This window comes from Pantoea sp. RG18, assembly GCF_025910075.1.
Lineage (GTDB): Bacteria > Pseudomonadota > Gammaproteobacteria > Enterobacterales > Enterobacteriaceae > Pantoea > Pantoea agglomerans.
On record NZ_JAPCIL010000002.1, the window covers coordinates 803,462 to 1,034,147 of the forward strand.

Consider the following 230,686-nt stretch of genomic DNA (forward strand, 5'->3'; position numbering starts at 1 on the left):
ACTTCCGCTGCCTGACTTCTCATGATAAAAGAGAATTAGTTAACATTTTAGCTATTTTGCTTTGGCGCGCCTTCGCGGCTTCTGATAATTTTTGGCCCAGCGTAAAATTTTTTCTCCGAAAGCCCAAAGTGAGAACGCTTTTTGCTTAAGCCTGTCGGGATACTTAATTTAAGGTTGGCGTTTCGCATGATTGGGATGAAGAATTTGCAGCAGCAGCGGTCAAAACTCGCAGTCGTTTTGTTAATGGCATTTTCTCCGGCCTATGCCGCCACGGTGCCGCCGGGCACAACACTGGCCGCGCAGCAACAGATTGTGATCAATAACGGCAGTGAAGTCTCCTCGCTGGATCCGCATAAAACCGAAGGCGTGCCGGAATCCAATATTATTCACAACCTGCTGGACGGCCTGGTCAATACCGATAACAGCGGGCAGGTCGTTCCTGGCGTCGCTAAAAGCTGGGAAAACCCGCAACCCACCGTCTGGATTTTTAATCTGCGGGAGGATGCGAAGTGGAGCAACGGTGAGCCGGTTACCGCCGCTGATTTCGTCTACAGCTGGCGCCGTCTGGTGGACCCGACAACCGCGTCGCCTTACTCCAGCTATCTGCAGGCAGCCCATTTTGCCAATATTGATGCCATCCTTGCCGGCAAAGCGTCACCCGATCAGCTGGGCGTGAAGGCGCTGGATGCCCATCGGCTGCAGATTACCCTGAGTGAACCTGTTCCTTACCTGGTGGCGATGTTAGCGCATACGGCGATGAAGCCGGTTTATGCGCCAGCCATTAAGCAGTGGGGCGAAGCCTGGACCCGCCCGGGTCACTACATCGGCAACGGCGCCTACACGCTGAGCGACTGGGTAGTGAACGAAAAAATTGTCGTGAAGCGCAATCCTCGCTACTGGGATAATGCGCACACCGTGATTGAACAGGGGACATTCCTGCCGATCGCCTCTGAAAACAGCGATATCAATCGCTACCGCAGCGGCGGCACGGACATTACCAACAGTGCGGTCCCACCAGAGATGTTTGGCAAGCTGCGCAAAGAGCTGGGCGATGAAGTGAAGGTCAGCCCGCTGCTCTGCACCTTCTACTACGAGATTAATAACAAAAAGCCGCCGTTTACCGATGCGCGGGTGCGTGCCGCGCTGAAGATGACCCTCGATCGCGAGGTGATTGCCAATAAGATCATGGCCCAGGGGCAGATTCCGGCTTATAGCCTGACGCCGCCTTTTACCGCCGGTATCAAACTCACGCCACCTGCCTGGTTCACCTGGACGCAGGCGCAGCGTAATGAAGCCGCGAAGAAGCTGCTGGCAGAGGCCGGCTTTGATGCTGCCCATCCGCTGACCTTTACGCTGCTCTACAACACTTCCGATCAGAACAAACGGCAGGCGATTGCGGCCGCGTCGATGTGGCAGAAAAACCTGGGTGCTAAGGTGACGCTGCAGAATCAGGAGTGGAAAACCATGCTGGAGACCCGTCATCAGGCGCAGTATGACGTGGTGCGCGCCACCTGGTGTGCCGACTACAACGAACCCTCAACCTTCCTGAACATGCTGATCAGCAACGCCTCGATCAACACCGCGTTTTACAGCAGCGCGACCTTTGATCGTCTGATGGCGGAGACGCTGACGGCGGGCAGCGAGGCGCAGCGCGCCGGCCTGTATCAGCAGGCTGAAACACAACTCGACAAAGACTCACCAATTGTGCCAGTTTACTACCGCGTAAGTGTGCGCCTGGTGAAGCCCTGGGTTGGCGGCTTCACGGGCAAAGACCCGCAGGACATGACAGACCTGAAGTACTATTTCATCAAAAAACACTGATCTGATCGCCCGTTCGGCGAGACAGTCGGAAAGCGCATCAGCAAACAGACCACTTTTTGGGGTCAATCTCCCTGGTAACAGGCCAGGGAGCCCGTAGACGGGGGACGCCGGGGCAGAGCATCGCCACGGTGACGATAATAAAACTGGAGTGTAATAATGAACAACATCACGAAAAAAAGCCTGATTGCAGCGGGCGTTTTCGCCGCAGTGAGTGCGCTGGCAGGGAATGCGGCTTTCGCAGCAACGGTGCCTGCGGGCGTTGAGCTGGCCGCAAAACAGGAGCTGGTTCGCGGCAATGGCGATGAAGTGCAGTCGCTCGATCCGCACAAAATTGAAGGTGTTCCGGAAGATAACGTGGCGCGTGATCTTTACGAAGGTCTGCTGGTCAATGACAGCAACGGTAAACCGATCCCGGCCGTAGCGGAAAGCTATGAAAATAAAGATTTCAAAGTGTGGACTTTCCACTTACGTAAAAATGCCAAATGGTCCAATGGCGAGCCGGTCACCGCGCAGGACTTCGTCTACAGCTGGGAGCGTCTGGTCGATCCTAAAACCGCCTCACCGTATGCCAGCTATCCGCAGTATGGTCATATCCTGAACGTCGATGACATCATTGCCGGTAAAAAACCAGTTACCGATCTGGGCGTAAAAGCTATTGATGACCACACGCTGGAAGTCACCCTGAGCGAGCCGGTTCCCTATTTTGATAAGCTGCTGATTAACTCCGTCATGTCACCGGTTTACAAACCGGCGATTGAGAAGTTTGGCGATCAGTGGACGCAGCCACAGAACTGGGTCGGCAACGGAGCCTTTAAGCTGGACGCGCACGTGATTAACGAGCGTATCACCCTGGTGCGTAACCCAAACTACTGGGACAACGAACACACCGTGCTGAACAAGGTCACCTTCCTGCCAATCAGTTCTGAAGTCAGCGACGTTAACCGTTACTTCTCCGAGAACGGCAGCGACATGACCTATAACAACCTGCCAATTGAGCTGTTTAAAAAGCTGCAGCGTGACAACGGTAAAGAGCTGCACGTCGATCCATATCTCTGCACCTATTACTACGAAATCAACAATCAGAAAGCGCCATTCACCGATCCGCGCGTGCGCGCTGCCCTGAAGCTGGGTCTGGATCGTGACATCATGGTGAATAAAGTGCTGGCGCAGGGCCAGAAACCTGCCTATAGCTACACGCCACCAGCGACCGACGGCATGGACATTCTGCCGCCAGACTGGTTCAAATGGTCACAGGACAAGCGTAATGCCGAGGCGAAAAAGCTGCTGGCCGAAGCGGGCTACACCGCCGACAAACCGCTGACCTTTAACCTGCTCTATAACACCTCCGATCTGCACAAAAAGCTGGCAATTGCCGCCTCGTCGATCTGGAAGAAAAATATCGGCGTGAACATCAAGCTGGAAAACCAGGAGTGGAAAACCTTCCTGGATACCCGTCATCAGGGTAACTACGATGTTTCCCGTGCGGCATGGTGTGCGGACTACAATGAACCGACTTCCTTCCTGAACACCATGCTGTCCAACAGCAGCAGTAACACCTCGCACTATAAGAGCGATGCGTTTGACAAAGTGATTCGCGACGCGATTAAGGCCCCGGATGCTAAAGCCCGTGCAGCTGACTATCAGCAGGCCGAGCAGATCATGGATAAAGACAGCACCATCGTCCCGGTTTACTACTACGTGAATACCCGTCTGGTGAAACCTTATGTCGGCGGTTATACCGGTAAAGATCCACTGGATAAAACCCTGGATAAAAACTTCTACATCATCAAACACTAATAGCATTCAGGCTATCAGCAGTGGCGGCGCGTCTGGCGCCGCCTTTTACTTTTTTTTATATGTTGTGAAGCAACAGCCTGGTAGGTACGGCAATGTTAAAATTCATCCTGCGTCGCTTGCTTGAAGCGCTACCGACGCTGTTCGTCCTGATTACCATCTCCTTCTTTATGATGCGACTGGCGCCCGGCAGCCCGTTTACCGGCGAGCGCACCCTGGCACCGGAAGTGATGGCCAACATTGAGGCGAAATATCACCTCAACGATCCTATCGGTAAGCAGTATGTCGATTACCTGGTGCAGCTGGCGCACGGCGACTTCGGCCCATCCTTTAAATACAAAGATTATTCGGTCAACTACCTGGTCGCGCATGCGTTCCCGGTCTCGGCCAAACTTGGCCTGGCCGCGTTTCTGCTGGCGGTGGTGCTTGGCGTCACGGCCGGAGTTATCGCTGCGCTCAAACAGAACAGCTTGTGGGATTTTGCGGTGATGGGGGTGGCAATGACCGGCGTGGTGATACCCAGTTTCGTGGTCGCGCCGTTGCTGGTTCTGCTGTTCGCCATCACCCTGAAGTGGCTGCCGGGCGGCGGCTGGAATGGTGGGCAGTGGAACTACATGCTGCTGCCGATGGTGGCGCTGTCGCTGGCTTACATCGCCAGTATCGCGCGTATCACCCGTGGATCGATGATTGAAGTGATGCACTCCAACTTTATCCGCACCGCGCGCGCCAAAGGCTTACCGCTGCGCCGCATTGTAATGCGTCATGCACTGAAACCGGCGTTGCTGCCGGTGATCTCCTACATGGGACCGGCATTTGTCGGCATCATCACCGGGTCGATGGTGATTGAGTCGATCTACGGTCTGCCGGGCATCGGTCAGCTGTTTGTGAACGGCGCGCTGAACCGTGACTACTCACTGGTGATGAGCCTGACCATTCTGGTGGGTTTGCTGACCATCGTATTCAACGCGATTGTTGACGTGCTTTATGCCGTTATCGATCCCAAAATTCGTTACTGATTGCGGAGTTCGCCATGATGTTAAGTAAGAAAAACAGCGAAGCTCTTGATGCGTTCAGTGAGAAACTGGAAGTAGAAGGGCGTAGTCTCTGGCAGGACGCGCGTCGTCGTTTTATTCATAACCGCGCTGCCTCCATCAGCCTGCTGGTGCTGTTCCTGATCACCCTGTTCGTGATCTTTGCGCCGATGCTGGCGCAGTTCACCTACGACGATACCGACTGGGCTATGATGTCCTCGCCGCCCGATACCACCTCTGGTCACTGGTTCGGCACCGATTCTTCGGGTCGTGACCTGCTGGTGCGTGTGGCTATCGGTGGCCGGATCTCGCTGATGGTGGGCGTGGCTTCTGCGCTGATCGCGGTGATTGTCGGGACGCTCTATGGCTCGATTGCTGGCTATCTCGGCGGTAAAACAGACTCGGTGATGATGCGTATTCTGGAAATCCTTAACTCCTTCCCGTTTATGTTCTTCGTGATCCTGCTGGTGACCTTCTTTGGTCGCAATATCCTGCTGATTTTTGCCGCCATCGGTATGGTTTCGTGGCTCGATATGGCGCGTATTGTGCGCGGCCAGACGCTGAGCCTGAAGCGCAAAGAGTTTATCGAAGCGGCCCATGTGGGTGGGGTATCGACCTGGAAAATCGTGGTGCGCCACATCGTGCCGAACGTGCTGGGCGTGGTGGTGGTTTACGCCTCGCTGCTGGTGCCGAGCATGATCCTGTTTGAATCCTTCCTGAGCTTCCTGGGCCTGGGTACGCAGGAGCCGCTGAGCAGCTGGGGCGCACTTCTCAGCGACGGGGCAAACTCGATGGAAGTGTCGCCGTGGCTGCTGCTCTATCCGGCAGGTTTCCTGGTAGTCACGCTGTTCTGTTTCAACTTTATCGGCGATGGCCTGCGTGATGCCCTCGACCCGAAAGATCGTTAAGGAGTTTCCCGATGACTATTCATGAATTCCAGCCAGCAATGGCTGCCCGCGCGGGAAGCGAACAGCTACTTACGGTCAAAGATTTACGCGTTACCTTTGGCACGCACGATGGTGATGTTACCGCCGTTAACGACCTGAACTTCTCGCTGCGCGCCGGTGAGACGCTGGGCATTGTCGGGGAGTCCGGTTCCGGCAAATCACAAACCGCCTTTGCCCTGATGGGGCTGCTGGCGAAAAATGGCCGCATTGGCGGTTCGGCGATGTTCAATGGCAAAGAGATCCTGAATCTGCCCGAGAACAAGCTCAATAAACTGCGCGCCGAACAGATTGCGATGATTTTTCAGGACCCGATGACCTCGCTGAACCCCTATATGCGGGTGGGCGAGCAGCTGATGGAAGTGCTTAAGCTGCATAAAGGGATGAACAACGCGCAGGCGTTTGAAGAGTCGGTGAGAATGCTGGATGCGGTGAAAATGCCGGAAGCGCGCAAGCGGATGAAGATGTATCCGCATGAGTTCTCCGGCGGTATGCGTCAGCGCGTCATGATCGCCATGGCGCTGCTGTGCCGTCCCAAACTGCTGATTGCCGACGAGCCGACCACTGCGCTGGATGTTACCGTCCAGGCGCAGATTATGACGCTGCTCAACGACCTCAAGCGCGAGTTCAACACCGCCATTATCATGATCACCCACGATCTGGGTGTGGTGGCAGGGATCTGCGACAAAGTGCTGGTGATGTATGCCGGACGCACCATGGAGTATGGCCGTGCCCGCGATGTCTTTTATCAGCCGTCACATCCTTACTCGATTGGTCTGCTTAATGCGGTGCCGCGTCTGGATGCGGAAGGGGAAAGCCTGACGACGATTCCGGGTAATCCACCCAACCTGCTGCGTCTGCCGCAGGGCTGCCCCTTCCAGCCGCGTTGCCCGCACGCTATGGATATCTGCACCCAGGCACCACCGCTGGAACCCTTTGGCGAAGGCCGTCTGCGCGCCTGCTTTAAGCCGGTGGAGGAGTTAGTATGAGCACCGTAGCTGAAAAAAGAGTGTTACTGGAAATCGCCGACCTCAAGGTGCATTTCGACATCAAAGATGGCAGGCAGTGGTTCTGGCAGCCATCAAAAACCCTGAAAGCAGTCGATGGTGTCAGCCTGCGTCTGTATGAGGGGGAAACCCTGGGCGTGGTAGGCGAGTCTGGCTGTGGTAAATCGACCCTGGCGCGCGCCATTATCGGGCTGGTGAAGGCGACCGAAGGTCGGGTCGCCTGGTTAGGCCGTGATCTGCTGGGGCAAAGTGAAGAGGAGTGGCGCAAGGCGCGAAGCGATATCCAGATGATATTCCAGGATCCGCTGGCGTCGCTGAACCCGCGTATGACCATCGGCGATATTATCGCAGAGCCACTGCGTACCTATCATCCAAAAATGGCGCGTCAGGAAGTGAAAGACCGCGTTAAAAATATGATGATGAAGGTGGGGCTGCTGCCTAACCTGATTAACCGCTATCCGCACGAGTTCTCGGGCGGTCAGTGTCAGCGTATCGGTATCGCCCGCGCGCTGATTCTGGAGCCAAAGCTGATTATCTGTGATGAGCCGGTCTCCGCACTGGACGTCTCAATTCAGGCTCAGGTGGTTAACCTGCTGCAGCAGCTGCAGCGCGAAATGGGCTTATCGCTGATCTTCATTGCGCACGATCTGGCGGTGGTGAAACATATCTCTGACCGGGTGCTGGTAATGTATCTGGGGCATGCGGTGGAGCTGGGCACCTACAAAGAGGTCTACAGCAATCCTCAGCATCCTTATACCCGTGCGCTGATGTCCGCGGTGCCGATCCCCGATCCGGACAAGGAGAAGAACAAGCAGATTCAGCTGCTGGAGGGGGAGCTGCCGTCGCCGATCAATCCGCCATCAGGCTGCGTGTTCCGCACCCGTTGTCCGATTGCCGGTCCGGAGTGTGCGAAAACCCGGCCGCTGCTGGAAGGCAGCTTCAATCACGCGGTCTCCTGTCTGAAAGTCGACCCGCTATAATGCAAAACGCCGGGCAATCGCCCGGCGTTTTCTTATCAAATCTGACGCTTACTCACGCCACAGGATATGACAGAGTTTGTGGTCTTTCTCGCGGCACAGCAGCACGCGAGCAAAGACGTCGGTGATCGGTTCACCGTCCGCTTCACCCAGCCCAATCACCACCTCGGCGAAGAAGTCCGGGTTCAGATCGAAATCGACATGATCTTTCCAGTCTTCAGAGGGATCGAACAGCTCTGCGCCACCGCGCTCTTCGAACTGCAGATTGAAGAGAATGACATCTGCCGGATCAAGATTGTCGACTGCCAGTTCGAGAAAAATATCGTAGGCTTGTTCCAGCGTTTCATCTTCGGTAAGGCGATTATTTAAATCCATAGTCTGTCCTGTCGGCCTGCGGCCATTTACACAATCTGGCTCGTTTTACAGTAAAGGACTGAAGAAGTAAAACAGTCGTTCGACGATGCGTTGCCACCAGGCACGTTTTGCCCAGCGCTTGCCATCCAGCAGGCGGGAACGGGCGATATAGTCATCCTGCACACAGGCGAGATCGCTGCCAAAACCCGCATCATCAACCACCAGCGTCACTTCAAAATTCAGCCATAAACTGCGCATATCGAGATTCACGGTTCCCACCAGGCTCAGTTGTCCGTCGACCAGCACGCTTTTGGTATGCAGCAGGCCATCTTCAAACTGATAAATTTTCACGCCCGCTTCCAGCAACTCACTGAAGAAGGAGCGGCTGGCCCAGCCAACCAGCAGCGAGTCATTGTGACGAGGCACAATCACGCTGACATTGACGCCACGCTGCGCCGCCGTACAGATAGCATGCAGCAGATCGTCGCTCGGCACTAAGTAGGGCGTGGTCATGATCAACTGTTCACGCGCCGAATAGACCGCAGTCAGCAGCGCCTGATGGATCATATCTTCCGGGAAGCCGGGGCCGGAGGCGATCACCTGCACGGTGTGACCGCTCTCCTGTTCAAACGGCATAATGTTGCGATCGGGCGGCGGCGGTAAAATGCGTTTGCCGGTCTCTATCTCCCAGTCGCAGCTGAAAACAATCCCCATCGCGGTGGCCACCGGGCCTTCCATTCGCGCCATCAGGTCAATCCACTGACCGACACCCGCGCTCTGTTTAAAGAAGCGGGGATCGACCAGGTTCATGCTGCCGGTATAAGCGATGTAGTTATCAATGAGTACGATTTTGCGGTGCTGACGCAGATCCATCCGTCGCAGGAAGACGCGCAGCAGGCTGACCTGCAACGCTTCCACCACATCGATTCCGGCATTGCGCATCATGCCGACCCAGGGACTGCGGAAAAAGGTAACACTGCCCGCAGAGTCGAGCAGCAGACGGCAATGAACGCCACGGCGTGATGCCGCCATCAGCGATTCCGCCACTTCATCCGCCAGACCGCCGGGATGCCATATATAGAACACCATCTCAATGTTGTGGCGGGCCAGCTGGATATCACGAATCAACGCCTGCATCACGTCGTCGGCGCTGGTGAGCAGCTGCAGCTGGTTGCCCTTAACCCCGGCGATGCCCTGACGATGGTAGCAAAGCTCAAACAGCGAACGCGCAACGTCGCTGTGTTCGGTGGCAAAAATTTCACGGCACTGCTTAAGGTCAGTAAGCCAGCGGGCAGTGGATGGCCACATGGTGCGGGCGCGCTCCGCACGACGTTTACCCAGATGGAGTTCGCCAAAAGAGAGATAAGCGATAATCCCTACCAGCGGCAGAATATAGATAACCAGTAGCCAGGCCATCGCGGATGTCACTGCCCGTCGCTTCATCAACACGCGCAGCGTAACCCCGGCGATCAGCAGCCAGTAACCAAACACCAGCAACCAGCTGATCAGGGTATAAAAAGTGGTCATAAAGTGGACATCCCGTTCGCGCTTTCGTCCGGCAAGTTTACGTGCAGATGACGGCTAACGGAACCCTTTATCCCGGACATCCTCGATGAAGGATCCGATTTGGCATTACCGCAGAGATCTCTATAATGCCCTCGCGTATATCTCGTGTGTATGACGTCAGAGAGGAAGTGATGAAACGAAGCAGAAATGAAGTGGCGCGCTGGAGAATGTTACGGCAGGTGCATCGCCGCCGCTCACGCTGGCTGGAAGGGCAGTCGCGGCGGTATAAGCGTATCCACTGCATTCGCCATCAGCTGGCACAACAGCAGCGTCGTTCGATTCTGTTTATTACGCAGATAATATAGCGAAAGCCCGGTGAATTCAGCCTGTCGGTCAAAGCAGGCTATTCAGACTTCAAATCAGGCTTCAAAAAAAACCGATTCTGCCATCGCCCGTCGCGCTATCAGGTGCTCCTGATGCGACGCGCCACGATCGCTGACTTCGCGCATCAGACATTCCATTGAGCTGCCCAGCTCAGTCGGCCTGTGGTAACCCACACGATCGTACCATTCGTAAGACCACTGACGCGATTTACGCTGATAATAGACAGTGAGCCACACTGAGCAATTAGCAGGGTAACCACTCATTACTTCTATTTTGGGGTCAACAATAGAAAGGAGCCGGGATAACAGCGGGTCGAGCAATGTAAGGGACTGGCCAGAATAAGTTTTATGCATAATGTGCCCGCGACTGTGCTGTGCATCCATTCAGAGGTTCAACTCACAAGGGGTAAATGTAGACAGCTCTGCGAGATAATTCCTCTTTAATACTAAAAAAAGGACGGAAAGATCATTTTTTAATAGTAAAACAGGTCATGCAGGCGCGGACTAAAGAGGGAATATTAACAGGATAAAAACAGCAGGCTAAAAAGTTGTACAACTTTACAGTGTTGTAATGTGCTGTTATTTATGGGTTTGTTCTCATTAAAACAAGACGATCTGATTTTTTAACTTAAATATCTGTACAGATAGCTCGTTGTTGTATAACTTTATCGCATCGGTTATTAATCTTAAATGAATCCTATGAGGGTCAACCATGCAGACTAACGTTCGTATTCCCGCTTCAGTCTCTGACATCTCCGCGTATTTACACAGCGCCGCGCAGCCCTCACAACAGGCCATTCTTGGCTCCGTCGTGACGGAAATTATCAGTTCGGGCCGTAGTCTGAATCGTAAAGCGATCTGCTCAAAACTGATCAGCCGCTTACAGCATGTCACCAGCCCGGAAGAAGAACAGCACTATCATGCGCTGATTGGCCTGATTCTGGATCGCGGTTAACTCATCGCTGAAAATAGCCAGTGGCGGGATATTAAAGAGCGTGTATTACTGAAAGACCAGGCCGGTGTACTGCCGGTTTATTATCAATGTCGTTCAGAACAACGCTTTAATTTATTAAGATCAATTGGTCGCTGCGTTTATTCGCGAGGCAGAATATTCAGACCGGCCGGTTGCTGCGACAGAGAGTGATGTGCTGCTCTGTCGCAATGAAACCTCAGGTCTGATTAACCAGCGAGACGTTGTGTCGTCATCATCAGCGTTACGTTCACCAGCTGCAGTGCTGCCGCCAGCACGATCAGCATGACAATCCACTGCTTTTTATTACGCCAGCCCTGAGTTCGCCAGAGATAAACCGCGCTTCCGATCAGTAAAGCGATAATGGCCAGTAGCCCCAGAATGATTATCTGCATCTTTCCTCTCTTGAACGATCAAAATAAAAATGGCTTCTGTGCCAGGCACAGAAGCCATTTTCAATGCTGAGTCACGATCAGAAGACGCGTTTAAACGGCTTAACCGAAACCTGCTTATAGACGCCCGCGGCGAAGTAGGGATCATCCTGTGCCCAGGATTGTGCTTCTTCTAATGACGGGAATTCAGCTATCACGGTTGAGCCGGTAAAGCCCGCTACACCAGGATCGTTGCTGTCGACAGCAGGCATCGGGCCTGCAATGATCAGGCGTCCCTCTTCCTGCAGCAGTTTGAGCCGTGCCAGATGGGCAGGGCGCACGGCGTTACGTTTTTCCAGTGAATCTGCAGTATCTTCTGCATAAATGACGTAAAGCACTAAGGAACTCCCATTAACCAGAATTTCGCAACACGTTAAGGGATTGCCCCTCAGAGTGCAAACGAAACCTCAGAGTGGTGAATGGCTCAGCATAAAGGGCTAAAAAGCGCTTTTCTTCAGGCGGGATGGCGGGAGTTATTGAAACTGATTGCTATTTGCATTTAAAATCGCTGCTTCATTCAATCACTGCGACTGTTATGACCACGCTGACTATGCCATTACCTAAACGCACGCCTGTCTCCATGTTGTTGTCTGTTGCTTTGCATGGGGCCGTGATAGCCGGAATTCTGTATGCTTCATTCCAGCAGGTGATTGAGGTGCCCAAAGCGTCGCAGCCCATCAGCGTTACCATGGTTGCCCCTGAAGTTCAGCCTGAGCCTGCACCGGCCATCGTGGAGCCGCCTGCACCACAGCCAGAACCTCAGCCAGAACCTCAGCCAGAACCTGAACCGGTGCCGGAACCTCAGCCCGTGCCCGAACCGCCGAAAGCGGAGCCGGTGCCGATTCCCAAACCTGAGCCTAAGCCAAAGCCCAAACCGAAACCAGAGCACAAGCGGGAGCAGCCTAAACGCGAGGTGAAGCCGCGTCAGGAGAGCAAACCGCAGGCCGATCCGTTTAAGCAGGAAGCCCCGGCGACGCAGAACAAACCGACCACGGCGCCAAAATCTACGCCGTCACCCACCTCATCGGCCTCAACCGGCCCAAAAGCACTGAACGTCAGTAAGCCTGGCTATCCACAACGCGCATTTGCACTGCGTGTAGAGGGGCGGGTACGGGTGAAGTTTGATGTGGATAGTGAGGGACGGGTGGATAACATCCAGATCCTCTCTGCTGAGCCGCGCAATATGTTTGAGCGTGAAGTTAAGCAGGCGATGAAAAAGTGGCGCTATCAGAGCGGACGGCCAGGGCAGGGTCTGACCATGAATATCGTGTTTAAGATTAATGGTGGGGCCAGCCTGGAATAAAGCGTCAGGTCAGGCTAAAACAGCCTGACCTGTTTTTCATTCGCCGGGTTGCTGGTTGGCGCGACCGGCTGGCAGAGGACGGGAATTACCCTCATTGTTGACCGCCACATAAATAAACACCGCTTCCGTCGCAATGTAAGTTTGTCCAATCGGCTCAGACGACACTTTTTTTATCCACACTTCCACATTAATCGTCATGGAACTGTTGCCGGTACGAAGACAGCTCGCATGGCAACTCACCACATCGCCCACCGCGACGGGCTTCATAAATGACATGCCGTCGACGCGAACCGTCACCACGCGTCCTTCAGCGATCTCTTTCGCCAGGATAGCGCCACCCATATCCATCTGTGACATCAGCCAGCCACCAAAAATATCGCCGTTGGCGTTGGTATCTGCTGGCATGGCGAGCGTACGCAGCACCATTTCGCCTTTCGGCAATGTATGTTTTTCGCCCATTGCTTCCACTTCTATGCAGGTGAATGCTAAAAAAATGCCCGGCGGACCGGGCAGATGATTATTTTTGTTCCTGCTGCGGCATCTGTCGCCAGATGTAAAGCCCGCTGAGCAGGGTAAACAGTAAGGTCAGACCGGAGAGACCGAACACTTTAAAGTTAACCCAAAACGCCTGAGATAACCAAAAGGCGACATAGATGTTTACCAGGCCGCAGATAAAGAAGAACAGCGCCCAGGCAACGTTGAGCCTGCGCCAGACCGCGTCGGGCAGCTGCAGCTCTTTGCCCAGCATGCGCTGAATCAGCGTCTGCTCCATAAACCACTGGCTGTAGAGCAGGGCGGCGGCAAACAGGCTGTAGATAACCGTGACTTTCCACTTAATGAACTCATCGTTGTGGAACACCAGCGTCAGGGTGCCAAAAACCGCCACCAGCACAAAGGTGAAAATCGTCATCTTTTCCAGCTTGCGATAGAGCACCCAGCTGACAACCAGCGCCAGGCCGGTCGCGACAATCAGCGCGCCCGAGGCGACAAAAATGTCATACAGCTTGTAGAAGATGAAAAAGACCACCAAGGGAAGAAAGTCGAGTAGCTGCTTCATAGTTTTTCCATTCAGAGTTGGCTGCAAATGTGCCCGAAGGCACATCGTCAATCAACGTAACAGCATATAGAGCCGATAAAGATAGATAATCAACATCGCCGAAACCACATTGCCTGCCGCGGTGAAAATCACCGACGAGACATTCAGCGGTAAAACCGTCAGCGAAGAGAAGAACAGCATCACCACCACTTTGGCCAGCAGCCAGAGCAGAATAGCGGGGGCAATCAGCTTCACATTCTTCCACGCCATCCGCATGCTGGCCCGCATGGCGGCAAAGACACCCATCTTCTCACTGGCCACCATCACCGGAGCCAGCGACAGCAGAATCGTCAGCAGAATGCCTGGCACCACCAGCACCATAAAGCCCAGTTGCGCCACCAGCGTCATCAGGAAGGTGAGCAGCAGCAGCTTTGGCAGCAGCGGCGCTGAAGCACCAATCGCCCGCAACGCACTGACACGCTGGCCGGAAGAGACCATCGGGATCAGATAGAGCATTCCGCCAAGCAGCAGCGTGTTCCCCATCAGCGCAGCGAAGGTGCTGGCCGCCGAGGCGCGCAGTAGCACCTGCTGCTGTTCCGGTGACATATTCTGCACCATCTCAAACAGCGAACCGGCGCTATCGTCACCCTGTTGCAGGAGGGCCATCTGATCGGCACCTGGCGTCAGCACATGCACCAGCATGACGGTGATAAAAGCGGCCAGCAGCGACATCAACAGCACCGTAGCCAGTTGATGGCGCGCGAAATTTCCTGTGTCACGGTATAACGAGCTTGCCGTGATAGACATGTACACTCCTTTGAGGACCCGGGTTAATTAACCCGGCGATTGTACATGTTCTGGCAGCTCGCTGGCACCCGCTGTGGCATAACTTTCTGTCATGACAGGTAAAGATGGAGAAAAAAGGGCGGGAAGACCATACCGGGCGCGGGCGCGATCGCAGGCTTCATTGTGGATACCCGCTTCGCCCGACATCGAAAATTCCCGACAGGGCGTCGGACGTTGTTCGTAAATTCCGCAGGAGACACAGCCGCCAATGTCGCCTTCAAGGGCAACGCAGCGCGGCGCGCGATCGTTCGTTCCACGCATATTGCGCATTAACAGGCTGAGCGGTTCGGTTAATGCGGTCGGCACCGGGCCGCCTGCATCATCGGCTTCGGCCCAGTAAAATGAGACGCGGAAATGGGCGCAGCAGGCGCCACAGCTGACACAAGGGTTAGTTATTTCACTCATTTGATCACCCGCCCCTCCCAGGGCATCGAACCAAAATCACCAGAGAAGATAAGCAAAATAGGCCTGGCGAAATTATTCAGCAAGGGGAATTTTGCTGCGCCAGCCCGAGCCGAAATTGATCTAAATCAATTCATTGTTTTTTAAGTAATTTATCTGAAGGGTACAGAGTGCAATTTTCTGTAAATCACGTTAAATATTTGCCAGCAAAAAGCGATGACGTTCGCGACATTAACATTAAGCAAAGGAGTGATGATGAAACTGGCAAAATGCGCGATGCTGCTGGCTCTGGCTTTTCCCCAACTGTCGATGGCCCACGAAGCAGGCGACTTCTTTATGCGTGCCGGTAGTGCCACCGTCCGGCCCACCGAAGGTTCCGATAATGTGTTAGGGATGGGCGAGTTCAGCGCATCCAACGACACGCAGCTGGGCCTGACCTTTACTTACATGGCAACGGACAACATTGGTGTCGAATTACTGGCCGCCACACCGTTCCGTCACAAGGTGGGCCTGGGCCCGACCGGAACACTGGCAACGGTACGCCAGTTACCGCCTACGCTGATGGCGCAGTACTACTTCTTTGATAGCAAGAGCAAAGCGCGTCCTTACGTTGGCGTAGGTATCAACTACACCACCTTTTACGATGCCGATTTCAACCAGACGGGCCGCGATGCGGGCCTGACCGATCTCAGCGTGAAGGATTCCTGGGGTGTGGCGGGTCAGGTCGGTCTGGATTATCAGATTAACCGTGACTGGATGCTGAATGCGTCGGTGTGGTACATGGATATTGATACGGAAGTGAAGTTTAAAGCGGGTGGCGAGCAGCAGAATATCAATATGCGCATCGATCCCTGGGTCTTCTTCTTCGGAGCGGGTTACCGTTTCTGAGGATAAAGATAATAAAAAAGCCGCTGAATCAGCGGCCTTTTTTTGTCTGTTAAGACGTTATTTGATCTGCATATTGTTAACAACGGACTTCACGCCCGCCACGCTGCGCGTAACCTGAACGGCACGGTTAGCCATCTGTGGTGATGAAACAAAACCGCTCAGCTGAACTTTACCTTTGAAGGTTTCTACGTTGATTTCAGTTGATTTCAGCGAGTCATCTTTCAGCAGTTCACCTTTAACTTTTGTGGTCACCACGGTGTCATCAATATAGCCACCGGTTCCCTCTTTGGTTGCGGTTGGCGCACAGGCGCTCAGTGTCAGCGCAACCACGCCCGCCAGTACAGCACCTGTCAGCAGTTTAACGAATTTCATTGCTTTCTCTCCCTGTCACAAAATGGATGCGACGTTACCGTAACGGCGCATTGTCATTGTGGTGCAGATTTTGCAAAAAGGGCAAATGGGGGAATGAAAAAAAAGGAAACAAATCATGCCTTATCGCGCGATAAGGCATGCTGGCAGGATTAACGGCTGGCGGCTTTAAGACGGCTGACAAAGTTCTTCAGCTCGCTCAGCATCACCTCAGGCTCTGAATGATGTTTTTCGATGATTCTGACAATCGCAGAGCCGGAGATCGCGCCCGCAGCGCCCGCGGCGATCGCTTCCTTAACCTGTTCAGGCTCAGAGATACCAAAGCCCTGCAGCGGCGGGGCTGCATGGTATTCACGCAGCTTGTCGATCAGATGCTGCAACGGCAGGCTGGCGCGGTTTTCAGCACCGGTCACGCCCGCGCGCGACAGCAGGTAGGTGTAACCCCGTCCGTGTGAAGCGATCTCGCGCAGCAGCTCATCGCTGGCGTTAGGCGGACAGATGAAGATGGGTGCTATGCCATGACGCAGCGCCGCCTGACGGAAGGGCGCGGACTCTTCAACGGGCACATCCGCCACCAGCACCGAATCCACACCCGCCTCTGCACAACGGGCATAGAACTCATCCACACCGTTGGTGAAGACCAGATTGGCGTACATCAGCAATCCAATCGGCAGATCCGGATACTTACGGCGGATAGTGGCCAGCATTTCAAAGCATTGGCTGGTGTTGGTGCCCGCCGCAAAGGCGCGTAACGTCGCATTCTGGATGGTCGGGCCATCTGCAAGGGGATCGGAAAAGGGAATACCCAGCTCCAGTGCATCCGCGCCTCCTTCAACCAGGGCATCAATCACACGCAGTGAAAGCTCCGGTGACGGATCGCCCAGCGTAACAAAAGGAACGAAAGCCCCTTCGTTATTCGCTGACAGACGCGTAAACAGTTGATTGTAACGTTCCATCAGATTTCTCCCTGCGCTGTCAAAATGTCATGAACGGTGAAAATATCTTTGTCGCCGCGGCCAGAGAGGTTGACCACAATCAACTGCTCTTTTTCCGGCTCGGCCTGAATCATCTTCATGGCGTGCGCCAGGGCGTGGGATGACTCCAGCGCCGGAATGATACCTTCATCGCGACAGAGCTGTTTAAAGGCGGCCAGCGCTTCGTTATCGGTGATGGAGACATATTCCGCACGACCGATGCTGTTCAGGTGCGCATGCTGCGGGCCTACAGACGGGAAGTCGAGGCCGGCAGAGATCGAGTAAGACTCCTCAATCTGGCCATCATGGGTCTGCATCATCGGCGATTTCATACCGAAGTAGATGCCGACGCGACCGTGCTTGAGCGGCGCGCCATGCTCGCCGGTCTCAATGCCGTGGCCCGCAGGCTCTACGCCGATCAGCTTCACGCTGGTCTCATCGATAAAGTCGGCAAACATGCCGATGGCGTTGGAGCCGCCGCCCACACAGGCGAGGATCGCATCGGGCAGGCGACCCTCTCTTTCCAGAATCTGCTTTTTAGTCTCTTCGCCAATCATGCGCTGGAACTCACGCACAATCGTCGGGAAGGGATGCGGACCCGCTGCGGTGCCGAGCATATAGTGTGATGTCTCGTAGCTGCCAGACCAGTCGCGCAGCGCTTCATTACAGGCATCTTTCAGCGTGGCGGAGCCGCTGTGCACCGGGATCACTTCTGCGCCCATCAGACGCATACGGAAGACGTTGGGTGACTGACGCTCCACATCTTTTGCGCCCATATAGATGCGGCATTTCATGCCCAGCAGCGCACAGGCCAGCGCTGAAGCTACGCCGTGCTGACCCGCACCGGTTTCGGCAATGATTTCGTTTTTGCCCATGCGTTTGGCTAACAGCGCCTGACCCAGCACCTGGTTGGTCTTGTGCGCGCCACCGTGCAGCAGATCTTCACGCTTAAGATAGAGGCGGGTTTTGGTGCCTTTAGTCAGGTTTTTGCACAGCGTCAGGGCGGTAGGGCGACCCGCATAGTTCTTCAGCAGGTCGGTAAACTCGGCCTGAAACTCAGGATCTTTCTGGGCGTCGACAAACGCCTGTTCCAGCTGGCGCAGGGCTGGCATCAGGATTTGCGGAACATACATTCCGCCAAATTCGCCAAAGTAGGGATTAAGTAACGTCATTTTTTATCTTCCTTTCTCGGGCCCGCCGTTGAGCAGGCCAGGCAAATCAGTAGGCTCGCAGTGTCTGAAACACAGCGGCAATTTTACGGGCATCTTTGATGCCAGGCGCGCTTTCCACGCCAGAGTTGAAGTCCAGTCCGGCACAGCCGAGCTGCGCGGCTTCAACACAGTTATCCGCGCTCAGGCCACCGGCCAGCAGCACGTTGTTGAGCGTCTGCCCCTGCAACAGCGACCAGTCGAAACGCTGTCCGGTTCCGCCGTCGCCATTATCAAACACATAACGGTCAACATGAGGCCAGTCGCGCGCCGGTAAGGTGCCTTCAATGCGCAGCGCCTTCCAGATTTGAATCTCAGCTGGCAGAGCCGCACGCAGTTCAGCTACAAACTCCGGCGTCTCGTTACCATGCAGCTGCACCGCAGAGAGTGAAAGCGCACCGGCTTGCGTGACAATGTCACTTATAGAGGCATTGCGGAACACGCCGACGTAGCGCAGCGGCGCCGCAGCGATCACGGTCTGCGCCGTAACGGTGTCAATCTGGCGCGGTGAACCTTCCGCGAAGATCAGACCACCATAGATTGCCCCGGCTTCATAGGCGGCACGCGCATCTTCGGCACGGGTCAGGCCGCACACTTTATTGCTGCCCAGCGTGACCCGACGCACCGCTGCGGTCAGGTCGGCTTCTTCCATCAGTGCAGAACCAATCAGGAAGCCGTTGGCAAAATGGCTCAGCTCGCGAATATCGGCATAGCTGTTAATGCCTGATTCGCTGATTACTGTGACGCCGTGTGACAGGCGCGGTGCCAGCTGACGGGTGCGGTTAAGATCGATAGAGAGGTCACGCAGATCGCGGTTGTTGATACCCACAACTTTGGCCTGCAGCGCGATAGCCCGCTCCAGTTCCTCTTCATTACTCACTTCAGTCAGAATGCCCATCTTCAGGCTGTGCGCCACAGCGGCCAGCTGACGATACTGCTCATCATCCAGCACTGACAGCATCAGCAGAATCGCATCAGCCTGGTAGTAACGGGCCAGATAGATCTGATAAGGGTCGATAATAAAATCTTTGCACAGCACCGGCTGGGTGATGGCCGCGCTGACAATCGGCAGAAAGGCGAAGTCGCCCTGAAAATATTTCTCATCGGTCAGCACAGATACCGCGGAAGCGTAATGGCGGTAGACCCCGGCAATGGCGGCTGGATCGAAATCCTCACGAATAATGCCTTTCGAGGGAGAGGCCTTTTTACACTCCAGGATAAACGCGGTTCTTGCACCCTGCAGCGCATCGTAGAAATGACGGCTGGCGGGTTCAATGCTGTTCTGAAAGGTAGAGAGAGGCTGCTGCTGCTGACGGGCTTCAACCCAAATCGCTTTGTCCTGAACAATTTTTTCTAACACGGTGCCTTTCATGATTATCCTCTTGCTGCCAGTGCGACGACACGCTCATAAGCCTGTCCGCTGCGGATGGCGTTAAGCGCCTGCTGTGCGTTTTCACGCAGATCTTCCTGACCGAATACTTTAAGCAACATCGCCACGTTGACGGCGACGGCCTCCTCATGGGCCTGCTGGCCATTACCCTGGAGTAAAGAGGTCAGAATGTCACGATTTTCTTCCGGCGTGCCGCCCGCCAGCGCCTCTTTGGGATGGAAGCCAAAACCAAAGTCCTCTGGCGAGAGCTGATAGCGCGTAATTTCACCTTCACGCAGTTCGGCCACATGGGTCACGTCGTGCAGCGCCACCTCATCCATTCCGCCACCGTGAACCACCGCCGCGCGCTGATAACCCAGCATTTTCAGCGTCTGGGCAATCGGCATCACCAGTTCCGGGCTGTAAACGCCAATCACCGCCAGTGGCGGGCGTGCCGGATTGATCAGCGGGCCCAGCACGTTAAACAGCGTACGGGTCTTAAGCTGCTGGCGGACCGGCATCGCGTGGCGAAAACCGGTGTGATACTGCGGCGCAAACAGGAAGCAGACATTCAGATCGTCCAGCGCCTGGCGTGCCCGGTCAGCGGGCATATCGAGATTGATGCCAAAGGCGGCTAGCAGATCGGAGGAGCCCGATTTGCTGGAGACGCTGCGGTTGCCGTGCTTCGCCACTTTCAGACCGCAGGTCGCAGCGACAAAGGCGCTGGCAGTCGAGATATTAATGCTGTTACTGCCATCGCCGCCGGTGCCCACAATGTCGGCAAACGCATAATCAGGGCGGGGAAAAGGTTTGGCATCTTCCAGCAGTGCGGTGGCGGCTCCGGCGATCTCTTCCGGCGTTTCACCGCGCACTTTCATGGCGATCAGCGCGGCAGCGAGCTGCGTTGGCTCCAGCTGTCCGGTAATGATGGCGCTGAACAGCTGATGACTCTCAGCCTGATTCAGCGTCTGCGCCTGGTAAAGTTTTTCCAGTGTCTGTTGCATGTTTATTCTCCCTGTTACTTCGCCAGCGCCCAGGCCAGCGTCTGCTCAAGCAGGCGCGCGCCCTGAGAAGTCAAAATCGATTCAGGATGGAACTGAAACCCGCATACGCGATCGGTTTCATGGCGAACGGCCATCACCATCCCGTTGTAACTGGCGTTCACCGTCAGCTCTTCCGGCGTGTTGCTGCCCACCAGCGAGTGATAGCGCGCCACCGGCAGCGGATTGCTCAGACCGGCAAACATCGCCTCGCCGTCATGGTCGATTGAAGAGGCTTTGCCGTGCAGGATCTCGCCTGCCTGGCCCACATGGCCGCCATAGGCTTCGACAATCGCCTGGTGACCCAGACAGATACCGATAATTGGCAGACGACCACGCAGCACCCGCAGCAGCTCCGGCATACAGCCAGCATCTTTTGGCGCGCCGGGACCGGGAGAGAGCATCAGCACCGGGTTCTCCATCCGCTGCAGCTGTTCAATAAGCAGTTCGGCGGGCAGGTTGTTGCGGTAAATCACCACGTTGTGACCAAAGGTCCGCAGCTGATCAACCAGGTTATAGGTAAAAGAGTCGATGTTATCGAGCAGCAGAATATCGGCCATCAGAAGATCTCCTTGCAGTGATGGGCAGTCGCGATAGCGCGCAGTACGGCGCGCGCTTTGTTGCGGCTTTCATCAGCTTCAGCCTGCGGATTAGAATCCAGCACCACACCAGCGCCCGCCTGAACGGTGGCGACGCCATCTTCTACATAGGCGGAGCGGATAACGATACAGGTATCGAGATCGCCCTGGGCGGTGAAGTAGCCCACCGCGCCGCCGTAGCTGCCGCGACGGGTGCGTTCAGCCCCGGCAATCAACTGCATGGCGCGAACTTTTGGTGCTCCGCTCAGCGTGCCCATGTTCATACAGGCACGATACGCGTGCAGCACATCGAGATCCGCGCGCAGCGTACCCACCACGCGGGAAACCAGATGCATTACAAACGAGTAGCGGTCAACTTTGGTCAGGTCAGCCACGTAACGGCTGCCGGGCACGCAGATACGCGCCAGATCGTTACGCGCCAGATCCACCAGCATCAGATGCTCAGCCAGCTCTTTATGGTCGGTACGCATCTCCAGCTCAATGCGGCTGTCGAGATCGCGGTCCAGTGAGCCATCAGCATGGCGGCCACGCGGGCGGGTACCGGCAATCGGGTAGATCTCAATCTGACGGGAGGTGGCGTCATACTTCAGCGAACTCTCCGGCGACGCGCCAAACAATGAGAAATCCTGATCCTGCATGAAAAACATGTAGGGGCTGGGATTGCTGTTTTTCAGTGTCTCATAAGCAGCCAGCGGCGACGGGCACGGCAGCGAGAAGCGACGTGACGGCACGACCTGGAAAATTTCGCCGATGCGAACCGCCTGCTGAAGGGTGCGTACTACGTCGCAATACTCTTCATCACTCTGGCTGGTGGTCAGCGTCATCTGTTCAACCGGCTGGACCGGCAGAGCCGGTGCCGGCTGCAGCATCTGGCCGTGCAACTGCTCGATGCGGCGCTGCAGGCGCTGGAACTCGCTGGTGGATGGGCAGAACAGGCTGGCCTGCAGACGCGCACTGCGGGTCTGGTGATCGATTACCAGTAAGGTTTCTGCCAGGTAAAAACAGTAGTCGGGGCAGCGTTGCTGATTATCCAGCTCCGGCAGGGTTTCAAAACCGGCAACCAGATCATAAGCAAACAGGCCACCCAGCAGTACGGCTTCGCGCTCATCGGCAGGGGAGTTGACCAGTTGTGGAATCAGACGCAAAGCATCAAACACCGACAGTGCCTTGAGGCGGGAATCTTCATCCTGCTGATGGTCGGTGCTCTGCGGGAAAGTCAGCTCGCGTCCATCGGGACGAACCTGATTGCTTACCGACGCAGGCAGGGCCTCATCCAGCAGCGACAGCAGGGCGCGGCCATTTTCTGACAACGCCTGAACGGTGACATTGTTGCCCATTGCGCTGACGCGCAGCGCGCTGTCGACAATCAGCAGGCTTTTTAAGTTGCGCTTGCTATCGATGTCAGCGGATTCAAGCAGCAGGGTTGCCGGACGTGCGCCGCACAGCTGGTGAAACACTGCGGCCGGATCTTCGCGGTAGGGTGCGGTGCCGGTAATCAACTTCACTGTAGGTTTCGCATTTGGCATGATGATTTCTCTGAATTTCGCTCAAAAAAAAGCCCGCTCGGTGGCGGGCTCAGGTATTAGCACAGCGTTTACGCAAAGTGTGCACGACCCTGTCGCCCGTTTTCGGGAACATCGCGCCAACCGTTTAAATGCGTGATTACAACAGCCATGATTGAATACCCGTTACGTGTGAACTTGTGTACTAGTTAACGGGTTCAGAGCGGAAATGTCAATACACTTTTTCACTGACCATGAAAATCGTTATCATGCTGGCCGGTTTAGTTTTTGCAGGAGTTCTCTTGAGCGATATCGCCCGTTTCCCGGTTTATGATTTACACAGCCACACGCGTGCCTCCGATGGCTTACTGACGCCAGCCGCCCTGGTGCAGCGAGCGGTTGAGATGCGCGTCGGCGTACTGGCGATCACCGATCACGACAGCGTTGCAGGGGTAGATGAAGCGCAGCAAACGGCAATCGATCACGATTTACCGATAAAAGTGCTGGCGGGCGCAGAAATCTCCACCCTGTGGGAAAACCATGAGATTCATATCGTGGGACTGAACATTGATATCCGCCATCCGGCGATGGTGGCGTTTCTGGCCGGACAACATGCCTGTCGGCAAGCACGTGCAGAAGAGATTGGTGAGCGACTGGCAAAGGCACGTATCCCGGATGCGCTGGCGGGAGCCGCGCGACTGGCTGATGGCGGCATCATTACGCGCGGTCACTTTGCCCGTTTCCTGATTGAACAGGGTAAAGCAGAGAATATGGCGCAGGTGTTCAAAAATTATCTGGCGCGTGGCAAAACCGGTTACGTGCCGCCACAATGGTGTACAATTAAACAAGCTATTGATGCTATTCATCATTCTGGTGGCTGCGCCGTGCTGGCGCATCCTGGCCGTTACGGTTTATCGGCAAAGTGGCTCAAACGGCTGGTCGCCCATTTCCGCGAAGCGGGCGGCGATGCGATGGAAGTCGCGCAGTGCCAGCAGCCGCCTAATGAGCGCACGACGCTGGCGCAATACGCCAGAGATAATGAACTGGCCGCATCACAAGGTTCTGATTTTCATCAACCCTGTCCGTGGATTGAACTGGGCCGCAAACTCTGGCTGCCCGCGGCGGTTGAGCCGGTCTGGGAACGCTTCCCGGATCTGGCTCCCAGCCTGGCAATCACGGAAAGGTGACACGAGGTTTCTATGAGTCAATTGTTTCATATTCATCCGGACAACCCGCAGCCTCGCCTGATTAATCAGGCGGTTGACTACCTGAACAAAGGCAGCGTCATTGTTTATCCAACCGATTCCGGCTATGCGCTGGGCTGTCGGCTGGAGGAGAAGGGCGCGATGGAGCGTATCTGTCGTATCCGTCAGCTCGACGGGCACCACAACTTTACCCTGATGTGCCGGGATCTCTCTGAGCTGTCGGTCTATTCGCAGGTGGGCAACTCAGCGTTTCGCCTGCTGAAAAACAACACGCCAGGCAACTACACCTTTATTCTCAAGGCGACCAAAGAGGTGCCGCGCCGCCTGATGAATGAAAAACGTAAGACCATTGGTCTGCGCGTTCCCTCTAATCCCGTGGCACTGGCGCTGCTGGAAGCACTGAATCAGCCGATGATGTCGACCTCATTAATTCTGCCGGGCAACGATTTCACCGAGTCCGATCCGGAAGAGATCCAGCACAGCATCGGCAAGCTGGTCGATCTGATTATCGACGGCGGCACGCTGGGCCAGCAGCCGACCACGGTGGTCGATCTGACCACCGATGCGCCGGAAATTGTGCGTGAAGGGGTGGGCGATACCCGCCCGTTCCTGTAAGCCCTCAGGCTCAGGCACCGCGTGTCGGTGTCTGGGCCAGATTCGACTCTAACCAGCTTTTGAACTGGCCGTAAGGAATATAAAGTGACACATCTTTCAGGATCACTTTGTTATTACGCCCATTTTTAATCGAGTCAGAATAGCCAACAATCACGCCGCCCAGCGTATCATCACGGTTATAAACGCCGCCGCCCGACATCCCCTGAACAACACCTGCATTGGAGGCCATGGCTATACAGGGACTTTTATTCCAGTTATTCCGAATAGCCGTACGGGCTAAATTAACTCCGGTCGATTCAACCGGCATCGCTGAAATAAAACTGTAGCCATACATTTTAACCGGATCGCCGATGTCGCTGCTGCGGAACTTAGTCAGCGTGCTGGCGTCATTCTTGTGATAAATAATCGCAAGGTCGCAATAAGGGTGATAAGACTTAACGCGCTGCACGGCAGTTTTGGCAACGTGCGCAGCTGTCAGGCTATATTCAGGCGTCAATGGAATGCTGGTGCCCAGTGTGCCGAGACCGAGGATCGTCGGAATGCCAGTCACGCTCATATCTACGTGCTGCATCGCCGTACGACTGTACTCAGTATGGCCCACAGAACACCCGCTCAGCACCAGTGCAGCAAGCACCGGGCACAGCAACAGGTTTTTCATGATGGGTTTCTTTATTCAGGCATGTCGGGAAATCCCTGGTGAAGATTTTTGACATGCAAGCAAGGTTCATCACTGAACCGTATTAACGCAACAACTCCGGATGCGCCGGTTTATTGGATTAATCTAAAAAGACTATTTTTATAAATGAATAACAAAAGCCGGACTTCATTGTTGCAGGACCCCTCTATCGTGAGTCCTGCTTTTTATTGCGCTACAGAAATAAATTATATCAGCTTAATAGTGTCGTACAATTTATTAAAGCTAATAAGAATCAAATGTCCTTGAAAATAAGGCCTTAAATAAATCTGCATTAAGAAAAATCTGGCTTTTTTGTATTTACCTGGCGGTTATAATGGATTAAATCATTAAAACAGTTGTTTGTGCTGACTTTAATGTTTTTTTAAGAAGAATAAAAGCAAGGGAAAATCAGCGAAAGTGTAAGATAGTGTTAAGGTTTTTATCACCAGAACATTACGTTGATGAAACTGAAGTGGTTAGAAAATTTAATTGTCATCAGCTATAAAGTTTTTAATACATGCATTTTATTAATCTTATTCCTGCCAGATGCACGGGGGTTATTTAAATCAGCGCCAGATATTATCAGATCTAAAACTATCAGAGGCTGACCCTTCTTAATTCGCTTCAGACCCACTCATAAAGCGCGTTACTTCAGGGGTAAATGCCTGTATAATGGGGCCGAATTAATAGGTTAACCTGTTGATTCAGAAAGAATTATCACCCTACCGTGACGCCTGGGAAGGCGACAAAGAGGAAGCTCAATGAGCGAAAAGTTACAGAAAGTCTTAGCGCGTGCCGGCCATGGCTCGCGTCGTGAAATCGAATCAATGATTGCCGCTGGCCGTGTCAGCGTCGACGGCAAGATCGCCACCCTGGGCGACCGCGTTGAAAGCAGCAAATCTCTGAAAATCCGTATTGATGGCCATCTGGTCTCGATTGCTGAATCAGCAACCGAAGTTTGCCGCGTGCTGGCTTACTACAAACCAGAAGGTGAACTCTGTACCCGCAGCGATCCTGAAGGGCGCCCAACGGTATTTGACCGTCTGCCTCGTCTGCGCGGTTCACGCTGGATTGCCGTTGGCCGTCTGGATGTGAACACCTGTGGTCTGATGCTCTTCACCACTGACGGTGAACTGGCGAACCGCCTGATGCATCCGAGCCGTGAAGTGGAACGTGAATATGCGGTGCGCGTCTTTGGTCAGGTCGACGATGATAAAATTCGTCAGCTGAGCAAGGGCGTTCAGCTGGAAGATGGCCCGGCTGCCTTTAAAACCCTGAAATTTGGCGGTGGAGAAGGGATCAACCAGTGGTACAACGTGACCCTGACCGAAGGACGTAACCGTGAAGTGCGTCGTTTATGGGAAGCGGTCGGCGTGCAGGTCAGTCGTCTGATGCGTGTTCGCTACGGCGATATCACCTTACCAAAAGGCCTGCCACGCGGTGGCTGGACCGAACTGGATCTGCCTGCGGTTAACTACCTGCGTAACCTGGTGGAGATGGATGATGAAACGGTTACCAAACTGGTGGTCGAAAAAGATCGTCGTCGCACCAAAGCGAACCAGATTCGTCGTGCCGTGAAACGTCACAGTAAAGTGAGCAGCACCCCACGTGCACCACGCCGCAATCCGGGCAGCAAACGTAACTCCGGTTAATCACGTTGCCCGATCGCTAAAAACGCAGCCCCAGGGCTGCGTTTTCTTTTTCTGTTACCAGTCAATTCCCTGCTGAGCCTGTATCCCGGCATCAAAAGCGTGCTTAACCGGCCGCATCTCAGTCACCGTATCCGCCATCTCAGTCAGGCTGCGATGACAGCCACGTCCGGTAATGATGACGCTCTGATGCGCCGGGCGCTGTTGCAGGGCCGCTATCAGCTCTTCCAGTGGCAGATAATCCATGCTGACCATATAGGTGATTTCGTCGAGCACCACCAGATCCAGCTGCTCATCGGCCAGCATCCGTTTTGCATGCTGCCACACCGCCAGACAGGCGGCGGTATCCGTTTCGCGGTTCTGCGTATCCCAGGTAAAGCCGGTTGCCATCACCTGAAATTCAACACCGTGCTGTTCCAGCAGGTTTCGCTCGCCATTCGGCCAGTCACCTTTAATGAACTGGATAGCCGCCACGCGTTTGCCATGACCGGTGGCGCGGAGTGCGGTGCCAAAGGCCGCAGTCGTTTTGCCTTTGCCATTGCCGGTAAAGACCATCAGGATGCCACGAACCTCCGTGGCTGCAGCAATACGCGCATCTACCTGTTCTTTTAACCGCTGCTGACGCTGTTGATGACGATCGTCAGCCATTATTCAGCGGCTCCCGGTTTTCTGCCTGGCTGGGCATCAAAGCTGATCCCGGTTTTACGACGGCTGTCATCACCCATCAGATAAAGGTAGAGCGGCATCAAATCGGCAGGGGTTTTCAGCTTATTGGCATCTTCCTGCGGGAACGCGCTGGCACGCATTTTGGTTCGCGTCCCGCCCGGATTAATACAGTTCACCCGTAGCGACTGGTTCTTATACTCATCAGCCAGTACCTGCATCATGCCTTCGGTAGCAAATTTAGAGACGGCGTAAGCCCCCCAGCACGCGCGACCGGTACGGCCCACGCTGGAGGTGGTAAACACCAGTGAACCGGCATCCGATTTTAACAGCAGCGGCAACAGCGCCTGCGTCAGGAAGAAGGTGGCGTCCAGGTTGATGTTCATCACCTGCTGCCAGACCTGTGGGTCAAGTTCAGCCAGCGGCACAATCTCACCGAGGATACCGGCGTTATGCAGCACGCCGTCAAGACGCGGAAACTGCTGGGCCAGCTGTTCTGCCACCTGCTGGCAACGTTCCGGTGTCGCTTCGGCCAGATCGAACACCACAGTGTGAGCCGGGCAGAGATTGAGTTGATTGATCGCCTGTTCGACCTGCTGAAGCTTCTCAGGGTTACGGCCCATCAGGATCACTTCTGCGCCATAGCGGGCATAAGTCAGCGCCGCTTCCCGGCCAATGCCATCTGAAGCGCCAGTGACCAGGATAATGCGATGATTGAGCAGGTCGCTTTTCGGTTGATAATGCACAGCGGGGTCCTCCAGCGAAAACAGCATGATTCCGCTTTATGCCTGAATTTACGAATGGGCGCAATCGCCAACCCACCCATTCTGTGCCAGCTGCTGGCATTTCAGGCGACGAAGCGGGGCAAAACGGCTAAACTGGCGAACTGTTTTTGATTCTCTGTTTACTAAGGCGACCTATGGATTTTATTTCAACGTATGGACTGTTTTTAGCGAAAGTGGTGACACTGGTGGTTGCCGTCGCTGTGATTGTCATGATTGTGATGAATGCCGCGTTACGCAAACGGGCACAAAACGGTCAGCTTCGACTGACTCATCTGGATGATGACTATCAACAGATGAAAGAGGATTTGCAGCTGGCAAAAATGAAGCCTCAGGCACAAAAAGTCTGGCTGAAAAATCATAAGAAAAGTGAAAAGCTGAAAGCCAAAGCGGAAAAGCAGGCGGCGAAGCAGGGGCAGACAGACAGTGCGAAGCCCACGCTCTATGTACTCGATTTCAAAGGCAGCATGGACGCCCATGAGGTGACTTCACTGCGCGAAGAGATTTCAGCCGTGCTGGCCGTCAAGCAGCCTGGCGATGAAGTGCTGCTGCGTCTTGAAAGCCCTGGCGGCGTGGTTCATGGCTATGGCCTGGCAGCCTCGCAGCTGCAGCGTCTGCGCGATCAGGGTCTGCGTATCACGGCGGCCGTGGATAAAGTGGCGGCCAGCGGCGGTTACATGATGGCCTGCGTAGCCGATCGTATTGTGGCAGCACCTTTCTCGATTATTGGCTCCATCGGCGTGGTCGCGCAGATCCCCAATTTCAACCGCTTGCTGAAACGGAACGATATTGATATTGAGCTGCATACCGCCGGACAGTACAAGCGCACGCTGACGCTGTTTGGTGAAAACACCGAAGAGGGACGTGAGAAATTCCAGGAAGATCTCGACGAAACGCACCTGCTGTTCAAGCAGTTTGTCCACCAGATGCGCCCGTCACTCGACATCGATCAGGTGGCAACCGGTGAACACTGGTATGGCCGCCAGGCGCTGGACCTCGGCCTGGTTGACGAAATCGGCACCAGCGATGATCTGATCATCCGTCAGATGGATAAGTTCAGCGTGCTCGGCGTGCATTATGCCCGCCGCCGTAAGGTGATGGATCGCTTTACGCAGAGCGCCGGCTCGGTGGCAGAGCGCCTGCTGCTGAAACTCTGGCAGCGCGGCGAAAAGCCACTGCTCTGATGATGCGAAACCCGGCCTGCGCCGGGTTTTTTCATTCCAGGTGGTAGAGCGGCGACAGCACCACGGCAAGGTGTTTGAACACGTTAAACACCGCCGTGGTTTTAGCCGTCGGCACTCCATCGGCATCGAGAAAAAACGGTCCGCGAAATACCAGCACTTCTCCCTGCTGAATCACCTCATCCGCCTGCATTCCCGCTAAATAATCATCATGTTCTTTGATCAGCGCATTGGCCTTTTCCAGCAACGCCTGGCGGGAAATAGCCTGAGTTGAACTCTGCATTTATTGACTCCTGTTTGACAGTACTCCAATCCTTTCTATATTACTGGCGAGTCACACGCTGTGACAAATCGGTGTAATCGATGAAAACCTGGCGTAAGTCCGGGCTGAGTGCTAATTAAGTTGCGTAACAGATTTTATCAGGTAGAGTGTGGGCGATTCCGATTTCAGGGATTTTGCACCAGGATGTGCGATGAGTTCAGATAGAAAAAGCACTCTTTATCATGCAGTTGCATAACGCCACATCATCTGATCTGAGATTGACCCCTCCGCCTTGAAATGTTAAACAGGCGCAGCAATATTGAACCCATTGGGTTTTTGGGCATCCAATCCTCTCCCGTTAAGCAGGATGTTTTCATTAGGTAAAGGTAAATATGGGTAAAGCACTCGTTATTGTTGAGTCCCCGGCAAAGGCTAAAACAATCAATAAATACCTGGGTAGTGATTACGTGGTTAAATCCAGCGTGGGTCATATCCGGGATCTGCCGACCAGTGGTTCAACCGCGAAGAAAAGTGCTGACGCCTCGACAGATAAGAAAGTCAAAGACGCTTCGACTGACAAGAAAGTCAAAAAAGTTAAAAAAGATGAGAAGGCCGCACTCGTCAGCCGCATGGGTGTTGACCCCTATCACGGCTGGGAAGCGGACTATCAGATTCTGCCCGGCAAAGAGAAAGTGGTCGCCGAACTAAAGGCGTTAGCCGCCAATGCTGACCACATCTATCTCGCAACCGACCTTGACCGCGAAGGGGAAGCCATTGCCTGGCACCTGCGGGAAGTGATTGGTGGTGATGACTCGCGCTTCAGCCGCGTCGTGTTTAACGAAATAACCAAGAATGCGATTCGTCAGGCGTTTGAAAAGCCGGGCGAACTGAATATTGATCGGGTTAATGCTCAGCAGGCGCGTCGCTTTATGGACCGCGTGGTGGGCTACATGGTCTCGCCACTGCTGTGGAAAAAGATCGCTCGTGGTCTCTCTGCCGGACGTGTGCAATCCGTTGCCGTTCGCCTGGTGGTGGAACGTGAACGTGAGATTAAAGCTTTTGTTCCCGAAGAGTACTGGGAAGTTAATGCCGCGCTGACCACGCCGAAAGGCGATGAGCTGTCGATGGACGTGACGCACAAAGGCGATAAAGCCTTCCGTCCGGTCAACCGCGACGAGACGTATGCCGCCGTCGCGCTGCTGGAAAAAGCGCGCTATGAGATCGTGGATCGTGAAGATAAGCCGACCAGCAGCAAGCCGGGCGCGCCTTATATCACCTCGACACTGCAGCAGGCTGCCAGCACCCGTCTCGGCTTTGGCGTCAAGAAGACTATGATGATGGCTCAGCGGCTGTACGAAGCGGGCCACATTACTTATATGCGTACCGATTCGACCAACCTGAGTCAGGATGCGGTCGCCATGGCGCGTGGCTATATCGAAAGCAATTTCGGTAAAAAGTATCTGCCTGAAAACGCCATAACTTACGCCAGCAAAGAGAACTCCCAGGAAGCGCACGAAGCGATTCGTCCTTCTGATGTGGAAGTGGTGGCGGAAAAGCTGAAAGATATGGAAGCGGATGCGCAGAAACTCTATCAGCTGATCTGGCGTCAGTTTGTTGCCTGTCAGATGACACCGGCAAAATATGACTCCAGCACCATTACTGCCGCCGCCGGTGATTTCCGGCTCAAAGCGAAAGGCCGTATTCTGCGTTTCGACGGCTGGACCAAAGTGATGCCTGCGCTGCGTAAGAATGATGAAGATCGTACGCTGCCTGCGGTAAGCGTGGGTGATGTTCTGGACCTGCAACAACTGCTGCCCGGTCAGCACTTCACCAAGCCACCGGCGCGCTTCAGCGAAGCGTCACTGGTGCGCGAGCTGGAGAAGCGCGGAATTGGTCGTCCATCCACCTACGCCGCCATTACCTCGACGATTCAGGATCGTGGCTACGTACGGGTTGAAAACCGCCGTTTTTATGCGGAAAAAATGGGTGAAATCGTTACCGATCGTCTGGAAGAGAACTTCCGCGAACTGATGAATTATGATTTCACCGCCCGCATGGAGAGCAACCTTGACCAGGTTGCCAATAACCAGGCGCAATGGAAAGCGGTACTCGACCACTTCTTCACTGATTTTACCCAGCAGCTTGAACTGGCTGAGAAAGATCCTGAAGAGGGCGGGATGCAGCCGAACCAGATGGTGCTGACCTCGATTAACTGCCCGACCTGTAGCCGTCCGATGGGGATTCGAACTGCCAGTACCGGCGTCTTTCTGGGCTGTTCCGGCTATGCGCTGCCACCTAAAGAGCGCTGCAAACAGACCATCAACCTGATCCCGGAAAATGAAGTCCTCAATATTCTGGAAGGGGATGATGCTGAAACCAACGCCCTGCGTGCCCGTCGTCGCTGCCAGAAGTGTGGCACGGCCATGGACAGCTACCTGATCGATAACGAACGTAAACTGCATGTCTGTGGTAATAACCCGGAGTGTGATGGTTACGAGATTGAGAAGGGCGAATTCCGCATCAAAGGCTATGACGGCCCGGTGGTGGAGTGCGAGAAGTGTGGTTCGGAGATGCATCTGAAGATGGGACGCTTTGGTAAGTACATGGCGTGTACCAATGAAGAGTGCAAAAACACCCGCAAGATACTGCGCAGTGGTGAAGTTGCTCCGCCGAAAGAGGATCCGGTTCCGCTGCCAGAGCTGGCGTGTGAGAAGTCAGATGCTTATTTCGTGTTGCGTGACGGTGCGGCGGGCGTTTTCCTCGCGGCCAACACTTTCCCGAAATCACGCGAGACGCGTGCGCCGCTGGTGGAAGAGCTTCAGCGCTTCAAAGATCGTCTGCCTGAGAAGCTGAAATATCTGGCCGATGCGCCAGCAGCCGATCCGGAAGGCAACAAAACGCTGGTGCGGTTCAGCCGCAAGACCAAACAGCAGTATGTCTCCTCCGAAAAAGAGGGCAAGGCAACCGGCTGGTCCGCCTTCTATATAGATGGCAAATGGCAGGAAGCGAAAAAGTAATCCCTGAAGGCCAGCGCTCGCTGGCCTTTTTTCTGCCGACAGGGTCTATGCTTAGTGAATCCTGTAGCAGTGAATAAGCTCAGTGCGCAGGGAACCGGGGCAGAAGAGGAAAGCGTCCCGCGCCATGGATGGCGCGGGCCGAGCGACCAGGGATTGGCTTGAGCGACTTTCCGATCTGCCCCGGTTCTATGCGCAAGACAGGTCTCAAAGCAGGCCAGACCCGACTCTGTCATCATACTCAAGCCAGCGCTCGCTGGCCTTTTTCTGAGCCTTATATCAATCCGTTCTACTCTCTCACTTAAACTGATATAGTTGTTATAGCATTTCCGACCTTTCCTGATGCATAGCATCTTTTTACCCTCGCGACTATACGTCAACCGGGGATGCGACTCTGTAACTTACCGGGATGGAATAGATATGAAATTACAGCAGTTGCGCTATATCGTTGAAGTGGTCAATCACAATCTCAACGTCTCTTCGACGGCGGAAGGTCTCTACACCTCTCAACCCGGCATCAGTAAACAGGTGCGTATGCTGGAAGATGAACTGGGCGTGCAAATCTTTGCCCGCAGCGGTAAACATCTCACCCAGGTCACGCCTGCAGGGGAAGAGATCATCCGTATAGCGCGTGAAGTTCTCTCCAAAGTGGATGCGATTAAATCGGTAGCCGGTGAACACACCTGGCCTGATAAAGGCTCGCTCTATGTCGCAACCACGCACACTCAGGCTCGCTACGCGCTGCCTGGGGTGATCAAAGGATTTATTGAGCGCTATCCTCGCGTCTCTTTGCACATGCATCAGGGTTCTCCGACCCAGATCGCCGAAGCCGTCTCCAAAGGTAATGCGGATTTTGCCATCGCCACCGAAGCCCTGCATCTCTATGACGATTTAATCATGCTGCCGTGCTACCACTGGAATCGGGCAATTGTGGTGACTGCCGATCATCCGCTGGCCGGAAAAGGGCAGGTAACTATCGAGGAGCTGGCTGAATATCCGCTGGTGACCTACACCTTTGGCTTTACCGGGCGCTCAGAACTGGATACGGCTTTCAATCGTGCAGGTTTAACGCCACGCATCGTCTTTACCGCGACCGACGCCGACGTAATCAAAACTTATGTCCGCTTAGGTCTGGGGGTTGGTGTTATCGCCAGCATGGCAGTAGATCCGGTGGCCGATCCTGACCTGATTCGCATTGAAGCCGCCGATATCTTTACCAACAGCACCACTAAGATTGGATTCCGCCGCAGCACCTTCCTGCGCAGCTATATGTATGATTTTATCCAACGTTTTGCGCCGCACCTGACGCGCGATGTGGTAGATACTGCGGTTGCGTTGCGCTCCAATGAAGACATTGAAGCGATGTTTAAAGATATCAAACTGCCGTTTAAATAGAATTTAACTTCCCCGCGTAAACATAAGGCTGCCTGGTGCAGCCTTTTTTGTCTCCAGGCTTTAGCGCCAAATGAGACTCAAAAGTTTTTATGATTTTTTTGTAAATGAAACATTGATCACATGTTTCCTCATCGGGCTTTCTTAAATGCGAATTACAACACATTTTTAACTATGTCACTTTGCGGCTTGCCAGGAATATTCCCATACTCCAGTTAAGAGCTGACGTGGGAAGCCAGTAAACATAAGGTTCTTAAGTGTTATCTATAGTTTTGAGTGGATCTGTTTTTAAATTAACTCAAATTTTTTAGCGGGTTTTTTAATTAAATATTAGTTCCGGTATTAATGATTTCTTACGTTACCTGAGCTCATTGATTAATACCGTTAATCGTTGTACTCAATAAAAATAACTGGATTTTTGGCCTTAACGCGTTTAGGATTCCTCCTAAATCTTAATCGATGTTATCAATCATTTTGTTGAGAGTGATTATCAAAAACTATGAATACACGACTGACTGTACAACCGGGTTTCCCGGCAAAAAGCACCAAGGTTGAGCGTACCGGCAACACTCGTCGCAAAGCCTGGTTAACCGTATTCGCTGCCTCTGCGCTGTTTTGGGTAGTTGTCGCGTTAATGATTTGGCGTATCTGGGGCTAAAGCCATGTGGGCAAATACACTCAGCCATAAACGTTCCCTGACCTCGGGTCAGCACAAGACGGTCTCCTGTAAAGGAAAAGAACCCCTTGCAAAGGACGAAAAAGTGTCTATCCCCGATTCATGGGATTTGAGTGATAACCAGAGACTTTTTATTGAGTCGTTTCTGGACCCTAAAAACAAATAACGTTGTCAGACCATTTCTTCGTCACTGTTCTTTTAAAACCGGAATTTCCGGTGGGCCTATAAATGCCCTTACCACATCCTGTACGACCAAAGGGTGTCGCCTCTTTCTATAAGGTGACCGCAAAAACTTTTACGCCCGATTCCGGCGAAGGAGTGAACCAAATGAATATTATTAAAATGTCCTGGCTCAGCGCGTATGCATTCTCCTTTGCGTTCTGGTCTGCGGCGGTGTGGATAACCCTGTAATTTGAATTAAAATCACCTTTTCATGATGCCTCGTGACTTCACGGGGCATTTTCGTTTGCGATCGATTGTAGCAATTTGTGTTGTAATCAAAACGTTAACGAAATTGTGGTCTATCTTTAACATAAACCTTTGTCTCTCTGAGGTTTAAAGACCATGAATGAAAGGAGGAGCTATGTCGTCTACCCTACGCGAGCAGAGTCAGGAAGTACTGCAGGTCGACACCAAAAAATATCACATCTTCAGTCTTCCCCATGCTGCTCAACACCTTGGCAATATCGATCGCCTGCCAAAATCCCTCAAGGTCCTGCTGGAAAATTTACTGCGCTATCAGGATGGTGACTCTGTTACGACGGAGGACATCCAGGCGCTGGTTGACTGGCAAAAAGATGCCCACGCCGATCGAGAAATTGCCTACCGGCCAGCCCGTGTATTAATGCAGGACTTTACTGGCGTGCCTGCGGTAGTCGACCTTGCTGCGATGCGAGAAGCAGTGAATCGGCTAGGCGGCGATGTGGCGAAAGTAAACCCGCTGTCACCGGTTGATCTGGTTATCGACCACTCGGTGACTGTCGACCATTTTGGCAATGATGACGCCTTTGAAGAAAACGTCCGGCTGGAGATGGAGCGAAACCATGAGCGCTACGTCTTTCTCCGCTGGGGCCAGAAGGCGTTTGATAAATTCCGCGTGGTGCCACCAGGAACCGGTATTTGCCATCAGGTGAACCTGGAATATCTCGGCAAGGCAATCTGGCATGAAACCGTTGATGGTGAAGAGTATGCCTGGCCCGATACGCTGGTCGGTACGGACTCTCACACCACCATGATCAACGCGCTTGGCGTGCTGGGGTGGGGAGTAGGGGGAATCGAAGCCGAAGCCGCTATGCTCGGTCAGCCTGTCTCAATGCTTATCCCGGATGTGGTGGGTTTCAAACTCACCGGCAAATTGCGGGCCGGCATTACGGCAACCGACCTCGTGTTAACCGTCACCCAGATGCTGCGTAAGCACGGCGTTGTCGGTAAATTCGTTGAATTTTACGGTGATGGCCTGGCCGATCTGCCGCTGGCAGACCGCGCAACCATTGCCAACATGGCACCGGAATATGGCGCAACCTGCGGATTCTTCCCGGTTGATGACGTCACGCTGAGCTATATGACCCTGACCGGACGCGATGCCGAACAGGTAGCGTTAGTGGAAGCCTATGCCAAAGCGCAGGGTCTGTGGCGCAACCCTGGCGATGAGCCGCGTTTTACCAGCACTCTGGCGCTGGATATGAATGAGGTGGAATCGAGTCTCGCAGGACCAAAACGTCCGCAGGATCGGGTGTCGCTGGGCGATGTGCCCGCCGCGTTTGATGCCAGCAATGAGCTGGAAGTGAATCAGGCGCAGAAACCCTATAAAATCGTTGAGTATACCGACAGTGATACCGGGCTGACGCATAAGCTGACCGATGGGGCGGTGGTGATCAGTGCGATTACCTCCTGTACTAACACCTCCAACCCCAGCGTCTTAATGGCGGCCGGTTTACTGGCGAAGAAAGCGGTCGAGCGGGGTCTGAAACGTCAGCCGTGGGTCAAAGCCTCGCTGGCACCCGGTTCTAAAGTGGTTTCAGATTACCTGGCCGTCGCGCAACTGACCTCTTATCTCGACGAGCTGGGCTTTAATCTGGTTGGTTATGGCTGCACCACCTGTATCGGTAACTCCGGCCCGCTGAAAGATGAAATCGAGTCTGCGATTAAAGCCGGCGACCTTACGGTGGGTGCTGTGCTGTCCGGCAACCGCAACTTTGAAGGCCGTATTCATCCGCTGATTAAAACCAACTGGCTGGCGTCGCCGCCGCTGGTGGTGGCCTATGCGCTGGCGGGTAACATGAAGATCAACCTGCAGACCGAGCCGCTGGGCCACGATCGTCAGGGCCAGCCGGTCTACCTGAAAGATATCTGGCCTTCACCGGAAGAGATCGCTACGGCCGTGCAGCAGGTCACCAGCGACATGTTCCACAAAGAGTACGCTGAAGTCTTCGACGGTACGCCAGAGTGGCAGGAGATTAAGGTGAGTGAAGCCGCGACTTACGACTGGGATGAGGGATCGACTTATATTCGTCTGTCGCCTTTCTTTGACGATATGGAGAAAGAGCCTAAGCCGGTGCAGGATATTCGCGGTGCGCGAGTGCTCGCCATGCTGGGCGACTCGGTCACCACTGACCATATTTCACCGGCGGGCAGCATCAAAGCGGAAAGTCCGGCCGGACGGTATCTGCTGTCACACGGCGTGGAGCGTACAGACTTTAACTCCTATGGTTCGCGTCGCGGTAACCATGAAGTGATGATGCGCGGTACGTTCGCCAACATCCGTATCCGCAATGAGATGGTACCCGGCGTGGAGGGCGGTTATACCCGACACTACCCAAGTGGCGAACAGCTGGCCATCTATGATGCGGCAATGAAATATCAGGCGGAAGGCGTGCCGCTGGCGGTCATCGCGGGTCTTGAGTATGGCTCTGGTTCAAGTCGCGACTGGGCGGCGAAAGGACCACGTCTGCAGGGGGTCAGGGTAGTAATTGCGGAATCTTTTGAGCGTATTCACCGCTCAAACCTTATTGGGATGGGCATCCTGCCACTGGAGTTTCCGCAGGGCGTGACCCGTAAAAGCCTGGGGCTGACCGGTGAGGAGCGCATTGACGTGGAAAACCTTCAGGCACTGACGCCTGGTTGCAGCGTTAAAGTGACGCTGACCCGTGCTGACGGCAGTAAGGAAGAGCTGGACACTCGCTGTCGCATCGATACCGGTAATGAGCTGACCTATTACCGCAATGACGGCATCCTGCACTACGTTATCCGCAATATGCTGGACTGATAAAAAAAGCCGGGAAAACCCGGCTTTTTTATGTGGCTTACAACGTCTGTAATAAGAAGCTGTGAGACCGTGGCTGCACACGGAACACGGTCAGATCGGAAAGACGCAAAAGCCGTGATCCATGACATGCCCGGCCCGCGCAATTACGCACCTCATCCCTGAGGTGCGCCCGTACCGGGCCAACGCTTTGCGTTGTTCAAAAACGCTCCCGGCGTTTTTATCCGGGCGGCGGGACGCTTTCTTCTTCTGACCGTGCCCCGTGCGCGTTTAGCTAATCCGTTGCTTGAGGATTCTCTCAGATTGGGCTTCTTCAAGGGTCAGATGCCAGTGAATCCCAGCTTATTTATGACTTCGGCAGCAGATGCCCCATCTTTTCCGCTTTCGTATCCAGATAGTGCGCATTCTTCGGATTACGTCCCACGACCAGCGGCACGCGTTCAACAATGTTGATACCGGCTTCGCTGAGGATCTCCACTTTACGCGGGTTATTGGTCAGCAGTCGCACTTCATTGACGCCCAGCAGTTTGAACATATCGGCGCACAGCGTGAAGTCGCGCTCATCGGCGGCAAAGCCCAGCTGATGGTTCGCTTCTACCGTGTCATACCCTTTGTCCTGCAACGCATAGGCGCGGATCTTATTCAGCAGACCGATGTTACGGCCTTCCTGACGGTGATAGAGCAGTGCGCCGCGACCCTCTTCTGCGATGGCATTGAGAGCGGCTTCCAGCTGAAAACCACAGTCGCAACGCAGGCTGAAGAGTGCATCGCCGGTCAGGCATTCAGAGTGAACGCGCGCCAGTACCGGCTCGTTATCATTAATATCGCCAAAAACCAGTGCAACGTGGTCATGTCCGGTTGCCAGTTCTTCAAAACCAACCATCAGGAAATCTCCCCATGGCGTGGGCAGTTTGGCTTCTGCCACCCGTTTAAGCTGCATGTGACTCTCCAGAACCTTCAGAGGATGCACTATCATCATGATAGTGCACAGGCCAGTGTGGCCCGACAAACGTGCAATATTGTGCCACAACCCGCAAGCGGGCTGGTAATCTCTGATACCAATTGCAGTGATAAAGCACAATTATCCAATCGGCAACGGTTATGTTATTCTTTTTTAAGCTAAAGTTATGCAATTGCTCTCTTTTGACGCCGGGATAAGGGAAGAGGATGTTTAAGATTTCACGTCGTACCACCTTTGGAATGCTGCTGCTGCTGATCATGCCGGTTGCGGTCTGGCTCAGCGGCTGGCGCTGGCAACCAGGCGAAAGCAATGCGCTGCTGAAAGGTCTCTTCTGGATGACCGAGACCGTCACCAACCCCTGGGGCATTGTTACCAGCGTCGTGCTGAGTGCCTGGATGCTCTGGTGCCTGCGCTTTCGGCTGAAGCCAGCTATCTTACTGCTGCTGATCATGAACGCCACCATTCTGGCCGGGCAATACACCAAATCCTATATCAAAGAGCAGATTCAGGAGCCGCGTCCCTATGTGATCTGGCTGGAACAGCATCACGGGCTGGATGAAAAGACCTTCTACGAGCTGAAGCGCAAACAGCGTGGCGAGATGGTAACCTCACTGATTGCCGATGAGACACAGCTCCCAGGCTGGCTGAAACGGCACTGGGCGTTTGAAACCGGTTTCGCGTTCCCGTCGGGACATACTATGTTTGCCGCCAGCTGGGCGCTGCTGGCATTGGGTCTGCTCTGGCCGCGTCGGCACTATAAAACCGTGGTGGTGATCTTTCTGTGGGCCACCGGCGTAATGGCGAGTCGTCTGCTGCTGGGCATGCACTGGCCACGGGATCTGGCGATGGCAACCATACTCTCCTGGCTACTGGTCACCATTGCCACCTGGCTGGCGCAGCGATTCTGTGGCCCGCTGACGCTGCCGCCGGAAGAGCAAAAAGAGGTGGCGCAGCGGGAGCCCTGATTGTAATTCACCCGTAAGACCCCATATTATTAGACGGGCCTGCGTAAAAGCGACCCGCCCGATGCTGCTGGGAGCAGCATTTTTGCTGGAGTTTTGGCATAATTCTACCCGACAACCTCACAACAGGATGCACTGTGAAATATTTGCTGATTTTTTTAGTGGTACTGGTCATTTTCATTATTTCCGTCACCCTGGGTGCGCATAACGATCAGGTCATTACTTTTAACTATCTGCTGGCGCAGGGTGAGTTCAGCATCTCGACCTTACTGGCATCCCTGTTTGGCGCAGGTTTCGTGCTTGGCTGGATCATCTGCGGTCTGTTCTGGTTACGGACCCGCGTCTCCCTGGCGAATGCCAACCGGAAAATTAAGCGTATGCAGACCCAAATCGAGCAGAGTACTACCCTGGCGACCACGCCATCTTCTCCGGCTGGCCGGGAATAATCCCTGATGCATGAATTGCTGTTTCTGTTACTGCCGGTGGCGGCAGCGTATGGCTGGTATATGGGCCGTCGCAGCGCGCATCAGGATAAGCAACAGGAAGCCAACCGACTGTCACGTGAATATGTCGCTGGCGTAAACTTCCTGCTCTCCAATCAGCAGGACAAAGCGGTCGACCTCTTCCTTGAGATGCTGAAAGAGGACAGCGGCACGGTTGAAGCACACCTGACGCTGGGCAATCTGTTCCGTTCGCGCGGGGAAGTCGACCGCGCCATCCGCATCCATCAGGCTTTAATGGAAAGCGCCTCCCTGAGCTATGAGCAGCGACTGCTCGCCGTACAGCAACTGGGCCGCGACTATATGGCGGCGGGCTTATATGACCGCGCGGAAGACATGTTTAAGCAGCTCACCGATGAAACTGACTTTCGGGTGGGTGCGCTGCAGCAACTGCTGCTGATTCACCAGGCAACCAGCGACTGGCAGCAGGCGATTGAAGTCGCAGAGCGGCTGGTTAAGCTTGGCAAAGAGAAGCAGAAAGGCGAAATAGCCCACTTCTACTGCGAGCTGGCTCTGCAGGCGATGAGCAGCGACGATCTCGATCGTGCCATGAGCCTGCTGAAGAAAGGGGAGTCGGCCGATCGCAACAGCGCACGCATCTCGATCATGATGGGCCGTATCCTGATGGAAAAAGGGGATTACGCCAAAGCGGTGGGCCATCTGCAGCGGGTGCTGGATCAGGATAAAGAGCTGGTGAGTGAAACGCTGGGGATGCTGGAAACCTGTTTCCAGCAGCTCAATCAGCCCGACGCCTGGTCAGAGTTTCTTCATCGCTGTGTTGAAGAGAACACCGGCGCAGCTGCGGAGCTCTATCTGTCTGACATCCTTGAGCAGCAGCAGGGGCCCGAAGCGGCCCAGAATTACATCAGCCGTCAGCTGCAGCGTCATCCTACCATGCGGGTGTTCCACCGCCTGATGGATTTAAATCTGCATGAAGCGGAAGATGGCCGGGCGAAAGAGAGCCTGATGGTGTTGCGTGACATGGTCGGCGAACAGATCCGCACCAAGCCGCGCTATCGCTGCCAGAAGTGCGGCTTTACCGCCCACGCACTCTACTGGCACTGCCCATCCTGCCGCACCTGGTCTTCAGTTAAGCCCATCCGTGGCCTCGACGGCCAGTAAACCGGCCGTTACAGCTGCACTGTTAATAGCCCATTATAGTTACAACATACTAGAGAGCAGGTTAGCTTACAGACCTCAGCGACAGTGCATAATTTGCCAGGCAGGAGGGCAATGGCGATTGTGATGGTCAGACACCGCAGGTAGAATGCTTGCCGTTTGTCTAATGCGCCTGCGGGCGCCTGTTGCAGAGGAAATGCCATGCCTTCACCCCACAACGTGACCGCTTCGCCGATTCTGGTAGCGCTGGATTATCATGACCTCGACAGCGCACTGCGTTTCGTCGACCAGATCGATCCCCGCAGTTGCCGCCTTAAAGTAGGCAAAGAGATGTTTACGCTATTTGGCCCCTCGCTGGTTAACACTCTGCAGCAGCGCGGCTTTGAAATCTTCCTCGATCTTAAATTCCACGATATTCCCAACACCACCGCTCATGCCGTGGCGGCCGCTGCCGATCTCGGGGTCTGGATGGTCAACGTCCATGCCAGTGGTGGGGCTCGGATGATGAACGCGGCGCGTGAAGCGCTGCTTCCCTTTGGTAAAGAGGCGCCCCTGCTTATTGCGGTGACTGTACTGACCAGTATGGATGCAGAAGATCTCAAAGGGCTGGGCATTACGCTTTCTCCTGCTGAACAGGCAGAGCGACTGGCGAAGCTGACACTGTCGTGCGGGCTGGATGGTGTGGTCTGTTCCGCCCATGAGGCTGTCCGCTTCAAACAGGTTTTAGGTCAGGAGTTTGCGCTGGTCACGCCGGGGATTCGCCCGGCAGGCAGTGATGCAGGCGATCAGCGTCGCATCATGACACCTGAGCAGGCGAAGCAGGCGGGCGTGGACTATATGGTTATCGGGCGTCCGATCACCCAATCCGCCGATCCCGCCGCCACTCTGCAGGCGATCCTGCACAGTCTGGAGACACAATAATGGCGAAGGATAATCCACTGGTTTACTCAACCGACAGCGGGCGCATTACCCAGCCGGAGCCGGCGAAGGAGCGGCCAAAAGGGGATGGCATTGTGCGCATCCAGCGCCAGACCAGTGGTCGCAAGGGAAAAGGCGTCTGCCTGATTACCGGTATCGACCTGGACGACGCGGCATTGACGCTGCTGGCGGCCGAACTCAAAAAGAAGTGCGGCTGTGGGGGTTCGGTGAAAGAGGGCGTTATCGAGATTCAGGGGGATAAGCGCGATTTACTGAAAAGCCTGCTGGAAGCCAAAGGTATGAAGGTCAAACTGGCGGGTGGCTGAAAAAAAATCGGGCTACCGAAGTAGCCCGATTGTTGTGTAGATGCTTAGCGTAGCCGATTATTCTTTTAATAAGGTCTTTAGTGGACCTGATGACCGATAATACCACCGACAGCGGCGCCACCGACTGTGCCGAGTGCGCTACCATTGGTCAATACTGAACCCCCAATCGCACCCGCGCCCGCGCCAATAGCGGTGTTGCGGTCACGTTTAGACCAGTTAGAACAGCCGCTCAGTGCAACAGCTAACGTGGTCGCCAGTACAACGGCAGTGATTCGTTTCATTGTTGTTGTCATACACTTCTCCTTTGATGTGCTCACAGAGGCAACACTCTTAGTATAGCTCCGATATTTCCTCAGCCCGCTTGTGTCGCATCATTGCCGCATCCGTGTCGGCATGGAAATGTGATCACCATGGACAAACCGTTTGTAGCGGGAGAGTCGCAATGTAAACCCGACAGGGCCACGCATTGCCTGAGAGGATTCTAAGCGTTCTGGTTAAATTCCGAAGATAGAAAATTCTGAAATCACGACACATTTTTGCATTCACAGCCATTCCTTCTGCGTTTATAGCCATTTGCTCCATAACTCTTTCGCGTCCGACTCCGCAAAATTCAGGGACGATTGTCAGCAGGAGAAAATAGATGCTGGAACACCTGAAACAACAGGTTCTGGAAGCGAATCTGGATCTACCCAAATACAACCTGGTGACCTTCACCTGGGGCAATGTCAGCGCTGTTGATCGCGAACAGGGTTTGCTGGTGATTAAACCTTCCGGCGTGCGCTATGAAGTGATGAAGCGCGACGACATGGTCGTGGTCGATCTGGCGAGTGGCGACGTGGTGGAAGGGGATAAACGCCCCTCCTCGGACACGGCGACACACCGCGCGCTTTACCTCGCCTGGCCGGAGGTGGGTGGCATTGTCCATACCCATTCGCGGCATGCGACCATCTGGGCCCAGGCAGGACGACCGATTCCTGCCTGGGGAACCACCCACGCCGATGACTTCTATGGTGAGATCCCCTGTACCCGGTCGATGCGCAATGAAGAGATTCAGCACGACTACGAGTGGAACACCGGTGAGGTGATTATCGAAACTTTTGCGCAACGCGGGTTGTCTCCTTCGGCGATCCCGGCGGTACTGGTCAACTCTCATGGCCCGTTTGCCTGGGGTAAAGACGCCCACGCTGCGGTGCACAGCGCGGTTGTGCTGGAGGAGGTGGCGTATATGGGCCTGTTTAGCCAGCAGCTGACCGCTAATCTGCCGCCGATTAACCAGACGCTGCTTGACCTGCACTACCTGCGAAAGCATGGCGAGAACGCCTGGTACGGGCAAAAATAGCGAGCGGGACGCCACGGCGTCCCGTTTTTTTTAGTCTCATCTGAGACTGGTATGGCGATCTCCATCATAGTTATCAAAACAACAGGTCATTAAAAATAAAACAGCGTTTCATTTTATCGAGGCGATCACTGTTTTGATTACCTCAAGTCACTACTTTGCTTGCATCGCCTTCGGGCACTTCCTGCTCCACCCTCTGGCATAGCAAAGGTGACATCCATATGCATATCAAACGTGCAATAGACAAAATTCCGGGCGGTATGATGCTCATTCCGCTCTTTATCGGCGCACTCTGTCATACGTTTTCTCCAGGCGCCGGAAAATATTTCGGTTCTTTCACCAACGGCCTGATGACCGGCACTGTGCCCATTCTGGCCGTCTGGTTTTTCTGTATGGGCGCGTCGATTAAACTCAGCGCCACCGGGACGGTACTGCGTAAATCGGGCACGCTGGTGCTTACCAAGATTGCCGTCGCCTGGGTTGTGGCTGCCATCGCCTCACGGGTGATGCCGGAGAATGGCGTAGAAGTAGGGATGTTTGCCGGCTTATCGACGCTGGCGCTGGTGGCTGCCATGGATATGACCAATGGCGGCCTTTATGCCTCGATCATGCAGCAATATGGTTCCAAAGAGGAGGCAGGTGCGTTTGTGCTGATGTCTCTGGAGTCCGGGCCATTAATGACCATGGTTATCCTGGGCACCGCCGGCATCGCCTCATTCGAGCCGCACGTGTTTGTGGGGGCGGTCCTGCCGTTTATTGTGGGGTTTGCATTAGGGAATCTTGATCCGGAGCTGCGCGACTTCTTCGGAAAAGCGGTCCATACGCTGATTCCTTTCTTCGCCTTTGCTCTGGGTAACACCATTAACCTGGGTGTCATTGCGGAAACCGGACTGCTGGGCATCATGCTGGGCGTGTCGGTGATCATCATTACCGGTATCCCACTCATTCTGACTGATCGGCTGATTGGGGGCGGGGATGGCACGGCTGGCATAGCTGCATCCAGTACGGCAGGCGCAGCGGTGGCGACACCGGTGCTGATTGCCGAGATGCTGCCGCAGTTTAAACCGATTGCCCCTGCTGCCACGGCGCTGGTGGCAACGTCCGTGATTGTGACCTCCGTGCTGGTGCCGATCATCACGGCCATCTATTCAAAACGTGTTAAGCGTCTTCATGTTGCCGTGGAGCAGCGTGCCGCTATTAAGTAACCCGCCTAATCAATCCCCGACGCGCGAGTCGGGGATCACTCTGGATTTTGTGTTGTAAATCAATCTCTCATTTGGTCTGGCCTCACTCTGCATTACGCTGATGTGGCGTATTTAACGCATCAAATATAAACAGAGGATGAGACAATGACAGTTATTAACCAAGCAACGTGCAGATTATTTACCGAAGTCGGCAACACCACGCAGTTAGTCGCCTATTACGAAGAAGGGCGTCGTACTATGTGGATGATGTTGCGTGCACAGCCCCGTCCGAGCTTCAACCATGAACTGATTGAGGAGATCATGAATCTGAGCTACGCCGCTCAGCGTTCCGGTCTGCCGATCGACTTCTGGGTTACCGGCTCTCTGGTGCCACAGATGTTTAACGCCGGTGGCGATCTGCGCTTCTTTGTCGAGTGCATTCGCAATAACCGCCGTGAGGCGCTGCGGGCCTATGCCCGTGCCTGCGTTGACTGCATCCATTCGGCAGCACGGGGGTTTGATACCGGCGCGGTGACGCTGGCGATGATTGAGGGCAGTGCCTTAGGCGGCGGATTCGAAGCGGCGCTGGCGCATCACTTCATTCTGGCGCAGAACAACGCGCGGATGGGCTTTCCGGAAATTGCTTTTAACCTCTTTCCCGGCATGGGCGGCTACTCACTGGTCGCGCGTCGTTCCGGCATGAAACTGGCAGAGGAGTTAATTTGTGAAGGGGAGTCCCACAGCGCAGAGTGGTATGAAACGCGCGGACTGGTGGATAAAGTCTTCCAGCCTGGCGACAGTTACCGCGCCACCCGCACCTTTATCGATACGTTACGTCCTAAACTCAATGGCGTGCGGGCTATGCTGAAAGCGCGTCAGCGCGTGCTGCAATTGTCACGCGCTGAGCTGATGGATATTACCGAAGATTGGGTCGATTACGCCTTTACCATCGAACCTAAAGACATTGCTTACATGGAACGCCTGGTTCAGTTACAAAACCGCCACAGCGCATCACTGCGTAAAGCGGGTTAATCTGAATTAGCGTTAAACGCGGGCAGGATGCTTAGCCAGCCAATGCCCAAACTGTTCCGCGGGCATTGGTTTTGCGTAGTAGTAGCCCTGACGCCCATCGACACCACTGTTAAGGACAAACTTCTCTTCATCCGGGGTCTCAATACCCTCTGCAATCACCTGCAAATCGAGCGCCTTGGCGACGGCGACAATAGCTCGTACCAGCGATTGTGAGACGGGCTGTTTATTAATATCGCGGATAAAGCTTTGGTCGAGCTTGATGGCATTGATCGGCACTCGTGCGAGCTGAGAAAGCGATGAGTAACCCGTGCCGAAGTCATCCAGATGAACCTGTGCGCCCAGCTCCTGAAACTGCTTCATCAGCCGCAGGGCTTCAGCTTCATTCTCTATCAGGCAGCTTTCTGTGAGCTCAATATCGATAGGACAGTCGGTGATATTCGCCTCATGCAGTGCCTGTTTCAGGTCATTATAGATGCTTTGATCAATCAGCTGACGTGCCGACACGTTGACGGCGACGCGCAGAAAAATGCCCTGCTGGCGCCAGACGATAATCTGTTTCAGCACATTGAGCATGACCCAGCGTCCCAGCGGCACAATCAGTCCCGACTCTTCGGCATAGGGAATGAAATCAGCAGGGGAGACCAGGCCGCGCTCGGGTGAGTTCCAGCGTACCAGCGCTTCGGCGCTGCGGACTTCACCATCACTGTCAATTTTCGGCTGGTAATGCACCAGCAGGTGATCCAGCTCCAGCGCCTTACGCAGATTGGTGTCCAGCCACAGGTACTCAAAGACCCGCTGGTTCATCTCTGCCGCGAAGACACAGAACTTGCCACGACCGTTCTCTTTGGCGTGATACATCGCGGTGTCAGCATTGCGAATAAGGCTCTCGCGATCTTCACCGTGCAGCGGCGCGAAAGCGATCCCGATAGAGCAGCCGCTGTACACTTCGATCAGTCCGATACGAAAAGGCTGACGCAAACGCTCAAGAATGCGGGAGGACATCGCCTCCAGCGCAGCCTGGCTGGTGTGCTCAGCCAGCACCACAAACTCATCGCCACCCAGCCGGCCCAGAGTCTGGTCTTTACCCAGACAGCTAAGAATCGCCAGTGAGACCGCCTGCAGTAACTGATCGCCGAACATATGACCGTATGCGTCGTTCACTTTTTTGAAATTATCGAGATCGAGGTAGACCACACCGGTCTCATCGCGCTCAGATCGCTCCAGCGCCAGGCTAATCTGTTGATGAATTGCGTTGCGATTTGGCAAACCGGTCACCGTATCGGTGTTTGCCAGCACCCGCAGGCGTTCCTGGGCGCGTCGCTCCTCGGTTATGTCGGTGCCAGAACAGATGAGGAAAATTTCATTTTTGCCACTGCCGCTGTGAACAAACTTATTACGAAACAGAAACAGTCGCTGACCTTTTTTGGTTTTAACCCAGCGCTCCACCTCATAGGAGTTACCGTCACGGAAGAAGCCCGCAATGTTGCGTCGTGACTGAGAGGCCTCCTGTTTGGTCATAAAGAGCTGAAAGACGTTACGGCCGATAACCTCATGCTCATTCAGACCGGTGTATTCTTCACTAAGACGGTTAAAACGCTGAATATTGCCGCGCTGATCGAGGATCACAATCACCGAGTTGGCTTCAGAAACCACCTGTTCGGCGAATGAAAGACCCAGGGTTAAGTCGCGGGCGACCGCTGAGGTATCGCCCCAGGCAGAAGCGGTTCCTGCCCAGGTCGCCTGGTTCACTTTCCGTCCGACAAAATGCATCGGAACATCAATGCCCTGCAGCGTCATAGTCAGATTGATGCTTGAAGTGATGACCGGCATCGCGCGTATCATGGCTGCCTGGCCGGGGGTTAACGGCAGGGCGATATTAGTTTGTGACGACTCATCTTCGGCAAAATGCAACGCATCGCTGTCCGCGGTCAGACGCCAATGAGGGCTGGTTGTACCGAAAAGGGTGTACAACAACGTTTGCCCTTGTTCATCGGTCATGGAAACTTCCTCCGGGAAGTGCTCTGCAGGCGTTATCTCATTATTTTAGCAACAGTATTCATCATCTGACGCCAGCACAAGATGCAAACCGAATATATTTTCCCATCCAGATAAGAATGGCACAAAAAAGCCCCGACATTGCGGGGCTGTTTAGTGCGGTCAGCAGGGACATTTACCCAGTTTGCCTGCCTGGCTGGGGAAGCGGGCATCCAGACAGTAACGGTGGAAATCGCGCTCATTCATCGGCGGCTGATCGGGATGATGGAGTCGCATATGCTGCAGATATTTTTGATAATCCTGCACCCCGACCATTAAGCGAAAACACTGTTGCAGGCCGCGCCAGAATCCCCGCCAGCTGAATGTCTGTGGCTGTGGGGCGGCGGCAGGCTGGCAGCGGATAATCTGCCACTCTCCCTGCGGACGCCGGGACTGATGAATAGCATCAGACATGACGCACCTCCTTGTTGCGCAGCGTCACAACGGACTCATGCGTAGTAGGAAGATCGCTGCGCAGCGCCCGGCGAATGACAAAGAACGCAGAGATGAGCATCGTGACTGCCACCAGCATAAAGAAGGCGCACAGGGCCGCGTTAATCTGATTGCTGAAGACGATGGTCTGCATATCCGCCACGCTTTTTGCCGGGGCGATGATCACGCCTTCATCCAGCCCTTTGCTGAACTTATTCGCCTGCGCCAGGAAGCCAATCGACGGTTTATCATGGAAGATTTTCTGCCAGCCGGCAGTCATCGAGGTGATAAACAGCCAGACAGTTGGCAGGATAGTCACCCAGGCGTAACGCTGCTTTTTCATTTTGAACAGCACCACGGTGCCGAGGATCAGCGCCATGGACGCCAGCATCTGATTGCCGATACCAAACAACGGCCACAGGGTGTTAATGCCGCCGAGCGGATCGACCACACCCTGATAGACAAAGAAGCCCCAGCCCGCCACCGCCACGGTCGTGCCGGCCATATTGCCCAGCCAGGAGCGGTTATTCGCCATAGAAGGCACCACGGTGCCTGCCAGATCCTGCACCATAAAGCGGCAGGCGCGGGTACCGGCATCGACCGCCGTCAGAATGAACAGCGCTTCAAACAGAATGGCGAAGTGATACCAGAACGCCATCATCGCCCGGCTGTTAAAGATCTCGGTAATGATGTGGGCCATTCCCACCGCGAAGGTTGGCGCGCCGCCTGCGCGGGACAGGATCGAGCCTTCACCCACGTCACGGGCGATGCCGCTCAGCATTTCCGGCGTGACGACAAAGCCCCAGCCGTTGATCACCTGAGAGGCGCTTTCAACGGTGGTACCAATCAGCGCAGCCGGGGAGTTCATGGCAAAGTAGACGCCCGGATCGAGTACCGAGGCACAAATCAGCGCCATGATCGCCACAAAGGATTCCATCAGCATCGCGCCATAGCCAATAAAGCGGATATGACTTTCCCGCTCCACCAGTTTTGGCGTGGTGCCGCTGGAAACCAGCGCATGGAAGCCGGAGATGGCGCCGCAGGCAATAGTAATAAACAGGAACGGGAACATCGCGCCGGAGAAGACCGGGCCGGTGCCGTCGATAAATTTGGTGACCGCCGGCATTTTCATCTCTGGCATGGCAAAGACAATCCCCACCGCCAGCCCGACAATCACGCCGATTTTAAGAAAGGTCGAAAGGTAGTCACGCGGAGCCAGCAGCAGCCAGACCGGCAGCACGGAGGCAATAAAGCCGTAGATCACCAGCACCCAGGTCAGTGAGGTGCCTTTCAGGGTAAAGAAGGGCCCCCAGTAAGGATGCTGGGCTACGTCACCGCCATAGATAATCGCCGCCATCATCAGCACAAAGCCAATTAACGACACTTCGGCGATTTTACCGGGCCGGATAAAGCGCATGTAGACGCCCATAAACAGCGCAATCGGAATGGTGGCCGCGATGGTAAACAGTCCCCACGGGCTGTTCGCCAGCGCCTTGACCACCACCAGCGCCAGCGCCGACAGGATAATGATCATGACGCCCAGCGCGCCGAGCATGGTCACCACACCGGCAAACGCACCCAGCTCCTGCCGCGCCATCTCGCCCAGTGAACGGCCATCACGACGGGTTGAGATAAACAGGATCAGGAAATCCTGTACCGCACCCGCCAGCATCACCCCGACCAGGATCCAGATGGTGCCAGGCAGAAAGCCCATCTGCGCCGCCAGAATCGGACCCACCAGCGGGCCGGCACCGGCAATAGCCGCAAAGTGGTGACCAAACAGCACCCATTTATTGGTCGGGACATAATCGAGCCCGTCGCTCAGCCGCTCGGCAGGCGTCATCCGGCGGTCGTCCAGTTCGAAAATATTGCGGGCGATAAACAGGCTGTAGAAGCGATAAGCGATGCTGTAACAGGCGACAGCGGCTATCACCAGCCAGACTGCGTTGACGTGTTCGCCGCGGCTGAGGGCCAGCATGGCGAAAGCGCCCGCGCCGATTAACGCCACCACTAACCAGATCGCACTGGTTTTGACGTTTTTCATGACTAACTCCTTGTGAGGACCGAGAGGAAAGCGATCGAAAACAACGAGTCAAACTTAATGTAATGGAATGTAAGTGAAAGTTAATCAGTGGAGAAGTGTGAAGCGGGGTACAAATTTAACTTTTTTGCAATGCGGGCGGGGTGGAAACAGACGGGATAACCGGAGTTATCCCGCCCGATTGACTGCTCAGTACGTCACTACTCAGACGGCGGGACGCGCCACGACGCTGCGGGTTTCCATGCGGACTTCGGCGATGGTGACATCAATCACATCGGTCACACGATAAACCACTTCGCCTTTGATCTGAACGCTGCCATTTTCCTGGCTGCAGACCAGCTCATCACGCACCGCGTGAATGAACGGCGCCGGGATAAAGGCCACCGCGCCAAACTCCAGCAGGCGAACACGCATGCCACCACGTGACACATCGATAATCTCGGCGCTGAAGCGACGGTCGGTTGCTGCAAACGGTGCCAGATAACGGGCGTAGAGCCAGTCGCCAACATCACGCTCCGCCATGCGGTTCAGGCGGCGGCGCTCACTCATCGTCACCGTCAGCGCATCATCCGGACGAGCGATCTGCTCACCGCGAATAATCGCTTTCAGCAGACGATGGTTGACCATGTCGCCGAACTTACGAATCGGTGAGGTCCATGTGGCGTAAGCCTCAAGTCCCAGGCCAAAGTGCGGGCCAGGCTCGGTGCTGATCTCAGCGAAGGTCTGGAAGCGACGGATCCGGCTGTCGAGGAACTGGGTTGGCTGGGCATCAAGCTCACGACGCAGCACGCGGAAACCTTCCAGCGTGGTGATTGCCTGCGCATCCACGGTAATACCATGGTTTGCCAGCACGGCGGCGGCCTGTTCAGCATTGGTGGCATCGAAACCGGCATGGACGTTGTAGATACCAAAACCGAGACGGTCACGCAGCACTTTCGCCGCGCAGACGTTGGCCAGAATCATAGACTCTTCGACAATGCGGTTAGCGATGCGGCGCGGTTCAGCCACAATCTCCAGCACTTCACCTTTTTCACCCAGCAGGAAGCGGTAATCCGGGCGATCTTTAAACACCAGCGCGTGAGTCTGACGCCACTCGCTGCGCGCCAGGCAGAGGCGATGCAGCAGGCGAATCTGTTCAGCAATCGCCTCACTTTCCGGCTGCCATGAGCCGCTGTTTTCCAGCCAGTCAGAGACGTCGTCATACGCCAGCTTGGCTTTGGATTCGATCCAGGCGGCAAAGAACTCAACGTCATCACCTAAACTGCCATCGGCTGCCACGGTCACGCGGCAGGCCAGGGCAGGACGGCGCACATTCGGACGCAGCGAGCAGACATCATCAGAGAGTTCGCGCGGCAGCATCGGGATGTTAAAGCCCGGCAGGTAGTTGGTAAACGCACGCTGCGCCGCCAGCTTATCGAGCTGACTGCCTTCCGGCACATAGGCGGTAGGGTCGGCGATAGCGATGGTCAGACGCAGGGCGCCATCGTCCAGTGCTTCCGCAAAGAGCGCATCATCCATATCCTGGGTGCTGGCGCTGTCGATGGTAACGAAATCCAGCGCGGTCAGATCTTCACGCGTCAGATTTTCATCCAGCATCTCGCCAAAACTGACATCGGGCGCTTCACGCTCAAGGTTATGACGCGACAGCGTCACCCACCACGGCGCCAGATGGTCTTCAGCTTTGACAATAAAATCGGTAAGTTCGGCATAAAAGCCGCGATCGCCTTTTAGCGGATGGCGACGCATCTCCGCCACGGCCCAGTCACCATTCTCAAACTCATGGCTGACATCGCGCGCAGGGCGACACTGGATCGCATCCTTCAGCAGGGGGTGATCCGGCACAATCGACAGGCGATCGTCTTTCTTCTGTACCCGGCCAACAAAGCGGCTCAGGAACGGCTCAACCAGGGTTTCCGGCTCAGCGCTTTCGCGATCTTTATCGCTGTGGATCACGGCGGTGATACGATCGCCGTGCATCACTTTCTTCATCTGCGGTGGCGGAATGAAGTAACTTTTTTGCGCATCGACTTCCAGAAAGCCGAAGCCTTTTTCAGTGCCTTTTACGACGCCTTCAGCACGAGGCGTTTGCGAATGGAGCTTCTCTTTCAGCTGCGCGAGCAGCGGGTTATCCTGGAACATAATTTTTACGTTTCGTTGGCTGATTGCGGCTGACAGTTTTACGCGAATCGACGTCGCGCGGCAAGGCAAAAAGCCGGACGAGCCGGCTTTTTAGGGGGGAGTGAAAGGGCTGTCAGGCGATGCGCTGATCGGCCAGTGCCTCAGAGAGTTCCAGCTTCACCGGCACCGATTTTGAGGTCGGTGTACCACTGTCATCACCAAAGCTGTTCAGCGGCACCAGCGGGTTGGTTTCCGGATAATAGGCCGCCAGGTTACCGCGCGGAATATTGTAGGGAACCAGTTTGAATCCGCTGACGCGACGGGTAATGCCATCATTCCACAGCGTTTCGATATCGACATTCTGGCCTTCGGTAAAGCCCAGGTCTGCCATATCGTCCGGGTTGATGAACACCACTTCACGCTGACCAAACACGCCACGGTAACGGTCATCGAGGCCGTAAATGGTGGTGTTGTACTGGTCGTGCGAACGCAGTGTCTGCAGGGTAAAAGGCACGTCCTGATCAAGATTCGGGAACAGTGAGGTCGGCAGCGCTGAGGCGTTAAATTCCGCTTTCTGGCTCGGGGTATTGAAGCGCAACTCGGCTGCTGCGTTGCCCAGATAGAAACCGCCCGGGATGTCACATTTTGCGTTAAAGTCGGCAAAGCCCGGGATCGTCGCGGCGATGTGCTCACGGATCAGGTTGTAATCACCCGCCAGCTCGCGCCATTTCACTTTTTCATCACCCAGCACCGCCTCGGCGATACCGGCAACAATCCAGGTCTCTGAACGCTGTGTTTCCGCCAGCGGAATACCGATCCCTTCAGAGGCGTGCACCATGCTGAAAGAGTCTTCCACGGTAATAAACTGATTGCCGGTGGCCTGCAGATCGCGCTCGGTGCGGCCCAGCGTCGGCAGAATCAGCCCATCGTGACCCGGCACCAGATGGCTGCGGTTCAGTTTGGTGCTGATATGCACGGTCAGACCACAGCGTGACATCGCCTCTTCGGTGCGCGGTGAGTCGGGTGCGGCCGCCGCCAGGTTGCCACCCAGCGCGATCAGCACTTTCACTTCATCACGCAGCATGGCGTTCAGCGCTTCCACGGTGTTGTGGCCTGCCGCACGCGGGGGCTCGAAATTGAAATGATTCCCCAGCGCATCCAGGAAGGCTTTCGCCGGTTTCTCATCGATGCCCATGGTGCGGTTGCCCTGCACATTACTGTGACCACGAACCGGGCAGAGGCCTGCGCCTTTTTTACCCAGCTGGCCAAACAGCAACTGCAGGTTGGTGATCTCGCGCACCGTGTCGACAGAGTGTTTGTGCTGGGTAATGCCCATCGCCCAGGTACAGATCACCCGGTCAGCGCTCTGGTAGATCGCCGCGGCTTCACGGATCTGCGCCTGCGTCAGGCCCGACTGCGCCACAATCTGCATCCAGCTGGTGTTATCCACGGCGTCGAGATACGCCTCAATGCCGTTGGTTTTAGCATTGATAAAGGTTTGATCGAACAGGCCGCTTTCACCAGCCGCCAGACGCGCGCGGTGGGTTTCCAGCAGGGATTTCACCATGCCGCGCACCGCTGCCATATCACCGCCCAGGTTCGGCTGATAATAGGAGGAGCTGATGTTACCCGCTTTCGAAGTCACCACTTCCAGCGGTTTCTGCGGATCGGCAAAACGTTCCAGACCGCGTTCACGCAGGGTATTAAAGGTGACGATTTTCGCACCGTGATCGGCAGCGTGACGCAGGCTGTGCAGCATACGCGGATGGTTAGTGCCGGGATTCTGACCGAAGACAAAAATGGCATCTGCGTGGTCGAAATCATCCAGACGAATGGTGCCTTTACCGACGCCAATGCTGCGCTTCAGGCCGGTGCCGCTGGCTTCGTGGCACATATTGGAGCAGTCAGGGAAGTTATTGGTCCCCATCAGGCGACCAAACAGCTGATAGAGCCAGGAGGCTTCATTGCTGGCGCGACCGGAGGTGTAAAGCTCCATCTGATCCGGATGATCCATCGCCTTGATGTGCTGCGCGATCAGCGCAAACGCATCATCCCAGCTGATGGGCTCGTAGTGGTCGGTTTCCGCGTTGTAGCGCAGCGGATGGGTCAGACGTCCCTGATACTCCAGGAAGTAGTCACTCTGGGTATAGAGCGTGGTCACGCTGTGTTTAGCGAAAAAGTCGGTGTCGACCATCCGGCGCGTCGCTTCCCAGGTCACCGCTTTGGCGCCATTCTCGCAGAAGCTGAAGGTACTCTTATTGTCATCACCCCAGGCGCAGCCCGGACAGTCAAAACCGCGTGCTTTGTTCATGCGCATCAGGTTGCGCATATTTTTCAGGGCCGCTTTGCTGTCAAGAACGAAACGCGTGGTGGCTTCCAGTGAACCCCAGCCGCCCGCTGCCGCGCGATAGGGTTTGATTTGGCGTTTAAATTTCATATTGAGTGCAGGCTTTTTATAGTAGGAATTATTGTTTGGTGTTTGTTATCAGGTTATATCCTGATGGTGAAAGGAAGTCTGCAGCTATCCTCATACCTTGTCTAATTGATTGACTTAATGGTGCGATAGCTAGCGTTTATCGTGCATAAGCCAGAAATGTGATGCTGGTCAGATTTTACCCGCCTTTAACCTGCTGATAACGGGAGTTCTCCCGACAACAGGCTAATACTTGCTGTTCACAATCAGAGAGGGCACGACTCCATGAAACAGCTGACCAGCCAGATTCATGCATTTGGCAAAGCGTTGATGATGCCAATCTCGGTCATCGCTGCCGCAGGTATCTTCCTTGGACTGGCGGCGGCCATGCAGAACCCGGCGGTCACCGGCGATGCCTTTGCGCAGATGCAGGTGCCGCAGTTAATTATCGGCTTTATTCGCAAGGTTGCCGGAGCGCTATTCGCTAATCTGCCGGTCTTCTTTGCGGTAGCGAGTGCCATCGGACTGGCGAAAGCGGAAAAACCTACCGCCGCCTTTGCCGCGGTGATTGGCTATATCGTGATGAACGTTGGTATCAGCGCGACGCTGGCGGCCAAAGGGATCACCGCCACTACTACCACACCTGCAGCCCTGCAGCAGGCGGGCATGGACCAGACCACCGCCATGATGACCTCGGCGGAATATATCAACATGCTGGGCGTCTTTACCTACAACATGAGCGTACTGGGCGGGGTGATTGCCGGACTGGTAACGGTGGCGCTGCACAATCGCTTTTATACCCAGCAATTGCCTACCGCGATCAGCTTCTTTGGCGGACGGCGTTTTGTGCCGATTGTGACCGTGGTCTGTCTGCCACTGATTGGAGTATTGCTGGCGCTGATCTGGCCGACCATTGGCGACGGTATCGCCTGGATTGGACAGATGATTGGCAAAAGCGGGCAGTATGGCGCTTTTCTGCTGGGGGCCTTTGAGCGCATCCTGATCCCCACCGGCCTGCATCACATCCTTAACGAAACCGTGCGTTTCACGCCTATTGGCGGCATGGCGGTGGTCGATGGCCAGACCGTGGTTGGTGCACTGAACATTTTCAACGCGTCGCTGACTCATCCGGGATCGATCCCCGATGAGACGCTGCGCACCGCCACGCAGTTCCTGGCGCAGGGCAAGATTCCGGTGATGATGTTCGGCCTGCCCGCCGCGGCGCTGGCGATCTATCACACCGCCCGACCCGAGCATAAACAGCGGGTCAAAGCACTGGTCATGGCGGGGGCGCTGACCTCCTTCACCACCGGCATCACCGAACCGCTGGAGTTCTGCTTTATCTTTGTCTCTCCGGTGCTCTATCTGCTGCACGCTTTCCTGACCGGCCTGTCGTTTATGCTGATGTCGATGCTGCATCTGATGATTGGCAACGTGCAGGGCGGTGTTATCGACCTGGTGGTGTTCGGCATGCTGGGCGGGGCAAAAACCCACTGGTGGTGGACGCTGGCGCTGGGCGTGATCTATGCGCCAATCTACTACTACGCTTTCCGGCTGGTGATTACCCGGATGAATGTTGAAACGCCGGGCCGTGAATCGGAGGATGAGAAACCGCAACAGGTCGCCGCGGATGAACGGACTCAGGTGATTATCAGCGGGCTGGGCGGGCAGGCCAATATCGAGGATGTCGATTGCTGCTTTACCCGGCTGCGCGTACGGGTCAGGGAGATGAATCAGGTGGTCGATCAGACGCTGATGAGCACCGGTGCCAATGGGGTCAATCGCGTCAGCGAGCACGACATTCAGGTGATCTACGGCCCGCAGGTCGAGAAGATCGCCAACGAGGTAAAAATGGCGCTGGGCGTCGCTTAACGGCAGCCTGTTTCACTCTTCGTCACAACGCTAACCGCCGACACTCGTGGGCGGTTAGCCCCTGTTCGCCGGAGCGCTCCGCCCGCTGCCGTCCCGCTTATTGTAACTAAAAAAAGCCCAGCCCTAATGGGCCGTACCTTTCTGCCGATATAGCGACTAATCCTCTTACTTTTCGGAACACCGCGATGTCGTTAAAAAAATCCTCCCTGATTATCTTCTCCTTCCTGCTGGCGCTGTTTCTCACCAGCGTGGCAATCAGCACCTGGCTGCTGATCCAGAGCAATCACTCGCTGAATGCGGTTAACAAAGAGATCCGTGTGGTGCTCTCGGTGATTGACCCCATTAACCACAGCCGCACGCTGCGTGTGCGTCTGATGGAGTACATGAAGGAGATTGAGGGCAGTGACGCAAACAATCCCGCCACGCTGGACAGCGTTCGGACCGTGGCCAGCAAAGCGGATGCTGCATTTCAGGCCTATATGAACGCGCCGCGTCTGCCGGGCGAAGAGGCGGAAGCCGACGCCTATAGCCAGGCTTATCAGGCCTATCGTCAGCAGGGTTTACAGCCGTTGATTGAGGCGGCAGAGGCGCACGATCAGGTGCGCTTTAAAAATCAGATCGCCACCGTGGTTCGCCTTGACCGTCAGTATGAAATCATTCTCGATCGGGTGCTGGCCCAGCATGAAACCTATGCCAAAAAACTTAACAGCGATGCACAGAGTCACTTTACCTCCGGCATTACCCTGCTGGGGCTGTTTGGGGTGCTGTTTTTCGCCATCATCGTCGCCATTTACATCTTCATGAAGCGCTATGTGCTTTCGCCGATCAATGATGCGCAGGAACACTGCAAGCTGATTGCGGCGGGCGTCCTGGATACCACGGTGCCGGTCAAAGCCGGTTCGCGCAGTGAGATTCAGTTGCTGATGGGCTCGCTGGAGCAGATGCGCAGCGCGCTGACCGCCATTATTCTCCAGGTGCGCGATTCAACCCGCTCAGTCTCCACCGCCTCTCAGGAGATTGCGGCGGGCAACATCGATCTCGCCTCGCGAACCGAACAGCAGGCTGCCGCGCTGACGGAAACCGCTGCCAGCATGGAGCAGCTTGGCGCAACGGTGAAACAGAACACTGAAAACGTCTTTGAAGCCTGCCGCCTGACCAGTGAAGCGGTGAAAAACGCGGAAAGCGGCGAAAAGGTCTCGCAGGAAGTGGTGACATCGATGGCGCTGATTAATGCCAGCTCGAAGAAGATCGAGGAGATCACCACCGTGATCGACAGCATCGCCTTCCAGACTAATATTCTGGCACTGAACGCGGCAGTCGAAGCCGCCAGGGCGGGTGAACAGGGTCGCGGTTTTGCGGTGGTGGCAGGGGAAGTCCGTAATCTGGCCCAGCGCAGCGCTACCGCAGCCAAAGAGATTGAGGGGCTGATTGCGGAATCTGTTTCGATCATCCACGCCGGTTCCGATCAGGTCAGCCGGACCGGTGAGGCGATGAGCGCCATTATCTCCTCTGTCAGCCGCGTGAATCTGCTGATGGAGCACATCTCAACCGCTTCTGATGAACAGAGTCGCGGTATCGGTCAGATTGAGCAGGCCGTTACCGAGATGGACAGCGTTACACAGCAGAACTCGGCGCTGGTGCAGGAGTCTGCCGCAGCATCTGCCTCGCTGGAAGAGCAGGTGCAGTATCTGACGCAGTCGGTCTCCACCTTCCGTCTGGCAAACCGTTAATCAGGGGGCTCCGCGCTGAGTTTATGCAGCGCGGAGTCCGGAGCCCCGATGCTGAGTAATGCCCGACAGAGAAGGGAGAGTTTGATGCAGTGCCTTGTGGCGCAGGGCTAATCGGCGGATTATAAGGCTTTCCAGTAAATATGGGGTGGTCATGCTAATCAGCACGGAAAGTGCCCGTAGCAACAGCGCGGATACCCGACTGGCCTGTACGCTTGCCGCTGCCGCAGGCGCACTGAATACCGCAGCCTTTGAGATCGTCGGTTTTTTTTCAGCCAACATGACCGGGAATGTCTCGCTGCTTTCCGATCATCTCGCAAAAGCGAATCTGGGGCCTGGCCTGTTTTTTCTGTCGATCGTGCTTCTGTTTATTGCGGGTTCCCTGTGTTCAACGCTGATCATTAATGCCGGGCACCGCAGAAATATCCGCACTATCTATGCCTTTGTCATCCTGATTGAGGGCGGCGCGCTGATTGCACTGGGGGTGATTGAAAATCACTTTCCGCCGCAGTCGCCCGGTGTGGTGTTGATAATGAGCCTGAGCTTTTTAATGGGGCTGCAAAATGCGGTGGTGACGCGGATCTCCAATGCCCGCGTTCGCACTACCCATATCTCCGGCACGGCGACCGATATCGGGATTGAGCTGGCAATGCTGTTTGAGGTGCTGCGGCGCACAGCGTCACCGAAAGAGGCGCCGCTCTATCTGAGCCGGCTGCGACTGCACTGTCTGACCCTGCTTTCTTTCCTTGCAGGAGGGATAGCCGGAATCGGGCTTTACCGGCTGCTTAGCTACGATTTCCTGCTGCCAGTAGGGTTCGGGTTAATCTGTCTGGCGCTGAATGCCATCTTTACTAAGCCAGCAAAACAACAGGGCGCGATGATTTAAGTGCGCAACCCTCACTGATGCTTAATTCAGGGCGGCGCGGAGTCCTGATTTCATCGATCCGCCTGTGCAAATGAACCGTGCGGTTAAAACATCCTAGCCTGCGCGGGGTAACATTCAGCCTTATACTCTGGTTGATCCTGCGAACGAGACAGTAATGCGAACAGCCTTCAACCTGCTGATGGATAATTAACATCGACATTAAACAACTCATTTACTTGTGTAACCTGGAACGTGAACGCCATTTCGGGCGGGCCGCGGAAGCCAGTTTTGTTACACAGCCAACCCTCTCTATGCGCCTGAAAAATCTTGAGCGCGAGCTGGGCCTGCCGCTGATTAACCGCAGCAATAACTTTGCCGGATTTACCCCAGAGGGCGACCGTGTGCTGGCATGGGCGCGGGAAATCGTTTCGGTCTATCAGGGGCTGAAGCTGGAAGTGGAATCGCTGAAGCATGGGGTGAACGGTACGCTGCGGGTTGGCGTGGTGCCGCAGTGCAGCATGGCACTGCCGCTGCTGCTGAAAGCGGTGCAGGCGCGTTATCCTCAGCTCGACTATCGCATTGCGGTACTGAGTGCTGACCAGTTGCTGGAAGCGCTCAACAGCCACACCGTGGATGTCGGGATCGGTTTTTTCGAGATGGCAACACTGCGTGAACTCCATTTTCAGACCGAGATGCTGGCAGATCGGGGCGTTGAAGCCATATTCCATCCCATCCATTTCCCTGAGCTGGTGGGGGAAACCGCGCTGACGCTTGATGAAGTGGCACAACAGCCGCTCTGCCTGGCGGAGCCGACGCGTTATTTCCGGCGTTATCTTGATATGGCTTTTCGCGAGGCGGCGCTGGTACCCCGGGTGATCGTGGAGAGCGCCTCTGTCATGCAGCTGATGCAGTGCGCGCAGGTCGGCCTCGGGCTGCTGGTGTCGCCGGTCGGTCATCTGCTGTCCGCTTCATTACAGGGGCTGCAGCAGCGCGCTATTACGCTGCCGCCGATGGCGCGCCAGGCGGCGCTGGTAATTGCCGAACCGGGCCGAGCCACACCGCTGGCGCAGCACTTTTTCGATGAAGCACGGGGCCTGCTGCCGGTGTAATTCCAGTTACTGCGCCTCGCCCAGCGCATAAAACAGGCGGCTGTTCCAGTTGCCTATCGCCACGCTCTGAATCAGTGCGAACAGCGCCTCAGCTTCCCAGCCCGCCTCCATCAGCGGTTGCAGGTGAGCCGCGCTGAATCGCTCGGGCGAGCGGGTCAGTTGTGCCGCCAGCGCAATAATCTGCTGCTCTTCCTCTTTTGCCGCCGCGTCATCCACGCCCTCAATTAAGATCTCATTTCCGGCCAGCAGCCGGAACGCCCAGCGACTGCCCAGAATACGGGCGGCCGTCGCTTCTGCCAGAGTATTGTCCTGAGTGAGATGCTGACGCAGTTGCGCCCAGCCATAGAGCACTGAGGGATCGTGTGCCAGCAGCCATACCGCGTCCTGCATTCCCGGCAGCGACTGACAGCGGGTAATGGCAGCGAGCTGCTCAGCACTGGCATACCGCAACTCCAGCGGTTTCAGCACGGGCTGCCAGCGGGCAGGCTGATCAAAACCTGCGGCCTCAGCATCCGGTGGTGCAGTGCTGCCGGGCAGCCAGCGTACCGGCTGGGCCTGCAGCGCCTGTAAACCGGCGACCACCCGCGCCTGATAACTGACAAAGCCGATCACCTGATTCAGCGTCACAATATCGGGCTCTGTCAGGCCGACTGCATCCAGGGCAGTGATTGCGCTGGCGCTAATCAGCTCAGGCTGCATCGCCAGCTGGCGTGCATACTGCGTAATCTGGGTGAGGCGATTATTACTTTCACGTGAGGAGTCGGGCCCGGGCAACGGATTGAGGCGGGCAGAGTAGTGATTACACAGCCGCTGTACACCCGCCACCTGCGCCACCGTCAGCGCCGTGCTGAGGCGATCGTAAAGCGTTAAGGTGTGCGTAAGCGTGGTGACGACGCGGTCGGGGAACAGCAGCTGTGCCAGATCGCGCGCCGCCAGCAGGGCGGGCTGATTGGTGCGCAGCAGTGACTGCACCACGTTGTCATCGGTGTAACATCCCAGCAAAAAACGGTCATCAATATGGGCGGCCTCGGGCACCAGCGGTGCGGCCTGTGAGGTACGTGGACTGGTCTGGCTCTCGTAAAACCAGTGGTTATGGCCCGGATAGCGGCGTTGTTCCATGATCAATCCTTTTGCAAATTCGGGTTCGGTATGCAGGCGGCAGAATCTGAAAATGTGCATAAACCGAAGGGCAGGCTTATCGTCGCTGATGGCCAGTCCGGGGCAAAAGATTGATCGGTGATAATTAATAGCGTTACGGTATAACGGCAGCGAAATCAGGCAGGAAGGGCGAGGCGGGAGCAAAGAGAAGGGCGAGCCAGGCTCGCCCTTGCAGAACTTATTTCAGTTCCAGTTCGTTCATTGCGGCGATGCTGAAGCCGCCATCAACGTGTACCACTTCACCGGTGATGCCGCCAGCCAGGTCAGAGCAGAGGAATGCTGCTGAGTTGCCGACATCTTCGATGGTAACGGTACGGCGAATCGGGGTGACCGCTTCGCAATGTGCCAGCATCTTACGGAAATCTTTGATGCCTGATGCTGCCAGGGTGCGGATTGGACCGGCAGAAACGGCGTTAACACGCACGCCTTCCGGGCCCATGGCGTTTGCCATGTAGCGCACGTTGGCTTCCAGCGACGCTTTCGCCAGACCCATCACGTTGTAGTTCGGGATCGCGCGCTCAGCACCCAGGTAAGAGAGAGTCAGCAGCGCAGAGTGTGGATTCAGCATCTCGCGGCACTCTTTGGCCATCGCGACGAAGCTGTAAGCACTGATGTCATGCGCGATTTTAAAGCCTTCGCGGGTAACGGCGTTCACGTAGTCGCCAACCAGCTGCTCGCCAGGGGCGAAACCGATAGAGTGAACGAAACCGTCAAATTTCGGCCAGGTTTTTGCCAGTTCAGTGAACAGAGATTTGATGCTCTCATCTTCGGCTACGTCACATGGCAGCACGATGTCTGAACCCAAATCTTTGGCAAACTCTTCCACACGACCTTTTAATTTGTCGTTCTGGTAGGTGAAAGCCAGTTCTGCGCCCTGTTTGTGCATCGCCTGTGCAATACCGTAGGCGATGGAAAGTTTACTGGCAACGCCAGTAATCAGAATGCGCTTACCGGAAAGAAAACCCATAGCTGTAATCCTTATGGTCATTGTAGTTGGCGGCCGCATGGTTAAAAAGTAAGCGACCGACGTTAATCGACGTGCGGATTCTAGCACGTCTCTCATAAATCAGGTAAATCGGCCCGCAATTTCCGCGATATGCAGCAAAAATCAACGCTCTCGCCGCCAGGCTTCGGCACTCAATGCTTCGCCAAAGTGGCTGCTGATCAGTCGTCGGGTCAGATCGTGTAGCGGGGAGGCCAGTACATCAGCGGTGCCGCCGCGCTCGACCACTTCGCCCTGATGCATCACCAGCACCTTATCGCTGATGTGCTTCATCATGCCCAGATGCTGGGTAACATAAATGTAAGCGATCCCATGCTTCTCCTGCAGTTCCAGCATCAGATTCACCAGCTGGGAACGCATCGTCATATCCAGCGAGGCCAGCGCTTCATCAGCCACAATCACTTTGGGTTGCAAAATCAACGCGCGGGCCAGACCCAGTCGCTGCTTCTGACCGGGTGCCAGCATGTGCGGATAATAGCCGGCGTGATCGCGCAGTAATCCCACCTGACGCAGGGTGGCGATAATGCGTTTCTCTCGATCCTCCGCGCTGAGATCGGTATTAAGCCGCAGCGGGAACTCCAGAATCTGGCTGATACGCTGACGCGGATTCAGCGAGGTTGAGGGGTCCTGGAAAATCATGCGGATGCGCTGACTGCGATAGCCATAATCGCCAAAGGTCAGCGGATGATCGTCTATCAGAATCTCACCTTCGGTAGGGGCGACCATGCCGCTGAGCATCTTCGCCAGCGTGGACTTGCCGGAGCCATTTTCGCCGATTATCGCCAGCGTCTGCCTCTCGCGTAGGGTAAAACTGACTGACTTCACCGCCTCAACGTGCTGACGGCGGAACAGGCCCGTACGATAACGGAAGGTTTTACTCAGGTTGCGCACTTCCAGCAGGGTCTCCATGCTACTGGCCCTCCATATTCAGCGGGAAATGACAGGCATAAAGATGCGTTTTGCTGCCGGTAAGCCGTGGCGTTTCAATACATTTGCGCTGCGCATAAGGGCAACGTGGCCCCAGACGACAACCAATCGGCAGGCTCTCCAGCGACGGGATCGCCCCTGACAAAGTATTGAGACGGCTTTTGTGCGGCAGGGATCGTCCAAAATCGGGCATCGCCCGAATCAGCGCCTGAGTATAAGGATGGTGCGGCGTACTCATTAAATCTTCGCTCTGGGCGGTTTCTACCGTCTGACCACAGTACATCACGTTGATACGGTCCGCCCACTGGCTCATGGTGCGCAGGTCATGACTGATCAGCAGAATGGTGGTGTTGTTGTTCTGGTTCAGACGGCTCAGCAGGCGGAAAATCTGCGCCTGCGTAGTGGGTTCCATGGCATTCGTCGGCTCATCGGCAATCAGCAGACGCGGCTGATTAGCCAGCGCAATCGCGATCATCACTTTCTGGCATTCGCCTTCGGTCAGCTCATAGGGGAAGCTGCGCATTATATCTTTGTGATCTTTAATGCCGACGCGATGCAGCAGTTCGATGGCGCGGGTTTTGCGCCAGAACCAGAAGCGTTTCAGCCACGGACCTTTATACGTCCAGCGCGGGATCACCTGCATCAGCTGACGACCGATGCTTTCGGAGGGATCCAGGCAGGATTGCGGCTCCTGAAAAATCATCGAGACATTATGCCCGATAATGCGGCGGCGCTCGCGCGACGACAGGCGCAGCAGGTCAACATCATCAAACACCATGCGATCGGCGGTGACACGCCAGTTATCGTTAGTTACGCCGCAGATCGCCTTGGCAACCAGACTCTTACCGGAGCCGGACTCACCGACCAGGCCACGGATTTCACCTTCGCCCAGCGTCAGATTGACGCGATCGACCGCTTTGACCGGTCCGTCAGCGGTCATAAATTCAATGGTCAGATTACGGATATCGAGTAACGGCATTTATTCCACTCCCGCTTCGACGGCGCGACGGATGCCGTCACCGAGCAGGTTAACAATTAATACGCTGACCATCAGCGCCACACCCGGCAGCATAACGGTCCAGGGGGCGACGTAGATCAGCTCCAGCGAATCACCCAGCATCGCTCCCCATTCGGGCGAAGGCAGCTGCGCGCCCAGATCGAGAAATCCGAGTGCGGCAATATCCAGAATCGCCATCGATAGCGCGCGGGTAATTTCGGTGATCAGCAACGGTAAAATGTTAGGCAAAATGGCGTAGCGCAGGATGTTGCGGCCTCTGGCACCGTCAAGACGTGCCGCCACCACATACTCTTTTTCCAGCTCATCATGCACGGCACTGTAAATCTCGCGCACCAGACGTGGAATCAGCGCCAGCCAGACCGCCAGCAATGCATGCTCGAGTCGTGGTCCGAGAAACGCCACCACGATAATCGCCAGTAACAGCGACGGAATAGAGAGCAGGGTGTCCAGCACGTGGTTCATCACCGCCGAGCGTATGCCATGCGTCATGCCTGCCAGCACGCCCAGCACCAGCGCGCCGAGCGTGGCGAACAGCGTCACCAGAATCGCCGAACCCACCGTCGGACCCGCACCGCTCAGCAGGCGGCTCAGCACATCCCGACCCAGATCGTCGGTGCCGAGAAAGAAGGAGACATCGCCGTAGTGTGACCAGGACGGTGGCAGCAACTGATAACCCAGGAACTGCTGATCGATATCGTATGGCGCTATCAGCCCGCCAAACAGACAGAGCAGCAGCAGTGCGCCAAAGCCATACAGCCCGACCATCGAAATCGGGTTGCCATAGAAATGGTGCCAGCTCTGACGAAACGCGCTGGGCAGGCGTTTTTCGGCGTAGATATTATCGGAGGGCATACGCTTTCACTTTATTGTGCTTGAGTTCGGACAACGTTTCTTTATAAAAATCACTCATATCAGAGGGTTATCCTGAGGACATGCTTTTTGTTTCTTTATCATGGCTGACTCTGAGTAGCGTTAATTTATGTGTTTTGTGTACGCCTCTGCGTAGACGCAAAGAAGATGTACACATTGCAGACAGACACTAAGCTCAGGAAAGCGCCGCGACAAAGCAGAGGTTATCTTCAACTCGTCCGGACTGAATGTCAGGCTCTCCATTCGAGGCGGCGTGACATTTTTCTACCGTTATCGCTGGGAGGGTTAACCCGTCAGCTGTCTACAGGGGATTATCCGTCGATATCCCTGTTACAGGCAAGGAAACGGCGTCAGCAATTTCGGCTCTGGATTGCAAAGGGTTATGATCCGCGTCGGCATATCGTCCTGAACAGCCTGATAAAAGTCATATTCACCTCCGGATAACAGGCAATAAAAACCGCCCTGTTGGGCGGCGGAGTAGATCTTAGCGGAGGCTACGCTGGCCGGACCCTGGCCTTTGTCGGGTGTCCGTCAGGCCCATCGTCATGGGTGTGGTCAGGATCCGGCTCAATGATAACGATATAATCTTTACCTATCCCATCGCGCGTTAATGTTACTAAATCTCCGGCAACAGGTTTGGTGTCAAACTCATGTTCCTCTTCAACGCCGGTATCTTCAAAAATTACAGCGAATTTCATTTTTCGTCCTCTTTCTGATAAACCGCGTCGTTACCGCGAGGTTTGTTGCTGACTCTTACATAAAGAATTTTAGCCTATCCTGAAAATATCAGGCATCTCAGTGAATTACCTGATTCCGATATTACGCGCGATTACCGGCTGGCTTCAGGTGTCCCGGTGTTCAGACCGCTGTGGAAGCATGCCCGCCTGGCGATTTCAGGTGCAGATGCTATGCGCGAATGGCTCACTACTGAAACCCTGCCGGAACCCGCACAGGAAATCGTTCATGATGCTGCATGAGTAATACACCGTAAATCTTCCACGGAAGACGGATAATCCAACACCTAAGACGTTCGCCTCAACAGAGATCCCTTTTTGTGCAACATTGACAGATTCTTCATCATTTCCTGATTGTTCATTGATGACTTTGAGGGATAGTCGCGTCCTGAGAGTGAACTCTTTACTAAAGGAGATAAATCGGTGGCGAGAATAAAATGAAAGGAGCTTAGACAAGGCAATTGCAAACGATCAATATAGAATTAAATTTTGTGTGACAATGGATTTGAATTAAAAGAGACCGCAAAAAACGCAAAAGGGGGATGGCATGACAGATAAAAACTTCTTTAATGCATTAATAAAATGGATTGATGATCATACGGATGAAAAAATAAGCCTGGATAAAGTGGCTAAAAAAAGTGGATATTCAAAATGGTACCTTAACAGAATGTTCACAAAGCATTGCGGAGTCAGCCTCGGGAAATATATTAATAACACCAGAATGCAGGCGGCCTCGCTGAGTTTAAGGTTTACTGAAGCCACTATTGCAGAGGTAGCTGATCAGTTCAACTACGACTCACAGCAAACGTTCACGCGCGCCTTCTCGCGACATTTTGGTATGCCTCCTGGCATCTGGCGAGTCACTGATGCTGCAAAAAAAATCAGATAAAAACTCTCTCTGCTTCCCCAGCGATGACACCATTTTCAGGCAGAGGCTAATAGCTTACGTAATGCCATAGGTTTACCTGATTGCATCCGCAGAAAATTATTATCTACAGGACGGCGGGGAAGGACCGCGATGCATAAAAAATTAAAATCGGCCCTGAGATTAAACGTTTTATCTTTAAACACCCTTCATTGGTGCATGGCAATTCAGGAACGCGCGGTTTTGTGCTAATTTTTAGCCGCTTTGTTGCAGAAAATAAGCCTGATTCCTAAGAAAGATTAAAAAATTGTTTTCCCCGTGGAGTGCGCATCCGCCCAGCGAAGCTTATACGTCCATTCTTTATCAAGTGAACCGATTGAAAGCCTCATCTCCTTGCCCGTCTGCTTACAGTAGTCCCGTGCCGCACCAATGTTTTTCCACATAAGTAAACTACCCGGACTAAGGTCCGAATATTTCATGTTAACGCCGCCGTTTGGCACATCAAAATAGATGATGTGTTCACTCTCAGCCATGAAGAGCAGATCCATCGCGCACGGCTCGTCCCCTACAAAAAGAATATAGCCGAAGAGCATCCTTTTCATGGCAATGATAAGCGTGATCAGGTTCTCCCTGGAATAACAGGTTATGCTGTCAGAAAAACGGGATTTAAAAAGGAAGATATAATAGTCTGCCAGCTCTTCAGGGCTGAATTGATTCATGTCACAGCAGCGGCCACCCGCACGTATGAACCGGTTGTATTCGTTGCGGCGATTCTTTTCTGTTTTAACTGAATAGCTCTCTTTTACAAAGCACACTTTATTTTTTCGGGCAAAAGAAAAGTTAAAATTTATGAAATTGTGCTTGTTGAAATGTGACATTTTATTGGTTCTTTCAGGGAAAAGCATCGAGGCATTTTTAGCCGCCGGCACCATGATCTCATCATAAGATAGCGGGAATTTTTTCCATTGATCGACACCTATCCGTGAGTGATCCAGCAGGGCATATGCGGCAATATAGCCACCTTGCTTTACTTTATGAAAATACGTTGCCTCATGACCTGTGCGAGATGAGAAAAACCTGATCACGTCAGGATGCATATTAACACTCCCGCCAAAACGGTTAAAACATTGCTCATAAATGCCAGCGTCGGATTTTTCCCAGCCGTAAAGCATTCTTTTGAAGTGGCTCATATAAATGTTAAACCTGATAGTCGCTCTGATAAATCGAGTTAAAAGATGGTTCCTGAATGTCAGCCGCCCTATATTATTTTGTTTCCTGTCACTAACTCCGGACAGATGGTCTCTGCTGTGACATTTTAATCAGGGCATTATGCATTTATTTTATCAACGTAAAGACAAGGAAATATCAAGAATCTATCAAGCGGTATCGTTTTTATTGCTTTATATTTGTGAGGGCTGCCTGACATTTATATCAAGTTTATCTGAGTCACCCGCGTAATAGCCTGACCGGGTGACTTCATTCTCTTTCAAACAATCCGCTGGCTCTGCTCCCGGCGATGCTTATGATAATCCTCATCACACTCGCTTGAACAGAAAGCAGTTTCAGCCACTACGGGCTCATCTTTACACCAGATGCATAAGCCGTTCGGGCTTCTAAGTTTGGCCTTACGAGCTGCCAGAGAGGCAGCGAGATGCGCTTCTTCACGCTCCTGTGCCAGATCAACTTCATCCATAAATGTTCATCTCCTCATTAATGTTTACGCTTCGAACTTAAATCGGTTTCTGCAGGAACAATATTCGTGTACATCAATTCCTGCTTGCAGCACGACTTCTGAAAGACAAAAGTCATATGTTTATTCTATGTTTGCCTTAGCGCCCTGAGCGTTAGCGCAGGGCATACCATTCCTTATGTTTCAGCGGATTCATGGCCGCACCAATCACGTCAGAAATCACATTGACCAGAATCACCAGCCCGCCAATCACCATCACGCCAGCGGAGATCGCCGCGTAATCCTGCTGTCGAATCGCGTTTATCAACCAGCGGCCCAGACCCGGCCAGTTAAAGACCATCTCGGTGATCATCGCCAGCGTCAGCATGGTGGAAAATTGCAGACCCAGACGCGGGATCACCGGCGGCAGCGCATTATGCAGCACGTGGCGGCGGATCACGGTAAACGGCGAAAGACCCCGCGTGGCCGCCGCTTTGACATAATTTTTGTCCATCACGTCGCTGGTGCTGTTGCGCAGCAGGCGGATCACTTCCGTCGTCGGCGCCATCGCCAGCACCAGCACCGGTAAAATCAGGTGGTTCAGGACGCTGATAATCATCTCATGTCGCCAGGGCGAAGGACTCATCCAGGCATCAATCAGCGCAAAGCCAGTGACACTCTGCACCGGATAGAGCAGGTCGTGACGACCGGACACCGGCAGCCAGCCCAGCGTCAGCGAGAAGAACAGCGTCAGCAGCAGCGCCAGCCAGAAAATTGGCGCAGAGAAGCCAATCAGCGCCAGCGCACTGATGGTTTTGTCCTGCCATTTATTGCGCATCACGCCGGCACAGATCCCCAGCGGGATGCCGACCAGCAGCGCGAACAGAAACGCCAGGATGCACAACTCCATGGTGGCCGGGAAAACTTCACGCAATTGCAGGCCAATCTCCTGACCGTTGGTGCTGGAGACGCCGAAATCAAACTGCAGCATCCCTTTAAACCAGAACCACCAGGCGTCCGAGAGCGCCGCGCCTTCCAGCGGGGCGTCAGGCGTAAAGTAGCTCAGGCTGAAGCTCACCAGCGACAGCAGAAACAGGGTAATGATCAGTAGCAGCAGGCGCCGCAAAATATAGATAATCACTTACTTTTCCTTATCGCTTTCACGATAAACCCCGGCAAACGAGGCGTTGCCAAACGGACTCAGGACCAGCCCTTTAATATCATGACGAAACGCCTGCAGTCGCAGAGAGGATGCCAGTGGCAGCACCGGCAACTCCTGCGCCAGAATCTGCTGCGCTTTGTCATAACTGTCGATGCGGCCAGAGAGTTGTTGTGATAACAGCGCATTCTGCAGCGTTTCGTCAAAGGCCGGCGAGCACCAGTGCGCGTAATTGGTCTGCGAGCGAATCGCTGCACAACTGAGCAGCGGCCGGAAGAAACTGTCGGGATCGTTACTGTCGGTGGCCCAGCCTGAAAGTGTCAGATCATGATTCATCGCCATCAGCTGCGCCTCCTGAAAACGCCCCTCTACCGGCACAATGGTCAGCCGGACGCCAACCTGCGCCAGATCCGCCTGCAACAGTTCGGCGGTTTTCAGCGGGCTGGGATTCCACGACTGCGACGCGGCAGGCACCACCAGCCGCAGATGCAGATCGCTGATGCCCAGAGCCGCCAGCGCGGCACGGGACTTCTCCGGATCATAGCTGGTGATGCGCGCATCATTATCATATGCCCATGAGGCGCGAGGTAATATCGAGGCGGCGGTTTCGGCGGTGCCGTAATAGATGGACTCCATCAACCGCTCATTGTTGATCGCCAGCGCCAGCGCGTGCCGTACCTCAGGGCGGTCGAGCGGGGGCTTGCGGGTATTAAAGGCCAGATAGGCGATGTTCATGCCGGGACGCAGCGTCATCCGCAGGCGCGGGTCATCGCGCAGGATGGTGAGTTGGCTGGCCGCGGGATAGGCAAGCACGTCACATTCACCGGTCAGAAGCTTGGAAAGCCGCCCGGTGCCGCCCGAGCCGAGATCAATCACCGCCTGTTGCAGACGCGGCACCCCTTTCCAGTAGTGAGGATTGCGCGCCAGGCGGATGTACTGACCGGTGCGGTATTCGCTGAGCTGATAAGGACCGGTGCCAACCGGTTGTCTGTCCATCTCTTCCTGCCGGCCCTGCGCGGTAAGCTGGTCGGCATACTCTTTCGACAGCACTGGCGCATAGTGGGTCGCCATGTGCCACAGGAACGACGCATCCGGGCTGTTTAACCTGAACTCAACCGTCCTGTTATCGATTTTCTTCACGCTCTGCACGGAGTCGGAGAATTGCAGACTGTCAAAGTAGGGATAGTTGCCGCCATTGACGTTGTGCCAGGGGTGATTGCGGTCAAACATCCGGGCGAAGCTGAACACGACATCGTCGGCGTTCAGTGCACGGGTGGGGCGGAACTGATTCGTCTGCTGGAACTGCACGCCGCTGCGCAGATGAAAGCGATACGTTGCGCCGTTATCGCGCACTTCCCAGCTGGACGCCAGATCGGGCTTGAGACGATAGGTGTAAGGATCGACATCCAGCAGGCGGTCATAGAGTTGTGCCGCCAGCGTATCGACAGTCAGCCCGCTGCTGGCCATCTGCGGATTAAAGGTGTTCAGCGTGCCGCTGACGCAATAGACGAAGCCGGTCTGGCGGATATCACCCGCAGGCGCTGACCACGCAGGGGCACTCAACACGCTGAGGCTTAGCAACAGCGAACATAATAGTTTTGACATAGAACTCAACGATTTTGAGGCATTAAACAGAGTGTATCGCAAAGCGGGCATTGTCCCAAAACCTGCAACCGCTGCCAGACTGATTTTCATCATCGCGGCGGTAAAAAGAGCGTACAGAAGGTGTGGTAATGAGAAAAATTCTCAATAACTTGTTTACAGATGATAATAAGAATGATTATTATTCATCTGCGCTTCGACGGTAGCTCTGCCGAAGAAGAGCACGACATTGCTCACATTGCTTCCAGTATCGTTGCCCGCCTGTTGGCGGGCTTTTTTTTGGCTTTTGCAGAGTGGCATGTCTGCCTGGACGGGGAAGGGATTGCAAGCAAAGGGGATCAAAGTGGTGAAGCGGTGAGGAAGACCGGGACGGAATAGGGCTCCTCGTTGATGCGAATACCAGGCAAATTGTGGAAAGCGAAAATCTCGCCGTTTATCGTCAAATATACCGCCTTATCACGAACCCGAGGAAAGACGTCACCATCTGAGGTGATCAGGAAAGGCTTTAGGTCGTCGTTCAGACTTTCTTTAAAAGATTCATCGCTTCGGGATGCATCATAAAGATAAAAACGGTATGAGAAGGCAGTTGTGGCACCCGCACTGGCTTCGGTGATGTAAAGGTTAATCCGGCTGCTGACGTTAACTTTCCTGATGATCGACTGTTCAAGCGGTGATATCTGCGAAAGTCGCCAGCCTGCAAAGACAATAGTCATCAGCATCAGCATCAGAACCAGCGTGCGCTTTTTAAAAACCGGAACGTTTTGCATAATCTATCCCTGCTCTTATCCAGTATTGATCGTCAGGGTCATCTCCAAAAGGCGCTGCGCCATACCAGACATCAAATTCCTCTCTGCGGGTTCCGGCCCGGTTTTGCGCCCAACCGGCTGCGCGAAGAAGAACAGCGTCTTTTATTCCAGCGGCATGCCCCACAGCACCATAATGAAAATTACCAAAATGTTCATATTGGCTCCCATGTTGAAATTTATAATCCCATGGGCCATGTCCTTTAACCTGGTTATAAAACCAGACATATGTCAGGGCTGAGGGTCCCCTGTGAAAACGTGCAACCATCATATTGTTTATCAACGAAACTCCAGCTGGAGTAAATGATAGAATATCATAAGGAGGAGAGGGAGATGCCGCTAAGGCAGGATATCTCATGATTTATGCCTTTTCATTCCAGCTATCTGAAAAAATAATGTTACCATCACAATGCTTCCAGGTTATTTTCTCGTAAGCAAACTCAACGCATTCAAGATGATTATGTTTTTCTTTTTCAGGGTCTTTAGTGTCATGCATAATAGGCGAAATACCGACAATTCTGACATTTTCAAGTAGTATGTTGAAGTATTCTTCTTCCTGACCTGCGTAGTTGATATTGTACCATCTGAACTCGGCTGACCTTAATGTTTGTCCAGTTGCCACTGCTTTATAAAGGTAGGGCGAAGATGAATCGAATTCTTTTTGAACGATGATGGGTGCATGTTTTCTTGTCCCTGTGGGTTTGCCTGTCATAGAATCAGTCGGCAGTCTTAAGTTATGAGAAAAACCCGTAACTTCAATACTTCCCTCTCGGTCTTTAACATCTACTGAACCATTGATGCTCGCACCACCATCATCTTTCAGCCAAAGATATGCTGGAATAGCCATATTAAAAATCCTTTAATGGGTTAAGTTATATTCCTTTTGGAGGATAGTTAATGCTGGCTTCGCATAAACCTCAAGTGCATATTAAAAAAATCGAAGGCATAATGATAAAGATCAATATTTAATAATTTCATATGTAATGGCTGGGGTCTTTCCACACCATGGTTATGTAGTGCGAAATGGATTATTCAATTAATTGCTGTAAATCTGATTAAAAAGCCACTTCAACTATTAATGGGTATTGGTATCATTAATTTAGTTAAGATTCAAACTCAGAAGAGTAAATCATGTAATCCCTTGAATTATAGATTGTGTTTATATCCGCATGCATTCGATGTATCTGACGCTGGAAAGTGTAATATCGCGCTTAACTTTTACAAAAACGCAGGTACTATAAGCTCATCTTCTGGTCACCCACTTCCTGGCAATGAATAAATTCCAAAAAAACGTTCAGGCTTTTCAGCATACATCCTTTCGCTATCTCTTTTTTGGACGCCTGTTCACCGTGCTGGGCAATGGGATTGCACCCATTGCGCTGGCCTTTGCGGTACTGGATATTGGCGGCTCTGCTTCTGATTTAGGGATAGTGGTTGCGTCCCGTTCACTGTGTAACGTGCTTTTCCTGCTTGTGGGCGGTGTTGTCGCCGATCGCTACTCACGCAGTCGGGTATTAGTTTCATCGGCAGTGGTTGCCGCTGTTTCACAGGCTATCGTCGCCTGGTCTGTACTCGATGGCTCAGCAACTGTCATTAGCCTGACTTTGCTGGGTGCCCTGAATGGTGCGGCGGCAGGCATCGCACTGCCTGCATCGTCTGCGCTGGTTCCGCAGGTGGTTCCTGCAACGGATTTGCGTCAGGCTAACGCATTAATTCAGCTGGGGATTTATGGCGGTACGGTAATGGGGGCATCGCTGGGGGGGATTATCACCAGCGCTGTCGGGCCGGGCTGGGGGCTGGCAATTGATGCGCTGGGTTTTGCTGTTTCCGCGCCGCTCTATTTCCTGATCCGTGTGAAATCGAGTAAAGCCGCGGCTTCGCAAGGCAATATCCTGCGCGATATCAAAGAAGGCTGGGCAGAGTTCGCCGGACGAAGCTGGATTTGGTCGATAGTCCTTCAGTTCGCCATTATCAACGTCGCGTTCAATGGCATTGTGGTGGTACTTGGCCCGATGATTGCCGACGTCTCTTTCGGACGGGCGCGATGGGGGATTATTGTGGCCGCCCATAGCGCGGGTCTAATTGCAGGTTCGTTTCTGGCTATGAAATGGCATCCACGTCGTGATCTCTTTATTGGCGCGATGCTGGCAGGTCTTTACGCACTCCCAATATTTATGCTGAGCCAGGATGCGTCAGCAGCACTGCTGATAGTGGGGTTCTTCATTGCTGGCATGTCATTGGGCCTGTTCGGCGTAACCTGGGCGCACTCATTACAGACACATATCCCACCGGATAAGCTGGCTCGCGTGTACGCTTATGATGCAATGGGTTCCTTTATCGCCATTCCCTTTGGACAACTGGTCGCGGGTCCGCTGGCAACACACTTTGGTATGAGTGCTGTATTGCTGATGTCAGCATTGGCCGTGGTGATGGCTACCGCTGGCGTCGGTCTGGTTCCTGCTATCCGGCAACCTGAAAAAATGGGGACTAAGTCGCACAATGCGTAATGGACAGGCGGCTCAACGTGAAAACAGCCCGGTTTATACCGGGTTGTTAATTCACAAGGCCGGGAAAAATCATAGGTTGGGGTGGCGTTAATTAACTCTCTGCTTTTATATCGTGCTTCTTCATCATTGCGCGCAACTGATGATAGGTGACACCTAATAAGCCAGCCGCACGGCGTTGGTTATAACGTGCCTGCTGCAGGCTGGCTTCCACCAGATCCCGCTCCTGCTGATTCTGCCATTGACGCAGATCCAGCGGCAGGGCAGGCAACGTGCTGCTATCCGCGTCATGACTGGTCCGGATGACAGCAATCGGTTCAGGGCGTGAAGCAAACGGGTTGATAATGACATTATCCAGCGGCTGCTCGCTGCTGTTATGACGATAGACCGAGCGCTCCACCACGTTTTTAAGTTCGCGAACGTTGCCTGGCCAGTGGTAATCAAGCAGAGCCTGCTGCGCCCGTGGGGTAAAGCCGGGAAACAGTAACAGACCAAGCTCGCGACACATCTGGATAGCGAAATGCTCGGCCATCACCAGTATATCGCTGCGTCGTTCGCGCAGTGGCGGTAACTGCACCACATCAAAGGCCAGACGATCCAGCAAATCGGCGCGGAATTTTCCCGCCGCCGCCAGCGCGGGCAGGTCTTCGTTGGTCGCACAGACCAGTCGCACATTTACCTGCAGGGAGTGATTGCCGCCGACCCGCTCCAGCTGTCCATATTCAATTACCCTGAGCAGCTTTTCCTGAACCAGCATCGGTGCCGTTGCCAGCTCATCGAGAAACAGCGTGCCGCCGTCAGCACGTTCAAAACGGCCAAGATGGCGCTTCTGCGCGCCGGTGAAGGCGCCAGCCTCATGACCAAACAGTTCAGAATCGAGCAGATTTTCATTCAGCGCAGCACAGTTCAGCGAGATAAACGGCCCCTGCCAGCGGTCAGAGAGATAGTGCAGTCGGCTGGCGATCAGCTCTTTGCCCGTTCCACGCTCGCCAATCACCAGTACCGGTTTTTCAAGGGGAGCCAGTTTGGAAACCTGCTCCAGCACCTCAAGAAAATTGTTCGACTCCCCCAGGAGATTATCGCTAGTGCCTGTCATGATGAATTTCGCCACCCCTTAATCATTTTGACTATCTTAAAACAAGCGGGAAGGGCTGTAAAATTTAAAATATTATAAAAATCAATAAATTATAAAATTGGCACGCATTTTGTATAAACTCAGCAGGGCTTCACGTTTTAAAACATTAAAAGAGGAACATCATTATGGGTATTTTTTCTCGTTTCGCCGACATCGTTAATGCCAACATTAATTCCCTGCTGGAGCGTGCGGAAGATCCGCAGAAACTGGTCCGGCTGATGATTCAGGAAATGGAAGACACCTTAGTTGAAGTGCGCTCCACCTCTGCACGCGCACTGGCTGAAAAGAAACAGTTGTCACGCCGTATTGATCAGGCGGAGATTCAGCAGGCTGAGTGGCAGGAAAAAGCGGAGCTGGCGCTGCGCAAAGATAAAGATGATCTGGCCCGTTCAGCGCTGATTGAAAAACAGAAACTCACCGATCTTATCGCCTCCCTGAAACAGGAAGTGGGTCATGTTGAAGAGACGCTGGAGCGCATGAAAGGCGAAATCAGCGAGCTGGAGAAAAAACTGAGTGAGACACGTGCCCGCCAGCAGGCGTTGACGCTGCGTCATCAGGCGGCCTCTTCATCACGCGATGTTCGTCGTCAGCTGGACAGCGGTAAGATCGACGAAGCAATGGCACGGTTTGAATCTTTTGAACGTCGCATCGACCATATGGAAGCGGAAGCAGAAAGCCACGGTTTTGGTAAACCAAAGACGCTGAACCAGGAGTTTACTGACCTGAAAGCGGACGATGAAATCAGCGAGCAGCTTAATGCGCTGAAAGCCAAAATGAACCGCAGTGAGTAATCATCGACGTTGCGATAAGTGATTAAGGAGAGTCAATGAGCGCACTTTTTTTCGCCATACCGTTAACGATCTTCGTGTTGTTTGTCGCACCGATCTGGTTATGGCTGCATTACAACAACAAACGCAACGGCGGTTCGGAACTGTCGCAAAGCGAAATCCAGCGCCTGCAGCGCGTGACCCAGGACGCGCAGCGGATGCGCGAACGTATTGACGCGCTGGAAGCGATTCTGGACGCCGAACATCCAAACTGGAGGCAGCCATGATTAAAGGACGCAAGTTGTGGCGCAAGCCAGATGAAGGGAAATTTATGGGTGTCTGCGCAGGCCTGGCAGAGTATCTCGATATTCCGGTTCGTCTGCTGCGTGTCATCGTGGTGTTATCACTGTTCTTTGGCCTGTTTCTCTTTACGGTGATCGCCTACTTTGTGCTGGGTTTTGTGCTGGATGTGAAACCCGCCTCTGCCTCCCAGACTGAGCGCCAGCCCAGCGCCAGTGAACTGCTGGATCAGCTGGAGAGCACCCTGCAACGGGATGAGCGCAGCGTGCGCGACCTGGAACGCTATGTGACGTCTGAAACCTTCAGCGTGCGCAGCCGCTTCCGCCAGATTTGATTCTGCTACTGTTATTGCCGGGCCTGTCTCAGGCCCGTTCGCTCACTCAATGGAGGTGTTGATGTCTTTTTCGCGATCCACTGCTTTTCGTCACCGCGCGGCACCTGCATTGAAGTCGGCCGCTAAATTCATCATTATTAATGCTGTTACCTACGGTCCCGCCGGTGTCACTGGCTGGGCAGTGAAATCGGTAGCGCGACGCCCGTTACGTCTGCTGCTGGCTGTGGCGCTTGAGCCATTGCTGAAACGCGTGATGAACCGGGTGGCATCGCGCTTCATCAGGGAGAAAGATGAAAAGACTGCAAACTGAATTGATGGCGTTGATGAACCGTGGCGTTGATCGCCACCTGCGGCTGGCGGTAACCGGATTAAGCCGCAGCGGCAAAACCGCCTTCATCACCTCACTGGTTAATCAGCTTTTAACCGTTCACAGCGGCGCGCGTTTGCCGCTGTTTTCCGTGGTGCGGGATGAGCGCCTGTTAGGCGTAAAGCGGGTACCCCAGCGTGACATGGGCACGGCCCGTTTCACCTATGACGAAGGGCTGGCACAGCTCTACAGCACGCCGCCTGCCTGGCCCACACCCACACGCGGCGTCAGCGAAATGCGACTGGCGCTGCGTTATCGTCCCAATGATTCGCTGCTGCGTCACCTGAAAGAGACCGCGACACTCTATCTGGAGATTGTCGACTATCCCGGCGAATGGTTGCTGGATCTGCCGATGCTGGCGCAGGATTATCTCGCCTGGTCCCGGCAGATGAACGGTCTGCTGCAGGGCGATCGTGCTGAGTGGGCAAAGCCCTGGCGAACCCTCTGCGAAAAACTCGACCCGCTTGCACCCGCCGATGAAACCCAGCTTGCAGAGATTGCCGCTGCCTGGACCGACTATCTGCATCGCTGTAAATCTGAAGGCTTACACTTTATTCAGCCCGGTCGCTTCGTGCTGCCTGGCGATATGGCAGGCGCCCCCGCGCTGCAGTTCTTCCCCTGGCCGACGGCTGATGAAACGCAACTTACTAAGCTGGCGCAGGCGGACAAGGGCAGTAACTTCAGCATGCTGCAGCAGCGGTTTAACTACTACTGTCAGCATGTGGTGAAAGGTTTCTATAAAAACCATTTCCTGCGCTTTGACCGTCAGATTGTGCTGGTTGACTGCCTGCAACCGCTTAACAGCGGACCCCAGGCGTTTAACGACATGCGGCTGGCACTGACGCAACTGATGCAGAGTTTTCATTACGGTCAGCGAACCCTGTTTCGTCGGCTCTTTTCACCGGTAATCGACAAATTGCTGTTTGCCGCCACCAAGGCGGATCACATCACCAGCGATCAGCACGGCAATATGGTGTCACTGTTGCAGCAGCTGGTGCAGGATGCCTGGCAGAACGCGGCGTTTGAAGGGATTAGCATGGATTGCATCGGACTGGCGTCGGTGCAGGCGACACAGAGCGGGCTGGTCGATCACCGGGGCGAGAAGATCCCGGCCCTGCGCGGAAACCGGCTGGATGATGGTGAGCCGCTCACCGTCTATCCGGGTGAAGTCCCGCCTCGTCTGCCCGGTAATGCCTTCTGGCAGCAGCAGGGCTTTCAGTTTGAACAGTTCCGGCCGCAGCAGCTTGACGTCGATCGCCCGCTGCCACATATCCGCATGGATGCCGCGCTGGAATTTTTATTGGGAGATAAATTGCGATGAGTGATCCGCTGAAGCCGCGTATCGATTTTGCCCGTCCGCTGGACGAGAGCAGCGCCACGCCGCTGCGCCCGGCACAGACTTTTGAAGCGGAAGCGCAGGCGGCGTTTCTGGCGGTGCAGGATGAAGAGGTCGCTGTCGAAGAGGAAGGCGCAGGTGAACGGGCGGTGGAGGCTGCGCTGAAACCTAAGCGCAGCCTGTGGCGCAAACTGGTGACCGCTGGCGCGCTGCTGTTTGGCGTCAGCGTGATTGCGCAGGGTGTCCAGTGGACACATGACGCCTGGCTGGCCCGCGACTGGTTTTCACTGGGCAGCGGCGTGGCGGGTGGTCTGATCGTCCTGGCGGGTGTGGGTGCGCTGACCACCGAGTGGCGTCGTCTCTATCAGCTGCGTCAGCGCGCCGAGGAGCGGGATGTGGGCCGTGAGTTGCTGCACAGTCATGGCATCGGCAAAGGCCGGGCCTTCTGCGAAAAACTGGCGCAGCAGGCAGAGCTGGATCAGGCGCATCCGGCCCTGCAGCGCTGGCATGCCTCGCTGCACGAAACCCACAATGACAGTGAAATTGTCCGCTTATATGCGCAACTGGTGCAGCCGGTGCTGGATCGGCAGGCGCGGCGCGAAATCAGCCGTCATGCTGCTGAAGCCACGCTGATGATTGCGGTCAGCCCGCTGGCGCTGGTGGATATGGCGTTTATCGCCTGGCGTAATCTGCGGCTGGTCAATCGCATCGCGGCTATTTACGGCATTGAGCTGGGTTACTTCAGCCGCATCCGGCTGTTCCGTCTGGTGCTGCTCAACATGGCCTTTGCCGGGGCTTCCGAACTGGTGCGGGAAGTGGGTATGGACTGGATGTCGCAGGATATCGCCGCCCGGCTTTCCACGCGCGCCGCGCAGGGTATTGGCGCGGGTTTGCTGACTGCAAGACTGGGCATCAAAGCGATGGAGCTGTGCCGTCCACTGCCGTGGCTGGAGCAGGATAAACCACGGCTCGGCGATTTCCGTCGTGAGCTGCTGGGCCAGTTGAAAGAGGCGTTGCAGAAGGGTGGCAATAAGTCAGCCTGACGCTCTCGTGACAAATTAAAGGCGGCATTGCCGCCTTTATTCTTTAGTGTGGCTGGCGCAGCACCTGTCGGGAGTCGATGACCAGACACTCACCCGGACAGCCCGACTCATCAGTGATCACCGGATCCGCTGGCAGCGTGTAGGCCATTCCATTTTTCTCCCTGATAAAATGCGCCATCCCGGCAAACATTTGTGACCACTCATCAGGATTTTCTCCGGCAGTACAAAAGTCCGCCATACGCGCCGGAGCTGTCAACTTTTCCTGACAGATTCCTTTCTGCAGGTGCGCGACTTAGCGTATTATTGTCTTATCTGAACCTGATTAAGGCGAACGAAATGCGTCTGGAAGTGTTCTGTCAGGACCGACTCGGTCTGACGCGTGAACTGCTCGATCTGCTGGTGGCACGCAACATTGATTTACGCGGTATCGAAATCACGGCGCTGGGCCGCATCTACCTGAACTTTTCTGCACTGGAATTTGACGCCTTCAGCAATCTGATGGCGGAAATCCGGCGTACACCGGGCGTAACAGATGTGCGCACGGTAGCGTACATGCCCTCTGAACGCGAGCATCGTGCACTGAGCGCCCTGTTGGTGGCGATGCCGGATCCGGTTTTCTCCATCGATCTGAAAAGCAAGGTTGAACTGGCTAATCCGGCCGCACAGAACCTGTTTAATCTCGATGAAGAGAAGATGCGCAACTTTAGCGCCGGTAACCTGATTAACGGCTTCAACTTCATGCGCTGGCTGGAGAGCGATCGGGTTGAAGCGCAGGCGCAGCATGTGGTCATTGAGGGCCGCGATTTTCTGATGGAAGCGCGTCCTATTTATCTGCCGGGCGAAGAGGGCCAGAACGACAGGCCGGTGGGGGCGATGGTGATGCTGAAGTCGACAGCCCGCATGGGTCGTCAGTTGCAGAATCTGGTGGTCACCGATGAATCGGAGTTTGACCATATCATTGCTGTCACGCCGAAGATGCGTCAGGTGGTGGATCAGGCGCGTAAACTGGCGATGCTCGATGCGCCCTTACTGATCGTTGGCGACACCGGCACCGGGAAAGATATGCTGGCACGCGCCTGCCATCTGCGCAGTGCCCGCGGCAAGAATCCCTTCCTGGCGTTGAACTGTGCCTCTCTGCCCGACGACGTCGCCGAAAGCGAGCTGTTTGGTCATGCCGCCGGAGCCTATCCGAATGCGCTGGAAGGTAAGAAGGGCTTTTTTGAGCAGGCTAATGGCGGCTCAGTGCTGCTGGATGAGATTGGTGAGATGTCGCCGAGAATGCAGACCAAGCTGCTGCGTTTTCTCAATGATGGCACCTTCCGCCGCGTCGGTGAAGAGCATGAAGTGCATGTCAATGTGCGGGTAATCTGCGCTACGCAGAAAAACCTGATTGAGCTGGTGCAGCGCGGGGAGTTCCGCGAGGATCTCTTTTACCGGCTCAATGTGCTGACGCTGCAACTGCCGCCTCTGCGCGATCGTCCGCAGGATATTCTGCCGCTGACCGAGATGTTTGTTGCCCGCTTTGCGGATGAGCAGGGAATGGCGCGTCCGCGACTCTCGCCGCAGCTTAACGCTTTTCTGACTCGCTACGCCTGGCCTGGTAACGTGCGTCAGCTGAAAAATGCGCTTTATCGGGCGTTAACCCAACTGGAAGGTTACGAACTGCGTCCGCAGGATATCGTGTTGCCTGAACAGGCACTGGATGTGTCACTGGGCGATGAGGCGCTGGAAGGGACGCTGGATCAGATCACCAGCCGTTTCGAACGGTCAATTCTGACGCGACTCTATCTCTCCTATCCCAGCACCCGAAAACTGGCAAAACGGCTTGGTGTGTCGCATACGGCGATTGCGAATAAATTGCGGGAGTATGGTCTGGGGCAGAAGCGCACCGAAAGCGAGTAAACGGCAAACAGAAGATGAGAAGCGGATAACCTGGTTATCCGCTTTTTTTATTACTTCAGCGAGGTCAGCGCAGCGTCATAATCAGGCTCAGTGGTGATTTCATCAACCAGCTGGCTGTAGATCACTTTATCGTTCTCATCCAGCACAATTACGGCACGTGCGGTCAGACCTTCCAGCGCACCATCGGCAATTTCCACGCCATAATCATATTTAAACTCTGAGCCGCGCAGGGTCGACAACGTCACCACGTTGTTCAGGTTTTCTGCGCCACAGAAGCGCGACTGGGCAAACGGCAGATCGGCAGAGATGCATAACACCACGGTGTTATTCAGTTCGCTCGCGGCCTGATTGAATTTGCGCACCGATGAAGCACAGACACCGGTATCTACGCTCGGGAAAATGTTCAGAATTTTGCGTTTTCCTGCATACTCAGAGAGCGCGACGTTGACCAGGTTTTTCGCTACCAGCGTGAAAGCTTTGGCTTTATCGCCAGCCTGAGGAAACTGACCAGCAACCGGTACGGCATTACCCTGAAAATGAACAGTCTGAGACATAGTGATTCCTTTTAATGATAAAAAAGATCTGACACAAAACGGCTAAAGATAGCCGTTGTTTATGACATAAATGTTAAGGGTTTACGAGTTCAATTGTGGAATTTAACGTGGCGGTCTGCCACTGCATCACACATTGTGGAGTGGAAATGAGAACGGTAAAAAGTTATCCCGAAGCCTGGCCGTTGCATACGCCGTTTGTCATTGCCCGTGGAACCCGGACTGAAGTCAAAGTTGTGGTGGTTGAAATTGAGGAAGACGGAGTAAAAGGCGTTGGCGAAGCGACGCCTTATGCGCGCTATGGTGAAAGCGAGGCGTCGGTGCTGGCGCAAATCGCCGCGCTGCTGCCCGCGCTGCAACAGGGCATGACGCGCGAGGCGTTACAACAGGCGCTGCCCGCCGGGGCGGCGCGCAACGCCATTGACAGCGCACTATGGGATCTCTCCTCACACCAGCAGCAGAGCAGCCTCTGGCAGCTTAGTGGCGTGACTGCACCGGAGGATGTGGTGACCGCGCAGACCGTAAGCATTGATACTCCCGAGGCGATGGCCAGCAGCGCGCTGGCGCTGTGGCAGCATGGGGCAACACTACTGAAGATTAAGCTGGATAATAATTTCATTACCGAACGGCTGATGGCGATTCGCGCCGCCGTGCCGGACGCGACCCTGATTGTGGATGCCAATGAATCCTGGCACGCCGAAGGACTGGCGGCACGCTGTCAGCTGCTGGCGGACATCAATGTGGCTATGCTGGAACAGCCCCTGCCAGCGGGTGAGGATGCGGCGCTGGAGAACTTTATTCATCCATTACCGATCTGCGCCGATGAGAGCTGTCACACCCGCGAAAGTCTGGCGGTACTGCGAGGTCGTTATGAGATGGTCAACATCAAGCTGGATAAAGCGGGCGGGCTGACCGAGGCGCTGGCGCTGGCCGATGCGGCTCAGCAGCAGGGGTTTGCGGTCATGCTCGGCTGCATGCTCTGCACCTCGCGGGCGATACGCGCCGCACTGCCGCTGGTGCCGCAGACCCGCTTTGCCGATCTCGACGGGCCGACCTGGCTGGCGGTTGATGCAGAACCGGCGATTAAAGTGCGCAACGGTCAGCTGATCATTGCTGCCAGCGCAGCAGATTAACCATCATCTCCAGGTAGGTTTCAGTGGCTTCATCCACTGAAATCACCGGCATTTCAGCAGTGACGCAGGGCAGGCTGAGATCTTTACACCAGCTGCCGAATGAGCCTGGCGTGTCATAACCAACGCTGCTGACTCGCGGAAGGCCAGTGTGGCTGGCCAGCCAGCCACCAATCTCTGCCTGATGCGGGTCGTCAATACAGCCCAGCGGTTCATGCCATGAGACGATCCAGCGTGGTTTCAGCTGATGAATCAGCGCACAGAGCGCCTGGGTTTCCGGTTCAGAAGCCGGATGAGTGCCGGTCGAGAGCGCCACATCACGATCATCGGCAGCGCTGTTCCAGCGATACACCGTCTCGCCTGACTGCCAGTTCGCCGCCGGAAAGTTGCGGTTGAGATCGACGCCGTTTGCGTTCGCGCGCAGTCCGAGCTGACAGCCATCAGGATTGACTGCTAACACCACGTGGTGCCGACGCATCCCATCAGGCAGCGTCCGTAATGCTGCGGAGAGAGTGGCGATGGCCGCATTCTCATCACCGTGAGTGCCTGCCAGAATCAATCCGCTCTCGGGATCGCCCAGCGGCGCCGGAAACCAGAGCAGCGGCGCGCCCAGCACTGAGCGGCCATACTGCTGATAGGGGACGTCCAGTTTGCCGCGCAGGGGACGTGGATGGAGTGGCGACATAGTTATTTCCTCAAAGGGTTTTACTAAAAGTAGCGGAAAAGCCGTGCGCGGAAAATAGCTATTTATCTGTCAGCCATTTGCGCTAAAGTGCCCTGCACAAGTTGCATCGGCAACAGACTGATGCAGCGCTTCTTTGGGGTAAAGGAGTGATAATGGTCAAGACCTTTCGCATGACGCTGGCAGCAATCAGCCTGAGCAGCATCATCACACCCGCCATCGCGGCGAATCCACCCGCTGGCGCACAGCTGGCTGAACAGCAGCAGATCGTTCGCCATATTAAAGATGAACCCGCTTCGCTCGATCCGCTTAAAGCGGTAGGACTGCCTGAAATTCAGGTGATACGCGATCTGTTTGAAGGGCTGACCAATCAGGATGCGCAGGGCAAAATCGTGCCGGGCGTGGCGCAGAGCTGGAGCAGCAGCGATAACAAAACCTGGGTCTTTACGCTGCGTAATAACGCGCGCTGGTCGAACGGTGATCCGGTTACGGCTCAGGATTTTGTCTACAGCTGGCAGCGCTTGGTCGATCCGAAAAACAGTTCAGCCTTTGCCTGGTTCGCGGGCTTAAGCGGTATTCAAAATGCGGCAGCGATAACCAAAGGCGAAATGACGCCCGACAAGCTGGGTGTGGTCGCACAGAGTAAAAACCAGCTGAAGGTGACGCTGGATCGTCCGGTGCCGTGGTTCCCGGCGCTGGTGGCTAACGTGGCGCTTTTCCCGGTGCCGCAGAAAATTATTGCGCAACAGGGTGACAGCTGGACGTCACCCGGCAAACTGGTGGGCAACGGGGCCTATCAGCTTAGCGAACGCGTAGTGAACGAAAAAATCGTACTGACACGTAATCCTCACTACTGGGATGATGCCCATTCGGTGCTGACGAAAGTGACTTTTGTGCCGATTAATGAAGAGTCGAGCGCCACTAAACGTTATCGATCCAACGATATTGATATCACCGAATCCTTCCCGAAAAACATGTATGCGCTACTGAAGAAAACTCTGCCCGGAGAGGTCTACACACCTGACCAGTTAGGCACCTATTACTACGCGTTTAACACGCAGAAAGGGCCGACGGCCGATGTGCGGGTTCGCAAAGCGCTCTCCTGGTCTATCAACCGGAAAGTGATTGCTGAAAAAGTGCTGGGCACTGGTGAGAAACCGGCGTGGCATTTTACGCCAGATGTGACAGCAGGCTTTAAGCCACTGCCCACGTTCATGCAACAGCACGATCAGAACAGCCTGAATGCACAGGCCAAATCGCTGCTCGCTGCTGCCGGTTACGGTCCCGGCAAGCCGCTGAAACTCAAACTGCTCTACAACACCTCTGAGAGCCACCAGAAGATTGCGATTGCTGTGGCCTCGATGTGGAAAAAGAACCTCGGTGTGGATGTCACGCTGGAGAACCAGGAGTGGAAAACCTATATCGACAGCCGTAACAGCGGAAACTTCGATGTGATCCGCGCCTCGTGGGTCGGTGACTACAATGAACCCTCCACTTTCCTGAATCTGCTGACGTCGGGCAACAGCAGCAACATCGCGCGCTTTAACAACGCGGATTATGATGCGGTTATCGCCAAAGCCAGCCGGGAGACCAGTGATCAGGTACGTAACAGCGATTACAACCGTGCCGAGCAGATCCTGGCTGAGCAGGCTCCGATCGCCCCCATCTATCAGTACACCAATGGCCGCCTGATTAAACCCTGGGTCAAAGGCTATCCCATCACTAACCCTGAAGATGTCGCCTACAGTCGCGAACTGTGGATTGAAAAGCACTAAGTGCAGGAGGCCGGTCAACCGGCCACCCTCTGACATCTTTCTACACAGCCCGGAGATTGCAACTCAACACCGTCACGCTAGACTGTATCGTATTGATTTCAGTAGTGAGGCGACGGTGTGGACGTAATTGAAGGAAAAGCGTTACAGGTTTCAGATGCCATAATTTCCTGCCAGCTGGATGGCAAGGGCGGGATGATCCCGATTGCTGAAGATGAAGTCATCCAGTGTGAGCAGCCCTGCTGGCTCCATCTGAACTATACCCACCGTAAGAGCGCGGAATGGCTGCAGTCGACGACACAAATCCCTGATGCCGTGCGTGACGCCTTAGCGGGCGACAGTATGCGTCCACGCGTCAGCCGGCTGGGCGACGGCTTTATGATCGTGCTGCGCAGCGTCAACCACAACAGCGATGCGCGTCGCGACCAGCTGGTGGTGATGCGGGTATTTATCAACGATAAGCTCATCGTTTCGACCCGGCGGCGTAAAGTTTCTGCCGTCGATGAAGTCCTCACGGATTTGCAGAATGGTAACGGCCCGATTGACTGCGGTAGCTGGCTGGTCGATATCTGTGATGCCCTGACCGATCACACCAGCGAGTTTATCGAAGATTTACATGACAAAATCATTGAGCTGGAAGATGCGCTGCTTGACCAGCGGATGCCAGCACGAGGCGAACTCGGCCTGCTTCGCAAACAGCTGATTGTGATGCGGCGTTATATGGCACCGCAGCGGGATGTCTATGCGCGGCTGGCCAGTGAAAAACTGGCCTGGATGGATGACACCGAACGCCGCCGGATGCAGGAAATCGCCGATCGGCTGGGACGCGGGCTGGATGATCTGGATGCGGGGGTGGCGCGTACCGCGATTCTGGCTGATGAGGTTGCTTCTGCGATGGCGGAGTCGATGAACCGACGTACCTATACCATGTCACTGATGGCGATGATTTTTCTGCCAGCCACCTTCCTGACCGGCCTGTTTGGCGTCAACCTGGGCGGTATTCCAGGCGGCGAATGGCGATACGGTTTCTCTATCTTCTGTCTGCTGCTGGTGGCACTGGCCGTGGGGGTAGCGGGGTACCTGCGCAAGCGGCGCTGGCTCTAGCGTTATGCGTAGCGTATCGGTTATCTGCGCTGAAAATCCCGTAAAGGACGCAAAAGCTGATCGACATCAAGAACCCATTGTCGCTGCTGACGCAAACTCTCTCCCGCAGGTGAATGCAACGTCAAGCGATGGGCGTTGCGCTCCATATTGTCTTACTTCCTAATTTAGAATTAATGCATAGCACATTTAATTCGAAACATGCCGGCCCGTGTGCCGGCTTTTTTTTTGCCCGCCTGGCTGTAACGCCGTTCCTTACCTAAGCTTAAAGTCCATTCGCAACAAAAGGAGTAAGGCATGAGCGCGATTCTTAACAGCGAGCCGATCCCTACGGATCCGATCCCGATTCCTGAGCCTATTCCTCAGCCACAACCCCAGCCTGATCCGCCGACAGATCCGGAATTTCCGCCGATAATGGATCCACCACCGCACCGCAACATATAAAAAAAGGGCGTGCTGCCAGCAGCACGCCCTTAACCTTTCCAGCACTTATTTAATCTGAATCACATCCAGACGCGCGCTGGTATCCGGGGTATCCTCATCATCAGCCCGCCAGCCAACAGGCTGCAGCGGCAGAGATTCCCGGTCAAAGGCGAGATCCCCGCCGTCAACCACCGCATCGCCATGCTTAATGCCTTTAAAATCGAACAGGTTGATATCCGCCATATGTGACGGCACCACATTCTGCATCGCGCTGAACATGGTTTCGATACGGCCAGGATAGCGCTTATCCCAGTCACGCAGCATATCGGCTACCACCTGACGCTGCAGGTTCGGCTGAGAACCGCAGAGGTTACACGGAATAATCGGGAACTGACGCGCTTCTGAGAAGCGGATGATATCTTTCTCGCGGCAGTAAGCCAGCGGACGGATCACAATCTGCTTGCCATCGTCGCTCATCAGCTTTGGCGGCATGCCTTTCATTTTTCCGCCGTAAAACATGTTCAGGAACAGCGTCTGTAGAATGTCATCGCGATGGTGGCCCAGCGCAATTTTAGTACAGCCCAGCTCAGTTGCGACGCGATAGAGAATGCCACGGCGCAGGCGCGAGCAGAGTGAGCAGGTGGTTTTGCCTTCCGGGATCTTATCTTTGACGATGGAGTAGGTATCTTCTTCGATAATCCGATACTCAACGCCCTGCGACTCAAGATATTCCGGCAGGATATGCTCAGGGAAGCCCGGCTGTTTCTGGTCGAGGTTAACGGCAATAAGACTGAAGTTGACCGGCGCACTTTTTTGCAGACTGCGCAAAATTTCCAGCATGGTGTAGCTGTCTTTGCCGCCCGACAGGCAGACCATGATGCGGTCGCCTTCTTCAATCATATTAAAATCTGCAATGGCTTCGCCGACGTTACGACGCAGACGTTTTTGCAGTTTATTGAGGTTGTACTGTTCTTTCTTGTCAACCGTTTGATTATCTTGCATTTTTACCTATCTCAAAATCCAGAAAGCGTAGCTAAAGGGCAAATTGCCGTGCGCGTTCAGCCAGACACTTCACTGCGGTGTCACGAATATGCAGCGTATGGTACGGATTGTTGCCGCGAATGCCAGTACTGGAGTGAAGTAATCAGCGGATAGCCGCCCGGGGAATCCGGCAGAGACTACCCGTTAAGGGAGCAGCGACGTAAATCGATGCGGCGGTACTCAGTGAAAAAAGAGGGCAGGCCTTACCAGGTCATTACTCAATAATTGCGGGCTGATGTGTCACGGATAGCGTTCAACTATACGATGTCAGCTGGCTGGCACATCTTTCCACTGGCAATCGATTTCATCATTGTGCGCAGAACAGGATGGCAGTGATGCCTGGTAAGCATCAGCCCGCGCATTCTCTTTTTTTGCCGCACAACCCGCAGTCATAAAAATGATTGAGATAATTAACAGATATTTCATCAGAGCGACCACTAAGCAAAAAAAAACAGCATGCACCGCTATTAATCAATCATGCATAAACGGAGTCCTGTTTATGCTTATCTGATTTTAAATTTCCCTTCGAATTGTTGCTATAAATTCGCAGGGAGTTAAATATCCTGATGCACTGTTAATTTCATTAACGCCTGAATCTGAAAAACGCTGCTGTTGAATATGCGTTGACACTGCCGGGTTATAATTGGGAATACGTAAGATGCACAGGCATCACTGTTTTTTTGTATCCCATTAAATCTGAATCGATTTTACTGGCACATATCGCCACGTCCAAAACTGTTGCTTTTCAAAGCAGACGGGTGAAATTAAAGCCATTAAAGTGAATGTGAAAGTTAAAAAGGGCGGCTTTAATTTTTACACTCATAACTGTTTTTCCTGAGAGACCTGCTGTGACTTCATCGTTCCGCACATCGTGGTAATGCGGGCAGCGTAACAAATCGTTAAATTGCTGGCTATATATGTGAATAAGGACGGAGCAAACTTTAAATTCGATGAGACATCCGGTAAACACTCACGATATAAAAAATTATGGTGTCCGATTTATATTGACGCTGATGCTCTTTTTACTCTGCTATGTTGCAGTCATGTATTGCGGCGTTTTGTTGCTGGTAAACCGACACGGATTACTGCATTTCCTGCTGCACTGAATTTATTATTGCTAGCCACAGGCTTTAAAAATCCAGCGATAAGCATGATGTAAAAAATGTCTGAGCACTTCCAGCAAACTTTCAGCGCCTTCCCCCACCAGACACTGTCCGGTCTCAAGCGCATTATTTACGGAATTACGATGATCCAGGATCATCATGATGGCCATAGCGCCCGCAATCAGCGTAAAGATAAGCATGCTCAGTACCGGCCAGCTACTTTTACGTACAGAAGCGGACAGGGTTTCGTCACGATGGTCAGAGGTCTGGCGCATTTTTCACCGTATAAATTGTTACCTTAATAAACAATCACGGATTATGACATTAATTCCCGGCGGGCTCTATATCTCAGGTCAGGCTGCATGATTATGATAATAGATGAATCTGATGGAGAGGGCAGAAGGCAGTGCGTACCGATAACTCCCTTCTGCAACGTCCTGACGCTGACCGGCCTGTGTTCAGCAGGAATGATCTTTATGGAAAGGAATTTACATCATCTCCAGCGACTGAACTCCTTTGATCTCCATGACCTTATCGTAGAGGTGAGCATCGTTTGATTTGCGGGACAGCGTCACCTGAACGCTGAGCTCACACAGACCACTCTCCTCATCCCGATTAATCACCGTCACATTACCATAGCGAATGCCTTCCCGCTGCATGACCAGCAGCACCAGCGGCACACTTTTGGGCTTAAGAAAAACCAGCAGCGTATGATGTTTACCGATGAGAAAATGGCTCAGGCGGCGGAAGACTTCCAGCACCACCAGCGCCAGCACCGTGCCATAAATGCCGATCTCATACATGCCGCTGCCAATCACCAGACCAATCGCCGCAGTCACCCATAATCCCGCCGCCGTGGTTAAGCCTTTCACCACCTGCTTCTGAATCATAATGGTGCCCGCGCCAAGGAAACCCATGCCGCTGACCACCTGTGCCGCAATACGGCTGGGATCCAGTGCTACATGTTCGCTGTTGAGCATATCGGCGAAGCCATATTTCGATACCAGCATAAACATCGCACTACCGATACCGACCAGAATATGGGTACGCAGTCCCGCTTCTTTGGCCCGCATCTGGCGCTCCATGCCGATCAGGCCGCCGAGAATACCGGCCAGCGCTATGCGAATTAACATATCCATTAACATGGCTTTACTCCGAATTAATAAGGGCCGAAAAAGGGTGACAGTTCAGCGATAACAGGTAAACAAGATAATTCTGCTTGCAAATGACGCCGGAGAATTTTGTAAAAAGCTGTTTCACCTCTCGACCCGTTGTGCTGCCTGACATATGCTGAGCCAGCCTTTTCCCCCACTTCCCGGAGTCCGACTGATGAAAGCAGCCACTTTTTTGCTGGCCGGTGCCGCATTATTACTCTCTGCCTGCAGCAGCAACAGTGATGATAACGAGCCACCGCAACAAGCCACCGCCGCCCACATCCAGCCACGGGTGGTGATGTCTTCCCTGGCAGAAAGCACCTGTTCGAATGCGGGCGGAACGCTGGCATTTTCGCATCAGCTGGATGGCTCAAGAGTGGGGATGTGTCAGTTAGTCAATGGACGTCGCTGTGATGAGCAGGCGTTAATTGGCGGGAATTGCGCGCGCTGATGATCAGGCCGGATTGCTCCGGCCCGCACAGTCAGGCAGAGAGTCGGTTCGGGCAGTTTTCACCCCGGTCGAGCTGGCTGAGATTATTCAGTGTCGTTTCAGAAATGGCGGTCAGCGCTTCGGCGGTTAAAAACGCCTGATGGCCGGTGAACAACACGTTATGGCACGCCGACAGACGGCGGAACACATCGTCCTGAATCACATCATTCGACTTATCTTCAAAGAACAGATCACGTTCATTCTCATAAACATCCATGCCGAGCGCGCCGATTTTCTGCTGTTTCAGCGCGTCAATCGCCGCCTGTGAATCAATCAGGCCACCACGACTGGTGTTGATAACCATTACCCCATCGCGCATCTGTTTAAACGCATCGGCGTTGAGCAGATGATGATTTTCCGGCGTCAGCGGACAGTGCAGGGTAATGACGTGGGATTCAGCAAACAGCGTCTTCAGATCGACATATTCCGCGCCCAGTTCCAGCGCCTGCTCACTCGGGTAGGGATCATACGCCAGCAGCCGCATACCAAAACCTTTCAGAATCCGCATCGTCGCGATCCCGATTTTACCGGTACCGATAACACCCGCGGTTTTGTTATGCATGTTGAAACCGGTCAGGCCGTCGAGCGAAAAGTTTGCGTCACGGGTACGCTGATAAGCGCGATGAATACGGCGATTCAGGGTCATCATCAGGCCGATAGTATGTTCAGCGACCGCTTCCGGTGAGTAGGCCGGCACGCGCACCACTTCCAGACCCAGCTCTTTTGCAGCAGCCAGATCAACATTATTGAAACCGGCACAGCGCAGCGCGATGTATTTCACACCCAGCCCGGCCAGCTCTTCCAGCACCGGGCGGCTGCCGTCATCGTTTACAAAGATACAGACAGCATCGCAACCCACAGCGGTTTTGGCGGTGCTTTCAGAGAGTAAAAAGTCAAAAAACACCAGTTCAAAGCCGAACTGCTGATTGACCTGCTCAAGGTATTTCTGATCGTAATGTTTGGTGCTGTAAACCGCGATTTTCATCGTTGTGCTCCTGCAGAGGTGATAGAGCAAGGATAACGTTTTCTGACTGACTTTGCTGAAACAGCTGACTTGTGTCCGGCGCAGACCTTCACCTCTGGCAGATTACATGCCATCATCGTTGTCAGGATACTGTAAGGAAAAGGATTATGGCTTTTATGCCACGGATGTTCCGGCGACGGCTGGCCGCCATTCTGGCGCTGATTCTGCTGCTGCTCGGCCTGATCTTGACTGTCACGCAATGGCTGCCGCGGCTGGTCGGCATCTGGCTACCTGAAGATACCCGCATTGAGCTGTCGGGCGCACCGCGCTGGCGGGAGGGTGGCCTGTGGTTGCCACAACTTCGTTATCTCGCAGGGGATTGCTCCCTGGCAACGGTAAAGGGAGTGTCACTGGGCTGGCATCAGTCGCGCTGGAAACTGAATGCGTCAGAGCTGACGCTGGATAGCACCTGCCTGCAAAAATTACCGGCCAGTGATGGCAGCAAGGCAGCCCCCAAAACGCTGGCCGAATGGCAGGCAATGCTGCCTGGCGCCGACGTTCATCTGGGCAAATTAATTGTTACGCCGTGGCAGACGTATGCGGGCGCGCTGGATCTGACGCTGGAAAAAGATCGTCAGCAACTCAGTTATCAGGGCGATAATCTGCAGCTGGCGGCAACGCTGACCGGTCAGCAGCTCGCTATCAGTCGCCTGACGCTCACACATCCTGCACTTCCTGAACCCGTCACGCTGAGTGGTCATCTGGCGTTACCCACCTTTGCCACTGATCTGCCGGTGAACGGCGAGGTGACCGGACAGCTGGCGCTGGACGCGCTGCCGCATCCCCTGAAGCTGACGCTTAACTGGCAGCAGCAGCAGGGCGAGCTACACGTGGCAATGGCCGAAGTGACCCGGCCGCTTCTCAGACTGCCGTGGCAGATCAGCCGCGATCAGATTCGGATTGAAAAGGGCGAATACTTCTGGCCGCTGGTGGCTCAGCCGCTATCAGGGTTTGTTAACCTGACGCTGGATAACTGGCAGTCTGGCCTTGAAAGTAGCCAGATTAGCGGTCGCGTTAACCTGCTGACCCAGGGACGCGGCGGCAAGGGTAACGTGGTGCTCGGCGTCGGTCCCGGCAACCTCAGCCTGACCAACAGCAACCTGCCGTTTCAGCTAACCGGCGAAAGCAAGCTGGCCGACCTGCAACTTTACGGCTCCATTCCGGGCGTGCTCAGCGGCTCGATCCTCGATCCTCAACTGGTGCTGCAACCTAAATCGCTGCTGCGCCTGCGGGGCCGGTTGCTGTCAACGCTGGAAGTGGACGAAGCGCGCTGGCCGCTGGCGGGCGTACGACTCTCCTCGCAGGGTATTGATGGCCGCCTGCAGGCCATTCTCAATGCGCACGATGCCAGTTTTGGCCGCTTCCGGTTGCATCTCGATGGCCGCGCCAATGATTTCTGGCCCGATAAGGGCGAATGGAACTGGCGCTACTGGGGAGGTGGCGAGATGCTGCCGCTGCAGGCGCGCTGGGATGTTAAAGGCACGGGCGGCTGGCACGACACCCTGATCCATCTGGATACCTTGTCCACCGGTTTTAATCAGCTGGCGTATGGCAGTGTCAACGTTGCAAAACCGCGTCTGACACTGACTAAACCGGTAAACTGGCAGCGTGATGCGGCGCATCCGGCGTTCAATGGGCATTTCCGCCTGCAGGCAGGAGAGACCCGCTTCAGCTATGGCGGACATCTGGCAGATTCCACGCTCGACTTTGAGGCTAAAGGTCGTGATCCCGGCTATTTTATCTGGCGAGGCAGTTTACAGGCGGGCAAGGTTGGCCCGCTGCGGGTTAACGGCCGCTGGGATGGCGAACGGCTGCGCGGCCAGGCCTGGTGGCCGGCACAGTCGCTGACGGTGTTTCAGCCGTTGCTCAGCCCCGACATGAAAATGCAGATCCAGGGCGGCCGTTTGCAGGCACAGGTCGCTTTTTCCGCCGCAAGTGAACAGGGTTTCCAGGCGGGAGGCCACTGGACGGTAAAACAGGGCAGCATCTGGACGCCTGACAGCCAGGTTAACGGTATCGACTTCTCGCTGCCGTTCAGATTCCATGAGCAGCAATGGCAATTTGGTCAGCATGGCCCGGTATCACTGCGCATTGCCGAGGTTAAGAACCAGTTTGCGATGCAGAATATTCGCGCTGACCTGCAGGGTAACTGGCCGTGGTCCGAACAGGCGCCGCTGACGTTGCAGGATGTCAGCCTTGATCTGCTGGGCGGACAAATTACGCTGCCCGCTTTGCGCATGCCGCAGCATGAGCCAGCCCGGGTGTCGCTGCGCAATATCAGCCTCAGCGAGCTGGTGACGGCGCTGAAACCTAAACAGTTTGCCATGTCGGGCAAGGTCAACGGTGAGCTGCCGCTGTGGCTCAATAATCCACACTGGCTGGTGGAGAAAGGGTGGATTGCCAACAGCGGTCCGCTGACCTTCCGGCTGGATAAAGATATGGCGGATGCGATTACCCGCAATAACGTGGCGACGGGCGCCGCGCTGGACTGGTTACGCTATATGGAAGTCTCCCGCAGCTGGGCCACGATCAATCTGGATAATCTTGGCGACCTCACTATGGAGGCGCAGGTGCAGGGCGTCAGCCAGTTCAGTAACCGTCGTCAGACAGTCAATCTCAACTATCATCATCAGGAAAACCTGTTTCAGCTCTGGCGCAGCCTGCGCTTTGGCGATAATTTGCAATCCTGGTTAGAGCAACATGCGAATTTGCCATCCAACAAGGACACTTCACCATGAGCCTGAGGGCACTACTGGTTCTGGCAGCCGGACTGCTGAGCATCGGCTGCGTGCCGCGCATTGAAGTCACGGCACCTAAAGATCCCATCACCATCAACATGAACGTGAAAATAGAACATGAGATCCACATCAAAGTCGATAAAGACGTGGAAGCGCTATTGAAAAACCAGAGCGGTCTGTTCTGAGGAGAGCAACGATGAAACGCATAAGCGCGGTGCTGTTCCTCGCCCTGACGATGGCGCAGCCTGCCTGGGCACTGACGCTGGATCAGGCGCGGCAATCGGGGCGGGCAGGTGAAACGCTTTCCGGCTATCTGGCGGCACGTGCGCAGGATAGTGAAACGCTGGCACTGGTGCAGCGTATTAATGCCGGACGTCAGCAGGAGTATCAGCGACTGGCAGAACAGAATAATCTCTCCACGGCCGATGTCGCCAGTATTGCCGGACAGAAGCTGGTGAGCCGTGCGGCAGCGGGGGAATATGTGCGCGGCATTAACGGTCAGTGGCTGAGAAAAGCGGCAGAGAGCAGTCAGTAACCGGCGAAAAAAAACCGGGCGCATGGCCCGGTCTTTTACAGCGTCATCCTGAGATGAGTGAGACTTATGCCGTCACGATCTGCTTGATAGCGTCTTTCGCTTCAGCGGTCGCTTTGCTGGCCACTTCCGGACCGTAAGCGATGCCTTCAGCAAACACGAACTCAACGTCAGTGATGCCGATGAAGCCCAGGAACAGCTTGACGTAAGGGGTCAGCAGGTCAGTAGGGGTATCTTTGTGGATGCCGCCACGGCTGGAGATAACGACTGCCGTTTTGCCTTTAACCAGACCTTCCGGGCCTGCTTCTGTGTAGCGGAACGTCACGCCAGCACGGGCAATCAGGTCGAAATAGTTTTTCAGCTGCGTCGGGATGTTGAAGTTGTACATTGGCGCGGCAATAACCACTTCATCATGAGCCTGCAGTTCTGCAATCAGTTGATCAGACAGGTCCAGAGCCTCCTGCTGACGAGGTGACAGCGGGGTATCAGAGGGACGCATTGCACCCACTAACTCGCCATCCAGTACCGGGATCGGGTTAGCCGCCAGGTCACGGACGGTAACCTCTTTACCCTGGGCCTTTGCCTGTTCGATGTAGAAGTCAGCGAGCTGGCTTGATTGTGAGTAGCCTGCAAGAATGCTTGATTTCAGAACTAAAACTTTGCTCATGGTGGTTTCCTGTCTGTTACGCGGAAGACTTTCCGCTCAATGGTTTACACTCTACGGTTATCGATGGCGCGGTGAAAGCGCAATATTTCGAGACCCATGTTCGAATTTATTGAATAAGCGTAACCGGGGCCAGCCGCCGGAACAGTTCAGAATGTGCTATGATGCGCGCAATTATTTTTATTGAATCAGCTGGTTATCCCGGCTTGCAGGGCGCTGCTTCAGGCAGCGACACCGTCTGAGTAAGGTACGTCACTATTATGTCATCTCCCGATACTTCCCCACTGGCAGCGCTCTGGTCACGCCTCGACGGTGTAATGCTGCGCGATCGCCAGCGGTTACAGCGCCGTTTACAGGGTGCCAGAAAAGCTAAAAACCCCGAGGCACAGCAGGGCATTGCCAGCGAGCTTGAGCAGGACTTTATCGCTGCCGAACAGCGCGTGGCCCAGCGCCGTGCGGCCACGCCAGCCATTACCTTCCCGGACAATCTGCCGGTCAGTCAGAAGCAGCAGGATATTGCTGAGGCGATTCGCGATCACCAGGTAGTGATTGTCGCCGGTGAAACCGGCTCGGGTAAAACCACGCAGCTGCCGAAAATCTGTCTGGCGCTGGGGCGTGGTGTGACGGGTCTGATTGGTCATACGCAGCCGCGCCGTCTGGCCGCACGTACCGTGGCGAATCGCATTGCCGATGAGCTCAGCACTTCGCTGGGCGGCTGCGTCGGCTATAAAGTACGGTTTAACGACCAGGTCAGCGACCTGACGCAGATTAAGCTGATGACCGACGGGATTCTGCTGGCGGAGATCCAGCAGGATCGTCTGCTGATGCAATATGACACCATCATTATTGATGAAGCGCACGAACGCAGCCTGAATATCGATTTCCTGCTCGGTTATCTGCGTGAGCTGCTGCCGCGTCGCCCCGATCTGAAAGTGATTATCACTTCCGCCACCATCGATCCACAGCGTTTCTCGCGTCATTTCAATAATGCGCCGGTGATTGAAGTCTCAGGCCGGACCTATCCGGTTGAAGTGCGCTATCGGCCGGTGATCGAAGAGGCGGATGATGGCGATCGTGACCAGCTGCAGGCGATTTTTGATGCCGTAGATGAGCTGGGCCGGGAAAGTCGGGGCGATATCCTGATCTTCATGAGTGGTGAGCGTGAAATACGTGATACCGCCGACGCGCTGAACAAACGCGATCTGCCACACACCGAAGTGCTGCCGCTCTATGCACGGCTGTCGAACGCCGAACAGAACCGGGTGTTTCAGTCGCACAGTGGCCGTCGTATCGTGCTGGCGACCAACGTCGCGGAAACCTCACTGACGGTGCCTGGGATTAAATATGTGATCGATCCTGGTACGGCGCGTATCAGTCGTTACAGTTTCCGTACCAAAGTGCAGCGCCTGCCGATTGAACCGATATCACAGGCGTCTGCCAACCAGCGTAAAGGGCGTTGCGGCCGCGTTTCAGACGGTATCTGTATCCGTCTCTACGCGGAAGATGACTTCCTGAGTCGTCCGGCCTTTACCGATCCTGAAATCCTGCGCACCAACCTGGCGTCAGTGATCCTGCAGATGACCTCGCTGGGCCTCGGCGATATCGCCGCCTTCCCGTTTGTGGAAGCGCCCGATAAGCGCAATATCCAGGATGGCGTCCGCCTGCTGGAAGAGCTGGGCGCGCTGACCCTGAACGAAGAGACCGGTCACTATAAGCTTACCGGTTCCGGGCGTCAGCTGGCGCAGCTGCCGGTGGATCCCCGCCTGGCGCGGATGGTGCTGGAAGCGCAGAAATTTGGCTGCGTGCGCGAAGTGATGATTATCACCGCAGGCCTGTCGATTCAGGACCCGCGTGAGCGTCCGGCAGATAAAAAACAGGCGTCCGATGAGAAGCACCGGCGCTTTGCCGACAAAGACTCCGACTTCCTCGCCTATGTGAATCTCTGGAACTACCTGGCGGAGCAGCAGAAAGCGCTGTCCGGGAATGTTTTCCGCCGCCAGTGCAAAAGCGATTTCCTTAACTATCTGCGCGTGCGGGAATGGCATGATATCTACACCCAGCTGCGGCAGGTGGTGCGTGAACTTGGCATTCCGGTTAACAGTGAACCGGCTGAGCTGCAGCCCGTCCACTGCGCGCTGTTAAGCGGTCTGCTGTCGCATATCGGGCAGAAAGACACCGATAAGCAGGAGTATACCGGCGCGCGCAATACCCGCTTCGCGATCTTCCCTGGCTCCGGGCTGTTTAAAAAGCCGCCGAAGTGGACCATGGTGGCGGAACTGGTCGAGACCAGCCGCCTGTGGGGCCGAACGGCGGGCCGTATTGAACCGGAGTGGATTGAGCCGCTGGCACAGCATCTGATCAAGCGTAGCTACAGTGAACCGCACTGGGAGAAATCGCAGGGCGCGGTGATGGCCACCGAAAAAGTCACGCTCTATGGCCTGCCGATTGTCGCCGCCCGTAAAGTTAACTATGGCAGCATCGATCCCACCCTGAGCCGTGAACTGTTTATTCGTCACGCGCTGGTGGAGGGCGACTGGCAGACCCGACACGCCTTCTTCCGCGCAAACCAGAAGCTGCGCAGCGAAGTGGAAGATCTGGAACACAAATCCCGTCGTCGCGACATTCTGGTTGATGACGAAACGCTGTTTGCTTTTTATGACCAGCGCATTGGCAAAGAGGTGGTCTCGGCGAAGCATTTCGACAGCTGGTGGAAACAGGCCAGTCGCGAAAACGCAGAACTGCTGAATTTCGACAAGCAGATGCTGATCAAAGAGGGTGCGGATAAAATCAGTCAGCTCGACTACCCCAACTTCTGGCATCAGGGCAACCTCAAACTTAAGCTGAGTTATCAGTTTGAGCCTGGCGCAGATGCGGATGGCGTGACGGTACATATTCCGCTGCCGCTGCTGAACCAGGTAGAGGATAGCGGTTTTGAGTGGCAGATCCCCGGTGTACGCCGTGAACTAATCATCGCACTGATTAAGTCGCTGCCCAAGCCGCTGCGCCGTAACCTGGTGCCTGCGCCCAATTACGCCGAAGCGTTCTTAGGAAGAGTGAAAGCGATGGAGATGCCGCTGCCTGATGCGCTGGCGCGGGAATTTCGCCGCATGACCGGCGTCACGCTGGAGCGGGAAAACTGGCAGTGGGAACAGGTGCCCGATCATCTGAAAATGACGTTCCGGGTAGTCGACGAGCACAACCGTAAACTGCTGGAAGGTAAAGATCTCACTGCGCTTAAGGCACAGCTGAAAGACAAAGTGCAGGAAACGCTGTCGAAAGTGGCGGATGACGGGCTGGAGCAGAGCGGGCTGCATATCTGGAGTTTTGGCGATCTGCCACGCAGTTATGAACAGAAGCGCGGCAGCTACCAGGTTAAAGCCTGGCCTGCGCTGGTCGACGAGAAAGAGAGCGTCGCCATTCGCCTGTTTGACAGCGAGCAGGAGCAGCAAAAAATGATGTGGCGCGGTCAGCGTCGCCTGCTGCTGCTGAATGTGCCGTCACCGGTTAAGTATCTGCACGAGAAGTTGCCGAACAAAGCCAAGCTCGGACTCTACTTTAACCCTTATGGCAAAGTGCTGGAGCTGATTGACGACTGCATCGCCTGTGGCATCGACAAGCTGATGGGGGAAGCGGGCGGTCCGGCCTGGGATCAAACCTCGTTTGAGCAGTTGCGTGACAAAGTGCGCGGCGAACTCAATGAAACCGTGGTGACCATCGCGAAGCAGGTCGAGCAGATCCTGACGGCAGTCTTCAACATCAATAAGCGTCTGAAGGGTCGGGTCGATATGACCATGGCGCTGGCGTTATCTGACATCAAAGCGCAGTTAAGTGGCCTGGTTTATCGCGGCTTTGTCACCGGCAACGGCTGGCAGCGACTGGCCGATACGCTGCGTTATCTGCATGGGATTGAGCGCCGACTGGAAAAACTGCCTGCCGATCCGCACAGCGATCGTGCGCGGATGTTAAAAGTGCAGGCAGTGGAGCAGGCTTATCAGGCGTGGCGCAACAAGTTGCCGCCGCAGCGTCAGGATGATGAAGAGGTGCAGAGCATCCGCTGGATGATCGAAGAGCTGCGAATCAGTTACTTTGCTCAGCAGCTGGGTACGCCTTATCCCATCTCAGATAAGCGTATTCTGCAGATGATGGAGCAGATAGCGGGTTAAACGCCGGGATGCGCGCCGTAACAGGCGCGCATCCGATGATGGGGAGTGAGAGTGCGGACTACTGCGCGAGGGATTCCAGCTTATCTTTAAACGAGGTGACCGAAATCGCGCGGTTATCAGCCAGATAGCGATCTTTCGCTGCCGGTGCTGAGCTTTGTACCGCGATTAACTGCCAGCCTTTATCGCTGTTGAGCAGCAGTGGCGAACCACTGTCACCTGGCAGGGTGTCACACTGATGCGACAGCACGGCGCGCTGCGCCCAGCCGGTAATCAGGCAATTGCTGTGGGAGTAAAGCGTGTCCAGATGATCAGCCGGATAGCCCGCCTGCGTCACTTTGCGTCCGGTCAGCTTCAGCGCCGCAGTGAGATCGCTGCGTGAGCCATCGAACAGCGGAATAGGCGTAATCGCTGAGGGCGGATTGCGTAAAATCACGATGCCGTAATCATAGGGGGCTGCACTGCTCGGCACGATCCAGCCTTCACCATCCGCTTTTAACTTTGACGCCAGCGAGGGTTCAACCCGCGCATCAATATCATGAAGCTCGTAGCGCCAGCCTTTATCGCTGGACATAAATCGCAGCGCAACCGGCTTATCGAAATTACCCGGCGGGGCAAGCAGGCAGTGTCCGGCGGTCAGCGCCAGATGCGGAGAGATGAGTGTGGCAGTACAGAGGTTGCCGCTTTCGGTTTCCAGCTGACCAATGGCATCCCAGGGGGCAGCGGTAATATCGGTGATTGCCTGGCGATGATCCTTACCGAAAAACAGCATCTTAATTTCAGCAGGAGTAGGCGAGTCATCGTCATCATCGGCATGAACCGTGGTGGCAAAGCTGAAGAGTCCAACCATTAACAGGGTAGCCAGGCGCATAGAAATCTCAATGGCGAGAAAAAATTAACGTTATTGTTATTACGTAAGTACGGTAACTATAGTCGGTGAGCGTTGAAAAAGGGAGTTTTATTGGTTAATCAGTACGCTACAGCGGTTAAACAAAAAAGCTTGCTGCAACAATGCCACACAGGATCATCACCAGCAGAATAATTTCGAAGCGATAGCGACGCACCATATCATCCACTCCAGTAAAGAAACACCCGGCAGAACCGGGTGTTTTTAATCATCATCTCGTGGCCGTGCGCTGAAGGCGACCTTAGTTTTTAGCTGCTGGTTTCACAACTTTTTTGTGGTGAACTTTTTTAGCAGCCTGAGCTTTCTGTGTAGCTGGTTTAGCTACTTTTTTGTGGTGAACTTTTTTAGCAGCCTGGGCTTTCTGAGCGGCTGGCTGAGTGGCTTTTTTGTGATGAACTTTTTTAGCGGCCTGGGCTTTCTGAGCAGCTGGTTTAGTGGCTTTTTTGTGGTGAACTTTTTTAGCGGCCTGGGCTTTCTGTGCAGCAGGTTTAGCTACTTTTTTGTGGTGAACTTTTTTAGCAGCCTGCGCTTTCTGCGCGGCATCTTTTTTCACAGCTTTTTTGTGGTGTTTCTTAGCAGCCTGCGCTTTCTGAGTCGCTTTATGGTGTTTCTTGTGCGCAGTTTTGTGAACGGTTTTAGCCGGTGCTGCAGCGGTAGTAGTGGTTGTTGCGGCTGGCGCAGCAGCTGGAGCAGCTGTGGTGTCAGCAGCGAAAGCAACAGAAGACATACCCATAGCAGCGGCGACAACCAGTGCAAATAATTTTTTCATTGCAAATCCCTCGAAGACTATTTTTTCATGTGTAGCCCACTGCGGGGCCGGTGAAGAGACTATAGGGATATCAATGAACGGTGTCCGTGGGTGTTTGGTATCGGCGTGTAACCGATTGTACAAAGGCGGGAAAGGGCGGTCAGCTGACCGCCCGAGAGCTTAGCTATTCAGGTAACGTTGTTCAAGGTGCTGGCGGAAGAAAGCCGGATTCAGCGCTTCGCCGGTGGCGTTGATCAGCAGCTGGTCGGTGGAGAAACGGCTGCCGTGCTGCCAGATGTTCTGTTGCAGCCAGTCGAATACCGGCTGCAGCTCACCGTGCTGAATCAGCTCGCTGAGCTGAGGAATCGCAAGATGTACTGAGCGGAACAGCTGTGCTGCGTACATCGCGCCCAGCGTATAGGTCGGGAAGTAGCCAAAGGCGCCGTCGGTCCAGTGGATATCCTGCATACAGCCATCGCGGTAGTTACCCCGGGTATCCAGACCCAGCGACTGCATCATTTTCTCATCCCACAGCGCCGGAATATCCTCAACCTCAATCTCGCCTTCAATCAGCGCCTGCTCGATTTCATAACGCAGAATGATATGCGCCGGATAGCTGAGCTCATCGGCGTCAACCCGGATCAGTCCAGGCTTAACCTGCTGGGTCAGGCGCACAAAATTATCCGCCTGCAGGGCAGGCTGGTCGCCAAAGGTGGCGATCACCTGCGGCAGAATGCGCTGCAGGAATTCGCGGCTGCGACCGAGTTGCATCTCCATAAACAGGCTTTGTGATTCGTGGATAGCGGTGGAGCGCGCCAGCGCCACCGGCTGCCCGCGCCACTGCTGCGGCAGATTTTGCTCATAGCGGGCGTGGCCGGTTTCGTGGATCACGCCCATCAGGGCGCTGAGAAACTCATTCTCGTTGTAACGGGTGGTAATGCGCACATCTTCCGGCACGCCACCGCAGAAGGGATGCGCACTGATATCCAGCCGGCCATGGTTAAAGTCGAAACCCAGCGTTTCCATGATGCTCAGGCCGAGCTGACGCTGAGCAGGCAGGGCGAACGGCCCCTGCGGCGTGACAACAGTCTGTTGCGCCTGTTTTTCCACGACCTGCTGTAACAGATCTGGCAGCCAGGTTTTCAGTTCGCCAAAGGTTTCATCCAGCCGGGCGCGGGTCATCCCCGGTTCATAAAGATCCAGCAGCGCATCGTAACGCGAGCAGCCAGTGGCGTCGGCGCGGCGCTGGGCCTCTTCGCGGCTCAGACGCACCACCTCTTTGAGATTGGCGGCGAAGCCCTGCCAGTCGTTGGCGGGACGCTGAGTGCGCCATGCATGTTCACATACCGAGCCGGCGATTGATTTGGCTTCAACAAAATCATCAGGCAGCAGGGTGGCCTGCTGGTAAGCGCGCTGCATCTCGTTAAGATTGGCCCGCTCAACATCGTTGAGTGACTGCTGTTCTGCGGCCCTGAGCCACTCACCAACCTGAGGGGCAGTGAGGATCTGGTGCTGCAACACGCTCATTTCGGCCAGCGCTTCACCACGCGCCTGACTGCCGCCCGGCGGCATGGTGGTTTGCATGTCACATCCGGCGATGGCCGTGACGTGGCTGAAACGGGAAAGGCGCAGGAACGTCTTGGTAAGTTGTTGATACGCTGAGGTCACGTAAGACTCCTTGTGGTTTTTAACGCAGCGGAATTTCCCGCAAGGTTAGATCAACCGGCCAGCAAAAGCGAACGCTGGCGCCGCCCAGCGGACTGGATTCAATAGTCACATTGCCGCTCAGCGCCTGGGCAATAGAGTGCACAATCGCAAGTCCCAGTCCGCAGCCGCCTGTAGCGCGATCGCGGCTGGGGTCCAGCCGGACAAAGGGTTCGAAAACCCGTTCACGCTCTTCAGGCGGAATGCCGGGACCGTCATCTTCCACCTGCAGACACCCTATCGGACCGTCGAACCACAAACTGACGCGCAGCCGCTGTTGCGCATAACGCAGCGCATTGTTTACCAGGTTATCCAGTACCCGCTCCATCAGGCGGGTATCAGAAATGCCGATGTTTTCACGCTGCGGCAGCTCAAGGTCGAGCCGCACGTCGGGATTGATAGTGCGGAAATCGTCAAGCCGCTCGCGCAGCCAGTTGGCCAAATCCAGCGATTTCAGATTGAGATCGACGCGCGGCCGGTCAAGACGCGCATAGGTCAGCAGCTCCTCAATCAGGCTTTCGAGCTGGCCGATATCGCGATTCAGCGCCACCCGTTCGCCATCCGTGAGGTTGTCGCTCATCTCCAGCCGGTAACGCAGGCGCACCAGCGGTGTGCGTAGCTCATGCGCAATACCGTCTATCAGCTGCTTCTTACTGGCAACCAGCGTATTGATGTTCTCAGCCATCTGGTTAAAGGCGATGCCGAGCCGGAACAGGCTGGAGGTGCTGTCGAAATGGGTGCGCACGTCCAGCTCGCCACGGCCAAAGCGCTGAGCCGCTTTTTCCAGTCGCTGCATCTCCTGCCAGTGGGGGCGCAGCCAGATAAACACCGGCAGCGCCAGTGACATCCCTATAAACACCAGCAGGGCAATATCCAGCAGTCGCATCTGATGCAGATAGAAGAGATAGGGAATCGGCCCGACTGACAATACGTAGTGGCTACGCGGAATGTGCTGCAAAAAGGTGTATTGATCGTCGAGCGCCACGATCTCTCCGGCGCGCAACCGACGCATGTTGCCTTCATCAAGCTGATATTTATTCATCGGCTCGATGTGCAGGTCGAACGACAGGCCGAGATCGAGACTCTTGATGGTTTTATTCCAGTCACGCGGCGGGATCTCGCGCAGTTCGCTGCGGATCAGGTAGAGCGAACTGGCCATCAGGTCATTCATTGACTGGCGGCCCGCACGTTCAGCGGTGAACTTGTAGACCAGCCCCACCAGCAGCGCCATCACCAGAAAGCAGACAAACAGCAGCAGATAAAACTGAATAAAAAGCTTTCTCATAGTCCGCGGGTATCCCAGGCCTGGGGCGCAAACAGATAGCCTTTGTTACGAATGGTTTTAATGCGGAACGGCTCGGTGGCGCTGTCGTGCAGCTTTTTGCGCAACCGGGAGATGGCCACGTCGATGCTGCGGTCAAGGCCGTCATAGCTGACCCCGCGCAACGTTTTCAGCAGCGCATCACGGTTAAGCGTCTGGCCTGCATGGCTGGCGAGTACCCACAGCAGATCGAAATCTGCGGTGGAAAGGGCAATCTGCTCGTCAAACAGCGTGACCTGGCGGTTCAGCGCATCGATGGTCAGCGAGCCAAAACGCAGCATACGGTTGGCGGCGGGTGCGCTGGGCGCATCGTCCGGCTGTCCCTGCTGCGACTGACGCAGATGAAGGCGCAGGCGGGCCAGCAGTACCGCCGGCGGCGTGGTTTTCAGAATGTAATCCTGCGCACCCATCTCCAGGGCCAGAATATGGTTCATGTCGCTGTCCAGTGAGGTGAGCAGCACGATCGGCCCCTGCCAGTTGGCCCGCAGGTCACGGCAGATAGTCATGCCATCTTTGCCTGGCAACATGATATCCAGCATCACCAGATCGGGCTGCTGTTCGGCAATGACCGCTTCAGCACGGTCGCCGCGCATCTCGACAATCACCTCAATATCATGACGACCCAGATAGGCCGCAATCAGTGAGCCCACTTCGGGTTCATCTTCTACATAAACAATTTTGTTCATAGTTCACAAAGCAGAGACAGGGATGGACGGAAGCATATCTTTTCCTGGTCCTGAGCTCTACGTTACCGCACGAAATATCCGTGGCTTGCTGGTATATAACCGGCAAAATGTGCAATCATTAGCGCGGCCTTTTTGCGCCAGGTTTGGGATATTGATGATTATCATGAGGAGCGTTAGTGTGTCTGATAAAGAGCTGGCATCAGCCATATACCCCGACCGCATCTGCTTCAATTACAGTGACTTTCTCTCCGCTTCCTGCAAAAAGCGCTGGAGCTTCGTCGATGCTATTTATGGTGTGATGCCGATATTTGGCATGGTGACACGTAAATCGGCACACCGCTTACAGGGCAGTGACGACCCGTTAAAAGAATTAGCATTACAAATCATTTCTACTCAGGTCAGCGACGAAATTAATATCGCGCGCCTGATTACCCTTGCGGAACAACAGCAGATTAGTCGCTTCGATATTCAGCTTCCTTATCCGCTTTCGGCGGAGCAGCTGGACGCGATCCATCATGAATATTCCAGGCCGCTGAATCTGACACAGCAGGATGACCTGCTGTGTGTCTCAATACCTGTGCAGTCACACTGAGAACCTCTCCCATCAGGCTCTGAACCTGGGCAGTGCTCACCATCCTCACGTACTGTCTGTACGCCTGGTTGCTCCGCGCTGGCCGGGTTCGCACTGCCTGCAGCCATTACGCCTGCCGGGCCAGGCGCTAAGTCGTCAGCTGCCACACGGCGGGCAGCGTCGCGGCAATCAGCAATCCCATTGCAATCCGCTCCAGCGAAGTCAGCGCAAACTCTGCGCGGCCACCGCGTCGTGCAAACAGAAACAGCAGCAGGCCCGGTGTATAGAGCACCACAGACATCATCAGGTGCAATGGCCCCGAGGCGTAAAGCAGCCAGATGCCATACAGGCTGGCACCAATACCGGTCGCCATCGCCAGCGGCTTATGCTGTCCGCGGACCACTTTGATCAGATATAACCCCACCAGCAGATAGGGCACCAGAATCATCTCAGAGGCGATGGTCAGCAGGTTGTTGTAGTTCGCACCGGTCAGGGCAATCAGGATCAGGCAGAGCTGAATACTGCCGTTGGTCAGCCACAGTGAGGCGGCTGGCGCGTTATGGCGGTTTTGCCGGGCGATACTGCGTGGAAATGCACCCTGTTGCGCAGCAATCAGGGGCACTTCAGCGGCCATAATCGTCCAGCTCAGATAGGCACCGCACACCGAGATAACCAGACCCACCGCAATCACCGCATCGCCCCAGTTGCCCATCAGTCGGGTCATCAATCCCGCCATGGAAGGGTTACGCATCTCAGCCAGTTCAGCACGTGGAACCACGCCAAGCGACAGCAGTGTCACCAGCAGATAGACCAGCAACGCGGCCAGCACGGCGAATAATGTAGCCCGGCCCACATCCTTTTTCTGGCGCGCGCGTGCAGAGACCACCACCGCCCCCTCGACGCCGATAAAGACCCACAGGGTAATCAGCATGGTCTGTTTGACCTGCTCCCATAGCGGTTGCCCTAGCGTGACGCCGGAAAAATCAAAGCGGAAGCGATCATAGTTGAACGCCATCACCGCCAGCACAATAAACAGCAGCAGCGGCACCAGCTTGCCGAGCGTCGCCATCAGATTAATGCTGGCAGCGGTCTGAACGCCGCGCAGCACCAGCCAGTGAACCAGCCACAACAGCACGGATGCACCCAGCATCGCCTGCCAGGTGTTGCCATCGCCAAAGATAATCCGGTCCGGCGTATCGGTGAAGAAGCTCAGGGCAGAGAAGACAATCACCAGATAGGAGACGTTGGCGATCACGGCGCACAGCCAGTAGCCCCAGGCGGAGCAGAAGCCCATCAGCTCGCCGAAACCGGCACGGGCATAGGTAAAGATGCCGCCATCCAGCTCGGGTTTAAGGCGGGTCAGCAGCAGCATCGCCAGCGACAGAAAGATGATGCCGACGCCGGTAATCAGCCAGCCCAGCAGCAGCGCCGCCGGACCAGCCACTGCAGCCATATTTTGCGGCAGACTGAACACGCCTGCGCCCAGCATAGAGCTGAGCACCAGCGCCGTCAGCGCACCGAGACCTAATTTTTTCTCCAAAACAACCTTCCCGCTAGCATATATGGCTGGGTAAATCGGATTCTGTCGCTGGGTTATGTCACACCAAAGGCAAAATACAGGGACAATATCCGGTAAAACAGGCGAGGGATTTTACGGAGTGTGGCAGGGGATGGCAATGCGTGACTATGCAAAACAGCGCAGGAATTATGCAAACAGCAGGGCGGCAGGCGCCGCCCTGAGAAGGATTACTTAAACAGGTCAGCCGTGACGGTCAGGTTACCGCCACTCTGGTTCTGCCACTGACGGGTAACGTGGTAGAATTTGGCACCTTTGTCCGCCGCACGCTTCGCCACTTCTTCTGAAATCTCAGTTGGCGTACCGAAGTGACCGGTGAAGGTTACGGTATCGAACGGCTGCATCTGCGCAGCAGTAATGGCATTCACTTCCTGCACCGATTTGCCGTTTGGCAGATTGACGGTATAGCGCTTGCCGGTAGAGCTTTGGGTTTCGAAGAAACGGCCCACTTTGTTGCTTGGCGTTTCAGACGAGGCCACGCCCGGAATCTCTACGTTAGCCGCCGCAGCGCCACCGGTAGCCAGAGCGGCTTTACCTGCTTCTGAATCGGCAGGAATCGCATTTGGTGTCTGCACCGCGCGCTCTTTAGCATCCGCTTTATAGACATAGGCGGTGACATACTGATTGCCGCCGCTGTTGGCATCGATCTGGCGAACGATAAAGAAGGAGGCTGCGCCTTTCTGTTTTGCGGCTTTCGAAATTGCGTCGTTTACATCCGGCTGGCTGGCAAAGAAGCCGCTGACCGAAACGGTATCGAACGGTTCGAGTTTATACGCTTCTGCTTTTGGCAGTTCGTTTACGCCGTTGAAGCGACGGTAAGTCGTTGACTCTGTGGCTGCCGGGGCATCGGCTTTATAGAGGTCAGCCGTAACGCGCCAGTTACCGCTGTTACCGTTGCTGTCGTTGATCGCCTGGATGTAATAAGAGGCAGCGCCCATCTGATCTGCACGCTTAGATACCGCATCAGCAGCGTCGCCAATTGCGTTGAAACGGCCGGTGATATTAATACGTTCGAATGGCTTCAACGCGGCCGCTTTTTCTGGCGTAAGTTCCTGCGCAGCGAATGCGTTGGCTGCCAGCAGGGACAACAGAGTGGTCGCCAGAATAGTGTTCTTCAGCTTCATAAAAATAATCCTTCGCCTTACGCAAAAATGAGTACGAAAACGTGCTGGACTCTTGATGTATAACAGAATAGCCGCTGATTATTGCATGTTATAAACAGACTGTCGCAGCGATTTTTTGTGTCAGATCGCGTTATTCAACCATGATTTTTTCATTTGTTTGTCATCAAACGCAGTTATGGCCAGTTTTAGTGACAGTTACCACTAAAAGCGGTAACTGTTAGCGCTAAAATAGTTAATGCATTGTTAAATAAAGATTTTTGTTGTTGGTTAATTCGTCCGGGTACAATTATCTCTGGCAGATTATCTGCCTGTGAGACTATTTTGCAGTGGGATAACGCAGGTTTCTTAACCGAACACTGCATAATTGGGTGAATGTCATCACTCTGCGTAGTCGCTGTAGATCGCTCGTCACATTTTCAGTAGCTTATAAACACTTTGAAATACCTGCGTTTCGTCCAAAAGCGGCTGAAATCGCGTTTCAGTCGCGCTCTCGTGGTGCAGGTTCAGGCCATCATCCTTTAACCGATGAAAGGAAACACTATGTTAATTGGAATACCCAAGGAAAGGTTGCCAAACGAGTCGCGCGTGGCCGCCACGCCTAAGACCGTGGAACAACTCATCAAGCTGGGTTTCAGCGTCACCCTTGAGCATGACGCCGGTAAACGCGCCAGCTTCGATGATGAAAGCTATATCGCAGCCGGTGCCACACTCAGCGACAGAGAGCAGGTCTGGCAGTCCGATATCGTGCTGAAGGTGAATGCGCCGGATGACGAAGAGATTGCGCTGACGCGTGCGGGCAGCACGCTGGTCAGTTTTATCTGGCCCGCACAGAATCCCGAGCTGCTGTCAAAGCTGGCCGCACGTCAGGTCACGGTAATGGCAATGGATTCAGTGCCGCGTATCTCACGGGCGCAGTCACTGGATGCCCTGAGTTCTATGGCGAACATTGCCGGTTATCGCGCCATTGTCGAAGCCGCCCATGAATTTGGCCGCTTCTTTACCGGTCAGATCACCGCAGCCGGTAAAGTGCCACCGGCAAAAGTGATGGTGATTGGGGCCGGTGTTGCCGGGCTGGCCGCGATTGGCGCAGCGGGCAGCCTGGGTGCGATTGTCCGGGCGTTTGATACCCGTCCCGAAGTCAAAGAGCAGGTGCAGAGTATGGGCGCCGAATTCCTTGAGCTCGACTTTGAAGAGGAAGCGGGTAGCGGCGACGGCTATGCCAAAGTCATGTCCGAGGCTTTCATCAAAGCTGAGATGGCGCTGTTTGCCAGTCAGGCCAGAGACGTGGACATCATTGTCACCACGGCGCTGATCCCAGGCAAACCGGCTCCGAAACTGATCACCGAAGAGATGGTCGCCAGCATGAAGCCGGGCAGCGTCATTGTTGATCTGGCGGCGCAGACCGGCGGCAACTGCGCGCTGACCGTCGCTGACCAGGTTACCGTCACGCCGAATGGCGTGAAAATCATCGGTTACACCGATCTGCCCAGCCGTCTGGCGACACAATCCTCCCAGCTCTACGGCACCAATCTGGTCAATCTGATCAAGCTGCTGTGTAAAGAGAAGAATGGCGAAATCCAGGTCGATTTCGAAGATGTGGTGGTGCGTGGCGTCACCGTGGTACGCGATGGCGAAGTGACCTGGCCAGCCCCGCCGATTCAGGTCTCCGCCGCGCCACAGGCTGCCGCTGCCGCCGCCAAGCCGTCAGAAAAGATTGAGGCGAAGCCCGTTTCACCGTGGCGTAAATATCTGCTGATCGCCCTGGCTATTGTGCTGTTTGGCTGCCTGGCAAACGTGGCACCAGCCGACTTCCTCTCCCATTTTACCGTGTTCGCGCTCGCCTGCGTGGTGGGGTATTACGTGGTCTGGAACGTCAGTCATGCGCTGCATACACCGCTGATGTCCGTAACCAATGCTATTTCCGGCATCATCGTTATCGGTGCGGTCTTGCAGATGGGCCACGGTGGCTGGGTCACCTTTATCTCCTTTATTGCCGTGCTGATTGCCAGCATCAATATTTTTGGTGGCTTCACCGTCACCCAGCGCATGCTGAAAATGTTTCGTAAGGGGTAACACATGTCTGGCGGATTAGTCACTGCAGCCTATATTGTGGCTGCGATTCTGTTCATCTGTAGCCTTGCTGGTCTTTCGCGTCATGAGACCTCAAAGCGGGGTAATATTTTCGGTATCAGCGGTATGGCGATTGCGCTGATCGCCACCATATTTGGCCCGGACAGCGGTAATGTGGTCTGGATCCTGCTGGCGATGGTCATCGGCGGCGCTATCGGCATTCGTCTGGCGAAGAAAGTCGAAATGACGGAAATGCCAGAGCTGGTGGCGATTCTGCACAGCTTTGTTGGCCTGGCCGCAGTGCTGGTGGGCATCAACAGCTATATCGACCATGCGCCTGGCCTGCCAGCGGTGATGGAGAATATCCATCTCAGCGAAGTGTTTATCGGTATCTTTATCGGTGCCGTCACCTTCACCGGCTCGCTGGTGGCGTTTGGCAAACTGTGCGGCAAAATCTCTTCACGGCCGTTAGCGTTACCGCATCGTCACAAGCTGAATCTGCTGGCGCTGGTGGTTTCGTTCCTGCTGCTGTTGTGGTTTGTTAACACCAGCAGCACGGCTGTGCAGGTGTTTGCACTCTTGCTGATGACGGTCATTGCGCTGGCGTTTGGCTGGCATCTCGTCGCGTCGATTGGCGGCGCGGATATGCCGGTCGTGGTCTCGATGCTTAACTCCTATTCAGGCTGGGCCGCCGCCGCTGCTGGTTTCATGTTGAGCAACGATCTACTGATTGTGACCGGTGCGCTGGTGGGGTCATCGGGTGCGATCCTCTCCTACATCATGTGCAAAGCGATGAACCGTTCGTTTATCAGCGTGATCGCGGGCGGCTTTGGTACTGAAGCCAGCAGTGGCGATGAAAGTCAGGAAGCGGGCGAGCATCGTGAGATTACGGCTGAAGAGACCGCTGAAATGCTCAAGGCTTCCAGCTCGGTGATTATCACCCCAGGCTACGGCATGGCGGTAGCGCAGGCGCAGTATCCGGTCGCGGAAATGACTGCCCGACTGCGTGCGCTTGGCATCAAAGTGCGCTTCGGTATCCATCCGGTGGCGGGGCGTCTGCCGGGTCACATGAACGTGCTGCTGGCAGAGGCGAAAGTGCCTTATGACGTGGTGCTGGAGATGGATGAGATCAACGACGATTTCAGTGACACCGACACGGTGCTGGTCATTGGTGCTAACGACACGGTCAACCCGGCGGCGCAGGATGATCCCCGCAGTCCGATTGCGGGCATGCCGGTGCTGGAAGTGTGGAAGGCGCACAACGTGATAGTGTTCAAACGCTCAATGAACACTGGCTATGCCGGGGTGCAGAATCCGCTGTTCTTCAAAGAGAATAGCCAGATGCTGTTTGGCGATGCCAAAGCCAGCGTGGAAGCGATTCTTAAAGCGCTGTAATAAAAAAGGGCGGCTAATCAGCCGCCCTCTCTGTTTCTGAGGAGGATTAATCTTCCTCATCCTCTTCATCATCCAGGTCAATCGGCGATTTGAAATCGTCCGGCTTAAGCGCCAGCAGATCGCAACGCAGATGATCAATCACCTGTTCCGCCGTATTACCGAGGAATGCCGCCGACAGGCCGGTGCGTCCAATCGTTCCCAGCACCACCACACCGGCTCCCAGATGTGCCGCCAGATCGGGGATGACCTCTTCCGGCAGGCCCTTAGCCACATGGGTGAACTCTTCACCAATCGAGAACTTCTGCCGTAGCGCTTTCATTGCCACCAGATGCTGACCACGGATCGCGTCGTTGTAGACGCTGGGATCAAAATCGGGCAGTTCGATAGCAATATTGATAGGGGTAATCGGGTAGGCGCCGACCAGATGCACTTCGGTCTGATTCACCTTTTCCGCCAGTATCACCGTTTCACGAATCAGCTTCTGATTCAGGCCATCGTGATGCGGCTCTTCGCTGGCAAGATTGACCGCGACAATCGCTTTACCGCCTTCCGGCCACGGCTGATCTTTGACCATCCACACCGGACACGGGCATTTACGCAGCAGGTGCCAGTCGGTTGGAGTGAAAATCACTGACTCAAGGCGATCGTGCTGATGCGCCATCTTCAGCACCAGGTCATGCTGATGGGCGAGCACTTCCTGAATAATGGCTTCGTAGGGACGGTTGTGCCAGATCACTTTGATGTCAATTTCGACACCGGCATCAAGGTAAGCGCGGGCCTGCTCGCGGATCCATTCGGTACGCTGGCTGATCACGCCCTGGCGCATCGACGCGCGCTCATCCGGTGAAAGCAGGGTGGTCATCTCATATGAGAAGTCATAGATAGGCAGGAAGGCTTTAATTCTTCCGCCAAGACGTTGATTCAGATAGACCGCACGTCGCAGCGCGGGCTGATCGTCTTGCTGGGCATCAATGGCGACCAGAACATTTTGGTACTGGGACATGAGGCGTTCTCCTTAAACCAGAGCGACTGGAATAAAGATAGCCTATGTTGCACAGCGGAAGAAGTGAAAAAGTTACTGCCGGATCAACAAAATAAGATTTATTGATCCGGCTGAGGATCAGGCGGCCTGGTGGCTCTGACCGGCGAGCTCTTCCAGCAGGGCATGGTTTTCAATCGTGATGTACTTGCCTTTCACCGCCAGCATACCGGACTTCTGAAAACGCCCCAGCAGGCGGCTGATGGTTTCAACCGTCAGGCCCAGGTAATTACCGATATCGCCACGCGTCATGGTGAGGCGGAATTCGCGCTGTGAAAAGCCGCGCTGGCCAAAACGACGGGAAAGGTTCCAGATAAACGCCGCCAGGCGCTCTTCAGCATTTTTCTTCGACAGCAGCAGGATCATGTCCTGATCGCCTTTGATTTCACCGCTCATCAGACGCATCATCTGCTGACGCAGGGCCGGCATTTTGCCGGACAAATCATCAAGCGTTTCAAAAGGGATCTCACACACCATTGCCGTTTCCAGCGCCTGCGCAAAGCTGGGATGGCTGGAGCCCATAATCGCGTCAAAGCCGACTAAATCGCCCGCCAGATGGAAACCGGTGATCTGCTCATCACCCTGTTCAGTGATGGTGTAGCTTTTAATGGTGCCGGAGCGAATCGCATACAGAGACTTGAGTTCATCGCCTGCTTTGAAAAGCGTTTGCCCTTTCTGAATGGGTTTTTTACGCTCAATGATATTGTCGAGCTGATCCAGCTCATGTTCATTTAGCGTAAAGGGGATGCAGAGCTGACTGATGCTGCAATCCTGGCAGTGAATGGCACAACCGCCCGACTGAATACGACGAATGCTGCGTTTTTCAGGGATCATAATGGTTTGCTCGACGATTATTGACTGGGGTCAATTTTAACATTTTTTGTGCTGAAGGGAACTCATCCGAGCAGTTTTACACTTACAAATATTATGGACTAAGCACACAACGACAAACGCTGATGTGACGGGCTTCTCAGAATCCCGACAGTGCCGACTGTCAAGAAAACTTTCCGCTTATGTGATCTGTCACACGCTTCTGCACTGGCAGTGACTTTCGAAAAAGTGGGGTGGGCCGGTGATTCCAGCTTTTGCTACGCTAACGGGTAAAGCGTGATTTGCACATTCCATCAATTTTAACCAGGTGTGAGAAAACCATGAACCTTGATGATAATGATCTCTTTCGGGATGCCATGGGCGATGTCACGCCGTTAAAAGACACCACCACAACCTTGTGGCTCAAAGCACCCTCAACGAAGGCGCCACGAAAACCGCCAGGTGAATCTGAGCTGGAGAATTTCCTGACCCGGGGCGATCTGGAGATCGTTCCACTCAATACCCCGCTGGAATATAAAGCCGACGGCATTCAGCAGGGGATTCTGGATAAACTGCGCAGAGGAGAGTATCAGCTGGATGCCAGCCTCAATCTGTTGCGGCAACCGGTCGAAACCTGTCGTCAGGCGCTCTTTAACTTTATGATGCAGGCGCACAAACAGGGATTGCGCAATCTGCTGATCATCCACGGTAAAGGTCGTGATGATGAATCTCATGCCAACATTGTGCGCAGCTATCTGGCGCGCTGGCTAAAGCAGTTTGATGACGTACAGACCTTTTGCGTGGCCCAGACCCGGCATGGCGGGGCCGGGGCGCTTTATGTCGGATTGCGCAAAACCGATAAAGCCCGGCTTGAAAACCGCGAGCGGCATGCGAAACGCAGCCGCTAACTGTGAAACTTACGGATGGTGGACATCAGCACTTCAGCACTCAGGCTCAGTTCTGCGCCGGTGCGGGTAATGATGCCCACCGGTTCGCCCGGCCCGGAAGAGGCGATCGGCAGCGCACAAACAGCGTTGTGGCTCAGATCCTCTTTAATCGCCCCGGAAGGGACGAACCAGATGTAGTCGTAGCGAAGAGCCAGCTGGCGTGCCAGTGAAGTCGAAGAGGTCTCAATGCAGTGAGGCGGAAGGGTGCAGCCCTGTTCATCCAGCATCTGCTGTGCAATCCGGCGCGGAGCCGTGCCCTCGGGCGATATCACCACCGGCCACTGCATCGCACGCGAAAGCGTGACGTTGTCACTTAAAAGCGGGTGTTCCGGCCTGACCACCAGCTTGAGCGATTCCAGAAACAGCAATTCATAGGTCAGCCCGGTCATCATGGCGCTGTCCGCCATCCGGCCAATGCCGATATCGAATTCACCGCCGCGCAAGCCTGCCAGCAACACATTATTGTGAAGTGTCGCCACCTGAATGGTGGTGTTGGGCTGCAATTGATGAAAACGATCCAGGATGCGTGGCAGCATCCCCATCGCAGCAGTGGTCAATGCCCCCAGCCGGATAATCACCGGCGCATCGCCCGGCTGCTCATTAAAACTCTGTCCGGCATGGTTTAGTGCGTCGAGCACCCGCACCGCATGGGTCAGAAACTGCTCTCCCATGGTGGTCAGCTGCGCGCCCAGCCGGCCACGTTCAAACAGACGAACGCCAGTCAGCTCCTCCAGCTCATTCAGGGTCTTGGAGAGGGCAGGCTGGCTGAGGCTAAGCGTCTCTGCCGCCCGGCCCAGTGTGCCTTGCTGCGCAACCGCAACAAAGGTATGTAGATGGCGCAAGCGAATGCGCTGATTGAAAAGGATATTTTTTTCCATATCCTAAACTTAATGAGAATGACCGGCTTCAGGCAACTGTTAAAAATCAATTGTGTTAACTTTGCTGCAAATTTATTTTAACAAACGATTCGAAATGACCGCGTTACCCTTTAACTCTCTGATTAAAAAGCGCTCAGCCGGGTATGCCGCTGAAATACGCCATCCTCTGACTACGGTATATCAATAACTTAACAGCTTAAAGTTGAATAATTCTCAATATCATATAAAAATCTGACCGCTTAAGGTTAACGATCGGCTATCATTAGCGCCGTTTTTTTTACTTAAACTGATGTCAGATTTCGTTACTCCAGAGGAGTGTTCATTGACCAGCGTCGAGGCGGTAGATGTCCGCCAGCTTATCAACCAGCAGGGGCTGAGCCACTGGCAAAAGCGGCTCATTGCGCTCTGTTTTATCGTGGTGGCACTCGATGGCATGGACATTGCGATCATGGGATTTATTGCGCCGACACTGAAAGCCGCGTGGGGGGTGAGCAATCATCAGCTCGGGGTCGTCATCAGCGCAGCGTTAATCGGGCTGGCGCTGGGTGCCATGGTGGCAGGGCCGCTGGCTGACCGCTATGGCCGTCGCATGATGATTATCCTCAGCGTCTTCTTTTTCGGTCTCTGGACGCTGGCAACGGCGCTGTCACAGAACATTGAGCAGATGATGCTGTTCCGTTTCCTGACGGGGCTGGGACTGGGTGCGGCGATGCCCAACGTCGGCACGCTGGTGGCGGAATATGCACCTGAGCGGCGGCGGGCTTTTATCATCACGGTGGTGTTCTGCGGCTTTACCTTTGGTGCCGCCAGCGGGGGATTTGCTGCCTCCTGGCTGTTACCGCGCTATGACTGGCACTCCGTGCTGCTGCTGGGCGGTATTCTGCCGCTGCTGGTGTTGCCATTACTGATCCGCGGCCTGCCGGAGTCGGTGCGATTTCTTATCAGCCGTGGCGCACCGGCTGCCCGCATTCACGCCATCCTCGACCGGATGATGCCGGGCAAAACCGCGCCAGATTGTGCGTTTCACGCGCCTGAGGCCACCATGCCGGTGAGCGGCGCGATAGGCACCGTACTTTCACGCCGCTATCTGTTTGGCAGCACCATGCTGTGGGGCGGCTACTTTATGGGGCTGTTCATGGTTTACCTGATTGGCAGCTGGCTGCCGTCGCTGGTCAACACCCTGGGCATGTCAGTGACCGAAGCGGCGATTATCACCGCGATGTATCAGGCGGGCGGGACGCTGGGCTCCCTGTTTGCGGGCTGGATGATGGATCGCTTCAACGCTAATCTGGCGCTGGCGGCGATCTACGGCTGCGGCGGTCTGTTTATTGTGGCACTGGGCTTTTCACCCGCGGAAGTGGGCATGATGAGTGCCATCGCCTTTTGCAGTGGCTTCTGTTTCAACGGGGCCAATACTGGTATGAATGCCTTATCCGCCAGCTATTATCCTACCCACGCCCGCGCTACCGGTTCCAGCTGGATGCATGGAGTGGGCCGCATCGGCGCGATTTTAAGCGCCTTCGTTGGCGCAGAGATGATGTCTCTTGGATGGTCTTTCAGCGTTATCTTTCTGCTGCTGGCAATACCGGCTGTGATCACCACCCTGATGCTGCTGTTAAAAAACCGCTACGGCTTTAAGCCGATCACAGATTCGTGATTTTTTCCGCTGAGGCCAGCCTGTTGCATTACATTAGCAGCAACGCTAACGGTGTCAGGTGGATAAGATGGACAACTTTCTCAGTGCGGATCTCATCCGCACCCGTTTCTCTCAAGCGATGTCAGCTATGTATCAGCAGGAAGTGCCGCAATATGGCACGCTGATGCAGCTGGTGGCGACCGTCAACGACCGCGCGCTGGAAGCGGATATCGCGCTGAAAGATCGTCTCACCGCAGCCGATGAGATCGACCGACTCAACCTGGAACGTCACGGTGCGATCCGTGTGGGCACGGCAGACGAATTAGCCACACTGCGGCAGCTGTTTGCGGTGATGGGAATGCACCCGGTTGGCTATTACGATCTCTCTCAGGCTGGTGTGCCGGTGCACTCCACGGCGTTCCGGCCGGTCACCGATGCGGCGCTGCGGCGCAATCCCTTTCGGGTCTTTACCTCGCTGTTACGCCCTGAACTGATCGACGACCGCGCGCTGCGTGAAAAGGCGGCGGAGATTCTTGCCGCGCGCGACATTTTCACCCCCCGTTGCCGGGCGCTTCTGGAACTGCATCAGCAGCAGGGCGGATTAACCGACGAGCAGGCCACTGAGTTTGTTACCGAAGCACTGGAAACCTTCCGCTGGCATGCCCATAGCAGCGTGGACAGTCAGACCTATCAGGCGCTGAACCAGCAGCATCGGCTGATCGCTGACGTGGTCTGCTTTCCCGGCTGCCACATCAACCATCTCACGCCGCGCACGCTGGATATTGACCGCGTACAGCAACTGATGCCGTCGCGCGGTATCGATCCGAAAACCCTGATCGAGGGACCGCCGCGTCGTCAGGTGCCGATCCTGTTACGTCAGACCAGCTTTAAAGCGCTGGAAGAGCCGATCATCTTTAAGGATGGGCATCAGGGAACCCATACTGCACGCTTCGGTGAAATTGAGCAGCGCGGCGTGGCGCTGACGCCTCAGGGCCGTGCGCTCTACGATCGGCTACTCAGCGAGGCGGGCAGCGGTCAGGATAATCAGCAGCATCAGCAACATCTGGCGGCGATTTTCCGTGACTTCCCCGACGACGAAACCACGCTGCGCCAGCAGGAGCTGGCCTGGTTCCATTATCGCCTGAGTGAAAAGGGCATCGCGACGCCGCCGGCTCAGGGTGAATCGCTGGAGACCCTCATCGAAGAAGGTCGTGTGCTGGCAGACCCTATCATCTACGAAGATTTTCTGCCCGTCAGCGCGGCGGGCATTTTCCAGTCCAACCTCGGCGATCGGGCGCAGGTTCGTTCGGCGGGACAGGCGAGCCGCCAGGCATTTGAAGCCGCGCTGGGCGCTGTCGTGCTGGATGAGATGGCGCTATACGAAGAGCGCCAGCAGCGCTCGCTGGCCCAGTGTGGCTTACGGCCAGACTGACGCCTCTGCAGGCAACAGGCGCGTTGCCCGCAACGCTTTCTCCGCACTCGCCCTGCTAAGGCCAGTGGACCTGAAGTGGGGCAACGCGGGTAATATGCTGACAGGACTGGGGAAAAACAACGCTTTACCGCTCAGCGCAGGTTTACCCGCGTGAGTATCTTAATCTATTAGCAGACTGACTGATTAACAGCCGCACAACCGCACGTGATAACAGAGCAACGACTCGCCACTCCGGCGCTGGCAGCGTCATTGACCAATTGCGAAAAGATAAACAACGTTGAATCATAACCCTAACTGACTCTCTGAACCTGTTGATGAGCATGTTCACGCCTGCCCCTCACGCTTCGGCATATTCTGCAAATCCCTTCCGTACCTGGACAATGCTGGCGGGCCTGCAAATAATGGAGGGACGTTTGAACAGGGAAACAGGAATGAAAAACGAAACAGGTCTGAGGATCATGACTGCTGAGGGGGAGTTGCGTGGATGCATGGACGATGACCTTTTCGTATTCAAAGGCATACCTTATGCGGCGGCACCGCTTGGCGCACTGCGCTGGCGTCCGCCTCAGCCGGTTACGCCCTGGCAGCAGGTGCGCGACGCCACCGCGTTTGGGGCTTCCGGCTGGCAAAATCGCACTTACTGCCAGGCCGTGGGCGGTGGCGATCCGGGTGAGTTCAGCGAAGACTGCCTCTACCTTAATGTCTGGACGCCCGATGTCGCGCCCGTGAAACCCCTGCCGGTGATGGTATGGCTGCACGGTGGTGGCTACACCATTGGTGCTGGCGGGCTGGCACCTTACAACGGCAAGCCGATGGCTTCACGCGGCGCGGTGGTGGTGACGCTCAACTACCGGCTCGGCCATCTCGGTTTCTTCTCTCATCCGGCCCTGGATGCTGAATACCCTGTTGCCAGCACGGTTAACAATTTTGGCCTGCTGGATCAGATTGCCGCACTGCAGTGGGTGCAGCGCAACATTCCTGCCTTTGGCGGCGACCGCCGCAATGTGACACTTTTCGGTGAATCCTCAGGCGCACGCAGCGTGCTGTCACTCTGCTGTTCGCCACTGGCCGAAGGGCTGTTTCATAAAGGGATTGTGCAGAGCGCCTACAGCCTGCCTGATACGCCGCTGAAAAAAGCGCGTCAGCAGGGTATGGCGGTGGCCCGCCATTTCGGTCTGCCGCCCGATGCCAGCGCTGATGACCTGCGCGCACTGCCTGCCGATGCCTTCTGGTCGCTGGAAGGGCCGCTGGCGATCCCGCCGGTGCCGATTGCGGGTGACGCTGTCCTGCCTGAGCCGATGCTGAAAACCTTTATGGCTGCAAAACAGCACCGTCTGCCGCTGATGGCGGGCAGCAACAGCGATGAAGCCAGCGTGCTGGAATATTTTGGCGTGGATGCCACCGCAGTGTTGCATCAGCTACGCGATAAAAATCGTCTCACTTACCGGACGCTGAAATGGATGTATGACATTCATGACGATCAGCGGCTGGGACGTGCCGTGGCGCGCGATATGGCATTCAGTCTGGTGCCGTGGCTGGTGATGCGGGCGCAGCACAATGCCGGAATGCCAGGCTGGCGCTACTGGTTTGATTATGTCTCTGAACATGCCCGTGACCTCTATCCGCACGGCACCTGGCACGGCAACGAAGTGCCTTATGTGCTGAACACGCTGAGTCAGATGCCGGATCCCAACGAAGAACGACCCTTCAGTGAGGCCGATCGGGCATTTGCGGCACGGGTCAGCGAGTACTGGTTTACCTTTGCCCGTGATGCTACGGAATATAAGCATCAGCTGGAGGGGGAAGTCGTGTGGCCAGCCTGGCACCCGGGCTCTGACGTGACGATGTCACTTGGTGATAATCGGAAGAGCGGGCTGGTTCTGAAGCGGAACTTTATGCGCGCCCGTATGCGGCTTTTCCGGCTATTAATGAGCCGTATGGTCAGGCTTTAAGGAGTGGCTCATGGTTAGCCTGCTAACCATCAAATTGCGCGAATGGAATTAATCTGCTTTTTAAAGGTTAACCTGCTGAATAAAAAGGCTATAAAGTGAAATTTGCCTTAGGGACGCTGTAAAATATTAGGTAACAAAACAGTTACATCTTCACAATCGCATGCCGATAAACCTCCTATGCCCGACGCTTGCGGGTCAACGTGTATAGGATTTTGGTATGGGAATGCTCAAAAATTTTACCATTCGCGCAGTGATGCTCTCTATTCTGGGACTGTTTTGTTTACTGTGGAGCGGCGTCGGGCTGTATAGCATTCACTCTCTTGGCGCGCTCAGCGAAGGGAATGATGTGGACCGTCATCTGGTTGAGCAAATGACGGTGCTGAGCAAAGGCAACGATCAATATTTTCGTGTTATCACGCGCTTATCCCGCGTGATGGAAAGCAAAGCCGCAGGTCAGACCCTGAACGATGAGGCTTATGCTCCGGTGCAGCAGGCGCTGGACAGCATGACCCAGCAACTGGCGCACTTTAAACAACTGGCACCCGGCCCGATGAACCCGGATGTGGTGGATGGGGTGATTCAGAGCTGGCAAAAGCTGCTGGATGCGGGCGTCACGCCACAGTTGCAGCTGGCCCGTCAGGCCTCGCCTGATGCTTATCGTCAGCAGGCAAATAACGTCACGCCGCCACTCAGTCGTGCCTTTGGCATCAGCGCAGAGAAATTCAGCCAGGGCGCAGCTGAAAAGCTGGATGCAACCCGGGTTGAAGTGGATCACCTCACCGCGATGACCAAAACGATTATTACCATCACGGTAATTATCGGCCTGTTTATTCTGCTGTTTACCGACCGCTATCTGGTGGCGATGCTGGTCCGTCCGCTGGAAAGTATCCGTACCCACTTCGCGGTCATTGCCACGGGCGACCTGAGTCAGCCGGTATCCGATTTCGGACGCAACTGCGTCGGTAAACTGGTGCCGCTGCTGAGCGCCATGCAGGATAGCCTGCGTGAAGCGGTCAGCGCCATTCGCAGCGGCACTGAGAATATCTCGCGCGGTGCCGCAGAGATTTCTGCCGGTAACAACGACCTCTCTTCACGTACCGAAGAGCAGGCCGCTGCGCTTGAACAGACTGCGGCCAGCATGGAGCAGTTGACGGCCACGGTAAAATTCAACGCCGATAATGCCCGCCAGGCCAGCCTGCTGGCAGAAACCGCCACCACCACGGCACAACGTGGCGGTCAGCTGGTCAGTGAAGTCGTCAGCACTATGGATGGCATCTCAGGCAGCTCGAAGAAAATCGCTGAAATCACTAACGTGATCAACGGTATCGCTTTCCAGACCAATATTCTGGCGCTGAACGCCGCCGTCGAAGCGGCACGTGCTGGCGAACAGGGGCGGGGTTTTGCGGTCGTTGCCTCTGAAGTGCGTAACCTTGCACAGCGCAGCGCCAACGCCGCGAAAGAGATTGCGACGCTGATTGAAGATTCGGTTCAGCGTGTAGGTAAAGGCGCCGAGCTGGTCAGCACCACCGGCGGCACCATGAACAATATTCTGAAATCAGTGCAGGATGTTGATGCGATCATGAAACAGATTGCTTCCGCCTCAGAAGAGCAGAGCAAAGGCATCTCTCAGGTGGGTGCTGCGGTAACCGAAATGGATAGCGTGACCCAGCAGAACGCCTCACTGGTTGAAGAGGTTTCTGCCGCGGCGAGCGCACTGGCATTGCAGACGGAAGCGCTGCAGGCTTCTGTGTCGAAGTTCCGTCTCTCCAGCAACCGCCAGACCGCACCGGTCATCACGAATAAACCTGCCGCGCCGAAAGCAACCGTGCTGAATGCGCCTCAGGCTAAACCGGCGGATAACGGCGACTGGGTCACCTTCTGATCCCTGCACAGCCACGCCACCAGCTCCGCCAGGAACGGTGGCGCATCCTGCGCGGGCCGTTTCAGTAAACTGTAAACCGCACCGGTTTTTGCCTCGCCAGCGAACGGCTTAATCAGCCTGCCGCTGGCTATATCACTCTCCACCAGATTGCTGTCGGCCATCGCCACACCAAACCCCTGAATCGCTGCACTGATCGCTAAGTCCATGGTGGCAAAATGCTGGTTCCGCTTCATGTTCAGTGTCACCTGCTGCGCCTGCAGCCAGCACTGCCAGTCACGCGTATCTGCCGTCGGATGCAAAAAGGTCATTGTGGCCAGTGCCGCCGGGGAGTCCGGGCGGGGTTGATCGGCTGCCATCACTGGCGTCAGCGACTCACTGAACAGGCAAATTCCGTCAGGGTGCGGCTTACCATAGACAATCGCCACATCGAAGTTCTCCAGCTGCGCGGCATGATCCAGCGTGGTGGTCAGGGCCACATGCAGTTCAGGACGATGATGCTCCAGCGCCATCAGCCGGGGCACCAGCCAGCGCATCGCACAGGTTGGCGCTTTCAGGCGAATGCTGACCTGACTACGGCGGACCTTCTCGCTGGCCTGAACCATCAGCTCAAAACCCTGCTGTAAGTCGGGCAGCAGCGCCGCGCCCTGAGGGGTCAGGCGCAGACCGCGCGCGTGGCGGTCAAACAGCGTCACGCCCAGCCACTGCTCCAGGGCGGCAATCTTACGACTGACGGCGCCCTGCGTCAGGCAAAGTTCGCGGGCAGCGTGGGTCAGATTGAGATGTCGGGCGGTCACCAGAAAGGCGTGAATGGCATTAAGCGGCAGCGATAAGCGTGACACGGTGAACCTCAGCTATGCATTTTTGTCATGGCTATTATGACGACATTTCGCTTGCCGACTCAAGTCGCAGCCCGTTGAATAGCTATTTACCGCATCTGAGCGGTTAAGCCCCTGACGGAGAGAGTATGTCCCTGAAAACGCCTGTCGCTATCCACTCAAAATTGCCGGACGTCGGCACCACTATTTTCAGCGTGATTGGCCAGCTTTCGGCGCAGCATCAGGCGATTAACCTGTCGCAGGGCGCGCCCAATTTCCCCTGTGATCCGGCGCTGGTCGACTCAGTCAGCCGCGCGATGCAGGAAGGACATAATCAGTATGCCGCCATGATGGGCTTGCCCGCCTTACGCGACGCGCTTGCCAGCAAAGTGCAGGCGCTCTATGGACAACAATATGATGCCGCCAGTGAAGTGCTGATCACCGGCAGCGCCAGCCAGGGGCTCTATATGGCGATCACCGCGCTGGTTCATCAGGGCGATGAGGTGATCTTCTTTGAACCGGCGTTTGACAGCTACGCGCCGGTGGTGCGGTTGCAGGGCGGTAAACCGATTGGCCTGAAGTTGCAGGTGCCGTCATTTGCTATCGACTGGGATCAGTTGCGGGCAGCAATCACGCCGCGCACCCGGATGATCATTATTAATACGCCGCACAACCCCAGCGCGCAGGTGCTGACCCCCGACGACCTGAATCATCTGGCAGCCTTAATCCGCAACACCGATATCGTGGTGCTCTCCGATGAGGTTTACGAGCATATTCTGTTTGATGGCCGCCCGCATTGTGGGATGGCGACGCATCCGGAGCTGGCAGCCCGCAGCGTCATTGTCTCTTCGTTTGGCAAAACCTTCCACGTCACCGGCTGGCGGGTAGGCTACTGTCTGGCACCGGCAGAGCTGATGACTGAGCTGGTGAAAGTGCATCAGTTTATGATGTACGCCGCCGATACGCCGATGCAGGTCGGTTTCGCACACTATCTGCAGACGCCAGAGAACTATCTGTCGCTCAGCGCCTTTTATCAGCAGAAGCGGGATCGGCTGATTGCCCTGATGCAGAACTCCCCGTTCCGGCTGCTGCCGAGTGCGGGTTCGTTCTTTATGCTCGCCAGCTATGGACATTTCAGTGACGAACCGGACAGTGAAATGGTAAAACGTCTTATCGTCGATCACGGTGTGGCGACCATACCGCTGTCGGCGTTTTATATGGATGGCACAGATAACAAACTGATTCGGCTCTCTTTTGCTAAAGACGAGGCGACACTTGAGGCTGGCGCGGCTGCGCTATGTGCTTTTTCTCACTGATTCACGCCACCGCGTGAGGCAGCTCGGGGAACAGGTAACCAGGACTTTTCGGGGTAAATAACATAATGAAAAAACTGAACGCGCTTTTTCTCGCTCTGGGCATGATGACATCGGTACAGGCACTGGCACAGGATTTACGCTACGGCGTGGAGTCACAATATCCGCCTTTTGAAAGCCGCAATGCTAAAGGGGAACTGGAAGGCTTTGATATCGAGCTGGGCAATGCCATCTGTAAGGCGGGTAACTTCAGCTGCCACTGGGTTGAGAGCAGTTTTGATGCGCTGATCCCGGCACTGCAGGCGAAAAAGTTCGACGCCATTAACTCGGCGATGAACATCACCGAAGCGCGCGCCAGAAGCATTGCGTTTACGCAGCCGATCTACCGTATTCCGACCATGTTAGTGGCGAAGACCGGTGAAAATCTGGCACCGACTGCCGAAGGTCTGAAGGGCAAGAACATCGGTGTATTACAGGGATCCATCCAGGAAACCTATGCGAAGAAGCACTGGGAGCCGCAGGGTGTGACCGTGACCTCGTATCAGGATCAAAACCAGGTTTACAACGACATGGTCGCGGGCCGTCTGGATGGCACACTGGTGATGTCCGCTGCCGGTCAGTCTGGCTTCCTCGATAAACCGCAGGGCAAAGGCTTTGGGTTTGTTGGCAAGCCAGTCGAAGATGACGCGATTCTTGGTTCAGGCATCGGCTACGGCCTGCGCAAAGATGACGCGCAGCTGAAGCAGTCCTTGGATGCGGCGATTGCTAAAGTGAAGGGCGATGGCACCATCAAAAAGCTGGCTGAAAAATATTTCCCAGGCATTGATGTCAGCGCGAAGCCATAATCGCAATCGGGCGCGTTCTGCGCCCGATTCCTCCGCTTATTCCGCCGCCAGATAACAGAGTTTTTCCGCCACCTGATAGGACTTCACAAACGACGTTACCGGCAGAAATTCGAAGCGTGAATGGAAGTTGTGCGCGCCGGTAAAGAAGTTCGGCGTCAGCAGACCTTTGGCTGACAGCGCGGCACCGTCTGTACCGCCACGCATCGGAATCACCTTCGGCTCAATCTCCAGCGCGGCAAAGGCACTGAAGATCAGGTCAATCGCGCGACGATCCTCACCCAGGGCATTGCTGATATTGCTGTAGGTATCGCTGATACCCACGCTCACCTTGCCGGTGGGGTAACGCGCTGCCAGATCCTCTGCTGCCTGCTGCAACTGCTGCTTACGTGCCGCAAAGCTGGTCAGATCAAAATCACGGATTGAGGCCTTAAGCGTCGCCTTGCTGGCGTTGGCCTGAATCTCATTGAACCAGATATAGCCTTCACGGCCTTCGGTGTGCTCCGGGGTCTGCTGCCGATCAAACAGGCTGATGTAGTCATGGGCCATCAGCAGCGGATTGACCAGCACCCCTTTGCCCGACATCGGATGGGCGGGTACGCCGGTAAACACAATTTCTGCAGCGGCAGCATTGAAGTTTTCATAGACCACTTCGCCCAGTTCGCAGCAGTCGATGGTCCAGGCGAAATCAACATTAAAGCGCGTTTCCAGATCCAGCGCTTTCGCGCCGCGCAGCCCAATCTCTTCGTCCGGCACAAAGGCCACCACGATGTCGCCGTGGTCGCCGTTAAGGTTCTGCATCAGCGTCATCACCACGGTGACCGCCGCTTTGTTGTCCGCGCCCAGCACGCTGGTGCCGTCGCTGAAGATCACCTGCTGACCGACGTAGGGCGCGATCTCCGGATGTTCATCGCGGCGCAGCCAGATATCCTGCTCTGCATTCAGACAGAGATCTTCGCCCTGCCAGGTGAGGATCTGCGGGTGGATATCGGGCGACAAACCGACATCAACGGTATCGATATGCGTAATAAACCCGATGCGCGGCGCGTCAGGCCGGTTGCCGCGTTTCACCGCCGTCACCGTGGCATGTTCATCAATCACCACCTCATCCAGCCCTGACGCGCGCAGCTCATCCGCCAGCAGTTCCGCCATGGCGTGCTGGCTCGGCGTGCTGGGCAGGGTGGTGGATTTGGCATCGCTCTGACTGCTGATGGCGAGGTAACGGAAAAAACGTTCTGTGAGCTGCGACTCAAGTTTGTCTGTCATCACTATTCCTTATTAGTCAGCCACCGGCGGGGTTCGTTATGGTGCCGAATCGTGCTATCAATGAAGCATCTGAATGATTCATTTAGATATTGTGATCACCGGAAGTCAATACAAAGCGAGGATAATAATGAAAATCAAGATAGCCACCTTAGCGCTTGTTACGGCTGGGATAGCGCTGGCTGGCAGCGTTAACGCCAAAACGCTGGTCTTCTGTTCTGAGGGATCGCCAGAGAACTTTAACCCGCAGCTCTATACCTCCGGGACCAGCGTTGACGCCAGTGCGGTGCCGGTCTTCAACCGGCTGGTGGACTTCACGCCTGGCACCACCAACCTGGTGCCCAGCCTGGCGGAACGCTGGGAAATCAGCCCGGATGGCACGGTTTACACCTTCTATCTGCGCAAGAACGTGAAGTTTCAGAGCAATAAAGCCTTCAAACCCAGCCGCGACTTCAACGCCGACGATGTGATCTTCTCGTTTATGCGCCAGATGGACCCGAAAAATCCCTACCACAATGTCTCTGGCGGCACCTATTCCAACTTCGAAAGCCTGGAGCTCTCCACGCTGATTAAAAGTATCGACCGGGTCGATGACCACACCGTACGTTTTACGCTGTCCCATCCGGAAGCGCCGTTCCTTGCCGATCTCGCCTGGTACTTCGCCTCGATCCACTCGGCGGAATATGCAGACGCGATGCTGAAAGCGGGGACGCCGGAGAAGGTCGATATGAACCCGATCGGCACCGGCCCGTTTGAGCTGGTGCAGTATCAGAAAGATTCCCGCATTCTCTACAAAGCGTTCCCGGACTACTGGCAGGGCAAGGCGAAACTCGATCGGCTGGTGTTCAGCATCACGCCGGATGCCTCCGTGCGTTATGCCAAGCTGGAGAAGAATGAGTGTCAGGTAATGCCATTCCCTAATCCCGCCGATCTTGAAAAGATGCGCGCTAACCCGGATATCACCCTGGAACAGAAGGCGGGTCTGAATACCGGCTTCCTGGCGTTTAACACCACTAAGGCGCCAACCGATAACGTCAAAGTGCGCCAGGCGCTGGCGATGGCGATCAACAAACCGGCGATCATTGATGCGATTTTTAAAGGCACCGGCACGGTTGCGAAAAATATCCTGCCACCGGGCGTCTGGAGCGCCGACAAAGATCTTAAAGATTACGACTACGATCCAGAGAAGGCCAAAGCCCTGCTGCAACAGGCGGGTGTGAAACCGGGTACCGAAATTGCGCTCTGGGCGATGCCGGTTCAGCGGCCTTACAACCCGAATGCGCGCCGCATGGCGGAGATGATTCAGTCGGACTGGGCTAAAGTGGGCATCAAAGCCAATATCGTCAGCTATGAGTGGGGCGAATACCTGAAACGCGTGCGCAGCGGTGAGCATCAGGCGGCGCTGATGGGCTGGACCACCGCCACCGGCGATCCGGACAACTTCTTTGGCCCGCTTTACAGCTGTACCTCGGCACAGGGCGGTTCCAACTCCTCAAAATGGTGCTATCAGCCGTTCGAGAAGTTAATCACCGAAGCCCGCGCCGAGCCGGATCAGGGCAAACGCACCGCGCTCTATCTGCAGGCACAGCAGATGATGCATGACCAGATGCCTGCGGTGATGATTGCGCACTCCACCATCTTTGAGCCGGTGCGCAAATCGGTCAGCGGCTATCAGGTCGATCCGTTCGGCAAACATATTTTCTATCAGGTTGATATTAAGCAGTAAGTGATTGCCGCTAAAGCCAGAGCCCCACTTACGAGTGGGGCTAAGCTTATGCACTAAAGTCAGGGTTTATATGACCGCAACGATAAAGCTGCACTAATGTCAGGGTTTATATGACCGCAATGATAAAGCTCAACGCGAAGGGAACACGAGCAGAGGAGGAAAGCGTCCCGCCGCCCGGATAAAAACGCCGGGAGCGTTTTTGAACAACGCAAAGCGTTGGCCCGGCAACGGGCGCACCTCAGGGATGAGGTGCGTAATCGCGTGGGCCGGGCATGCCATGGAGGTCGGCTTTTGCGACTTTCCGATCGGGTCGTGTTTCCTTCGCCTGCACCCTCTCACAGCGAATCGGTGCAGACGTAACCCTTGTTCCTTAGCCAGCACCCTCTCACGGAAGCAGCCAGGACGTTAACCCATATTCCCTTAGCAACCTGAATCACATGGCAATCTGGTACCGAGCTGGTTAACCCACAACCCTGTACTCCTCATCCCATCCTCACCTGCTGATCCATCTCCGTTAGCCGCTGCTGCAAAAACTGCAGAAACAGCGTCAGCGCCGCATTCCGCTGGCGGCCGGACACCGTCTGAAGCTGCAACGTTCGCTGACTCAGCTGATCCACCCCCATCGAACGCAACACCAGATTTTGCGTGTCGCGCTCAAACAACAGGGTAAACGCACTGCAAATGGTTACTGCCTGCGGGGTATGCAGCAAAAAGTGGTAGAGCGTAGCGAAATAGTCGCAGGTCAGCACCGGCTCGACCACGCAGTCGTTCATCTGACAGGAGAGGTCAAACAACTGCCGCACGGTAGTATGCTGACCTGGCAACGCCAGCGGCCAGCCATGCAGATCGGCCAGCGTCACCTGACGCGACGCCAGCGGATGCGACAGATGCATCGCCAGTAACACCGGCGCCGGCCACGAGCCGAGCACCTCAACGCTGCGCTCCGGCTGCAGACTGAACTGCAGCGCAACATCACATTCCCCAGCCCTGACGCATGCCGCCACGCCCTGCGAGTGCGTCACGTTAAGCGCAAACAGCACGCCGGGATTGGCCTGACGAAACTCCGCCAGCAGACCCGGCAGCAGACTGAACGCCATTCCGTCGGTACAGGCGATGCGGATCAGGCTGCGCCGTATTGCTTTCAGCCCCTTAATCTCCGCCAGCGCATATTCCATATCGAGCTGACTCTTGCGCACATGATGCGCGAATATTTCACCGGCTTCGTTCAATACCATGCCGCGTGCATGCCGCTCAAACAGCGGCACACCCACCTGCGTTTCCAGGCGCTGGATCTGGCGACTAATCGCCGACACGGCCACAAAGAGCTGCTCGCTGGCGGCGCTGAGCGATCCGCACTGTACGACCGCCAGGAAATAGCGGATCTCACTGCTTAACATGGTCACTCCGGCAAAACGCATCATAAAAGGGCAGGCGTGGCTTGCTTTAAAAGCAAGGCTCACTCGATAAATTAATAATTGTGGCAAAGAGAGAAGTTTGTCAAAGATAAAGCACGATAAAAAGAACAGAAAGGGCAAACATGACAGAGCAACAGACCGTTGACCAGGCGATGCACTATTTCGACAGTGGCGAGTTTCAGCAGCTGCTGGCACGACGAATTTCCTGCGTAACTGAAAGCCAGCACGCCAGCAGGCAGGTGGAGCTTGAGAACTATCTGCAGCAGGAGATTGGCCCGCAGCTGGCGGCGATGGGCTTTACGCTGCACCCGTTTGAGAATCCGCAGCCCGGCAGCCCGCCGTTTCTGATCGCCACGCTCATTGAAGATCCCTCCAGACCGACGCTGCTCTGCTATGGCCACGGCGATGTGGTGTTCGGCGACGATGAGAACTGGCGCGACGGTTTATCACCGTGGCGACTCACGGCTGAAGATGACCGCCTGTACGGACGCGGCAGTGCGGACAATAAAGGCCAGCACTGCATCAATCTCGCGGCGCTGGAGCAGGTGTGGCAGGCACGCGGTGGCGCACTGGGCTTCAACTGCAAAATCCTGTTTGAAATGGGTGAAGAGATCAGCTCGCCAGGGCTGGTGGAGATTTGCCAGCAACAGCGGGCGCTGTTACAGGCAGACCTCTTTATCGCCTCTGATGGCCCGCGACTGAACGCGGTGCGGCCGACACTGTTCCTGGGTTCGCGTGGCGCGGCGAACTTTCGTCTGACTATCAGGGCGCGCGACAACGCCTATCACTCCGGCAACTGGGGCGGACTGCTGAGTAATCCCGGCACCCAGCTGGCGAATGCGCTCGCCTGCCTGGTGAATGCAAAGGGTGTTTTGCAGGTCGCCGCGCTGAAACCGGACTCCCTGACCGATGCGGTGCGCGCCATCCTCAGTGATATTGAGGTGGGCGGAATGCCGGGCGATCCGGCGCTGGCCGACGGCTGGGGCGAGCCGGGTCTGACGCCTGCGGAGCGTCTTTATGGCTGGAACACGCTGGAGGTGCTGGCGTTTGAAACCGGTAACCCGGCGCGCCCGATGAACGCCATTCCCGGCAGCGCCACGGCGGTGTGTCAGCTGCGATTTGTGGTCGGCACCGACTGGGAAAATCTGGTCCGGCATGTCGAAAGTCACCTGCATCAGCACGGCTTCGATAACGTCAGCGTAGAGTTTATGCGCGGTTCACCTGCAACGCGACTCGATCCGCAGGATCCGCTGGTGGCCTGGGCGCTGGACACGCTGGCCCGCAGCAGCGGTAAAAAACCGGCGCTGTTGCCCAATCTCGGCGGTTCACTGCCCAATGAGGTATTTGCCGATATCCTCGGCCTCCCGACGCTGTGGGTGCCCCATTCCTATCCGGCCTGCGGCCAGCACGGCGTTAACGAACACATGCTCACCTCTGTTGCACGTGAAGGGCTGGCGATCATGACCCGCCTTTTCTGGCAACTGGGTGAAGAGGGCGAACAACTGATGTCGCGCCACCATCAGTGGCGGAGAGGTGAACAATGAGCAGCATCGCACAGAGTACTCCGCAGGTGAAACCGAGCCTGCACAAAACGCTGTTCGCTACCTGCATTGGTAACGCGCTGGAGTGGTTCGACATCGCGGTGTATGGCTTCTTCGCCAGCTACATCGCGCACGTCTTCTTTCCGGTCAGCGATCCGTCGGTGTCGCTACTGCTGACCTTCGGCAGCTTCGGCATCTCATTCCTGATCCGTCCGCTGGGTGCCATCGTGCTGGGCAACTATGCCGACCGTCATGGCCGTAAAAAAGCGCTGCTGCTCTCAATCAATCTGATGATGCTGGGCGGGGCGATCATTACCTTTATGCCGGGTTACGCCACTATTGGTCTGGCGGCGCCGCTGCTGATTATCCTGGCGCGCCTGATTCAGGGCTTCTCTGCCGGGGGCGAGTTTGGCAGTTCCACCGCTTTCCTGGTAGAGCACTTTCCCGAGCGCAAAGCCTTTATCGCCAGCTGGCAGTTCGCCACACAGGGCGCCAGTACTCTGATGGCATCGGCGTTCGGCCTGGGGCTGACACACTGGCTGAGCGAAAGCGAGATTCAGGCGTGGGGCTGGCGTATCCCGTTTGCTTTCGGCTTACTGATTGGACCGCTGGGGATCTACATTCGCCGTCACGTGCAGGAGCCCGCCAGCTTTGCGACGCAGGAGAAGGAAGCCGCACCGCTGAAAACGCTGTTCGGGCGGCAGAAAGCGCTGATCACCCTGGCGATTGGGGTGATGGTGATCTCGACCGCGGTCAACTACATGCTCAATTACATTCCGACCTACGCCACCAAAACGCTGCATCTGCCGGGATCGGTGGCCTTCACCGCCACGCTGGTCGCAGGGATTATCCTGACGGTGGTGACGCCCATAATGGGATTGTGGGCGGAGCGGATAGGCCGATTGCCGCTGATGTGGGGATCGCTGCTGCTGTTGATGGTCACGATCTATCCCGCCTTCAAATGGATGGTCGATCACACTACGCCCACCACGCTGATCCTGCTGGTGGCGTGGATGGCGCTACTCAAGTCGGTCTATTTCTCCACGGTGCCGTCGGTGATGGCCGATCTCTTCCCGGCGACCACGCGCGCCAGCGGCATGGCGATCAGCTACAACGTGGCCGTGACGGTATTTGGCGGGTTTGCACCGCTGATTTGCAGCATGCTGATTGCCGCCACCGGCAGCAGTCTGGCGCCTGGATACTACCTGATGGCTGTGGCGGTGCTGAGTGGCATCGCGCTGCTGCGCTGCAGTAAGCGGGTGGCATAAAAGAGTGGGCCAATTACTGGCCCACTCTGGTACTGACAACGTCAGGTACGGGAGGAGGTAAGATCGAGCCAGTGATTAACTGAACTGTAAATAGGCAACATGGGTCTGCAGATACTCCTCCAGACCATGTTTTCCATCGGCACCGCCGACACCCGATTTACGCCACCCGGCATGAAATCCCTGCATCGCTTCGAAGTTTTCACGGTTAACATAGGTTTCGCCGAACTTCAGCTTTCGCAGCGCGGTCATGGTGGTATTCAGATTCTGCGTATAAATCGAGGAGGTCAGCCCATACTCGCAGTCGTTGGCCAGCGTAATCGCCTCGTCAAGCGTTTTAAAACTCATCACCGGCAGAACCGGGCCAAAAATCTCCTCCTGCATAATCGCCATCTCCTGGCGCACCTCAGTCAGCAAGGTGGGTTGGAAAAAGAAGCCTCTGTCTCCGGCGCGCTTGCCGCCCAGAACCACTTTTGCCCCTGCGGCGACGGCCTCTGCCACCTTCTGCTCCACCCGATCCCGTGCTGCGGCATTAATCAGCGGACCCATATCGATATCGCTGCGTTCGGCCGGGTCGCCAAATGTCACCTGCTGAAACGCGGCGGTCAGTGCGCTGATAAAACGATCGTAAATGCCTTCCTGCACATAGAGCCGCTCTACGCAATTGCAGACCTGGCCGCTGTTAATGATCCGCGAGCTGACGACCGCCCGCACAGCCAGCTCGAGGTCGGCATCATCCATCACGATGGCAGGGGCTTTGCCACCCAGTTCCAGCGACACTTTGGTGACATTTTTAGCCGCGGCTTCCATGGTGGCAATGCCCGCACCGACGCTTCCGGTCAGACTCACCAGACCGACCTTAGGATTTGCCGCCAGCTCCTGTCCCACTTCCGGTCCCAGACCATAAACAAAGTTAATGACGCCAGCAGGCAGACCCAGCTTTTGTATGATGTCGGCAAAAAGTGCCGCATTATTCGGTGTCAGCTCACTGGGTTTGATCACGATGGTGTTTCCGGTGATCAGGGCCGGTGCCGCTTTGCGGGCAATGAGGAAGAAGGGGAAATTCCACGGCAGTATTCCGGTAGTGACGCCGATCGCTTTTTTAAACAGGAAGATATTTTCGTTGGGGCGGTCACTGTTGATGATCTCACCTTCATAGCGCCGCGCCCACTCCGCCATGTAATCGAGGTAGTCGGCGGTGAACATCACTTCGGTCTTCGCCAGCCCCTGGGTTTTTCCACCCTCAGCCACAATGGTTGCCGTCAGTTCAGGCTCACGCTGGCGGATGGCGGTGGCAATTTTGTGCAGCCAGACGCCGCGCTCTACTGCAGGCAGCGCTTCCCATCCAGGCTGAGCCACTTCTGCGGCGCTGATAGCAAGGCTGGCATCCTGACGACTGCCCTGGGGAATACGGGACAGCAACGCCTCCGTGGACGGATTGATCACTTCAATCCAACGGTCACCCTGATGGGCTACAAATTCGCCATTAATGAAATGTTGATGATGTGTTGTCATTCGCTTAGCTCTCCGCTATCGATACGTTGCAGTAATGTGATAGCAGGGTGAAACAGATTGCTCAGGGCTACCTTTAGCTGATTGCCAGCTGCCGGGAGCGGCTGGCAGCCAATCACAGATATCGGTGAGTTCTGCGGCAAAAACGTCAATATGTTGTAGATTTAAAGGAGTGAAGTGGTAATAAAGGGGTTAAATCATGGCAAATGGATGGGCGTCAGAAGGCGCAGTACAGGAACAGATCGATAGCACCGTCAATGACGGCATTGAGCGGGTAAGACAGTCGATCGGACAGGGCGAAAGCGCCACCGAATGTGAGCTCTGCGGCGAGCCGATTCCCGAAGCGCGTCGTCAGGCGCTTAAAGGCGTGCACTATTGTGTGGCGTGTCAGGAAAAAATCGACAAGCAGCAGCAGACCAGCAGTTTATATAACCGTCGGGGCAGTAAAGACAGTCAGTTGCGCTGACCTTCAGGAGCCTGGCATCGCCAGGCCATTGCCAATAAACCACGCCAGAAAGCCCACGCCCGCCACAATGATGGCGATCGGAAACAGAATTCCAATTCTCATAATTTACCTGCTGCAAACAGCGATTTCAGGGGCTGCGATCTTATCATGAGATCTGCAATACGGCGCGGTGGGTTTTCAGCAGAGTGAACAGCTGGAACTGCGTTGCATCATTTTCCTCCCGCAACACCTCACCTTTTTTATAGAGAATATGGTGAACATGTCCGAGCTGACGCCAGACCACTATCGCTGAGGCGATCAGGGCGCAATGCTGATCCGCCTGCACACACTCAAGGGTGGCATAGTGGGTTTCATCCAGGCCATTCACAAACACCTTTATCGCATCTGCAGGTAATATCGCGCGCAGATCATCCAGCATTACCTGGCTGACTGACTGCGAAAGAAACAGCGTTAACCACTTTGTCGTCATCCCATTCCCTGATCCGATCAATTTTCCCCAGTTTATACGACCTTGCCCGCGTTAATGAAAGGCTTCTTTGCACATTTGCCAACCTTCCCTTGTGAATGGCAGTCAGATCAGAATTGTGCTGCGCCACACAGCAAAAATGAAAAAAACATTGAATAATAAGTTACTTACTTAACTAATCGTCCGGTTTTCTGACAACGGTGAAATTGTGATCCCTGATGGGCACAACGGGTAAATATTGCCACTTCACTGTGGCTTCCGGCATTTATCCAAAGGCTGAGGAATTCCTGCTGAACGTAGACTGCCTGCTGAGCGGAAGCAGACAGGTTTCCGACAGGCCTCAACCTAACCGGGGAATAACAATGAACAGTGCCATTATTGCGGGTATCTTCTGGCATTTTGTCGGAGCTGCCAGCGCCGCGTGTTTCTACGCGCCTTTTAAACAGGTGAAAAGATGGTCATGGGAAACCATGTGGTCGATCGGTGGCCTGATGTCGTGGCTGATCCTGCCGTGGGCGGTAAGTGCCATTTTACTGCCAGATTTTATGGCCTATTACAGCAGCTTCTCGCTGTCCCAGCTGACACCGGTATTTCTGTTTGGCGCGATGTGGGGCATAGGCAATATCAACTACGGCCTGACCATGCGTTATCTCGGCATGTCGATGGGGATCGGTATCGCGATTGGCATTACCCTGGTGGTCGGCACGCTGATGACACCGCTTCTGCAGGGGCGCTTTGGTGAGCTCTTCGCGTCGGCGGGTGGCCGGTTAACCCTGCTGGGCGTACTGGTGGCACTGATTGGCGTCGGGATTGTGTCGCGTGCCGGGCTGTTAAAAGAGCGGGCGCTGGGGATTAACGCAGAAGAGTTTAATCTCAGAAAAGGACTGGTGCTGGCGGTGATGTGCGGCATCTTCTCGGCGGGTATGTCCTTTGCCATGGATGCGGCTAAGCCCATGCATCAGGCCGCCGCTAATCTTGGCATCGATCCGCTGTATGTAGCTCTGCCCAGCTACGTGATCATTATGGGCGGCGGGGCTCTGGTTAATCTGGCCTTCTGTTTCTGGCGGCTGGCCACCCGGCCAGAGCTGTCGGTGCGTAAAGACTTCTCGGTCGGGAAGTCGCTGCTGATTACCAATACCGCTTTTGCGGTGCTCGGCGGCACCATGTGGTATCTGCAGTTCTTCTTCTATGCCTGGGGCCATGCCAGAATCCCGGCGCAGTATGACTATGTCAGCTGGATGCTGCACATGAGTCTATACGTCCTGTGTGGTGGTCTGGTGGGGCTGCTGATGAAGGAGTGGAAGTCTGCGGGGCGCCGACCGGTCAGCGTTTTATCAATCGGCTGTGTGGTGATTATCATTGCCGCCAATATTGTGGGACTTGGCATGGCGGCCTGATCGCGAATAGTGACTCTGTCTTTATGCAGGCGGGGCCTGCCAGACTGATGGCTCACCCCGTCGGGGTTTTACTTACAACAACACATTAGTTTAATTCGCAGGCACTGTTTCCCGGCAATGTGGAACAGCTTTTCTCTGTTACCTCAACGGGCCTGCTATGCAGGCCCGTTTTATTAAGACTCGGCACTTTTCAGTGCCTGGCGTGGCGCGATAAATTGCTGTCGCCAGGCGCTGGGAGGTAAACCGGTGTCACGGGTGAAAACCACCGAAAAATAGTTACTGTCATCAAAGCCGCAGCGGGCGGCAACCTCACTAATCAGACAATCCTGGGTGCGCAGCAGATATTTTGCCTGACAGAGCTGCAGCTGACGCAGGTAATGACCGATGGTCATCCCGGTCTGCTGACGGAAAAGCTGCCTCAGCGCCCGTTCGCTGAGCTGGTTCTGCTGACAAAACTCCGCGAGATCAAAGGGGCGGGCAATCGCACCCTGTAACGCTGACATCAGCAGATCGAGCTGTTCCCCCTCCGGCAACGCCCAGGGGCGGTCGGCCGCGTAGCCGTGGCGGCGCAGAATCAGCGCCAGCTGTAAAAAAAGCGCCTCCGAGAGCTGAACTGACAGGGGGTCGCTTTTGCGGCTTTCACGCTCCAGCTGGCTGATCACTCCCCGGGCCAGCGCCATCCCTCGCGTGGTCAGCCGCCAGCCGCCTGGCGCATCCGGTCCCTGTTGCGGCAGCAGCTGATTCCAGTCAAGGGCAAGACCAAAGCGATCCCGACAGTAAAGGATGTTATCCAGCACCAGATCGTTAACGCTGTCGTAGCTGTGGCAGTCACTGTCGCGGATATAAAAAACGTCGCCACAGGTAATCAGCCAGGGCCGATCGTTGAGGACGTGCAGGCCATTGCCGCGCCAGACAATCACGATTTCACTGAATTCGTGTCGATGCGGCGGGAAAGAGGGTTGTGGCATCCTTTCGGCGACCGCCACCGGTAGAGTAGTGGCGGGAAAATAGTCATCCCGACTGAGTATCAATGCCATGATTGGCTCCTTTACATCATCTGCTGGCGCTCCGCTCGCGGTGCGCAGCCAAATTCGCGCCTGAACAGGGTTGAGAAATGGTTGCTGTCCCCAAATCCACACTGGAAGGCGATATCGGTAATTCGCATATCACTGTGACGCAGCAGATGACGGGCCTGCAACAGCCGCACACGGTTCAGGTAGCGCTGCGGCGTGCTGCCGGTTTGCTGCTTCATTTGCCGATGCAGGGTACGCAGCGACAGGGAGAAACGATCCGCCAGTTCATCCCAGATAATCTCATCACTGTAATGCTCACCCAGCCAGTCGAGCAGACGATGCAGCCGTGCCTCCTGATCCTGACTCTGTCCATCAATGCACGCCTCACGCAACAGCACCAGCAACTGTAAAAAGAGCTGTTCCTGACGCGCCTGTTTTTCCATCGACCAGTTATCATCCGGCTGCATCTGCGCCGCCACACTCAGCGCCTGCGTCATCACCTTTTGATTGATGCGCCAGTGGGAAGCATATTGCCCGTCCTGATCGCAGGGCAGTAAAGCCTGTAACCCGGAGAGAAAGCGAAACGCGCCGGGGCTGCGATAAAGCACGTTGGTCAGACAAAGGTTGTCGGTCTGCTCATAAAGATGACGATCGTGATCGCGCACAAAGCAGACGCAACCGGCGCACAGCGTTTGTGGCTGACCATTAAACACATGAATGCCAGAGCCTTGCTCAACCAGCACAATTTCATGGAAATCATGATGATGTTCCGGGAAGGCGGCCTGGGGTACGCGGGGTTCAATCGCAATGGCGTAATCGCCTTCGGGGAAAAAATCCGCACTGTGCAATATGGTCATGGTCATCTCTCGCTGCTTAACAAAACCGTAACGCAGTCTAATCAGCACGCTCTAACCTTACCTTGAATTTTCAGCCTGACTCAGCAGGAATCATGCTGATTTTTCAAGAAATCCTCAGCAGTTAACAGATTTGCGGCAGGGGTCACATCCTCCTGCCTTTCGCCTCTGTGATCTCTCTCACGAAGTTCTTTGCAAGTCTGCCAGGGCTTATCAGCCGCTGGCACTCCGGGGAAGGTCTTTAACCGGCCAGGTTTTTACTCTGTGACCACTCAATCACAGGGAAAAGTCGCCATGACCAGGAGAAACATTGTTGCTATTGATCTCGGGGCATCCAGCGGGCGGGTCATGCTCGCAAGCTGGGATGCTGCGCAGCGCCAGCTCGCGCTTCGTGAGGTCCGGCGCTTTAAAAATAAGCGCCAGCGTCGTGCCGGTTATGACTGCTGGGATCTGACGATGCTTGAGCAGGAGATACGCGCCGGGCTGGCTCAGTTAGATGAAGAGAAGATCGTGCCAGACAGTATCGGTATCGACACCTGGGGCGTTGATATGGTGCTGCTGGATGCAGAGGGCGAGCCGGTGGGTGAGGCGGTCAGCTACCGCGATGCGCGCACCCACGGCCTGATGGAGCAGGCGCAGCACGAACTGAGCCGCAGTGCCATCTACGCCCGAACCGGCATTCAGTTCCTGCCATTCAATACGCTCTATCAGATGCGCGCCCTGCATCAGCAGCAGCCCGACTGGCAGGCCCGCGTGGCGCATGCGCTGATGATGCCGGACTACCTGCATTATCGCCTGACCGGCAATCTCAACTGGGAATACACCAACGCCACCACCACGCAAATGCTCAATATTCACAGCGGCGAATGGGATCGTGAGTTGCTCGCCTGGGCGGGCGTTGCTCCTGAATGGTTCGGTCAGCCGCAGGCACCGGGTAACACCGTCGGCCACTGGGTCAATAGCGCAGGTGTCCCGGTCCCGGTGATTGCCGTCGCCACCCACGACACCGCCAGCGCGGTTCTGGCAACGCCGCTGATGCAGGACGATGCGGCCTATCTCAGTTCCGGAACCTGGTCGCTGATGGGCTTTGAAAGTTTGCAGCCTTATGCCTGCGATGCCGCGTTACGCGCCAATATCACCAATGAGGGCGGCGCAGAAGGCTACCGCGTACTGAAAAATATCATGGGCTTATGGCTGTTGCAGCGCATCTGCGGCGAACTTCAGATTGACGATCTCAGCGCACTGATTGATCAGACGGCACGGCAGCCCGCCTGTGTTTCACTGATTAGTCCCAACGATGCGCGCTTCATCAATCCCGACAGCATGGTTAACGAAATTCAGAACGCCTGCGCAGAGCAGGGAATGCCGGTGCCACAATCTGCCGCCGCGCTGGCCCGCTGCATATTTGACAGCCTGGCACTGCTCTATCGCGAGGTGATCCAGGAGCTGGCAGAGCTGCGAGGCAAACCTTTCAGCCAGCTTCACGTGGTAGGGGGCGGCAGTCAGAACCGTTTTCTTAACCAGCTCTGTGCCGATGCCTGCCAGATTCCGGTGCTGGCAGGTCCGGTTGAAGCCTCCACGCTGGGTAACGTTGGTTGCCAGCTGATTGCACTTGGCGAACTGATCGATGTGGCTGATTTCCGCTGCAGCGTCATCAACAACTTCCCACTGGAAAAATTCGAACCGCAAACTCACAGCGTCTTCAGTGCCAGTCAGGCACGCTTCGCGACGCTGAGTCAACCCGCTAAGGAACCCGCTTATGACTAAGCAGATTGAACAGGCTTTTGAACTGGCTAAACAACGCTACGCTGACAATGGAGTTGATGTTGAACAGGCCATTCGCCAGCTGGACGGCATTCCTGTCTCGATGCACTGCTGGCAGGGGGACGATGTCCGGGGCTTTGAGAACCCACAGGGCGCATTGACTGGCGGCATCCAGGCGACCGGCAACTATCCGGGGCGGGCACGCAATGCCAGTGAATTACGCAGCGATATCGACAAGGCGATGTCTCTGATCCCAGGCGCAAAACGTCTGAACCTGCACGCTATCTATCTGGAAAGTGACAAGCCAGTCGATCGGGATGCCATTGAACCTGCCCATTTCGCCAACTGGGTTGCCTGGGCGAAAGAGCACAACTTAGGACTGGATTTTAACCCCAGCTGCTTCTCGCATCCGATGAGTGCCGACGGTTTTACGCTGTCACACAGTGATAAAACCGTGCGTCAGTTCTGGATCGATCACTGCAAAGCGAGTCGCCGCATCTCCGCTTCGTTTGGTGAGCAGCTTGGCACGCCGTCAGTGATGAATATCTGGGTGCCGGACGGCATGAAAGATATTACCGTGGATCGCCTGGCCCCGCGTCAGCGTCTGATGAGCGCACTGGATGAGATCATCTCAGAAAAACTGAACCCGCAGCACCATATCGACGCGGTTGAGAGCAAGCTGTTTGGCATTGGCGCAGAGAGCTATACCGTGGGCTCCAATGAGTTTTATCTTGGTTACGCCGCCAGCCGCCAGACGGCACTATGCCTGGATGCGGGACATTTTCATCCCACCGAAGTGATCTCCGACAAAATTTCTGCCGCGATGCTCTATGTGCCGCGTCTGCTGCTGCACGTCAGCCGCCCGGTGCGCTGGGACAGCGACCATGTGGTGCTGCTGGATGATGAAACTCAGGCGATCGCCAGCGAGATCGTCCGCCATCAACTGTTCGACAAAGTGCATATCGGACTCGATTTCTTCGACGCCTCTATCAACCGGATTGCCGCCTGGGTTATCGGCACCCGTAACACCAAAAAAGCGCTGCTGCGTGCTCTGCTGGAGCCAACCGACCGTCTGCGCCAGGCCGAGAACGAGGGCGATTACACCGCGCGGCTGACGCTGCTGGAAGAGCAAAAATCATTGCCGTGGCAGGCGGTATGGGAAGCCTGGTGCCTGCGCCATGACGTCCCGGCTGATGCCAGCTGGTTAGGCGACGTCCGTCATTATGAACAACAGATTTTGAGCCAACGTTAAGGATTTCACTATGCAAAGCATTCTTTCTTCCGGGTTTGTTAAGGGAATGGTCAAAGCAACCAGCGATATGTGGCTGAAGGGCTGGGACGAACGTAACGGCGGCAACGTCAGCCTGCGTCTGCGGGAAGAGGAGGTTAAACCTTTTGCCGCTGATTTCTGCCTGCAACCGCGCTGTATTGAGCTGACACAACCCGCGCCAGCGCTGGCGAATGACTGGTTTCTGGTGACCGGGTCAGGAAAATTCATGCGTAATGTCCAGCTGGATCCGGCGGATTGTCTGGCACTGCTGCAGGTCGATGACAAAGGGCTCTCTTATAAAATTCACTGGGGCCTGTCGAATGGCGGTTTGCCGACCTCTGAACTGGCGTCACACTTTCAGTCTCATGCGGTGCGTAAAGCGGTCAGCAAGGGTGCAGACCGGGTAATCATGCACTGTCACGCTACCAACTTTATGGCCTTAAGCTATGTGGTTGAGATGGATTCCGCCCGCTTTACCCGCCTGCTGTGGGAAGGGAGTACCGAATGTCTGGTGGTGTTCCCGGACGGTGTGGGTGTTTTACCCTGGATGGTACCCGGCACCGATGAAATCGGCACCGCGACAGCCGGGCAGATGCAGTCACATACCCTGGTGATGTGGCCATTCCACGGCGTCTTTGGCACGGGCCCGACACTCGATGAGACTTTTGGTCTGATTGATACGGCGGAGAAATCGTCAGAAGTGATCGTCAAAGTGCTGTCGATGGGCGGTATTCGTCAGAGTATCACCACAGAACAGCTGGTTGCATTGGGTGAGCGCTTTGGTGTGAAGCCGTGGCAACCGGCGCTGGATGCAGGGCCTGCTAATGCTGCGTAAAGCCTTTGTGATGCAGGTGAATCCTTATTGCCATGCAGAGTATGAGCGTCGGCACTCACCGATCTGGCCTGAACTGGCCGAAACCCTGAAAGCGCACGGCGCGCACAACTATGCCATCTGGCTGGACGCCGAGCGGCATCTGCTGTTCGCCAGCGTTGAGATTGAATCTGAGGAGCGCTGGAACGCGGTGGCAGAAACGGAGGTCTGTCAGCGCTGGTGGGCATCAATGAAAGATCTGATGCCGTCGAATGCAGATAACAGCCCGATCAGTGAGCAGTTAAAACCGGTTTTCTTTCTGGAATAAAAACCGGAATAAAAGATGAAAAGGGCGGCATCGCCGCCCTGATATTTTTAACGCTTAGCCTGACACAGGCCGGTGAGTGTCGGCCACATCGCCATCAGCGTATCAATAATGCTCTCCAGATCGTCACGCTCAACGCCTTCACGCGCCCGCACCGACATGCCCTGCAGCATACAACTCAGATAACGTGACAGCGCGGGAATGTTTACTGACGCACTCAGTTCACCACGCTGCTGACGCGCCAGCAGAAAATCTTTTAACACATGCTCCTGCGACTGATGCTGCTGTTGCAGCATGGTGGCAATCTCTGCTGAAGCCGCCGACAGGGCGGTCGAGGTGCAGATAAAGAAACAGCCGCCGGGAGAGTCGCGTTCGGTAAAACAGGCCGCGGTGGCGCGGAAATAGGCTTCAATAGCCCGATCCACCGGTAACTGGTCATCGCCCAATGCCGCTTCACGCCATGCACTGAACTTCTCCACATAACGCTCCATCGCCGCGCGAAACAACCCCTCTTTATTAACAAACTCGGCGTAGAGGGTTGGCGCTTTCGCGCCGGTTGCGGCCACCAGATCGGCCAGAGAAGTTCCCTCGTAACCGTGCGTCCAGAACAGGGTCAGAGCTTTATCGAGCGCTGCTTCGCGATCGAACACTTTTGGTCGGCCGCGGCATTTCTTTACATCGCAATCCTGAACCTGACTCATACACCCTCACTGACAGTAAAACACCCTATTAAATTACCGATCATTATAAAAATGTGCAAGGCCTGGCGTGGATGCCGCCGACAGGGGTTGCCATTTTGTGCGCCAGCGCATTATTACAGCCCCTTAGGTTAAGTCAGAAAAGAGGCTGAAGCCCATAATCACGCCACTTCGCGAATAAAATAACGCTCATTAAATAAATGTTGACGACAAACCGTATCGGGGTCTATCATTTGTTTAACGGTCATTAATTAAATAGTGACAACCCATTCAGACCAACCGAATTTCAATATTGAATAGAGAGATTATTATGAAAAACATCAAAATCACCCTGGCAGCACTGGCACTGACGACTCTGACTTTTGGCGCATCTGCCGCTGACCTGGTGACCAGCGAACCTGTTAATCAGCAGCCAGTTGGCACCATCTCAGTACTGGGCGGCACCAATCTGTCTTCTGTTGAAGCGCAGCTGAGTGCTAAAGCGGATGAAGCGGGTGCGAAATCGTTCCGCATCACCTCAACCAGCGGCCAGAACAAACTGCACGGCACGGCTGTGATTTATCAGTAATTTTTGTTTTTCAACAGAATAAGTGAGAAGGGGTTCGTTATGAAAAGTATCAATATGATGGTCGTGGCGGCTGTGCTAAGCGGTCTGTCATTTGCCAGCGTAGCGGCCCAGCAGGTCAGCAGCACACCGCTGGATCAGCAAAAAATCGGTGTCATCAGCGCAACGGGCAGTACTAATCTGCTCTCGCTGGAGCAGCAACTGTCAGAAAAGGCCAGCGATGCAGGGGCAAAGTCTTTCCGCATCACTTCGACCTCTGGCAGCAACAACCTGCATGGCACAGCCGTTCTTTATAGATAAAGTGATCGGTAAATAACCCTGAACAGGCTTCAGATAACCCGCTTATCTGAAGCCTTTTTTATTATCCGTTACTGCGTAACTGTGGATAACGACGGAAGATATAAACACACCACAGTAACGCCACCAGGCCAATCATCCCGCCGACATTGCCGACTTCCGCCATGCTCAGATGCAGGCTGACCTGATTACCCAGCAGCGCACCCGCGCCGATACCGATATTGTAGATACCGGACATCAGCGACATCGCCACATCCGTGGCATCCGGTGCCAGCGACAGCACCCGCACCTGCATACCCAGTCCGATCATCATCATCGCCATTCCCCAGACAACGCACAGAGTTGAGATAGCTGCTGGGCGAACGGCAGCAAAAATCAGCAGGCCCATGCACAGGGTGATCAGGGCGATGGCTGCAATCAGCAGTCCGGAGGGAAACTTATTACCGAGTGTGCTGAACAGTACGCTACCCACAATGCCCGCAGAGCCAAACAGCAGCAGTAGCAGGGTGGTGAAGTTGCCACTGGAATGGGCCACGGTTTGCATAAAGGGCTCGATATAGCTGTAAGCGGTGTAATGCGCGGTAACGACCAGCGTCACCAGCAGATACATGCTGACCAGCGCCGGACGGCGAAACAGCATCGGCACACTGCTCAGCGAGCCGGTATGTTCACTCGGCAGACGCGGCAGGATGCGCACCAGCATAATCATCAGCACCAGTGCCGAAAGGCCAATCGCGCCGAAGGTCGTACGCCAGCCAAGATACTGACCCACCACGCGGCCAATCGGCACGCCCAGCACCATCGCCAGCGCGGTACCGGTTGCCAGCATACTTAGCGCCTGAGTTTTCTTACCGGCCGGAGCGACGCGAATCGCCAGCGAGGCGGTGATCGACCAGAACACCGCGTGAGACAGGGCGATACCCACGCGTGACACCATCAGCGACCGGAAATCCCAGGCAACGGTAGAAAGAACGTGGCTGACGATAAAGATCAGGAACAGCACACCCAGCAGCAGTCGTCGCTCAATATTGCGGGTCAGCAGCATCAGCGGCAGTGAGAGCAGTGCAACCACCCAGGCATAGATGGTCAGCATGATCCCGACGTCAGCCGTCTGCATTGAAAAGTCAGCAGCGATGTCAGATAACAGGCCAACCGGCACAAATTCGGTGGTATTAAATACAAAGGCGGCGATGGCCAGCAATACCACGCGTAGCCAGGCAGTTTTACGTGAAACAGTAGTTGGTTGCATGAGGAGTCAAGTCAGTCAGTACAGCGAATCGGATGCGGCAGAAACATCCAGCGAAAGTGACCTGCGTCACAAATTACTGACCATTGTAGTGAATAAAGCGGGAAGAGAAACCTTATAAACGCCTTTTAATGCTGAAATTTTTTTATCGCCCCATCACAGGGCGATAGCCTGAGGTTATTGACCGCGACGCCGGGCGGGCATCATTCGCAGCAGAGTATTGTCTTTAAGCAGATAGTGATGGAACAGTGCGGCAGCAGCATGCAGTCCGATCAGCCAGTAACCCAGCGGTGCCAGGGTTTCATGCCAGCCAATCAGCATATCCGCCATATCAAAGTCAGGTTCAGGCGCGACCGGCATGCTGATGCCAAACAGCCACCATTCACGACCTTTAAGATAACGCGATGTCAGGCCGAGGATCGGCAGAGTGATAAACAGGGCATAGAGCAGGGTATGAGTCAGATGTGCCAGCCCGGTTTGCCAGCGCGGCGGAGCGGGAGTAATGGGCGGTGTGCGATGCCGGGTGCGTAAAAAGAGGCGGGCAAGCATCAATACCAGGATGGTCGCGCCGGCGCTGAAATGGGTAATGATCATGGCATAACCCTGCCAGGATCCGCGCTGTGCAAAACCGCGCAGTTCAATGGTGGCGTAGGCCGTCACCACCAGTAAAAAAGTGAGCCAGTGAAGGGCTATCTGAGCGCGCGCAAACTTATCCCGCATTGTGTATTCCATTAAAGAGAATCAGGAAGATTAACATAACGGAAAACAGCGGTAATTCTTAACAAATTAGCGCAGCGGGAAAAATTTTTTCCCCCTTACCAGGTGGATCAGATTAACGCGAAGACGGGGTGTGCTTCAGGGCCACGCTGAGCTGGGTGGCCTGCTGGTCAACATTTTTGAGTGGACAACAATTTTCACAGCCGATTGCGCCAGCATAATATTTTTTAGCCTGCAGGATGGCGGCATTCACATGGTAAAAACTGCCCAGAAACATACGGTTATCGATGTCGGGAAGATGGGGGCAGCCTGCGGCATGAACCACATGATTATTGTTATATCCTGATTGTTTATTGACGTAGTAGTAGAGAGCCACAGGCGTTCCTTGTTGCCGTGTTAAAAGGCAAAGCAGATGAATTATTACAATAAAAACGATTATAGCGGGAAACCTGCATTTTGTTTGCTGTGGCTCTGAATAGCGCGTTTATTGTGATAAACCGCCAGGCCCGCAGGAGAAGCCAGGCCTGGCATGAGAAGACGGTCTCAGAGTTTTTTACTGTGCAGACGCCAGGCAACCAGTAACGCCAGGATCAGCAGGACGCTGATAAACAGCGTAATCCCGATCCAGCCGAAATTATGCCAGAACACGCCACCCAGCGTACCCGCGACGCTGGAACCCACGTAGTAGCTGAACAGATAGAGCGAAGAGGCCTGGCCTCGTGCCCGGCGCGCCCGGGGGCCAATCCAGCCGCTGGCGACCGCGTGGGCGGCAAAAAAACCGGCGGTGAACAGCATCATCCCAGGCAGGATCAGCCAGAGGGAGTTGAAGGCGGTAATCAGCAAACCCAGCAGCATGATGGCTGTAGCACCCAGCATCACCGGTCCCCGACCCAACCGGTTGGTCAGCGCGCCCGCCTTAGGCGAACTCCATGAGCCGGTGAGGTAGACCACTGATAACAGTCCGACCACGGCCTGGCTGAGATGCCAGAGCGCATCCAGTAAACGGTAGCCAATATAGTTAAACAGGGTGACAAAGGCTCCCATCAGCAGGAATCCTTCGGCAAACAGCCAGGGCAGGCCCGGATCGCGCCAGTGCAGCCGGAAGTTAATCAGCAGATTACGCGGACGCAGCGTAATGGGCCGGAAATGGCGCGACGCAGGCAGGATTTTCCAGAACATCAGCGCCGAGGCCAGCGAAAAACAGCCGATTACCGCCACGGCGAGTCGCCATGAGAAGAGGTCGGTCAGTACGCCGCTCAGCAGTCGACCGCTCATCCCGCCTATCGAGTTACCGCTGATATATAACCCCATGGAAAAGGCGACGACCCGTGCATCCATCTCCTCGCTGAGGTAGGTCATGCCGACCGCCGCCACGCCACTCAGCGACAACCCCATCAGCGCCCGCATAATGAGAATGCCGTGCCAGCTGGTCATGGTGGCCGAGACCAGCGTGCAGATGGCGGCCAGCATCAGGGCTGTGACCATCACCGATTTACGACCGATAGCATCAGAGAGCGGCCCGGTAACCAGCAGGCCCAGCGCCATCAGGCCGGTCGAGATGGAGAGTGACAGGCTGCTGGTTGCCGGAGAGATACCAAACTGCTGTGACAGCACCGGCAGAATCGGCTGCACACAGTAGAGCAGGGCAAAGGTCGCCAGCCCGGCGGAGAAAAGCGCCAGCGTCACGCGCATAAACTGTGGCGAATCCCGGCGGATATGACCTGAAGCGGCAACAGACTCTGGCGGCGCAGAGACCGCATTCTCATCCACTGTGACAGCATGTGTTGAGCGACTCACACATCTTCCTCAAATTTAGAAAACCTGTCGTCAGCTTAGGAAAGCGGCATTATGATGTCTAATATATTAATAATCTCAAATGAGACGTTTAAGATATGAATGTCGAACTGCGTCATCTGCGCTACTTTGTTGCGGTGGCGGAAGAGTTACATTTCGGGCGGGCGGCCCAGCGTCTGAACATTTCTCAGCCGCCGCTCAGCCAGCAGATTATTCAGCTGGAAACAGAAACGGGCGCAAGGCTGTTCAATCGCACTAACCGCAGCGTGCAGCTTACCGCTGCCGGACAGCAACTGCTAAGTGACGCCCGCGCGATTCTGTTGCAGGTTGAGCAGGCGGCCGATCGCGCCGCCCGGCTGCATCGTGGTGAAGAGGGGGAGCTGCGGATTGGCTTTACCTCCTCGGCCCCGTTTACCGCCGTGGTCTCTGACGCGCTATTCCGGTTTCGTCAGCGCTGGCCGCAGGTACATATTCAGATGCAGGAGATTAATACCCGCCAGCAGCTGGCGCCGCTTCATGATGGACGGCTCGATCTCGGCGTGATGCGCAACACGCCGCTGCCCGCCGATCTGCGTCATCAGCTGCTGCTGAGTGAGCCGCTTTATGCCGTGGTGCATAAGGCGCATCCGCTGGCTGACGCTGATAAAATCTCAGTCACCGCCCTGGCGGCGGAACCTTTTGTCTTCTTTGATCCTCAGGGCGGAACCGCGCTCTATAGCGATATTCTGGCGCTGCTGCACCGCTACCATATCAAGCCCTTTATTACGCAGGAAGTGGGTGAGGCGATGACCATCCTTGGGCTGGTGGCAACCGGGTTAGGCGTCTCCATTCTGCCTGCCTCATTTCGTCGGGCGCGGCTGGCCGACCTGGTCTGGTTGCCATTAACGGAAGAGGATGCCATTTCAGAGCTGTGGCTGGTCTGGTCAGCCGGACGCGAAATAAATGCGCAGATGGAAAACATGATGGCGTTGCTGCGGCGAAACCGGCACTGATGCGCGGGTAACACCGCATCAATCTGTGCGATAAATCACATTTCTAATCAAATATTTGACGCTGTCGCCGGATCTGGCTCACCATGGCGCATGTTTATTTAGAAGCGCGAAAATAACCGGGAGCAGGGTTGTGAATCCGGACAGTCAACCTGGCCACATTGACCAGATCAAGCAGACTAATGCAGGTGTCGTATATCGATTAATTGACCGTTATGGTCCCATTTCGCGTATCGAACTTTCCCGCCGTGCCCAGCTTGCTCCGGCCAGCATTACCAAAATTGTGCGTGAAATGCTGGACGCACATTTAGTGCAGGAGACCGAGTTTCAGGATCCAGGCAGTCGTGGACGTCCGGCGATAGGCCTGATACTGGATACCGACGCCTGGCACTATCTGGCTATTCGCCTGCATCGCGGCGCCATGACGTTTACGCTGCGCGACCTCAGCAGCAAGGAACTGGTGGAAGAGAGCCTGCCGCTGCCTGATGAGTCTGCTCAGCCGTTACTTACCGCGCTGATTGAACAGGTTGATGCCTTCTTTATTCGTCATCAGAAGAAGCTGGAACGCCTTACGGCCATTGCCATTACATTGCCAGGGCTGATCAACGCCGCGTCAGGTGTGGTGCATCGGCTACCGGGTTATGAGGTGCGCGATATGCCGCTGGGCGATGCGCTGGCGGCGCGAACCGGCTTACCGGTGTTTGTGCAGCACGACATTTCAGCCTGGACGCTGGCGGAGTCGCTGTTTGGTGCCTCACGTGGGGCGCAGGATGTAATTCAGATTGTGATTGATGAAACCGTGGGAGCCGGGGTGATCAGTGGCGGTCAGCTGTTGCATAAAAGTGGCAGGGCGCTGGTCGAGATCGGGCATACTCAGATCGACCCGTATGGTCAGCAGTGCTACTGCGGTAATCATGGCTGTCTGGAGACCGTGGCCAGCACCGGCAGTCTGCTGGCGCTGGCGGCGCAGCGTCTGCCGGCCCAGCCCGACAGCCTGCTCAATAATCAGCCGCTGACGCTGGAGTCGCTGTGCGCGGCGGCGCAGTCTGGCGACCGTCTGGCGCGCGACACCATCGCCAGCGTGGGTCATCATGTTGGCCGGATTCTGGCGATGATGGTCAACATCTTCAATCCTCAACATATTCTTATCGGTTCCCCCCTTAATGCCGCCGCGGATGTGCTGTTTCCGGCCGTGAGCAACACCATTCTGCAGCAATCACTCCCGGCCTACAGTGCGAGTATCCAGCTGGCACCTACCGAATTTAGCGAGCCGGGAACGTTAGGCGGCGCAGCGCTGATCAAAGACGCGCTCTATAACGGACACCTGTTAGTGAAACTGTTGCAAGGTTAAGCGGGCCTAATCTTGCGCTAACGCAATCTGTTCTCATCCTCCATTCCTTAAAATGCCGGTTCGCAGCAAGGTTAATCACCGATTAACCACAACGGTTCGAGAGGAGAAGTTGAGTGAACAGACTATTTGTTACCGGCACTGACACCGCAGTGGGCAAAACGGTGGTGTCACGCGCCCTGTTACAAAGTTTTATCCAGGCCAGGCTCAGTGCCGTCGGGTACAAGCCCGTCGCGCGCTGCGCGGTCAAAACCGCTGACGGCCTGCGTAACAAAGATGCACAGGTTCTGCAAAGCGCTTCATCCATCGATTTACCCTATCAGGCGATCAATCCGCTGGCCTTTCAGGAAGAGGAGATCTGCACCCATCCGAGCCAGATCATTGATTACGCATTGCTGACACAGGGCTTAAGCAGCCTGACGGAGCAGGCCGATCGCGTAGTTGTGGAAGGCACTGGCGGCTGGCGCAGCCTGATGAACGACGGACGTCCGCTCTCCTGCTGGGTCGTTGAGCAGCAGCTGCCGGTGGTGCTGGTGGTCGGTATCCAGTCGGGCTGTATCAGCCATGCCCTGTTAACAGCAGAAGCGATAGCGCAGGATGGACTGCCACTGGTGGGCTGGGTGGCCAATCGCATCAATCCGGGACTGGCGCAGTACAGCGATATTATTGAGATTCTGCGTGAAAAAATTAGTGCGCCGCTGCTGGGCGAGCTGCCTTATCTGCCGCGTGCAGAACAGCGTGATCTGACGTCTTACATCGATATTTCTCTGCTGGAGCAGAACAATCTGCACGCTGTGAGTGCAAAGATCGCCTGATTATGAAACAAACTAAGTCATCTGAGTCGGCAGTGAGCCTAAAGTTTCAGGCTTGTTGTCGGCTGTCTTTAACTATTTCCATTTAGAATTGAAAGACCTGGCTCGGATATCGCGAAATCGTGGCGTCATGGCGCAGAAAATGCATTAACTCCGCTTATCACACTGAGCTGGAGCCCCATCATGTCGCACTCGCACGAGAAAGGTTTGTTATATGGGCTTGAAGCCCGCATTGGCCCCGCCCCGGCGTTTTTCGCCGCACTGCAACATCTGCTGGCCAGCGTGGTGGGAATCATCACGCCGCCGCTGATAATTGGCTCCGTTCTGGGGTTGCAGGCCTATATTCCTTATCTGATCAGCATGTCATTGTTCGTTTCCGGCTTAGGCACGTTTATGCAGGCCAGACGCTTTTATGGCATCGGGGCGGGCATGATCTGTCTGCAGGGCACCAGCTTCGCGTTTCTGGGGGTGATCCTCTCGGGTGGTCTGATGGTGAAAGGGCGCGGTGGTTCGCCGGAAGAGATTATGGCGATGCTGTTTGGCTGTAACCTGGTGGCGGCGTTGATTCCGATTCTGATCAGCCGCTGCGTTGGCTCGCTGCGCAAAGTTCTGACGCCGGTGGTGACCGGCACGGTGATCACCCTGATTGGCATCAGCCTGATAAAAGTCAGCATTACCGACTGGGCGGGCGGGCACAACGCCACAGATTTTGGATCGCCGGGAAATCTGGCGCTGGGGGCGCTGACGTTGCTGGTGATCGTGGCGCTGAACCGCTCGCGAAATCGCTGGGCGCGGCTGGTGGCGGTGGTGGCCGGAATCGCGGTGGGATGCGTTGCCGCGGCCTTGACCGGTCATCTGCAACTTAATGTTGCGCCGGAGAGCAACTGGCTGGTGCTGCCCGCGTTCTTCCGGTTTGGTTTTGCCTTTGACTGGACCATTTTCCTGCCGATCGCGCTGGTGTCAGTGATCGCGGTAATTGAAGCCGTCGGTGACCTTACCGCTAACTGCCTGATTTCACAGCAGCCGATCACCGGCAAACCTTTTCAGCAGCGGTTGCAGGGTGGCATTGTCGCCGACGGCCTGAGCTGTGTGCTGGCAGCGGTCTTCTCCGCCTTTCCCAACACCACGTTTGCGCAGAACAATGGCGTTATCCAGATGACCGGCGTCGCCAGCCGTTACGTCGGTATGCTGCTGGGAATCATGCTGGCGCTGCTGGGGCTGTTTCCCTTTATTGGCTCCCTGTTGCAGCAGATCCCGCCGCCGGTGCTGGGCGGGGCGACAATCGTGATGTTTGGCAGCGTGGTTGCTGCGGGCATCCGTGTGATGACCCAGACGCCGCTGGGTCGCCGCGAGATGCTGATTGTGGCGATCGCTTTTGGTATTGGTCTGGGCGTGGAGGCGGTGCCGGATGTGCTGAAGCAGTTCCCGCCGCTGATTAACAGTCTGTTTGGTCATGCGGTGACGACCGGCGGTATTCTGGCGATTGTGCTGAACATGGTGCTGCCGGACGAGGCGCCTGTGGTGGAAGAGGTGGAGGCGGAAACGCTGACGGAGAGCTAAAAAGCAGAAGAGCCGATGTATCTCTCACATACGGCTCAAAAATCCAAAGCGATGGGAGCATATGCCTGTATCAAAGCATCGCGGACCAGGGATGGGCCGCGCTGAGCATGCCATGGATGGCATCTTTTGCGTCTTTGCTACAGGCGTATGCTCCCTGAGCTACTACCTGAATTGACAGACAGGACAGGCCGTGACTTAACTGGCTTTAAGATGGAGTCTGCGAAGGGAACAGGGTCAGATCGGAAAGTCGCAAAAGCCGCCATCCGTGGCACGCTCGGCCCGCGCCGTCCTGGCGCGGGACGCTTTCCTCCTCTGACCCGGTTCCCTGCGCGTTAAGCTTGTTTGTTGCTGTCTGATTTACCCAGGCTTGGGTATATCTGCTTATATCTGCTGTTTTAATGGGCCGGTAAGACCCATTTAGGTGACGAAATTATGGATTCAGACGACGGCGGGTACGACCAGAACTGAGGTAATCCGCAATATAATCCTGCGAAATCTCACCGCTGTAGCGACCCTCTTCATCGACAATCGGCATCCAGACCGTGTTGTGCTCATAGAGTTTTGACAGCACCACGCGCAGGTTCTCTTCCGCTTTACCGGTGACCTTAAAGGTGTGCAGTCGCTCTTCACAGCGGCCACTGACGTTACGCGCCTCGCGACGCTTCACGAAGCCCAGCGGTTTGCCATCCTCATCGACCACGGTAATCGACCGCATATCGTTCTCATCCATGGTGCCAAAGGCTTCTTCCAGCGGAGTAGAGCGGCGGACGGTGATGGTCGGCTGCTGGTCAGTCACATCGCCCGCCTGCACCAGTAACAGGCGCTTAAGCGTACGGTCCTGACCCACAAACGAGCCGACGAACTCATTGGCAGGGGCCGCCAGCAGTTCATCCGGGCTGGCGCACTGCACGATTTTACCCTGACCAAATACCGCAATGCGATCGCCTAGCTTCAGTGCCTCGTCAATATCGTGGCTCACCAGCATCACGGTTTTTTTCAGCTGACGCTGCATGTCGAGAAACTCATTCTGGATCACTTCGCGGTTAATCGGGTCAACGGCGCCAAACGGCTCATCCATCAGAAGCACCGGTGGATCCGCCGCCAGGGCACGAATCACCCCGATACGCTGCTGCTGACCGCCGGACATCTCTCGCGGATAGCGATGCAGGAATTTGGTGGGATCCAGCGCAACCATGCTCATCAGCTCGGTAGCCCGCTCGTGGCACTGCTTTTTGTTCCAGCCCAGCATGCGTGGCACCACGGTAATGTTCTCTTCGATGGTCATGTTGGGAAACAGACCAATCTGCTGGATAACATAGCCAATGTTGCGGCGCAGGGTGGTGGTGTCCTGTGTACTGGTATCTTCACCATTAATCAGGATCCGGCCACTGGTGGCGGGAATCAGGCGGTTAATCATCTTCAGCGTGGTGGTTTTCCCGCAGCCCGAGGGTCCCAGCAGCACGCACATCTCACCGGCTGGCACGTGCAGGCTGACGTTATCGACGGCTTTATTGGTGGTGCCGTTTTTCTGGGTAAAGGTTTTCGTCAGGTTTTCCAGCGTAATCATTATCGAATCCCCTTTGGAGTCAGCGCCTGCTGCAAACGGTGCAGCAGCCAGTCAAGAAAAATAGCCAGCAGACAGATCATCAATGCCCCGGCAATTAACATACGAATATCACTGCCGCTGATACCATCCAGCAGCAGCTGGCCCAGACCGCCCGCGCCAATCACGGCGGCAATCGCCATGACGCCAACGTTCATTACCACGGCGGTACGGATGCCACCGAAGATCACCGGCAGCGCCATCGGGATTTCAACCCAGCGCAGGCGCTGCCAGAACGTCATGCCGATACCACGCCCCGCCTCACGCAGGCCGTCCGGCAGATTCTCCAGTGCGGTGTGGGTGTTTCGGACAATCGGCAGCAGCGAGTAGAGGAATACGGCGGTAATCGCCGGCAGCGCGCCAATGCCCTGACCGATGAGTGAAAACAGCGGGATCATCAGACCAAACAGCGCAATGGTGGGAATAGTCAGCACTACGGTGGCGATACCGAGAATCGGCGTTGCCAGCCATCTTACACGCACGATCAGAATGCCAAGCGGCACGCCAATCACAATTGCCAGTCCGACCGCGACCAGCACCAGCCAGCTGTGCTGCCAGCTCAGGGTGAGCAGGGTGCTCCAGTTATCCATGATGTAGTGAAGGGTATCCACAGTGCCTCCTTACAGCATGTTTTTGGATTTAAGGAAATCACGCGCCACGGTTTCCGGTGACTGATGATCGATATCGACCCGCTTGTTCAGCTCCGTTATCGCCTCATCGGTGATCTGCGCAGAAAGCTGATTAAGCGCGGTATCCAGGCCCGGATGACTCGCCAGCACATCCTGACGCACAACCGGCGTCACGTTGTAGCTTGGGAAGAAGTGCTTATCATCCTCCAGTACTTTCATGTCGAAGCCCTTAACCCGGCCATCGGTGGTGTAGATCAGACCGGCATCCACGAATCCGTCGCGTATCGCGTTATAGACGAGGCCCGGATCCATCTGGCGGATCTGCGGGCGATCCAGCGTCAGGTTGTAGGTTTTCTGCAGCGGCTTCATGCCGTCTGAACGACCCGAGAACTCCAGGTCCAGACCCAGTCGCCAGTTATGATCCGGATCGGTTTTACGCACCTGCTCAATCTTCGCAACCAGCTGCGACATGGTGCTGATGCCCTCTTTTTCGGCCCGTTCACGGGTCATGGCAAAGGCATAGGTGTTGTTCATTGGTGCCGGGTTAAGCCAGACCAGCCCCAGTCTGGCATCCAGCTTTTTCACCGTCTCATACGCCTGCTGTGAAGACATCGGCTGGTTGATATGGTTAAAGATGATCAGCGAGGTGCCGGTATATTCCCAGACCATATCAATCTGCTTATTCAGCAGCGCATTACGGCCAATGGTGGTGGCAATATTGCGTTTAGGCACCACCTCGAAGCCTTTCTTCTGCAGCCAGAGCACCGTCATTGCTGACAGGATATGCTGCTCGGTAAAACTTTTGGTCGCCATCACCAGCGGTGCAGCAGCCTGTGCCGTCTGGCTTAACAGCAGTGTCGCGGTCAGCGCGACAACGCTTTTCTTAATCCAACGCGTTAGCATTGCAAAGCTCCTTGTGGTCAGGCCGCAGCGTGCGGACTCAGAAAGCGGCCCAGCGCGGCCAGCATCATATCCAGTACCAGTGCCACCAGTGCAGTGGCGACGGCGCCGAGTATCAGCGTCGGAAAGTCATTCAGATAGATGCCCGGGAAGATCAGCTCGCCAAAGCTGCTGGCGCCAATCAGGAACGCCAGTGGGGCGGTGCCGACATTGATGGCGGTGGCGATGCGCACGCCAGAGAGGATGACCGGCAAGGCATTCGGCAGCTCTACCTGACGCAGACGCTGCCATTTGGTCATGCCGATGCCGTTGGCCGCCTCAATCAGCGACGGGGGAACTGCGCTCAGACCAGAGAAGGTGTTGCGGACGATAGGCAGCAGCGAAGCCAGAAACAGCGCAATCAGCGCCGGACGGTCGCCAATCCCGATAATAACCATCGCCAGAGCCAGTACCGCCAGTGGTGGCAGGGTGTTACCGACATTGAAAATCTGCATCACGTACTCTGCCCAGCGACGTGCAAACGGGCGACTTAGCAGGATGCCGCTGGGGATACCGACCAGCAAAGCGAACAGCATTGACCAGAAGACTAAGAAGAGGTGTTGTTGCCCGAGATAAAGCAGATCGACTTTACGTGCGACCAGCTGATCCCAGCCAAGGCCCCAGATCAGCACCGCGATCACCGCGACCACTGCAAGCAGTGCCAGACCGGCGCGTCGGGCCAGTGAAGCATTTTGCATAGGAGAATCTCCCTGATTACGATCTCAATTGTTATAACAACCATAAACAGCCCGACAGGTACGGCAAAAAATGCCGCCGCGCCCAATACCGAAACTGCGATAAAATGTAGATAAAATGACTGTTTACCCACTCTTTTTCAGTGAATACTGAATAAGATGGTGTAATGCTATAGCAGCCCTTTATTGCACAAGCCAGCTTTTAAGCCACAAATCAGAGAGATAGAAACAGGTTAAAATGGTGTTAAAGCCGCGTAGCCGCTGGGCTAATGCGACAATAAAAAATTTTCATCGACTTCTGGTGACACTGTCACAGAGGGCGCAGAAAATGCGCACGCGCGGGAAACTGCATTGTCTGTTTTTCAGCTAGCCTTGCAGATTAAAAAAGGAACCCTATGACTGAAAGCGCACAAATCCGGACCGGACATCGCCACTGGATCTTGATCGCCTGCATGCTGGCGATGTTTATGGCGGCCATTGAAGTCACTATTGTGGCCACCGCGATGCCCACCATCATTGCTGATCTCGGCGGTTTTTCGCAGTTTGGCTGGGTCTTCTCGATCTATCTGCTGACCCAGGCGGTCAGCGTGCCGCTCTATGGGCGGCTGGCGGATATGGTGGGTCGCAAAACGATGTTTTTTGTCGGCACGTCGATTTTCCTGGTGGGGTCGGTGCTGTGTGGCTTTGCCCATACCATGACCTGGCTGATCCTGTTCCGGGCGTTTCAGGGCCTGGGAGCGGGGGCGATCATGCCGCTCAGCTCCACCATCGTGGCGGATATCTATTCGCCGCGCGAACGCGCCAGCGTGCAGGGCTGGCTCTCCAGCGTCTGGGGTGTAGCGGCGATAGTGGGGCCGCTGACCGGCGCGTGGCTGGTACAGCACTTTAGCTGGTCGGTGATTTTCTGGGTCAATCTGCCTATCGGCCTGATCAGCATGCTGATGCTGTGGCGCTGGCTACCGTCGCACCAGAAGGAGGAGAAATCGCAGCCGCTGAACCTGGCGGGCAGCGGCTGGCTGATGCTCTGCGTGACGGCATTGCTGATTGCGCTGTTGCAGGCGGAACAGCTGGGCGTCTGGCTGGTGCCGTTTCTGCTCTTCTCACTGTTCGCTGGCTGGCAGCTCAGACGCCACGAGCTGCATTCAGCGGCACCGCTGTTTCCGCTGATAATCTGGCGCAGCCGGCTTATCGTGGCGGGTAATGCGGGCAACCTCATCATCGGGGCGGCCATGATGGGCATCAGCGCCTTTCTGCCCACCTGGATTCAGGGGATCAGCGGCGGTTCACCGTTACAGGCGGGCAGTGTGCTGGCGATGATGTCGATTGGCTGGCCGCTGGCCAGCACCCTCAGCGGCAGACTGATGCTGCGCACCTCCTACCGCTTCACTGCCCAGCTTGGAGCGCTGTTGCTGGTGACCGGCAGTGCCTTGCTGCTGTTTTTACAGCCCGCAAGCTCACTCTATCAGGCGGGCTTTACGGCGTTTCTGATCGGTACCGGAATGGGAATGACCAGCACCACGTTCCTGGTATCAGTGCAAAATCAGGCGGATTACCAGATTCGCGGCATCTGTACCGCTTCAATTATGTTCAGCCGGATGATCGGGTCGGCGGTAGGGACGGCGATCATGGGCGCGGTGCTGAATCTCAATCTGCAGTGGCGTTTGCCGCAGGTCGAGGATCCGGTGCAGAAGATTATGTCCGAACCCAGCCGTCAGCAGTTACAGCCGGAAACCCTGCAGCAGATGACAGCAGCCATTGCCGCCTCACTGCACTGGGTGTTCGTGGTGGCACTGGTGATTGCGCTGTTTGCGGTGGGTGTGGCATGGATGATGCCGCGTCAGCGGCCGGAACAGGCGGACTAACAGGCAGGGCGACAGGATGTCGCCCTGATTTGAACAGAACTACTGGGCAGATGAGTCCTGCGAACTGCCGACACTGGCAGGTACGCTGGCTTCGTTGTCACTGCCTGAGCGCTTATAAACAATTTTTTGTGTGTCGTTCTCACAATGTCCGACGACCTGGCCACCCGCCTGATCAACCTGATCGTTGGCGACGATGTCGAGACTAAAACCCGACTCAGGTACACCGTTCTGAATAATTTTCTGGCTGATTTCGGTTTTTACCGATTCACAGGATGCCTGCGCCATCAGCGGCAGAGCAAATAACGCCGCGCTTAACAAAACCCTCTGTAGCTTCATCACGTCTTCCTTATGTTAGTCGTCGTCATTACTATAGCTCAAATTTACGGCGCTACCGGGCGACCGGAACGACGATCCAGACAACGCAGGGTGTTGGGCTCCCAGTAGGCGTTGAGATTGAGGCTCTGCTCGCACTTGTCGCGGGTATCAAACGCGCGATCGGTTTTATCAAACTCTTTTTCGACCCGGGTGTTCACTTTATTGCGCAGCATGCGCGTGTCATTCCATTGCTCTTTATCCTGGCGCGCTGCTTCATTGCTCAGCGCGGAACTGCCATCTTCGATAATCAGACGATTAGTATTCGCAGTGGCAGTGAATGCCGCAGTGGAGAAGAGAACCATCAGCACGGCAGGGATCATTTTTTTCATCACACTATCCTTTAGTTAACGCAAACATCGCCATCCACGACAGCGGTTGCAGCGGGCATGCTTAGAGCCTGGCTCATCAGGGGGCATTGAGGCAGAAGTCTGAACACCGACAGCGCATAACAACCGGTGCGTACAGGGTGTACGTGAGGAGGGTAAGCACTGCCCGGGTTCAGACGGACAAATAAAACAGCCTGATGGGCCTGGCTATTAGTATATCATCGCCGTTTCTTTGCTCACCAGCAGTGAGTCGTTTGTTTACGTTAAGGAGAGGTAAGGATGCTGATTAAAACCGCCTTGCTGTTTTTTATTACCGCACTGGCGGAGATCACCGGCTGCTTTCTGCCGTGGTTATGGCTGAAAAAAGGCGGCTCAGCCTGGTTGCTACTCCCTGCGGCAGCAAGTCTGGCGCTGTTTGTCTGGCTGCTGACGCTGCATCCCGCGGCCAGCGGACGGATTTATGCCGCCTACGGTGGCGTCTATGTGCTTACCGCGCTGCTCTGGTTGCGGGTGGTGGATGGCGTGAAGCTAAGTGTGTGGGACTGGAGCGGGGCACTGATCGCATTCAGCGGCATGCTGATTATCGTGATGGGCTGGGGACGCGGGTAACGCCAGCCGTGAGGGCTGGCGCTGCAGGGAGTTAAGGTTTATGCACTTTCAGCCCCGCCAGCGTCTGGCTGACCGGCATCATCTCAAGGCTATTGATGTTGACATGTTTAGGCAGTGTGGCCACCCAGTATACGGCTTCTGTCACATCTTCCGGCGTTAAGGCGGTAGCCCCTTCGTAGACCTGACCCGCTTTGTCATCATCGCCCTTAAAGCGCACGTTGGAAAACTCTGTGCCGCCGACCAGACCCGGTTCAATGTCGGTCACGCGCAGCGCGGTGCCGTGTAAATCGGTTCGCAGATTCAGGCTGAACTGGCGCACAAAGGCTTTGGTGGCGCCGTAGACGTTGCCGCCAGCATAGGGCCAGCTACCGGCAATCGAACCGATATTGATGATATGACCGACATCACGCTCCACCATCTGTGGCAGCAGGGCGCGGGTCATATAGACCAGGCCTTTGGTGTTGGTGTCGATCATGTTTTCCCAGTCTTCGACGTTGGCTTTGTGCGCCGGTTCGACGCCCAGCGCCAGACCGGCGTTATTGACCAGCACGTCGATATTGCGCCATTCCGCCGGTAACTGCGCCACCGCCTCTTCGATGGCGGCACGGTTACGCACATCGAGCTGTACCGTATAAATATTCTCGCCCAGTTCTTCCTTCAGCGCTTTTAAACGTTCAGCCCGTCGTCCAGTGGCAATCACTTTATGACCATTCTCAATAAAGCGGCGGGTGATGCTTTGACCAAAACCGGCGGTCGCACCGGTGACAAAAATAATCATCTCACTGTTCCTTATGCCATTTTCAGAGTCGATGGCTTCACCATAGCATTTCATTTCCGCTTCTGCGCGTGGAAAAACGGCCTGACCTGTAAACGGATTTTAACGGGTAGCCAGCTGCGCCTTTTCAGGGCAGATTGCACCGTTAAAGGGCAGGTTTGCGGGTAACCGGCCATACTCAAAATGACCAGGGCGCGCAATATTGCGTAGCAACCGTTTGCATCCGTTCCGCAAACGGTTGCCATGCCATCTCAGTCCTTATCTGTTGCGCAACTTCCCTCTGTTTAGCTTATTTAACTGATATTTAAAGAATTTATTCTATTTCAATTCTGGCACGCAGGTTGCACAGGATTATTCAGATAATCATCTGCAGATATAACATCGCGCTTTCAGAAAGGACTACCCATGCTTTCAGCAACCGACACGGCGATACGCGCCAGCTTCTTTGACTTTACCGGCGTGGTGGATCGTCCCGACGACCTGGCCGGCCAGGCCCGCTATCTTGAGGATGCGGTGCTGCTGCTGCGTGATGGATGCGTAGTGGGGCTGGATAGCTGGGAGAATAGCGAGGCGATGCTGGCGGGGCATCCGGTCATCGACCTGCGCGGCAGACTGATCGTGCCGGGCTTTGTCGATACCCACATTCACTATCCGCAGACAGAGATGATTGGCGCATTTGGCGAGCAGCTGCTGGAGTGGCTGAATCACTACACCTTCCCGGTTGAAGCGCAGTATCACTGTCCCGATCATGCTGCGCGGATGTCCGCCTTCTTCCTGCATCAGCTGCTTTCCAACGGCACCACCAGCGCGCTGGTGTTTGGTACCGTCCATCCGCAATCGGTGGAGGCGCTGTTCAGCGCCGCCGAAGCGCTGAACATGCGGCTGATTGCCGGGAAAGTGATGATGGATCGCAATGCGCCCGACAACCTGATCGAAACCCCTGAACAGAGCTACCAGCAGACCCGGGCGCTGATTGAGCGCTGGCACCAGCGCGGACGCCTGAGCTACGCCCTGACGCCGCGCTTTGCGCCGACCTCATCCCCACAGCTGCTGGAAAAAGTGCAGCAGCTGCGTCAGGAGTTCCCGGATACCTGGCTGCATACCCATCTCAGCGAAAACCCGCAGGAGGTCGCCTGGGTCAAAGAACTGTTCCCGGAGCGTGAAGGCTATCTGGATGTTTATCATCATCACCAGCTGACCGGCCGCCGCAGCGTCTTTGCTCACTGTCTGCATCTGGAAGAGAACGAATGGCAGTGTCTGCACGATACCGATTCATCTATTGCTTTCTGTCCCACCTCAAACCTGTTTCTCGGCAGCGGCCTGTTTAACCTGAAACGCAGCTGGCAGCAGGGGGTAAAAGTGGGGATCGGCACCGATGTCGGGGCGGGCACCACCTTTAATATGCTGCAGACCCTGGGCGAAGCCTACAAGGTGGGCCAGCTGCAGCACTACCGGCTCAGCGCGGCCGAAGCCTTTTATCACGCCACGCTGGGCGGGGCGCGCGCGCTGGATCTCGACCACGCCATCGGAAATTTCAACATCGGTAAAGAAGCGGACTTTGTGGTGCTGGACCCGGCGGTTTCTGCCCTGCAGCAACTGCGCATCGGCAACAGCAAAGATATCTGGGAAAAACTGTTTGTATTAATGACGCTCGGCGACGACCGCAATATTGCCCAGACCTGGGTAGCCGGTCGTCCGGTCTGGCAGCGCGACGCACAGGAGCAAGCCGCATGATCCAGTTTCTGTTAAATAACCAGCTGGTCAGCGAGGACGCGCTCGACCCCAACCTCACGGTGCTCAACTACCTGCGCACCCGTCAGCAACGCCCTGGCACCAAAGAGGGCTGTGCATCTGGCGACTGTGGCGCCTGCAGTGTGACTCTGGGCAAAGCCGTCGGGGGAACAATGCAGTATGAAACGATCAACAGCTGCCTGACGCTGGTCTCCGCGTTACAGGGCAAGCAGCTGATTACGGTTGAGGATCTGCGTCACGGCCGCGCACTGCATCCGGCGCAGCAGGCGATGGTCGACTGTCACGGCTCGCAATGCGGATTCTGCACGCCAGGCTTTGTGATGTCGCTGTTCAGCCTGCAAAAAACCGCTTCGGGCTGGGATCGCCATCAGGCGGAAACTGCGCTGGCGGGCAACCTCTGCCGCTGTACCGGTTACCGGCCGATTATGGCCGCCGCCGAACAGCTCTGCTCGCAGCCGGTGACAGACCAGTTCGATCAAGGTGCCGCCGCAACCGTGCAGCGGCTTGAGGCGCTGGCAACCCCGGAGATGCAGGAATTAGGGGGTGAGGGCCGCCGTTGCTTCCTGCCCAAAACTCCGGCTCAGCTGGCGGCGATCTATCTGGCACATCCCGAGGCGAGGCTGATTGCCGGTGGCACCGATCTCAGCCTGCAGATTACCCAGCAGCATAAAAGAATACCGTTGCTGATTGCGCTGGAGCAGGTTGCCGCGCTCAAAGTCTGCAGCGAATTTGATGATCACTACCTGCTGGGCGCAGGGGCTTCGCTGCAGCAGGTCAGCGAATTTCTTGCCAGCCGCATTCCCGGCGTCAGCGCGATGCTGCAACGCTTTGCCTCGCTGCAAATCCGTCTGCAGGGCACATTAGGCGGCAACATCGGTAACGCTTCCCCCATTGGCGACGCCTCGCCGGCGCTGCTGGCCTTAAACGCCAGCCTGTTGTTACAGCGCGGTGAGCAGCAGCGCAGCCTGCCGCTGGATCAGTTCTTTACCGGCTATCGCCAGACCCGGCTCGAAAAAGGGGAGTTTATTCGCGCCATTCGCATCGATAAAGTGACGGTGTCACCTGATTTTGTGGCCTGGAAAGTGTCCAAACGGCTGGACGATGATATCTCCGCCGTGTTCGCCGCTTTTAATCTGCAGATTGAACAGGGCGTAGTCAGTAGTGCCCGCATCGCCTTTGGCGGCATGGCGGCCACACCGCAACGTGCCCGTCACTGTGAACAGGCATTCATCGGTCAGCCACTGAATGCCGTGACGGTGTCACGCGCAGCCGCGGCGCTGGCAGAGGATTTCCAGCCGCTCTCCGATTTCCGCGCCAGCAGTGACTACCGTCTGCAGGTCGCACGCAACCTGCTGCGCCGCTACTGGCATCGCCACAACGGCGAAATAACCTGTATTGAGGTGGCCCGCTATGTCTCATAACCGTCCTGAACTCAACGAAGAGGTCATTAAGGCGCAGTATGCCGCTGATTTACAGAGCGGCGTTGGTCGCAGTAACCGCCATGAAAGCGCGGAAAAACATGTCTCTGGCGAGGCGCGTTTTATCGATGACAAGCCAGAGCTGCCGGGTCTGCTGCATCTCTGTCCGCGCCTGAGTGAGTATGCTCATGCGCGCATCCTGCATATTGATGTGCAGCCCTGTTATGCCATTCCCGGCGTCGTCAGCGTCCTGACCTGGCAGGATGTGCCGGGCATCAATGATGTCGGGCCGCTGGAGCCGGGCGACCCGCTGCTGGCCCATGACAAAGTGGAGTATCTGGGACAGATCGTGATCGCGGTGGCGGCGGATTCCCCCGAGGCTGCCCGCCTTGGCGCGGCCGCTGCGGTAATTGAATATGAGGTGCTGGAACCGCTGCTGGATGTGGAACAGGCGCTGGCTCAGGGCAGCTTTGTGCAGGAACCTCACATTCACCAGCGCGGTGATGTGGAAGCGGCCCTGGCGCGTGCGCCGCATCGGGTCAGTGGGGCGTTTCACATTGGCGGCCAGGAGCATTTCTATCTGGAAACCCAGACGGCAATGGTTATTCCCGGTGAAGATCAGCAGTTGCAGGTCTTCTCCTCAACCCAGAACCCCACCGAAGTGCAGAAACTGGTGGCGGAAGTGATGGGCATCAGCCTGAATCAGGTGACGATAGATATGCGCCGGATGGGCGGTGGCTTTGGTGGTAAAGAGACGCAGGCGGCCGGTGTCGCCTGTCTCTGCGCCATCGTGGCGCGCCAGACCGGCCGGGCGGCGAAGATGCGGCTTTCACGTCGCGACGATATGCGAGTCACCGGCAAACGCCATCCGTTCTTTGTGCGCTACGAAGCGGGCGTTGAAGAGGATGGGCGTCTGTGCGGCATCAAAATCGATCTGGCCGGAAACTGCGGTTATTCGCTGGATCTTAGCGGATCGATTGTCGATCGTGCCATGTTCCACGCTGATAACGCCTATTACCTCGGGGATGCGCGGGTAACCGGCTATCGCTGCCGCACGAACACCGCCTCGAACACCGCCTATCGGGGTTTTGGCGGGCCACAGGGCATGGTGGCGATTGAACAGATCATGGATCACATCGCCCGTGAGCGCGGGCTGGATCCGCTGGCGCTGCGCAAGCGTAACTACTATGGCAAGCAGGATCGCAACATCACCCATTACCACCAGCAGGTAGAGGATAACCTGCTGGATGAGATTACCGAACAGCTGGAGCAGAGCAGCGACTATCAGGCTCGCCGCGCGGAGATTAAGGCGTTTAATGCCCGCAGTCCGCTGCTGAAACGCGGTCTGGCGCTGACGCCGGTGAAATTCGGCATCTCCTTTACCTCCAGCTTTCTCAATCAGGCGGGGGCGCTGATCCTGATCTACACCGACGGCACGGTGCAGCTTAACCACGGCGGCACCGAGATGGGCCAGGGCCTGAACACCAAGGTGATTCAGATTGTCGCCGAAGTGCTGCAGATTGAGATCGATAAAATTCAGATCACCGCCACCGACACCGGCAAAGTGCCCAACACCTCGCCAACCGCGGCCTCCAGCGGGGCTGACCTCAATGGCAAAGCGGCGCAGAATGGTGCTGAAATCCTGCGCGACCGCATGACCGCCATGCTCTGCGAGCTACACCAGTGCGACGCGTCGGCGGTGAGCTTCCGCAACGGAGTGGTGCGCGCCGGGGACAAACATTACACCTTCGCCGAGGTGGCGAAGCTGGCGTGGCTGAATCAGGTGCCGCTCTCCGCCACCGGCTACTACCGCGTGCCGGGGATTCATTACGACCGGGTCGCGGGTCGTGGGACGCCGTTCTATTACTACGCTTACGGTGCAGCCTGCTGTGAAGTGGTGATTGATACCTTAACCGGTGAATCCCGCCTGCTGCGCGCCGACATTCTGCATGACGTCGGCGCCTCGCTGAATCCGGCCATCGACATCGGCCAGGTTGAAGGTGGCTTTATTCAGGGCGTCGGCTGGCTTACCTGCGAAGAGCTGGTGTGGAGTGATAAAGGCCAGCTGCTGACCGATGGACCGGCGAGCTACAAAATTCCCGCCATCAGCGACGTTCCGGCGGACCTGCGGGTCACGCTGGTGGAGAACCGTAAAAACCCTAAAGACACGGTGTTCCACTCCAAGGCCGTAGGTGAACCGCCGTTTATGCTGGGCATCGCCGCCTGGTGTGCCCTGCAGGATGCGGTCGCCAGCGTCTCCGATTACCGGCAGCACCCACTGCTGGACGCGCCCGCCACACCGGAGCGCATCTTCTGGGGCGTGCAGCGCCTGACGGGAGGGGTTGATGATTTATCATGACTGGATTGGCGTGCTGCATCAGCTGCGTGAAAAACGTCAGAGCTGCGTATTAATCACCGTGCTCAGTGAGCACGGTTCGGTGCCGCGCGACAGCGGCAGCAAAATGGTGGTGACGCAGCAGGAGAGTTATCTCACCATCGGTGGCGGTCATCTTGAGTTTGAGTGCATCGCCCAGGCCAGGGCGATGCTGCAGAGCGGGGCGACTGCGCCACACACCGAGGATTTCAGCCTGGGCGCTCGGCTTGGCCAGTGCTGTGGCGGCAAAACCACGCTGCTGTTTGAGCCGCTGCTGCAGGCGCAGCCAGAGATCTACCTTTTTGGCGCAGGCCATGTGGGACAGGCCTTGGTCAATCTGCTGTCAACGTTACCCTGTCACATAAACTGGATCGATAGCCGTCCGGCGCAGTTCAGCCACGTTCCCGCTGGCGTGGTGACGCTGCAGCCGGACGATCCGCTCGACTGCGTAGCACAGGCACCCGCAGGCAGCTACTTCATCATCATGACCCATCATCATCCCCTCGACTTCGAACTGTGCGAGGCGGTGCTGAAGCGCGGCGATTTCCGCTATGCCGGGGTGATCGGTTCTGAAACGAAAAACCAGCGTTTCCGCTACAGGCTGGCGGGCAAGGGTGTGGCGAGCGAACCGCTGGCGCGCCTGCGCTGTCCGATTGGCCTGCCGGACATCAAAGGCAAGCTGCCCGCCGAGATTGCGGTGGCGATTGCCGGTGAAATTATCAGCGTTTATCAGCAGCACGTCGCCTGAGTTGTCGCTTTCGCGGCAACCTGTCAGGATAAGACTTTGCGATGCCCACCAGGAGCGAACCATGAACGCCCGTCAGAATCCCTTCTTTAGCGTCAGCACACTGCCTTACCAGACTCCTCCTTTTGACCAGATTGAGGAGCAGGATTTCCTGCCCGCGCTGCAGGCGGGCATTGAGGAGAAGCGTCAGGAGATCGAGGCGATCGCACTGAACAGCGACGCGCCCAGCTTTTTCAACACTTATGAGGCGCTGGAGAGGAGCGGACAACTGCTCAACCGGGTGAATCTGGTGTTCAGTGCCATGACCTCGGCGCATACCAGCCCGTATCTGCAGCAGGTGGATGAGGAGATTGCACCTCAGCTCACCGCGCTCAACGATGACATCATGCTTAACCGCCCGCTGTTTTCGCGGCTCGATGCGGTCTATCTGCAGCGCGCTAAACTGGATGCTGAATCAAAACGGCTGGTTGAGGTGATCTGGCAGCGCTTTCAACTGGCGGGGGCTAATCTGCCGGAAGCGCAGAAACAGCAGCTCAAGACACTGAATCAGGAAGCGGCCCGCCTCGGTACCCGCTTCACCAACAAATTGCTGGCCGCCACTAAAGCGGGCGGGCTGGTCGTCGATGATCTGCAGAAGCTGGCGGGACTCTCACCGGCCGATCTGGCGGTGGCGCAGGCGGAAGCGCAGGCACGCGGACTGGAAAAGCGCTGGCTGCTGGTGCTGCAAAACACCACCCAGCAACCCGCACTACAGAGCCTGGCCGATCGCGCAACCCGTGAAGCGCTGTTTAAGGCGGGCGTGACGCGCACTGAAAAAGGCGATGAGAACGACACCCGCGAGCTGGTATTACGTCTGGCGCAGGTCAGGGCCGAGCAGGCGCGGCTGCTGGGATTTGCCAGCTATGCCGAGTGGAAGCTACAGGATCAGATGGCCAAAACGCCTAAGGCGGCGCTGGCGTTTATGCATAACATCGTGCCTGCCGCGCGCGGTCGTGCGGAGCGTGAAGCGGCGGCAATCCAGCAGACTATCGATCAGCAGCAGGGCGATTTTACCCTGCAGGCCTGGGACTGGCGTTTTTATGCCGAACAGGTGCGGCGTGCCCGTTACGATCTGGATGAGAGCCAGATTAAGCCCTACTTTGAACTGAATTCGGTGCTGCAGAATGGCGTGTTCTGGGCGGCGACGCAGCTCTATGGCATCCGTTTCACGCCGCGACAGGATCTGCCGGTTTACCATCCCGACGTCCAGGTCTATGAGATTTTTGACGCCGATGAGACCCCGCTGGCGCTGTTTTACACCGACTTCTTTAAGCGCGACAGCAAAGGCGGCGGTGCCTGGATGAGCAACTTCGTCAACCAGTCCACGCTGCTCGACAGCAAACCGGTGATCTACAACGTCTGTAACTACACCAAACCGCCAGCCGGTGAACCGGCGCTGCTAAGCTGGGACGACGTCATCACGATGTTTCACGAGTTCGGTCACACGCTGCACGGTCTGTTTGCCAGCCAGCGCTATCCGAGCCTGTCGGGAACGGAAACCCCGCGCGATTTCGTTGAGTTTCCTTCGCAGATCAACGAGCACTGGGCCAGCGAGCCAGCGGTGTTCCGCAACTACGCTCGCCACTATCAGACTCAGGCGCTGATGCCCGCTGAGCTGCATGAAAAAATCGTCCGGGCCGCCACGTTCAACAAAGGCTACGAGATGAGCGAGCTGCTGGCTGCCGCGCTGCTGGATCTGCACTGGCACAGCCTTAACCGTGATTCCGCGCCGCAAAGCGTGGAGGGATTCGAGCAGCAGGCGTTACAGAGCGATAATCTGGCGCTGACGGCGGTGCCGCCGCGCTATCGTTCCAGCTATTTCCAGCACATCTGGGGCGGTGGCTATGCAGCAGGTTATTACGCCTATATCTGGACGCAGATGCTCGCCGACGATGGCTATCAGTGGTTTGCGGAACAGGGCGGACTGACGCGCGAGAACGGCGACCTCTTCCGACAGAAAATTCTGTCGCGCGGGAACAGCAGCGATCTCAAAACACTGTATGAAAGCTGGCGGGGCGGGCCTCCGCAGCTGGAGCCCATGCTGAAAAATCGTGGTCTGGCGGAGTCATAGCAGAACGGGCTGTCACGCGCTGGTCGCGCTGACAGCCCGGTTTTATTCGTGTTAGCCCAGCGGGCCACCTTCAATGGTTTCGCACATTCCGGCCAGCACCCGTTCACCGGTTTCGCTTTTCAGAGAGTCATACCATTCTGCCGTGATCGCCGGATCGCGCGCATGGGTGACGTCACAGCGTTTGCGCGCTTTCAGCACCAGATCTTTTACCCGTTCAACGCGTCGCGCCTGATAGCGCAGCAGTGCATCTTCAATACCCAGTGAATGAGAAGCCAGCGTCGAGGCCAGTACCACGGCATCTTCCATCGCCGCGCAGCCGCCCTGACCGATATCGGGCGTGGTGCTGTGGGCAGCATCGCCCAGCAGGGCCACACGTCCTTTAACAAAGCGGCTGAAAGGTTCAATGTCGTGGATCTCAACCCGATTGGTGGTGTCAGGATTGATTGCCGCGATCAGCTGCTGTACCGGCTCCGCCCAGCCCTTAAAATAGCCGGTTAAGTCCGCTTTCACCGTGCTGCGATCCTGCGGCAGTCCCTTCGGCAGCGGCACATCAAAGAAGAAGTAGAATCGATTGCCGCTGACCGGCATCAGCGACACCCGCTTGCCGTCACCGACAAAGGTGGTCCACTGATCGGCGGGCGCAATCTTCTCATCAATTGTGACCAGGCCATTCCAGTTAACGTAACCGGCGTAACGTCGTTCCAGCTTCTGCTCCAGCACATACTCGCGGATCACCGAATGGGTGCCATCGGCGGCAATCAGGAAATCGCCGGTGGCCTGAGTGTTGTCGGAAAAGGTGGCAATCACGCCACTACCGGTCTGCTCGACCTGGATCACCCGCTTACCAAACTGCACCCGTTCACGCCCGAAGGTATCAATCAGCATCGCCTGCAGTTCTGCCCGCGCCACCGGACAGGGATATTCGCCAACCTGCTGCACCAGCGGCGCCATACTGAAGCGGGTCAGGGGTGCGCCGGTGGTGCCATCGTGATAGGCCATATAGGCCATGTTCCCGCCCAGCTCACGCAGCGCGGTTTTCATGCCCAGCGCATTCAGGCATTTAACACCGTTGGGCCAGATGGAAATCGCCGCGCCGACGGGCTTCATCTCCTTTATGGCTTCAAAGACCTCAACGTCAATTCCGGATTTCTCCAGCGCAATGGCACTACTCATGCCGCCTATACCGCCACCAATCACGATTGCTTTCATAATGCTCTCCTGTCTGCATACGTCAGTTCCTGCAACTTTTGTACCAGAGAGGGGGTTGTAGGGCACCTCATTTAAATAATGATGTAAATCATAGGTTTAATGCATGATTGGAGGCGCATGGCACCCGCCTGCCTCTTAAGCTGTTGCACTGAATTGTGGCAAACGGGCGTGCAAAAAGGGTGCGGATATAACCGTGCTGCATCATTTGTTTCATTATCGCCCGTCTGTGTCTTTGTTAATCATCAGCCAGTGGAACGCACCGGGCACTTTTCAGCATGCTCATTCTAATTACTTTAAAAGTTATTAACTAAAATCCTCATCCGCTTCGCTAATATTCCTGACAATTAATTAAACATTTACATAACAACTGGCGCGAATATTTCCCGGGAAATAATCGCTATATTCAATAAGGGGTTAGCCTGACACAGTTAAACACACCTGTTAATAAAAAATGCAAATTCATAACCAGACACAACTGTGACTGTTTTAGCACCGTGCGCAATCATTAGCAAAAGCGTTCAGGCCGCGTCATTACCGGCTTTTAGGATATTGCTCAGACCCGCCAGTCACGATCACGTGATATAGATCACTCCGGACACAAGGACTCTGGAAGGCGAACATGAAAATTGGAATCACGAATAACCAGTATCCGGAGCAGCGTAATATCTTAGTTAATCCGGATAACGAATATATCAATCTGAAAAAGAGCAATCTGTTCTACTTTATTAATCCGCTACGAACCCGATTGCTCAAAAAAAATAAAACCTTTGTCTTTCAGCCTGTGCCTTTTTCAGGGGCATCGCGGGCTGACATCCTGCATCTGTTCAATGAAGTGGCGATAACCCATCAGAAGTGGGTCGCGTCGTTTGAAACGGAGCTGCCGCGTGTGCTGCCGGTGGCGGGCGTCGCCAAGCAGGACAACCCCGAGCTGAAACGCCTCATTCCTTATCTGTTAAAAGATAACTGCCTGGGGTTGATTGCCATCTCAGATGCCACCCTGAACATTCAGATGAAACTGTTCAGGCCGGATATTGCCCAGCAAATCCGCCGTAAAACCCTGGTGCTGCATCCGCCGCAGAAGCTGTTTGTCCAGCAGAAAACGCCGCGTCAGCCCGGTATTCTGAAACTGACCTTTGCCGGTAACGAGTTCTACCGCAAAGGCGGGGCTGAAGTCGTGCTGGCGATCAGTGAGCTGATTGAAGAGCGCAAACTGGAAGAGTCGCAGCTGGATGTGCAGCTGATTGGCGATCTCGCCAAGCGTCGTAACGTGGCGCACCGCCAGTTCCAGGATGATGAGACGTTCTATAGTGGCATTGAGAACCGCATCAAACGCTATCGCTGCTTCACGCATCATTCACAGATGGATAACGGCGCCCTGATGCAGCTGTTCCGCCAGAGCGATGCCGGACTGCTACCAACCTGGCAGGAGACGTACGGTTTCTCGGTACTGGAGATGCAGGCTAACGGCTGCCCGGTGATCACCAGCAACGTGCGCGCATTGCCAGAGATTAATCCTGCCAGCGCAGGCTGGGTGATTGCGAGTCCGCTGAACGCTGACCGTGAATACAGTATTACCTCGCCAGAGCAGAAAACGCAGCTACGCCAGTCGCTGGTGGAGGGGCTGAAATCGATACTGCTCGCTATTATCGACCGTCCTGAGATGCTGCAGGAGAAAGGTGAGGCGGCGATTCTGCGCATCAAAGATCAGCATGACACCCAGCGTTACATTGCCCGGCTCAACGATATCTACAGCCGTGGCGTGATTAATGTCACTCAACATCCCCCTGTGGTCTCAATTTGATTAGATTTCTCTGACGGGGCGCGCCAGACTGGCCATACTTAGTGCAGCGTCCCTCTGGAGAACTCTTATGAAAATGATCATCAGCCTGCTGCTGTCCGGATTACTGGGCAGCAGCGCCTTCGCTCAGCCCGCACCGCTTTTTCCGGCCCGCGCGCCCCTGGCACAGCTGACGCCCGTCGCTGCCCGCTGCGATGTCTCCGCCTGTCAGACCAACTGCTACACAGAACAATCGCACTGCAACACCCGGGACAACGGTGGCTGCAGTTCTCAGGCTCAGATGTGCGTGCAGGCCTGTGCCGACCAGTGTAAATAATTTAATTGAGTGAAGAACCCCTTAGTTGCCAATGAAAAAGTCTTTGTTTTATCTCGCGTTATTCTCTCTTTCTGCCAGCTGTGTCGCCGCCGATCTCTCTTCACAGCAGGTTACTTCTCTGGTTAAAGCCGCGATCGAACCGCTGATGGAGCAGCAGGAGATCCCCGGCATGTCGGTGGCGGTGCTTTACAAAGGCCGGGCGCAGTTTGTGAACTTCGGCGTGGCCGATCTCGAATCACGCCGCCGGGTCACGGAAAACACGCTGTTTGAGCTGGGTTCAGTGAGCAAAACCTTTACCGGCACCCTGGCCGGCGTCATGATCCGCAACGGCGAAATACGCCTTAACGATCCGGTGCAAAAGTACTGGCCGCAGCTGACCGGTGAGCAGTGGCGTCCGGTGCGGATGCTGCATCTGGCGACCTATACCGCGGGCGGCCTGCCTTTACAGTTGCCGGATGACGTCACCGATCAGGCTTCGCTGCTGCGTTTCTATCAGGAATGGCAGCCAGAGGCAGCGCCCGGCACGCTCCGGCAGTACTCTAACGCCAGCATCGGTCTGTTTGGTTCGCTGATGGTGAAAGGGGATTATGAGCAGGCGATGGCGCGAAATGTGTTTCAGCCACTGCGTCTGACGCGTACCTATATCACCGTGCCGCCCTCAATGATGCTGGACTACGCCTGGGGCTATAAAAATGGCCAGCCGGTACGGGTCTCACCTGGCATGCTGGATGCAGAAGCCTACGGCGTTAAATCCACCGCGCGTGACATGCTCACCTTTATGCAGGCAAATGTGGATCCTAACCGCCTCTCTTCGGGGAATGCCGTGCTGCGTAATGCCATTCGCACCGCGCAGGCGCGCTACTTCAAAGTCGGCACTCTGTTTCAGGGACTGGGCTGGGAGATCTACGACTGGCCGGTGACTGCCGACACGCTGATGGGTGACAGCGATAATGGTGTTGCGCTGCAACCCCGCCCGGCAACGCTGCTCAATCCGGTCGGGCCGTCGCAGAGCGCCAGCTGGGTGCATAAAACCGGTGCAACCAATGGTTTTGGTGCCTATATCGCCTTTATTCCTGAGAGGAACAGCGGCATCGTGATACTCGCCAACAAGAATTACCCTAATCCGCTGCGTATAAAGGCGGCGTGGCAGATTTTGCAGGCGTTACAGCAGGAGAAGCCTGAGTAACAGGCATCACGCTTGCTAAGCGACGGGGTAAAGCTGGCACCGCCTGTTCATTTGCGCTAAAATAAAAATCAAATGAACAGGAGGCTGCTATGTCTATCGCCATCTACACACCCGCTCAGCATCGTCGCGACAATTCGCTGCTGCATGCCCTGAATCTGCCGGAAACACTGCCTGATGCGCACCAGCGTATTGCGGTAGGGTTCAGCAGCGGCGTGCTGAAACGCACGGCGTCGTTGTCCACCTTTGACGAGGGCTGGCTGTGCCGTCTGGCGGGCATTGATCGCACCACCTACAACCGCAAAGTCAAAGATCCGCAGCAGACCTTTTCTCCCGATCAGAGCGGACGGATCTACATGCTGATCCGCGTCCTCTCTGCCGCCAGCAAACTGTTCCGCGACGACAGGCAGCGTCTGGTGCAGTGGCTGGAAACGCCCGCCAAAGCGCTGGGCGGTAAGAAACCGGCGGAGATGACCACCACGGTGGCGGGTGCAGAAGCGGTGATTAACCTGATTGGCCAGCTTGAGCATGGCGTGATTACCTGATGGCAGTACGTTTCTTTCGCCTGGTGAAGAGTGAGTATGCGATGAGCGCCTTTGATGGTTTTGGTGCCCGCACTTACGGGGGGCGCTGGAATTCCGTGGGAACGGTCTGTGTCTATATGGGATCAAGCCGGGCGCTCTGTGTACTTGAGGCGCTGGTTCATCTCACCATTCAGGATCTGTCACACGACTACTCAATGCTGTCGATTAGCGTCCCTGAATCGCTGATTACCGAGCTCTCGCTGGCGGCACTACCCGATGACTGGCAGGCCGATCCTGCGCCATCGTCCACGCGGCAAATTGGTGACGACTGGCTTGCCAGCCCGGATAACGGCCTGGTGCTGAAGGTACCGAGCACGCTGACCGGCGAGTGGAATGCGCTGTTCAATCCCCGTCATCCGGCAGCGGCTGGCATCATCAGTAAGGTGGTGGTGGAGCCATTTTTCTTCGATCCGCGTTTCAGGCTGCAGTAGGGCACGGATTCGCCACTTTCCTAAGCGTAACATCTCACATCACGCTGGGGCCTGCGATTCCGATAGCGCCTGCGCCGCGCAGATCAGCGCCAGATGACTCAGCCCCTGTGGCATATTGCCGCGCCAGCTCTGGCTGCGGACGTCATACATCTCATTGAAGATATCGACATTACCGTGGCCATTCAGCGTAGCCAGAATCTCCTGCATCGCCTGTTCTGCCTCATCCGCCTCACCCATCTCTGCCCAGGCTTCCACCAGCCAGAAGGCGCAGGCGAGAAAGGTACTCTCTTCTTCTCTGACCCCGCTGTAGCGATAGAGCATGGCGCTGCCGTCACCCAGTTTTTGCCGGATAGCACGGTAGGTCGAGAGCATCCGCTGCGGATTGACCGCGTTGCCGTAGCTGTGAACCAGCGCCAGCGACGCGTCGAGGCGATCGTCACTGCCGGCGAAAAAAAGATAAGCCTGCTGTTGCTCTGACCAGCAGTGCGACTCAATCCAGTCGCGGATACGGTCACGTTCCCGCTGCCAGCGTCCCAGCCAGGTCGGTTCGATATGCTGGCTTTCTGCCAGCGCCACCGCCCGATCCAGCGCCATCCAGCAGGCCATTTTGGAGTGGGTGTAGTGTTGCAACTCCGGCAGCTCCCAGATGCCGCAATCCTTCTGCCGCCAGTGATCGGCGCAGCAGTTCGCCAGCTCGCCCAGCATGCGCGAGGTGGTGATATCCAGCACGTGTCCCGCCTCGATAAAATGCTGGGCTGTCACCAGCATGTCGCCATACATACTGAGCTGCAGCTGGTCACGGGCATTATTGCCGACCCGCACCGGCTGAGAGTTCTGATAGCCGCTCAGCGGCGGATAACGTTCAGCGGGGACCTCATCACCATTCAGGGCATAGCAGGCGCGCAGCCTGACGCCATGGCGCATGATAGTCTGCGACAGCCAGGAAAAGGCCGCCTTACAATCTTCCAGCGCCCCGAGATAGACGAAGGCTTTAATAATCAGGCAGGCATCGCGCACCCAGGCGTAGCGGTAATCATAATTTTTTTCGCCGCCGATCCCCTCCGGCAGGGAGGTGGTGGCAGCAGCAGCCAGCGCGCCGGTCGGGGAGTACCAGAGAAACTTCAGCGACAGGGCTGAGCGCTTCACCAGCGTCGGGTAGCGGCCCTCATAACTCAGGCTCTCCACCCAGCTGGTCCAGCCGGTGTGGCTGGTTTCAATCCGCTGATCGATAGCCTCCAGCGGCGGCACCGCCAGCGGCTCTTTCTCGGTCACCAGCAGCGCGCAGAGCGAGCGGGAACCGGCATAGGTACGCAGCGTAGCGCAGACCTGCTCGTCATCCAGCTCTGTGATCTGAATATCTTCGCTGGTGCGCAACATCGCCATGATCTCCGCGATGTGAAACACCTTGCCTTTCTCATTGTCGGCCACCCACGGTGAACGGGTTTCGGCGGCGGTGCCGAAGCGCAGGGTGATCGCTAATTCCACTTCACCGCTGACACCCTCTATGCGGCGAGCCAGTTCGCACCAGGGCAGACGGCCCGCCAGCGTGCTGTTAATCGATTCGGTCAGCAGCACGGTGCCGTCACGGGTTTCGAAGCGGGTCTCCAGCACGTTGCTGTTATCGCGGTAGCGGCGTGAGACCTGATAAGGCGCACGCGGGACAATCTGGAAGTAGCCACCGAGTCCGGCATCAAGCAGGCGATCAAACAGGGGCTTTGCGTCGAGATTGGGCGCACACCACCAGTCAATGGAACCGTCCGGCGCAATCAGCGCGACTGAACGGCCTTCACCAATGGCGGCATAGTCACCCAGGCCCGCAAAGCCCTCTTTTCTGACCGGCGAATGAAAGATCGGGTTTTCCATAATCTGCTTCCTTATATCACGGTGGCGAGGTTTCTTAAGCGGGGCAAAAGCGGGACAAAAAAATGGCCGCGTTATGCGGCCACCTGAGTGAGATTACAGCGTACCGGTGCCGCCATCAGAACACCAGACCTGCCCGGATGAGTAACTGCTCTCGGTTGAGGCCAGGGTAACGTAGAGTGGGGCGATCTCAACCGGCTGGCCCGGACGGCCCATCGGTGAGTCGGCGCCAAACTGCTTCACTTTCTCCATCGGCTGTCCGCCGCTGGACTGCAGCACGGTCCAGTACGGCCCTGGTGCAACGGCGTTGACCCGGATACCGTCACCACCCAGCTGCTTCGCCAGGGATTTGGTAAAGGCGACGATGGCCGCTTTGGTCTGCGCATAGTCGAGCAGAATATCGCTGGGTTTAAACGCCTGTACGGACGAGGTATTAATAATGGACGCACCGCGTGGCAGATATTCCAGCGCCGCTTTGGTGATCCAGAACATCGCATAAACGTTGGTTTTAAACGTTGCGTCAAAATCTTCCGTACTCAGGGTCCGGATGGACTCATTAAATTGCTGACGACCGGCGTTATTAACCAGAATATCCAGGCCACCTAATTTATCGGCTGCCTCTTTGACCAGCTGCTGACAGAATTCTTCAGAACGAATGTCGCCCGGAATAGCAAAAACTTTACGGCCTTCCGCTTCGATTAATTTAATCACTTCATCGGCGTCGGGCTGTTCTTCCGGCAGGTAGTTAATCACCACATCTGCGCCTTCACGGGCATAAGCGATAGCCACCGCGCGGCCAATACCGGAGTCACCGCCGGTGATCAGCGCCTTGCGGCCGGTCAGTCGGCCCGTGCCGCGATAGCTGGTTTCACCGTGGTCGGGAACCGGGATCATTTTGCTGGCCAGGCCTGGCGCCTGTTGTGGCTGGTCCTCAAAAGGAGGTTTAGGAAATTGATCCAGATCGAGCGTCTTGTTAGTTGGTGTAACCATTGTATGCTCCTTGAACAGAGTTATCTGAGACATTAAGCCTGGCACAAATGTGATATTTGTCACATCTGACTGCTGATTCATTGAGCAGTTAAAACCAGAAGAACTTAATAATGCAGGTAAAGCGTAGACAGAAAATCGGAACACTGTGCAGTAGCGTCCGATTATTTTTCAGTGCAGGGGCGGGATATTTAAAGCGAAGCGTAAGATCGGTTGTGGATTATTTCAGGGCGTAATTACATAGCGGAAGAAAATAAAAAAGGGCGTTTAACCGCCGCGTACCGAACCGCGCCAGACCACATCTGCCGGATATATTCTCCGCTCCTGCTGCTGTTCATTTTTTGGCATCAGCGTCTCCGGTTGCGCTTCCGTCTCCACCAGCCAGGCAATGGCATCGCGGGCGAACTGTTCCACCGGCTGTGCAAAGGTCGTGAGGTTGTAAGAGGCCCAGCCCGACTGCGCGATATTATCGTGTCCGATGATGCAGAGATCGTCCGGAATACGCAGCGCAAAGCGGTGACGCGCCTCATCCATAAAGCCGCAGGCGAGCAGGTCGGTGGCACAGTACACCGCATCAGGGCGAACTTTACGCGTCAGCAGACGCTGGGCCAGAATCTGGCCGCTTTCGTAAGAGGTGGTGCCGAACCGCTCCACCTGGACCGTGACGCCCACTTTCTGCGCGGCGGCCAGAAAATCCGCTTCGCGCTTCAGCAGACTCGGCGTTCCCGCCAGCGAATTGACAAAGGCGATGCGGCTGCATCCCGCCCGTACAAACGCGTTAACCGCCATTTCTGCGGCGGGGCGGGAGTCGAGGTTGATACTGAGCGTGCCGGGCAGGGATTCGTCGCGGTTAATCAGCACCAGATGCTGACCATGTTTGTAGCAGAGCCGGGTGATACCGCTGTCCGGCATGCCGGAGAGAATAATCGATGCGTCGGCGCGAAAATTAATCGCCTGCTGCAGCGCGGCGGAAACGCGCGCATCGGATCGGTCAGTGTTAATCAGCATCGCCACTTTTCCCGCTTCCTGCAGATACTGGGTCATCCAGCGCACCAGGCTGGCACGGTAGGGCGTGTCAACCTCGGAGGCAATTAAGCAGACGATGCCGCTGCGGTTGCGCACCAGGCCGCGCGCCAGATGATTGACGTGATAGCCCAGTTCCTCCGCCGCTTTCATCACCCGCTGACGGGTAGCATCTGACACGCTGGCTCCCGGTGTAAAGGTGCGGGAGACCGCTGAGCGGGAGACGCCCGCCCGGTCAGCCACATCCTGCGCACTCACCACCGCCTTAAGCTGCTGCATGTTCTCTCCTCGCCTGACATTGTCTGCACTGAGTTTGCCTGAAGTTGCAAGCCTGTGCAAAAAATACAGACGGGCGAAATGTTTCAAATTTGTGACAACGACTGACAATTGCTTAACAACTAAATTGACACTGCAGCAGGGCCGCCGTACTAATCTGCACACACATTTGCACACATGTGCAAAAGCTGGCGCGCCTGCGCCATCCAGCCCAGGAGAACACCATGCGTTATTCCTCTCTGCTCGCTGCTGTAATCGTCTGCCCTATAGTGCCGTTTGCTGCCTCGGCGGCGGGCAATCTTAATATGATCTGCTCAGCCGATGTGGTGGTGTGCGAACAGATGACCACGCTGTTCAGCCACTCCCATCCCGATATCAAACTCAGCATGGTGCGGCTCTCTGCCGGTGAAGCCTATGCCCGTATCCGCAGCGAGGCACGCAATCCCCGTACCGATATCTGGTGGGCCGGTACCGGCGATCCGCACATGCAGGCCGCCGAAGAGGGGCTGACCCAGGCCTATAAATCGCCACTGCTCGATCAGCAGCAGCCCTGGTCACAAAAAGTGGCGGAGATCTCCGGTTATCGCACCGTGGGCGTTTATGCCGGTGCGCTGGGCTGGGGCTATAACACCAGACTGCTGGCGGAGAAAAAGCAGAAAGTGCCTGCCTGCTGGGCGGATTTACTCGACCCTGGCTTTAAAGGCGAGATTCAGATCGCCAATCCCAACTCTTCCGGCACGGCCTATAACACCCTGGCGACGCTGGTGCAGATCATGGGCGAAGACAAAGCCTTTGACTACCTGAAGAAGCTCAACGCCAACATCTCGCAATATACCAAGTCCGGCTCTGCTCCGGTCAAAGCCGCCGCGCGCGGTGAAACCACCATCGGCATTGTCTTTATGCATGATGCCGTCGCGATGGAAGTAGATGGCTTCCCGATTAAGCCCGTCGCGCCCTGTGAAGGCACTGGCTATGAAATAGGTTCGATGTCGATCATCAAAGGGGCACGAAACCTGGCCAATGCCAAAGCCTGGTATGACTGGGCGCTCAGCGCTAAAGCACAGTCGCATATGAAAGAGGCGAAATCGTTCCAGCTGCCCTCTAACCGCAAGGCGGAGATCTCTGAATATGCACCGCGCTTCGAGAACATCAGGCTGATCGATTATGACTTTAAAACCTATGGTGACTCAGCAAAACGCAAAGCGCTGCTGGGCCGCTGGGATAAAGAGATTGGTGCCAGCGCACAATAACGGTGGTGCGCCCCGGCCACCTGAGCCGGGTCTGTGCCAGACCGCGGTGGCGTAAGCCTGATGTCCGCTTCCTGATTGAGGTGATTTATGAATGCGCACAATCGTCGCTTAACCGGCGCGCTGCTGGCGGGCGCCAGCGCGCTGACGCTGCTGCCCTGGTATAGCCTGGAGCAGGGCTTCTTCTCGGGTGACTGGCTGTTCAGCTTATGGGGTGATGAGACCAATGCGCCTGCGCTGGGGCAGCTCGCGTTACACAGCTGGCTGGGCATCGCCGTGGCGCTGTGGCTGCTCTGTGCTGGCAGCGCCTTTCTGCCCCCGGGCCGCACCCGCAGCACGCTGCTGCTGCTGTTCAGCACCTGCGGCATTCTGTTTCTGGTGCTGGAAGGGCATGCCATCGGTTTCAGTGGCTGGAACTGGTTATGGCTGGAGAACCTCACCGGCCCGCTGGCGCAGGGGCAACCGGCGATGGGCGCGGGCGCGCTGCTGCTGCTGACCATATTTTTGCTGATTTTCGCCTTTGCCCTGGCGGAGCGCGGCGTGCTGAAAGGCGATGCCTTTGTGGTGGCGTCGATTGTGCTGCTGGTGGCGCTGGTCACGACCTTTGTGCTCTATCCGGTGCTGAGCCTGTTTGTCGCCTCGGTGCAGGATATTGATGGCAGTTTTAAACCTGACGGACTGATTGCCAATATGCAGGATCCCGCCATCTGGAGCCTCGGCTGTTTTACCGGTGGCACCTGCGGCACCGCCTGGCGCACGCTGGGACTGGCGCTGATGACGGCCAGTGGCGCTACGCTGCTGGGACTGGCGTTTGCACTGGCGGCGACGCGCACCTCGCTGCCGTGTAAAAAAGCGCTGCGGATGCTGACCATTCTGCCGATTATCACGCCGCCGTTTGTCATCGGTCTGGCGCTGATCCTGCTGTTTGGCCGCTCTGGCGTGGTCACCGAATCGCTGGCGACGCTGTTCGGCATTGAGCCGGGCCGCTGGCTCTATGGCATGACCGGCATCTGGATTGCCCAGGTGCTCTCCTTTACCCCCATCGCCTTTCTGGTGCTGATTGGCGTGGTCGAGGGCGTCAGTCCGTCACTGGAGGAGGCGTCACAGACCCTGCGCGCCAGCCGCTGGCGCACCTTCTCCCGCATCTCGCTACCGCTGATGGCGCCGGGGCTGGCCAACGCCTTTTTAATCAGCTTTATCGAAAGCATGGCCGATTTCGGTAACCCGATGGTGCTGGGCGGCAGTCACGGCGTGCTGTCGACGGAGATCTTCTTCTCCGTGGTTGGCGCACAGAACGACCCGAGTCGCGCGGCGGTGCTGGCGATGATCCTGCTGGGCTTCACCCTGGCCGCTTTTCTGGTGCAGCGCGTCTGGCTCTCCGGAAAAAGCTTCGCCACTGTCACCGGCAAAGGCGACGGCGGCCGTCATGTGATGCTGCCGCGTCCGGTGCGCTACAGCGTCTATGGCATGGTAATACCCTGGGGTCTGTTCACCCTGGTGATCTACGGCATGATCATGATTGGCGGCTTTGTGCAGTCCTGGGGGCTGAATAACAGCCTGACGCTGGATCACTATATCCGGGCCTTTAACGTCAGCGTTAATCAGGGGCAACTGGTCTGGAGCGGCGTTGCCTGGAGTTCTTTCTGGACCACGCTGGAGATCGCCCTGATCGCCGCGCCGCTCACGGCCATTGTCGGACTGCTGACCGCCTGGCTGATTGTGCGACAGAAGTTTGCCGGTCGTCAGACCTTTGAATTCATGCTGATGCTGAGCTTTGCCATTCCCGGCACGGTGATTGGTGTGAGCTATGTCATGGCGTATAACCTGCCGCCGCTGGAGATCACCGGTACCGCGATGATCCTGATCGCCTGCTTTGTCTTCCGTAATATGCCGGTCGGCGTGCGTGGTGGTATTGCGGCGATGAGCCAGCTGGATAAAAGCCTGGATGAAGCCTCACTGACGCTGGGCGCAAACAGTTTCCGTACCCTGCGTAAAGTGGTGCTGCCGCTGCTGAAACCGGCCATCAGCGCCGCGCTGGTTTACGCCTTTGTGCGGGCCATTACCTCTATCAGTGCGGTGATTTTCCTGGTCAGCGCCCAGTACAACATGGCGACCTCGTACATTGTCGGGCTGGTGGAGAACGGTGAGTATGGCGTGGCGATTGCCTACTCCTCGGTATTGATAGTGGTGATGCTGCTGATCATTGGCCTTTTCCAGCTGCTGGTGGGCGAACGTCGCCTGCGTCGTGCAATCCAACCGGCGGTGATTATTGCCGCACCCTCTGCATCCACTCTGACTCAGGAGAGAGCCGTATGACGACCATTAACGCCGGATCGGTGGTGTTTGAACATGTCGCAAAGCGTTTTGCCGGTTTTACTGCCGTGCCGGATCTGTCGCTCACCGTAGAGCCGGGTACGCTGGTGACGCTGCTCGGGCCGTCCGGCTGCGGCAAGACCACTACGCTGCGACTGCTGGCCGGGCTGGAGCATCCCACCGCAGGGCGGATTCTGATTGGCGGCAAAGATGTCACCCATCTGCCCGCCAACGAGCGCGACGTGGCGATGGTGTTTCAGTCCTACGCGCTGTTTCCCCATATGAACGCCATCGACAATATTCTCTACGGGCTGCTTTCCTCGGGCATGAACAAACGCGAGGCGCAGGACAGGGCGCGCGAGGGGCTGAAGCTGGTGGGTCTGGAGAGTCAGGGGCAGCGGTTGCCGTCGGAGCTTTCTGGCGGACAGCAGCAGCGTATTGCGGTCGCCCGCGCGCTGGTGCTGGAACCGCAGGTGCTGCTGCTTGATGAGCCGCTGTCGAACCTTGATGAGCGTCTGCGCCGTCGGGTGCGCACCGACATCCGCGATCTGCAGCAGCGGCTCGGGTTTACGGCGGTTTACGTGACCCATGACCAGGAGGAGGCGCTGGCGGTCTCCGATAAGATTATTGTCATGAAAGAGGGGGATATTGCCCAGCAGGGTGCGCCGGAGACGCTTTACCATTCGCCCAATTCGGTCTTTATCGCGGACTTTATGGGGGAGGCGAATATTCTGCCCTGTGAAGTGGAAGAGGCGGATGCGGATGACGCGCTGGTCCGCCTGGGTAATCAGCGCTTCCGGGTACGAGGTGCCGGTGCAAAAACCGGCAGTGCTCAGCTGGCGGTGCGACCGCAGTTTATTACGTTGTCCGGCGACGGTCAGGGGGCGCTGCAGGGGGAGGTCATTCACAGCACCTGGCTGGGTGACCATATCGAATATGAAGTTGCCACCGAACTGGGCGCGCTGTTCATTATCGATCCGCAGATGGAACAGCGTCTGCCGCTCGCCACCACAGTTGGCGTCAACTTTAAGCCGCAGGGCCTTGCCCTGATTGCCCGTTAATCTGACTAACTCAAGGAGTTCGCATGGAATCGCATGATGAAATAATGGCGCGTCTGGCTTTAGCGGAAGCCGTTGCCCGTGAAGGTGGCGCGACGGCGTTATCTTACTTCAACCGTCGCGAGACGCTGGTGGTGGAGACCAAGTACGATTTGCAGGATGTGGTATCAATTGTCGACCGTGAAGTGGAGCAGCTGATTGCCAGCCGTATACGGGATGCGTTTCCCGATGATGGCTTTCTGGGTGAGGAGTCGGGACTGCAGGTGGGAGAGTCTGACTACACCTGGGTGGTTGATCCAATCGATGGCACCAGCCCGTTTCTCAATGGGATGCCGAGCTGGTGTGTTTCCGTCGCGGTACTGCGCGGCGATGTGCCGGTCATCGGGGTGATTTTCGCGCCGACCTATCAGGAGTGCTACGTGGCGGCACTGGGGCAGGGCGCGACGCTCAACGGTCATCGTCTGCAGGTCGATCCCACACGCACGCTGCAAAACCACGTTACCGGTTTTGGTGCCAACAGTTATGTCAGCCCGCAGCAGGTAGGCGAGATTGTGGCAGCACTATTGTCGGCAGGCGGTAACTTTATCCGTATTGGTTCCGGCGCACTGATGCTGGCCTGGGTTGCCGCCGGTCGGGTCGTGGGTTATTACGAACCCTATATGCACGCCTGGGATTGCCTGGCGGGTTACTGCCTGGTGAAAGAGGCGGGCGGCTGGTACCACCCGTTTAACACCGAAGGCGATCGCATCACTAAAGGCGCGCAGGTTCTGGCCGTGGCACCGGGTGCCGAAGCGGATCTGCGGCGCATTGCCGGTTTATAATTATGTGACCCTGTCACGCTGATGGTACTGTGGTCAGCGTGATGCTTTTGGCCGTAGCGTTTTGGTCAGATAGTGACGCTGCATACCGGTTTGCGGAAAATCGGGCAGGGACATCTGCGGCTGATAACCCTGTTTCTGATAAAACGGCAGGGCCTGAAAACTAAAGGTATCCACCAGCGCATAGAGACATCCCATCTTTCCCGCCTCCTGCTCTGCGGCTTCCAGCAGTGCGCTGCCCAGACCACTGCCACGGAGCGTTTCGTCCACCCAGAGATAATCGATACAGAGCCAGTTTCCTTTGCGTGCGGCGATCACTCCCCCGCGCAACATTCCCTGTTCGTCCCTGTGAGAAACCGACAGCGGTCCCCAGTTATCGCGGCTGATGAACTGCCGGTTGTAAGCCCCCAGTCCTGCCAGCAACTCTTCCCGATCGTCGTCGTTGACCTGATGGGTAAGGGTAAATGTGCTCATCCTCGTCCTCTTTTAATCGTGGTTCCGGCTTATCCCTCATAAAGGATAATTGTGCAATTATCCGTTATGGGGTATAAAGTAATTATTATCCCCTCCAGGGGGTAAAAGCTGTTTTATACCCTGTCGGGGATAATGCCCCTGCGCTATGCTTACAGCCTGTGATCCAGAAGGAGCCACCCCATGATATACAGCCCGCTACAGCTGGCAAACCGGCTAAAGCTCATTCGTCAGCGCAATGGCTGGACCCAGAGTGAACTGGCGAAAAAGGTCGGCCTGAAACAGGCCACCATCTCTCACTTTGAAAATGCCCCTGACAGTACCTCGCTGGCAACGCTGTTTAAGCTGTTACAGTCGCTGGAGCTGAGTCTGGAAGTTCAGGAGAAAGAGGAGGCCAGTGCGCCTCAGCTGCATGATGAGGATGAGTGGTAATGCAAAGGCTGATTGCGTGGATGAACGGCGAGCGGGTAGGCGTACTCACCCGCCAGCGAAACGGCGCTCATGAGTTTCAGTATGATACCGGCTGGCTGAGTAATCCGCTCTCCAGGCCGCTGTCACTTTCGATGCCGTTGCAGGTAAAGGCTCTCACCTCACACGCCGTGATTAACTTCTTCGATAACCTGCTGCCGGATAGCCCATTGATTCGCGACAGAATCGTGGCGCGTTACCAGATTAAATCCCGTCAGCCGTTTGATCTGTTGCAGGAAGTGGGACGTGACAGCGTCGGGGCGACTATGCTGCTGCCGCCCGATATGCCACTGCCCGCACTGCAGGCCCGCTATGAAGTGCTGGATGAAACCCGGCTCGAAAGCGTGCTGTCGGCCTATCAGTCAGATATCCCGCTGGGGATGCTGCGTGAAGAGACCGATTTCCGTATCTCGGTCGCAGGGGCGCAGGAGAAAACCGCACTGCTGCTGACCGATGAAGGCTGGAGCATTCCTGCCGGTGCCACGCCCACCTCGCACATCATTAAGCTGCCGATCGGAGAGATTAAACAGCCGGCCGCGACGCTGGATATGCGTGAAAGTGTGGAGAATGAGTATCTCTGTCTGGCGCTGGCCCGTGCACTCGGTATCGACGTGCCGCAGGCAACGATTATCCGTGCCGGACAGATGCGCGCCCTGGCGGTAGAACGTTTCGACCGCCGCTGGTCACGCGATAAAACCCGGTTGATTCGCCTGCCGCAGGAGGATTTCTGTCAGGCGCTGGGACTGCCATCTTCAACCAAATATGAGTCGGATGGCGGGCCAGGCATTGCGGAGATCATGCAGATACTGATGGGATCGAGCAACGCCATCGAAGATCGCTATCGCTTTATGATGTTCCAGGTGTTTCAGTGGCTGATTGGCGCAACCGACGGTCACGCCAAGAACTTCTCACTGTTTATTGAGCGCGGCGGCAGTTATCGACTGACTCCCTTTTATGATGTGATCTCCGCTTATCCGGTACTGGGCGGCACCGGTCTGAACAAGCGAGCGCTGAAACTGGCGATGGGTCTGCGTGCCACTAAGGGGAAGAAGACAGAGATCGACAAAATCTTCCCGCGCCATTTTATCGCCACGGCAAAAAGCGTCAGTTTTGATCGTGACAGTTTGCAGCAGATCTTCGACTTCTTTATTAAGGCCTTTCCCCAGGCAGTGGTCTCGGTGCGCGATGCCTTGCCGCCCGATTTCCCGCAGCACATCGCCGACGCCATTTTTAGTCATTCACTGATTATGCTGGAGCGGCTGCGGCACAAAGAGTGATGGCGCTTATGAGCTGGCAATATCCTGAAAAACCTCTCCTCATGTGTATGGCTAAAAGCCTGTCGGCTATGCTTATCTGACAGGCTTAACAGGAGAGTCATGGTATGAAGTGTCCGGGATGTGAAGGAGAGGCGTTTGTGTACGCCACGCGCGATGTCAGTCTTAATACGGGTAATCCGGAGGACGTTGTGCCAGATGTAAAGGGCGATCACTGCATCCGCTGTGGAGCGGTGATTATGAATGCCGGAACGTCGGAGTTATATCCCGAAAAGGCTGAAGCGCTGGAGAATGCAGGCGTGCCCATCAAATAACACAGAGAGCCCGTTTAGCGCGGGCTTCTTTGTCTCTGTTACAGGTGAATGTCCCTCTTTTGATAACACGCAACGAGTAAGTTGTGTGATTGTGGCACCCTACAGGTTAAACCTCAGGTTTACCCTGGGAACGGAAATCACAAACCCCCGTCAATCAATCTGGCCACTGGAGTGCGTTATGGATGCCAATCGCTATGCCCTGGAAACAATCCCGTCACCGCCGGCATTTCCCGGTGCTGCCAGCCCTGTGATGTCTGATGAAACACTGCATCGCCGTCTGGCCATCATTATTGAGCGGATGCAGCAGCAGCAGATTGCGCAACTGATTATCTATGCCGACAAAGAGCACGGCAGCAATTTTGAATATCTGGCGGGATTCATTCCGCGCTTCGAGGAGGCGCTGCTGGTGGTGACTCAGCAGGGCGAGCTCACCTATATCATGGGTAATGAGAACCTCAAGCTGGTGCCGTTTGCCCGCAATCCGGGACGCTGTCTGCATGCGGCGGTCTTTTCTCTGCCCAACCAGCCTATGCGCGGGGAGCAGCCCCTGGATCAGCTGTTAACAGAGGCAGGGATAGTGGCGGGCGAACGCACCGGGCTGGTGGGCTGGAAGTTATTTACCGGCAGGCAGCAAGGGATGTTTGATCTGCCGCAGTTCATCTATGCCGCGGCGGCGCAGGCAGCGGGCGGCGATGCACAACTGGTAAACGCCACCGGATTGTTTATCTCGCCTGACAACGGTGCACGCTGCGTTAACGGCGCCGATGAAGTGGCATTTTATGAGGCCGGGGCCAATCTTGCTTCAACCGCGATGCTGGCTGCGCTGGATAGCGTAGCGCCGGGCGTCACAGAGAAGGTATTAGGCGCACGTCTGAATGCAGAAGGGCAGCCAAACACGGTGGTGACGATTGCCGCGACCGGCGATCGTTTCGCCCAGGCCCGGCTCTATCCGTCTGATAAACGGATTGCGACAGGCGACAAGCTTTCTCTTACCACCGGCTACAAAGGCGGGCTGACCAGCCGCTCGGCTTACGTGGTCAGTGACGCTTCTGAGTTACAGTGTAACGTCTCCGACTGGCTGACCCGGCTGGCGATCCCCTATTATCACGCGGTGGTCAGCTGGCTGGAGCAGCTGCGGATCGGGATCACCGGCGGCGAACTCTATTCGCTTATCGAAACGGTGCTGCCGAAAGCGCAGTATGGCTGGCATCTTAATCCGGGGCATCTGGTGGCTGACGAAGAGTGGCTAAGCTCGCCCATCTATCCCGATTCAGCCGTGACACTGAAAAGCGGTATGCTGCTGCAGATTGATATTATCCCGTCGGTGCCGGGTTATGGCGGCTGCAGTATCGAGGATACGGTCGGACTGGCGGACGCGGCGTTACGTCATGAGCTGGCGTGTCGTTTTCCCGATCTCTGGCAGCGAATGACTCAGCGCAAAGCGTACCTGACAGATGTGCTGAGGATTGAGCTTGCCGAAGAGGTGATTTTGCTCTCGAACACGGTAGGCTATCTGCGCCCTTTTTTACTGGATAAGCGCCGTGCGCTGGTGCGCCAGCAGGGGCTTAACCGGCCTGATGCGGCCGGTAATAATTTGTAAAATTTAACTGAGAGTAAAACGCAGGCGCATCTGTCAGGATACGCGCCTCAGAAAGTTCCTGGTTGCTCTCATTCGATGAAATGGTTTACCAAAAACGCGGTTTTGTTTGCCTGCAAAACCTCCTTTGCCGCGTTTATCGCACTCTCTGTGGCGCTCGTTCTTAACTTCGAAAAACCCGCCTGGGCGCTGACCACGGTGTTTGTCACCTCGCAACTCTATGCAGCATCGACCGTCTCGAAATCGCTGTTTCGCCTGCTGGGCACGCTGCTGGGCGGCATCTTTATTCTGCTGATCTACCCCGAAACGGTGCAGTCGCCAGTGTTGTTCAGCCTGTGCGTATCGCTGTGGGTAACGGTTTGCCTCTGGCTCTCTCTGCATGACCGCACGCCGAAGAGCTATATCTTTATGCTGGCTGGCTACAGCGCAGCGATTATGGGATTTCCAGACGTGGAGTCACCGTTGGCAATCATCAGCACCGTAGTTTCACGTATTGAGGAGATTACGCTGGGCATCCTTTGCAGCACGCTGGTTCACCGGCTGGTGTTTCCGGTTTCGATGCATCATCTGCTGGGGCAGAGCGTTAACCTCTGGTTTCAGAACGCGCGCAAACTCTGTGATGAACTGATCAGCGGAATGGCAAAGAACAAATCGCTGGAGCGCGAAGATATCCTGATTCAGATGGCGGGATATCCGTTGAATGTTGAAACGCTGCTGACCCACTGCGTCTATGAGGGCGAAGCGGCGCGTAATGTCATCCGTCTGGTCAGCGTACAGTATCAGCATCTGACTTATCTGCTGCCGACACTGACGGCGATTGAATCACGGCTGGGTGTGCTGGCCGAACTGAATATTCGTTTTCCGCCGTGCGTCACCGACGTGTTTCAGCAGTTCCTGTTGTGGCTGCATCACGATCGGATTAACGATATTGCCGGACTGCGTGAAGCGATTGCTGCCAGTCAGGCAACCCTGGAGCACGAATGGCGGGCCGGGCTGCTGGCAACCGAAGAGAGCCTGCTGCTGATTGGTCTGCTTGAGCGGCTGGCTAACTTTGTGCGCATTGCCGATGCTTATGAGAATGTCAGTGCGCGCGCAGGGGATCTCTACAGCCACGGGGATGGGGCGGCGATCCGCAATATCCGGGAACACCGGCATATCGATAAGGGACTGTTACGGCTGTCCGCGCTGACGGCATTTCTGGCGACCTTCCTCTCCAGCCTGTTCTGGATCGGCAGCGGCTGGGCCGATGGGGCGAATGCACCTCTAATGGCGGCGATTATCAGTTCATTTTTTGCTGGTGTCGATTCCCCGGTAACGCCGATGAAGCTGTTCGTGAAAGGGGTGATGATTGCGCTGGTGGTCAGCCTGTTCTACATCGCTTTTCTGATCCCGCAGGCCAATACCTTACAGGCGCTGATGATCATACTGCTGCCCGGTCTGATGCTGCTGAGCCTGGTGATTGCCAATCCGGCGACCAATCTGGTAGGGCTGAGTGTCGCCATCCAGATCCCCGGTTTTATCGGCTTAAGCCATCACTATGTCCCGAATCTGATCGTCACGCTGAATGCGGCCATCTCCTCGATGGTGGGGATTATGTTTGCGGTAGTGCTGACGGCGTTGATCCGCAACAAACGGCCGTCATGGATAGCCAGAAGAGCGGTGCAACGAGGGCTGCGCGATCTGTTAGGGTTTATTAAAATGGTGGAGCGCAATTCCGCCACGCTACTGTCACGGCAGCAATTTATTGCGCGGATGCTCGACCGGGTGAATATCATTCTGCCGCGTAAAAGGCTCGATCCGGTGCCGGATATCGTGGTGGGGGGCTATCTGATTACTGAAACCTGGCTGGGCGCCAACTGTTATGACTTCTACGCACGTTATCGTGAGGTGCTGGAGAGTCATCAGATTGATAGTGGTCAGATGTTTCACGAGCTGGCGCTATACCTGAAGCGCAAGATGAAGTCGCTGCAGTTAGCGCCACATCAGGATCTGCTGGAAGAGCTGGATCTGTTGCTGCTAAGACTGGAGCCGATCGCCCGAGAGGAGAGTGTGGCTGTTGCGCCCTTAATCCATCTGTTTAATATTCGGGTATCACTGTTTCCACATCAGCGCTGGCCAGATTAACCCGGTATAACAGGGCTGGCTGGTGGGGCTAAGAGAGCGCTTGCCGGGACCAGAGCGGACAATCTTATTTTAGTTACATCATACATTAGGTCTTAATTAAATTGAGAATCAGGCAGCGTGCCCATTTATTTGTCTTGCAGGAAAATAAGGTCAGCAGAGTGGAAAGGTTGGTTTGTAAAAATGGCCAGCAATGGCCTGAGCGTGAAGCGCAGGCATTATACCGCTTTTAAATCAGACTGTTGCATTCAATTCTCTAGCCAGGCACGCCTGGTTAATACTGGTCATAAGCGCGTCCTGCTGCGTCAGAAGCCTGCAACAAGAGCAGGGCGCGCGCATCCCAATGCAGGAAAGCAGGGTTGATGCAGGAAACGTTCAGCGGTAATAGCTCAGCGGCTTTCCTGCGGCTGAAGCTGATAAATCCACGCACTGTATTGCCGATTATCCTCGGCAGAAACGCGAACCTCGACGCGATCGTAGCCATCTTCAAACGCATCCAGCATCGGCCAGTGGGCGTCCAGCTGGTCGGAGAGAAACAGATAACCCGGCACGTCGGGCCCATGCTCATCCAGAACGATGCCCGGAAAATCAGCCGCTGCGCCCCAGCCGCGCTGATAGAAGGTACCGTTCACAGAACCGGCCAGCCATTCTCCGCCAATATTTTCCAGGATATGGGCATTCTCGCGGCCCGGACAGAGCGTGCCATAGACAAATAAGCGTTTCATTTTTTCTCGTCGTTGAAACAGTGGAAGCCAGCAACTCTAGCGCGGCTAAAATGGATTGTCTTGCGGAACTGCCTCTTCAGCCTCTCAAAACGCCATGCGTAGGTAAATTCTGCGTACTGCCCAGCCCCATCAGATGCGCAGAATTCATGTAGCGACGCCCTGGACTGCCGCAAAAGGTCGGATTTATGTGCACTCTGCCTGTCGGCAGATGGCACTCCCGTCCGGTTACTTCAAGGTTGTCGTGTAGTTAACCGGAATCCCCTGGTCATTGATCACCGCATAACTCACTGACTCACCGGGTTTCGGCAGAGTGTGACTGTCAATGTAAGCATCAGATTGTGGGGCAAGAGTGAGATTTTTTATTGATTGCTGACCTTCAGAATAGACATTCATGCTCATGAACCAGGGAGTAGGGTTGGTTATGGCGATTTTATTTCCCTTTACCGCGAAACGGAGCTTTTCCGGATCGGTGGTCAGCGGGGCGTTTAGTCCCTCAGGCCGTATAAAGATTTTTAGCCGGATTCGCAGCGGTAACACCACTTTACGTTCAGCCGCGTTAAGCTCTTTTTTCAGCGCAGGGATCTGATAAATATTTAACCAGTAGAGGCTCTCTTTGTCCGCGGGCAGCGCCTGACGTGAAGTGAGTACCAGACGCAACGATCGCATTTCTCCCGGATACATTTTTACCACCGGCGGTATGACTATGACGGGCGTGATGCTGGCGTCGGGTGAGAGAGTCAGGTCACCGTCATCTGTCCAGATTTGCAAATACGTTTCGTTTCCGCCGCTGTTGACGACGTTAACAGACTGGCTCAGATCCGATTGATTGAAAACGATCCGGGTTTTATCCACATTGACCACCGCCCAGACGCTGAATGAGAGCAGGACGCCAGATAACACAACGACGTTACTGAAAACTGACCACAACCTGTAACTGCGCATTGACTGTTCCTGCTGTAATAGTTTGCCCGCTGAGCGCTTCAAGAGAGGCGGTGAAATCACCACTGTAAATATCAGCGCCTCCTGAGGAGATTTGCGACGTTAAATCTTTATAGGCATACCAGCCACGGCTGTTGCCCGTGCCCGTCACTGTTCTGTCAGGCAGTAAATTGAGCGCCATATTATGACTGTCATAAATTTTTATACCGACGCCGGAGGCGGCAGCGCTGCTACCATAGTGGGTATCCAGCAGCCAGGTTAACCCGCCGCCAGCTGTAGTCAGCCCCAGATTTCTTGCCTGCGTTACCGCATTTGACTGGTTAACGAGAAAGCCCATAGCGACATTTGCTGACGTGATCGTCGATGTACTGGTGCCGGAGATGGCACCGGACTCGCACTGGATAGTGATAGTAAAAGGAGCCTGACTTTTCCCGCCCGCGGCAAGGGTATTCACGCTTACGGTAGGCAGCAGCACCACCGAAGGATAATCCTGGACTTCGCATAGCGCGCCACGCACATAGGTGACATTTGAGAAGGTGCTCCAGGCAGCGGGCCAGTTACGGTAAAAACCATACCAGTAAGAGAGACTATCCTGGCCCACTTTCAGATTATTGGTATCCAGCCCGGGTCCTTTAAAAGCAATATATCCGCGAGGTTGTGTCCAGTTGTCCACATAGCGATTGCTGTTGCTGGCGTAATAGCGCGTAGAGTCTATTTTAAACATTTCATACAGCACATTGCTGAAAGCACTGGCCGGAATATAAATATAGGTGCCATCAGAATACCAATCACTGGCTGTCAGCTGTCGGGCTTTCCAGTAGCGACTGTAATATTCGCCGGTTGTCAGGTTAGTTAGCCTGACGGCAACATTTGCAGCGACATCATAATAGGCGCCGTCCACTTCAGAGGTAATATATTGACCGGCATAGGGGCTGTCGCCATTGGTGGCATACATCTCATACAAACTGTCTGCATCTGCCACGGCGCAGCGGTAAAGAATCTGGTTAGCTGAGTAGGAAACATTGCTGGCCGATGACAGAAAGCTGCCTACCGAGCTGGCCAGCAGTGTGCCAGAGGGCTGGAAGGTCTTTCCGCTATTGATGCTGATCACAGATGGCAGGCCCACATTCCCTGAGCAGGTGTCGCAAGCGCCGGTCCAGTAGGCGGCGGTATAGCCTGCTGCAATCGCGCTTTGAGACAACGAGGATGTGGCGGTAACAACACTGCAATTAGCCCAGGCGGGCACATTGAACAGCAATAATAAGATATACAGGAAATATTTTTCGATTCTCACACGATTAACCCTTATGGCAGACAGCATCCAGGCGAACAATATTCTCATTCACGCGACCGGTTATTTGATAATTAACAAAACATGTTTTATTGCCCTTATATTCCCAGTTTACCTTTAAGGTTCCAGAGTCATGCGGTACACGTGCATATAATTGCCCACCCTGGCCCACAATACCTATCACGGTATTATCAGCATCACGGACCTCGGTGCCCATTGGCGGGATTTCATGATCTTCATTTTTGAGCGCGATTAAGACGGCCTTACCCTGCAGCGTGGCAAAATTAATTCGGGTAACGGAACCGGCATAGGGCACAACGCGCTGGCTTCCGCCGCTTAATTCGGCATCAGCATTCATATAGCGTGTATCAAGGCTGACGGTGTTGGCCTGATATGGCGTCAGCGACGGCAGGATAGCGTAACCAAAATGATCAATGACGGCACCCTGACCATTGCGTACGCTGGCGCCCTGGGCACCATCCGCATGGATAAGCGCAAAAGTGTCGCTGGTATAAGGTCCGGCGGTGACGCCGCCGCGATGAATCAGCAACGTACCAGAAAGCCCTAATCCAGCCTGGCGATAATTATCCCCCTGACCATAATTCGCTCTGACCGCGCCTGCGCGCGTATTCTGCTGAATATTTCCGCCGAACGAGACACTGTGGCCGCTGTTACTTTGCGTATTTTCGGTTCCGCCATACAGGGACCAGGATCGCTGATTGTTCTCGCCAGATGAACCGGTCAGTGAGAGCGTCGAATTGCGCGTTTCTTTAGACTGGTTGTAGTTATAGGCCACTGAGGTAGTGTGATTGCCCCAGTTCAGCGGAACCGAGACATTCAGTGAAACGGTATTTTCGGTATATTTCTCGCGGTATGCGTTATCACCATCGTCCAGGTTCAGCCCGAAACGATCATAATTCCAGGTCGTACGCTGACGGGCAACGTTGAGACTGTAACTGATGTTATTCCAGCTGTTGCTGTAACCTAACTGAAGCTGAGTAATACGTGACCGGTTATTATAGTAATCCGCCGTGCTGCCGCTCAGGCTGATTAAGCCATAATCGGCCATTGACTGACTCAGGGTCACAGAAAAATTATTACGCTGATGCAGCGTATCTGAATAGTAACTGATGCCATTGTCCTGCTGGCGCCGAACGCCCAGCACATCCTGCAGGTCGCGATAACCGCTGGTTGAGTAACGATAGGCGGCCAGGACCAGATTGGTGCCGGTAGCAAAGGTTTTGCTGTAGCTCAGCTCGGCGCGCCATCCCGAAGCATTTCTGTTCTGTGCGACCTTTGCATCAGAAAAGGTGGTGTTTAATCCCACTGCGCCCGCTGCCGAAGTCCAGACACCGCCAAGCAGCCAGGCCTGATAGTCCTGAGCCAGCCGCGATCCTGCCGTAGCGGTCAGTCGGTTACTGATACCGCGCTGCAACAGCCCTTCGAAGAAGGTGTTATTAACTGAGTAGAATTGCCGTACCCGACCCAGTGCAACCGAGTAATGCCAGTTTCCCGGCCTGACCGAGTCAGGCACAGAGGCATAAGGAACGGTAAACGAGGACGTTTTGCCATTGGCTTCAATAATCTCAACATCGAGATCGCCCTGGCTTCGGGTATTGTACAAATCGTTGATCACGAAGGGACCAGGCGCCACGCTGGTCTCATAAATAACGCGATTCAGCTGCCTGACGATAACCCGGGCACTGGAGGAGGCCACACCGCGAATTTCGGGCGCATAACCACGCCGGCTTTGCGGACGCATCCTTTCATCGGTAGTGAGCTTAATGCCATTATAAGAAAGGCTGCCAAACTGCGAACTTTCTGTATAGCTGTCGCCCAGTGTCAGCAGACTGTTCAGCGGTTCAATGGGGCGCTGAAGCCAGGTTCTGACCGTTGTGTAGCGAACGTCGCTGCCGGTAACGTTATTGTCGATAAACCGCAGATTGCCCTGATGGCGCAGCTGCCAGTTATCAATATTAGTGCCCGCCGTGATGCCACTCCAGAGATACTGGTATCTGTAACCGGAAGCGCTATTTTCCGTCCAGCTATAATTGGTGTTATGCCGGATGAAAAGGGCGGAGATCCCTTTATCCCATTCGGCGACGGGAATATTTCCCCTGGGCAGATGAATTAACTCCGCATCCGGAATGGTGAACTGCAGCCGCAGTGAAGCCTGATCAAATTGCCAGCGGGCCGCTGATGACCAGTGACGCAAGGGCTGACAGCCCTCGCTGGCTGAGGATTTATTCAGTGACTTAAGGCTTAATGATTCAGCCACCGTCAGCGGGAGACAAGGTTCTATCGGCTGACCTTTCTCAGCTGACAGAAAGTTCAGGGTGACGCCGCTTTTAACCAGCTTATTGTTAACATAGATATCGACATAATAGTTGCCGGGGGCGATAGTCTGATGGTTAAACTGATCAATATTCTGGCCAAAGGCGGAACCTTTAAACAGCGAAGGATCGAAGTAGTATTCATCAGCGTGTCCATACGGTGAAAAAGTAAATGATGCACAGAGAGGCAAAAAAAAGATGCGGATATTACCTGCCTGCAATCGGATAGTCTTCACTGACTTTAGCTCCCTGGTCATTCATTGCTGAAAGAGAAATCACGCTATTAGCTGATAAAGAGTGCGTTGCCGGTTTACACCTGACTATTTTTTTGGCAAAGGGCGCAATCATTTCGGCTTCGCAGGCTGTTTTTTTGCCTGCTGTTTTTATTGCAACCTCTGTAAGTGAGAGATACCAGGGTTGAGTGTTGTTGATTTCAACCCCCTCTTTTTGCATCGTTACCTTTACACCGTCGAAAACATTAACCGGCTGACCAATCGCTTTAGGACGATAAAAGAGTTTCATGCGGTTACGTAACATTAAAACAATACTGTTACGGCCTGATTCCGCCTGAATATTACCAGGGGGGATCTGCAGGGAGTTGAACCAGTAAATCGTCTCGCGATCCTGTGGTAATGAGACATTAGGTATGAATCGGATTCTTAAAACCTGGCCGGTCAGAGGCTGGATCCGAAACAGCGGTGGCGTGATAATAAAAGGCACGTCACTCTTATCGCCAGGTTGCGAATCCATATTGCCATTATCAAGCCAGGCCTGAATGACATAAGGAATATTATCGTTGTTCTTTAACTGAACATCGACGGAGAGAGCATTACCCGGATAAATAATTCGGCTGCCAAGAATAGTGACGCTTGCCTGGACGTTATCCGAAATAAACGTCATCAAAAAAATCAGTATTACCATTTTTAATGGGAACAGCATAATGCGCGAATACATGTCGGATATCTCAAGCGTGGCGTGCGTATCTGGCTATCCAGATACGCACGAAAAATATTACTGGTAAGTCACGGCATATTGCAGTGATGCGGTAACGGTACCCGCCGTTGGGGTGCCGGATGCGTAATAACGGGCAGAGTAGGTGGCAGAGCCAGAAGTTTCACCGGTCTGCAGTGTCAGATCACCGCTGCCGGTATAACCACTGGTCAGATTAACCACCGCATCTTTCGGATCGAGGATTTGTACCTCAACATTTTTTGCGGTTCCGGTGTTAGATAAATTACCGGCAGCGCTAACGTTATTCCCCACAAACACCGTCGAGATTTTGGTGGCCGAGGTACTGTCCCCGGCGCAGCCGCTAACGCCCACGGTGAAGGTGGTATCACCCGCAGTTGCACCAGAGGCAGCAAGGTCCGAAGTACTGACCGTTGGCAGCAGCACGACAGGGGACGCATTGTTGCCATTTACGGAAACAGAACAGGTTTCAGTGGTCACTTCTCCCTGAAAGTTGATGGTGTTATCTGAAGCTGCAAACACGCTGGCTGACACCAGCCCGGCACTGATTAACACAGCAAGATTAAGCGTTCTGAATTTGGTGTTCATTTAATACTCCTTTATCATAATTATGCGGAAAATAACTGATTGAGGCTGATGCCCATTTTCCGGCGAATGGCATCTTTGATGTTATAAACACGCTTGACTTCAACTCCCATTTCTCTGGCAATAATCGGTAGTGACAGTCCGTTCATCGCCAGATCAAGGAACCGAACTTCATCCTGTTTAAGTGCATTCACTTTTTTCCTGACCTCGCCTTTTAAACCGAAATAACAGCCCTGGATTTGTCTGTTTATCTCCTCCAGGGACAGGTCGGCATAAATCACAGTTTGTATACGCAGGTCCTCTTTTTGCCAGTACGCCGCAAGCGGCTCCATATGGCGATCACTGACGATAATCAGCATTAATCCCGTATGTTTCAAATACTCAATCCAGTTGCTATTGGTAAAATACCTGACATTTTCCCTGGAGAAGTCAACGAATACACATCCTCTGCAAAAGAGGCTTTCATATTTTCCAGCGACCATGCTGAGTATGGATGAAGAGAAAAAATGATTCCCTCCAGGCCAGGTGGTAATTTTTTGCAACGGACATCTGTTATAAATGTCTGATGCGCGATGGGTGAGATCACAGCCATATTTACAACTGGCGCAGCGAATTTCCTCTCTGGTTATCTTTATCATAATATTTTGGCGTTGTTGCGAGAGTTGTGATTATTTTATCGATAAAAATCTCCGCGTTTCAAGGCGATGAAAATTATCCGCTATTTTCTTCATTCGGATTTTTCTTAAGGGGTCACCTCCACGGGCGGGAGTAATATTTGTTGAAAATTCGGGACAAAAAGGGCGACGACGCCCTCAGCAGTGCTGAGAGACCAGGATTTTTTTACGTCCGTTAGGAATATTTCGCAAATAACGCCACTTTGATCAATAAAAATTCCGCACTCAATGCTAAATATGAGCGAATTTTGTTCAGTGATCAATTTTGTATATAGCGGCCACTATGATGGCATTGATAAATGATTTTTTACTGGCTCTATTATTGCTTTCTCCCTTACTTCATTGAAACGATCTGCATTTTAAATGGCTTTTATAAAAAAATTAGCAACGATATTTATAGTTCACATCCCATTTTATTAAGAATACTCCTGGTAACAAAGATGTTAATTGACGCACTTGCTATAAATATTGATCTAAATCAGTTATTTAGTGCATGGAAACATCACTATTTTAGTTAGTGTCATTAAAAGAAAAGAGATCTATATTTATTTTTTTCCCGGACGTTATCATTCAGATTTTGTATACGAAGAATCATTCTTGCTGTGCGAAATTTACGTTCTGCTTTTTTGTCAGATTATACAAGATAGTTATTGGATGACAGGACAGAGCAGGGACGTTACACCTCATTTTGCGTGTCGCTGATAGTGCTGAAAACGACCGGATGTTACTGACTCTTATTTTCAAGGCTCAGGGTAAAAGATCACTACGTTACGGTGACTGCCTTGCAATCGCAATGCGAATAGCCGGTATGAGTCCGGCTGACCAGACAGCCAGCAGAAAGCTGACTCAGGCTTTCTTGCTCATTACAGGATTAACCTGGCAAGGAACAGAGTGAAGAAAGCGTAGTTACACGTGGACGCGTTTACGACAATTTAGTGGTACGCACGGCAGACAACGAGGATGAACATAAAGCGGTGATGCATAGACGCCTCTACAGCATTTTTGTGGCCGACAGCCCTGATGAATGCGCTAATTTTCACGTAGCGACGTCACTGCTTAAGTTGTGCAAAGCACCTGAGCAGAGAAACGGTCAGAATGCGCAGCAGTGCATCCACCAGCCAGCCGCAAAGGGCGAAGTCGTCATTGCAGCGTCCGGCTGCAAATCTCCGATATCAGGTTTGTTGATGAGAGGATAGCGTGTAGAGTCGCTGAAGAAGATGTCCCGCAGGGAAAGCCATGCTGAATAACGTAGCATCACATTATTTCAGTTTCGGAACAGAGTAAACGACAGTAACAAGGTCAGGCAGACGTTGTGATCGTTTCTGACAGATTTTGCTGTACAGAGGAAAACAGTCAGGATCAGCCCAAAATGGTGAGCAGACCATACAATAGAGCATCACGCTCCCGGTCATAATCAATATACGTATAATGTATATTATGTTAAATTAGATATTAACAGCGCACTTATCGGCTGGATACTGCTCCGTTCTTTCCTGGTGTTCCGGCAATCGCACTGCCCTGCGTCTTAGAACTGATTCCTTCAAACTTACTGACCGATAAGAACCCGGACGACGATTCGGTCCGGGGTTGGTTTCATGACCGGTCAGTTATTTGAGATGCGAACGCAACTCTTCACCCGCCTGATTAATAGCTGTTCTGACCGTGGGTTCCTGACTTAACGCGTTCAGCAAACCGTAATCATGAATCATGCCATTGTAACGCGTCACGGTAACCGGCACGCCTGCTGCATCCAGCTTACGACCGAACGCTTCACCTTCATCACGTAACACATCCAGCTCTGCAGTCTGAATCAATGTTGGCGGCAGCCCCTTCAGCTGTTCAGTGGTGGCACGCAACGGTGATGCCAGGATGTTATTACGATCTTTTTCCGAAACGGTATAGTTATCCCAGAACCACTTCATCATGTTCTTCGTCAGGAAATGTCCGTCAGCAAATTGATCATACGACGCGGTGTCGAAACGCGCATCGGTAACCGGCCACAGCATTACATCATAACGGATGGCCGGCGTTTTAAACTGCTTCGCCTGCAAGGCAACCGCCGCCACCATGTTACCGCCAACGCTATTACCAACCAGCGCCAGACGTTTTCCGTCAACGCCAATGTCAGCGCCATGTTCGGCGACCCATTTAGTGGCTTCATAGGCCTGAGTAATTGCCACCGGGAAATGGGCTTCTGGCGATGGTTGATAATTGACAAATACCGCAGCAGCGCCGGATGCATTCACCATGTCCCGTACCAGTCGCTCATGGGTCGGAAAATCACCCAGCACCCAGCCACCGCCGTGGAAGAACATAAACACCGGCAAGGTGCTGCTGGCGTGCTCGGGCTTAACGATGGTCAGCGTCAGAGGCTTGCCCTGTACGGTAATGATCTTCTGTGAAATCTGTGCCGGCGGCAGTTCTGCGCCCTTCTGCGCCCCCGTCAACACCGCTCGGGCATCTTTGACGGAGAGTTGCTCAATCGGTTTACCACTCCCGCTGTTGAGCGCCTTCAGGAAAGCGGCCACGCCTGCGGTCGGTTGCGGACTGTTTTCAGTGGGTGCAGCAAACGCGGTACTCATCTGGCTGGCTAACAATAATGCACTGGCGATCAGTTTCATTTTCATCATAGGGTTCCAATTAACTTGCTATTAAGTAGTGTGCTATCTGGTTGGCAGGACAATGACACGGCGAACCTGGATTGTAAACTACTAAATAGCACACTATTTATCTCAAGCTTTTACCCTCTCTGACTATTTTCGTCATTAACAGACTACTTTGCTGCTATCTGTATCGATTTTCAGCAATTAAGCACTGCGCCTGAGCACCTGAAAAAAGTTAAAAGCATAGAGTTTTTTTCTGGTTAAGTTCAGCATGGACGCCAACGGTGCTCGCTACCCTATCCCGCTGCCGCTGCTGAGTCCGTTCGGTTATACACCCTGTCTCGGTCAGACCTTTGTACGTATCCGGCTCGCTGACCAGACGTGCCGGATTCACATTCTCACGTCATTCGCGACGGAAAGCAGCCCGCCCACGAGTCGATACATGTCCGGTAGTTGATAACTGACGAGACGATTCTGTGGATAGATCAGAGGATTGCTATCGCTACGTTGCCCGCCAGGGGCCAGGCTTTGTTTTATTGCTGAATTCAGAGAGGATTTCATCTGGTGCCTCTGTTCCCTGATTAGCTATGACTGCACAGGTGCTGGACTATGATTAAGCAGAAACTTTGTATGATGTAACTAAAGACATTTTCCTTCTTTCTCAGAAATTTCACATTTCCTGCGGCTAAATATCTCTTTGCCCTCAGACGCATTACTCTCTCTGCACTGTCACCCGACTTCAGACAATCAATAAAGGAAACATTGATGAAAACTTCATATGCCTTGATCGCAACATTACTGATGACCTCTGGCGCATCCGCTATCGCTGCTCAGCCTGCTACCGCTAAAAACCCACTGAGCGTGCACGTTCTTAACCTGCAAACTGGCCAGCCAACGGCAGGCATCGAAGTTGAACTGGATCAGAAGCAGCAGGATAACTGGGTGAAACTGGCATCAGGCGTCACCGATAACAATGGTCGCATCAGCGCCCTGTTCCCGCAGGACAAAACAGCCAGTGCGGGTAGCTACCGCGTGGTGTTTAAAACCGGTGACTTCTATAAAAAGAACAACCAGAAAACCTTCTTCCCGGAGATCCCGGTTGAGTTCAACATGGAAGCCAGCGGTGAGCACTACCATATCCCGTTGCTGCTGAGCCCGTTTGGTTACTCTACCTATCGCGGCAACTGATCCCGATCCGGCACTCAGGTGCCGGATCTCCCCTCTCCCGCTACCCGCGCCGGAAAGCACTCCACCAGCCAGTCGATAAATACCCGTAGCCGTTGCGTCACGTGCCGGTTTTGCGGATAAACCAGATGAAACGGATAACCCGCCGGACGCCAGTCGTGCAGGATCTCAACCATTTCTCCCTGCCGCAGAATCGACGACAGCGAATAATTAAATGTCTGAATGATCCCAAGCCCTGCCAGTCCCGCGGCCAGATGCGCGTTGCTTTCATTGACGCCTATGCGATGCGCACTGGTGATCTCAATTTTCTCTCCCTGACGTTCGAACCGAAGCGGAAATGGCTTGCCGGTTTGCGGCGAGAGATAACTCACCAGCCGGTGTCCGTTGCGCAGTTCATCAGGATAGGCGGGCACACCGAACGCTTTAAGGTAGGCGGGTGTCGCGCAGGTAATGAGCGTAGCGTGCCCTATCAGGCGGGCAATCAGTGAGGAATCGACCAGCGGACCGCCGCGGATCACACAATCAACGTTGTCGCTAATAAGATTGACCGGGCGATCGGATACGCCCAGATCCAGCGTAATATCAGGATAGCGGGCAAAGAAATCGGGCAGCAGCGGAATCAGAACGTCCCTGGCGGTAGATCCGCCGACATCAATGCGTAACTGCCCACGCGGCTTACTGCGCAGTGAATTGAAACAGGCATCAATATCCTCGAGATCGTGCAGGATGCGTAGCGCTTTCTCATAGTATTCACGCCCTTCTGCGGTGATGGTCACGCGTCGGGTGGTGCGCTGCAGTAGCCTGACGGAAAGATGCGCCTCCAGCTCCTGAACCAGCTTACTCAGCGTCGCCTTCGGCATATTCAGCGAGTCCGCCGCCCGGGTAAAACTGCCGCTTTCCACCACCCGTGAAAAGGCTTTTATCGCCAGCAGCTGATCCATTCTATCTCCCTATTATCCACCCGTGTGGATAGTCATTTTCATTTTAGCGGATTTATCCACCAATCCTCCTCTCTTACAGTAGCAATCAGTCCGGCAGCCCCGCTGACCGGGAATAACCCAAACTGTCTAAGAGACTATCCGGAGAAGAACTTATGAAAGCATCACTCGCAGGAAAAATTGCACTGGTTACGGGCGGAACAAGCGGAATTGGCCTGGCTACCGCCCGGGAGCTGGCGGCACAGGGCGCACAGGTTTTTATAACCGGCCGTCGTCAGGCGGAGCTGGATGCCGCCGTCGCTGAAATCGGCGGAACCGTCAGCGGCATCCGCGCAGACGCCTCACAACTGCACGATCTCGATGAGGTTTACTCGCGAATTGCAGCGCAGGCGGGACGCCTCGATATTCTCTTTGCCAACGCCGGGGGCGGCGACATGCTGCCGCTGGGGGCGATTACTGAAGAGCATTTTGACCGTATCTTTGGCACTAACGTACGCGGCGTGCTGTTTACCGTCCAGAAAGCCCTGCCTCTGCTGGTTGATGGCGCATCGGTAATTCTGACCGGATCGACTGCCGGAGCGCAGGGTACTGCGGCTTTTAGCGTCTACAGCGCCAGTAAAGCGGCAGTGCGCAATTTTGCCCGTTCGTGGGCGCTGGATCTGAAAGATCGCGGAATCCGGGTCAATGTCGTGAGCCCCGGCCCTGTCCGTACGCCTGGGCTGGGTGATCTGGTCAGTGAAGATCAGCGTCAGGGCCTGTTTGATGCGCTGGCAGCACAGATACCGCTTGGCCGCCTGGGTGAACCGCAGGAGGTTGCCCGCACCGTTGCGTTTCTCGCCTCGGATGCCGCCAGCTTTATCAATGCGGCAGAACTGTTTGTTGATGGCGGAATGGCACAGGTCTGAGACTCACCCTGTAGCTGAAAATCAGACCCTGGTGATTGTCCTTACCCGTTACGTAAAATCCCGGTTCGCCGGGCGTGAGCAGCAAAGCGCGCCAGGCTGAACCGTTAACGTATCAATGCCTGCCTGAGACATCAGGCTGCGTTGATCTGTAACCTGAATACGGCACGCCGTCATAAAATGTCACGTTGAAGAAACACCCGCCTGGCAAATCCCCCGCTATAGTTATTGCCTGTCACGTCAGTCATAAAAACCATGGAGATAACATGAGCCAACTTTTTTCCACTGTCTCGCTGGGCGAACTTACGCTGGATAACCGCATTGTGATTGCGCCGATGTGCCAGTACTCCGCTGAGGCGGGCAATGCGACCGCCTGGCACCGTATCCATCTTGGCCAGCTGGCCTTTTCCGGCGCAGGTCTGATGATTATTGAAGCCACCGCCGTAGAGGATATTGGTCGCATCTCCCCAGGCGATCTCGGTTTGTGGAATGATGATAATGAAGCTGCGCTGAAAACGGTTCTGGAAGATGTCCGCCGCTACTCCTCTATTCCGGTTGGTATTCAGCTGGGCCATGCGGGACGCAAAGCGTCGTGTGCCGTACCCTGGGAAGGCGGTAAGCAGATTGCGCCTGAAGCCGGCGGCTGGCAAACCGTGGCTCCGTCCGCACTGAGCTACAGCGCGGATGAAGTGAAACCAGTTGCCATGAACACTGACGATCTGGCGCGGGTAAAACAGGCCTTTGTCGACAGCGCCCTGCGTGCGGTGCGTCTGGGAATTCAGCTCATCGAAGTGCATGCCGCACACGGCTACCTGCTGCATCAGTTCCTGTCGCCGCTGTCGAATCAGCGCAGTGATGAATATGGCGGCTCGCTGGAAAACCGTATGCGCTTCCCACTGGAGGTCTTCAAAGCCGTTCGCGATGCCGTACCCGCTTCCGTGCCGGTAGGCGTGCGCATTTCTGCCACTGACTGGGTTGAAGGCGGCTGGGAGATCAATCAGTCAATCGCCTTTTCGCGTGAGCTGGAAGCGCTGAACAGTGCCTACATTCATGTCTCAAGTGGTGGTTTGTCAGAAGACCAGAAAATCAGCGTCGGACCCAATTATCAGGTGCCGTTCGCCCGCGATATTCGTGAGCAGGTGTCGATTCCGGTGATTGCGGTCGGCTTAATCACTGAGCCGCAGCAGGCAGAAGATCTGCTGCAACAGGGTGAAGCTGACCTAGTGGCGCTGGCGCGCGGTATTCTTTACGATCCGCGCTGGCCGTGGCACGCAGCCGCTGCGCTGGATGGTAAAGTCCAGGTTCCGCCACAGTATCTGCGTTCTGAACCGCACGATGTAAAAGGCATCCTGACGCAGGATCAGTAAGCTTTAACGGGCAGACCGCCGTTAATGCGGTCTGCCCGTTCTCTTATAAAATGCCTTTCAGCCGCAGATGCTGCAGCAGCATGATGGTCTTGGCATCCACAATCTCACCCTGGTCAATCGCCTGTAACGCCTGGTCGAAACCGATCTCAAGCACCTCGATATCCTCACCCTCTTCCGCTATTCCGCCGCCTTCACCGCTACGCTGCTGATCGCCATACTCGGCAATAAAAAAGTAGAGTTTTTCAGTAACCGAACCGGGGCTCATAAAGGCTTCAAACACCTTCTGCACATGGCTGACACGAAAACCGGTTTCCTCTTCGGCTTCGGCAACAATACGCGCTTCCGGCGAGGCGTTATCCAGCAGACCGGCGGCCGCTTCAATCAGAAAGCCATCATGCCCGTTCAGGAAAATCGGAAAGCGAAACTGACGGGTCAGTACCACCGTACGTTTGTCACGGTTGTAGAGCAGGATCACTGCGCCATTACCGCGGTCATAGGCTTCACGGCTCTGCTCCTGCCAGCGACCGTCACGGCGCAGCAGCGAGAACGTATATTTCTTCAGGGTATACCAGTTGTCTGACAGCAACTGCTCATTGATGATGCGCACGCGGGGATGGTTCTGCTGCATGATGCTCTCCAGGATAGTAGACAACCATCACGCTATCATGCACAATCGTGCAACTTCAAGAAAAAACATGCAAAGGCCAGTTATGCTATCCAGCCAGCGAAAACAGACGATTCTCGCCCTGCTCGCCCAGGAAAAACAGGTGCAGTCGCGGGACCTCAGCCAGCGATTTGGCCTCTCTGAAGACTCTATCCGCCGCGACCTGCGTGAACTGGCGGCTGAAGGATTGTTGCAGCGGGTACATGGCGGCGCGCTGCCGGTTTCCGCTGCGCTGGCCACCTTTGAAACGCGCAAAAGCGTGCAGACTGCTTCCAAACAGGTTATTGCGCAAAAAGCCGTTTCACTGATCCAGCCGGGACAGATCGTACTGATTGATGGCGGGACCACCAGCGCGGAACTGGTGCGACGGTTACCCGCCACGCTGAGCTTTACCGCGGTTACGCACAGTCCCAGCGTGGCGCTGGCGTTAGCCGATCATCCACTCGTGGAGATCATACTGATTGGCGGCCAGCTCTATAAACATTCAGTGGTGACGGTGGGCGCAGCGATGCTGGAGTCGATCAACCGCATCAATGCCGATCTCTTTTTTATGGGCGTCACCGGCGTGCATCCGGCGGCGGGCCTGACCACCGGTAATTTCGAAGAGGCGACGGTCAAGCGTGCGCTGGCAGGACGCGCAGCGGAAACCGTGGTGCTGGCGTCAGCGGAAAAGCTGAACTCCGCCTCGGCGTTTGCCATAGGAGACCTGTCGCTGGCCAGCACGCTGGTCGTGGAAACGCAGCCGGATGAGGCGCTGCGACAGGCACTGAGCCAGCAGGGTGTGACGGTCATCTGAGTTCGTAGCAGGCCTGCAGCGCAAGATGCGGACCGGTCAATGGTCGCTGTGTGTCAGGAAACTGCTGTGCTACTGGCGTCATTGAGCTTTGCGCCAGGGCCACCGTAACGGCTCCCTGCTGATAAGCCTGCTCTGCTGCTGCTGCAATCAGTGCAAAATAGCGTGTTGTCTCCCCCGCTTTAAACGCCGTCCACGCTCCCTCCACCAGCGCGACCTCCACCTGGCTGCCGGGCTGACAGAAAAGTGCCCGCGTCGCCGCCAGCGTTGATTCTGCCGCACAGAGCGCGACTGTGCGCCCTGCCTGACGCTGCAGCGCCTCCGCTAGCATTTCGTCGGTGCGTATAACCCGATCCTGCGCGCTGAAATCACCGGCAACTGGGCCCAGCGTCGAGCAGGTGATCAGTACCGCATCGAACTGCGGCAGCAACGTTTCAATCATTTGGGCAATACGGCGGCGTAACGCAGTCGTCATCCCGCCGCTGCGTTCCGCTTCTGCCAGCAGCGCAGGCATCACCAGATGATTCAGCGGCGGATTGTCACGCGCCAGTGCGCGGGCGGCATCATCAAATATCGCGATATTACTGGCCGCGGTGTGAAAGCAAAGAATGTTCAGGGTGAACTCCGGTACAGGTCAGATTGCGGATTGCCAGGCTGCATGCTGGATAACAACACGATAACCATCCCTGTCGATAAATGTCACGCCCCGTTGGTCCCAATAGGGATTAAATGAATTCAACCGCATAAATCCTGCCTCATCCATACAGGCACATCGGGCCAGCCAGTCAGGCCGTTGCGGAATGTAGAGCACCAGCAGGTCCTCATCTGTTGGCGATGGCCGGACGGGATGCGTGTGACAGAGCGTGAATTCGAGATGCCAGGCCAGCCCTTCAGCGCCCAGCATCACGCCACTGAACCCCTGATGATCAGTAAACTCACCGATTTCTTGCAACCCCAGCCCGTCACAATAGTTCTGACTGCTTTGCGTCAGGTCTGTCACCGGTCGGGCAATACGCAGATGCTGGATAATCATGGTTCTCTCCCTGTAGAGTTCACTGATATTTATCACAATCTTCAGAGCTTCCCGTGACGCCGGATGCGCAGCAACTTCCCATGCCCATAAATTGAAGGCATAAAAAAACCCGCCTTAGCGGGTTTTGGAGGAAGCTGACAGTCAACCAGCCTTTGCTTCGCGTGAACGCACTGTGCCTGAGCGCTCCGCAAGATCAAAACATGCCGCACTGCTGATGACCCGCCTGCCCGTTTTTTGCAAGCGGATGTGAACAGCCATCAGACTGAATCCATGACGCCAATGGTCCTGCATCCGCTGTGTCCCCGTGGTTAGCACCCTATGCCCTGTTATCGGTAAATCAGTTTACCGCTCACAGCGCTAAACGCATTCCCGCCACTGTCATCTACACTTTCCCGGTATTCATATGGTGATGCCCTGAGCATTGCCCGGCTATAAAAGGATGACAATATGACTGAACAAGCAACCCAGAACCATGCCTGGTTACTGGCTTCACGCCCACACGGTGAGCCGACCAAAGAGAATTTCCGCCATGTGGCGCAGCCCGTCCCGGAAATCAAAGAGGGTGAAGTACTGCTTAAAACCATCTATCTCTCGCTCGACCCCTACATGCGTGGGCGGATGGACGAGGGTAAATCCTACGCCGCGCCGGCAGAGCTGGATCAGCCGATGGTGGGAGGCACCGTCTGTCAGGTCGCCGAATCGAAAAACAGTGACTTCAAGACCGGTGACTGGGTGCTGGCGCAGAGCGGCTGGCAGGAATATGCCGTCTCCGATGGCAAAGAGATTGCGAAGCTGGGCAACGATCTGCCTCATCCCTCATGGGCGCTGGGTATTCTCGGTATGCCAGGCTTTACCGCCTATATGGGTCTGATGGATATAGGTCAGCCGAAAGCGGGTGAAACCCTGGTCGTTGCCGCCGCAACCGGTCCGGTGGGCGCAACGGTCGGCCAGCTGGGTAAACAGAAAGGCTGCCGTGTCGTTGGTGTGGCGGGCGGTGAAGAGAAATGCCGTTACGCGGTCGATACGCTGGGCTTTGATGCCTGCCTCGATCACCACAGCGCCGACTTTGAAGAGCAGCTGAAAAACGCCTGCCCGGATGGCATCGATATCTACTTCGAAAACGTCGGCGGCAAAGTGTTTGATGCCGTATTCCCGCTGCTGAACACCGCTGCGCGCGTGCCGGTCTGTGGTCTGGTCTCGGCTTACAGCCAGCGTGAGCTGCCGCAAGGCCCGGACAGAACCTCTCTGATCATGGCGGGCATTCTGAAACGCCGTATCCGTATGCAGGGCTTTATCATCTTCCAGGATTATGGTGACCGTTACCCTGAGTTCCTGGAGGCGATGCGTCCGCTGGTGGAGAACAAAAAAATCCACTATCGCGAGCACATGATTGAAGGATTAGAGAACGCGCCACAGGCGTTTATCGATATGCTGAATGGCAAAAACTTTGGTAAAACCGTGGTGAACGTCGGCGCCTGATGACGTTAGCGTGCCGCGTCACTGACGTGGCACGCCATTAATCAGTGCGGCTGCCGGGAAACGTGTTCGGCAGCTGCACGATTTGCCGCACTCACCGCTTCTGCCAGCGTTACCCCGCTACTCAGGCGCTGACACAACACGCCGACAAAACAATCCCCGGCACCGTGGGTGCTCACCAGTGTCACCTTCTGAGCCGCCAGTGTATGCGTCTCTCCCGCCTCGCTGTAAGCCACACCATGTTCACCAGCGGTAACCACCACTCTGGCAAACCGGCTGGCCAGCGATTCTGCCGCTGAGCGCGCCGACGTCAGATCCTGCACGCTAATCCCGCACATATCGCGCGCTTCAATGGCGTTCACCACCAGCAGATCGATACAGTTTTCAAACGCGGCTGACAACGGCCGGGCGGGCGCGGCATTGACGCAGACCGTAATCCCCCGCTGCTGTGCTGCCCGGGCCGCACAGAGGTTCACCGCTTCAGGGACTTCATTTTGCAGCACCAGCAGCGACACCTCCTGCCAGAAGCCGGGTTGCTCAAAGGTCTCCAGCGGGATCTGCTGATTAGCATTGGAGACCACCACCGCACCGTAATCTCCTTCGGCATCGGTAATCGCCACGCTCATCCCGGAGGGAAGCGCATCAATGATGCTGACGGCGGTGCAATCGACCCCGGCCTGCTGCAGATGATCCAGCAGGAATTGCCCCTGCTGATCGCGCCCCACTGAACCGGCGAAGCGCACTGCGGCACCCGCGCGTGCCGCTGCGACGGCCTGATTACCCCCCTTGCCACCAAACTTATAGTGACAGGCGCTGCCCATCACCGTTTCGCCTTTTTCTGGGCGATGGTGTGCATCCAGCATAATGTCGTAGTGAAGACTGCCGGTGACTGCAATTTTGCTCATAGCTAGAATTCCCGCAGATCCTGAACCGCATGCTGGGTTTTCATCAGGTTCTTCTCCGCCCGCTTCAGATCTTTCTTGGCGATAGCGACAAACAGCGCATCCAGAATATTGAGCTGGGCGATGCGTGACGCGGCGTTTTCACCCAGCAGATGCGATCCCTGAGAGGTTGAATTGAGGACCACATGCGCACTCTTCGCGATCGGGGATTCGGCGTAGTTGGTAATGGCGATAACTTTCGCGCCATTCCTCCCCGCCAGTCTGACCGGATCGTTCACCGCGCGCGTAGCACCCGAATGGCTGATGGCGATAACCACATCGTCATCAGATAACACGGCGGCTGACATCAGCATGATGTGGGCGTCGTCATAGGCAGTCGACTTAATGCCAATCTTCAGCATCTTGTGTGACAGGTCCCGCGCCACGGCGGCAGAACCGCCCACGGCGTAGAGATCGATATGACGCGCTTTAAAGATAATGTCCGCCGCACGATTGAATTCAGAAACATCCAGAATCGATAAGGTCTCTTCAATCGCCTGGATAGAGGTTCTGAAAACTTTGGCCAGCAACTGCTCCGACGAATCATCCGGCTCAATTTCCGCATGCAGCCCTGCCACTTCAGACTGGTTGTAATAGATCAGGCCACTTCTGAAATGCCTGAAGCCGGTGAAGTTAAGTTTTTTGGTAATCTTAACGATCATCGCTTCAGAGACATTATTCTCCCGCGCAATCTCCTTTAATGAGGATTGCTCGGTAATGTCGGTTCGGGCAATTATCGCCTCAGCTACCCGACGTTCTAACGGCGTCAGCTGGGGCAAACGCATACGAATCTGAGCGCCAATGGCTCGCGGATCTTGCTTCATTACTTGCCTCGGGTCGCCCGGTCAATCAACATCGCTATGATAATAATAAGGCCGGTAGCGAGCAATTGGTAAAAGGCCTGAATGTTCAGTAAGGTCAAGCCATTACGTAACGCACCGAGGATAACCACGCCGATCAGCGTTCCGAAGATACTGCCCTTGCCGCCCATTAACGACGCACCGCCAATGGCCGCCGCCGCAATCGCATCCAGCTCCCACAGGTTGCCGATGGTCGGTTCGGCAGCCCCCAGACGACCAATCAGAATCAGCGAGGCCAGTGAGGCAAGCAGGCCGGAGAAGATATAGACCGTGACCTTGGTGCGCTTAACCGGCACACCCGCGACCCGCGCCGCCTCTTCATTGCCGCCAATCGCCAGAATATATTCCCCCAGTGGGGTCTTATTCATCACCGTCCACAGCAGCAGCGCAATCACTGCCACAATCACAATCGGCGTTGGGATACCGAAAAGCGTACTGTTGATCAGGCTGCGAAATTCCAGCGGAATACCGAAGATGGGATTGCCGCCGGTGTAGATCAGCGCTATCGCCCGGAACAGCGACAGGCCGCCCAGCGTGACAATAAACGGCTGCAGCCCGGCATAGGCGATCAGCGTGCCGCTGAACAGCCCGCACATCGCGCCCACACCCAGCGTCGCGAGGATCGCCAGCGGCACCGGCACGCCCGATACCATCAGGGTTGCACCCAGCACCGCAGAGAGCGCCGCCGTGGGACCGACCGAGAGGTCAATCCCGCCGGAGATAATCACCAGCGTCATGCCCAGTGCAATCAGGGCGTTGATTGAGGACTGCTGCAGAATATTAAGCAGATTAGGCAGGGTGAAAAAGACCGGCGACAGAAACGAAAATGTCACCACGATAATCAGTAAGCCAATTAAGGTACCGGCATCACGCAGATTAAATTTAAGCCGCAGCGCAGGTCGGGTACCCGGCCCGGTAGATGTCTGAGTTGTCATAGTTATAACCTTAAATAGTGTCAGGTAAGCGGTCAGGCGGTCTGGTCGATATCTTTGATGGCATAACGGGCAATGTTCTCTTCGGTGATCGCGCTGCCGGTTAACTCTTTGGTTATCCGGCCCTCGCGCATCACCAGCACCCGATCGGAGATGCGCATGATCTCGGTCATTTCTGACGACACCACCACAATGGCTTTGCCCGCCTGGGCCAGTTTTTCAATCAGGTGATAGATTTCAGACTTGGCACCAATATCGATACCGCGCGTCGGCTCATCAAACAGAAACACATTGGCATCCGCCGCAACCCAGCGGCCGATGATCACTTTTTGCTGATTGCCGCCGCTCAGCGTGCCGATGGTTTTCTCAATGTCGAGCGGGCGCAGTTTCAGGTCGCCCATGACCCTCAGCGCCTCGCGGTCCAGCCGGACCTGGTTCATCAGCCCCGCCGACGTGAAGCGGTGCATCGACGGCAGCGCCATATTCATCTTCACCGCCCGCTCTTTGATAATGCCCTCTTTTTTGCGGTCTTCTGGTACCAGGCCAATGCCCGCCTTGATCGCCGCACGCACGTTGTGGTTCTTCACCGCGGCACCGTTGACGCTCACCGTGCCACGGGTGCGCCTGTCGATACCGGCAATCAGCTTCAGCAGTTCGGTGCGCCCCGCGCCGACCAGTCCGGCAATGCCCAGCACTTCGCCCGCACGAACGCTGAAGTTTGCCGCCACCACCTCATTGCCACGCGTCAGATCCTCTACCCGCAGCACTTCGCGATCGGTGACAAACGCCTGATGGTCAAGCTTGTCGATCTTCCGTCCGACCATTTTGGCGACGATGCTCTCCTCATCCTCATCATTGATGTTGACCACCCCAACCTGCTTTCCGTCACGCATAATGGTGGCGCGGTCGCACACCCGGAAAATCTCATTCATCTTGTGCGAGACATAGATCAGCGAGACGCCGGTCGACTTCAGATCGCCAATCAGCTCCGCCAGCCGGTCAAATTCGCGTGGCGTCAGGCTGGAGGTCGGCTCATCCATGGCGATGATTTTGGCGTCATCCAGCAGCGCCCGGGCAATCTCAACGATCTGCTGCTGCGATACCTTGAGGTTCCTGATCGGCGTATCGGGATCGATAGTGGGATCCAGCGTCTTCAGAATCAGGGTAGCCCGCGCCAGCTGGGCCTTTTTATCCACCCACCAGCCTCCGGCGCGGGTCAGCGGGCGACCCAGAAACATGTTCTGCGCCACGGAAAGCTCAGGCACATGCTGTAACTCCTGGTGGATCATCGCGATCCCGGCCTGACGGGCGCTGAGCGGACTGCGGATCTGCACCCGGTTTCCATTGACGCTGATCTCTCCGCTGTCCGCACCGCGAACGCCGGAGAGGATATTCAGCAGCGTCGACTTACCCGCGCCATTTTCCCCAATCAGCGCGTGCACCTCGCCGGGCCGCACTGAGAAATCGACATCCTGCAGCGCGGCGGCGTTACCGTAACTTTTGCTGATGCCACGCATCATTAAGCGAAACTGTTCCATACCCGCTCCCGCTGACCTATTGTTGAGCCAGCAGCTGACGCAACCGGTTGTTGTCTTTGGTTGAGAACGCCTCAACATTCTCTTTTGTGATCAGCGCCTGGGGTGTCGAGACAACGCGCGACAGTTTCTGTCCATTGATCAGCCGGATAATGACGTCCATCGCCACTTCACCGGTCAGCACCGGGAAACTGTCGACCGTGCCGGTCAGCTCGCCGCGCTTAATCGAGGCGTAGGCATCGGAAATACCGTCAGTGCCAAAGATGGCCACCTGTGACGCTTTGTTCTGCGCGCGTACCGCCTCCACCACGCCCAGCGCCATGGTGTCGTTGTTGGCGTAGAAGCCGATCAAATCAGGATGCTGCTGCAGAATGGTCGATGCGGCGTTAAAGGCCTGCTCGCGACTCCAGTTAGCGGGCACGCTGGCCACGATGGTGAACTTCCCGGCGCTGTCCAGCGTCTCTTTAAAGCCACGGGTGCGCTGCCCGGCGGCATAAACCCCTGGCTGCCCTTCAATCACCGCCACGTTGCCGCCCTGCGGATGGTGCTGAATAAACCATTTCGCCACCCGCACGCCATTATCCTTCTGGACGTTGCCGACGTAGTAGCGCGCATTTGGCATCACCGCATCATTAACGTTCACCACCGGGATATTTTTACTGTTGGCACTCTCCAGTGCAGGCTCCAGGTTGATATCGGTCTGCGGCGAAACCAGCAGGCCGTTAAAGCCCTGCGAGATCAGGGTTTCCGCAATGGAGAGCTGACCGAGCTGATCGTCTTCATTGGCCGCCGCCTGATAAGCGACAGTGAAACCATACTTTTTCGCCGCGTTCTGGTAGCCCTGGCCGAGTGAGCGCCAGTACTCATTGGTCAGGGTTTTCGATACCCCGCCAATCTTCAGCGACTTATCGACTTTTGGCAGTGCGCCATATTTGGTGTCGAGCTGGGTCCAGTCGGTGCGATCCGGTTCGGTATCGGATTGCAGCGGTGCCAGTTCTGCCGCATAAACCGTGCTGCAGAGCAGTGAGGAGGCGATAAGAGCAAGCAGGCGTTTTTTCATTTTTTTATTCTCAGGGTGTTGGGTAGAGGTGTGATGTTTTTATGATTAATCGGCTGTCAGCGGGCCAGCATGATGTCATTGACGATCTGCTGAGAGGCCACCGCATCCTGACGCCCGATGGCCGCCAGTAACGCCGCGTTGTCGTGCAGCTGGTCACACAGCCTCAGCAGACGGGTCACGGTCGCAATATTGCTTTCTGCCTCACGGATCGGGTCAAGACCGCTGGCATCCGGGAAGGTATCGAAGTAGTAGGCACCGCGATAACCATCACGCTGCATCTGCCAGAGAAACTCCAGCGTGGCGCGTGGGTTAACTGAGCCGACCATCAGGCCGTCATCACGCTTGCCCCAGCCGTCGTTAAGGTCCAGCCCCAGCAGCCGTGAGCGGCGCGCCACCATAGCGGCGGCGTAAGCCGGGATCTCATTGGCAAACAGTACATGAGCAAAATCCAGGGTGATCCCCAGGTTGGCGCAGCCCGCCTCTTCCACGGCCAGCAGACAGGTGGTGGCGTTGGGAAAGATGCTGTAGGCGCGTGGCTCATTGGGTTTATATTCGATGCTGACGTCAATGTCCGGTGCATACTCCGCCACTTCACGTACGGCGCTGACCGCATCCTCCCAGATCTTCTTATAGTCCGCCTGGAAGCAGTAATCGAAACCGTCCTGCCCCATCCACAGCGTCATCAGCCGTGAACCAAATTCCCGACCCGCGTCAATGCCGCGCTTGGTCAGCTCAATCGCTTCGCGACGCACTTTCGCGTCGGGATGGGTAAACGCGCCGATTTTGAACTGCGGCGCGTCCCAGCGCATCTGCATACCGTTAACGGCCAGACCCGCATCACTGATCGCCTGGCGCAGTGTGGGAATATCGCTGGTGAGATGTTGCGGAAAGTTGAGGTCGAGATGCGTTAAGCCTTTGACCTTGCCTGCACGGGCAACCATCTGCAGCACAGAGGGCTTGCCCTGCTGATCGGGCCAGTAGAGGTGCGCCCCCGAGGCGAAAGAGTTAAGACGGGTAGCAAATTTCAGTTCCGACATGAGCATCAATCCTTCAGAGTGCGTATTGTGAAGTACTTTTCGTATTCACGATTAATTGTGAAGTCATATATTAATCTACGCCTCGCGGCTTAATGCGCAAGTCTGTCAGGCAGGAGAAATCGTTAAAGCGGGAGCGCTGTCACGAAATGGTTTCGATGCGTTATCAGATGATGTGAATGCGGAGATGAAAGAATTGAGATGAAATACAACAGGTTGTCGCGCGAAGCCGGGTGTGAGATCTGGCAGGCAGAGGTGTGAAAAAAGCTGAGCGCCAGGGCGGCGCTCAGCGGGTCGGTTTTTTAAAAAATCACTTCAGACGGAAAGCGACAACGCTGTCGCCCGCCGTGGTACCGAGCGAGCCGTGGCCGCCCGCGGCAATCACCACATACTGCTTGCCATCTTTGCCCATAAAGGTGGATGGCGTGGCCTGCGCCCCCGCGCTCAGTTCAGTCTGCCACAGCAGTTCGCCGGTGGTGCTGTCGTAAGCACGGAAGAAGTTATCTGCCGTTGCGCCATGGAACACCAGATCACCCGCCGTCAGCAGCGGTCCGCCGTGCGCCACCATGCCCATCGGGAAACCGAGCGGGAAGCGGCCAGGCAGGAAGCTGGTCTTGAGGTTTTTGGTGGTGCCGACGCGACGCAGCCATTCGGTTTTGCCGGTGGTCAGATCCACACCGACCATCCGTCCCCACGGTGGCGCGATGCAGGGAATACCCAGACCCGACGCCATCTGCTGGATGTGGATAGCGTAGTCACCGTGGAAGTTTTCATTCCAGTACGGCGTACCATCTTTGGTGAAGGTACGCTGGGTTTCGGTTTCCGGCGTGCGTCTGATGAGGTTGTATTTGTAAGCCAGGCGTACCGGTGCCGCAATCAGCATCTGACGCTGTGGATCAACCGCTACTGAACCCCAGTTAAACACCCCGATGTTGCCCGGGAAGATCAGCGAGCCTTTCTCCGTTGGTGGCGTCCACGGGTTACCGTCATAGCGCAGCTCACGGAACGTGGTGCGGCAGGCCATCTGGTCAAACGGCGTAATGCCCCACATTGACTTCTCAGTCAGCGGCTGCGGAATGAAGTTCAGGCTGGAGACCGGCTGGGTCGCCGCATACTGCTCGCCTTTAATGCCATCCGTGGAGACCTTAACCTGCTCTACCGGATAAACCGGTTCGCCGGTCAGGCGGTTCAGCACAAACAGGTTGCCGGTTTTGGTCGGCAGGATCACCGCCGGTTGCGGTTTGCCCTGATAGTTGATGTCCACCAGCGACGGCTGTGACGGGTTATCGCGATCCCAGAGGTCATGGTTCGAACTCTGATAACGCCATTTGAACGCACCAGTTTTCAGATCCAGTGCTACCAGCGCATCACGGAATTTTTCAGTGTTGCTGGCGGGATCGCGTTCAAGTCCCACTTCATCCGGCGAGGCGTTACCAAACGGCACATAGACCAGGCCGTTTTTCAGATCGGCGCTCAGGGTGGCCCAGGCGACCGGGGTATCCTGCGGATAGGTTGCCCCTTCAGCGACCGGTGCGGTGTTATCCGGGTTAGCCGGATCGAAGTTCCACACCAGACGACCGCTGACGGCATCATAGGCACGGATCACACCTGATGGGTTACCGCTGTTGAAGCCGTTATCCATCACCGAACCGCCGACAATCACCAGGTTGCCCGCCACCAGTGGCGCGGCAGTCTGCATCAGCGCGTGCGGACGCACCTCGCCCATGTTGGCGCGCAGATTCACCACACCGTTGTCACCAAAGTCAGCACAGGCTTTACCGGTATCGGCATCCAGCGCCAGCAGGCGGGCATCGGTGGTCGCATTGAAAATACGCTTGCGGCAGATGGCCGGCGATGTGCCCGTCTGCTGCTGCGCCTGCTGACCGGCATCGAAGTAACTCACGCCACGACAGGTCTGGTGCTGCTGCAGATAAGAGCGGTTTTTATCCGGCGTCGTTTTCCACTTCACCGCACCGGTTTCCGGGTCGAGGGCATGGACTTCGTTGTGCGGCGTACAGAAGTAGAGCATGCCGTTGGCTTTCAGCGGTGTCGCTTCAAAGGTGTATTCGGTCGCATCATCACCCTGACGCAGGTCGCCGGTGTGATAGGTCCAGGCCACTTCAAGATCTTTCACGTTATCTTTAGTGATCTGCTTCAGCGCCGAGAAGCGCTGGCCATCTGTGGTTCCGCCATAGGCGCTCCACTCTTCAGCGGCACCGCCGGTCGCAGAGGCGTTGCGCGGCGTATTAATGGCGCCCTGCTGCGGCAGCGGATCGTAGAAGCAGAGACCGATGACCAGCAGCACCATCAGGACGACGGAACCCCCGAGGAAAGGATGGAAACGACGCTGCCCCTGATAGAGCGGACGCACCACCCACGGCAGCGCCAGCCAGAGACCCAGCACGCCAAACAGGTCGCCGCGCGGGATCCACTGCCATTTATCGAAGCCCACTTCCCAGATAGTCCAGAACAGAGTGATCCACATCAGCAGCGCATAAAGCGTCAGCGCACTGCGTTTGTTCATCAACAGCAGAATCGCGCTGAGCAGAACGCCCACGCCCATCAGCGCATAGAACGCGCTGCCTCCTGCAAGCAGGAGTTGTCCTCCCATGTAAATCAGGGCGATAGCAAATATCACCATGATTATACTGGTTATTTTATTGATCATGATCCATCCTCGGGTCATTAGCGGCAATTGAAAGGTTAAGCTGGAAACATAAATTCAACGAGATTTTAACTTACGCACGAAATATGTAAAAACGTGTATAAGCGTTAATCATTAGAAATATTTATTATAAATGTCACCTGTTAATGCGGTCAGGCCGCTTTTTTTACTTTCTGAAGGGCTGATTACGGGATATCCATCACAAAAAATTAACCATAGGCTGCTAACGACCGCACCTTTTGTTCAAAGGCGATTAATTAACAGACAAGCCGCCCTTCTGTAACGCCAGCTAAAGTGTGCCCGACGAAAGTTTTTCGGAGTCAAATAATCATAATGGTTTATTAACTCTGCTCTGAAATAACTCTTATTGCTGAAATCGGGAATGTTACTGCCCTGCTGTTATTATTGGCGGCTTCATCAACGCTGGTGCGGTGTCGCTGCTGTTTAAATGATTTAATTGTGCCAGCCTGAACGCGTTTTTTATTATTTTCCTGAAAAATAACACTCAGGAAATAGATTAATGAACAAAGGCATTTTGCCGATGAAAACGATTTCAGATATTCCGCAGCATGACGATTATTTTATCTGTGATATATATCAGCTCTCTTATATTCGTTTATCCGGCCAGCAGGCGGGATTTTTCTGGCAGCAATAAACCAGGCAGGTTAACTATGACCGCACTTCACGCTATTTATCGCAAGTTTCGTTTCCCTTTTAAGTTTCTTAATGCTGCCATTCGCTATCCTGCCGCGCAGGCACGGGTAAAGCGTTATTCCGTTATGTCGATAGAAGAGACTGTCGATCTGTTATTACGTAACCCACAATTATCCCTGGCCCGTTATGGCGACGGTGAACTGGAAATGACCTGGTATAAAAATATCGGTTTTCAGCCATTTGACCCGAATCTCTCTGCACGGCTCAAAGCCTTGCTGCAGCAGGATTCAGGAGCCAACCCGAACTGTCTGATCTGTCTGCCGGATGCCTTTCGTACCACCCGTAATATGCGGGGCGGGTCGGCCCTGTTCTGGTTCTTCCATAAATCATTTTATTTTAAATATTATGAGGGCCTGCTGAATAAACAGTACCAGTATGGAAATACCTCGGTGACCCGTCCCTATCACGATTATAAAGGCAAGCAATTATCCCGGACGATATTTGATAAGTTTAAACAGCTCTATCAGGGCCGCCGGGTATTAATTGTGGAAGGCAGTGGCACACGTCTGGGATTAGGCAATGATTTACTGGAGGGAGCCAGCGAAGTGAAACGTATTACGACGCTGAACCGTAATGCCTTTTCCGTCTATGATCGTCTGTTTGATACCGTTTTAAAGAATGCCGTCAACTTTGACCTGGTCTTGATTTCATTAGGGCCGACCGCAACCGTGTTGGCATATGATTTAAGTCAGCACGGTATCCGCTGTATTGATAGCGGCCACGTCGATATTGAATATGAGTGGATGCTGGCCAGTGCCACCAGCAAAATAAAAGTGGACGGAAAAAACGTCAATGAGGCTGGCGTACTGCTGAGTGAACAGACGACGGTGGCAGATGCGACTTATCAGCAGCAGATTTTACTACACGTGGGCGAAATACCCCAGGTCGGGACGGCTGATACAGAAGCAGTCACGCAAGCCGTGGTTATCCCGCTGCCACACGTCAGCCCCAACCATCATAACGCCGCCTGAGCCTCACCACCGACAGGCAGCGGCTGCACCGCATTGAAGCGCAGGCGAATTATTAGCGGGATCAGTTAAGCCTATTCGGGGCGGGCTCAGGGGCCCGAATTCTGTGCTTGTCCGCTGTTTGCCGGATAAATACCCTTTCCGGCATCAATTTTGCTTCTGCTCTCCTGAGACATTTAATCAGGAGAAGTGAGATGACAACCAGCCGTTACCGTTACACCATATTTTCACTGCTGTTCCTGATCGCCCTGATCAACTACATCGATCGCGGTGCCCTGTCGTTTGCGGCTAACGCCATTGCGGCGGAGTATCACTTCAGCAAAGTCCAGCTCGGTGCAGTGCTGGGCTACTTTGGCTTTGGCTATCTGTTTGGTTCGCTGTGTGGCGGCTTTCTTGCCGACCGTATCGGCACGAAAAAAGTCTGGCTGCTGGCAGGCGTACTCTGGTCGCTGCTGGAGATCGCCACCGCCTGGGCGGGGGAACTGGGCATGGCGCTGTTTGGCGGATCCGCCATTATGGGCTTTGCTGCCCTTCGCATTATGTTTGGTTTTTCCGAAGGCCCGGCCTATGCGCTGATGAACAAGGCGATTGCTCACTGGGCACCCGATAATGAGCGCGGCTTTGCGCTGGGCATCGGCCTGCTCTCGACCCAGGTTGGCGCGCTGCTGACCGCCCCGATTGCGGTGGGCCTGCTGCTGCTGACCCATGACTGGCGCATGATGTTTATCCTGCTCGGTGTTTTCTCCCTGCTGGCGATGGCGCTGTTTGCCCGCACCTTCAGCGACAGCCCGGAGAAAAGTCCACATACCAATGCCGCAGAACGTCAGCTTATCCAGACCGGTCAGCGCCGCAGCGCGGGCGACAGCGTACCACTGCCCTGGTGGCGCTTCTTTACCAGCCGCACCCTGGTCTGCAACGCGCTGGGCTACTTCTCATTCCTCTACATCACCTTTACCCTGGTGACCTGGATGCCGAAATATCTGCAGGATAATTTCCATTACGACCTGCACTCACTGTGGTACGTCGCGATGATCCCGTGGAGCGGCGCCTGTATTACGGTGCTGCTGGGCGGTCGCATTGCCGATGCCCTGCTGGCTCGCTTCCGTAATCTGCGTCTGGCGCGCAATCTGTTTGCCGCCGTCACGCTGTGCGGCACCGCCTGCTGCTTTATGGCGATCCCCTATGTGCAGTCGGCTGCCGGGATTATTGCACTGATGACCCTGGGCAATGCGCTGAATGCACTGGTAAACAATGTCTACTGGTCGGTGGTGATTGATGTCACCCCTAAAGCGTCGGTGGGCACCTATAGTGGCATGACGCTGGCGATAGCCAATCTGGCAGCGATTATCTCTCCGATGCTCTGCGGCTGGCTGGCGGAATATTACGGCTATAACGCGATGTTTACCGTCACCGCACTGATCGCCTTTGGCAGTATGCTGGCAATGACACTACTGCAACCGGAGAAGCCGCTGGTGGCCGAGGCGCAGACCGGCGCAGCGGACGTTTCTGCCGCCTGATCTTAAAAGAGGATTTCCTGACACGCGGGTGATCACACACCCGCGAAGAGTGACACTCCCTGAAAGGCAGTCGCTCAGGCGGTCTGACCTTGTTATTGGGCGGGATAAATTGACTGTTCGGGGATGCCCCGACGATCCCAGCGGCTGGCGATCAGCCATAACAGTGCCGTCGCAAACCATCCGATGATCCACGAGACATCATTACCGGCAAAAATCCAGGTTAGCGATCCATGGTGCTGCGGATTATCGATAAACGGCAGTTGCACCAGCACGCCCAGAAAATAGACGGTAATACCGGCCAGGTTCCAGCGTCCATAGCGTCCGTCCGGCTGCGACAGTGCCGGGACATCAACCCTGCCCCTGGTGATCAGATAGAAATCGGTCAGGCTGATCGCGCTCCACGGCACAAAGAAAGCCAGCAGAAACAGCAGGAAGTGGGTGAAGGATTTCAGAAAGGCCGGTTCACTGAGCAGAGCAATGACGCAGGCCAGCGTAACCATAAGCACCACGAACAGAATGCGCCCACCCCGACTCAGCGTGGTTTTCTGCCGGAAGCCAGAGACAATGGTGGTCAGTGACATAAAACTGCCGTAGGCGTTCAGTGTGGTAAACGTGATTTTTCCAAAGCAAATGGCGAAATAAATCACCATGGCCATGGTCGCCGTGCTACCCATGCTCACGATGTAACCGACCTCATTGCCTGCAAACGCACTTCCGGCAATGGCAGCGACAATCACCCCCAGCGTCATTGAAGCCTGCGTGCCAAGTACAGTGCCAAAAAAGACTGAGCTGAAGAGTTTCTTCGCGGAGACATCAGCTGGCAGATAGCGTGAATAGTCCGAGACATAAGGACAGAAGGCAATTTGCCAGGATGAAGACAGGGAGACCGCCAGCAGGAAATTTGCCGGGGTAAAGTGCTGATTCTGCCACACGGCTGATAAGTCATGCGCAGAGAACAGCGTGATAAACAGATAAGCAAAGGCTAAAACGCCAATGACGCTCGCCAGCTTGCCCAGTTGATGAATCACGCGATAGCCCAGCACCGCAATGATCACGATGAGGATGCTGAACAGGATCATCCCGGTTGAATGACTGACATGGATAAGTTTAGCCAGCGCCTGCCCGGCTAATACTGTCCCGCTGGCTGAAAATCCCACATACATAATGCACACCAGCACCAGAGGAATAACAGCACCAAACACGCCAAACTGCATACGGCTGGTGATCATCTGCGGTAAACCCAGGCGCGGACCCTGGATCGCATGCAAAGACATGATCGCTGCACCCAGAATCTGCCCCACCAGTAAGCCGATAAGAGACCACACGACGTCTCCACCCAGCACCACGGCCAGCGCACCCGTGACAATAGCCGTGATTTGCAGATTGCCACCAAACCAGAGCGTGAACTGGTTAAAGGGATGACCATGACGTTCACCCAACGGGATGTAATCAATGGAGCGGGTTTCTGACAGGTCCTGTTTCTCTGAGCCTGAATAATCTGATACAGATGATTTGACCGACATAGATTCCTCGCTGGAACAGTGAGAGACGTGTTGACTGAAAGCGTGATTTGCCCAATCCAGGGTTGAGAGTACATGTCTATACAAGCAGCGATATTGTCATGCGCATCGGGAAGTTACAAGGCAACCGGTCATTGGAAAATGTGATGATATCGACAGGCCTGTCATGATGGGGCAGGAAAGGATGAGGGAGCGCGGGGACCTGTTTCCGGGGGATAACGCCCTTATGGCGGGGCGTAAAACGGGAGTAAGGCATTTTGTTCGATCACCGCTACAGGCGACAGCGATGATCGGGTAACGCGTACGATGTCAGGCCTGTCAGTTTCAGAGTGTGCGGAAGAGGAAAAACCCTGACGGTTACCCTTTAGCCACTACCCGCTGACGATGACAGTCGGCCGGTTCCAGTTTTTGCCCCTGTGAAGAGATAACCTCCAGGCGTGGCAGCGGCTTTCCTTCCGCATTATCCAGCAGCACGGAGTGGGTTTCGCCCTTCTCAAACAGGTAACGCTCGCCCCACTGGCGCATCGCGACCACAACCGGAAACAGCGAACGGCCTCTTTCGGTCAGGACATATTCGCTGTAGGCGCTGCCGTCGGAGGCCGGCGCAATCTCAAACACCCCTATCTCCACCAGCTGCTTCAGGCGTGACGCCAGGATATTTTTCGCCAGCCCCAAATTCCGCTGGAAGTCACTGAATCTGCGGACGTCATCAAAGGCTTCACGCACGATCATCATGCACCAGCGCTCACCTATCGACTCCAGGGTTCTGGCGACCGGACACTCGCTGGTTCTCAGGGATTCCTGCTTAGCCATGCTCTTCTCTCACGCTGCCTGTCTCATGATGGCAGTTTAGCCACTCCGAAAAGAAGTTGCAAAAAAAAACCAGCCCGGTTAAAGATATCGCCAATCCAGTTTCAAATAAAAACCAGAAAGGAAAGCAACATGACCTGTACGATTGGCAAGGCGCGTGATCATGAAGCCGATTCGCCCCCAGCCGCGATCCCGGTGCTCTCGTCCCGGATGATCTTTTTGTTCTCACTCATCTCTGCGCTGGCGGTCGCCAATGTTTACTCGGCACAGCCTCTGCTGGAATCGATAGCCGCCAGCCTGCAGGTTTCCACCGGCACCATTGGCACAGTGGTAACGGCCACGCAGAGCGGCTACGCCCTCGGGCTGATCTTTCTGGTGCCGCTGGGCGACTGCGTGAACCGCAAAAAACTGGTGATTACCCAGTTGCTGCTTTCCGTAGTGGCGTTAATCACTGCTGCGGTTGCGCCAGACCTGATGACGCTGCTCTGCGCAATGCTGCTGGTGGGATTAATGGCGGTGGTCACGCAGCTAATGGTGGCGTGGGCCGCCATGCTGGCATCACCAGAACAGCGCGGACAGGTGGTAGGCAGCGTAACCAGCGGCATCGTGATCGGCATCCTGCTGGCGCGGTTTGTTTCCGGAATGATTGCTGACCTGGCGGGCTGGCGGGCGGTCTATCTGACGGCTGCCTGCCTGTTACTCCTGATCTCGCTCATCCTGGCGAAAGTGCTGCCCGCCACAGCAGGTCAGACGCGGCGCACGTCTTATCCTCACCTCTTATTGTCTGTTTTCCGTCTCTTCCTCACGGAACCGCAGCTGCGCAGACGAGGGATCCTGGCGCTGCTGATTTTTGCAGCCTTCAGTATGCTCTGGTCTTCGATGGTACTGCCACTTACCGCCCTGTCACTGTCACACACCCAGACCGGGATGTTCGGCCTGGCCGGACTTGCCGGTGCGCTGGCGGCCTCCAGAGCAGGCGCATGGGCTGACCTGGGCCTGGGGCAGCGTGCCACCGGCTTAGCCCTGGCGTTGCTGACCTTCTCCTGGCTGCCGATAGCCGCGCTTCACACCTCGTTACTGTTGCTGATTTTCGGGGTGATCCTGCTCGATTTCGCCGTCCAGACGGTACATGTGATTAATCAGAGCCTGATCGTGGGCGCCCGACCCGAGGCGGCAAGTCGTCTGGTGGGTGCCTATATGTGCTTTTACTCGCTGGGCAGTGCGCTGGGGGCCATCGCCGCCACTCAGCTTTATACGCACTGGGGATGGCAGGCTGTCTGCTATGCCGGTGCAGCGGTCAGTGCCTCTGCCTTTCTCTGCTGGTCCGGAGTTCGTCACTCATGAAATTAACGCATCTGCTGCTCGCCGTCATGATCACCGCCATCTGGGGGGTTAACTTTTCAGTTATCAAGCTCGGCCTGCAGGCGGTCGACCCGTTTATCCTGGCAGGTATCCGCTTTACGCTCTGCGCCCTGCCAGCGTTGTTCTTTATTAAGAAACCGGACGTGCCGTGGCGCTACCTGATCAGCTATGGCCTGGTCTTCGGGATTGGCCTGTGGGGTCTGGTGAATCTGGGGATTAAAACCGGACTGTCGGCGGGCATCGCCTCGCTGCTGCTGCAGTTCAGCGCCTTCTTCACGCTGCTGCTCGGTGGCTGGGTATTTAAAGAGCGTCTCAGCCGCTATCAGATCGCCGGTTGTGCGCTGGCCTGCGCCGGTCTGCTGAGCATTTTTTTCATTACCGATGGTTCGGTGACGTTTTCCGGCATGCTGCTGGTGCTGGCAGGCGCGGTCGCATGGAGTATTGCGAATATCATCAATAAAAAAGCGGGCACCCGGCAGGTTTTTGCTTTTCTGGTCTGGTCGAGCGCCTTTGCACCCATTCCGCTCTTCCTGCTGGACGGGCTGGTCAATGGCAGCGCGGGCTATCACGCACTCTTCACCCATCTGGATGTGAAGGCGGTGTTGTCGATACTGTTTCAGGTCTATCCCAATACCCTGCTGGGCTACTGGGTGTGGAACTGGCTGCTGAAACACTATCCGGTTTCAACGGTCGCGCCACTGTCGCTGCTGGTACCGGTGTTCGGCATCCTGGGTTCAGTGGCGATATTTGGCGAAACAGTTTCACCTCAGAAAATCGCCGCGCTGCTGCTGATCATCGCCGGACTGGCCGTCGGGCTCTATGGCCAGCGGGTTGTGCGCTATTTCGGCGTACAAACCGGCTGACGGCGCCGTGGGGTGGCTATGCACCGTGCCGCTGGCAGAACGCTTCGATGTCACCGTGCTGAAAATCGGGCAGATTCGCCAGCAGTTTCTCCAGGGGCCAGTTCCACCAGGCAATGCGCTGGAGACGGGCGGCGATAGCCGGTGTAAAGCGCACCCGCAGTGGCCTGGCCGGCACCCCGCCCACGACGCTGTAGGGCGCGACGTTTTTCGTCACGACTGCACCCGCAGCCAGCACCGCACCATCACCAATGGTGACGCCAGGCAGCACAATTACGCCGTGACCTATCCACACATCGTGACCGATTATCACCCGATCGGCGCGACGGGCGGAAAAGAAGCCCTGATCGCGTCGGGCGTCTGGGTGGTAATACTCCGGGCAGTAGGTAAAGCGATGCTGGGAGGCGCGGTCCATAGGATGATTCGGCGCGCCAATGCGCACCTGATTAGCAATGGCGCAGAAGCGCCCCACCTGCGTATCGGCCAGGCAGCAGTGTTCGCCGACATAGGAGAAGTCACCCAGCTCGCTATACTCCAGCGTGCTGTGCGCCAGGATCTCACACTGCTGACCCACAGTGGTTTCGCGCATCTTCACACTCTCATCAATCCAGGTGTGCGCTAATCGGGCGGGCATAACGGCGGCAATGGACATAAAACTCCCGGTCTGGATAAACAGCGCCCCGGCGGCGTGCTTTGCCGCACCACCTTACCCGCCTCCGATGACAGAGAATTGACAAAGAAAAAAGGCGGAGTGGTTAGCTCCGCCTTGTTTCAAGTTCCGGTTAACCTGCGTGACCGGTCAGTTGCATAAGGGCAACGATGATCTGCAAGATGACCCGGATAAGATCCAGAATCAGCTTAGTCAGTTCCATCACTTTCCTTCTCCTTTTACAGGAGCGCGCTGTTCGGCAACCAGGGCTTTGACTCTACCCGCCGGGCGCCTAAGCACATCTTTGTGGAGAGAGCTGAGCGGCACTCATGGTTAAAGCCACAGGCCAGCACCACCTGATGCCTGCCGGGATTTTAAAACCGTGCCCCTGGGAGCGGCCAGTCGACAATGAGGCGATGCTCAACACTCAACACCTGTATAAACATACAGCATTTTGGCGAAACTTGAAATCCTTAGCCGCACATTTTACAATCTTGTTTGTGGAGAGTGCTGAGCACCTCGTTCGTAGCGCGGTTACCAGCCGGGTAGCGAACAAAAAATAAAGGATTTGGCGAAATGCCAAATCCTTTTTTTTTTATGCCTGCTTTCTGCTTAAAAAAGCAGCGCAATGCTTACTTCGCGGCGCTGATTCGCCAGACGGTATTACCCGCATCGTCAGCAATCAGGACACCGCCCTGTTTGTCGCTGGCCAGACCGACCGGTAATCCACGCACCTGCTTTTCGTCGTCCGTCAGGAAGCCCGAGACCACCGTCTGCGGCTGACCCACCGGCTTGCCGTTTTCAAATTTCACCCACACCACTTTGTAGCCATTCAGCGGCGTACGGTTCCAGCTGCCATGTTCACTGATAAACGCACCGCCCTGGTATTGCGGCATGTTATCTGCGCCGTAGAACAGCAGCCCCAGCGGAGCGACATGCGAACTCAGGGCATAATCAGGCTTAATCGCTTTCTCAACCAGATCGGGACGCTGCGGTTCGGCACGGGTATCCACATGCTGACCAAAGTAACTGTAGGGCCAGCCGTAAAAGCCTTTGTCCTGCACTGAGGTCATGTAGTCAGGCACCAGATCGGAGCCGATTTCATCACGCTCGTTGACGATGGCCCACAGTTTTCCGCTCTGCGGTTCCCACTGTAAGCCGGTCGGATTGCGCAATCCGCTGGCGTAGATCCGGCTGGCACCGCTGGCCGCGTCCACTTCCAGCACCGCGGCGCGGCGATACTCTGCGCCAATGCCGTTCTCGGTGACGTTACTGTTGGAGCCGACACCCACATAGAGCTTGCTGCCATCGGGGCTGGCCAACAGCGCTTTGGTCCAGTGGTGGTTAATCGGCCCGCCCGGCAGTTCCGTCACCTCTTCAGGCGCGGTGCGGATCTCCGTCTCCCCTTCGCGATAGGGGAACTTCACCAGGCTGTCAGCATTCGCGACGTAAAGGGTATTGCCAATCAGCTGCATACCAAACGGCGAGTGCAGATTCTCAATAAAGCGGTGCTGCTCCCATTTGCCATTGACGTTGCGCAGCAGCGTAATCCGGTTGCCGCCAGCGCCGCCCTTACCTGACGCTTTCTGCACAATGCCCATAATCAGCTGTTTAGGCCGGGTGGTGGGTTTGGCCGGGCCGTTGGATTCCGCCACCAGCACATCGTTATTCGGCAGCACATAAACCTGACGCGGATGCTGCAGATTGTCAGCGATCTTTTCGATTTTCAGCCCGTCAGCCACTTTTGGCATTTCGCCCGCTTTCCACGGCGTGCCTTCCGGCACCTGCATCGGCGGCATAAAGAAGTTCTGTGCCTGCGGCAGTTCGGGATTCGGTCCGATCTGCTTCTGCGGATCGACCAGCGCACCATCATCACAGCCTGCCAGCAGTGCTGTCAGGGTAAGCGCGAGCAACGTTTTATGCGGTATCTTCATGGTGGCTCCTCCTTAAGCGCTACGCTGACGTAACGCAAGTTGCACATTCGCCAGCAGCAGCAGCGCTACCACCAGCGTCGAAAGCGTCACGCCCAGCGGGATGACAGCGGCGGCATCACGGCTGTGAATAAACGCATTGACGATAGCGATCACAATCGCCACCAGCCAGAGCCAGAAATGACTCTTTTCCGCACTGTCACTGCCGCGGAACAGATAAACCAGCGCGATGAGTCGCGGCACAATCGCCAGTATCAGTCCCAGCGCAATCAGCCAGCCTGCGGCATCCGTCCAGAACAACACAAAGGTCTGGCTATAGAGAATATCGAACAGCCAGGCCGCGACAAAAAAGCCCAGCGGCACCGGCTCCAGCAGAGCGTACAGCGTCACGGCAAAGGCCGATCTTCCCAGGGTATTGCGCATGTTTTTCTCCATTTTTAACGTGAATGCGGACCGCGTCAGACGTCGCGCTGCTCAGAGCAACTGACTCCGCGCCTGTAAAAGATTAGTAAATCTGAAGAGAAACAGAGGGTTTATTCAGGAGGAATTGCAAATCAGGCGGATGACGTCCCTGTCATCGCCGGTCAGTCAGGGTTTATCAGCGGGTAAAGTGACCCAGTATCCTGGCTGATAAGGCAGCGGCAGGAACTTCTCGTGGAACGTGCGGAAGGTGGCGTCCGGATCCAGATCGGCAAACAGATCGGGATGCAGCCATTTCGCCAGCGCCTGGATAGCCACAAACTGGTAAGGGCTGTCGTAGAACTGATGCCAGATGGCGTGGACATTGCCGTTGTGCGCCACCGGCAGGGTTTTAAAAGCATCGCGCATCATCAGCCCCTTAAGACGCGCGGTAGCCTCGGTGACATTGGCACCCGGACCGACGCCGACCCATTTGCCCACGGTATTGTAATTCTTCCAGTTAGCGCCGGTCACCACCACCACATCCGGCTGGCTGGCGATAATCTGTTCCGGGTTAACGGTGCCGAAGGTGCCAGGGATCAGATCTTTAGCGATGTTACGACCGCCCGCGATCTCGACCATCTGACCAAAGTTTTCATTGCCAAACGACATGCAGCACTCGTCGCTGTAGCCGCCTGCACGGTCAATCATCACTTTCGGGCGGTAGCCGGTAAAGTTCTTCAGACGCGAGGTGACAAGGTCAATCTGCTGCTGGCGGAAGGTGATAATTTCCTGGGCACGCGCCGGTTTGTTCACCAGTTCGCCCATGATGCGGATACTTTTCTCAGCATTCACCATCGGCGCTTCGCGGAAATCGATAAACACCACCGGCACGCCTACTGCCTGCAGTTTTTCAATCAGTTTGCCTTCATCGGTGGCGGCTTTGGATTCCAGATTCATCAGCACCAGATCGGGCTTCAGGGTTAACG

Annotated in this window: 213 protein-coding genes, 1 pseudogene and 1 other annotated feature (1 of these 215 only partly in view); of the genes and pseudogenes, 105 read left to right on the forward strand and 109 right to left on the reverse strand. The window is 55.4% G+C overall.

Translation table 11 applies throughout. From position 1 onward, the window contains the following. Positions 1-195 precede the first annotated feature (195 nt). The 6 genes from OK409_RS04175 (at position 196) to oppF (ending at position 7,577) form a co-directional block, all read left to right on the forward strand. Positions 196-1,821 (forward strand): ABC transporter substrate-binding protein, encoded by a 1,626-nt coding sequence (locus tag OK409_RS04175; RefSeq protein ID WP_033787957.1) that lies wholly within the window; start codon positions 196-198, stop codon positions 1,819-1,821. A gap of 156 nt (positions 1,822-1,977) precedes the next feature. Then, on the forward strand, positions 1,978-3,618 hold the full coding sequence (gene oppA / locus OK409_RS04180; protein ID WP_060680334.1) for an oligopeptide ABC transporter substrate-binding protein OppA: 1,641 nt from the start codon (positions 1,978-1,980) through the stop codon (positions 3,616-3,618). Between the two features lie 92 nt (positions 3,619-3,710). Next, positions 3,711-4,631 carry an oligopeptide ABC transporter permease OppB gene (gene oppB, locus OK409_RS04185; protein ID WP_010244379.1) on the forward strand — a complete coding sequence of 307 codons (921 nt, stop codon included), beginning with the start codon at positions 3,711-3,713 and terminating at the stop codon, positions 4,629-4,631. A 14-nt stretch (positions 4,632-4,645) separates the two neighbouring features. Further along, positions 4,646-5,554 (forward strand): oligopeptide ABC transporter permease OppC, encoded by a 909-nt coding sequence (gene oppC, locus OK409_RS04190; RefSeq protein WP_010244382.1) that lies wholly within the window; start codon positions 4,646-4,648, stop codon positions 5,552-5,554. Between the two features lie 11 nt (positions 5,555-5,565). After that, positions 5,566-6,579 (forward strand): ABC transporter ATP-binding protein, encoded by a 1,014-nt coding sequence (locus OK409_RS04195; protein ID WP_010244386.1) that lies wholly within the window; start codon positions 5,566-5,568, stop codon positions 6,577-6,579. Further along, on the forward strand, positions 6,576-7,577 hold the full coding sequence (gene oppF / locus OK409_RS04200; RefSeq protein WP_010244389.1) for a murein tripeptide/oligopeptide ABC transporter ATP binding protein OppF: 1,002 nt from the start codon (positions 6,576-6,578) through the stop codon (positions 7,575-7,577). The genes OK409_RS04195 and oppF overlap by 4 nt, the downstream gene beginning before the upstream one ends. Positions 7,578-7,625: 48 nt before the next feature. On the opposite strand, the gene OK409_RS04205 is transcribed toward oppF, so the two are convergent. Both OK409_RS04205 and cls read right to left on the reverse strand, forming a co-directional pair. Continuing rightward, entirely contained in the window at positions 7,626-7,949 is a 324-nt protein-coding gene (locus tag OK409_RS04205; RefSeq protein ID WP_003853921.1) for an HI1450 family dsDNA-mimic protein, read from the reverse strand. 45 nt (positions 7,950-7,994) lie between these two features. Continuing rightward, positions 7,995-9,455 (reverse strand): cardiolipin synthase, encoded by a 1,461-nt coding sequence (gene cls / locus OK409_RS04210; RefSeq protein ID WP_010244396.1) that lies wholly within the window; start codon positions 9,453-9,455, stop codon positions 7,995-7,997. 170 nt (positions 9,456-9,625) lie between these two features. On the opposite strand from cls, the gene OK409_RS04215 reads away from it, so the two are divergent. Then, positions 9,626-9,799 (forward strand): YciY family protein, encoded by a 174-nt coding sequence (locus OK409_RS04215; RefSeq protein WP_003853917.1) that lies wholly within the window; start codon positions 9,626-9,628, stop codon positions 9,797-9,799. Between the two features lie 54 nt (positions 9,800-9,853). On the opposite strand, the gene OK409_RS04220 is transcribed toward OK409_RS04215, so the two are convergent. Continuing rightward, positions 9,854-10,081, reverse strand: a complete 228-nt coding sequence (locus tag OK409_RS04220) for a hypothetical protein (protein ID WP_228312651.1) — start codon at positions 10,079-10,081, stop codon at positions 9,854-9,856. A gap of 448 nt (positions 10,082-10,529) precedes the next feature. On the opposite strand from OK409_RS04220, the gene ycgZ reads away from it, so the two are divergent. Beyond that, entirely contained in the window at positions 10,530-10,772 is a 243-nt protein-coding gene (ycgZ, locus tag OK409_RS04225; protein WP_010670261.1) for a regulatory protein YcgZ, read from the forward strand. 224 nt (positions 10,773-10,996) lie between these two features. Here ycgZ and OK409_RS04230 read toward each other — a convergent pair whose 3' ends face one another. Continuing rightward, the gene (locus tag OK409_RS04230; RefSeq protein ID WP_010670260.1) at positions 10,997-11,182 is read right to left on the reverse strand and encodes a hypothetical protein; all 186 of its coding nucleotides are present in this window, start codon (positions 11,180-11,182) and stop codon (positions 10,997-10,999) included. Between the two features lie 77 nt (positions 11,183-11,259). After that, complete coding sequence (locus OK409_RS04235) at positions 11,260-11,556, reverse strand: YciI family protein (protein ID WP_010244407.1); 297 nt, start codon at positions 11,554-11,556, stop codon at positions 11,260-11,262. Between the two features lie 197 nt (positions 11,557-11,753). Between OK409_RS04235 and tonB the strand changes: the two genes are divergently transcribed. Beyond that, positions 11,754-12,521, forward strand: a complete 768-nt coding sequence (tonB, locus tag OK409_RS04240; protein ID WP_258995562.1) for a TonB system transport protein TonB — start codon at positions 11,754-11,756, stop codon at positions 12,519-12,521. Between the two features lie 36 nt (positions 12,522-12,557). Here the strand turns inward: tonB and yciA are convergent, their stop codons facing one another. From yciA to OK409_RS04260, 4 genes are read right to left on the reverse strand one after another with little or no spacing between them, the layout of a single operon-like run. Further along, positions 12,558-12,980: an acyl-CoA thioester hydrolase YciA gene (gene yciA, locus OK409_RS04245; RefSeq protein WP_264366792.1), complete on the reverse strand. Its 423-nt coding sequence runs from the start codon at positions 12,978-12,980 to the stop codon at positions 12,558-12,560. A gap of 58 nt (positions 12,981-13,038) precedes the next feature. Then, positions 13,039-13,578: a septation protein A gene (locus OK409_RS04250; RefSeq protein ID WP_010244416.1), complete on the reverse strand. Its 540-nt coding sequence runs from the start codon at positions 13,576-13,578 to the stop codon at positions 13,039-13,041. Positions 13,579-13,629: 51 nt separating this feature from the next. Continuing rightward, positions 13,630-14,364, reverse strand: a complete 735-nt coding sequence (locus OK409_RS04255) for a YciC family protein (RefSeq protein ID WP_010244420.1) — start codon at positions 14,362-14,364, stop codon at positions 13,630-13,632. Positions 14,365-14,391: 27 nt separating this feature from the next. Further along, positions 14,392-14,808 (reverse strand): YkgJ family cysteine cluster protein, encoded by a 417-nt coding sequence (locus OK409_RS04260; RefSeq protein ID WP_264366793.1) that lies wholly within the window; start codon positions 14,806-14,808, stop codon positions 14,392-14,394. Positions 14,809-15,057: 249 nt separating this feature from the next. Here OK409_RS04260 and ompW point away from each other — a divergent pair, with 249 nt between their 5' ends. After that, complete coding sequence (gene ompW, locus OK409_RS04265) at positions 15,058-15,693, forward strand: outer membrane protein OmpW (RefSeq protein ID WP_029519099.1); 636 nt, start codon at positions 15,058-15,060, stop codon at positions 15,691-15,693. A 57-nt stretch (positions 15,694-15,750) separates the two neighbouring features. Here the strand turns inward: ompW and OK409_RS04270 are convergent, their stop codons facing one another. The 6 genes and pseudogenes from OK409_RS04270 to OK409_RS04295 all read right to left on the reverse strand — a co-directional run bounded on the left by OK409_RS04270 (position 15,751) and on the right by OK409_RS04295 (position 22,778). After that, positions 15,751-16,065 carry a BON domain-containing protein gene (locus tag OK409_RS04270; RefSeq protein ID WP_010244430.1) on the reverse strand — a complete coding sequence of 105 codons (315 nt, stop codon included), beginning with the start codon at positions 16,063-16,065 and terminating at the stop codon, positions 15,751-15,753. Between the two features lie 149 nt (positions 16,066-16,214). After that, on the reverse strand, positions 16,215-17,018 hold the full coding sequence (gene trpA / locus OK409_RS04275; protein WP_010244433.1) for a tryptophan synthase subunit alpha: 804 nt from the start codon (positions 17,016-17,018) through the stop codon (positions 16,215-16,217). Next, the gene (gene trpB / locus OK409_RS04280) at positions 17,018-18,208 is read right to left on the reverse strand and encodes a tryptophan synthase subunit beta (protein WP_010244436.1); all 1,191 of its coding nucleotides are present in this window, start codon (positions 18,206-18,208) and stop codon (positions 17,018-17,020) included. The genes trpA and trpB overlap by 1 nt, the downstream gene beginning before the upstream one ends. 46 nt (positions 18,209-18,254) lie before the next feature. Beyond that, a complete protein-coding gene (trpCF, locus tag OK409_RS04285; protein WP_264366794.1) occupies positions 18,255-19,616 on the reverse strand; it encodes a bifunctional indole-3-glycerol-phosphate synthase TrpC/phosphoribosylanthranilate isomerase TrpF in 1,362 nt (453 codons plus the stop codon). A gap of 2 nt (positions 19,617-19,618) precedes the next feature. Continuing rightward, positions 19,619-21,213, reverse strand: a pseudogene (gene trpD, locus OK409_RS04290) (bifunctional anthranilate synthase glutamate amidotransferase component TrpG/anthranilate phosphoribosyltransferase TrpD). Beyond that, positions 21,213-22,778, reverse strand: a complete 1,566-nt coding sequence (locus OK409_RS04295) for an anthranilate synthase component 1 (protein ID WP_060680305.1) — start codon at positions 22,776-22,778, stop codon at positions 21,213-21,215. Before OK409_RS04295 ends, trpD begins: the two are co-directional and overlap by 1 nt. 23 nt (positions 22,779-22,801) lie before the next feature. Continuing rightward, positions 22,802-22,903 (reverse strand) — a sequence feature (Trp leader region). 153 nt (positions 22,904-23,056) lie between these two features. Between OK409_RS04295 and rnm the strand changes: the two genes are divergently transcribed. Continuing rightward, entirely contained in the window at positions 23,057-23,941 is an 885-nt protein-coding gene (gene rnm / locus OK409_RS04300; RefSeq protein ID WP_413629545.1) for an RNase RNM, read from the forward strand. A 12-nt stretch (positions 23,942-23,953) separates the two neighbouring features. Further along, positions 23,954-24,574: an L-threonylcarbamoyladenylate synthase gene (locus OK409_RS04305; RefSeq protein WP_003853883.1), complete on the forward strand. Its 621-nt coding sequence runs from the start codon at positions 23,954-23,956 to the stop codon at positions 24,572-24,574. Between the two features lie 10 nt (positions 24,575-24,584). On the opposite strand, the gene OK409_RS04310 is transcribed toward OK409_RS04305, so the two are convergent. Beyond that, a complete protein-coding gene (locus tag OK409_RS04310; protein ID WP_010244455.1) occupies positions 24,585-25,232 on the reverse strand; it encodes a hypothetical protein in 648 nt (215 codons plus the stop codon). A 779-nt stretch (positions 25,233-26,011) separates the two neighbouring features. On the opposite strand from OK409_RS04310, the gene rluB reads away from it, so the two are divergent. After that, on the forward strand, positions 26,012-26,902 hold the full coding sequence (gene rluB, locus OK409_RS04315) for a 23S rRNA pseudouridine(2605) synthase RluB (RefSeq protein ID WP_010670251.1): 891 nt from the start codon (positions 26,012-26,014) through the stop codon (positions 26,900-26,902). Between the two features lie 54 nt (positions 26,903-26,956). Here the strand turns inward: rluB and cobO are convergent, their stop codons facing one another. After that, positions 26,957-27,547 carry a cob(I)yrinic acid a,c-diamide adenosyltransferase gene (gene cobO / locus OK409_RS04320; protein ID WP_010670250.1) on the reverse strand — a complete coding sequence of 197 codons (591 nt, stop codon included), beginning with the start codon at positions 27,545-27,547 and terminating at the stop codon, positions 26,957-26,959. Continuing rightward, a complete protein-coding gene (locus tag OK409_RS04325) occupies positions 27,547-28,308 on the reverse strand; it encodes a YciK family oxidoreductase (RefSeq protein WP_264366795.1) in 762 nt (253 codons plus the stop codon). Before OK409_RS04325 ends, cobO begins: the two co-directional genes overlap by 1 nt. 173 nt (positions 28,309-28,481) lie before the next feature. Here OK409_RS04325 and sohB point away from each other — a divergent pair, with 173 nt between their 5' ends. Continuing rightward, the gene (gene sohB, locus OK409_RS04330) at positions 28,482-29,528 is read left to right on the forward strand and encodes a protease SohB (RefSeq protein WP_010244469.1); all 1,047 of its coding nucleotides are present in this window, start codon (positions 28,482-28,484) and stop codon (positions 29,526-29,528) included. A gap of 31 nt (positions 29,529-29,559) precedes the next feature. Here the strand turns inward: sohB and OK409_RS04335 are convergent, their stop codons facing one another. Then, entirely contained in the window at positions 29,560-29,808 is a 249-nt protein-coding gene (locus OK409_RS04335; RefSeq protein WP_033757844.1) for a YciN family protein, read from the reverse strand. 371 nt (positions 29,809-30,179) lie between these two features. On the opposite strand from OK409_RS04335, the gene topA reads away from it, so the two are divergent. From topA to acnA, 4 genes are all read left to right on the forward strand, one after another. Beyond that, complete coding sequence (gene topA / locus OK409_RS04340; RefSeq protein ID WP_264366796.1) at positions 30,180-32,804, forward strand: type I DNA topoisomerase; 2,625 nt, start codon at positions 30,180-30,182, stop codon at positions 32,802-32,804. A 417-nt stretch (positions 32,805-33,221) separates the two neighbouring features. Further along, positions 33,222-34,196 (forward strand): HTH-type transcriptional regulator CysB, encoded by a 975-nt coding sequence (cysB, locus tag OK409_RS04345; RefSeq protein WP_003853865.1) that lies wholly within the window; start codon positions 33,222-33,224, stop codon positions 34,194-34,196. A 496-nt stretch (positions 34,197-34,692) separates the two neighbouring features. Beyond that, positions 34,693-34,851: a YmiA family putative membrane protein gene (locus tag OK409_RS04350; RefSeq protein WP_071778593.1), complete on the forward strand. Its 159-nt coding sequence runs from the start codon at positions 34,693-34,695 to the stop codon at positions 34,849-34,851. Positions 34,852-35,452: 601 nt separating this feature from the next. Further along, on the forward strand, positions 35,453-38,134 hold the full coding sequence (gene acnA / locus OK409_RS04355) for an aconitate hydratase AcnA (protein ID WP_264366797.1): 2,682 nt from the start codon (positions 35,453-35,455) through the stop codon (positions 38,132-38,134). 343 nt (positions 38,135-38,477) lie between these two features. Here the strand turns inward: acnA and ribA are convergent, their stop codons facing one another. Continuing rightward, the gene (gene ribA / locus OK409_RS04360) at positions 38,478-39,071 is read right to left on the reverse strand and encodes a GTP cyclohydrolase II (RefSeq protein WP_010244482.1); all 594 of its coding nucleotides are present in this window, start codon (positions 39,069-39,071) and stop codon (positions 38,478-38,480) included. Between the two features lie 227 nt (positions 39,072-39,298). Between ribA and pgpB the strand changes: the two genes are divergently transcribed. From pgpB to yciH, 5 genes are all read left to right on the forward strand, one after another. After that, the gene (pgpB, locus tag OK409_RS04365) at positions 39,299-40,057 is read left to right on the forward strand and encodes a phosphatidylglycerophosphatase B (RefSeq protein ID WP_033769163.1); all 759 of its coding nucleotides are present in this window, start codon (positions 39,299-39,301) and stop codon (positions 40,055-40,057) included. Positions 40,058-40,191: 134 nt separating this feature from the next. Further along, complete coding sequence (locus OK409_RS04370) at positions 40,192-40,500, forward strand: LapA family protein (RefSeq protein WP_010670247.1); 309 nt, start codon at positions 40,192-40,194, stop codon at positions 40,498-40,500. A gap of 6 nt (positions 40,501-40,506) precedes the next feature. Further along, a complete protein-coding gene (lapB, locus tag OK409_RS04375; RefSeq protein WP_010244490.1) occupies positions 40,507-41,676 on the forward strand; it encodes a lipopolysaccharide assembly protein LapB in 1,170 nt (389 codons plus the stop codon). A 198-nt stretch (positions 41,677-41,874) separates the two neighbouring features. Next, on the forward strand, positions 41,875-42,594 hold the full coding sequence (pyrF, locus tag OK409_RS04380; RefSeq protein ID WP_022625580.1) for an orotidine-5'-phosphate decarboxylase: 720 nt from the start codon (positions 41,875-41,877) through the stop codon (positions 42,592-42,594). After that, positions 42,594-42,917 carry a stress response translation initiation inhibitor YciH gene (gene yciH / locus OK409_RS04385; protein ID WP_010244495.1) on the forward strand — a complete coding sequence of 108 codons (324 nt, stop codon included), beginning with the start codon at positions 42,594-42,596 and terminating at the stop codon, positions 42,915-42,917. Before pyrF ends, yciH begins: the two co-directional genes overlap by 1 nt. Before the next feature lie 77 nt (positions 42,918-42,994). Here the strand turns inward: yciH and osmB are convergent, their stop codons facing one another. Then, on the reverse strand, positions 42,995-43,210 hold the full coding sequence (osmB, locus tag OK409_RS04390) for an osmotically-inducible lipoprotein OsmB (protein ID WP_003853848.1): 216 nt from the start codon (positions 43,208-43,210) through the stop codon (positions 42,995-42,997). Positions 43,211-43,557: 347 nt separating this feature from the next. On the opposite strand from osmB, the gene araD reads away from it, so the two are divergent. The 3 genes from araD to OK409_RS04405 all read left to right on the forward strand — a co-directional run bounded on the left by araD (position 43,558) and on the right by OK409_RS04405 (position 46,469). Then, positions 43,558-44,256 carry an L-ribulose-5-phosphate 4-epimerase gene (araD, locus tag OK409_RS04395; RefSeq protein WP_010244508.1) on the forward strand — a complete coding sequence of 233 codons (699 nt, stop codon included), beginning with the start codon at positions 43,558-43,560 and terminating at the stop codon, positions 44,254-44,256. A 218-nt stretch (positions 44,257-44,474) separates the two neighbouring features. Next, complete coding sequence (gene kdgT, locus OK409_RS04400; RefSeq protein ID WP_010244511.1) at positions 44,475-45,458, forward strand: 2-keto-3-deoxygluconate transporter; 984 nt, start codon at positions 44,475-44,477, stop codon at positions 45,456-45,458. A 144-nt stretch (positions 45,459-45,602) separates the two neighbouring features. Then, positions 45,603-46,469 carry a crotonase/enoyl-CoA hydratase family protein gene (locus tag OK409_RS04405; RefSeq protein WP_003853843.1) on the forward strand — a complete coding sequence of 289 codons (867 nt, stop codon included), beginning with the start codon at positions 45,603-45,605 and terminating at the stop codon, positions 46,467-46,469. A 12-nt stretch (positions 46,470-46,481) separates the two neighbouring features. Here the strand turns inward: OK409_RS04405 and pdeR are convergent, their stop codons facing one another. From pdeR to OK409_RS04430, 5 genes are all read right to left on the reverse strand, one after another. Then, positions 46,482-48,467: a cyclic di-GMP phosphodiesterase gene (gene pdeR / locus OK409_RS04410; protein ID WP_264366798.1), complete on the reverse strand. Its 1,986-nt coding sequence runs from the start codon at positions 48,465-48,467 to the stop codon at positions 46,482-46,484. Positions 48,468-48,626: 159 nt separating this feature from the next. After that, entirely contained in the window at positions 48,627-48,917 is a 291-nt protein-coding gene (locus OK409_RS04415; RefSeq protein ID WP_010670244.1) for a YbdD/YjiX family protein, read from the reverse strand. After that, complete coding sequence (locus OK409_RS04420; protein ID WP_245116504.1) at positions 48,910-50,979, reverse strand: carbon starvation CstA family protein; 2,070 nt, start codon at positions 50,977-50,979, stop codon at positions 48,910-48,912. The genes OK409_RS04415 and OK409_RS04420 overlap by 8 nt, the downstream gene beginning before the upstream one ends. A 201-nt stretch (positions 50,980-51,180) precedes the next feature. Next, complete coding sequence (locus OK409_RS04425) at positions 51,181-53,115, reverse strand: exoribonuclease II (protein WP_264366799.1); 1,935 nt, start codon at positions 53,113-53,115, stop codon at positions 51,181-51,183. 112 nt (positions 53,116-53,227) lie between these two features. Next, positions 53,228-55,531, reverse strand: coding sequence for an FdhF/YdeP family oxidoreductase (locus tag OK409_RS04430; RefSeq protein WP_033757827.1), 2,304 nt, complete (start codon positions 55,529-55,531; stop codon positions 53,228-53,230). A 261-nt stretch (positions 55,532-55,792) separates the two neighbouring features. Between OK409_RS04430 and OK409_RS04435 the strand changes: the two genes are divergently transcribed. The 4 genes from OK409_RS04435 (at position 55,793) to OK409_RS04450 (ending at position 61,080) form a co-directional block, all read left to right on the forward strand. Further along, on the forward strand, positions 55,793-57,379 hold the full coding sequence (locus OK409_RS04435) for a PTS transporter subunit EIIC (protein WP_132498720.1): 1,587 nt from the start codon (positions 55,793-55,795) through the stop codon (positions 57,377-57,379). Positions 57,380-57,564: 185 nt separating this feature from the next. Then, positions 57,565-59,109: a methyl-accepting chemotaxis protein gene (locus tag OK409_RS04440; RefSeq protein ID WP_010670240.1), complete on the forward strand. Its 1,545-nt coding sequence runs from the start codon at positions 57,565-57,567 to the stop codon at positions 59,107-59,109. Positions 59,110-59,260: 151 nt separating this feature from the next. Continuing rightward, positions 59,261-59,992, forward strand: a complete 732-nt coding sequence (locus OK409_RS04445; protein ID WP_264366800.1) for a YoaK family protein — start codon at positions 59,261-59,263, stop codon at positions 59,990-59,992. A 191-nt stretch (positions 59,993-60,183) separates the two neighbouring features. Further along, positions 60,184-61,080, forward strand: a complete 897-nt coding sequence (locus tag OK409_RS04450; RefSeq protein WP_264366892.1) for a LysR family transcriptional regulator — start codon at positions 60,184-60,186, stop codon at positions 61,078-61,080. A 6-nt stretch (positions 61,081-61,086) separates the two neighbouring features. On the opposite strand, the gene OK409_RS04455 is transcribed toward OK409_RS04450, so the two are convergent. The 5 genes from OK409_RS04455 to sapC form a co-directional block, all read right to left on the reverse strand. Then, entirely contained in the window at positions 61,087-62,199 is a 1,113-nt protein-coding gene (locus tag OK409_RS04455) for a CMD domain-containing protein (protein WP_264366801.1), read from the reverse strand. A 217-nt stretch (positions 62,200-62,416) separates the two neighbouring features. Continuing rightward, positions 62,417-63,205: an enoyl-ACP reductase FabI gene (fabI, locus tag OK409_RS04460; protein WP_010244547.1), complete on the reverse strand. Its 789-nt coding sequence runs from the start codon at positions 63,203-63,205 to the stop codon at positions 62,417-62,419. A gap of 141 nt (positions 63,206-63,346) precedes the next feature. Beyond that, the gene (sapF, locus tag OK409_RS04465) at positions 63,347-64,150 is read right to left on the reverse strand and encodes a putrescine export ABC transporter ATP-binding protein SapF (RefSeq protein WP_010244550.1); all 804 of its coding nucleotides are present in this window, start codon (positions 64,148-64,150) and stop codon (positions 63,347-63,349) included. A 1-nt stretch (position 64,151) separates the two neighbouring features. Beyond that, on the reverse strand, positions 64,152-65,147 hold the full coding sequence (gene sapD / locus OK409_RS04470; protein ID WP_010244553.1) for a putrescine export ABC transporter ATP-binding protein SapD: 996 nt from the start codon (positions 65,145-65,147) through the stop codon (positions 64,152-64,154). Continuing rightward, positions 65,148-66,038 carry a putrescine export ABC transporter permease SapC gene (gene sapC, locus OK409_RS04475; protein ID WP_010670235.1) on the reverse strand — a complete coding sequence of 297 codons (891 nt, stop codon included), beginning with the start codon at positions 66,036-66,038 and terminating at the stop codon, positions 65,148-65,150. A gap of 165 nt (positions 66,039-66,203) precedes the next feature. On the opposite strand from sapC, the gene OK409_RS04480 reads away from it, so the two are divergent. Beyond that, positions 66,204-66,500: an Arm DNA-binding domain-containing protein gene (locus OK409_RS04480; RefSeq protein WP_413629546.1), complete on the forward strand. Its 297-nt coding sequence runs from the start codon at positions 66,204-66,206 to the stop codon at positions 66,498-66,500. 50 nt (positions 66,501-66,550) lie between these two features. Here the strand turns inward: OK409_RS04480 and OK409_RS04485 are convergent, their stop codons facing one another. Next, positions 66,551-66,754: a hypothetical protein gene (locus OK409_RS04485; RefSeq protein WP_010244562.1), complete on the reverse strand. Its 204-nt coding sequence runs from the start codon at positions 66,752-66,754 to the stop codon at positions 66,551-66,553. Positions 66,755-66,910: 156 nt separating this feature from the next. Here OK409_RS04485 and OK409_RS04490 point away from each other — a divergent pair, with 156 nt between their 5' ends. Continuing rightward, a complete protein-coding gene (locus OK409_RS04490) occupies positions 66,911-67,033 on the forward strand; it encodes a hypothetical protein (RefSeq protein WP_263293121.1) in 123 nt (40 codons plus the stop codon). A 304-nt stretch (positions 67,034-67,337) separates the two neighbouring features. Continuing rightward, a complete protein-coding gene (locus tag OK409_RS04495; RefSeq protein ID WP_072171254.1) occupies positions 67,338-67,679 on the forward strand; it encodes a helix-turn-helix domain-containing protein in 342 nt (113 codons plus the stop codon). A 275-nt stretch (positions 67,680-67,954) separates the two neighbouring features. Here OK409_RS04495 and OK409_RS04500 read toward each other — a convergent pair whose 3' ends face one another. From OK409_RS04500 to sapA, 4 genes are all read right to left on the reverse strand, one after another. After that, positions 67,955-68,845, reverse strand: a complete 891-nt coding sequence (locus OK409_RS04500) for a GNAT family N-acetyltransferase (RefSeq protein ID WP_264366802.1) — start codon at positions 68,843-68,845, stop codon at positions 67,955-67,957. A 296-nt stretch (positions 68,846-69,141) separates the two neighbouring features. Then, on the reverse strand, positions 69,142-69,348 hold the full coding sequence (locus OK409_RS04505; RefSeq protein ID WP_010670231.1) for a hypothetical protein: 207 nt from the start codon (positions 69,346-69,348) through the stop codon (positions 69,142-69,144). A 151-nt stretch (positions 69,349-69,499) separates the two neighbouring features. Next, on the reverse strand, positions 69,500-70,465 hold the full coding sequence (sapB, locus tag OK409_RS04510; RefSeq protein ID WP_010244573.1) for a putrescine export ABC transporter permease SapB: 966 nt from the start codon (positions 70,463-70,465) through the stop codon (positions 69,500-69,502). Beyond that, positions 70,466-72,088, reverse strand: coding sequence for an ABC transporter substrate-binding protein SapA (sapA, locus tag OK409_RS04515; protein WP_064691354.1), 1,623 nt, complete (start codon positions 72,086-72,088; stop codon positions 70,466-70,468). It lies immediately after the preceding gene. 171 nt (positions 72,089-72,259) lie between these two features. Here sapA and OK409_RS04520 point away from each other — a divergent pair, with 171 nt between their 5' ends. Next, positions 72,260-72,463, forward strand: a complete 204-nt coding sequence (locus tag OK409_RS04520) for a hypothetical protein (RefSeq protein WP_072014594.1) — start codon at positions 72,260-72,262, stop codon at positions 72,461-72,463. Here the strand turns inward: OK409_RS04520 and OK409_RS04525 are convergent. From OK409_RS04525 to OK409_RS04535, 3 genes are read right to left on the reverse strand one after another with little or no spacing between them, the layout of a single operon-like run. Continuing rightward, positions 72,424-72,852, reverse strand: coding sequence for a hypothetical protein (locus OK409_RS04525; protein ID WP_033757796.1), 429 nt, complete (start codon positions 72,850-72,852; stop codon positions 72,424-72,426). The two genes, OK409_RS04520 and OK409_RS04525, sit on opposite strands and share 40 nt — an antisense overlap. Beyond that, positions 72,830-73,246 carry a polymorphic toxin type 44 domain-containing protein gene (locus OK409_RS04530; RefSeq protein ID WP_072101287.1) on the reverse strand — a complete coding sequence of 139 codons (417 nt, stop codon included), beginning with the start codon at positions 73,244-73,246 and terminating at the stop codon, positions 72,830-72,832. Before OK409_RS04530 ends, OK409_RS04525 begins: the two co-directional genes overlap by 23 nt. 3 nt (positions 73,247-73,249) lie before the next feature. Further along, a complete protein-coding gene (locus OK409_RS04535) occupies positions 73,250-73,735 on the reverse strand; it encodes an Hcp family type VI secretion system effector (protein WP_033757795.1) in 486 nt (161 codons plus the stop codon). 424 nt (positions 73,736-74,159) lie between these two features. Between OK409_RS04535 and OK409_RS04540 the strand changes: the two genes are divergently transcribed. Next, positions 74,160-75,395 carry an MFS transporter gene (locus OK409_RS04540; RefSeq protein WP_052271818.1) on the forward strand — a complete coding sequence of 412 codons (1,236 nt, stop codon included), beginning with the start codon at positions 74,160-74,162 and terminating at the stop codon, positions 75,393-75,395. Positions 75,396-75,486: 91 nt separating this feature from the next. On the opposite strand, the gene pspF is transcribed toward OK409_RS04540, so the two are convergent. After that, positions 75,487-76,488 (reverse strand): phage shock protein operon transcriptional activator, encoded by a 1,002-nt coding sequence (gene pspF / locus OK409_RS04545; RefSeq protein WP_031591551.1) that lies wholly within the window; start codon positions 76,486-76,488, stop codon positions 75,487-75,489. Positions 76,489-76,652: 164 nt separating this feature from the next. Here pspF and pspA point away from each other — a divergent pair, with 164 nt between their 5' ends. From pspA to OK409_RS04575, 6 genes are all read left to right on the forward strand, one after another. Beyond that, positions 76,653-77,318 carry a phage shock protein PspA gene (pspA, locus tag OK409_RS04550; RefSeq protein WP_010244588.1) on the forward strand — a complete coding sequence of 222 codons (666 nt, stop codon included), beginning with the start codon at positions 76,653-76,655 and terminating at the stop codon, positions 77,316-77,318. A gap of 35 nt (positions 77,319-77,353) precedes the next feature. Next, the gene (gene pspB, locus OK409_RS04555; RefSeq protein ID WP_010244592.1) at positions 77,354-77,581 is read left to right on the forward strand and encodes an envelope stress response membrane protein PspB; all 228 of its coding nucleotides are present in this window, start codon (positions 77,354-77,356) and stop codon (positions 77,579-77,581) included. Next, complete coding sequence (pspC, locus tag OK409_RS04560; RefSeq protein ID WP_010244595.1) at positions 77,578-77,928, forward strand: envelope stress response membrane protein PspC; 351 nt, start codon at positions 77,578-77,580, stop codon at positions 77,926-77,928. Before pspB ends, pspC begins: the two co-directional genes overlap by 4 nt. A 61-nt stretch (positions 77,929-77,989) precedes the next feature. Further along, a complete protein-coding gene (pspD, locus tag OK409_RS04565; protein ID WP_010670225.1) occupies positions 77,990-78,238 on the forward strand; it encodes a phage shock protein PspD in 249 nt (82 codons plus the stop codon). Beyond that, the gene (locus OK409_RS04570; protein WP_069026332.1) at positions 78,219-79,616 is read left to right on the forward strand and encodes a YcjX family protein; all 1,398 of its coding nucleotides are present in this window, start codon (positions 78,219-78,221) and stop codon (positions 79,614-79,616) included. The genes pspD and OK409_RS04570 overlap by 20 nt, the downstream gene beginning before the upstream one ends. After that, entirely contained in the window at positions 79,613-80,674 is a 1,062-nt protein-coding gene (locus tag OK409_RS04575) for a YcjF family protein (protein WP_010244604.1), read from the forward strand. Before OK409_RS04570 ends, OK409_RS04575 begins: the two co-directional genes overlap by 4 nt. 43 nt (positions 80,675-80,717) lie before the next feature. On the opposite strand, the gene OK409_RS04580 is transcribed toward OK409_RS04575, so the two are convergent. Next, on the reverse strand, positions 80,718-80,930 hold the full coding sequence (locus tag OK409_RS04580; protein WP_153020891.1) for a hypothetical protein: 213 nt from the start codon (positions 80,928-80,930) through the stop codon (positions 80,718-80,720). Positions 80,931-81,010: 80 nt separating this feature from the next. Between OK409_RS04580 and tyrR the strand changes: the two genes are divergently transcribed. Continuing rightward, the gene (tyrR, locus tag OK409_RS04585) at positions 81,011-82,576 is read left to right on the forward strand and encodes a transcriptional regulator TyrR (RefSeq protein ID WP_031591537.1); all 1,566 of its coding nucleotides are present in this window, start codon (positions 81,011-81,013) and stop codon (positions 82,574-82,576) included. Positions 82,577-82,626: 50 nt separating this feature from the next. On the opposite strand, the gene tpx is transcribed toward tyrR, so the two are convergent. After that, complete coding sequence (tpx, locus tag OK409_RS04590; protein ID WP_052271823.1) at positions 82,627-83,130, reverse strand: thiol peroxidase; 504 nt, start codon at positions 83,128-83,130, stop codon at positions 82,627-82,629. A gap of 146 nt (positions 83,131-83,276) precedes the next feature. Between tpx and ycjG the strand changes: the two genes are divergently transcribed. Beyond that, positions 83,277-84,260, forward strand: coding sequence for an L-Ala-D/L-Glu epimerase (ycjG, locus tag OK409_RS04595; protein ID WP_264366804.1), 984 nt, complete (start codon positions 83,277-83,279; stop codon positions 84,258-84,260). Here the strand turns inward: ycjG and mpaA are convergent. Further along, positions 84,235-84,942, reverse strand: coding sequence for a murein tripeptide amidase MpaA (mpaA, locus tag OK409_RS04600; protein ID WP_033757784.1), 708 nt, complete (start codon positions 84,940-84,942; stop codon positions 84,235-84,237). The genes ycjG and mpaA overlap by 26 nt on opposite strands. Before the next feature lie 152 nt (positions 84,943-85,094). Between mpaA and OK409_RS04605 the strand changes: the two genes are divergently transcribed. Next, complete coding sequence (locus tag OK409_RS04605; RefSeq protein WP_264366805.1) at positions 85,095-86,714, forward strand: peptide ABC transporter substrate-binding protein; 1,620 nt, start codon at positions 85,095-85,097, stop codon at positions 86,712-86,714. A 117-nt stretch (positions 86,715-86,831) separates the two neighbouring features. Continuing rightward, on the forward strand, positions 86,832-87,815 hold the full coding sequence (gene zntB, locus OK409_RS04610; RefSeq protein WP_010244630.1) for a zinc transporter ZntB: 984 nt from the start codon (positions 86,832-86,834) through the stop codon (positions 87,813-87,815). 486 nt (positions 87,816-88,301) lie between these two features. Here zntB and ttcA read toward each other — a convergent pair whose 3' ends face one another. From ttcA to OK409_RS04630, 4 genes are all read right to left on the reverse strand, one after another. Further along, positions 88,302-89,237, reverse strand: coding sequence for a tRNA 2-thiocytidine(32) synthetase TtcA (ttcA, locus tag OK409_RS04615; protein WP_033787746.1), 936 nt, complete (start codon positions 89,235-89,237; stop codon positions 88,302-88,304). A gap of 306 nt (positions 89,238-89,543) precedes the next feature. Then, the gene (locus OK409_RS04620; RefSeq protein WP_010670216.1) at positions 89,544-89,702 is read right to left on the reverse strand and encodes a hypothetical protein; all 159 of its coding nucleotides are present in this window, start codon (positions 89,700-89,702) and stop codon (positions 89,544-89,546) included. A gap of 691 nt (positions 89,703-90,393) precedes the next feature. Then, positions 90,394-90,654, reverse strand: a complete 261-nt coding sequence (locus tag OK409_RS04625; RefSeq protein ID WP_122888840.1) for a hypothetical protein — start codon at positions 90,652-90,654, stop codon at positions 90,394-90,396. Positions 90,655-90,867: 213 nt separating this feature from the next. Continuing rightward, on the reverse strand, positions 90,868-91,524 hold the full coding sequence (locus tag OK409_RS04630) for an MgtC/SapB family protein (RefSeq protein WP_010670214.1): 657 nt from the start codon (positions 91,522-91,524) through the stop codon (positions 90,868-90,870). A gap of 184 nt (positions 91,525-91,708) precedes the next feature. Between OK409_RS04630 and OK409_RS04635 the strand changes: the two genes are divergently transcribed. Beyond that, a complete protein-coding gene (locus tag OK409_RS04635) occupies positions 91,709-91,984 on the forward strand; it encodes a DUF333 domain-containing protein (RefSeq protein WP_003853763.1) in 276 nt (91 codons plus the stop codon). A 31-nt stretch (positions 91,985-92,015) separates the two neighbouring features. Here OK409_RS04635 and OK409_RS04640 read toward each other — a convergent pair whose 3' ends face one another. Then, positions 92,016-93,008, reverse strand: a complete 993-nt coding sequence (locus tag OK409_RS04640) for a 2-hydroxyacid dehydrogenase (protein ID WP_010244644.1) — start codon at positions 93,006-93,008, stop codon at positions 92,016-92,018. Positions 93,009-93,154: 146 nt separating this feature from the next. Between OK409_RS04640 and OK409_RS04645 the strand changes: the two genes are divergently transcribed. From OK409_RS04645 to OK409_RS04655, 3 genes are read left to right on the forward strand one after another with little or no spacing between them, the layout of a single operon-like run. After that, complete coding sequence (locus OK409_RS04645) at positions 93,155-95,785, forward strand: YdbH family protein (RefSeq protein WP_319633918.1); 2,631 nt, start codon at positions 93,155-93,157, stop codon at positions 95,783-95,785. Continuing rightward, positions 95,782-95,970, forward strand: coding sequence for a YnbE family lipoprotein (locus tag OK409_RS04650; protein WP_009090058.1), 189 nt, complete (start codon positions 95,782-95,784; stop codon positions 95,968-95,970). Before OK409_RS04645 ends, OK409_RS04650 begins: the two co-directional genes overlap by 4 nt. Before the next feature lie 11 nt (positions 95,971-95,981). Beyond that, entirely contained in the window at positions 95,982-96,320 is a 339-nt protein-coding gene (locus OK409_RS04655) for a YdbL family protein (RefSeq protein ID WP_033779117.1), read from the forward strand. 64 nt (positions 96,321-96,384) lie between these two features. Here OK409_RS04655 and azoR read toward each other — a convergent pair whose 3' ends face one another. Then, complete coding sequence (gene azoR, locus OK409_RS04660; RefSeq protein WP_264366806.1) at positions 96,385-96,984, reverse strand: FMN-dependent NADH-azoreductase; 600 nt, start codon at positions 96,982-96,984, stop codon at positions 96,385-96,387. 257 nt (positions 96,985-97,241) lie between these two features. On the opposite strand from azoR, the gene hrpA reads away from it, so the two are divergent. Next, the gene (gene hrpA / locus OK409_RS04665) at positions 97,242-101,144 is read left to right on the forward strand and encodes an ATP-dependent RNA helicase HrpA (protein WP_264366807.1); all 3,903 of its coding nucleotides are present in this window, start codon (positions 97,242-97,244) and stop codon (positions 101,142-101,144) included. 58 nt (positions 101,145-101,202) lie between these two features. Here the strand turns inward: hrpA and OK409_RS04670 are convergent, their stop codons facing one another. From OK409_RS04670 to rstA, 5 genes are all read right to left on the reverse strand, one after another. Beyond that, positions 101,203-102,012 carry a trypsin-like serine peptidase gene (locus OK409_RS04670; protein ID WP_264366808.1) on the reverse strand — a complete coding sequence of 270 codons (810 nt, stop codon included), beginning with the start codon at positions 102,010-102,012 and terminating at the stop codon, positions 101,203-101,205. Positions 102,013-102,289: 277 nt separating this feature from the next. After that, positions 102,290-102,817, reverse strand: a complete 528-nt coding sequence (gene asr, locus OK409_RS04675) for an acid resistance repetitive basic protein Asr (protein WP_182504710.1) — start codon at positions 102,815-102,817, stop codon at positions 102,290-102,292. Positions 102,818-102,976: 159 nt separating this feature from the next. Continuing rightward, positions 102,977-104,464, reverse strand: a complete 1,488-nt coding sequence (locus OK409_RS04680; protein WP_264366809.1) for a carboxypeptidase M32 — start codon at positions 104,462-104,464, stop codon at positions 102,977-102,979. Positions 104,465-104,483: 19 nt separating this feature from the next. Next, entirely contained in the window at positions 104,484-105,785 is a 1,302-nt protein-coding gene (rstB, locus tag OK409_RS04685) for a two-component system sensor histidine kinase RstB (RefSeq protein ID WP_187513648.1), read from the reverse strand. Further along, positions 105,782-106,507 carry a two-component system response regulator RstA gene (gene rstA, locus OK409_RS04690; RefSeq protein ID WP_010244666.1) on the reverse strand — a complete coding sequence of 242 codons (726 nt, stop codon included), beginning with the start codon at positions 106,505-106,507 and terminating at the stop codon, positions 105,782-105,784. The genes rstB and rstA overlap by 4 nt, the downstream gene beginning before the upstream one ends. 178 nt (positions 106,508-106,685) lie before the next feature. Here rstA and OK409_RS04695 point away from each other — a divergent pair, with 178 nt between their 5' ends. Then, the gene (locus OK409_RS04695) at positions 106,686-107,099 is read left to right on the forward strand and encodes a hypothetical protein (RefSeq protein WP_010244668.1); all 414 of its coding nucleotides are present in this window, start codon (positions 106,686-106,688) and stop codon (positions 107,097-107,099) included. Between the two features lie 127 nt (positions 107,100-107,226). Here the strand turns inward: OK409_RS04695 and OK409_RS04700 are convergent, their stop codons facing one another. Further along, positions 107,227-108,618: a basic amino acid/polyamine antiporter gene (locus OK409_RS04700; RefSeq protein ID WP_064704291.1), complete on the reverse strand. Its 1,392-nt coding sequence runs from the start codon at positions 108,616-108,618 to the stop codon at positions 107,227-107,229. 206 nt (positions 108,619-108,824) lie between these two features. Further along, complete coding sequence (gene ydgH, locus OK409_RS04705; protein WP_010244673.1) at positions 108,825-109,778, reverse strand: DUF1471 family protein YdgH; 954 nt, start codon at positions 109,776-109,778, stop codon at positions 108,825-108,827. Between the two features lie 540 nt (positions 109,779-110,318). On the opposite strand from ydgH, the gene pntA reads away from it, so the two are divergent. After that, positions 110,319-111,851 (forward strand): Re/Si-specific NAD(P)(+) transhydrogenase subunit alpha, encoded by a 1,533-nt coding sequence (pntA, locus tag OK409_RS04710; RefSeq protein WP_010670207.1) that lies wholly within the window; start codon positions 110,319-110,321, stop codon positions 111,849-111,851. A 3-nt stretch (positions 111,852-111,854) separates the two neighbouring features. Continuing rightward, positions 111,855-113,243, forward strand: a complete 1,389-nt coding sequence (pntB, locus tag OK409_RS04715) for a Re/Si-specific NAD(P)(+) transhydrogenase subunit beta (protein WP_010670206.1) — start codon at positions 111,855-111,857, stop codon at positions 113,241-113,243. A 46-nt stretch (positions 113,244-113,289) separates the two neighbouring features. Here pntB and uspE read toward each other — a convergent pair whose 3' ends face one another. Continuing rightward, a complete protein-coding gene (gene uspE, locus OK409_RS04720; RefSeq protein ID WP_010244683.1) occupies positions 113,290-114,246 on the reverse strand; it encodes a universal stress protein UspE in 957 nt (318 codons plus the stop codon). A 117-nt stretch (positions 114,247-114,363) separates the two neighbouring features. Further along, entirely contained in the window at positions 114,364-115,116 is a 753-nt protein-coding gene (locus OK409_RS04725; protein WP_010244686.1) for an FNR family transcription factor, read from the reverse strand. Between the two features lie 317 nt (positions 115,117-115,433). On the opposite strand from OK409_RS04725, the gene smrA reads away from it, so the two are divergent. After that, complete coding sequence (gene smrA / locus OK409_RS04730; protein WP_010244689.1) at positions 115,434-116,000, forward strand: DNA endonuclease SmrA; 567 nt, start codon at positions 115,434-115,436, stop codon at positions 115,998-116,000. Here the strand turns inward: smrA and OK409_RS04735 are convergent. Then, positions 115,997-116,917 carry a LysR substrate-binding domain-containing protein gene (locus OK409_RS04735; RefSeq protein WP_010670205.1) on the reverse strand — a complete coding sequence of 307 codons (921 nt, stop codon included), beginning with the start codon at positions 116,915-116,917 and terminating at the stop codon, positions 115,997-115,999. The genes smrA and OK409_RS04735 overlap by 4 nt on opposite strands. A gap of 322 nt (positions 116,918-117,239) precedes the next feature. On the opposite strand from OK409_RS04735, the gene OK409_RS04740 reads away from it, so the two are divergent. From OK409_RS04740 to OK409_RS04755, 4 genes are all read left to right on the forward strand, one after another. Further along, positions 117,240-118,574 (forward strand): MFS transporter, encoded by a 1,335-nt coding sequence (locus OK409_RS04740; protein ID WP_045140321.1) that lies wholly within the window; start codon positions 117,240-117,242, stop codon positions 118,572-118,574. 67 nt (positions 118,575-118,641) lie between these two features. Next, entirely contained in the window at positions 118,642-119,985 is a 1,344-nt protein-coding gene (locus tag OK409_RS04745) for a VOC family protein (protein ID WP_187510776.1), read from the forward strand. Between the two features lie 431 nt (positions 119,986-120,416). Continuing rightward, positions 120,417-121,937 (forward strand): carboxylesterase/lipase family protein, encoded by a 1,521-nt coding sequence (locus OK409_RS04750; protein ID WP_033771830.1) that lies wholly within the window; start codon positions 120,417-120,419, stop codon positions 121,935-121,937. Between the two features lie 217 nt (positions 121,938-122,154). Beyond that, the gene (locus tag OK409_RS04755) at positions 122,155-123,819 is read left to right on the forward strand and encodes a methyl-accepting chemotaxis protein (protein ID WP_264366810.1); all 1,665 of its coding nucleotides are present in this window, start codon (positions 122,155-122,157) and stop codon (positions 123,817-123,819) included. Here OK409_RS04755 and OK409_RS04760 read toward each other — a convergent pair. Next, positions 123,777-124,658, reverse strand: coding sequence for a LysR substrate-binding domain-containing protein (locus tag OK409_RS04760; RefSeq protein ID WP_010244709.1), 882 nt, complete (start codon positions 124,656-124,658; stop codon positions 123,777-123,779). The two genes, OK409_RS04755 and OK409_RS04760, sit on opposite strands and share 43 nt — an antisense overlap. Positions 124,659-124,783: 125 nt before the next feature. Between OK409_RS04760 and OK409_RS04765 the strand changes: the two genes are divergently transcribed. Further along, positions 124,784-125,950 (forward strand): methionine aminotransferase, encoded by a 1,167-nt coding sequence (locus OK409_RS04765; RefSeq protein WP_089414162.1) that lies wholly within the window; start codon positions 124,784-124,786, stop codon positions 125,948-125,950. 65 nt (positions 125,951-126,015) lie between these two features. Then, complete coding sequence (locus tag OK409_RS04770) at positions 126,016-126,792, forward strand: ABC transporter substrate-binding protein (RefSeq protein WP_264366811.1); 777 nt, start codon at positions 126,016-126,018, stop codon at positions 126,790-126,792. Positions 126,793-126,828: 36 nt separating this feature from the next. On the opposite strand, the gene pepT is transcribed toward OK409_RS04770, so the two are convergent. Next, positions 126,829-128,055: a peptidase T gene (gene pepT / locus OK409_RS04775; protein WP_033787793.1), complete on the reverse strand. Its 1,227-nt coding sequence runs from the start codon at positions 128,053-128,055 to the stop codon at positions 126,829-126,831. Between the two features lie 127 nt (positions 128,056-128,182). On the opposite strand from pepT, the gene OK409_RS04780 reads away from it, so the two are divergent. After that, a complete protein-coding gene (locus OK409_RS04780) occupies positions 128,183-129,778 on the forward strand; it encodes an ABC transporter substrate-binding protein (RefSeq protein ID WP_050679896.1) in 1,596 nt (531 codons plus the stop codon). A gap of 482 nt (positions 129,779-130,260) precedes the next feature. Here OK409_RS04780 and OK409_RS04785 read toward each other — a convergent pair whose 3' ends face one another. After that, entirely contained in the window at positions 130,261-131,175 is a 915-nt protein-coding gene (locus OK409_RS04785; RefSeq protein WP_083067980.1) for a LysR family transcriptional regulator, read from the reverse strand. A gap of 140 nt (positions 131,176-131,315) precedes the next feature. Here OK409_RS04785 and OK409_RS04790 point away from each other — a divergent pair, with 140 nt between their 5' ends. Both OK409_RS04790 and OK409_RS04795 read left to right on the forward strand, forming a co-directional pair. Next, a complete protein-coding gene (locus OK409_RS04790) occupies positions 131,316-132,737 on the forward strand; it encodes a M20 family metallopeptidase (RefSeq protein ID WP_264366812.1) in 1,422 nt (473 codons plus the stop codon). Further along, positions 132,734-134,002: an MFS transporter gene (locus tag OK409_RS04795; RefSeq protein WP_010244731.1), complete on the forward strand. Its 1,269-nt coding sequence runs from the start codon at positions 132,734-132,736 to the stop codon at positions 134,000-134,002. Before OK409_RS04790 ends, OK409_RS04795 begins: the two co-directional genes overlap by 4 nt. Positions 134,003-134,077: 75 nt before the next feature. Here the strand turns inward: OK409_RS04795 and aldA are convergent, their stop codons facing one another. Next, the gene (aldA, locus tag OK409_RS04800) at positions 134,078-135,514 is read right to left on the reverse strand and encodes an aldehyde dehydrogenase (protein WP_010244734.1); all 1,437 of its coding nucleotides are present in this window, start codon (positions 135,512-135,514) and stop codon (positions 134,078-134,080) included. A gap of 196 nt (positions 135,515-135,710) precedes the next feature. On the opposite strand from aldA, the gene OK409_RS04805 reads away from it, so the two are divergent. After that, entirely contained in the window at positions 135,711-135,977 is a 267-nt protein-coding gene (locus OK409_RS04805; protein WP_010244737.1) for a DksA/TraR family C4-type zinc finger protein, read from the forward strand. A gap of 3 nt (positions 135,978-135,980) precedes the next feature. On the opposite strand, the gene OK409_RS04810 is transcribed toward OK409_RS04805, so the two are convergent. Together OK409_RS04810 and OK409_RS04815 are read right to left on the reverse strand one after the other, a co-directional pair. Further along, positions 135,981-136,079, reverse strand: a complete 99-nt coding sequence (locus OK409_RS04810) for a YoaK family small membrane protein (protein ID WP_264366813.1) — start codon at positions 136,077-136,079, stop codon at positions 135,981-135,983. Between the two features lie 43 nt (positions 136,080-136,122). Further along, positions 136,123-136,446: a hypothetical protein gene (locus OK409_RS04815; RefSeq protein WP_010244743.1), complete on the reverse strand. Its 324-nt coding sequence runs from the start codon at positions 136,444-136,446 to the stop codon at positions 136,123-136,125. A 359-nt stretch (positions 136,447-136,805) separates the two neighbouring features. Here OK409_RS04815 and rhaT point away from each other — a divergent pair, with 359 nt between their 5' ends. After that, positions 136,806-137,840, forward strand: a complete 1,035-nt coding sequence (gene rhaT / locus OK409_RS04820; RefSeq protein WP_010670192.1) for an L-rhamnose/proton symporter RhaT — start codon at positions 136,806-136,808, stop codon at positions 137,838-137,840. A gap of 173 nt (positions 137,841-138,013) precedes the next feature. Here the strand turns inward: rhaT and rhaR are convergent, their stop codons facing one another. Continuing rightward, entirely contained in the window at positions 138,014-138,877 is an 864-nt protein-coding gene (gene rhaR, locus OK409_RS04825) for an HTH-type transcriptional activator RhaR (protein WP_010244749.1), read from the reverse strand. A gap of 11 nt (positions 138,878-138,888) precedes the next feature. Continuing rightward, positions 138,889-139,710: an HTH-type transcriptional activator RhaS gene (gene rhaS, locus OK409_RS04830; protein WP_033787963.1), complete on the reverse strand. Its 822-nt coding sequence runs from the start codon at positions 139,708-139,710 to the stop codon at positions 138,889-138,891. A 291-nt stretch (positions 139,711-140,001) separates the two neighbouring features. Between rhaS and rhaB the strand changes: the two genes are divergently transcribed. Genes rhaB through rhaM form a run of 4 tightly spaced genes read left to right on the forward strand, consistent with a single transcriptional unit; the run spans position 140,002 to position 143,880 of the window. After that, positions 140,002-141,474: a rhamnulokinase gene (rhaB, locus tag OK409_RS04835; protein WP_263056012.1), complete on the forward strand. Its 1,473-nt coding sequence runs from the start codon at positions 140,002-140,004 to the stop codon at positions 141,472-141,474. Continuing rightward, a complete protein-coding gene (locus tag OK409_RS04840) occupies positions 141,467-142,723 on the forward strand; it encodes an L-rhamnose isomerase (protein ID WP_264366814.1) in 1,257 nt (418 codons plus the stop codon). Before rhaB ends, OK409_RS04840 begins: the two co-directional genes overlap by 8 nt. 10 nt (positions 142,724-142,733) lie before the next feature. Continuing rightward, positions 142,734-143,576 (forward strand): rhamnulose-1-phosphate aldolase, encoded by an 843-nt coding sequence (rhaD, locus tag OK409_RS04845; RefSeq protein WP_010670187.1) that lies wholly within the window; start codon positions 142,734-142,736, stop codon positions 143,574-143,576. After that, a complete protein-coding gene (gene rhaM / locus OK409_RS04850) occupies positions 143,566-143,880 on the forward strand; it encodes an L-rhamnose mutarotase (protein WP_033787807.1) in 315 nt (104 codons plus the stop codon). The genes rhaD and rhaM overlap by 11 nt, the downstream gene beginning before the upstream one ends. 47 nt (positions 143,881-143,927) lie before the next feature. Here the strand turns inward: rhaM and OK409_RS04855 are convergent, their stop codons facing one another. Further along, entirely contained in the window at positions 143,928-144,578 is a 651-nt protein-coding gene (locus OK409_RS04855; RefSeq protein WP_010244765.1) for a TetR/AcrR family transcriptional regulator, read from the reverse strand. Positions 144,579-144,885: 307 nt separating this feature from the next. Here OK409_RS04855 and bhsA (OK409_RS04860) point away from each other — a divergent pair, with 307 nt between their 5' ends. Continuing rightward, the gene (gene bhsA / locus OK409_RS04860; protein WP_010244768.1) at positions 144,886-145,143 is read left to right on the forward strand and encodes a multiple stress resistance protein BhsA; all 258 of its coding nucleotides are present in this window, start codon (positions 144,886-144,888) and stop codon (positions 145,141-145,143) included. A gap of 39 nt (positions 145,144-145,182) precedes the next feature. Continuing rightward, positions 145,183-145,440 (forward strand): multiple stress resistance protein BhsA, encoded by a 258-nt coding sequence (bhsA, locus tag OK409_RS04865; RefSeq protein WP_010670183.1) that lies wholly within the window; start codon positions 145,183-145,185, stop codon positions 145,438-145,440. 61 nt (positions 145,441-145,501) lie between these two features. On the opposite strand, the gene OK409_RS04870 is transcribed toward bhsA (OK409_RS04865), so the two are convergent. From OK409_RS04870 to OK409_RS04885, 4 genes are all read right to left on the reverse strand, one after another. Further along, the gene (locus OK409_RS04870) at positions 145,502-146,686 is read right to left on the reverse strand and encodes a sugar transporter (protein WP_010244774.1); all 1,185 of its coding nucleotides are present in this window, start codon (positions 146,684-146,686) and stop codon (positions 145,502-145,504) included. Positions 146,687-146,860: 174 nt separating this feature from the next. Further along, positions 146,861-147,403, reverse strand: a complete 543-nt coding sequence (gene cybB / locus OK409_RS04875) for a cytochrome b561 (RefSeq protein ID WP_010244777.1) — start codon at positions 147,401-147,403, stop codon at positions 146,861-146,863. 112 nt (positions 147,404-147,515) lie between these two features. After that, positions 147,516-147,776 carry a hypothetical protein gene (locus OK409_RS04880; RefSeq protein ID WP_031592383.1) on the reverse strand — a complete coding sequence of 87 codons (261 nt, stop codon included), beginning with the start codon at positions 147,774-147,776 and terminating at the stop codon, positions 147,516-147,518. Between the two features lie 167 nt (positions 147,777-147,943). Continuing rightward, positions 147,944-149,197, reverse strand: a complete 1,254-nt coding sequence (locus OK409_RS04885; RefSeq protein ID WP_264366815.1) for an MFS transporter — start codon at positions 149,195-149,197, stop codon at positions 147,944-147,946. 95 nt (positions 149,198-149,292) lie between these two features. Here OK409_RS04885 and OK409_RS04890 point away from each other — a divergent pair, with 95 nt between their 5' ends. The 4 genes from OK409_RS04890 to OK409_RS04905 all read left to right on the forward strand — a co-directional run bounded on the left by OK409_RS04890 (position 149,293) and on the right by OK409_RS04905 (position 153,903). Next, complete coding sequence (locus tag OK409_RS04890) at positions 149,293-150,186, forward strand: LysR family transcriptional regulator (protein ID WP_264366816.1); 894 nt, start codon at positions 149,293-149,295, stop codon at positions 150,184-150,186. Positions 150,187-150,316: 130 nt separating this feature from the next. Next, positions 150,317-151,534, forward strand: coding sequence for an ROK family transcriptional regulator (locus tag OK409_RS04895; protein WP_010244790.1), 1,218 nt, complete (start codon positions 150,317-150,319; stop codon positions 151,532-151,534). 113 nt (positions 151,535-151,647) lie between these two features. Next, on the forward strand, positions 151,648-152,346 hold the full coding sequence (gene bioD / locus OK409_RS04900; RefSeq protein WP_122458430.1) for a dethiobiotin synthase: 699 nt from the start codon (positions 151,648-151,650) through the stop codon (positions 152,344-152,346). Positions 152,347-152,526: 180 nt separating this feature from the next. Further along, positions 152,527-153,903 (forward strand): nucleobase:cation symporter-2 family protein, encoded by a 1,377-nt coding sequence (locus tag OK409_RS04905; RefSeq protein ID WP_010670178.1) that lies wholly within the window; start codon positions 152,527-152,529, stop codon positions 153,901-153,903. A gap of 430 nt (positions 153,904-154,333) precedes the next feature. On the opposite strand, the gene osmV is transcribed toward OK409_RS04905, so the two are convergent. The 4 genes from osmV to OK409_RS04925 are packed head-to-tail and all read right to left on the reverse strand — an operon-like array spanning position 154,334 to position 157,772. Next, positions 154,334-155,470 (reverse strand): osmoprotectant ABC transporter ATP-binding protein OsmV, encoded by a 1,137-nt coding sequence (gene osmV / locus OK409_RS04910; RefSeq protein ID WP_122458432.1) that lies wholly within the window; start codon positions 155,468-155,470, stop codon positions 154,334-154,336. Continuing rightward, positions 155,470-156,117 carry an osmoprotectant ABC transporter permease OsmW gene (gene osmW, locus OK409_RS04915; RefSeq protein WP_010244802.1) on the reverse strand — a complete coding sequence of 216 codons (648 nt, stop codon included), beginning with the start codon at positions 156,115-156,117 and terminating at the stop codon, positions 155,470-155,472. Before osmW ends, osmV begins: the two co-directional genes overlap by 1 nt. 9 nt (positions 156,118-156,126) lie before the next feature. Further along, on the reverse strand, positions 156,127-157,038 hold the full coding sequence (locus OK409_RS04920; protein ID WP_010244805.1) for a glycine betaine ABC transporter substrate-binding protein: 912 nt from the start codon (positions 157,036-157,038) through the stop codon (positions 156,127-156,129). Positions 157,039-157,055: 17 nt separating this feature from the next. Beyond that, on the reverse strand, positions 157,056-157,772 hold the full coding sequence (locus OK409_RS04925) for an ABC transporter permease (RefSeq protein ID WP_010244807.1): 717 nt from the start codon (positions 157,770-157,772) through the stop codon (positions 157,056-157,058). 392 nt (positions 157,773-158,164) lie between these two features. On the opposite strand from OK409_RS04925, the gene OK409_RS04930 reads away from it, so the two are divergent. After that, on the forward strand, positions 158,165-159,631 hold the full coding sequence (locus OK409_RS04930; protein ID WP_033787817.1) for an MDR family MFS transporter: 1,467 nt from the start codon (positions 158,165-158,167) through the stop codon (positions 159,629-159,631). 39 nt (positions 159,632-159,670) lie between these two features. Here OK409_RS04930 and OK409_RS04935 read toward each other — a convergent pair whose 3' ends face one another. Next, positions 159,671-159,967 (reverse strand): DUF1161 domain-containing protein, encoded by a 297-nt coding sequence (locus tag OK409_RS04935; protein WP_033757708.1) that lies wholly within the window; start codon positions 159,965-159,967, stop codon positions 159,671-159,673. A 44-nt stretch (positions 159,968-160,011) separates the two neighbouring features. Beyond that, positions 160,012-160,335: a DUF1283 family protein gene (locus tag OK409_RS04940; protein WP_122458435.1), complete on the reverse strand. Its 324-nt coding sequence runs from the start codon at positions 160,333-160,335 to the stop codon at positions 160,012-160,014. Positions 160,336-160,614: 279 nt separating this feature from the next. Between OK409_RS04940 and OK409_RS04945 the strand changes: the two genes are divergently transcribed. Further along, the gene (locus OK409_RS04945) at positions 160,615-160,941 is read left to right on the forward strand and encodes a YnfA family protein (protein ID WP_033779778.1); all 327 of its coding nucleotides are present in this window, start codon (positions 160,615-160,617) and stop codon (positions 160,939-160,941) included. 31 nt (positions 160,942-160,972) lie between these two features. On the opposite strand, the gene ydfG is transcribed toward OK409_RS04945, so the two are convergent. Further along, a complete protein-coding gene (gene ydfG, locus OK409_RS04950; RefSeq protein ID WP_033757999.1) occupies positions 160,973-161,719 on the reverse strand; it encodes a bifunctional NADP-dependent 3-hydroxy acid dehydrogenase/3-hydroxypropionate dehydrogenase YdfG in 747 nt (248 codons plus the stop codon). Positions 161,720-162,121: 402 nt separating this feature from the next. Between ydfG and guaD the strand changes: the two genes are divergently transcribed. The 5 genes from guaD (at position 162,122) to dcp (ending at position 170,115) form a co-directional block, all read left to right on the forward strand. Next, positions 162,122-163,450, forward strand: coding sequence for a guanine deaminase (gene guaD, locus OK409_RS04955; RefSeq protein ID WP_050680460.1), 1,329 nt, complete (start codon positions 162,122-162,124; stop codon positions 163,448-163,450). Continuing rightward, complete coding sequence (gene xdhA / locus OK409_RS04960; RefSeq protein WP_122458440.1) at positions 163,447-164,889, forward strand: xanthine dehydrogenase small subunit; 1,443 nt, start codon at positions 163,447-163,449, stop codon at positions 164,887-164,889. The genes guaD and xdhA overlap by 4 nt, the downstream gene beginning before the upstream one ends. Next, entirely contained in the window at positions 164,879-167,245 is a 2,367-nt protein-coding gene (gene xdhB, locus OK409_RS04965) for a xanthine dehydrogenase molybdopterin binding subunit (RefSeq protein ID WP_264366817.1), read from the forward strand. The genes xdhA and xdhB overlap by 11 nt, the downstream gene beginning before the upstream one ends. Beyond that, positions 167,232-168,008: a xanthine dehydrogenase accessory protein XdhC gene (xdhC, locus tag OK409_RS04970; RefSeq protein WP_187511991.1), complete on the forward strand. Its 777-nt coding sequence runs from the start codon at positions 167,232-167,234 to the stop codon at positions 168,006-168,008. The genes xdhB and xdhC overlap by 14 nt, the downstream gene beginning before the upstream one ends. A 61-nt stretch (positions 168,009-168,069) precedes the next feature. Beyond that, positions 168,070-170,115 (forward strand): peptidyl-dipeptidase Dcp, encoded by a 2,046-nt coding sequence (dcp, locus tag OK409_RS04975; RefSeq protein WP_033771795.1) that lies wholly within the window; start codon positions 168,070-168,072, stop codon positions 170,113-170,115. Positions 170,116-170,166: 51 nt separating this feature from the next. Here the strand turns inward: dcp and hpxO are convergent, their stop codons facing one another. Continuing rightward, positions 170,167-171,324 (reverse strand): FAD-dependent urate hydroxylase HpxO, encoded by a 1,158-nt coding sequence (hpxO, locus tag OK409_RS04980; protein WP_264366818.1) that lies wholly within the window; start codon positions 171,322-171,324, stop codon positions 170,167-170,169. 619 nt (positions 171,325-171,943) lie between these two features. On the opposite strand from hpxO, the gene OK409_RS04985 reads away from it, so the two are divergent. The 5 genes from OK409_RS04985 (at position 171,944) to OK409_RS05005 (ending at position 175,636) form a co-directional block, all read left to right on the forward strand. After that, a complete protein-coding gene (locus OK409_RS04985) occupies positions 171,944-173,125 on the forward strand; it encodes a glycosyltransferase family 4 protein (RefSeq protein ID WP_022625633.1) in 1,182 nt (393 codons plus the stop codon). 67 nt (positions 173,126-173,192) lie between these two features. Beyond that, a complete protein-coding gene (locus tag OK409_RS04990) occupies positions 173,193-173,438 on the forward strand; it encodes a hypothetical protein (protein WP_022625634.1) in 246 nt (81 codons plus the stop codon). A 31-nt stretch (positions 173,439-173,469) separates the two neighbouring features. Continuing rightward, positions 173,470-174,624 carry a class C beta-lactamase gene (ampC, locus tag OK409_RS04995; protein WP_060680228.1) on the forward strand — a complete coding sequence of 385 codons (1,155 nt, stop codon included), beginning with the start codon at positions 173,470-173,472 and terminating at the stop codon, positions 174,622-174,624. A gap of 89 nt (positions 174,625-174,713) precedes the next feature. After that, positions 174,714-175,166 (forward strand): antitoxin Xre/MbcA/ParS toxin-binding domain-containing protein, encoded by a 453-nt coding sequence (locus tag OK409_RS05000; RefSeq protein ID WP_010244850.1) that lies wholly within the window; start codon positions 174,714-174,716, stop codon positions 175,164-175,166. After that, positions 175,166-175,636, forward strand: coding sequence for an RES family NAD+ phosphorylase (locus OK409_RS05005; protein WP_010244853.1), 471 nt, complete (start codon positions 175,166-175,168; stop codon positions 175,634-175,636). Before OK409_RS05000 ends, OK409_RS05005 begins: the two co-directional genes overlap by 1 nt. Before the next feature lie 39 nt (positions 175,637-175,675). On the opposite strand, the gene OK409_RS05010 is transcribed toward OK409_RS05005, so the two are convergent. From OK409_RS05010 to OK409_RS05020, 3 genes are all read right to left on the reverse strand, one after another. Next, positions 175,676-177,499 (reverse strand): glycoside hydrolase family 15 protein, encoded by a 1,824-nt coding sequence (locus tag OK409_RS05010; RefSeq protein WP_264366819.1) that lies wholly within the window; start codon positions 177,497-177,499, stop codon positions 175,676-175,678. A 93-nt stretch (positions 177,500-177,592) separates the two neighbouring features. Then, positions 177,593-178,486: an SDR family oxidoreductase gene (locus OK409_RS05015; protein ID WP_264366820.1), complete on the reverse strand. Its 894-nt coding sequence runs from the start codon at positions 178,484-178,486 to the stop codon at positions 177,593-177,595. Positions 178,487-178,750: 264 nt separating this feature from the next. Next, positions 178,751-179,785, reverse strand: coding sequence for a LacI family DNA-binding transcriptional regulator (locus tag OK409_RS05020; protein WP_060680225.1), 1,035 nt, complete (start codon positions 179,783-179,785; stop codon positions 178,751-178,753). A gap of 221 nt (positions 179,786-180,006) precedes the next feature. Between OK409_RS05020 and OK409_RS05025 the strand changes: the two genes are divergently transcribed. The 4 genes from OK409_RS05025 (at position 180,007) to OK409_RS05040 (ending at position 185,221) form a co-directional block, all read left to right on the forward strand. After that, positions 180,007-181,032 carry an ABC transporter substrate-binding protein gene (locus tag OK409_RS05025; protein ID WP_192072674.1) on the forward strand — a complete coding sequence of 342 codons (1,026 nt, stop codon included), beginning with the start codon at positions 180,007-180,009 and terminating at the stop codon, positions 181,030-181,032. Between the two features lie 87 nt (positions 181,033-181,119). Next, positions 181,120-183,345: an ABC transporter permease gene (locus OK409_RS05030; protein WP_264366821.1), complete on the forward strand. Its 2,226-nt coding sequence runs from the start codon at positions 181,120-181,122 to the stop codon at positions 183,343-183,345. Continuing rightward, positions 183,342-184,403 (forward strand): ABC transporter ATP-binding protein, encoded by a 1,062-nt coding sequence (locus OK409_RS05035; protein WP_033757668.1) that lies wholly within the window; start codon positions 183,342-183,344, stop codon positions 184,401-184,403. Before OK409_RS05030 ends, OK409_RS05035 begins: the two co-directional genes overlap by 4 nt. 23 nt (positions 184,404-184,426) lie before the next feature. Further along, positions 184,427-185,221 (forward strand): inositol monophosphatase family protein, encoded by a 795-nt coding sequence (locus OK409_RS05040; protein ID WP_264366822.1) that lies wholly within the window; start codon positions 184,427-184,429, stop codon positions 185,219-185,221. A gap of 33 nt (positions 185,222-185,254) precedes the next feature. On the opposite strand, the gene OK409_RS05045 is transcribed toward OK409_RS05040, so the two are convergent. Continuing rightward, positions 185,255-185,692, reverse strand: a complete 438-nt coding sequence (locus tag OK409_RS05045; protein ID WP_010244876.1) for a GNAT family N-acetyltransferase — start codon at positions 185,690-185,692, stop codon at positions 185,255-185,257. Between the two features lie 180 nt (positions 185,693-185,872). Between OK409_RS05045 and hipB the strand changes: the two genes are divergently transcribed. The 5 genes from hipB (at position 185,873) to OK409_RS05070 (ending at position 191,466) form a co-directional block, all read left to right on the forward strand. Further along, positions 185,873-186,121, forward strand: a complete 249-nt coding sequence (gene hipB / locus OK409_RS05050) for a type II toxin-antitoxin system antitoxin HipB (RefSeq protein ID WP_022625644.1) — start codon at positions 185,873-185,875, stop codon at positions 186,119-186,121. Continuing rightward, a complete protein-coding gene (locus tag OK409_RS05055) occupies positions 186,121-187,434 on the forward strand; it encodes a type II toxin-antitoxin system HipA family toxin (RefSeq protein ID WP_022625645.1) in 1,314 nt (437 codons plus the stop codon). Before hipB ends, OK409_RS05055 begins: the two co-directional genes overlap by 1 nt. A 104-nt stretch (positions 187,435-187,538) precedes the next feature. Next, positions 187,539-187,745, forward strand: a complete 207-nt coding sequence (locus OK409_RS05060; protein ID WP_010244885.1) for a type II toxin-antitoxin system MqsA family antitoxin — start codon at positions 187,539-187,541, stop codon at positions 187,743-187,745. A gap of 178 nt (positions 187,746-187,923) precedes the next feature. Then, positions 187,924-189,345 (forward strand): M24 family metallopeptidase, encoded by a 1,422-nt coding sequence (locus tag OK409_RS05065; protein ID WP_264366823.1) that lies wholly within the window; start codon positions 187,924-187,926, stop codon positions 189,343-189,345. 75 nt (positions 189,346-189,420) lie between these two features. Then, entirely contained in the window at positions 189,421-191,466 is a 2,046-nt protein-coding gene (locus OK409_RS05070; protein ID WP_264366824.1) for an FUSC family protein, read from the forward strand. Between the two features lie 386 nt (positions 191,467-191,852). Here the strand turns inward: OK409_RS05070 and OK409_RS05075 are convergent, their stop codons facing one another. The 8 genes from OK409_RS05075 to OK409_RS05110 all read right to left on the reverse strand — a co-directional run bounded on the left by OK409_RS05075 (position 191,853) and on the right by OK409_RS05110 (position 201,606). Then, the gene (locus OK409_RS05075) at positions 191,853-192,188 is read right to left on the reverse strand and encodes a gamma-glutamylcyclotransferase family protein (RefSeq protein WP_022625647.1); all 336 of its coding nucleotides are present in this window, start codon (positions 192,186-192,188) and stop codon (positions 191,853-191,855) included. A 225-nt stretch (positions 192,189-192,413) separates the two neighbouring features. Further along, positions 192,414-193,130 (reverse strand): fimbrial assembly chaperone, encoded by a 717-nt coding sequence (locus OK409_RS05080; protein ID WP_010670153.1) that lies wholly within the window; start codon positions 193,128-193,130, stop codon positions 192,414-192,416. Then, positions 193,096-194,421, reverse strand: a complete 1,326-nt coding sequence (gene stbD / locus OK409_RS05085) for a fimbrial usher protein StbD (protein WP_033771784.1) — start codon at positions 194,419-194,421, stop codon at positions 193,096-193,098. Before stbD ends, OK409_RS05080 begins: the two co-directional genes overlap by 35 nt. A 4-nt stretch (positions 194,422-194,425) precedes the next feature. Next, the gene (locus OK409_RS05090; RefSeq protein ID WP_264366825.1) at positions 194,426-196,987 is read right to left on the reverse strand and encodes a fimbrial outer membrane usher protein; all 2,562 of its coding nucleotides are present in this window, start codon (positions 196,985-196,987) and stop codon (positions 194,426-194,428) included. Then, positions 196,959-197,705 (reverse strand): fimbria/pilus periplasmic chaperone, encoded by a 747-nt coding sequence (locus tag OK409_RS05095; protein WP_010670151.1) that lies wholly within the window; start codon positions 197,703-197,705, stop codon positions 196,959-196,961. The genes OK409_RS05090 and OK409_RS05095 overlap by 29 nt, the downstream gene beginning before the upstream one ends. A 57-nt stretch (positions 197,706-197,762) precedes the next feature. Further along, complete coding sequence (locus OK409_RS05100; protein WP_010670150.1) at positions 197,763-198,308, reverse strand: fimbrial protein; 546 nt, start codon at positions 198,306-198,308, stop codon at positions 197,763-197,765. 20 nt (positions 198,309-198,328) lie between these two features. Beyond that, a complete protein-coding gene (locus OK409_RS05105) occupies positions 198,329-198,847 on the reverse strand; it encodes a LuxR family transcriptional regulator (protein WP_227028290.1) in 519 nt (172 codons plus the stop codon). Positions 198,848-200,586: 1,739 nt separating this feature from the next. Next, positions 200,587-201,606, reverse strand: coding sequence for an alpha/beta hydrolase (locus OK409_RS05110; protein ID WP_050679539.1), 1,020 nt, complete (start codon positions 201,604-201,606; stop codon positions 200,587-200,589). Positions 201,607-202,347: 741 nt separating this feature from the next. Between OK409_RS05110 and uraH the strand changes: the two genes are divergently transcribed. Next, positions 202,348-202,770 carry a hydroxyisourate hydrolase gene (gene uraH, locus OK409_RS05115; protein WP_010244915.1) on the forward strand — a complete coding sequence of 141 codons (423 nt, stop codon included), beginning with the start codon at positions 202,348-202,350 and terminating at the stop codon, positions 202,768-202,770. A 14-nt stretch (positions 202,771-202,784) separates the two neighbouring features. Here uraH and OK409_RS05120 read toward each other — a convergent pair whose 3' ends face one another. Then, entirely contained in the window at positions 202,785-203,708 is a 924-nt protein-coding gene (locus tag OK409_RS05120; protein WP_264366826.1) for a LysR family transcriptional regulator, read from the reverse strand. A gap of 152 nt (positions 203,709-203,860) precedes the next feature. On the opposite strand from OK409_RS05120, the gene OK409_RS05125 reads away from it, so the two are divergent. After that, entirely contained in the window at positions 203,861-204,610 is a 750-nt protein-coding gene (locus OK409_RS05125) for an SDR family oxidoreductase (RefSeq protein ID WP_223565444.1), read from the forward strand. A 263-nt stretch (positions 204,611-204,873) separates the two neighbouring features. Continuing rightward, positions 204,874-205,974, forward strand: coding sequence for an NADH:flavin oxidoreductase/NADH oxidase (locus tag OK409_RS05130; protein WP_031592311.1), 1,101 nt, complete (start codon positions 204,874-204,876; stop codon positions 205,972-205,974). Between the two features lie 43 nt (positions 205,975-206,017). Here the strand turns inward: OK409_RS05130 and OK409_RS05135 are convergent, their stop codons facing one another. Further along, positions 206,018-206,602, reverse strand: a complete 585-nt coding sequence (locus OK409_RS05135; protein ID WP_010670144.1) for an NUDIX domain-containing protein — start codon at positions 206,600-206,602, stop codon at positions 206,018-206,020. Between the two features lie 82 nt (positions 206,603-206,684). Here OK409_RS05135 and OK409_RS05140 point away from each other — a divergent pair, with 82 nt between their 5' ends. Then, positions 206,685-207,434, forward strand: coding sequence for a DeoR/GlpR family DNA-binding transcription regulator (locus OK409_RS05140; RefSeq protein WP_033771771.1), 750 nt, complete (start codon positions 206,685-206,687; stop codon positions 207,432-207,434). Here the strand turns inward: OK409_RS05140 and OK409_RS05145 are convergent. Further along, a complete protein-coding gene (locus OK409_RS05145; protein ID WP_264366894.1) occupies positions 207,427-207,945 on the reverse strand; it encodes a glutamate racemase in 519 nt (172 codons plus the stop codon). The two genes, OK409_RS05140 and OK409_RS05145, sit on opposite strands and share 8 nt — an antisense overlap. 120 nt (positions 207,946-208,065) lie before the next feature. Further along, positions 208,066-208,464, reverse strand: coding sequence for a VOC family protein (locus OK409_RS05150; protein WP_010244934.1), 399 nt, complete (start codon positions 208,462-208,464; stop codon positions 208,066-208,068). Between the two features lie 447 nt (positions 208,465-208,911). On the opposite strand from OK409_RS05150, the gene OK409_RS05155 reads away from it, so the two are divergent. Beyond that, positions 208,912-209,943 (forward strand): NADP-dependent oxidoreductase, encoded by a 1,032-nt coding sequence (locus OK409_RS05155; RefSeq protein WP_010244937.1) that lies wholly within the window; start codon positions 208,912-208,914, stop codon positions 209,941-209,943. Positions 209,944-209,984: 41 nt separating this feature from the next. Here OK409_RS05155 and OK409_RS05160 read toward each other — a convergent pair whose 3' ends face one another. From OK409_RS05160 to OK409_RS05190, 7 genes are all read right to left on the reverse strand, one after another. After that, the gene (locus OK409_RS05160; RefSeq protein WP_124889969.1) at positions 209,985-210,845 is read right to left on the reverse strand and encodes a PfkB family carbohydrate kinase; all 861 of its coding nucleotides are present in this window, start codon (positions 210,843-210,845) and stop codon (positions 209,985-209,987) included. Positions 210,846-210,847: 2 nt separating this feature from the next. Further along, positions 210,848-211,705, reverse strand: coding sequence for a MurR/RpiR family transcriptional regulator (locus OK409_RS05165; protein WP_010244943.1), 858 nt, complete (start codon positions 211,703-211,705; stop codon positions 210,848-210,850). Beyond that, on the reverse strand, positions 211,705-212,676 hold the full coding sequence (locus tag OK409_RS05170; RefSeq protein WP_264366827.1) for an ABC transporter permease: 972 nt from the start codon (positions 212,674-212,676) through the stop codon (positions 211,705-211,707). Before OK409_RS05170 ends, OK409_RS05165 begins: the two co-directional genes overlap by 1 nt. Before the next feature lie 32 nt (positions 212,677-212,708). Continuing rightward, complete coding sequence (locus OK409_RS05175) at positions 212,709-214,211, reverse strand: sugar ABC transporter ATP-binding protein (RefSeq protein WP_264366828.1); 1,503 nt, start codon at positions 214,209-214,211, stop codon at positions 212,709-212,711. A 16-nt stretch (positions 214,212-214,227) separates the two neighbouring features. Beyond that, positions 214,228-215,268: a substrate-binding domain-containing protein gene (locus OK409_RS05180; protein WP_010244953.1), complete on the reverse strand. Its 1,041-nt coding sequence runs from the start codon at positions 215,266-215,268 to the stop codon at positions 214,228-214,230. A 56-nt stretch (positions 215,269-215,324) separates the two neighbouring features. Further along, positions 215,325-216,305: a TIM barrel protein gene (locus tag OK409_RS05185; RefSeq protein ID WP_033767233.1), complete on the reverse strand. Its 981-nt coding sequence runs from the start codon at positions 216,303-216,305 to the stop codon at positions 215,325-215,327. Between the two features lie 307 nt (positions 216,306-216,612). Beyond that, a complete protein-coding gene (locus tag OK409_RS05190) occupies positions 216,613-218,970 on the reverse strand; it encodes a membrane-bound PQQ-dependent dehydrogenase, glucose/quinate/shikimate family (RefSeq protein ID WP_158131702.1) in 2,358 nt (785 codons plus the stop codon). Positions 218,971-219,638: 668 nt separating this feature from the next. Between OK409_RS05190 and OK409_RS05195 the strand changes: the two genes are divergently transcribed. Further along, positions 219,639-220,652, forward strand: a complete 1,014-nt coding sequence (locus OK409_RS05195) for a GT-D fold domain-containing glycosyltransferase (RefSeq protein ID WP_236351741.1) — start codon at positions 219,639-219,641, stop codon at positions 220,650-220,652. Between the two features lie 191 nt (positions 220,653-220,843). Next, entirely contained in the window at positions 220,844-222,166 is a 1,323-nt protein-coding gene (locus OK409_RS05200) for an MFS transporter (protein WP_010670137.1), read from the forward strand. 92 nt (positions 222,167-222,258) lie between these two features. Here OK409_RS05200 and OK409_RS05205 read toward each other — a convergent pair whose 3' ends face one another. Then, positions 222,259-223,689: a purine-cytosine permease family protein gene (locus OK409_RS05205; protein WP_264366829.1), complete on the reverse strand. Its 1,431-nt coding sequence runs from the start codon at positions 223,687-223,689 to the stop codon at positions 222,259-222,261. 354 nt (positions 223,690-224,043) lie between these two features. Further along, positions 224,044-224,499 (reverse strand): winged helix-turn-helix transcriptional regulator, encoded by a 456-nt coding sequence (locus OK409_RS05210; protein WP_033757616.1) that lies wholly within the window; start codon positions 224,497-224,499, stop codon positions 224,044-224,046. A gap of 129 nt (positions 224,500-224,628) precedes the next feature. On the opposite strand from OK409_RS05210, the gene OK409_RS05215 reads away from it, so the two are divergent. Together OK409_RS05215 and OK409_RS05220 are read left to right on the forward strand one after the other, a co-directional pair. Then, complete coding sequence (locus OK409_RS05215) at positions 224,629-225,840, forward strand: MFS transporter (protein WP_264366830.1); 1,212 nt, start codon at positions 224,629-224,631, stop codon at positions 225,838-225,840. Continuing rightward, positions 225,837-226,721 carry an EamA family transporter gene (locus OK409_RS05220; RefSeq protein ID WP_264366831.1) on the forward strand — a complete coding sequence of 295 codons (885 nt, stop codon included), beginning with the start codon at positions 225,837-225,839 and terminating at the stop codon, positions 226,719-226,721. Before OK409_RS05215 ends, OK409_RS05220 begins: the two co-directional genes overlap by 4 nt. Positions 226,722-226,737: 16 nt before the next feature. On the opposite strand, the gene OK409_RS05225 is transcribed toward OK409_RS05220, so the two are convergent. The 4 genes from OK409_RS05225 to OK409_RS05240 form a co-directional block, all read right to left on the reverse strand. Next, entirely contained in the window at positions 226,738-227,370 is a 633-nt protein-coding gene (locus tag OK409_RS05225) for a DapH/DapD/GlmU-related protein (RefSeq protein ID WP_010244979.1), read from the reverse strand. 629 nt (positions 227,371-227,999) lie between these two features. Then, the gene (locus tag OK409_RS05230) at positions 228,000-229,301 is read right to left on the reverse strand and encodes a PQQ-dependent sugar dehydrogenase (RefSeq protein ID WP_010670132.1); all 1,302 of its coding nucleotides are present in this window, start codon (positions 229,299-229,301) and stop codon (positions 228,000-228,002) included. A gap of 12 nt (positions 229,302-229,313) precedes the next feature. Beyond that, the gene (locus tag OK409_RS05235; protein WP_010244987.1) at positions 229,314-229,721 is read right to left on the reverse strand and encodes a hypothetical protein; all 408 of its coding nucleotides are present in this window, start codon (positions 229,719-229,721) and stop codon (positions 229,314-229,316) included. A gap of 165 nt (positions 229,722-229,886) precedes the next feature. Continuing rightward, positions 229,887-230,686, reverse strand: partial view of an ABC transporter substrate-binding protein gene (locus tag OK409_RS05240; RefSeq protein WP_052271956.1) — the 3' portion only. It continues 316 nt past the right edge of the window; the window shows 800 of its 1,116 coding nt (coding positions 317-1,116); its start codon lies off the right edge, out of view; the stop codon is at positions 229,887-229,889.

Excerpts from the sequence above, each read along its gene's own strand:
- OK409_RS05140 (WP_033771771.1), top strand. The coding sequence starts at position 206,685 with ATGCTATCCAGCCAGCGAAAACAGACGATTCTCGCCCTGCTCGCCCAG.
- pepT (WP_033787793.1), bottom strand. The coding sequence starts at position 128,055 with ATGACAGACAAACTTGAGTCGCAGCTCACAGAACGTTTTTTCCGTTAC.
- xdhC (WP_187511991.1), top strand. The coding sequence starts at position 167,232 with ATGATTTATCATGACTGGATTGGCGTGCTGCATCAGCTGCGTGAAAAA.
- OK409_RS04940 (WP_122458435.1), bottom strand. The coding sequence starts at position 160,335 with ATGAAAAAAATGATCCCTGCCGTGCTGATGGTTCTCTTCTCCACTGCG.
- xdhB (WP_264366817.1), top strand. The coding sequence starts at position 164,879 with ATGTCTCATAACCGTCCTGAACTCAACGAAGAGGTCATTAAGGCGCAG.
- OK409_RS05095 (WP_010670151.1), bottom strand. The coding sequence starts at position 197,705 with ATGTATTCGCGCATTATGCTGTTCCCATTAAAAATGGTAATACTGATT.
- pntB (WP_010670206.1), top strand. The coding sequence starts at position 111,855 with ATGTCTGGCGGATTAGTCACTGCAGCCTATATTGTGGCTGCGATTCTG.
- OK409_RS04890 (WP_264366816.1), top strand. The coding sequence starts at position 149,293 with ATGAATGTCGAACTGCGTCATCTGCGCTACTTTGTTGCGGTGGCGGAA.
- OK409_RS04735 (WP_010670205.1), bottom strand. The coding sequence starts at position 116,917 with ATGGAAAAAAATATCCTTTTCAATCAGCGCATTCGCTTGCGCCATCTA.
- OK409_RS04815 (WP_010244743.1), bottom strand. The coding sequence starts at position 136,446 with ATGACGACAAAGTGGTTAACGCTGTTTCTTTCGCAGTCAGTCAGCCAG.
- rhaB (WP_263056012.1), top strand. The coding sequence starts at position 140,002 with ATGACCAGGAGAAACATTGTTGCTATTGATCTCGGGGCATCCAGCGGG.
- OK409_RS05080 (WP_010670153.1), bottom strand. The coding sequence starts at position 193,130 with ATGCGCAGTTACAGGTTGTGGTCAGTTTTCAGTAACGTCGTTGTGTTA.
- pyrF (WP_022625580.1), top strand. The coding sequence starts at position 41,875 with ATGCCTTCACCCCACAACGTGACCGCTTCGCCGATTCTGGTAGCGCTG.
- OK409_RS04445 (WP_264366800.1), top strand. The coding sequence starts at position 59,261 with ATGCTAATCAGCACGGAAAGTGCCCGTAGCAACAGCGCGGATACCCGA.
- ydgH (WP_010244673.1), bottom strand. The coding sequence starts at position 109,778 with ATGAAGCTGAAGAACACTATTCTGGCGACCACTCTGTTGTCCCTGCTG.
- cls (WP_010244396.1), bottom strand. The coding sequence starts at position 9,455 with ATGACCACTTTTTATACCCTGATCAGCTGGTTGCTGGTGTTTGGTTAC.
- OK409_RS05065 (WP_264366823.1), top strand. The coding sequence starts at position 187,924 with ATGGATGCCAATCGCTATGCCCTGGAAACAATCCCGTCACCGCCGGCA.
- OK409_RS04485 (WP_010244562.1), bottom strand. The coding sequence starts at position 66,754 with ATGAAATTCGCTGTAATTTTTGAAGATACCGGCGTTGAAGAGGAACAT.
- OK409_RS04755 (WP_264366810.1), top strand. The coding sequence starts at position 122,155 with ATGGGAATGCTCAAAAATTTTACCATTCGCGCAGTGATGCTCTCTATT.
- OK409_RS04530 (WP_072101287.1), bottom strand. The coding sequence starts at position 73,246 with ATGAGATATCCTGCCTTAGCGGCATCTCCCTCTCCTCCTTATGATATT.
- OK409_RS05125 (WP_223565444.1), top strand. The coding sequence starts at position 203,861 with ATGAAAGCATCACTCGCAGGAAAAATTGCACTGGTTACGGGCGGAACA.
- OK409_RS04810 (WP_264366813.1), bottom strand. The coding sequence starts at position 136,079 with ATGAGAATTGGAATTCTGTTTCCGATCGCCATCATTGTGGCGGGCGTG.
- OK409_RS05135 (WP_010670144.1), bottom strand. The coding sequence starts at position 206,602 with ATGCAGCAGAACCATCCCCGCGTGCGCATCATCAATGAGCAGTTGCTG.
- pgpB (WP_033769163.1), top strand. The coding sequence starts at position 39,299 with ATGTTTAAGATTTCACGTCGTACCACCTTTGGAATGCTGCTGCTGCTG.
- cobO (WP_010670250.1), bottom strand. The coding sequence starts at position 27,547 with ATGGCTGACGATCGTCATCAACAGCGTCAGCAGCGGTTAAAAGAACAG.
- OK409_RS04750 (WP_033771830.1), top strand. The coding sequence starts at position 120,417 with ATGAAAAACGAAACAGGTCTGAGGATCATGACTGCTGAGGGGGAGTTG.
- sapA (WP_064691354.1), bottom strand. The coding sequence starts at position 72,088 with ATGTCAAAACTATTATGTTCGCTGTTGCTAAGCCTCAGCGTGTTGAGT.
- azoR (WP_264366806.1), bottom strand. The coding sequence starts at position 96,984 with ATGAGCAAAGTTTTAGTTCTGAAATCAAGCATTCTTGCAGGCTACTCA.
- OK409_RS05185 (WP_033767233.1), bottom strand. The coding sequence starts at position 216,305 with ATGTCGGAACTGAAATTTGCTACCCGTCTTAACTCTTTCGCCTCGGGG.
- trpA (WP_010244433.1), bottom strand. The coding sequence starts at position 17,018 with ATGGAACGTTACAATCAACTGTTTACGCGTCTGTCAGCGAATAACGAA.
- OK409_RS05005 (WP_010244853.1), top strand. The coding sequence starts at position 175,166 with ATGGCAGTACGTTTCTTTCGCCTGGTGAAGAGTGAGTATGCGATGAGC.
- OK409_RS05120 (WP_264366826.1), bottom strand. The coding sequence starts at position 203,708 with ATGGATCAGCTGCTGGCGATAAAAGCCTTTTCACGGGTGGTGGAAAGC.
- rhaT (WP_010670192.1), top strand. The coding sequence starts at position 136,806 with ATGAACAGTGCCATTATTGCGGGTATCTTCTGGCATTTTGTCGGAGCT.
- OK409_RS04495 (WP_072171254.1), top strand. The coding sequence starts at position 67,338 with ATGACAGATAAAAACTTCTTTAATGCATTAATAAAATGGATTGATGAT.
- OK409_RS05180 (WP_010244953.1), bottom strand. The coding sequence starts at position 215,268 with ATGAAAAAACGCCTGCTTGCTCTTATCGCCTCCTCACTGCTCTGCAGC.
- OK409_RS05025 (WP_192072674.1), top strand. The coding sequence starts at position 180,007 with ATGCGTTATTCCTCTCTGCTCGCTGCTGTAATCGTCTGCCCTATAGTG.
- OK409_RS04795 (WP_010244731.1), top strand. The coding sequence starts at position 132,734 with ATGAGCAGCATCGCACAGAGTACTCCGCAGGTGAAACCGAGCCTGCAC.
- OK409_RS04500 (WP_264366802.1), bottom strand. The coding sequence starts at position 68,845 with ATGAGCCACTTCAAAAGAATGCTTTACGGCTGGGAAAAATCCGACGCT.
- ycgZ (WP_010670261.1), top strand. The coding sequence starts at position 10,530 with ATGCAGACTAACGTTCGTATTCCCGCTTCAGTCTCTGACATCTCCGCG.
- OK409_RS04220 (WP_228312651.1), bottom strand. The coding sequence starts at position 10,081 with ATGAGTGGTTACCCTGCTAATTGCTCAGTGTGGCTCACTGTCTATTAT.
- OK409_RS04195 (WP_010244386.1), top strand. The coding sequence starts at position 5,566 with ATGACTATTCATGAATTCCAGCCAGCAATGGCTGCCCGCGCGGGAAGC.
- xdhA (WP_122458440.1), top strand. The coding sequence starts at position 163,447 with ATGATCCAGTTTCTGTTAAATAACCAGCTGGTCAGCGAGGACGCGCTC.
- OK409_RS04920 (WP_010244805.1), bottom strand. The coding sequence starts at position 157,038 with ATGCTAACGCGTTGGATTAAGAAAAGCGTTGTCGCGCTGACCGCGACA.
- OK409_RS05170 (WP_264366827.1), bottom strand. The coding sequence starts at position 212,676 with ATGACAACTCAGACATCTACCGGGCCGGGTACCCGACCTGCGCTGCGG.
- OK409_RS04335 (WP_033757844.1), bottom strand. The coding sequence starts at position 29,808 with ATGCAGAGTTCAACTCAGGCTATTTCCCGCCAGGCGTTGCTGGAAAAG.
- OK409_RS05220 (WP_264366831.1), top strand. The coding sequence starts at position 225,837 with ATGAAATTAACGCATCTGCTGCTCGCCGTCATGATCACCGCCATCTGG.
- guaD (WP_050680460.1), top strand. The coding sequence starts at position 162,122 with ATGCTTTCAGCAACCGACACGGCGATACGCGCCAGCTTCTTTGACTTT.
- rstB (WP_187513648.1), bottom strand. The coding sequence starts at position 105,785 with ATGAGAAAGCTTTTTATTCAGTTTTATCTGCTGCTGTTTGTCTGCTTT.
- OK409_RS04535 (WP_033757795.1), bottom strand. The coding sequence starts at position 73,735 with ATGGCTATTCCAGCATATCTTTGGCTGAAAGATGATGGTGGTGCGAGC.
- hipB (WP_022625644.1), top strand. The coding sequence starts at position 185,873 with ATGATATACAGCCCGCTACAGCTGGCAAACCGGCTAAAGCTCATTCGT.
- OK409_RS05205 (WP_264366829.1), bottom strand. The coding sequence starts at position 223,689 with ATGTCGGTCAAATCATCTGTATCAGATTATTCAGGCTCAGAGAAACAG.
- OK409_RS04780 (WP_050679896.1), top strand. The coding sequence starts at position 128,183 with ATGAAAATCAAGATAGCCACCTTAGCGCTTGTTACGGCTGGGATAGCG.
- osmV (WP_122458432.1), bottom strand. The coding sequence starts at position 155,470 with ATGATTACGCTGGAAAACCTGACGAAAACCTTTACCCAGAAAAACGGC.
- OK409_RS05110 (WP_050679539.1), bottom strand. The coding sequence starts at position 201,606 with ATGAAAATGAAACTGATCGCCAGTGCATTATTGTTAGCCAGCCAGATG.
- OK409_RS05070 (WP_264366824.1), top strand. The coding sequence starts at position 189,421 with ATGAAATGGTTTACCAAAAACGCGGTTTTGTTTGCCTGCAAAACCTCC.
- OK409_RS04640 (WP_010244644.1), bottom strand. The coding sequence starts at position 93,008 with ATGAAAATCGCGGTTTACAGCACCAAACATTACGATCAGAAATACCTT.
- sapD (WP_010244553.1), bottom strand. The coding sequence starts at position 65,147 with ATGCCGTTACTCGATATCCGTAATCTGACCATTGAATTTATGACCGCT.
- OK409_RS05145 (WP_264366894.1), bottom strand. The coding sequence starts at position 207,945 with ATGCCTGCGCTGCTGGCAGAAGCGGAACGCAGCGGCGGGATGACGACT.
- OK409_RS04435 (WP_132498720.1), top strand. The coding sequence starts at position 55,793 with ATGAAACAGCTGACCAGCCAGATTCATGCATTTGGCAAAGCGTTGATG.
- OK409_RS05010 (WP_264366819.1), bottom strand. The coding sequence starts at position 177,499 with ATGGAAAACCCGATCTTTCATTCGCCGGTCAGAAAAGAGGGCTTTGCG.
- rhaD (WP_010670187.1), top strand. The coding sequence starts at position 142,734 with ATGCAAAGCATTCTTTCTTCCGGGTTTGTTAAGGGAATGGTCAAAGCA.
- OK409_RS05100 (WP_010670150.1), bottom strand. The coding sequence starts at position 198,308 with ATGAACACCAAATTCAGAACGCTTAATCTTGCTGTGTTAATCAGTGCC.
- ycjG (WP_264366804.1), top strand. The coding sequence starts at position 83,277 with ATGAGAACGGTAAAAAGTTATCCCGAAGCCTGGCCGTTGCATACGCCG.
- pspB (WP_010244592.1), top strand. The coding sequence starts at position 77,354 with ATGAGCGCACTTTTTTTCGCCATACCGTTAACGATCTTCGTGTTGTTT.
- OK409_RS05155 (WP_010244937.1), top strand. The coding sequence starts at position 208,912 with ATGACTGAACAAGCAACCCAGAACCATGCCTGGTTACTGGCTTCACGC.
- aldA (WP_010244734.1), bottom strand. The coding sequence starts at position 135,514 with ATGACAACACATCATCAACATTTCATTAATGGCGAATTTGTAGCCCAT.
- OK409_RS04765 (WP_089414162.1), top strand. The coding sequence starts at position 124,784 with ATGTCCCTGAAAACGCCTGTCGCTATCCACTCAAAATTGCCGGACGTC.
- OK409_RS05165 (WP_010244943.1), bottom strand. The coding sequence starts at position 211,705 with ATGAAGCAAGATCCGCGAGCCATTGGCGCTCAGATTCGTATGCGTTTG.
- cysB (WP_003853865.1), top strand. The coding sequence starts at position 33,222 with ATGAAATTACAGCAGTTGCGCTATATCGTTGAAGTGGTCAATCACAAT.
- OK409_RS04230 (WP_010670260.1), bottom strand. The coding sequence starts at position 11,182 with ATGCAGATAATCATTCTGGGGCTACTGGCCATTATCGCTTTACTGATC.
- sapC (WP_010670235.1), bottom strand. The coding sequence starts at position 66,038 with ATGCCCTCCGATAATATCTACGCCGAAAAACGCCTGCCCAGCGCGTTT.
- OK409_RS04505 (WP_010670231.1), bottom strand. The coding sequence starts at position 69,348 with ATGGATGAAGTTGATCTGGCACAGGAGCGTGAAGAAGCGCATCTCGCT.
- OK409_RS04630 (WP_010670214.1), bottom strand. The coding sequence starts at position 91,524 with ATGTTAATGGATATGTTAATTCGCATAGCGCTGGCCGGTATTCTCGGC.
- oppB (WP_010244379.1), top strand. The coding sequence starts at position 3,711 with ATGTTAAAATTCATCCTGCGTCGCTTGCTTGAAGCGCTACCGACGCTG.
- ydfG (WP_033757999.1), bottom strand. The coding sequence starts at position 161,719 with ATGATTATTTTTGTCACCGGTGCGACCGCCGGTTTTGGTCAAAGCATC.
- OK409_RS05000 (WP_010244850.1), top strand. The coding sequence starts at position 174,714 with ATGTCTATCGCCATCTACACACCCGCTCAGCATCGTCGCGACAATTCG.
- OK409_RS04520 (WP_072014594.1), top strand. The coding sequence starts at position 72,260 with ATGATTATTATTCATCTGCGCTTCGACGGTAGCTCTGCCGAAGAAGAG.
- fabI (WP_010244547.1), bottom strand. The coding sequence starts at position 63,205 with ATGGGTTTTCTTTCCGGTAAGCGCATTCTGATTACTGGCGTTGCCAGT.
- OK409_RS04415 (WP_010670244.1), bottom strand. The coding sequence starts at position 48,917 with ATGTCTGATGCTATTCATCAGTCCCGGCGTCCGCAGGGAGAGTGGCAG.
- araD (WP_010244508.1), top strand. The coding sequence starts at position 43,558 with ATGCTGGAACACCTGAAACAACAGGTTCTGGAAGCGAATCTGGATCTA.
- trpB (WP_010244436.1), bottom strand. The coding sequence starts at position 18,208 with ATGACGTTACTTAATCCCTACTTTGGCGAATTTGGCGGAATGTATGTT.
- ompW (WP_029519099.1), top strand. The coding sequence starts at position 15,058 with ATGATGAAACTGGCAAAATGCGCGATGCTGCTGGCTCTGGCTTTTCCC.
- OK409_RS04305 (WP_003853883.1), top strand. The coding sequence starts at position 23,954 with ATGAGTCAATTGTTTCATATTCATCCGGACAACCCGCAGCCTCGCCTG.
- OK409_RS04350 (WP_071778593.1), top strand. The coding sequence starts at position 34,693 with ATGAATACACGACTGACTGTACAACCGGGTTTCCCGGCAAAAAGCACC.
- lapB (WP_010244490.1), top strand. The coding sequence starts at position 40,507 with ATGCATGAATTGCTGTTTCTGTTACTGCCGGTGGCGGCAGCGTATGGC.
- OK409_RS04770 (WP_264366811.1), top strand. The coding sequence starts at position 126,016 with ATGAAAAAACTGAACGCGCTTTTTCTCGCTCTGGGCATGATGACATCG.
- smrA (WP_010244689.1), top strand. The coding sequence starts at position 115,434 with ATGAACCTTGATGATAATGATCTCTTTCGGGATGCCATGGGCGATGTC.
- OK409_RS05230 (WP_010670132.1), bottom strand. The coding sequence starts at position 229,301 with ATGAAGATACCGCATAAAACGTTGCTCGCGCTTACCCTGACAGCACTG.
- ampC (WP_060680228.1), top strand. The coding sequence starts at position 173,470 with ATGAAAAAGTCTTTGTTTTATCTCGCGTTATTCTCTCTTTCTGCCAGC.
- OK409_RS04425 (WP_264366799.1), bottom strand. The coding sequence starts at position 53,115 with ATGTTCCAGGATAACCCGCTGCTCGCGCAGCTGAAAGAGAAGCTCCAT.
- OK409_RS04270 (WP_010244430.1), bottom strand. The coding sequence starts at position 16,065 with ATGAAATTCGTTAAACTGCTGACAGGTGCTGTACTGGCGGGCGTGGTT.
- uspE (WP_010244683.1), bottom strand. The coding sequence starts at position 114,246 with ATGTCCCAGTACCAAAATGTTCTGGTCGCCATTGATGCCCAGCAAGAC.
- osmB (WP_003853848.1), bottom strand. The coding sequence starts at position 43,210 with ATGACAACAACAATGAAACGAATCACTGCCGTTGTACTGGCGACCACG.
- ribA (WP_010244482.1), bottom strand. The coding sequence starts at position 39,071 with ATGCAGCTTAAACGGGTGGCAGAAGCCAAACTGCCCACGCCATGGGGA.
- rstA (WP_010244666.1), bottom strand. The coding sequence starts at position 106,507 with ATGAACAAAATTGTTTATGTAGAAGATGAACCCGAAGTGGGCTCACTG.
- OK409_RS05060 (WP_010244885.1), top strand. The coding sequence starts at position 187,539 with ATGAAGTGTCCGGGATGTGAAGGAGAGGCGTTTGTGTACGCCACGCGC.
- OK409_RS04625 (WP_122888840.1), bottom strand. The coding sequence starts at position 90,654 with ATGCGCCAGACCTCTGACCATCGTGACGAAACCCTGTCCGCTTCTGTA.
- OK409_RS04870 (WP_010244774.1), bottom strand. The coding sequence starts at position 146,686 with ATGCAACCAACTACTGTTTCACGTAAAACTGCCTGGCTACGCGTGGTA.
- OK409_RS05160 (WP_124889969.1), bottom strand. The coding sequence starts at position 210,845 with ATGAGCAAAATTGCAGTCACCGGCAGTCTTCACTACGACATTATGCTG.
- pspD (WP_010670225.1), top strand. The coding sequence starts at position 77,990 with ATGTCTTTTTCGCGATCCACTGCTTTTCGTCACCGCGCGGCACCTGCA.
- OK409_RS04575 (WP_010244604.1), top strand. The coding sequence starts at position 79,613 with ATGAGTGATCCGCTGAAGCCGCGTATCGATTTTGCCCGTCCGCTGGAC.
- OK409_RS04930 (WP_033787817.1), top strand. The coding sequence starts at position 158,165 with ATGACTGAAAGCGCACAAATCCGGACCGGACATCGCCACTGGATCTTG.
- OK409_RS04725 (WP_010244686.1), bottom strand. The coding sequence starts at position 115,116 with ATGATCCCTGAAAAACGCAGCATTCGTCGTATTCAGTCGGGCGGTTGT.
- OK409_RS05045 (WP_010244876.1), bottom strand. The coding sequence starts at position 185,692 with ATGAGCACATTTACCCTTACCCATCAGGTCAACGACGACGATCGGGAA.
- OK409_RS04605 (WP_264366805.1), top strand. The coding sequence starts at position 85,095 with ATGGTCAAGACCTTTCGCATGACGCTGGCAGCAATCAGCCTGAGCAGC.
- uraH (WP_010244915.1), top strand. The coding sequence starts at position 202,348 with ATGAAAACTTCATATGCCTTGATCGCAACATTACTGATGACCTCTGGC.
- OK409_RS04790 (WP_264366812.1), top strand. The coding sequence starts at position 131,316 with ATGACAGAGCAACAGACCGTTGACCAGGCGATGCACTATTTCGACAGT.
- OK409_RS04205 (WP_003853921.1), bottom strand. The coding sequence starts at position 7,949 with ATGGATTTAAATAATCGCCTTACCGAAGATGAAACGCTGGAACAAGCC.
- OK409_RS05195 (WP_236351741.1), top strand. The coding sequence starts at position 219,639 with ATGACCGCACTTCACGCTATTTATCGCAAGTTTCGTTTCCCTTTTAAG.
- OK409_RS05175 (WP_264366828.1), bottom strand. The coding sequence starts at position 214,211 with ATGGAACAGTTTCGCTTAATGATGCGTGGCATCAGCAAAAGTTACGGT.
- OK409_RS04440 (WP_010670240.1), top strand. The coding sequence starts at position 57,565 with ATGTCGTTAAAAAAATCCTCCCTGATTATCTTCTCCTTCCTGCTGGCG.
- ttcA (WP_033787746.1), bottom strand. The coding sequence starts at position 89,237 with ATGCAAGATAATCAAACGGTTGACAAGAAAGAACAGTACAACCTCAAT.
- OK409_RS04855 (WP_010244765.1), bottom strand. The coding sequence starts at position 144,578 with ATGAGTCAGGTTCAGGATTGCGATGTAAAGAAATGCCGCGGCCGACCA.
- rhaR (WP_010244749.1), bottom strand. The coding sequence starts at position 138,877 with ATGGCATTGATACTCAGTCGGGATGACTATTTTCCCGCCACTACTCTA.
- rhaS (WP_033787963.1), bottom strand. The coding sequence starts at position 139,710 with ATGACCATATTGCACAGTGCGGATTTTTTCCCCGAAGGCGATTACGCC.
- OK409_RS04250 (WP_010244416.1), bottom strand. The coding sequence starts at position 13,578 with ATGAAGCAGCTACTCGACTTTCTTCCCTTGGTGGTCTTTTTCATCTTC.
- topA (WP_264366796.1), top strand. The coding sequence starts at position 30,180 with ATGGGTAAAGCACTCGTTATTGTTGAGTCCCCGGCAAAGGCTAAAACA.
- OK409_RS04255 (WP_010244420.1), bottom strand. The coding sequence starts at position 14,364 with ATGTCTATCACGGCAAGCTCGTTATACCGTGACACAGGAAATTTCGCG.
- OK409_RS04420 (WP_245116504.1), bottom strand. The coding sequence starts at position 50,979 with ATGAAAAACGTCAAAACCAGTGCGATCTGGTTAGTGGTGGCGTTAATC.
- oppA (WP_060680334.1), top strand. The coding sequence starts at position 1,978 with ATGAACAACATCACGAAAAAAAGCCTGATTGCAGCGGGCGTTTTCGCC.
- bhsA (WP_010670183.1), top strand. The coding sequence starts at position 145,183 with ATGAAAAGTATCAATATGATGGTCGTGGCGGCTGTGCTAAGCGGTCTG.
- OK409_RS04215 (WP_003853917.1), top strand. The coding sequence starts at position 9,626 with ATGAAACGAAGCAGAAATGAAGTGGCGCGCTGGAGAATGTTACGGCAG.
- OK409_RS04990 (WP_022625634.1), top strand. The coding sequence starts at position 173,193 with ATGAAAATGATCATCAGCCTGCTGCTGTCCGGATTACTGGGCAGCAGC.
- OK409_RS05210 (WP_033757616.1), bottom strand. The coding sequence starts at position 224,499 with ATGGCTAAGCAGGAATCCCTGAGAACCAGCGAGTGTCCGGTCGCCAGA.
- kdgT (WP_010244511.1), top strand. The coding sequence starts at position 44,475 with ATGCATATCAAACGTGCAATAGACAAAATTCCGGGCGGTATGATGCTC.
- OK409_RS05015 (WP_264366820.1), bottom strand. The coding sequence starts at position 178,486 with ATGGTTACACCAACTAACAAGACGCTCGATCTGGATCAATTTCCTAAA.
- OK409_RS04635 (WP_003853763.1), top strand. The coding sequence starts at position 91,709 with ATGAAAGCAGCCACTTTTTTGCTGGCCGGTGCCGCATTATTACTCTCT.
- tyrR (WP_031591537.1), top strand. The coding sequence starts at position 81,011 with ATGCGTCTGGAAGTGTTCTGTCAGGACCGACTCGGTCTGACGCGTGAA.
- oppC (WP_010244382.1), top strand. The coding sequence starts at position 4,646 with ATGATGTTAAGTAAGAAAAACAGCGAAGCTCTTGATGCGTTCAGTGAG.
- OK409_RS04905 (WP_010670178.1), top strand. The coding sequence starts at position 152,527 with ATGTCGCACTCGCACGAGAAAGGTTTGTTATATGGGCTTGAAGCCCGC.
- cybB (WP_010244777.1), bottom strand. The coding sequence starts at position 147,403 with ATGCGGGATAAGTTTGCGCGCGCTCAGATAGCCCTTCACTGGCTCACT.
- hrpA (WP_264366807.1), top strand. The coding sequence starts at position 97,242 with ATGTCATCTCCCGATACTTCCCCACTGGCAGCGCTCTGGTCACGCCTC.
- pdeR (WP_264366798.1), bottom strand. The coding sequence starts at position 48,467 with ATGACCGATGAACAAGGGCAAACGTTGTTGTACACCCTTTTCGGTACA.
- OK409_RS04260 (WP_264366793.1), bottom strand. The coding sequence starts at position 14,808 with ATGAGTGAAATAACTAACCCTTGTGTCAGCTGTGGCGCCTGCTGCGCC.
- OK409_RS04785 (WP_083067980.1), bottom strand. The coding sequence starts at position 131,175 with ATGTTAAGCAGTGAGATCCGCTATTTCCTGGCGGTCGTACAGTGCGGA.
- OK409_RS04540 (WP_052271818.1), top strand. The coding sequence starts at position 74,160 with ATGAATAAATTCCAAAAAAACGTTCAGGCTTTTCAGCATACATCCTTT.
- OK409_RS04570 (WP_069026332.1), top strand. The coding sequence starts at position 78,219 with ATGAAAAGACTGCAAACTGAATTGATGGCGTTGATGAACCGTGGCGTT.
- OK409_RS04840 (WP_264366814.1), top strand. The coding sequence starts at position 141,467 with ATGACTAAGCAGATTGAACAGGCTTTTGAACTGGCTAAACAACGCTAC.
- hpxO (WP_264366818.1), bottom strand. The coding sequence starts at position 171,324 with ATGAAAGCAATCGTGATTGGTGGCGGTATAGGCGGCATGAGTAGTGCC.
- pspF (WP_031591551.1), bottom strand. The coding sequence starts at position 76,488 with ATGACAGGCACTAGCGATAATCTCCTGGGGGAGTCGAACAATTTTCTT.
- OK409_RS04175 (WP_033787957.1), top strand. The coding sequence starts at position 196 with ATGAAGAATTTGCAGCAGCAGCGGTCAAAACTCGCAGTCGTTTTGTTA.
- OK409_RS04620 (WP_010670216.1), bottom strand. The coding sequence starts at position 89,702 with ATGAAATATCTGTTAATTATCTCAATCATTTTTATGACTGCGGGTTGT.
- OK409_RS04935 (WP_033757708.1), bottom strand. The coding sequence starts at position 159,967 with ATGAAGCTACAGAGGGTTTTGTTAAGCGCGGCGTTATTTGCTCTGCCG.
- OK409_RS05150 (WP_010244934.1), bottom strand. The coding sequence starts at position 208,464 with ATGATTATCCAGCATCTGCGTATTGCCCGACCGGTGACAGACCTGACG.
- acnA (WP_264366797.1), top strand. The coding sequence starts at position 35,453 with ATGTCGTCTACCCTACGCGAGCAGAGTCAGGAAGTACTGCAGGTCGAC.
- OK409_RS05190 (WP_158131702.1), bottom strand. The coding sequence starts at position 218,970 with ATGATCAATAAAATAACCAGTATAATCATGGTGATATTTGCTATCGCC.
- OK409_RS04650 (WP_009090058.1), top strand. The coding sequence starts at position 95,782 with ATGAGCCTGAGGGCACTACTGGTTCTGGCAGCCGGACTGCTGAGCATC.
- OK409_RS04430 (WP_033757827.1), bottom strand. The coding sequence starts at position 55,531 with ATGAAATTTAAACGCCAAATCAAACCCTATCGCGCGGCAGCGGGCGGC.
- OK409_RS05075 (WP_022625647.1), bottom strand. The coding sequence starts at position 192,188 with ATGAAACGCTTATTTGTCTATGGCACGCTCTGTCCGGGCCGCGAGAAT.
- OK409_RS04525 (WP_033757796.1), bottom strand. The coding sequence starts at position 72,852 with ATGCAAAACGTTCCGGTTTTTAAAAAGCGCACGCTGGTTCTGATGCTG.
- tpx (WP_052271823.1), bottom strand. The coding sequence starts at position 83,130 with ATGTCTCAGACTGTTCATTTTCAGGGTAATGCCGTACCGGTTGCTGGT.
- OK409_RS04745 (WP_187510776.1), top strand. The coding sequence starts at position 118,642 with ATGGACAACTTTCTCAGTGCGGATCTCATCCGCACCCGTTTCTCTCAA.
- yciA (WP_264366792.1), bottom strand. The coding sequence starts at position 12,980 with ATGGGCGAAAAACATACATTGCCGAAAGGCGAAATGGTGCTGCGTACG.
- sohB (WP_010244469.1), top strand. The coding sequence starts at position 28,482 with ATGGATTTTATTTCAACGTATGGACTGTTTTTAGCGAAAGTGGTGACA.
- yciH (WP_010244495.1), top strand. The coding sequence starts at position 42,594 with ATGGCGAAGGATAATCCACTGGTTTACTCAACCGACAGCGGGCGCATT.
- OK409_RS04670 (WP_264366808.1), bottom strand. The coding sequence starts at position 102,012 with ATGCGCCTGGCTACCCTGTTAATGGTTGGACTCTTCAGCTTTGCCACC.
- OK409_RS05055 (WP_022625645.1), top strand. The coding sequence starts at position 186,121 with ATGCAAAGGCTGATTGCGTGGATGAACGGCGAGCGGGTAGGCGTACTC.
- OK409_RS04805 (WP_010244737.1), top strand. The coding sequence starts at position 135,711 with ATGGCAAATGGATGGGCGTCAGAAGGCGCAGTACAGGAACAGATCGAT.
- OK409_RS04925 (WP_010244807.1), bottom strand. The coding sequence starts at position 157,772 with ATGCAAAATGCTTCACTGGCCCGACGCGCCGGTCTGGCACTGCTTGCA.
- OK409_RS04985 (WP_022625633.1), top strand. The coding sequence starts at position 171,944 with ATGAAAATTGGAATCACGAATAACCAGTATCCGGAGCAGCGTAATATC.
- pspC (WP_010244595.1), top strand. The coding sequence starts at position 77,578 with ATGATTAAAGGACGCAAGTTGTGGCGCAAGCCAGATGAAGGGAAATTT.
- dcp (WP_033771795.1), top strand. The coding sequence starts at position 168,070 with ATGAACGCCCGTCAGAATCCCTTCTTTAGCGTCAGCACACTGCCTTAC.
- OK409_RS05235 (WP_010244987.1), bottom strand. The coding sequence starts at position 229,721 with ATGCGCAATACCCTGGGAAGATCGGCCTTTGCCGTGACGCTGTACGCT.
- OK409_RS05030 (WP_264366821.1), top strand. The coding sequence starts at position 181,120 with ATGAATGCGCACAATCGTCGCTTAACCGGCGCGCTGCTGGCGGGCGCC.
- pntA (WP_010670207.1), top strand. The coding sequence starts at position 110,319 with ATGTTAATTGGAATACCCAAGGAAAGGTTGCCAAACGAGTCGCGCGTG.
- bhsA (WP_010244768.1), top strand. The coding sequence starts at position 144,886 with ATGAAAAACATCAAAATCACCCTGGCAGCACTGGCACTGACGACTCTG.
- OK409_RS05215 (WP_264366830.1), top strand. The coding sequence starts at position 224,629 with ATGACCTGTACGATTGGCAAGGCGCGTGATCATGAAGCCGATTCGCCC.
- sapF (WP_010244550.1), bottom strand. The coding sequence starts at position 64,150 with ATGGAGACCCTGCTGGAAGTGCGCAACCTGAGTAAAACCTTCCGTTAT.
- rluB (WP_010670251.1), top strand. The coding sequence starts at position 26,012 with ATGAGCGAAAAGTTACAGAAAGTCTTAGCGCGTGCCGGCCATGGCTCG.
- asr (WP_182504710.1), bottom strand. The coding sequence starts at position 102,817 with ATGAAAAAATTATTTGCACTGGTTGTCGCCGCTGCTATGGGTATGTCT.
- OK409_RS05020 (WP_060680225.1), bottom strand. The coding sequence starts at position 179,785 with ATGCAGCAGCTTAAGGCGGTGGTGAGTGCGCAGGATGTGGCTGACCGG.
- OK409_RS05225 (WP_010244979.1), bottom strand. The coding sequence starts at position 227,370 with ATGTCCATTGCCGCCGTTATGCCCGCCCGATTAGCGCACACCTGGATT.
- OK409_RS05040 (WP_264366822.1), top strand. The coding sequence starts at position 184,427 with ATGGAATCGCATGATGAAATAATGGCGCGTCTGGCTTTAGCGGAAGCC.
- OK409_RS04455 (WP_264366801.1), bottom strand. The coding sequence starts at position 62,199 with ATGGAACAACGCCGCTATCCGGGCCATAACCACTGGTTTTACGAGAGC.
- oppF (WP_010244389.1), top strand. The coding sequence starts at position 6,576 with ATGAGCACCGTAGCTGAAAAAAGAGTGTTACTGGAAATCGCCGACCTC.
- OK409_RS04310 (WP_010244455.1), bottom strand. The coding sequence starts at position 25,232 with ATGAAAAACCTGTTGCTGTGCCCGGTGCTTGCTGCACTGGTGCTGAGC.
- pspA (WP_010244588.1), top strand. The coding sequence starts at position 76,653 with ATGGGTATTTTTTCTCGTTTCGCCGACATCGTTAATGCCAACATTAAT.
- OK409_RS05035 (WP_033757668.1), top strand. The coding sequence starts at position 183,342 with ATGACGACCATTAACGCCGGATCGGTGGTGTTTGAACATGTCGCAAAG.
- mpaA (WP_033757784.1), bottom strand. The coding sequence starts at position 84,942 with ATGTCGCCACTCCATCCACGTCCCCTGCGCGGCAAACTGGACGTCCCC.
- trpCF (WP_264366794.1), bottom strand. The coding sequence starts at position 19,616 with ATGAAAGGCACCGTGTTAGAAAAAATTGTTCAGGACAAAGCGATTTGG.
- OK409_RS04655 (WP_033779117.1), top strand. The coding sequence starts at position 95,982 with ATGAAACGCATAAGCGCGGTGCTGTTCCTCGCCCTGACGATGGCGCAG.
- OK409_RS04405 (WP_003853843.1), top strand. The coding sequence starts at position 45,603 with ATGACAGTTATTAACCAAGCAACGTGCAGATTATTTACCGAAGTCGGC.
- rhaM (WP_033787807.1), top strand. The coding sequence starts at position 143,566 with ATGCTGCGTAAAGCCTTTGTGATGCAGGTGAATCCTTATTGCCATGCA.
- OK409_RS04295 (WP_060680305.1), bottom strand. The coding sequence starts at position 22,778 with ATGCCAAATGCGAAACCTACAGTGAAGTTGATTACCGGCACCGCACCC.
- OK409_RS05130 (WP_031592311.1), top strand. The coding sequence starts at position 204,874 with ATGAGCCAACTTTTTTCCACTGTCTCGCTGGGCGAACTTACGCTGGAT.
- OK409_RS05200 (WP_010670137.1), top strand. The coding sequence starts at position 220,844 with ATGACAACCAGCCGTTACCGTTACACCATATTTTCACTGCTGTTCCTG.
- OK409_RS04645 (WP_319633918.1), top strand. The coding sequence starts at position 93,155 with ATGGCTTTTATGCCACGGATGTTCCGGCGACGGCTGGCCGCCATTCTG.
- OK409_RS04480 (WP_413629546.1), top strand. The coding sequence starts at position 66,204 with ATGTACACATTGCAGACAGACACTAAGCTCAGGAAAGCGCCGCGACAA.
- tonB (WP_258995562.1), top strand. The coding sequence starts at position 11,754 with ATGACCACGCTGACTATGCCATTACCTAAACGCACGCCTGTCTCCATG.